The sequence below is a fragment of the Variovorax sp. GW823-FHT04F07 genome, from assembly GCF_058795995.1.
On record NZ_JBXAIG010000007.1, the window covers coordinates 1 to 228211 of the forward strand.

Genomic DNA, 228211 nt, shown 5'->3' on the forward strand with positions numbered 1-228211 from the left:
TTGCAGCAGACAACCGCCAATCAGGCGTTGTGAACTCCCGAAGCATCGGATTGTGCTGCGCCAACCGCAATCAGCTCTGCAAGCAGCGCCGACGTCAGATCGACCAGCGACTCACCGGCAAAGAATCGAGCCCCGATCCGCTCGAAATAGGGCGTTCCGGCCAGCCACGCACCCCACTCAGCGTGCGACACCGCATGCAATTCCAGAAGCTTGAACTTCATCAGCACCTTCATGGCATGACGCGCGTGCTTCACCGGGTCTCGCTGCAGTCCAGCTAAGCGCTTGCGCGCCGTCAGCAATGCGCGCTCGACATCGGTGAAAAAGCCGCCATGCCCCGGGATCACCTGCCGTGGCGACAATTGACCTGCGCCCAAAACAAAAAAAGCCCGATGAGATGAACTCATCGGGCTTTCTATTGGGCCTTCAAAACCCGTACTTCGCAGGCCCCATGAGCCCGTGAGAAGAACTTACTTAAGCCGCCAACCGCTGCTCAATCGCAGCCTTCGTCTCCGGCAATTCCTTCGGCAGATGATGCGCCAACTGCTGGAACAGCTCCGTGTGCAGCTTCAGCTCAGCCTGCCAGGCCGCCTTGTCGATGCTCGTGACGGTAGCGAACTGCTCGGCGCTGAAATCCAGCCCAGTCCAGTTCAGGTCTTCATAGCGCGGGCTCACCCCGGTGATGTGCTCGACACCTTCCGTCGCCTTGCCTTCCACGCGGTCGATCATCCACTTCAGCACGCGCATGTTCTCGCCGTAGCCTGGCCAGACGAACTTGCCGTCCGCGCCCTTGCGGAACCAGTTGGTCGTGTAGATCTTCGGCAGCTGGGCGCCCGAGGCTTGCAGCTTCTTGCCCAGGTCGAGCCAGTGCTGGAAGTAGTCGCTCATGTTGTAGCCCATGAACGGCAGCATGGCGAACGGATCGCGGCGCACCACGCCCTGCTGGCCGGCGGCCGCAGCGGTGGTTTCCGAGCCCATCGTGGCGGCCATGTAGACGCCTTCGACCCAGTTGCGGGCTTCGGTGACCAGCGGCACGGTCGTCGAACGGCGGCCGCCGAAGATGAAGGCGTCGATCTTCACGCCCTTCGGGTCGTCCCAGGCTTCGTCGAGCGCGGGGTTGTTGGCGGCGGCCACGGTGAAGCGCGCGTTCGGGTGGGCGGCCTTGGCGCCGGTTTCCTTGGCGATCTGCGGCGTCCACTCCTTGCCTTGCCAGTCGATGCAATGCGCGGGCGCGTCGCCCATGCCTTCCCACCAGACGTCACCGTCGTCGGTCAGCGCCACGTTCGTGAAGATCACGTCACGGTGCAGGCTGGCCATGCAGTTCGGGTTGGTCAGGTCGTTGGTGCCCGGGGCCACGCCGAAGTAGCCGGCTTCCGGGTTGATGGCGCGCAGCGTGCCGTCGGCTTGCGGCTTGATCCAGGCGATGTCGTCGCCGATGGTCGTGACCTTCCAGCCGTCGAAGCCCGCCGGCGGGATCAGCATCGCGAAGTTGGTCTTGCCGCAGGCGCTCGGGAAGGCGGCGGCCACGTGGTGCTTTTTGCCCTCGGGGCTGGTCACGCCGAGGATCAGCATGTGCTCGGCCAGCCAGCCTTCGTCGCGGCCCATGTTCGAGGCGATGCGCAGCGCGAAGCACTTCTTGCCCAGCAGCGCGTTGCCGCCGTAGCCCGAGCCGTAGCTCCAGATCTCGCGTGTCTCGGGGTAGTGAACGATGTACTTGGTCTTGTTGCAGGGCCAGGTCACGTCCTTCTGGCCGGCCTCGAGCGGTGCGCCCACGGTGTGGACGCAAGGCACGAACTCGCCATCGGTGCCCAGCACTTCGTACACGGCCTTGCCCATGCGGGTCATGATGCGCATGTTGACGGCGACGTAGGGGCTGTCGGACAGCTCGATGCCGATGTGCGCAATGGGCGAGCCCAGCGGGCCCATGCTGAAGGGCACCACGTACATGGTGCGGCCCTTCATGCAGCCGTCGAACAGGGGCTGCAGCGTCGTGCGCATCTCGGCCGGGGCCATCCAGTTGTTGGTGGGGCCGGCGTTTTCCTTCTGTGCGGAGCAGATGAAGGTGCGGTCTTCGACGCGTGCCACGTCGCTCGGATCGGACATCGCGAGGAACGAGCCCGGGCGCTTGGCGGGGTTCAGTTTCTTGAAGGTGCCGGCATCGACCAGTTGCTGGCAGAGGCGGTCGTATTCTTCCTTGCTGCCGTCGCACCAGTGGATGGCGTCGGGTTTGCACAGCGCGGCCATCTCGGCCACCCAGGCGATCAGCTTGGCGTTCTTGACGTATGAGGGCGCCTGAATGGGAAGGCCCTTCATCGTGGGTGCGTTCATCGGAAATCTCCTAAGTTGGAAAATCGTCTTTCCGAACGGGGCGCCGCGCCTGACCAGGCACGGAGGTCCGTTTGAGAAAACGTTTCGCTTCGGGAGATTGCGTCAACGCGGGCCGCACAGCCCGCGGACAAAAGCGCGAAAGCCTGTCAGTTCAGGCGAGAAAAACGGCGATCGACGCCAGCAGCAGCATCAGCACGCCGCCAGCCAGCGGGAGCACGAGCGGCATCAGGTGAACGACCGATTCGACGGCGTCATGTTCGGCGGCGGCAGCGTGGCCGTGCTCGGCGGGGGTGGGATGGGACATCGGGAAATACCTCGAATACGCAAATGACAACGCATCAAATGCAGTCAACCGCAAATGACAAAACTCCCGCCATTTTACCGGCGAGGCGCCGTCAGCGGGTCTAGGGGGTTGCGAGGAGCCCTCAGTGCTGCTCCACCGCTTCGAAACCGGCGTCTTTCAGGGCGCTCAAGACGCTGGCCAGATGGGCCCGGCCGCGCGTTTGCAGCACCAGCTCGACGTCGACATTCTGCGCCGCCAGCATGGTGAAGGCGCGCTGGTGGTGCACTTCGTCGACGTTAGCGCCCGCTTCGGCCACAGTGGCCGTGATCTGGGCCAGCGAGCCCGGCACGTCGCGTGCGCTGACACGCACCCGGGCGAGCCGCCCGGCACGCACCATGCCGCGTTCGATGATGGCCGCGAGCAGCAGCGGATCGATGTTGCCGCCCGACAGCACCAGGCCGACGCGCTTGCCGCGGAAGCGTTCAGGGTGCCGGATCAGCGCCGCCAGGCCGGCCGCGCCCGCGCCTTCGACCAGGGTCTTTTCGATCTCGAGCAGCATCAGCACGCCTTGCTCGATGTCGCCTTCGTCCACCAGCAGCAGGTCGTCGACCTTGGCGGCGATGATCTCCTGCGTCAGCACGCCGGGCGTGCCGACCGCGATGCCTTCGGCGATCGTGCTCGTGCCCTGCGCGTGGTGCGTGCCCTTGACGGCATTCACCATCGCCGGAAAGCGCTGCGTCTGCACGCCGACGATCTCGATGCCGGGCTTGATCTCGCGCGCCGCGACGGCCATGCCGGCGATGAGCCCGCCGCCGCCGACCGCCACCACCAGCGTGTCGAGGTCGGGCACCGCGTCGAGCATCTCGAGCGCGATCGTGCCCTGGCCCGCAATGATGGCTTCGTCGTCGTAGGGATGTACGAAGGTCAGCCCTTCGCGCTCGGCCAGCGCCAATGCATGCGCGCGTGCCGCGTCCAGCGTGTCGCCGTGCAGCACGACCTCGGCGCCGAAGCCGCGCGTGCGCTCGATCTTCACGCCGGGCGTGAAGCGCGGCATCACGATGAGTGCGCGCAAGCCCAGCCGCTGTGCGTGATAAGCCACACCCTGCGCATGGTTGCCGGCCGACATGGCGATCACGCCGCGCGTGCCGCCTTCAGAAAGATCGACCAGCTTGTTGCACGCCCCGCGCTCCTTGAAGGAGGACGTGAACTGCAGGTTCTCGAACTTGAGGAACACCTGCGCGCCCACGATTTCAGAGAGCGTGCGCGACTCCACGCAGGGCGTGTTGAGCACCTGGCCCTGCAGGCGCGCCGCAGCGCGACGGATAGCTTCGATTCCGACCATGGCGCGCATTGTGGCTGGAATCCAGCGGATCAGGGTTTTTACTCTTTCGGCGTCTTCCCGAAGCCAAAAGTCTGCGTTATGGTCGCTCCAAGTATTTCCTCGCAGGAGGTTGCCTGATGGTCAAGCGTGCGGGTGTCGATGTGGTGGCTGCTGCGGTGCGCGGGCAGGCCTTGCCTTCGCCCGGCCTCAAGGAAGCACCGGTGCTCGAGCTCATGTGCTCGCACTTCGTGCTCACGCTCGCCGCCAAGCAGGGGCCGCGCTTCAATGTGCGGCGCGATATCAACGGATTGCTCTCGCTCACCGGGCGCCACCTCGTGTGGCCCGCCGCGGTGCTGCAGCGATTGCGCGAGTTCCTGGGCCGCCGCTGTGCGGGCAACGAAGCGTGGAAGGGCGTCGAAGATTTCGACGGCCGCACGCTGCTCGAACGCCACGGCGTGTGGCGCGGCCCGTATGAAGAAGGCACGCTGTTCTTCTACCTCGACGAGTACGCGAAAGACCAGCCGAAAGACCTGCTCTCGGTGCTGGCCGTCACGCGCGACTGGCTCACGCACGCGCTGCGCAAGCAGTCGACGCTGGTCGAGAAGAACATCGACGCGCTCGCGGGCCTCTTGCAGCTCAACAAGGCCGAGCGCGCGCTGCTCCTGTACGGCACGCTCGCGCGCTACCAGCGCGACCTGCGTTCGCTGCTGGTCGAGTTCAAGGTCAACAACGCACCCGAGGCCTACGCCGCCATCGCGGACATCGCGGGCGTCAACGCGAGCGAAGTGGGCGAGGCGCTGCGCGCGGGCTCGCGGCTGGAGCGCATCGGCCTCGTCGAGAACCTCATCTCCGAGCACAACATCACCGACCTCGCTGACCTCATGAAGGTCAGCGAGAAGCTGCCGCCCGTGCTGATGCGCGAGTACCGCGACCACAACGAGCTGATGGCCGTGTTCACGCGGCCATCGGCCAAGAGCGCGCTCACGCCGCACGATTTTTCCTTCGTGCAGGAAGACGCGCAGATGCTCGTCACGCTGCTGCGCGCCGCCGTCGCGCGCAAGGAGCCCGGCGTCAACGTGCTGCTCTACGGCCCGCCCGGCACCGGCAAGACCGAGCTGGCCAAGGTGGTCGCGCAGGCCGCGGGCCTCGAACTCTTCGAGGTCGAGTACGCCGACCGCGATGGCAACTCGCTCAGCGGCCGCGACCGCTACCGCTCGCTGCAGATCGCGCAGGTGTTCCTCAAGGGCAGCGCGCAGGCCGCGCTGCTGTTCGACGAGGTCGAGGACGTCTTCCCGCCCATCAGCACCGAAGCCGCGCAGTTCATGGCGCGCGCCGAGCAGATTCCCGCGCCCGCCAGCGGCAGCGTGAGCGGCAAGGCCTGGGTCAACCAGATCCTCGAAGCCAACCCCGTGCCCACGCTGTGGGTCACCAACCGCATCGAGCAGATCGACCCGGCCTTCCGCCGCCGCTTCGCCTACCACCTCGAACTCAAGTCGCCGCCGCCCGGCGCGCGCGAGCAGCTCGTCAAGAAGACGCTCGAAGGCGTGGTCGTGTCCGAGGCTTTCACCGCCAAGCTGGCCGAGCGCAAGGGCCTCACGCCCGCGCAGATTCGCACCGCCGTGCGCTTTGCCGGTCTTGCGAAGACCGACGAGGCTTCGGTCGAGGCCCTCATCGAGCGCCAGCTGCGCAACGCCGACCTCGCGCTGGGCACGCTCGACAAGAGCCCGGCCGAGCGCCGCAGCGTCACCACCTACGACCTGGACATGCTCCACGTCGAAACCCGCTTCGAGATCCCGCGCATCGTCGAGGCACTGAAGGCACGCGGCCACGGCACGCTGTGCTTCTACGGCGCGCCCGGCACCGGCAAGACCGCGCTGGCCGAGCACATCGCCAAGGCCGTGGGGCGCCCGCTCATCGTCAAGCAGGCCAGCGACCTCATGAGCAAGTACGTCGGCGAGACCGAGCAGAACATGGCCGCCATGTTCAAGGAGGCCGAGTCCGAGAAGGCCGTGCTGCTGCTGGACGAAGCCGATTCGTTCCTGCAGGACCGGCGCGGCGCGCAGCGCACCTACGAGGTCACCGAGGTCAACGAGATGCTGCAGGGCATGGAGCGTTTTCGCGGCGTGTTCGTGTGCACCACCAACCTGCTCGACCGGCTCGACCAGGCGGCGTTGCGGCGCTTCACCTTCAAGATCAAGTTCATGCCGCTCACCGCGGCGCAGCGCGAACGCATGTTCGTCACCGAGGCGCTCGCGGGCGACGCGGCCCTGCTCACCGGCGAGGTGCGCGCGCGCCTGGCGCTGCTGTCGCAGCTGTGCCCGGGCGACTTCGCGGCCGTGAAGCGGCAGACCGACATCCTGGCGGCCGAGTTCTCGGCGGCGGAGTTTCTCGAACAGCTCGAAGCCGAGCATCGCATCAAGCCCGAAGTGCGCGAATCGCGCGGCATGGGCTTCATCCAGTAGCGGGCGCGCGTCCCGCCCCCGCCCCGAAAAAAAACCGATCAGCACTGTCCGCCACCGCGGACGCCAGGAGGACCCGATGGCCTTTCGCAATGCACATGCGTCGCGGCGCTCGCGGGCCCTGGCCGCCGCCACCGGCGCGGTGGCGCTCGCCCTGGCCGGCCTGCTGGCGGGGTGCGGTGGAGGCGGCGGGGGAGGAGGTGGCGGCGGTGGCTTCCCGATCGGCGTGCTGCCGACGCCCGCGCCGGGAGGCGGTGGCAACGGGGGCGAGGGCGGCATCGTCGCGTCCTCGACCGTCGCCGGCCAGTGCGTCGCGCCGCGCCGGGGCACCAACCCCGCGACCGGTCGCGCGTACCCCGACACCGCCGGCACCGTCGACAACGAGAAGAGCTGGGTGCGCGGCTGGATCGACGAAACCTACCTTTGGTACAACGAGGTGCCCACCACGCTCAAGGCCTCGGACTACGCCACGCCGTTGACCTGGTTCAGCGTGCTCAAGACGCAGGCCACCACGCCCTCGGGCCAGCTCAAGGATCGTTTCCATTTCTACCTCGACACCGAGGCGTACCGCCTGGAGTCCGAGGGCGGCGTGTCGGTCGGCTACGGCATGGACACGGCGGCGGTGCGCAGCTCGCCGCCGCGCAACATCCGCCTCGCCTTCGTCGAGCCGGGTTCGCCGGCGGCGGCGGCCGGCCTGGCGCGCGGGGCCAAGCTGGTCGCGGTCGACGGCGTCGACGTGGTGGCCAGCACCGGGCAGGCCAATGTCGACATCATCAACCGCGCGATCTCGCCGCAGAACCTCGGCGAGAAGCACACCTTCACCTTCGAGGTGAGCGGCACGCGCGGCAGTCCGATCGAGCTCACGGCCCAGCGCATCACGAGCACGCCGGTGCTGTACACCCGCACCATCGGGCCGGCCGGCAACCGCGTGGGCTACCTGCTGTTCAACGACCACATCTCGACCGCCGAGGGGCAGCTCGTCACGGCCATGAACACGCTCAAGCAGGACGGCGGCGTCCAGGACCTCGTGATCGACATGCGCTACAACGGCGGCGGCCAGCTGCGCATCGCGAGCCAGCTGGCCTACATGGTGGCCGGGCCGGGCCCGACGAACGGCAAGACTTTCGAGCTGTTGACCTTCAACGACAAGAACCCGTACCGCACCACGCTCGCGGACAACCTCACGCCCTTCTTCACGACCACCCGGGCCGGCCAACCCCTGCCCACGCTGGGCCTGTCGCGCGTCACGCTGCTGACGGGCCGCAGCACCTGCTCGGCCAGCGAGTCGGTCATCAACAGCCTGCGCGGCGTGGGCGTCACGGTCAACCTCGTGGGCGCCACCACCTGCGGCAAGCCCTACGGGTTCGTTCCGCAGGACAACTGCGGCACCACCTACTTCGCGGTCAACTTCAAGGGCGTCAACCAGGCCGGTTTCGGCGACTACGGCGACGGCTTTGCACCCAATGCCAGCTGCGCCGTGGCCGACGACTTCGACCACCCCCTGGGCGACGCCGCCGAAGGTCGGCTGGCCGCGGCGCTGCGGCTGCGCGACACCGGTTCGTGCACGGCACCAACGGCATTCGCCAAGGCCGCGGACACCCTGGGCCTGGAGAAGGCCGCCGCGCCGGTGGAAGAAGACGAGCTCTTCCTGCGCCCCCGCTCGCCGCTGCGCGAGAACCGGCTGATCGACCTTGTGCCCAACCCGGGCTGATAGACGGCCTGACCCCGCTCACGAGGCCGGCGCCGGCCTCGCGGAAAACCCCTAGCCGCACCCCATTGCCACGCCTGCGGCCTGCCACTTAGAGTTTGGCAAACGTTTGCGCAAAGGTTTGCGCAAACGTTTTCACTCCCTGGCGTTCCTCTGGAAACCGGGCTTGAAACCAAACACTTAGGAGAAGCAGATGCGCAGATGGACAGTGACGACCTTCTGGCTCGTCGTCGTGGCCGTGCTCACGGCATGCGGCGGTGGCGGGAGTGGCAACGACGGCATCGGCCTGGCGCCCGGGTTCGCCGCAACGCCGGTGGCGCAGAAAGTCATCATCGACAGCGACTACAACACCATGAGCGACGACGGCCAGCTCGGTGTCATGGCCGCGCAGCTGCAGGCCGAGGGCAAGGTGCAGGTGATGGGCATCAGCGTGGTGTCGGGCAACCAGTGGCTCAAGCAGGGCGTGGCCGACGCGCTGATGTCGGTCGAGCGCCTGGGCGTGGGCCAGCGCATCGGCGTCTACGTGGGCGAGAACTACGCCATCAACCACGACTACGCGACCATCGAGGCCGAGATGAAGGCCGGCGCGGGCGGCGACGGCTACCTGGGCGCCTGGAGCGGCCCCGAGCCCAAGACCGACGCCGACCTCAAGCCCTCGCCCGACGGCTTCGCCACGCGCACCGTGGTGCAGCGCAAGAGCGCGGTCGACTTCATCATCGACACCGTCAAGGCCAACCCCAACGAAATCACCATTCTGGCCATCGGCCCGCTCACCAACATCGCGCTGGCCGTGAAGAAGAGCCCCGAGATCGTGCCGCTGATCAAGAAGATCATCTACATGGGCGGCGCCGTCGACGTGGCCGGCAACACCACCCATTTCGCCGAGTTCAACTGGTGGTTCGACCCCGAGGCCGCGCAGTTCGTGGTGCGCCTGCCGATCCCGCAGGTGGTGGTGCCGCTGGACGTGACCGACACCGTGTTCCTCACCAAGCCCGTCTACGACCGCATCGCGCACCCGGCCAAGCCGACGGCCGTGACCGAGGTGTTCCGCAAGCTCAACGGCTACGGCTTCAGTGGCACCAACGGCTTTGAGAACAACCCGAACTACACGCAGAACATCTGGGACACGCTGGTGCTGGCCTACCTCATCGATCCGCGCTACGCCACGCAGACCGTCGAGCGCTATGTCGACGTGGTCGCCAAGCCCGGCGCCGCCGACAACGGCCGCTCCATCGGCTACACCACGCCGCCCGCGGGCGTGCCGCTGCAGAAGATGACGGTGGTGAAGAAGTTCGACAACGCGCGCTTCTTCGAGCTCTACATCGACCTGCACACGCGACCGGTGCCGATCACGCTGCCGGCGAGCGGCTCGTAAACCACCTGCCGTCAGCCGGCGCGCGGGGCCGGAGCACCGATACTTCGGCCCTCGAACAGGGAACACACGCATGCTGATCGGCATCGATATCGGAACCTCCGCGGTCAAGATCGTCCTGACCGACCTGCAACTGCTGCAGGTCGTGGCCACGGTCGATCGGCCGCTCACTTCGCAGTACCCGCAGCCGCTGTGGTGCGAGCACGACCCCGACCAGTGGTGGGCCGCCGTGTCGGACGGCCTCGACGAACTGGCGCGCACGCACCCGACGGCGATGGCCGGCGTACAGGGCATCGGCCTGTCGGGCCAGATGCACTCGCTGGTGCTGCTCGACGAGGCCGACCGGCCCGTGCGCCCTGCGATCTTGTGGAACGACGGCCGTGCCGCCGCTGAGGCCGCCGAGCTCATGCAGACCGACTTGGCCCTGCGCCGCGCCGTCGGCGTGCAGCCGATGGCGGGCTTCACCGGCCCCAAGCTGCGCTGGCTGCGCACCCACGAGCCCGAGTCCGTGGTGCGCGCCCGTTCGCTGCTGCTGACCAAGGACTACGTGCGCCTGCAGCTGTCGGGCGAGAAGGTGACCGACGTCACCGACGCCGCCGGCACCTGGCTGTTCGACCAGGCGCAGCGCCGCTGGTCGCCGCAGGCGCTCGCCGCCTGCGGGGTCGAGCCCGCCTGGCTGCCGCGCGTGGTCGAGTCGTGCGAACCCTGTGCCACCGTGCGCGACGCGCTGGCCGCGCGCTGGGGTCTGCCGCGCGGCGTGCCGATTGCCGGCGGCGCGGGCGATGCCGCGGCGGGCGGCGTCGGCATCGGCGTGGTCGGGCCGGGCGACGGCTTCGTGTCGCTCGGCACCTCGGCGCAGATCCTGGTGGCCGACACCGCGCACCGCCCCGACCCCGAGCGGCTGGTGCACGCCTTCTGCCACGCGCTGCCGCAGCGCTGGTACCGCATGGCGGCGCTGCTCAACGGCGCGAGCCCGCTCGCGGCGCTGGCGTCGTGCACCGGCGGTGCCTCGGTCGGCGCGCTGCTGGCCGAGGTCGAGGCCGCGTACGCCGGGCCGTCGCGCCTGCTCGCGCTGCCTTATCTGTTCGGCGAACGCACGCCGCACAACAACCCGTTCGCGCGCGGCGCGATCGTCGGGCTCTCGGGCGCCACCACGCGCGCCGACCTGATGCAGGCGGTTTGCGAAGGCATCGCCTTCTCGCTCGCCGACGGCCTGGAAGCGCTGAGCGCGCAGACGGCGCGGCCCGAGCGCCTGGCGTTGATCGGTGGCGGCGCGCGCTCCGCCTTCCTGGCGCAGCTGATCGCCTCGGTGCTCGACGTGCCGCTGGTGCTGTACGAATCCGCCGACCGCGGCCCGGCCTTCGGCGCGGCACGGCTCGCGCGGCTGGCGGTCACGGGCGAAGACCCGGCGGGTGTGGTGGTGGCGCCTGCCGTGCGCCAGGTGCTGGCGCCCGACGCCGCCTTGCATGCGGCCTACCAGCCCCGGCTCGAGGCCTTCCGCACGCTCTACCGCGCGATGGCGCCGGTCTGGGCGTCGGTGGCCTGAAGAGCCGCTCGTCGGCTCAGTCCGGCGTGAGCCCGGCGGTGTCCACCACCTTCTTGTACACGTCGAACTCGGCGGCGATCTGCTGCGTGAATTCCTGCGGCGTGTTGCCGACGACGAAGGAACCGGTGTCCTGGATGCGCCTGCGCACGGCGGGATCTTCGAGCGACTTGCGCGCCGCCGCGTGCACCTTGTCCACCACGTCCTTGGGCAGGCCCTTGGGACCCACGATGCCGTAGTACGCCATGCGGTTCACGGGCGCGAGGCCGACCTCCTTGAAGGTCGGCACGTCTGGCAGGTCCTTCAGGCGCTCGGACGCCGCCACGACGATCGGGATCAGCCGGCGGTCCTTGATGAAGGGCAGCGCCGACGGCAGGTTGTCGAAGATCATCGCGACCTGGCCCGCGACGGTGTCGTTGAGTGCCGGGCCCGACCCCCGGTAGGGGATGTGCGTGACGGACGCGCCGGCCATGCCCTTGTACAGCTCCATCTGCAGGTGCCCGATGCTGCCCGTGCCTGCGGTGGCGTAGGCGTACTTGCCCGGGTTCTTCTTCAGCACCTCGATGAAGCCCTTGTAGTCCCGTGCCGGAAAGCTGGGATGGACCGCAATGACATTGGGCGTCGCCGCCAGGTTGATGATCGGCGTGAAGTCGGTCTTCGGGTTGTAGGGCACCTTGGGGTTGATGGCCGGATTCGCCGCCGTCGTCGACACGGTGCCGATGCCCAGCGCGTAGCCGTCGGGCGTGGCGCGCGCGGTCTCGGCGGCCCCGATCGCGCCGCCCGCGCCCGACTTGTTCTCGACGATGACGCTCTGCCCCAGGTGCCTGCCCAGGGGCTCGGAGATGACGCGCGCAATGATGTCCGTCGTGCCGCCCGGCGCGAACGGCACCTGCAGCTTGACGGGCTTGTCGGGGTAGCCCTGCGCGTGGGCGGGCACGGTTGCCGCCAGCAGGCAGGCGAGGGCGAACAGGGTGGGGTTTTTCGGCAAGGTGTCTTCCTCCTCTTGGATTGATGAAATGGGTGGGATGAGTGGGGGCCGATCAGGGGCGCCGCGGAATCAGGCAACTCGCGTCGAGTTCGCCCGGGTCGTTGACGCCGAGCATGGCCATGTTCCGGTCGACCTCGTCCCGCAGCAGCCGGATCGCGTGCGCGACGCCCGCGTGGCCGCCCACGGCGGCGGCATACATGAACGGCCGACCGGCGAACACGGCCTTGGCGCCCAGCGCCAGCGCCTTCAGCACATCGCTGCCGCGGCGCACGCCGCCGTCGACCATCACGGGCAGTTCGCCCGCGGCGTCCAGCACCTGCGGCAGCGCGCGCAGGGCCGGGGCCGCGCCGTCGAGCTGCCGGCCGCCGTGGTTGGAGACGATGAGGCCATCGGCGCCGAGCTGGCGCGCGCGCCGCGCATCGGCCGGATGAAGAATGCCCTTCAGGATCAGCGGCCCGCGCCACTGCTGGCGGATGCGGGCGATGTGGTCCCAGTGGATGTGGTCGCGGCCGGTCGTGTCGCGGATCGCGGTGCTGGAGAAAAGAGGCGCGCCGCGCGTGGCGAACGAGTTCTCGAAATGCGGCATGCCGTGCGTCACGAAGGTCCGCGCGAGCGTGCCGAGCAGCCAGCGCGGCCGCACGAGGCCGTCCCATGCCAGCCGCAGGCTGGGCCGCAGCGGCGTCGTGAAGCCGGCGCGCACGTTGTTTTCGCGGTTCGCCCAGACCGGAATGTCGACCGTGACGACCAGGTGGCGAAAGCCCGCGTTGGCGATGCGCGCCACCAGGCCGTCGATGCGCGCCGCATCGCCCGGCAGGTAGGCCTGGAACCAGGTGCCGGGCGCGGCCTGGGCCACTTCTTCCATCGGAATGAGCGAGGTGCCGCTCATGACCGCGGGAATGCCGGCCGCCTGCGCCGCCTGCGCGAGCACCAGGTCGCCGCGGTAGGCCGACAGCGCGCTGATGCCGACCGGCGCGATCCCGAAGGGCGACGCGTAGCGCTGGCCGAACAACGTGACCTCCTGCGAGCGTCGGGAGACATCGACCAGCACCCGGGGCAGGAAATCGTGCGCGTCGAACGCGGCGCGGTTGGCGTCCAGTGAGCGGTTGTCTTCCGCCGCACCGGCGATGTAGCCGAACAGCGGGCGCGGCAGCCGGCGCTTGGCCGCGTGCTCGAAGTCCTGCAGCGACAGGATGCCGGCCAGACGCCGTGGTGTCGCGGCCGCAGCAGCAGGGGCTTGCGCCGGTGCGGTGCGCGGGGCATCGAAGGCACGCGAGAAAACAGTCATGTCCGCCATCCAGTCAGTCGTTCGGTCCGCGCGGACTGTAGGGGGGCAGAAGGTTTTAAAAAAGCGAATTTATGGTAATTTGTCATTTCGCTTTTTTCGAAATGACAGAGAGGAACGGCGCATGACGCTGAAGCAACTGGAGGCGTTCTACTGGGCCGCGACCTGCGCCAGCTTTGCGCTCGCGGCGCAGCGGCTGCACCTGTCGACCTCGTCGCTGTCCAAGCGACTGGCCGAGCTGGAGGTGTCGCTCGGCGCGCCGCTGTTTGACCGCGCCGGGCAGCGGGCCACGCTCACGGACGCGGGCGAGCGTTTCCTGCCGCGCGCCGCCGCGCTGCTGCTGGCGGCCGACGAAACGAAGCGGTCGATCGGCGCGCCCGCCAGCCTCGGCGGCCGTTGCACCTTCGGCATCGGCGAACTGAGCGCGCTGACCTGGCTGCCCCAGCTCGTCGCGCACGTGGGACGGCACCTGCCGGACCTGCGCCTGGAGCCGCATGTCAACTTCGGCTCGGCGCTGGACGAGCGCCTTCGCAACGGCGAGCTCGACTGCGCGGTGATCGCCGGGCGCTCACCGCACCACGGGCTGATCTCGTCGCACACCGTGGGCCAGGCGCATTTCGTGTGGGTGGCCGCGCCCGCGCTGGCGGGCAAGACCACGACCCTCGGCGCGCCGCTGCTCGCGCAACATCCCATCGTGACGCTGCCGACCGGCGCGGGCACCAGCCGCCTGCTCGACGAATGGCTCATGGCCGAGAACCTCGAGGCGCCGCACCGCCTCAGCTGCAACAGCTGGGGCGCCGTCGCCGGCCTGCTGATCGAGGGGATCGGTGTCGGGTTCCTGCCGGAAGGCTGGGCGCGCCTGCTGTCGCGCCGCGGCGACCTGCGCATCCTGAAGACCCGCCAGGCCCTGCCCGCGCTGACCTACACCTTCCAGAAGCGCAGCAACGACGAGCGCCATCTGCTGACGGCCATGCGCGCCGCAGTGCTCGCGTCCATCGATTTCTCGAAGGCCGCCCGCCTGCTCTAGCCGGAGAGGGTCAGAAGGCTTCGCACACGCGAAGCACCTCTGCGCCGTAGGCCTCGAGCTTCTTCGTGCCGATCCCGCTGATGCCCTGCAGGTCTTCGAGCGTCGCGGGGGCGCGCTCGGCAATGGCGGCCAGCGTGGCGTCGTGGAAGATCACGTAGGCCGGCAGGTTGTGTTCCTTGGCCACCTCGGCGCGCCAGGCCTTGAGCGCCTCGAAGCGCTTCTTGCCCACGTCGTCCAGCGAGGCCGCCGCCGGCGACGGTGCGCCCTTGGCGGCCTTCTCGCGCCGGGGCTTGCGCTCGGCCGGCGACGACACCGACTCGCGCAGCGACACCGAGGTTTCGCCCTTGAGCACCGCGCGCGAGCCCTCGGTGAGCTTCAGCGTGTTGAACGCTTCGGCGTCCACCGCCAGCGCGCCGGTGGCGATCAGCTGGCGCAGCACGCCGCGCAGCGCCACCTCGCTGAACTCCGCGCCGATGCCGAAGGTGCTGATGCGCTCGTGGCCGAACTGCTTGACCTTCTCGGTCGCCTTGCCGCGCAGGATGTCCATGATGTGACCGGCGCCGAAGCTGATGCCGCTGAGCTGCTGCACGCGGTAGATCGTGCTCAGCAGCTTGCGCGCGGCATCGGTGCCGTCCCACACCTGCGGCGGGTTCAGGCAGTTGTCGCAGTTGCCGCAGGGCGTGCTCTTCTCGCCGAAGTAGCCCAACAGGCGCACGCGGCGGCAGTCGCTGGCCTCGGCCAGCGAGAGCAGGGCGTCGAGCTTGCCGCGCATCACCTGCTTGAACTCTTCGCCGGCCGGGCTCTCGTCGATCATGCGGCGCTGGTTCACCACGTCGTTCAGGCCGTAGGCCATCCAGGCGTCGGCGGGGGCGCCGTCGCGGCCCGCGCGGCCGGTTTCCTGGTAGTAGCCCTCGATGTTCTTGGGCATGTCGACGTGGCCGACGAAGCGCACGTCGGGCTTGTCGATGCCCATGCCGAAGGCGATGGTCGCGACCATCACGATGCCTTCTTCGCGCAGGAAGCGGTCCTGGTGCTTCTGGCGCACCGCCGCATCGAGCCCCGCGTGGTACGGCAGGGCGTTGATGCCGGCGCCCTGCAGCGTCGTCGCGAGGTCTTCCACGCGCTTGCGCGACTGGCAATAGACCACGCCCGCATCGCCCTCGTGCTCGCGCTCGATGAAGCGCAGCAGCTGCGTGGTGGCGTCTTTCTTCTCGACGATGGTGTAGCGGATGTTCGGACGGTCGAAGCTGGAGACGAACTGGCGTGCTTCTTCCAGCTGCAGCCGCTCGACGATGTCGGCGCGCGTGAGGTCGTCGGCCGTGGCCGTGAGCGCGATGCGCGGCACGCCCGGGTAGCGCTCGTGCAGCACGGTGAGCGCGCGGTACTCGGGGCGGAAGTCGTGGCCCCACTGGCTCACGCAATGCGCCTCGTCGATGGCGAACAGCGAGAGCTTGCCGCGCTCGTTCAGCGAATCGAGCTGCGACAGAAAGCGCGGCGTGTTCACGCGCTCGGGCGCCGCGTACAGCAGCGTGATCTCGCCGCGCAGCATGCGGCGTTCCACGTCCTGCGTCTGCTCCCAGTCGAGCGTTGAATTGAGGAACGCCGCGCTCACCCCCGCCTCGTGCAGCGCGCCGACCTGGTCGTGCATCAGCGCGATCAGCGGCGACACCACCACCGCCACGCCGCGCCCCGCGCGCTGCCGCGCGATGGCCGGGATCTGATAGCAGAGCGACTTGCCGCCGCCCGTGGGCATCAGCACCAGCGCGTCGCCGCCGCCCACCACGTGCTCCACGATGTCCTGCTGGGCCCCGCGAAAGCGCGCGTAGCCGAACACGTCGTGAAGGATGTCGGCGGGGGCCGCGCTGCCGGAGCTGCTGCCGTCGCTGGAAGCGTCGAAGGGGCGGGGAGCGAGGGAAGACACAGGCGGGGGTGCGAAGGGCGGGAGAGGGGGAGAAAAGGGCCGGAGCCGGGGCGGACGCCGATTGTCCCCCAGCGGCTCCGATATGACTGTGGCACGGCGTTTGCAATGGTGAACCCCGTCCCGGCACCCCTCTTGTCTAGACAGCAAACTGGGGCATTTCTCTCGGAGATGCACCAAAACAGGACTTTCGGGTTATCCTGTATATACAAGTTGGGGCGCCTGGCAACAATGCGAGGCGTGCTGCCCACATCCCCCGGGCATGTATCGCCGAGTCACCTCTCTCAAAAAATGGAACCAGGAGTCCCCATGGTCAAGACGGTAGTTGTGAAAGTCGCTTCGCTGCTGGCAGCAGGTGCATGTGCAGCGGGCATGGCCGGAACGGCCGCCGCCCAGGACACGAAGATTTCGCTCGGCATGTCCGGCTGGACCGGCTTTGCGCCGCTCTCGCTGGCCGACAAGGCCGGCATCTTCAAGAAGAACGGGCTGGACGTCGAACTCAAGATGATCCCGCAGAAGGACCGCCACCTGGCGCTGGCCTCCGGCGCGATCCAGTGCGCGGCCACCACGGTGGAGACGCACGTGGCCTGGAACGCCAACGGCGTGCCGATCGTGCAGATCTTCCAGATGGACAAGTCCTATGGCGCCGACGGCCTGGCCGTGCGCAACGACGTGAAGAGCTTCTCCGACCTCAAGGGCAAGAGCATCGGCGTGAGCGCCCCCGGCACCGCGCCGTACTTCGGCCTGGCCTGGATGCTCAGCAAGAACGGCATGAGCCTGAAGGACGTGAAGGTGGTCTCGCTCGAGCCGCAGCCCGCCGCGCAAGCTTTCGTGGCCGGCCAGAACGACGCCGCCATGACCTACGAGCCCTACCTGTCGACCGTGCGCGCCAACCCCGCCGCCGGCAAGATTTTGGCCACCACGCTCGACTACCCGATGGTGATGGACACCGTCGGCTGCGCGCCCACCTGGCTCAAGGCCAACAGCAAGGCTGCCGCCGCGCTCACCAAGTCGTACTTCGACGCGCTGGACATGATCAAGGCCGACCCTGCCAAGGCCAACGAGCTCATGGGCTCGGCCGTCAAGCAAAGCGGCGAGCAGTTCGCCAAGTCGTCGGCCTACCTGCGCTGGCAGGACAAGGCCGCCAACCAGAAGTTCTTCGCGGGCGAGCTCACCAGCTTCATGAAGGAAGCCGCGGCCATCCTGCTGGAGGCCGGCGTGATCCGCAAGGCGCCGGAAGACTATGCCGCCACCTTCGACGCCAGCTATGTCAAGTAAGGCCTTGCCGCAGATGCAACCGATGACCGCCGCCCCGGCGCGCGCCGTGACGCCGCCGCCCGCGCCTCCCGTGCGGCGTCGCGTGTTCGCGCCGCTCGAACCCATCAGCGCATCCGCGCGCACGATGCTGGGGCTGGGCTTCTTCGTGCTCTTCGTGGTGGTGTGGGGCATCGCCACGCTGGGCGGCTTCGTGTCGCCCACCTTCCTGGCGAGCCCGATCACGATGGTCAAGGAGGGCTGGCTGCTCTTCACCGAGTACGGCTTCATCGGCGACATCGGCATGACCGTGTGGCGCGTGTTCGGCGGCTTCCTGCTGGCGGCCGTCATCGCGGTGCCGCTGGGCGTGGCCATGGGCACCTGGAAGACCGTCGAGGCCTTCTTCGAGCCCTTCGTCTCGTTCTGCCGCTACCTGCCGGCCTCGGCCTTCATCCCGCTGCTCATCCTGTGGGCGGGCCTGGGCGAAATGCAGAAGCTGCTGGTGATCTTCATCGGCTCGTTCTTCCAGATCGTGTTGATGGTGGCCGTCACCGTGGGCGGCGCGCGGCGCGACCTCGTCGAGGCCGCCTACACGCTGGGCGCCAACAGCCGCGGCATCGTGGCGCGCGTGCTCATTCCGGGCGCCGCACCGGGCATCGCCGAAACGCTGCGCCTCGTGCTGGGCTGGGCCTGGACCTACGTGATCGTGGCCGAACTCATCGGCTCCTCGTCGGGCATCGGCCACATGATCACCGACAGCCAGGCGCTGTTGAACACCGGCCAGATCATCTTCGGGATCATCGTGATCGGCGTCATCGGCCTGTTGTCCGACTTCGCTTTCAAGGCGATGAATCGCCGTCTGTTTGCATGGGCTGCACTGTGAAGAATCAACTCTCCATCCAGGGCGTCTCGCGCGTCTTCACCGGCACCAAGGGCCAGCGCACGCAGGCCTTGCAGCCGATCGACTTCGAGGTGAAGGAGAACGACTTCGTCACCATCCTCGGCCCTTCGGGCTGCGGCAAATCGACGCTCTTGCGCATCGTGGCGGGGCTCGACTTCCCGACCACCGGCCAGGTGATGCTCGACGGCGAGCGCATCGAAGGCCCCGGCGCCGACCGCGGCGTGGTGTTCCAGAGCTACACGCTCTTCCCGTGGCTCACGGTGGCGCAGAACATCCGCTTCGGCCTGCGCGAGCGCGGCATGAGCGAAGCCGACCAGAAGGAACGCAGCGAGTTCTTCATCGCCAAGGTCGGCCTGCGCGGCTTCGAGCACCACTTTCCCAAGCAGCTCTCGGGCGGCATGCAGCAGCGCACCGCCATTGCGCGCGCGCTGGCCAACGACCCCAAGATGCTGCTGCTCGACGAGCCCTTCGGCGCGCTCGACAACCAGACCCGCGTGCTCATGCAGGAGTTGCTGCTGGGCATCTGGGAGTCGGCGCAGAAGACGGTGCTGTTCGTGACGCACGACATCGACGAGGCGATCTTCATGGCCAACCGCGTGGCGGTGTTCAGCGCGCGGCCGGGCCGCATCAAGACCGAGATCGCGGTCGACTTTCCGCACCCGCGCAGCTACACCATCAAGACCTCGCCCGAGTTCATGGACATCAAGGCGCGCCTGACCGAAGAAATCCGCGCCGAGTCGATGGCCGCCGCGGAACATTGAAAGCACGATGAAACGCGACCTGCCGTCCCTCGCGCTCTATGCGCAAGTCAAGGATCACATCTCCCGCAAGATCCAGGACGGCACGTGGCCGCCCGGCCACCGCCTGCCTTCCGAGAACGAGCTGGTCGCGCAGTTCGGCATGGCGCGCATGACCGTCAACCGCGCCCTGCGCGAACTCATGGAGCAGGGGCGCATCGTGCGCGTGGCCGGCGTCGGCAGCTTCGTGGCCGAGAACAAGCCGCAGTCGACGCTGCTGCAGATCGCCAACATCGCCAGCGAGATCCGCCAGCGCGGCCACGACTACCGCTGCGAGATGCTCGCGGTCGAGCGCCTCGCGGCCTCGCCCGACGTGGCCGCCTGGCTCGACCTGCGCGCGGGCGACTCGGTGTTCCACAGCGCCTGCCTGCACTTGGACAACGACACGCCCGTGCAGCTCGAGGAGCGCTACGTCAACCCGCAGGTCGTGCCCGACTTTCTCGAGCAGGACTTCACGGCCGTGCCGCCCAGCGAGTACCTGGTGCGCAACGTGCCTTTCGACCAGATCGAACACGTCGTCGATGCCGTGCTGCCCAGCGCCGAACAGGCCGAGCGGCTCGCGATGGCGCCCACCGACCCCTGCCTGCTGCTGACGCGCCGCACCTGGATCCGCAACACGCCCGTGACCTGGGTGCGCTGCCTGCATCCCGCGTCGCGCTACAGCCTGGGCAGCCGATTCAAGTCCGACGGCAACCCGACGTTCGGCTAGACAGACCGTTTTTTTTTCGACCCTCAGAGGCCCACGTTTTCTCTCGCAACCACTTGTATAGACAGGTTCACATGCCAAGCAATCACACCGCCACCCCCAACGCCACATTGACCCTCACGCCCGGCAAGGTCGACCTTGCGATGCTGCGACGCATCCAGGCCGGCGGCGTGCACCTTGCGCTCGACCCGTCGGTGCAGGACGGCATGGCCAAGGCCGAGGCCGCGGTGCGCCACATCGTCGAGAACGACGAGGTGGTCTACGGCATTAACACCGGTTTCGGCAAGCTCGCGAGCACGCGCATCGGCAACGACCACCTGGCCGAGCTGCAGCGCAACCTCGTGCTCTCGCACAGCGTGGGCACGGGCGAGCCGCTGGCCGCGCCGGTGGTGCGCATGATCCTCGCGACCAAGGCCGTGAGCCTGGCGCGCGGCCACTCGGGCGTGCGGCCCGCGCTGGTCGATGCGCTGCTGGCGCTGTTCAACGCGGGCGTCACGCCCAGCATCCCGTGCAAGGGCTCGGTCGGCGCCTCGGGCGACCTCGCGCCGCTGGCCCACATGGCCTGCGTGCTCATCGGCGAAGGCGAAGCCACGCTGGCCGACGGCAAGAAGGTCAGCGGCGCCGAAGCCATGCGCAGCATCGGCCTTGAGCCCTTCGTGCTCGGCCCCAAGGAAGGCCTGGCGCTGCTCAACGGCACGCAGGTGTCGACCGCGCTGGCGCTGGCCGGCCTGTTCGGCGCCGAAGACGTGTTCGCCGCCGCGCTGATGTCGGGCGCGCTGTCGCTCGAAGCCATCCAGGGCTCGATCAAGCCCTTCGACGCACGCATCCACGCCGCGCGCGGCCAGCCCGGCCAGATCGCCGTGGCCGGCGCCGTGCGCACGCTGCTCGACGGCAGCGAGATCGTTCCCTCGCACGCCGACTGCGGTCGCGTGCAGGACCCGTACTCGGTGCGCTGCATCCCGCAGGTGATGGGCGCCTGCCTCGACAACCTGGCCCACGCCTCGCGCGTGCTGGTCATCGAAGCCAATGCCGCATCGGACAACCCGCTCGTGTTCTGCGACACCGGCGAGGTGATCTCGGGCGGCAACTTCCACGCCGAGCCGGTTGCCTTCGCGGCCGACATCATTGCGCTGGCCGTGAGCGAAGTCGGCGCCATCGCCGAGCGCCGCCTCGCGCTGCTGCTCGACAGCGGCCTGTCGGGCCTGCCGCCCTTCCTGGTGCGCGACGGCGGCCTGAACTCCGGTTTCATGATCGCGCAGGTCACGGCCGCCGCGCTCGCCTCGGAAAACAAGTCGCACGCACACCCCGCCAGCGTCGACAGCCTGCCGACCTCGGCCAACCAGGAAGACCACGTGTCGATGGCCACCTTCGCGGCGCGCCGCCTGGGCGACATGGTCAACAACACCGCCGTGGTGGTGGGCATCGAAGCGATGGCCGCCGCGCAAGGCATCGAACTCAAGCGCAAGCTGAAGAGTTCGCCGCTGGTCGAGGCGGAATTCGCCCGCATCCGCCAGAAGGTCGCGTTCCTCGAGACCGACCGCTACCTCGCACCCGACATCGAAGCCATGCGCCTGTGGGCGCTCGCGGCCGACCTGCCGGCCGCGCTGCTCGACATCCTGCCCAGCCACTCGAAGTGATCCGTACCGACCGCCACCCGACAAGGAGAACCACGCCATGAACGCACCCGACAAATTCGCCCTGAACACCCCCACCGGCGCCGATCCGCGCCATGACCCGACCCGCGTGATCCGCGCCCCGCGCGGCACCGAGCTCAACTGCAAGAGCTGGCTCACCGAAGCGCCGTACCGCATGCTGCAGAACAACCTCGACGCCGAGGTGGCCGAGCGCCCGCAAGACCTCGTGGTGTACGGCGGCATCGGCCGCGCCGCGCGCGACTGGGCCTGCTACGACCAGATCCTCGCCTCGCTGAAGGAACTGGAAGACGACGAGACCTTGCTCATTCAATCGGGCAAGCCCGTGGGCGTGTTCAAGACGCACGCCGACGCACCGCGCGTGCTGCTCGCCAACTCCAACCTCGTGCCGAAGTGGGCCAACTGGGAGCACTTCAACGAGCTCGACCGCCAGGGCCTCTTCATGTACGGCCAGATGACGGCGGGCAGCTGGATCTACATCGGCAGCCAGGGCATCGTGCAAGGCACCTTCGAGACCTTCGTCGAAGCCGGCCGCCAGCACTACAACAACAGCCTCGCGGGCAAGTGGATCCTCACGGCCGGCCTGGGCGGCATGGGCGGCGCGCAGCCGCTCGCGGCCACGCTGGCCGGCGCTGTGTCGCTGAACATCGAGTGCCAGCAGTCGAGCATCGACTTCCGCCTGCGCACGCGCTACGTCGACAAGCAGGCGCGCGACATCGACCACGCCTTCGAACTGATCAAGCAGCATTGCGACGCCAAGGAAGCCGTGTCGATCGCGCTGCTGGGCAACGCGGCCGATATCCTTCCGGAACTGGTGAAGCGCGCGAAGGCCGGCGGCCTCAAGCCCGACCTCGTGACCGACCAGACCTCCGCGCACGACCTGATCAACGGCTACCTGCCCTCGGGCTGGAGCGTGCCGCAGTGGCAGGCCGCCATGAAGGACGCGTCGCAACACGACGCCCTGAAGAAGGCCGCCGCCCAATCGTGCGCCGTGCACGTGCAGGCCATGCTCGACTTCCAGGCCATGGGCATTCCCACGGTCGACTACGGCAACAACATCCGGCAGGTCGCGTTCGACGAAGGCGTGAAGAACGCCTTCGACTTCCCCGGCTTCGTGCCCGCCTACATCCGCCCGCTGTTCTGCGAAGGCAAGGGCCCGTTCCGCTGGGTGGCGCTCTCGGGAGATCCGGAAGACATCTACAAGACCGACGCCAAGATCAAGGAGCTGTTCCCCGAGAACACCCACACGCACCGTTGGCTCGACATGGCGCGCGAGCGCATCGCCTTCCAGGGCCTGCCCGCGCGCATCTGCTGGCTCGGCCTGGGCGAGCGCCACATCGCCGGCCTGGCCTTCAACGAGATGGTGAAGAACGGCGAGCTCAAGGGCCCGATCGTCATCGGCCGCGACCACCTGGACACCGGCTCGGTCGCCAGCCCGAACCGCGAGACCGAAGCCATGAAGGACGGCACCGACGCCGTCTCCGACTGGCCGCTGCTCAACGCCCTGCTCAACACGGCCGGCGGCGCGACCTGGGTCAGCCTGCACCACGGCGGCGGCGTGGGCATGGGCTACTCGCAGCACTCGGGCGTGGTGATCGTGTGCGACGGCACCGACGCCGCCGCCAAGCGCATCGGGCGCGTGCTCTTCAACGACCCGGCCACCGGCGTCATGCGCCATGCCGACGCGGGCTACGACATCGCCGTGGCCACCGCGAAGAAGCAAGGCCTGAAGCTGCCGATGATCAAGTAACGCCGGCAGGCGCTGCAGGTGAAGTAAAAAAGCGGGTCACCCGACACCCGACACCCGAAGGAGACCCGACGATGACCCTCGATGCTTCCGACCTGCAGCGCCGCGTGCGCGAACGCGTGGACGACGCGCTGGTGGCGCAGTTCCAGCGCGACGGCGCGGTCTGCATCCGCCAGCTGCTCACGGCCGACGAACTCGCGCTGCTTCGGGACGGCATCGAGGCGAACCTGGCGGCGCCCAGCCCGCGCGCCAAGGTCGCGAGCCGGCCCGACGACCCGGGCCGTTTCTTCGAGGACTTCTGCAACTGGCAGGAGATCGACGCCTTCGGCCGCTTCATCCGGCAGGCGCCGCTGGCGCCCCTCGCGCAGCGGCTCATGGGCTCGGACACCGTGCGCCTGTACCACGACCACCTGCTCGTGAAGGAGCCCGGCACGCGCCAGCGCACGCCGTGGCACCAGGACCAGCCCTACTACAACATCGAGGGCATGCAGAACGTCAGCATGTGGATTCCGGTCGATCCGGTGTCGCGTGCCGCCACGCTCGAGTTCGTGGCCGGCTCCCACAAGGGGCCGTGGCTCATGCCGCGCACCTTCATGGACAACCACGCCAAGTGGTTCCCCGAAGGCAGCCTCGACGACCTGCCCGACATCGAGGGCGCGCGCGAGCGCTTTCCGATCGTCGGCTGGGACATCGAGCCCGGCGACTTCGTCTGCTTCCACATGCTCACGCTGCATGCGGCCGCCGGCGTCGAGGGGCCGAACCGGCGCCGCGTGTTCTCGGTGCGCTTTTTGGGCGACGACATCCGCCACGCCCCGCGCAGCTGGAAGACCTCGCCCGATTTCCCGGGCCTGGCCGAGCGCCTGCCGGCCGGCGCGCCGATGGACGATCCGCTCTTTCCGCTGCTGGTGCGCTGAGCCCCGGTAAGACGAAGGTAGAAAGAAAAAACGCGCTCATTCCCATCGCGTGGGAATTCGGGCTTGGTCGTGAGAACGGCGAGCAAGATACTGCACGCCGCATCCACTTTCGACCGCCCAGCGATTGCCCCCGATGACGACCCCCCTTGACGCTCCCGCCCACAACGACCGCGCGCTGTTCGTGCTGTCGGTGCTGGCGCAAAGCAAGGCGGCGATGACGGCGGCCGAGCTGGTGCAGGCCACCGGCCTGTCGCAGAGCACGCTGTACCGCCAGGTCGCCACCCTGCGCCGCTGGGGCTTCGTGATGGAGTCCGAGGGCCGCTACTCGCCGGGGCCCGTCAGCGTGCAGCTGGCCAGCGGCTTCGACGGCAACTCCGACCTCGTGATGGCCGCGCGCGCCGACATGCGCGTGCTGGCGCAGCAGAGCCACGAGAGCGTGGCGCTCGTCACCCTGGTGAACGAGCGCGTCGTGTGCCTGGAGATGATCGACAGCGAACAGTCGCTGCGCTGCTCCTTCGACCGCGGCCGCAGCGTGCCCGCGCGCGACGGCGCCAGCGCCAAGTGCCTGCTGGCCCACGCGCCCGACGACGCGCGCGACCTGCTGCTCGACGGCCTGGGCGAAGCCCCCGAACGCCGCGCCGAGCGCGCCGCCGAACTCGACGCCATCCGCGCCGCCGGCCATGCCGTGACCCACGGCGAGGTCGATGCCGGCGTCTGGGGCGCGAGCGCGCCGGTACTGGCCGCGGGCCGGCGCCTGCGCGGGGCGATCACGCTCATGGCGCCGCTCACGCGCGTCGAAGGCATGGAAGCTGCATTGGTCCACATGACCGTCGTCACGGCGGCCCGCATCTCGCGCGCACTGCAGTAGCAGCCAGGCCGCTTTTCTATTTCTTTCTCCCTCCCTCACCTCCACGAAAGCCCTCCCCATGAACACCCGTCGCACCCTCGTCGCCGCCGCCCTGTCCGGCCTCGCCTTCTTCGGTTTCGCTGGCGCCGCGCAAGCCCAGGGCGAGCCGCTGCGCGTGGCCACCGACGCCACCTTCCCGCCGATGGAGTTCGTGGAAAACGGCAAGCGCACCGGCTTCGACGTGGAGCTGGTGGAAGCCATCGGCAAGACGCTGGGCCGCAAGATCGAGTGGATCGACATCGACTTCAAGGGCCTCGTGCCGGGCCTCATTTCCAAGCGCTTCGACATGGCCGTGTCGGGCATCTACATCACCGACGAGCGCAAGAAGGTCGTCGACTTCACCGTGCCGTACTACGCCGGCGGCCTCGTGGTCATGGTGAAGGACGGCAACACGACCATCAAGAAGCCGGCCGACATCAACGGCAAGAAGGTCAGCGTGCAGGTGGGCACCAAGTCGGTGGCCTACACGAAGGAGAAATTCCCGCAGGTGCAGCTGATGGAAGTCGAGAAGAACCAGGAGATGTTCAACCTCGTGGACATCGGCCGCGCCGACGCTGCCGTCACCGGCAAGCCCGCCGCCTTCCAGTACGTGCGCACGCGCGGCGGCCTGAAGGTGCTCGACGAGCAGATCACCACCGAGGAATACGGCATGGCCATCCGCAAGGACACGCCCGAGCTCACCAAGGCCGTGAACGGCGCGATCGAGAAGCTCAAGGCCGACGGCACCTACGCGGCCATCGTGAAGAAGTGGTTCAGCGCCACCGCCAAGTAAGCGCGCCATGGACTTCGATTTCTCGCCCGTCTGGCAGGGCTGGCCCGACCTGCTGCGCGGCGCGCTGGTCACGGTGGAGATCACCGCCTGCGCGCTGGCCCTGGGGTGCGTGCTGGGCCTGCTGGTCGGCATCGGCCGGCTGAACCCGAAGCGGCGCTGGATCTACGGCGTGTGCACCGCCTACGTGGCGGCGATTCGCGGCACGCCGCTGCTGGTGCAGCTGTTCATTCTGTTCTTCGGCCTGCCGCACTTCGGCATCCTGCTGCCCGCCTTTGTGTGCGGCGTGCTGGGGCTCGGCGTGTATTCGGGCGCCTACGTGTCCGAGATCGTGCGCGGCGCGATCCAGTCGATCGACAAAGGCCAGACCATGGCCGCGCAATCGCTGGGCATGACGCCCGGCGTGGCCATGCGCCAGATCGTGCTGCCGCAGGCCGTGGTGCGCATGATCCCGCCGCTGGGCAACGAGTTCATCGCGCTCATCAAGAACTCGGCGCTGGTGTCGCTCCTGACCATCCATGACGTGATGCACGAAGGCCAGAAGATCATCAGCGTGTCGTACCGCTCGCTCGAGGTGTACCTGGCCATCGCGCTCGTGTACTTCATGCTCACGGGCACGATGACGCTGATCCTGCGGCATTTCGAACAGAAGCTGCGCCAGGGCGGGTTGATGCGATGAGCGTGCAGCGTTTTTCGCGCGCGACCCTGCGCGCCACGCCCTGGAAGAACGGCGGCGGCACCACGCAGGAAATCGCCAGCTGGCCGCACGGCGCGGGGCTCGACAGCTTCGGCTGGCGCGTGAGCATCGCCACCATCGCGTCGCCCGGCCCGTTCTCGGTGTTCCCGGGCATCGACCGCCAGATCATGCTGCTCGAAGGCGACGGCGTGCGCCTCTTCACGCACGACGGCCGCGTGTCGCACCGGCTCGACGTGCCACACCAGCCCTTCGCCTTCTCGGGCGACGACCCGATCGACTGCACGCTGCTCGGCGGCGCCTCGAACGACTTCAACGTGATGGCGCGCGGAGGCCAGTGGCGCGCCGACGTGCAGGTGCTGGAACGCGCCGCCGACATCGCGCCCGCGCCGCACGGCGTGCTGCTGGCCTTGCGCGGCGAGTGGCGCTTGAATGACGGCGAAGCCCTGGGCGAAGGCGAGGGCCTGTGCTGGGCCGACGCCGCGCAGGCATGGCAGGCCGCACCGGCGAGCGACGGCGCGCGGCTGGTGGCCGTGCGCTTCGTGCCGGCCTGAGCGGCCCAAGCAAAGAACAGGAGATGACGATGACACCCCCCAGCGAATTCCCCTCGGCCGACGGCCTGTGGACCGGCCTGCGCCTGGCACCCGGTGCGGCGCCCGGCCTGAGCTTGGCGCCCGATGCCGAAGCCGCCCTCGTGGTCGCGCAGGGCACGGTCCGCTGGGTCGGTGCGCGCGCCGATCTGCCCGCCGAGTTCGCGGGGCTCGCGCCGCACGACGGCGGCGGCGCGCTCGTCACGCCCGGCCTCGTCGACTGCCACACGCACCTGGTCTACGGCGGCCAGCGCGCCAACGAGTTCGCGATGCGGCTGGCGGGCGCCACCTACGAAGAGGTGGCCAAGGCCGGCGGCGGCATCGTCTCGTCGGTGCGCGCCACGCGCGAGGCCGACGAGGACACGCTGTTCGCCCAGGCCGCCGCGCGCCTCGAGCAGCTGCTGGCCGACGGCGTCTGCGCCATCGAGATCAAGTCGGGCTACGGCCTGGCGCTCGAACACGAGCGCAAGCAGCTGCGCGTGGCGCGGCGACTGGGCGAGGCCTACGGCGTCACCGTGCGCACCACCTTCCTCGGCGCGCACGCGCTGCCGCCCGAATACGCGGGCCGCAGCGGCGACTACATCGACCTCGTCTGCCAAGAGATGCTGCCCGCGCTCGCCGCCGAAGGGCTGGTCGATGCGGTCGACGTGTTCTGCGAACGCATCGCCTTCTCGCTCGCGGAAACCGAGCAGGTCTTCCAGGCCGCCAAGGCGCTGGGCCTGCCCGTGAAGCTGCATGCCGAGCAGCTCTCGGACATGGGCGGCGCGGCGCTGGCCGCGCGCTACGGCGCGCTGTCGTGCGACCACATCGAGCACCTGTCGGCCGACGGCATCGCGGCCATGCGCCAGTCGGGCACCGTGGCCGTGCTGCTGCCCGGCGCCTACTACACGCTGCGCGACACGCACCTGCCGCCCATCGACGCGCTGCGCGCCGCGGGCGTGCCGATGGCCGTCTCGACCGACCACAACCCCGGCACCTCGCCGACGCTGAGCCTGCTGCTGATGGTCAACATGGCCTGCACGCTGTTCCGCCTCACCGTGCCCGAGGCGCTGGCCGGCGTCACCGTGCACGCCGCGCGCGCGCTGGGCCTGCAGGACACGCACGGCGCCATCGCGCCCGGCATGCCCGCCAACTTCGTGCTCTGGAACCTGCACGACGCCGCCGAGCTGGCCTACTGGTTCGGCCAGCAGCCGGTGCGCGCCGTGGTGCGCCAGGGACGCATCGCCATCGGAGCCACCGAATGACACACACGCTTTTCGCAGCCGATGCGCTGCTGCCCGCGGGCTGGACGAAGAACGTCCTGCTGTCGTGGAACGACGCCGGCCAGCTCACGCAGGTGCAGGCCGGCGCGCAACCGCCCGCGGGCGCGCAGGTGGCGACCGGCCCGGTGATCCCGGGCATGCCCAACCTGCATTCGCACGCGTTCCAGCGCGCCTTCGCCGGACTCACCGAGCACCGCGCCGAACAGCAGGACAGCTTCTGGAGCTGGCGCACGCTGATGTACCGCTTTGCCGCGCGCCTCGGCCCGCGGCACATGGAGGCCATCGCGACCTGGCTCTACGCCGAGATGCTCGAGGCGGGCTACACCAGCGTGTGCGAGTTCCAGTACGTGCATCACGACACCGACGGACGCCCCTATGCCGACGACGCGGCGCTGAGCCGCGCGCTGCTGCGCGCGGCGCAGAACACGGGCATCGGCTTCACGCTGCTGCCGGTGCTCTACCAGACCAGCGGCTTCGGCGACCAGCCACCCACCGAGGGACAGCGCCGCTTCATCCGCTCGACCGAATCGATGCTGCGCCTGCTCGACGCGCTCAAGCCCGACTGCGACGCGCAGAGCGCGCGCCTGGGCCTGGCGCCGCATTCGCTGCGCGCCGTGCCGCCCGAGGCCCTGCGCGAGGCGCTCGCCGGCCTGGACGCCATCGACCGCACCGCGCCGGTCCACATCCACATCGCCGAGCAGACGAAGGAAGTGGACGACTGCGTGGAATGGAGCGGCCTGCGCCCGGTCGAATGGCTGCTCGACCACGCGAGCGTCGATGCGCGCTGGTGCCTCGTGCACGCCACGCACATGAACGACGCCGAGTACGAATACGCGGCCCAGAGCGGCGCGGTCGCGGGCCTGTGCCCGACGACCGAGGCCAACCTCGGCGACGGCATCTTCGACTTCGCGCGCTGGCGCAGCCACGGCGGCGCCTGGGGCGTGGGCTCCGACAGCCACGCCAGCGTCAACGCGGCCGAGGAACTGCTGATGCTCGAGTACAGCCAGCGCCTGGGCCGGCGCCAGCGCAACGTCGGCGCCAGCGCGGCGCAGCCGCACGTGGCCACCGCGCTCACGCTCGAAGCCGTGCAGGGCGGGGCGCAGGCGGCGGGCCGCGCGGTCGGCGGGCTGGTCGCGGGGCAGCAGGCCGACTTCGTCGTGCTCGATGCCCATCACCTCGCGCTGCAGGGCCTGTCGGCGCCCGACATGCTCTCGGCCCATGTGTTCGCGAGCCACCGCACCTCGGCCGTCGATGCGGTCTGGGTGGCGGGTCGCCCACGCGTCACGGCCGGGCGCCACGCGCTGCATGGCGATGCCGCAGCCGCCTTCGTTGCCGCGCGCACCCAACTCCTCAAGGACTGAATTCCCATGGCCTTCACCACCACCGAACCGGCGTTCCGCTTTCGCCAGGGCACGCGCCCGCTGCTGATCTCGATGCCGCACGTCGGCACGCACGTGCCGCCCGCGCTGGCCGCGCGTTTCACCGACGAGGCGCGCCACGTGCCCGACACCGACTGGCACCTCGAACAGCTCTACGACTTCGCCGACGCGCTCGGCGCCTCGGTGCTCGTGGCCACGCACTCGCGCTACGTGGTCGACCTGAACCGTCCGCCGGACGGCGCCAGCCTGTACCCGGGCCAGAGCGTCACCGGCCTGTGCCCGGTCGACACCTTCGACGACACGCCGGTCTATGCGAAGCCCGAAGACCACCCGTCCGACGAAGAGGTTGCCGAGCGCCGCGAGGCCGTCTGGCGCCCGTACCACCAGCAGCTGCAGGCCGAGCTCGATCGCCTCACGGCCGCGCACGGCACCGTCGCGCTGTGGGACGCGCACTCGATCCGCTCCGTGCTGCCGCGCTTCTTCGAAGGCAAGCTGCCCGACCTGAACCTGGGCACCGCCGACGGCAAGAGCTGCGACCCCGCGCTGGCCGCCACGCTGCGCGGCATCGCCGAATCGGCGCCGGGCTACACCGGCGTGCTCAACGGCCGCTTCAAGGGCGGCCACATCACACGCCAGTACGGCAACCCGGCCGGCGGCGTGCACGCGGTGCAGCTGGAGATGACCCAGTCGAGCTACATGCAGGAAGCGCTGCCCTTCGACTACCTGCCCGACGTGGCCGCGGGCGTGAAGCCGCACGTGCGCCGGATGCTGGAAGCGGTGCTGGCCTTCGTCGAAGGCGGCGCCCGGTGAGCGCCGCCATCCACGCGTTCGCGCGCCCCGAGGTGCCGCCGCTGCCGCCCTACAACGCGGGGCTGTCCTCGGACGCCGTGCGCGCGCGCTACGGCGTCAGCGAGATCGCGCGGCTGGCGAGCAACGAGAACCCCTACGGCCCCAGCCCCGCGGTGGCGCGGGCGCTGGTCGACCTGGCGGCGCGCGCGGGCACCTACCCCGACGCCAACTCCACGGCGCTGCGTGCCGCCATCGCGCAGCGCACCGGTGCGCAGCCCGGCGAGGTGGTGATCGGCAACGGCTCCGAGGACATCCTGCAGATGCTGTGCCAGGCGCTGCTGTCGCCGGGCGACCGCGTGCTCACGCAGCGCCCGGCCTTCGGCCTGCACGAGATCTACCCGCGCATGATGGGCGCGCAGGTCGAGCTGCTGGCGCTCACGCCGGAACTCGGCTTCGACGTCGACGCCTGGTGCGCGGCGCTCGCGCGCGGGCCCAAGGTGGTGATGCTGGCCAACCCCTCGAACCCGGTCGGCTGCATGTTCGATGCCGGCGACTTCGCGCGCCTGCTCGCGGCGGTGCCCGCGGGCACGCTGCTGGTGGTGGACGAGGCCTATTACGAATATGCGCGGCTGGCGCCCGGCTACCCCGACGTGCTCGCCCTGCTGCGCGCATGGCAGGCGGCCGGCGAAGGCCGCTCTCCCTGGATCGTGCTGCGCACCTTCTCCAAGGCCTGGGGCCTGGCCGGCCTGCGCGTGGGCTACGGCATTGCGTCCGACGCGGCGCTGGTGCAGCTGCTCGACCGCGTGCGCACGCCCTTCAACGTGAACCTGGCGGCGCAGGCCGCGGCGCTGGCGGCCTGGGGCGACGAGGCCTTCATGGCGCAGGCGGTGGCGCGCACCGTGCAACAGCGCGAGGCGCTGGCGGCGCAGCTTCGCGCCCTGGCCGGGTCGGTCTGGCCGGGCCTGCGCATCGCGCCTTCGGCGGCCAACTTCCTGTTCGTCGACCTCGGGCGGCCCAACGCGCCGGTCAACGAGGCCCTGCTGGCGCGCGGGATCATCGTCAAGCCCTGGAAAGAGCCGGGCTTCGAGACCTTCATCCGCGTGTCGGTGGGCACCGACGCGGACAACGCGCGCTTCGTGCAGGCGCTGGCGGAGATCGCGGGCGGGCAAGGCTGACGCCGGCAAGACCCGCCTGCGCGCCGGGCCAGACCGGGGTTTTTACAATCGCGGACATGACCAAGCCCCTCATCTATACCCGCGGCCAGGCGCTGCCGGGCATCCTCGCCAACCGCATTGCCATCCTCGACGGCGCGATGGGCACGATGATCCAGCGCTTCAAGCTCACCGAAGCGCAGTACCGCGGCGAGCGCTTCAAGGACTTCGAGCGCGACGTGAAGGGCAACAACGAGCTGCTGTCGCTCACGCGCCCCGACGTCATCACCGACATCCACGAGGCCTACCTCGCGGCCGGCGCCGACCTCATCGAGACCAACACCTTCGGCGCCACCACCATCGCGCAGGAGGACTACAAGATGGCCCACCTGGCGCGCGAGATGAACCTCGAGTCGGCCAAGCTGGCGCGCGCGGCCTGCGACAAGTACAGCACGCCGGACAAGCCGCGCTTCGTGGCCGGCGCCCTCGGCCCGACCCCCAAGACGGCCAGCATCAGCCCCGACGTGAACGACCCGGGCGCACGCAATGTCGATTTCGAATCGCTGCGCGCGGCGTACTACGAGCAGACCGAAGCGCTGGTCGAAGGCGGCGCCGACGTGATCCTGGTCGAGACCATCTTCGACACGCTCAACGCCAAGGCCGCGCTGTTCGCGGTGGACGAGTACTTCGACAACAGCGGCCAGCGCCTGCCGCTGATCATCAGCGGCACGGTGACCGATGCGTCGGGGCGCATCCTCAGCGGCCAGACCGTCACCGCCTTCTGGCACAGCGTGCGCCATGCGCAGCCGCTGGCCATCGGCCTGAACTGCGCGCTGGGCGCGACGCTCATGCGCCCCTACATCCAGGAGCTGGCGCGCGTGGCGGGCGACACCTACATCAGCTGCTACCCGAACGCCGGCCTGCCCAACCCGATGAGCGACACCGGCTTCGACGAGACGCCCGACGTCACCTCGCGCCTGCTGCACGAGTTCGCGGCCGAGGGGCTGGTGAACATCGTGGGCGGCTGCTGCGGCACGACGCCGGACCACATCGCGGCGATCGGTGCGGCGGTGGCGCCTGCCAAGGGCCGCCTGCTGAACAGCAACGGCTTCTACAAAGAAGCCGCCTGACGCCGGGCGCCGCGCGCGCTCTCGGCTGATTGACGGCTCCCCGCCCCACGCCTACGCTGGGGCGCACAGGAGCCTCCCATGAACGCCACATCCTTCTTGCGCCGCGCTGCCTTGGGCGCGCTCGTTTTGCTGCTGCCGCTCGCGGCGGCGGCGCAGCAGGCCTTCACGCGCGGCGCGGTCAACCTGCGCGCCGGGCCCTCGGGCGACTACCCGCTGGTGGCACGGCTCGGGCCGGGGCAGCCGGTCGACGTGGTCGGCTGCACCAGCGGCTACGGCTGGTGCGACGTGGTGCTGCCCGACGGCGGGCGCGGCTGGGTCTGGGCCAGGAACCTCGACTACGCCTACCAGCAGCAGCGCGTGCCGTTGGCCACCTACGGCGCGGTCATCGGCGTGCCGATCGTGAGCTTCGTGATCGGCAGCTACTGGGCCGACTACTACCGCGACCGCCCCTGGTACGGCGACCGGCGCTGGTGGGGCCACCGGCCCCCGCCGCCGCCGATCGCGGGCTGGCGCCCGCCGCCGCCCGTGCACCCGGGCTGGCAGCCGCGGCCCTGGCCGGGGCCTGGCGTGCGTCCGCCCCACGGACCCGGAGTCCGTCCGCCTCATGGACCTGGGGTCCGTCCCCCGCACGGGCCGGGCATCCGGCCGCCCGTCGACCCGGGGTTCCGCCCGCCGCGCCCGCAGCCGGGCTTCCGGCCCGGGCCGCCGCCGGGCGTGTCGCATCCGCATCCGGGCGGGGGCCGGCCCGGTGGGGGCGGCGGGGGCGGCGGGGGCGGAGGAGGGCGTCCGCACGGCGGGGGCGGTGGGCACGGCGGTGGAGGCGGGCACGGCCACGGAAAGAATTGACCCGGCTCACACGGCCGGCGTCCCGATGCCGGCCGCCGCCTGCCGGTCGCGTGCGATCAGCGCCACGAAGCGCTGCGCGCCCAGCCCCAGCGGCCGTTCGCGCGACCACACCACGTCCACCCACAGGTCGAGCCCGTTGCTGAGGTTCTCGAACGGGATCTCGACCAGCGCGCCCGCCGCCACGTGCGGCCGCGCGAAGTTGCGCGGCAGCCAGCCCCAGCCCAGCCCGGCGGTGATCAGGCTCAGCGCGGCCAGCGCGTTGTCGGTGCGCCAGACATGCCGCGCGAACACGAAGCGCGGGTCGCTGGTGGCCAGGTCGCGCCCCGCGACCACGATCTGGCGCGTGTTCGTCAGGTGCTCCTCGCGCAGGCGCCCGCCGGCCGCCGCGCGCAGCACCGGGTGCTCGGGCGCCATCACGGCCACCATGGTGTCGCTGCCCACCTCCTGGAAGCCCTCGCGGCCGTCGAGGCTGGGGCGCTCGAACACCAGCGCCAGCTGCGCCCGGCCGCTGTGCAGGAGCGCCAGCGCGTCGGCCTGGGGCGCGGCCAGCACCTCGACCTGCAGCAGCGGGTAGTCGTCGGCCAGCGCGGCCAGCGGCCCGCTCCAGGGCGCGGCCAGCAATTCGGGCGCGATGGCCAGCGTGAGCCGGTCTTCCAGCCCCTGCGTGAGCGCCAGCGCCTGCACCTGCAACTGCCGCAGCTGGGCCGCGAGCAGCCGCGCCTGCGGTTCGAGCGAGCGCGCGGCGGACGTGGGCTGGGGCTCGCGACCGCTGCGGTCGAACAGCGGCAGCGCCAGCTCGGCCTCCAGGTTGGCGATGGCCATGCTCACGGCCGACGGCACCTTGCGCAGCGCCCGCGCGGCGGCCGAGAACGAGCCGTGGTCGATCACGGCCAGGAAGACCTCGACGTTGTCGCTGGAGAAAGCCATGGCGTGCCGATCTATCAATAAAACTGAAATAAGTTAACTTTTTATATCAACTAAAAGCAAATAAAGTCCCTCCATCGCAGTCAAACACACAGAGAAACAGTCATGCAGGGCCTTCAGCGTCGGATCGTTTACATCTCCCTCTACGAGGGCATCGCCATCGTGGCGGCCAGCGCCGGCCTGGCCCTGATGTCGGACGCGGGGCTCGGCCACTCGGGCCTGCTGGCGGTGGGCGCCTCGGTCATCGCGGTGATCTGGAACCTGACCTTCAACGCCCTGTTCGAGCGCTGGGAGTCGCGCCAGGCGGTGCGCGGGCGCAGCCTGAAGCGCCGCATCGCCCACGCCATCGGCTTCGAGGGCGGCCTGATCGCCTTCCTGGTGCCGATGCTGGCCTGGGGCCTGGGCGTGTCGCTCTGGCAGGCGCTGGTGATGGACCTGGGCCTGGTGGTGTTCTTCCTGGTCTACACCTTCGTCTTCAACTGGGCCTTCGACCGCGTGTTCGGCCTGCCGGCCTCGGCCATGGGCGAAGCGCAGCCTGCGTAAGCCTGCGCTTACTTAGCCGATTCACTTTGCCGGCTTGGGCGCGGCGGCCGAGCGCATCGCCAGGGCCCCGCTCAGGCGCAGGCGCTCGTTCTCGTTGAAGAGCGTCTCGCGCAGCAGGGCCCGCTCGGCCTCGGGCGCGCTGGCGTAGCGGTCGAGCCGGGCGTTCCATTCCTGGGTTTCCTGGTCGAGCGTGGCCAGGCCGCGCGCCACCTCGTAGCCGTAGGCCTCGCTGCGCGCGGCAAAGCGCTCCTGGGGGCTGGCGCCGCGCGCCTGCAGCGCCTCGGTCTGGCGCATCACGTCCAGATGGGCCACCGCCTCCTTGCGCACCTCGCGCTGCGCGGGCGACAGCCAGGCCTGCTCGCTTTGGGCCAGCGCCGCGGCGCGCTGTTCGGGCGTGAGGCCGGGGTTGGACAGCAGTTCCATCTTCTCGGCCATGAACTGGTCCTGCCGGATCTGGTCGCCGAACAGGCCTTCGATTTCCTCGGGCGCGAAGAACTGCCGGCGCACCGCTTCGCGCGCCTCCAGGCTGCGCCGCAAAAAGGCCGGGTCGCCGGGCGCGGGCGGCTGCAGGGTGCGCAGGGCCTCCTGCATGTCGACGTAGCGCTCCAGCAGGGCCAGCGCGCGCACGCGCCAGTCCTCGCGCAGGCGCTGGGCGAGCAGGGCGGGCGCGCGGGCCATCAGCGTGGCCTTGCTGTCGGCCTGCGCTTCGGCGAGCACCTGGTCGAAGAGGGTGATGAGGTCGCTGGTGAGCAGGGCGTCGGGGGCCGCGGCGGTGGACTGCGCCGGCCGAGGCGCGGTGGGCACCGCGACTGCCGCCGTGGCACGGGGCGCGGCGGCCTGCGGCGCATCGACCGCCCCGGGGCCGAGCGCCAGCCAGCCGGTCCCCGCGGCCACCAGCGCGACGGCGCCGATGGTCAAGGCCACATCGCGCATGCGCAGCGTCCTCAGAGCCCCGCGCTCTTGAGTCGCGCGGCCTGTTCCCTGAACAGCTCCGGCGGCTTCTTCTCGTAGTACGGGAACTGGCTGCCGTAGGTGTTGCCGAAGGCCTGGTTCACCTCGTCCAGGTGGTTCTGGCGGTAGTCGCCCAGGTGGGTGCCCAGGCGCGTGGTGCAGACCGCGAGCAGGCCGTCGTTGGCCTCGCCGAAGAAGAACAGGCTGCCCAGGGTCGACAGCGCCGTGTCGCTCGGGTCGAACAGGTTGAAGCTGGTCGACACGCCCGACCACGAGTAGTAGCGCACGCCGTTGGCCACGGCCGCGCCGCTCTTCACGTCGCACGACGAGCCCGGCGCGGGGCGTCCCTGCGGGAACTTGGCGTCGAAGGCCGCGCCGCCCGCCGTGGTCAGCGAGGCCAGCGCGTTCAGCGGCACCTCGGGCAGCTGGCTCGGGTCCTTGCCCGAGAGAAAGCCGATCAGCCCCGTCAGCAGGCCGACGGCCTTCACCACCAGGGTCTGGCCGATGCCGCCTTCGGGCAGCTTGGCCAGCAGGTCGGCCACCTTCGAGCCGCCGTTGGCGCCGCCCACCGACGTGACCGAGGCCACCATGTCGGGTGCCACCGCCGCCACGTAGCGCACCGTGGGCGAGCCCTGCGAATGGCCGATGAGGTTGAACTTGAGCGTGGGGTTCTGCTCCAGCGCGCGGATGGTCTTGAGCTCCTGCAGCAGCTGTTCGCCGCGGATCTCGGAGGTGTTGGTGCCCGACACCTGCGCCACGTACACCTTGGCGCCCGCTGCGGCCAGCCTGCCGGGGATGTCGTAGAAGTAGTCGACGCCCAGCAGGTTGTCGAAGCCCAGCAGGCCGTGGACCAGCACGATCGGGTACTTCGTCTTCGCCGTGTCGGAGGTGACGCGGGCCTCGACGCGCGTGGCGCTGTCGCCGGCGGCGGCGCGCGCCGGTGGCGCATGAACCGCGAGGGCCGCGGCGGCCAGGAGGCCGCAGCTCAAGGCCACGGCGCGCATCGGGGTGGCTGCATGCTGCAACCGGACATTCCACTTCCTGGCCATCGGCGAACTCCCTTACGTTTGGTTAAAAACACGAACGTTCGTTCAGAAACGGTGGGCGCATTCTGTTGACACGTGCAGGAATGAAAACTGGGGTTTTCCCAGGGCGCAATCGAATCGACCTAAAATGCGCGACTTCCCAAGGAGCGTTGCAGCGGTTCGCCACAGAGGCGAATCGTCAGGCTTGGGGCGACAACGACGCTCGCCTGTCCGACTCTTCCGCAGGTGAGGCCATGTCCCAGATTCCCGCATCCGTTTCCGCTCCCGTCGCTCCCCCTCCCATGAAGCTGTCCGGCCTCGAGCCGGTCGCCATCGGCGAAGGCTCGCTGTTCGTCAACATCGGCGAGCGCACCAACGTCACCGGCTCCAAGGCCTTCGCGCGCATGATCCTCAACGGCCAGTTCGAGGACGCCCTGGCCGTCGCGCGCCAGCAGGTCGAGAACGGCGCGCAGGTGATCGACATCAACATGGACGAGGCCATGCTCGACAGCAAGGTCGCCATGGTCCGCTTCCTGAACCTCATCGCCAGCGAGCCCGACATCGCGCGCGTGCCGGTGATGGTCGACAGCTCCAAGTGGGAGGTCATCGAGGCCGGCCTGCGCTGCATCCAGGGCAAGGGCATCGTCAACTCCATCTCCATGAAGGAGGGCGTCGACAAGTTCAAGCACGAGGCCAAGCTGGTCAAGCGCTACGGCGCCGCCGCCGTGGTCATGGCCTTCGACGAGAAGGGCCAGGCCGACACCTACGCACGCAAGATCGAGATCTGCGAGCGCGCCTACCGCGTGCTGGTCGACGAAGTGGGCTTTCCGCCCGAAGACATCATCTTCGACCCGAACATCTTCGCCATCGCCACCGGCATCGAGGAGCACGACAACTACGCGGTCGACTTCATCAACGCCGTGCGCTGGATCAAAGAGAACCTGCCGGGCGCCAAGGTGTCGGGCGGCGTGAGCAACGTGAGCTTCAGCTTCCGCGGCAACGACCCGGTGCGCGAGGCCATCCACACCGTGTTCCTGTACCACGCCATCCAGGCGGGCATGGACATGGGCATCGTCAACGCCGGCATGGTCGGCGTGTACGACGACCTCGAACCCACGCTGCGCGAGCGCGTGGAAGACGTGGTGCTCAACCGCCGCCCCGACGCGGGCGAGCGCCTCGTCGAAGTGGCCGAGACCGCCAAGAGCGGCGCCAAGGACGACAGCAAGAAGCTCGAATGGCGCGGCACGCCCGAGCACCCGGTGCACGTCAACCAGCGCCTGTCGCACGCGATGGTGCACGGCATCACCGACTTCATCGTCGAGGACACCGAAGAGGCCTACCAGCAGATCCTCGCCAGGGGCGGGCGTCCGCTGCACGTGATCGAAGGCCCGCTCATGGACGGCATGAACATCGTGGGCGACCTCTTCGGCCAGGGCAAGATGTTCCTGCCGCAGGTGGTGAAGTCGGCGCGCGTGATGAAGTCGGCCGTGGCCCACCTCATTCCCTACATCGAGGAAGAAAAGCGCCAGGACGAGGCCGCGGGCCGCGACGTGCGCACCAAGGGCAAGATCATCATCGCCACCGTGAAGGGCGACGTGCACGACATCGGCAAGAACATCGTCACCGTCGTGCTCCAGTGCAACAACTTCGAAGTGGTGAACATGGGCGTGATGGTCCCGTGCCACGAAATTCTGGCGAAGGCCAAGGTCGAGGGCGCGGACATCGTGGGCCTGTCGGGCCTCATCACGCCCAGCCTCGAAGAGATGCAGTACGTGGCCGGCGAGATGCAGAAGGACGACCACTTCCGCATCAAGAAGATCCCGCTGCTCATCGGCGGCGCCACCACCAGCCGCGTGCACACGGCCGTGAAGATCGCGCCGCACTACGAAGGCCCCGTGGTCTACGTGCCCGACGCCTCGCGCAGCGTGAGCGTGGCGCAGAGCCTGCTCTCGGACCAGGCCACCGCGTACATCGACGAGATCAACGCCGACTACGAGAAGGTGCGCACGCAGCACGCCAACAAGAAGCAGGTGCCGATGTGGCCGCTGGCCAAGGCGCGTGCCAACAAGACGCCCGTCGACTTCGCGAACTTCGTGCCCACCGTGCCCAAGTTCATCGGCCGGCGCGTGTTCAAGAACTTCGACCTCACCGAGTTGGCCAAGTACATCGACTGGGGCCCGTTCTTCCAGACCTGGGACCTGGCCGGCCCGTTCCCCGCCATCCTGAAGGACGAGATCGTCGGCACCGAGGCCGTGCGCGTGTACGCCGACGGCCAGCGCATGCTCAAGCGCCTCATCGAAGGGCGCTGGCTCAGCGCCAGCGGCGTGGTCGGCTTCTGGCCCGCCAACACCGTGAACGACGACGACATCGAGCTGTACACCGACGAGACGCGCAGCGAGGTTGCGCTCACCTGGTACGGCATGCGCCAGCAGACCGAGAAGCAGATGATCGACGGCGTGATGCGCCCCAGCCGCTGCCTGGCCGACTTCGTCGCCCCCAAGGACAGCGGCGTGAAGGATTACGTCGGCGTGTTCGCCGTCACGGCCGGCCTGGGTGTCGAGAAGAAAGAGAAGTTCTTCATCGACGACCTCGACGACTACTCGGCCATCATGCTCAAGGCCCTGGCCGACCGGCTGGCCGAGGCTTTTGCCGAAGCCATGCACCACCGCGTGCGCACCGACCTGTGGGGCTACGCGCCCCACGAGGGCCTGAGCAACGACGACATGATTGCCGAGAAGTACCGCGGCATCCGCCCCGCGCCCGGCTACCCGGCCTGCCCCGACCACAGCGTGAAGGGCCCGATGTTCGACCTTCTGAACTGCGCGGACATTGGCATGACCCTGACGGAGAGCCTCGCTATGATGCCCGCCGCCAGCGTGAGCGGCTTCTACCTCGGGCACCCCGATGCGACGTACTTCAACGTCGGCAAGATCGGGCACGACCAGTTGCAGGACCAGGCCGCGCGGCGCCGCACGAGCGAAGCGGAGCTCGAGCGCCTGCTGGCGCCGAACCTTTGAACCTGCCGGCCGGTCGGCGCGACCGGAGTGACCGGCCACGGGAGTTGATATTCAGAAGCTGATCTTTGCCGCCGCGCACTACGCCCAGTTCGCGATCTTCGTGATTGCCTGCTGGGGTGCCGGCCGCGCGGTGCTCGCGCGCCTGCGCCCGCCCTCGCGCCGCGACGCCTGGCTCGAAGCGGCCATGTCGGCCGCGCTCGGTGTCGGCCTTTACATCTGTGCCTTTCAGGCGCTGGCCATCTTCGGGCTCTTCCGCCGCGAGGCGACGCTGGGCCTGGTCGGCGCGGGCGTCGTGGCCGCCGCGTGGCAGTGGCGCGGCTGGCGCGCCGAGGTGCGTGCGCTGCGCGCGGCCGCGCCCGCCACGCCGCCGTGGAGCCGCTTCGAACGCATCGCCGCCATCGCGCTGGCGCTGGTCGCGCTGCCCGCGCTGGTGGCGCCGCTCGCACCGCCGGCCGCCTTCGACGAGCTGATGTACCACCTGCCCTACGCGCGCCTCGTGGCGCAGCAGGGCACGCTGGGCATCCACGACTGGCTGCGCTACCCCTGGTTCCCGTACAACTACAACCTGCTGTACGCCGCCGCGCTGCAGGTGGGCGACGACGTGCTGCCGCACTTCCTCAACGCCCTGGCGGGCGCGCTGTCGGTGCTGATGATCTTCCGCCTGGGCATCCTGCATGCCAACCGGCTCACGGCCTGCATCGGCGCGGCCATCTGGCTGGGCATGGGCGACTACGCCAACGCGCTGATCGACATGGGCGTGGCGCTGTTCGTGCTGTCGGCCTTCGTGGCGCTGTGGTGGTGGCGCGAATCCGAGCCGCTGCGCGACGGCACGCGCTGGCTCTGCCTGGCGGCGTTCTGCCTCGGCGTGGCGGCGGGCTCCAAGTACCAGGCGCTGATCTTCCTGCCGCTGGTGGCGCTGTTCGTGGTGCGCCACGAGCGCCGCCTGCTGCAGGCCTGGGCGCCGGCGCTGCTGTGCTTCCTGATTCCGTGCATCTACTGGTACGCGCGCAACGCCATCATGACGGGCGACCCCTTCAACCCGATCGGCGCGCGCGTGTTCGGCTTCACCGAGTGGACCCCGGCCGACTACGTGCAGCAGGTGGCCGACGTGCGCGTCCACGCCGAGATGCCCAACGCGCTGATCTGGTCCGTGTTCCTCGCGCCCTTCAGCGTGTGGTGGAAGCGCTCCGCTGCCGTGCGCGCGGCAGGCTGGTTCTGCCTGTACTCGGTGGCCGTGTGGGTCGTGACCTCGCGCTACCCGCGCTACCTGACCGCCTCGTTCCCCTTGCTGGCCCTGACGGCAGCCGTGGGCTGGCAGGCACTGGGGGTCTGGATCGTGGGCGGTGTGCGCCGCCTGCGTGGAACGCAGGCGGCTGCCGCACCCGCCGGCCCGCGCAGTGGCGCCGGCGTCGGCGACTGGGTCGTGGTGCTGCTGCTGGCCGTGCTGGCCGCCGTGTCGGTGGGGCAGACCGCCAGGAAAGTGGCCATGGTCTCGCCCACGCCCGAGAGCCGCGAAGCCTTCCTGCGCAAGCATGTGCCGGGCTATGCTGTGATGGACTATTTGCGCGCGAACGCGAAGGGCCGGGTCTACCAGATCGCGCTCAACGAGGCGATCTACTACGGCCCCAACCCGATCTGGGGCGACACGCTCGGGCCGTGGCGCTACACCGATTTCGGCAAGCTCTCCGGCGGCGACCTGGCACGCAAGCTGGGAGGCCTGGGTTTCGTCGCCGTCGTGCTGCCGGACAGCGTGGTGCCGGTGTTCAGCGCGCGCACCGACTTCGACAAGTACTTCGCCGTGCAGTATGAAAAAGACGGCTGCCGGGTCTACCGTATTCTCTCCGCTGCACCATGACCGATCCTGATTTCTCCTCGCACCGAGCCGGCAGTCAGGCCATGCCGCGCATTGCCGCCGTCATTCCCTGCTTCAACGAGGCCCTGGCCATCACCCAGGTGATCGAGGGCTTCCGCGCGGCCCTGCCCGGCGCCGAGATCCACGTCTTCGACAACAACTCCACCGACGACACGGCCGCCGTGGCCCGCGCGGCCGGCGCGATCGTCACGCACGTGGCCGCGCGCGGCAAGGGCAACGTGGTGCGGCGCATGTTCGCCGACGTCGAGGCCGACATCTACGTGATGGTCGACGGCGACGCCACCTACGACACCACCGCCGCGCCGCGCCTCATCGCGCGGCTGGTCGAGGGCAACCTCGACATGGTGGTCGGCAGCCGCGTGGACGACGGCCAGGACGCGCTCACCTACCGCGCCGGCCACCGCTTCGGCAACTGGCTGCTCACGGGCACCGTGGCGCAGCTCTTCGGCGGCGGCCTCACCGACATGCTCTCGGGCTACCGCGTGTTCTCGCGCCGCTACGCCAAGTCGTTCCCGGCCCTGTCGCAGGGCTTCGAGATCGAGACCGAGCTGACCGTGCACGCGCTCGAACTGCGCATGCCCTACGCCGAGGAAGCCACCGCCTACAGCACGCGCCCCGAAGGCTCGCACAGCAAGCTCTCGACCTACCGCGACGGCTGGCGCATCCTGAAGACCATCGGCAAGCTGTTCGTGAGCGAGCGGCCGCTGCAGTTCTTCTCGATCGTCGCGGCCGTGCTCGCGATCGCAGCGCTCGCGCTGGCCGTGCCGCTGTTCATGACCTACGCCCACACCGGCCTGGTGCCGCGGCTGCCCACGGCGGTGCTCGCCACCGGCGCGATGCTGGCGGCGCTGCTGTCCTTCGTCTGCGGCGTGGTGATGCACACCGTCACGCTCGGCCGGCAGGAGGCTAAGCGGCTGCGCTACCTGGCGCAACCCTGCGTGCGCGAGAGCTTGCGCAAGAGCCTGCGCGCGCACTGACGGCGGCGCGATGAAGATCGGGCGCGAGTTCCTCTCGTTCGCCGTGGCCGGCGTGATCGGCTTCGTGGTGGACGTGACGGTGCTCTACCTGCTGGCGCCACTGCTCGGGTGGTACGGCGCGCGCGTCGTGTCGTTCCTGGCCGCCGCCACCACCACCTGGCTCTACAACCGCCGCTACACCTTCGCGGCGAGCGCGGCCGGCACCGCCACGGGGCGTTCGGTCTGGCGCGAATACCTGGGCTACCTCACGACCATGCTGGCCGGTGCCGTGCTGAACTACGGCACCTACGTGCTCACGCTGCACTGGGTGGAGGGTCGCTGGGCCGCCGCGCTCGGCGTGGCGCTGGGCAGCATCGCGGGCCTGGGCGCCAACTTTCTCTCGGCGCGCTACCTGGTCTTCCGCTCGCACCGCAGCGGCGGCTGAGGCCGCTGCCGGGTGCGCTCACCCAGGCTCAGTGCCCGCCCGACACCACCACCGGGATCTCGGTGGCTGGCGGCGTGTTGCGGCTGCGGCCGCAGCGCACAAGGCCGTCGATCATCACCATGCCCACGCCCGGGATGTCGCCCAGCTGCACGCTTTCGAGCAGGCCCGGCGCGGGCGAATGCTGGGCGCGGTCCATGAACACGAAGTCGGCCGCGCGGCCCACCTCGATCAGGCCGCAGTTGAGCTTGCGGATCTTCGCCGTGTTGCCGGTGGCGAAGCAGAACACCAGCTCGGCCGGGATGTTCGCGATCGACGACAGCATCGCCACCATGCGCAGGATGCCCAGCGGCTGCACGCCCGAGCCCGCGGGCCCGTCGGTGCCGAGGATCACGCGGTGCGGGCACTTCAGCTCGAGCGCGGCCTTGGCCGCCGCGATGGCGACCTTCTCGTTGCCGTTGTGCACGATCTCGATGGCGCGCGTGCTCTTCTCGCACAGCTCGCACACATGCGCCTCGGGCAGCGAGGTGTGGCCGCCGTTGATGTGGCCGATGATGTCGGCGTCGGCTTCGAGCACCACGTCCTTGTCGATCAGGCCCGAGCCCGGGATCGACGGGCCGCCCGTGTGGATCGTGCTCTGGATGCCGTACTTGCGCGCCCAGGCCACCATCTCCTTGGCCTCGTAGCCGGCCTTCACCGAGCCCAGGCCCACTTCGCCCAAGAGGCCCACGCCGGCCTCGGCGAGTTCCTTGAAGTCGCTCTCGACCATGCCCTTTTCGATGACCGGCGCGCCGGCCAGCACCTTCACGCCGCCGGGGCGGAAGTTGTCGAAGGCGCGCTGCGCGGTGATGGCCAATGCCTTCAGGCCGACGATGTCCTTCGGGCGGCCGGGCAGGTGCACCTCGCCGGCCGAGATCATGGTGGTCACGCCACCGTGCATGGTGGAGTCGATCCAGCCGATCTGGCCCTGGCGCGGCGTCCAGTCGCCGAACACCGGGTGCACGTGGCTGTCGATGAGGCCGGGTGCGACGCAGGTCTTGCGCGCGTCGATGACGGTGACGGCGCCTTCGAGGTCGCAGTCTTTCTCCTTGCCGACCGCCACGATCAGGCCGTCGTTCACCACCAGGGTGTCGGCGTCGAGGATGGGCTTGTCGATGTCGCCCGAGAGCAGCAGCCCGATGTTCTTTATGACGACCTTGCCCGACTTTGCGCCGGCTGCGATTTCTGCCATTTCGTGGTGTCCTCGTCGTGGGGTGGGGAGTGGTTGTCTTGTTCCTGGATGTCGTCCGCGCGCACGGTGCGCAGCAGGGTCTCGATGACGAAATCTTCCCAGTGCGCGACGGCTTCCGGCGACTCCAGCGGCTCGCCGAGGAAGGCCGTGAGCGTGTGCCGGTTCGAGGTGTAGAAATAGCCGGTGGACGCGATCAGCAGGTAGATGTCGCGCGCCACGAGGTCGGTGCGGAACAGGCCCTGGGCCGCGCCGCTGGCAAGGATTTCCGAAATGATGGCCACCGCCCGCGACGAGTACTCGCGCGCCCGCAGCGACTTCGAGATGTGCCGGCCCTTGTGCAGGTTCTCGGTGTTCAGCAGGGTGACGAACTCGGGGTTCTTGCGGTAGTAGCCCAGCACGAAGCGGATGACTTCGGTGAGCGCTTCCACGGGCCGCGAGGCGTCGAGCGCAATGGCGGCTTCGGCATCGTCCATGCGCTGGTAGATACCTTCGAGCACCGCGATGAACAGGCCCTCTTTGCTGCCGAAGTAGTAGTAGATCATCCGGTCGTACGACTTGGCGGCCTTGGAGATCTTCTCCACGCTGCCGCCGTCGTAGCCGTACTTGGCGAACACCTTGGTCGCCGCCTTGAGGATGCTGTCGCGCGTGGCCTGGGCCGCGGCCTCGCGCACGCCGGTGCGGCGCTGGGGCTTGGGCTTGCTGACGGAGCGGGAGTCGGCCATCGTGCGCGCAGCGCCTGTGTGTCGGGTCTTACTTCTCGGCGAAGGCGCGTTCGACCACGAAGTCGCCTGGCGTGCTCGTGTTGCCTTCCTTGAAGCCGCGCTTTTCCAGGATGTGCTTCAGGTCGACCAGCAGGCCGGGGCTGCCGCACAGCATCACGCGGTCTTCCTCGACGTTCAGCGGGGGCAGGCCCAGGTCGTCGGTGAGCTTGTTGCTCTCGATCAGGTCGGTGACGCGGCCCTGGTTGCGGAACTCCTCGCGCGTGACCGTGGGGTAGTACAGCAGCTGCTTGGCGATCATCTCGCCCAGGATCTCGTGCTTGGGCAGGTGGTCGGTCACGAGGTCGTGGTAGGCCAGCTCGTCGACCTGGCGCACGCCGTGCACCAGGATGACCTGCTCGAACTTCTCGTACGTGTCGGGGTCGCGGATGATGCTCATGAACGGCGCCAGGCCGGTGCCCGTGCCGAACAGGTACAGGCGCTTGGCCGGCAGCGTGTAGTCGATGAGCAGCGTGCCGGTGGGCTTGCGGCCCACGATCACGGTGTCGCCCACCTGGATGTGCTGCAGCTTCGAGGTGAGCGGGCCGTCTTCCACCTTGATGCTCAGGAACTCCAGGTGCTCCTCGTAGTTGGGGCTCACGATGCTGTAGGCGCGCAGCAGGGGCTTGTTGTTGACCTTCAGGCCGATCATCGTGAAATGACCGTTCGAGAAGCGCAGCGCCGGGTCGCGCGTGGTGGTGAAGGTGAACAGGCGGTCGGTCCAGTGGTGGACGCTCAGGACGCGTTCTTCGCTGAATGCACTCATACAGAACTCAAGTGTTGGTTGAAGACAGAAAAGGGTGGCTGAGCCGAAATGCACGCCTTTGGGGCGTCCGCCATCGGCCGGCTAGCAACCCTCCATTGTCGTTGGTCGGAAAAACCCCGATGAACACCGCGAGAAAACACCATTGCAAGCATCGGGCCTGTTTGCTACATTGATCTTTGATGTAGTGAACGCAACATGAAAGTGTAGGGGATGCTACACAAACGAAAGCCGCCGCACAAGCACCTGCACGGCACGTTTGTTGCAAACCTCCGGGGCCTGAAGACCCGCTCCGACAGCACCACACCACGAGATCGCCCCGATGACTGAACACACCAAGACAGACGGATTGCCCGGCATCGACATGCCCCTGGTCGCGCAGGCCGGCGGCGCCGCCTTCGGCAAGGCGCCGCCGCGCAACGAGAAGATGAGCACCGCCAAGGTCGAGTGCAACGCCTGCCCGGTGCTGTGCCAGATCTCCGACGGCCGCACCGGCGCCTGCGACCGCTACGCCAACCGCCAGGGCGTGCTGGTGCGCGTCGACCCGGTGGTGCTGTTGCGCCGCACGCTCGCCAGCGAGCAGCCGGCGCTCGTGCCCTTCGATCGGCCCGGCGCCGACGCGGCCGAGGCCCATGCTGCGCCCGACTGGAACGGCGACCTGCTGCATGCCGACGAGGTCTTCGTCACCGGCGTGGGCTCGTCCACCACCTACCCCGACTACAAGCCCGCGCCCTTCATCGTGGCTTCGAAAGCCCAGGGCGTTGACATGGTCACCGTCGTCACCGAAGGCATCTTCAGCTACTGCAGCTTCAAGGTGAAGATCGACACCGACCGCTTCCTGGGCGCCGAGCAGGCCAACGTGCGTTACAAGGGCGAGGTCGTGGGCCATGTCACCACGGCCGAGTACGGCTCGCAGATGCTGTCGCTGGGCGGCGTGCACCACCTCACGGGCGGCAGCAAGAAGGAAGGCCGCATGACGGCCGAGCTCATGCAGCTCCTGGGCAACAAGCAGGCGGTCGAATGCACCATCGACGGCGGCGCCAGCCTCGTCATCCAGGCCGGCAAGGCGCCCATCGTCAACGGCGTGGAAGAGCAGCGCATGCGCGTGGGCTGCGGCTCGGCCGCCGTGGGCATCTTCGCGCGCCAGTTCGCCGGCGTGGCCGACGAGGTGGTGGTGGTCGACGACCACATCACCGGCGTGCTCACCGAACACCAGGCCGGTCGCTGCCTCGACATGACGCCCTCGGGCATCCAGATGCTGGGGCGCAAGTCCACGCCGGGGCGCTACTTCCAGGTCGCGAACCCCGGCAACGGCTGGGGCGGCACCGACATCGCCGACCCGCTGGCGATCATCGAGGGCTGGGAAGAGGGCGTGGCCCGCCCCGGCCTGCGCCTGCTCATGACCTCCACCACCGGCGAGCACGCGCAGTGGTACGTGCTCGACGAGGCCCTGAAGCCCGTCGAGCAGCCCATGCCGCCCGAGGTGCGCCGCATCGTCGACCGCATCGGCGAGAACTGCGAGCCCTCGCTGTGCACCGTGCTGTTCCTCGGCGGCGCCGGCGGCAGCCTGCGCGCGGGCGTCACCGAGAACCCGGTGCTGCTCACGCGCGCCATCAAGCGCGCGCTGGTCAACGTCACCTGCGGCGGCGCGCCGGCCTATGTGTGGCCCGGCGGCGGCATCACCGTGATGGCCGACGTCATGCGCATGCCCGACAACAGCTTCGGCACTGTGCCCACGCCGGCCATCGTCGCGCCCATCGAGTTCAGCATGCGGCGCGACGACTACGAAGCGCTCGGCGGGCACGTCGAACACATCTTCCCGCTCGAACAGGCGCTCGCGCGCGGTGCGTGGCAGGAAGACGGCGCACCGCTGGCTCGCCAATGGCTCGTCATCGACGATGCCAATCCGTGGCCCCTGGGCCATGCCCCGATGCTGGGCTGACACCATGTCTGCCCAACGCACGGCGCTCGATGCGGGCCGCTGGCATTTCAACCACGGCCCGATCGACATCGTGGCCGAAGCGCACGGCGACCCGTACGCCGTCGCCGCCGCGCACGACGCGGCCTGGGCGCGCTTCGGCCATGTGCTCGACGAGCTCGTGCGCGAGCTGCCGCAGCTGCGCCTGCCCGTGACCGCGCGCCAGCGCCCGCGCAGCGTGGTTGCGCGGCGCATGTGGGACGCCTGCGACGCCTTCTCACCGCTGTTCCTCACGCCGATGGCGGCCGTGGCCGGCAGCGTGGCGCAGGAACTCATTGCCTTCTACGACCGGCCCGGCATCGAGCGTGCGTGGGTCAACAACGGCGGCGACATCGCGCTGCACCTCGCGCCCGGCCACACGGCGCGCGTGGGCTTGTTCGCCGATCTCGCGCGCTTCGACTGGCGCGACAGCGGCATGCTCACGACCGACGGCCAGTTCGAGCTGCACGCCGACCAGCCGGTGCGCGGCGTCGCCACCAGCGGCTGGCGCGGGCGCAGTTTCTCGCTGGGCATCGCCGACAGCGTGACGGTGTTGGCCGCCACCGCGGCGCAGGCCGACGCCGCCGCCACCGTGATCGCCAACGCCGTCGACGTGGCCGACGCCGCCATCCAGCGCCTGCCCGCCAGCGCCTGCAAGGACGACAGCGACCTCGGCGACACCCTCGTCACCGTCGACGTGCCGCCGCTGGCGCCCGCGCAGGTGCACCATGCACTCGATGCGGGCGCGGCGTGCGCCCACGCGTTGCAGAAAAGGGGGCTCGTGTGGGCCGTTCTGCTCGTTTGCCAGGGGCAGTGGCGGCGGGTGGAACCCTTATGCTCGAAGTCGCTGGACATCGCGCTGCCCGAAGCAGTTGGTTCAGTATTTGCTTAACGAAAAGCAAGGTTCTTTTTCATGATCGAAATCCGTCGCGTCTTCACCCATGTCGAGCACATCCACCACGAGTTCGGACCGCGTGCCGAAACTCCGCTGGTGCGCGGTGCCATCGGCGCGGTGCTGACCAATCCTTTCGCGGGCCGCTACGAGCCCGACATCCTGCCGATGATGGCGCTGCTCGACCCCGTGGGCGTCGACATGGCGCACCAGCTGCACGCTGCCATGGACGTGCCGCTCGAGCAGATCGCCACCTACGGCAAGGGCGCCATCGTCGGCGCCGACGGCGAGCTGGAGCACGGCGCGCTGTGGCACGTGCCCGGCGGCTACGCGATGCGCGAGCTGCTCGGCTGGAAGGGCAGCCGCGCCGCCTACACCGCGGGCAAGGCCGAAGAGAAAACCGGCCAGCCCGGCAACGCGCTGTCGATCGTGCCCTCGACCAAGAAGGTCGGCCCGCCCGGCGCCGCGCTCGACGTGCCGCTCACCAACATCAACGCCAGCTACGTGCGCGGCCAGTTCGACGCCATCGAGGTGCGCGTGCCCGGCGCGCCGATGGCCGACGAGATCGTCTTCATCCTCGCGATGAGCACCGGCTACCGCGTGCATGCGCGCGTCGGCGGCTTGCTCGCCAAGGACATCAGCAAGTGGGACGGCCTGCGCTGACCGCACAAGACAAGAGACAAGACAAGGAACACACAGACATGACCGCCAACATCCGCAAGCTCGTCATCCAGGTCGACGAAACCCGCAAGGAAATGGGCCAGGACGTCACGCCGCCCACGCGCCGCGCCGTCGCCATCGCCGTCATCGAGAACCCCTACGCCGGCCGCTACAGCGAGAACCTCGACGAGCTCATCGCCATCGGCGAAGAGCTCGGCGCGCTGCTCGGCCAGAAGGCCGTGAAGGCGCTGGGCATCGAGCCCGGCCAGGCGCAGAGCTACGGCAAGGCCGCCATCGTCGGCGAGCGCGGCGAGCTGGAGCATGCCGCTGCCATCCTGCATCCCAAGCTGGGCGCGCCGCTGCGCGTGGCGGTCGAGAAGGGCGCAGCGCTCGTGCCCTCGGCCAAGAAGCAGGGCACGCTGGGCACCGCCATCGACGTGCCGCTGGGCCACAAGGACGCCGCCTTCGTGCGCAGCCATTTCGACGCCGTCGAGGCCCGCGTGGCCGACGCGCCGCGCGCCAACGAGATCGTCGTGGCCGTGGCCGTCACCGACAGCGGCCGCCCGCTGCCGCGCGTCGGCGGCCTGCAGGTCAGTGAAATCAAGGGCGAAGACGGTCTTCGCTGACCTGTCATTGCATCGTCACCCGCATCGTGTTTTCTGTTCGAACTTCTAGGAGCTTCCCGATGAATCCATTGCGCCTTGCCTTCTGCGCCGCTTCCGTCGTCACGCTGGCCACCGCCCTCGTCCCCGCGCATGCGCAGGGCGTGATCAAGATCGGCGAAATCAACAGCTACAAGGCGCAGCCCGCCTTCCTCGAGCCCTACAAGAAGGGCATGGAACTGGCGGTCGACGAGATCAACGCCAAGGGCGGCGTCAACGGCAAGAAGCTGGAGCTCATCAGCCGCGACGACAACGCCAACCCCGGCGACGCCGTGCGCGTGGCCGAAGAGCTCATCTCGCGCGAGAAGGTCGACGTGCTGGCCGGCGCCTTCCTGTCGAACACCGGCCTGGCGCTGACCGACTTCGCCAAGCAGAAGAAATTCTTCTACCTCGCCGCCGAGCCGCTCACCGACAAGATCGTCTGGAGCAACGGCAACAAGTACACCTACCGCCTGCGCCCCTCGACCTACATGCAGGTCGCGATGCTCGTGCCCGAGGCCGCCAAGCTCAAGAAGAAGCGCTGGGCCATCGTGTACCCCAACTACGAGTACGGCCAGTCGTCGGTCGCCACCTTCAAGACGCTGCTCAAGGCGATCCAGCCCGACGTCGAGTTCGTCGCCGAGCAGGCGCCGCCGCTGGGCAAGGTCGATGCGGGCAGCGTGGTGCAGGCCCTGGCCGATGCCAAGCCCGACGCCATCTTCAACGTGCTGTTCGGCGCCGACCTGTCCAAGTTCGTGCGCGAAGGCAACACGCGCGGCCTCTTCAAGGACCGCGAGGTCGTGAGCGTGCTGACCGGCGAGCCCGAGTACCTCGATCCGCTGAAGGACGAGGCGCCCAACGGCTGGGTCGTCACCGGCTACCCCTGGTACGGCGTGAAGACCGCCGAGCACAAGGCCTTCAACGACGCCTACCAGGCCAAGTTCAAGGACTACCCCCGCCTGGGTTCGGTGGTGGGCTACAGCGCCATCTACTCGATCGCCGCCGGCGTGAAGAAGGCCGGCAGCACCGACACCGAGAAGCTGGTCGCAGCCTTCAAGGGCCTGCAGGTCGACACGCCCTTCGGCAAGATCAGCTACCGCGCGCAGGACAACCAGTCCACCATGGGCGCGTACGTCGGCAAGACCAAGAACGACGGCGGCAAGGGCGTGATGGTCGACTACGTGTACCTCGACGGTGCCAAGTTCCAGCCCACCGACGACGAAGTGAAAAAGATGCGCCCTGCGGACTGACCGCACGGCTCCTGCAACGCGTCCGCCGCCGCTTCTTGAGCGCGGCGGGGCGCGGTGTCTCCAGTTTCCTCAGGGTCCCTCATGAGCTTTTCAGGCTTCGTTGTTCAGTTGCTCAACGGGTTGGCCGGCGCGTCTTCGCTGTTTCTGGTGGCGGCCGGCCTCTCGTTGATCTTCGGCGTGACGCGCATCGTCAACTTCGCCCATGGATCTTTTTTCATGGTGGGCATCTACGTCGCGTACACGCTGGTCGAGAAGCTCGGCCCGAGCGTGGGCTTCTGGCCTGCGCTCTTGATCGCCGCGCTCGCGGTGGGCGTGCTGGGCGCGCTCATCGAGGTGCTGCTGCTGCGCCGCATCTACAAGGCGCCCGAGCTGTTCCAGCTGCTGGCCACCTTCGCGCTGGTGCTCGTCATCAAGGACGCGGTGCTGTGGCTCTGGGGCCCTGACGAACTGCTCGGCCCGCGCGCGCCGGGCCTGAAGGGCTCGGTCGAAATCCTCGGGCGCCAGTTTCCTTCCTACGACCTGTTCCTGATCGTCGTCGGCCCGCTGGTGCTCGGCCTCGTGTGGCTGCTGCTCACGCGCACGCGCTTCGGCACGCTGGTGCGCGCCGCCACGCAAGACCGCGAGATGGTCAGCGCGCTGGGCGTCAACCAGGCCTGGCTCTTCACCGCCGTGTTCGCGCTCGGCGCACTGCTCGCGGGCCTGGGCGGCGCACTGCAACTGCCGCGCGAACCCGCCACGCTGGAGATGGACCTGAACACCATCGGCGCCGCCTTCGTCGTCGTCGTGGTCGGCGGCATGGGCTCGCTGCCCGGCGCCTACGTGGCCGCGCTGCTCATCGCCGAGATCAAGGCCGTGTGCATCTGGCTGGGCGTGGTGCAGATCTTCGGCATCGACGTGTCGTTCTCCAAGCTCACACTGATGGTCGACTTCCTCGTGATGGCGATCGTGCTGGTGTGGCGCCCGTGGGGCCTGTTCGGCCGGCCGCAGGCGCCCAGCCGTTACGTGGGCATGCAGGAAGAACCGCTGCGCCGCCCCAGCACCGCCTACATCGTGGCCGCCGCCGGGCTGGCGCTGGTGCTCGCCGCGCTGCCGCTGCTGACGGCCGGTTCGCCCTACACCACGGTGCTGATGATCGACCTGCTGATCGCCGCGCTGTTCGCCACCAGCCTGCACTTCATCATGGGGCCGGCCGGCATGCATTCCTTCGGCCACGCGGCCTACTTCGGCCTCGGGGCCTACGGCGCGGCGCTGCTGGTGCGCGCGCTGCACCTGCCGATGGAGCTGGCGCTGGTGGTCGCGCCGCTGGTGGCCGCGCTCGGCGCCTTCGTCTACGGCTGGTTCGCCGTGCGGCTGTCGGGCGTGTACCTGGCGATGCTCACGCTGGCCTTCGCGCAGATCACGTGGGCCGTCACCTACCAGTGGGACAGCTTCACGGGCGGCAGCAACGGCCTGACCGGCGTGTGGCCCTCGGAGTGGCTGTCGAACAAGCAGGTGTACTACTGGCTCACGCTGGTGCTCGTGGGCGCGGGCGTGTGGTGGCTGCGCCGCGTGCTGTTCTCGCCCTTCGGCTATGCGCTGCGCGCGGGCCGCGACTCGGTGCTGCGCGCTGACGCCATCGGCATCGACGTCAAGCGCATGCAGTGGGCGGCCTTCGTCATCGCGGGCACCGTGGCGGGCCTGGCCGGTGCGCTCTACGCGTTCTCCAAGGGCAGCATCTCGCCCGAGAGCCTGTCGGTCGGCAAGTCGGTCGACGGCCTCGTGATGGTGCTGCTGGGCGGCATCCAGACCCTGGCGGGCCCGGTGGTCGGCGCCGTCACCTTCACCTGGCTGCACGACACCGTGGCGCGCAACACCGACTACTGGCGCGCCATGCTCGGCGCCATCATCCTGATCCTGGTGCTCTTGTTCCCGCAGGGCATTGCAGGCTCGATCAAGCAGCTCGTCGACCGGTGGCGCGCACCGAAGCATGATGAAGCAGACGCCAAGCTCAAGGAGGTGAAGGCATGAGCCTCCTCAAAGTCACCAACCTCGGCAAATCGTTCGGCGGCGTGAAGGCCGTGGACGGCATCAGCTTCGAGCTGCCGCCCGGCGAACTGCTGGCGCTCATCGGCCCCAACGGCGCCGGCAAGTCGACCACCTTCAACATGGTCAACGGCCAGCTCAAGGCCGACCAAGGCTCGATCACGCTCGACGGCCACGAGCTCGTGGGCCGCAAGCCGCGCGAGATCTGGCGCAAGGGCGTGGGCCGCACCTTCCAGATCGCCGAAACTTTTGCCTCGCTCACCGTGGTCGAGAACGTGCAGATGGCGCTGCTCTCGCACGACCACAAGCTGTTCTCGATGTGGCGCCGCGCGGCCGACCACAAGCGCGACGAGGCGCTGGCGCTGCTCGACCAGGTCGGCATGAAGGCGCAGGCCGACCGGCCCTGCAGCGTGCTGGCCTACGGCGACGTGAAGCGCGTCGAACTCGCCATCGCCATGGCCAACTCGCCCAAGCTGCTGCTCATGGACGAGCCCACCGCCGGCATGGCGCCCCAGGAGCGCAACTCGCTCATGGCGCTCACCAAGGACCTCGTCATCCAGCGCGGCATGGCCGTGCTCTTCACCGAGCACAGCATGGACGTGGTGTTCGCGTACGCCGACCGCATGATCGTGCTGGCGCGCGGGCGCCTCATCGCGCAGGGCAAGCCGCTGGAAATCCGCGACCACCCGAAGGTGCAGGAGGTGTACTTCGGCAGCGGCAAGACCTTCGAGAAGATCGCCGAAAAGGCCGCCGCATTGGGAGTTGCCGCATGAGCACGCACGAACCTCTTCTGGAAGCCAAGGCGCTGTGCGCCTGGTATGGCGCCGCGCAGATTCTTTACGACGTCGACCTCGAAGTGCGGCGCGGCGAAGTCGTCGCGCTCATGGGCCGCAACGGCGCGGGCAAGTCGACCACGCTCAAGACGCTGATCGGCATGCTCACCAAGCGCCGCGGCGCCGTGCGCTTCCTGGGCCACGACATTTCGAAGAGCGAGCCGCACCACGCGGCGCGCCTGGGCCTGGGCTTCGTGCCCGAAGACCGGCGCGTGTTCACCGACCTCACGGTGATGGAGAACCTCGAGGTCGGCAAGCAGCCCGCGCGCCAGTGGGCCGACGGCACCGCCGCGCCGCTGTGGACGCCCGAGCGCCTGTTCCAGCTGTTCCCCAACCTCGGCGAGATGCCCAACCGCCCCGGTGGGCGCATGAGCGGCGGCGAGCAGCAGATGCTCACCGTGGCGCGCACGCTGATGGGCAACCCGTATCTCGTGCTGCTCGACGAGCCCTCCGAGGGCGTGGCCCCCGTCATCGTCGAGCAGATGGCCAACATGATCCTCGAGCTCAAGGCGCAGGGCGTGAGCATCCTGCTGTCGGAGCAGAACATGCACTTCGCCGAGCTGGTCTCCGACCGCGCCTACGTGCTCGAGAAGGGGCAGATCCGCTATCACGCGACGATGGCCGAGTTGGCGGCCAACGAAGAAGTGCGCAGAGCCTACCTCAGCGTCTGACCGTTTCCTTTCCTCAACCACCGGAGTCCACACCATGCATCGCAGAACCGTCTTGAAGTCCGCCGCTGCCCTGGGGCTCGCCGGCAGCCTCGGCAGTTTCGGCCTCTCCGCTTTCGCGGCCGGCAAGATCAAGCCCGGTGGCAAGGCCGCGCTGATCGTGGTCGATGTGCAGAACTGTTTTCTCGACGGTGGCACGCTCGCGGTGAAGGGCGGCAACGAGGTGATTCCGGTCATCAACGCGCTGGCGCCCGCGTTCCAGAACATCGTCGTCACGCAGGACTGGCACACGGCGGGCCACGCCTCTTTCGCGAGCACCTACTCGGGCAAGAAGCCCTTCGAGACCACCAAGCTCAACTACGGCACGCAGGTGCTGTGGCCCGACCACTGCGTGCAGGGCACCGACGACGCGGCGCTCGGCAAGGAGCTCAAGGTGCCGACCGCGCAACTCATCATCCGCAAGGGCTTCCACAAGGACATGGACAGCTACTCCGCCTTCGAGGAGGCCGACCACAAGACGGCCACCGGCCTGGCCGGCTACCTCAAGGCGCGCGGCATCAAGACCGTGTTCGTCACCGGCCTGGCCACCGACTTCTGCGTGGCCTGGACCGCGATGGACGCGCGCAAGGCCGGCTTCGAGGCCTACGTGATCGAAGACGCCACGCGCGGCATCGACCTCAACGGCTCGCTGGCCGCCGCCTGGAAGCAGATGACGGCCAAGGGCGTCAAGCGCATCCAGTCCGGCGACATCCAGGCCGGCTGACGACGACGAAGTCCGCGGCACCGCCGCGGCAACACCCTCCGACGACAACAACAAAGAGACAGACGACGCATGAAGCTTTCGATTTCAAGGCGCACCCTGGTGGCGGGCGGCGCGGCCCTGGCCCTCGGCCCCGGCCTGCTGCGGCCGGCGCGCGCGGACAACGGTGTGACGGACAGCACCATCCGCATCGGCCAGTCGGCCGTGTTCAGCGGCCCGGCGAAAGACTTCGGCGTCGACTACCGCGCGGGCATCCAGCTGTACTTCGACCGCGTCAACAAGTCGGGCGGCATCCACGGCCGCAAGATCGAACTCGTCACCTACGACGACGCCTACGAGCCCGCGAAGACGGCTGCCAACACGGCCAAGCTGATCGACGAGGACAAGGTCTTCGCGCTCACCGGCTACGTCGCCACGGGCAACCTCGCGGCCGCGATGCCGCTGGCCGAGAAGGCCGGCGTGCCGATGTTCGCGCCGCTGGTGGGCACCACGTCGTTCCGCACAAAAACCAACCGCTACCTGTTCCACGTGCGCGCGGGCTACGACCTGGAGCTGCGCAAGATCATCAGCCACCTCTCGACGCTGGGCATCCAGTCGATCGCCGTGGTCTACCAGGACAGTGCCTTCGGCAAGTCGAACCTCGCCACCTGCGAGCAACTGGCCGCCGAATACAAGGTGAAGGTGGTGCAGACGCTGCCCATGGCCATCGCGGCCGAAGACGCCAAGCAGGTGATCGGCGGGCTCGCCGAGGGCCGCCCCGGCGCCGTCGTGATGATCATGGCCGGTCGCATGACCGAGGTCTTCATCCGCGACTACCGCGCGAGCGGCGCGGCCGCGCCGCTGTACACGCTGTCGGTCGGCATCACCGACGCGGCGGGTTCGGCCAAGCGGCTCGACGGCAAGCTCGCCGGGCTGGTCACGGCCAGCATCGTGCCGCCGCCCGGTGCGCAGCGCGTGCCCATCGTGGCCGACTACCAGCGCGACCGCGCCGAGTTCGGCCAGAAGATCGACAGCTACACCGCGCTCGAGGGCTACATCGTTGCGCGCGTGATGGCCGAGGGCCTGCGCCGCGCGGGCAAGGCGCTCACGCGCGACAGCTTCATCGCCGGGCTCGAGAGCATCGGCAGCACGCGCTTCGGCGACTTCCCCGTCGACTACAGCGCGAAGAACCACAACGGCTCGACCTTCGTGGACCTGGAGATGTACACCCGTGACGGCCAGTTGCGGCGCTGAGCCGCTGCACCTGCAGGTCAACGGTCGGGCGCATGCGCTCGCCGGCGTGCCGCGCGAAGCCACGCTGCTGCACCTGCTGCGCAACGACCTCGGGCTCAACGGGCCCAAGTACGGCTGCGGGCTCGGGCAGTGCGGCGCCTGCACGGTGCATGTCGACGGCGTGGCCGCGCGGTCCTGCGTGATTCCCGCGCACGGCGTGGCGGGGCGCAGCATCACCACGCTCGAAGGCCTGGGCATGCGCGGGCGCTGGCACCCGGTGCAGGCCGCCTTCGAAGACGCGCAGGCCGCGCAGTGCGGCTACTGCCTCAACGGCATGGTGATGCAGGCCGCGGCACTGCTGGCGCGCGACCCCGACGCGAGCGAGGCGCGCATCCGCAGTGAACTGTCGGGCAACCTGTGCCGCTGCGGCACGCACATCGAGATCCTCGACGCCGTGCAGCGCGCCGCCGTGCGCCTGCGTGCGGCCCCGCCGGACGCCCCTGCCGCATGACGCGCCGCGCCGACCTGCCGCAGACGCGCGCGGAATTCCTCGCCGCCGACGGTGTGCTGCTGGTGGTGCGCGAAGCGCCGCCCCCGCCGCCGCCCGCCAAGGGCCAGCCCGCCTTCATCGCCAGCCACCCCAGCGAAGGCGACGAGGTGCTGCTCGCGCTGTGGGACGACGGCAGCGTCTCCGCGCTCAACGGCCACGTCGACCTGGGCACCGGCATCCAGACCGCACTCGCGCAGATCGTGGCCGAGGAGCTCGACCTCGGCATGCCCTGCGTGCGCATGATGCTCGGCGACACCGCGCGCGCGCCCAACCAGGGCGCGACCATCGCGAGCGCGTCGATCCAGATCCACGCGCAGCCGCTGCGGCTGGCCGCGGCGCAGGCACGCGCGTGGCTGCTCGCGCGCGCGGCCGAGCGGCTGGGCGTGGCCGTCGATGCGCTGCAGGTGCGCAACGGCGTGGTGCGCGTGGCCGAGGCGCCGGACCGTCACGTCAACTACGCGGACCTCGTGGCGCACCAGCGCACCGTGCTGCGCCTCGACCTCGACACGACACCCAAGAACCCGGCCGACTACCGCCTCGTCGGCACGCGCCAGGCGCGCGTCGACATCCCGGCCAAGCTCGCGGGCGACCTCGTGTTCGTGCACGACATGCGCGTGCCCGGCATGCTGCACGGCCGCGTGGTGCGCCCGCCGTATGCGGGCGCGGACCACGGCGAGTTCATCGGCAACACGCTCGAAGCGGTCGACGAAGCATCGATCGCGCACATCCCCGGCATCCGCGCCGTGGTCGTGGTGCGCGACTTCGTCGGCATCGTCGCCGAGCGCGAGGAGCACGCCGAGCAGGCGATGCGCGAGCTGCGCGTGACCTGGAAGCCCTGGCCCGGCATGCCCGACCTGCGCGACGTGGCACAGGCCCTGCGCGACAACCCGTCGACGCAGCGATTGCTGGTCGACGAGGGCGATGTCGACGGCGCCATGGCCGCCGCCGCGCAGCCGATGCAGCGCACGTATGTGTGGCCTTACCAGATGCATGCGTCCATCGGCCCCTCGTGCGCGCTGGCCGAGTGGCAGCCCGCGGACGGCAGCGGCATGCAGCTGCGCTGCTGGGCCGGCTCGCAGAACCCGCACGTGCTGCGCGCCGACCTCGCGAAGTTGATGGGCGTGGACGACGTGCAGGTCGACGTGGTGCGCATGGAGGCCGCGGGCTGCTACGGCCGCAACGGCGCCGACGACGTGGCGGCCGATGCCGCGCTGCTCGCGCGTGCCGTGGGTGCGCCGGTGCGCGTGCAGCTCTCGCGCGAGCAGGAGCATGCGTGGGAGCCCAAGGGCGCCGCGCAGCTCATGGAGATCGACGGCGGGCTCATGGCCGACGGCCGCGTCGCCGCCTACGACTTCGAAACCTCGTACCCCTCGAACGGCGCGCCCACGCTGGCGCTGCTGCTCACGCGCACGGTCGATCCCGTGGCGCAGGCCTACGAGATGGGCGACCGCACCGCGCGCCCACCGTACAGCTACGACAACCTGCGCGTGAAGGTCAACGACATGGCGCCGATCGTGCGCGCCTCGTGGCTGCGCGGCGTGTCGGCGCTGCCGAGTTCGTTCGCGCACGAGTCGTACATCGACGAGCTGGCGACCGCCGCCGGCGTCGACCCCGTGCAGTTCCGCCTGCAGCACCTGGACGATCCGCGCGCCATCGAGCTCGTGCAGGCCACCGCGCAGAAGGCCGGCTGGCGCATGCGCACCGGGCCGCAGGAGAACGCCGACGGCGGGCTCGGCGAAGGCGGCGACATCCTCTTCGGCCAGGGCTTTGCGTACGCGCGCTACATCCACAGCAAGTGGCCGGGCTTCGGCGCCGCATGGGCTGCGTGGGTGGCCGATGTCGAGGTCAACCAGAAGACCGGCGAGGTGCATGTGCGCCGCGTGGTGGTGGGGCACGACGCGGGGCTGCTGGTCAACCCGGCGGGGGTCGAGCACCAGGTGCACGGCAACGTGATCCAGACCACGAGCCGCGCGCTCAAGGAGCAGGTGCAGTTCGCGCCGCAGCAGGGCGCCGCAACGGGCGGCGCGCAGTTGCCGGGCGTGCTGCCTTCGGGCGTGGTCGCGAGCCGCGAATGGGGCAGCTACCCGATCCTCAATTTCCGCGACGTGCCGGTGATCGAGGTGATGCACATGCCGCGCCCCGGCGAACCGTCGCTGGGTGCGGGCGAGTCGTCGTCGGTGCCGGGCACGGCGGCGATCGCGAATGCGATCTTCGATGCGACGGGCGTGCGCTTCCGGTCGCCGCCGTTCACGCCGGAGACGGTGCTGGCGGAACTGAATCGGGAGTTTCTCCCTCCCCCTCCAGGAGAGGGCGGGGGCGGGGGCATGCGGCGCTCGAGTGGTGACGCTGCCGTGCCCCCATCCCAACCTTCCCCCAGAGGGGGAAGGAGCAATGCACCGTGGCCCCAGCGCAAGGGCCTGTGGGCCACCGGCGCCGCGCTCTTCATCGGCGGCCTCGGCGTCATCGCCGGCCTGCTCGGCTGGCGCTCCGCCATCGCGCCGGTGTCGCTCAGCGCACCGGTCTACAGCGAGACCACCATCGAGCGTGGCCGCGTGCTCGCCGCGCTCGGCGATTGCGCCGTGTGCCACACCGCGCCGGGCGGCGCACCCAACGCCGGTGGCCGCGCAATGGACACGCCCTTCGGCACGCTCTACACCACCAACCTCACGCCCGATGCCGAGACGGGCCTGGGCCGCTGGTCCTTCAGCGCCTTCCAGCGCGCGATGCGCGAAGGCGTCTCGCGCGACGGCCACCACCTGTACCCCGCGTTCCCCTACACCGCCTTCGCGAAGACCAGCGACGACGACCTGCAGGCGCTCTATGCGTACTTCATGGCGATGCCGGCGGTGCGCACGCCAACGCCCAAGTCCGAGCTCAAGTTCCCCTTCAACCTGCGCCCGCTGATGGCCGGCTGGAACGCGCTGTTCCACGACCCCGCGCCGCTTCCGCCCGTGCCCACGCAGAGCGCCGAGTGGAACCGCGGTGCCTACCTCGTCAACGGCCTGGGCCATTGCGGCGCCTGCCACACGCCGCGCAACGCGCTCGGCGCGGAGCAGGGCGGCAGCGCGTTCCTCTCGGGCGCGATGGTCGATGGCTGGGAAGCGCCCGCGCTCACGCAGCTGTCGAAGGCCGCCGTGCCGTGGGACACCGACGCGCTGTACCGCTACCTGCGCAACGGCCACTCGCCGCGCCACGGCATCGCGGGCGGGCCGATGGCCGAGGTGGTGCGCGAACTCGCGCAGGTGCCCGACGCCGACGTGCGCGCGATGGCCGTCTACCTCGGGTCGTTCAACCCCGAGCCGGTTGCGCAACCGCAGGCACTCGCGCAGCAAGCCATCGACAACGCCGCGCGCACGCAGGGCCAACTGCTCGGCCCCGCGCAGCGCATGTTCGACAGCGCCTGCGCCTCGTGCCACCACGACGGCGACGGCCCCACGCTGCTGGGCGTGAACACGCCGCTCGCACTCAACAGCAGCCTCACGAGCACACGGCCCGACAACCTGCTGCGCACCATCCTCGACGGCGTGCGCGCGCCCGCGCACCGCGACATCGGCTTCATGCCCGCGTTCCGCGAGGCGCTCGACGACCGCCAGATCGCCGACCTCGCCGGCTACATGCGCGCACGCTTCGCGCCGCAGGAAGCGCCGTGGCCGAACCTGCCCGCCGACGTGGCGCGCGTGCGGGCCACGCCGGGCCACTGACACACAGCGGTTCCCGGGGCGCGGCTACGATGGCGCGCAGACCTTATTCACGGAGACACCCCACCATGCCTTTGGACCTTTCGATCGCTTCCAGCCTGCCCCGCGACGCCGAGCGCGCCACCCTTGTCGGCCGCCTCTGGCAACCCGGCGTGGGCCCGGTGCTGGTGGCCGTGCAAGGCGATGGCCTGCACGATCTGTCGACGCTCGCGCCCACCATGAGCGACCTGCTCGAACGCCAGGGCTCGCCGGCCGAAGCCGTGCGCGCTGCATTGCAGAGTGGCACCGCGCCACGCATCGCCGCGCTCGATGCCGTGCTGGCGAACAGCGACGAAAGCACGCGCGACAACAACCAGGCCTGGCTGCTCGCCCCTTGCGACCTGCAGGTCGTGAAGGCCAGCGGCGTGACCTTCGTCGCGAGCCTGCTCGAACGCGTGATCGAAGAACAGGCACGCGGCGATGCCTCGCGCGCCGAGGCCACGCGCGCGGCCATCGGCGACGTGCTGGGCGACAACCTCGCCGACATCGTGCCGGGCTCGCCCGAAGCCATGAAGGTGAAGGACGTGCTCATCGCGCAAGGCATGTGGTCGCAGTACCTCGAGGTCGGCATCGGCCCCGACGCCGAGGTCTTCACCAAGGCGCCGGTGCTTGCGGCCGTGGGCACGGGCGCCGACGTGGGCATTCACGCGGACTCGGCCTGGAACAACCCCGAGCCCGAGGTCGTGCTCGCGGTGAACAGCCGCGGCGAAACGCTGGGCGCCGCGCTCGGCAACGACGTCAACCTGCGCGACTTCGAAGGCCGCAGTGCACTGCTGCTGGGCAAGGCCAAGGACAACAACGCGTCGTGCGCCATCGGCCCGTTCATCCGTCTGTTCGATGCGCACTTCGGTATTGCAGATGTGCGCCGCATCACGGTCGCACTGAACGTGACAGGCCCCGAGGGCTTCACGCTCGAAGGCTCGAGCTCGCTGTCGAAAATCAGCCGCGATCCACTCGACCTCGTGGCGCAGACACTCAACCGCCACCACGCCTACCCAGACGGTTTCATGTTGTTTCTGGGCACGATGTTCGCGCCGACACAAGACCGTCACGGACCGGGGCAAGGATTCACGCATGTGGTGGGCGACCATGTGCGCATCGCGGCGCCTGAATTGGGTGCGTTGAACAACCGCGTGGTGCATGCAGACCAGGCGCCACGATGGTCTTTCGGCCTCGGTGCGTTGATGCGCAACCTCGCGTCGCGTCGGCTGCTGTAGCCCGTACTTCTGCACTTTAAAAGCAGATGTACTCCTTTGGAATTCAGAGGCTGCACTTTGCATTCTGTTGCGGTTGACCATGCCTCTTCTTACCCTCAAGATGACTACCATCGCGAGTGGATAAATCAAGGGAGTCGTGGTTGCTGCCGAATGAGATCGATCTGTTGCAGACGCCCGTCGAGGGCCCGCTTCCCTGTGGTGAAGATCTGGAATACGACGCCGATTTCATGGCGCTCCAACAGGCGGCCACGGGCAAGCGCGAGCAGCAGTTCGGCGACACCATCATCCCCGCCGAGCCGCCCGACTGGGCGCGTGTAGACCGCATCGCACGACAGTTGTGTGTGCGCACGCGCGACCTGCGCGTGCTGGTGCCGCTCACGCTCGCATGGACCGAAAGCCGCGGCTTGCCCGGCTATGTCGACGGGCTGCGCCAGGTCGATGCGGTGCTGCAGACTTTCTGGAACGACGTGCATCCGCGCGTCGTCGATGGCACGAACGAAGACCCGCTGCCGCGCATGAATGCGCTGGCCGCACTGGCCGAAGCCGAAGGGCTCGGACGCAGCGTGCGCGATGCGCGGCTGCTCGAAGACGGTGGCACGGCAATGAGCCTGCGGCAGGTCGAGGCGCTGCTCGATTCGAGCAAGAGCGACCAGGTGGACTACCCCGGCGGCGTGGGCCGCCTGCGCGAGGCCGCACGCCGCGCACACGACAAGGCGGCAGCGCCGGTCGTGGCCCTGCGTGAGGCTTTGGCACTGCTGCAGCGCATCCGCGAGACCTGCGAGCGTGCGCTGGGCCAGAGCTGGGCGCCCGATTTTTCAAGGCTCGAACGGTCGCTGCGCACCGTGGGCCAGTTGCTGCCGGAGCAGCCGCACAGCGAAGCGCCGCAGGCGTCGGCAGTGGGCGGTGCAGAAGACACAAGCGGTGCGGCGCAGGTGCACGCACCCGCAGCGCACATTGCAGCGGCCACGCAGGCTGCAGTGCGCCCGCTGCGTATTCAAGAGATTGAAATATCGGCTCGTGAAGATGTGCAAGTGTTGTTGGAAAAAGCATGCGAGTTCCTGGAACGAACGGAACCGAGCCATCCGGCACCCATGCTGATCCGCAGGGCCCAGCGGCTGATGGACCTCAACTTCTTCCAGATCATCGAAGAGCTCGTGCCCGAGGGATTGCAAAAGATAGAAAGCCTTGCCGGCCGCCCGTTGAACGGCGACGCCGCATCGCCCTAGCGGCCGTTGCTGCCGGCGAGCAGGAACAACGCGCCGGCACCGGTCGACCGGTACGACCCATGCATTCAGTTTCAAGAGGACGCTTATGGCAGACAACCGTGTCAGGAACAGTGGTCAGAAGTTCATCGCGCGCAACCGGGCGCCGCGCGTGCAGATCGAGTACGACGTCGAGATCTACGGCAGCGAACGCAAGATCCAGCTGCCCTTCGTGATGGGTGTCATCGCCGACCTCGCGGGCAAGCAGACCGACCCCATGCCCGATCTCGCGGAGCGCGAGTTCATGGCGGTGGACATCGACAACTTCGACGAGCGCATGAAGTCGATCAAGCCGCGCGTCGCGTTCCAGGTGCCCAACACGCTCACCGGCGAAGGCCAGATGAACGTGGACATCACCTTCGACAGCATGGACGACTTCTCGCCCGCGCGCATCGCGCGCCAGGTCGATGCGCTGCAGCAGTTGCTCGAGGCGCGCACCGAGCTGTCGAACCTGCTCTCGTACATGGACGGCAAGAACGGCGCCGAGCAACTCATCGCGCAGGCGCTGCAGAACCCGGCGCTGCTCAAGTCGCTGGCGTCCGCGCCCAACCCCGCGGTCGCGCAGGCGGCCGCCGATGCCGCAGCAGCCAAGCAAGCCGACGATAGGACCGCACCATGAGCACCGCATCCCAGCAAGGCGCACGCGCCCGCACCGCCACCGTCGAAGCGCTCGAGCCCAACGAGTTCTCCGACCTCCTGCAGCGCGAGTTCAAGCCCAAGACCGAGCAGGCGCGCGAGGCGGTGGAGAACGCCGTCAAGACGCTGGCCGTGCAGGCGCTCGAGAACACCGTCACCATCTCGAACGACGCCTACCGCAGCGTGCAGGCCATCATCACGGAGATCGACCGCAAGCTGTCGGAGCAGATCAACCAGATCCTGCACCACGAAGACTTCCAGCAGCTCGAAGGTGCATGGCGCGGCCTGCACTACCTCGTGAACAACACCGAGACCGACGAGCAGCTGAAGATCCGCGTCATGTGCGCATCGAAGCGCGAAGTGGCGCGCTCGCTCAAGCGCCACAAGGGCATCGGCTGGGACCAGAGCCCGATGTTCAAGAAGATCTACGAGGCCGAGTACGGCCAGTTCGGCGGCGAGCCCTTCGGCGCGCTGATCGGCGACTTCCACTTCGACCACAGCCCGCCCGACGTCGAGATGCTCGGCGAGATGGCCAAGATCGCCGCCGCCGCGCACTGCCCCTTCATCGCCGGCGCCTCGCCCACCGTGATGCAGATGGACTCGTGGCAGGAGCTGTCGAACCCGCGCGACCTGACCAAGATCTTCCAGAACACCGAGCACACCGCGTGGCGGTCGCTGCGCGATTCGGAAGACGCGCGCTACATCGGCCTGGCCATGCCGCGCTTCCTGGCGCGCCTGCCCTACGGTGCGCGCACCAACCCGGTCGACGAGTTCGAGTTCGAGGAAGAAACCGATTCGGCGCTGCACACGCGCTACACCTGGGCCAACTCGGCCTATGCGATGGGCGTGAACATCAACCGCTCGTTCAAGCAGTTCGGCTGGTGCACCTCGATCCGCGGCGTGGAGTCGGGCGGCGCGGTCGAGAACCTGCCCACGCACACCTTCCCCACCGACGACGGCGGCGTGGACATGAAGTGCCCGACCGAGATCGCCATCAGCGACCGGCGCGAGGCCGAGCTGGCCAAGAACGGCTTCATGCCGCTGGTGCACCGCAAGAACTCCGACTTCGCGGCCTTCATCGGCGCGCAGTCGCTGCAGCAGCCGGCCGAGTACTACGACGCCGATGCCACGGCCAACGCCAACCTGGCGGCGCGCCTGCCGTACCTGTTCGCATGCTGCCGTTTCGCGCACTACCTGAAGTGCATCGTGCGCGACAAGATCGGTTCGTTCCGCGAGCGCGAGGACATGGAGCGCTGGCTCAACGACTGGATCATGAACTACGTCGACGGCAGCCCCGGCACCTCGTCGCAGGACACGAAGGCGATGAAGCCGCTGGCGGCGGCCGAGGTCCAGGTGGAAGCCATCGAGGACAACCCCGGCTACTACGCCGCCAAGTTTTTTCTCCGGCCGCACTACCAGCTCGAGGGGCTGACGGTGTCGTTGCGGCTGGTTTCGAAGCTGCCGTCCAACAAGAAGGACAGCAGCTAATTCCACTGTCCCGCTACCGGGCAATTCATCGATAACTTTTGGGGGTCAATCATGGCAGTAGACATGTTCATGCGCGTCGAGGGTGCAAACGGCGAGTCCAAGGACTCCAACCACAAGGACTGGACCGACATCAAGTCGTTTGCATGGGGAGCGACGCAGCCTGGCAACATGGTCAGCGGCGGTGGCGGCGGCGTGGGCAAGGCCAGCTTCAACGACCTGCAGGTGCTCGCGCGCATCGACAAGGCCGCGCCTTCCGTGCTGAAGAACTGCGCGAGCGGCAAGCACCTGAGCAAGGTCGAAGTGGCCGTGTGCAAGGCCGGCGGCTCGCAGATCGAATACACGCGCGTCACGCTCGAAGAGGTGCTCGTCACCTCGGTGCAGTACACGGCCGAGCAGGGCGGCGATGCGGTGCTCGTGCAGTACGCCTTCCAGGCCGCGAAGGTGAAACAGCAGTACTGGGAACAGACCGACAAGGGCGGCAAGGGCGCCGAGACGGTGCTGGGCTGGAACATCAAGGAAAACAAGGAAGCCTGATTTCCTTGTTGCGCGGCGGGGCCGTGGCCTTCAGGGCCATGCAGCCCCCGCCGGCGGTCCACAGCCGTTTGTCTGTCTCCTGCGGCGCCCCTTCGCGGCGCGCCGCCTTTCACCTTTCAGCCAGTCAACGGGGAAGTTTCATGGGCGATGGGTTTGCAGTGCTGGGCGAGCGCTCCGTGGCCGAGCACACCGAATGGGTACAGCGGCAGATCCGCGCCAGTCCCCAGAATGCCGGCCTGCGCCTTGCCCTGTGCCACTTCCTCGCGCTGCGCGGCGAATGGCAGCGGGCCGAAGACCAGCTCAAGCTCGCCACCAAGCTCGACCCCACGTTCACGCCGGCCAGCGTCACCTGCGCGATGGCCCTGCGGGGCGAGCGCGAACGCTCCGACTTCTGGGCCGGCGGCGGACGCACGCCGGCCATCGTCTCGGGCAATGCCGACTGGGTCGAGCAACTGCTCGGCGCCGCCGTGTTGCCCGCCGAACGTGCCGACGAAGCCGCCGCGCTGCGCGAGGCCGCACGCGATGCGGCACCGGCGCTGCAGGGCACGCTGACCACCGTCGACCGCTCCGATGCGCGGGCCGTGCAGGCGCTCGACGGCGAGCCCGCGGCGCACAGCGACTTCGCCTGGCTGTGCGACGGCGACGCGCGCATCGGCGCCGTGCTCGAACTGTTCACGCCCTCGGGCTATGCGTGGCTGCCGCTGCCGGCGGTGCGCCGCATCAAGTTCTCGCGCCCGCAGCACCTGGTCGACCTGCTGTGGGCGCCGGCCGAGATCGAGCTGCACGACGGACGCGGCCTCAACGGCCTCGTGCCCGTGCGCTACCCGGGCGCGCTCGACAGCCTCGACGACGAGACCGCGCTGGGCCGCCGCACCGACTGGCAACCGCTCGCGGCCGACGACCAGTTCGCGGGCGTCGGCCAGCGCACGCTCATCAGCGAGGCCGGCGACCACTCGCTGCTCGACCTGCGGCGCATCGAGTTCGCCGCAGCGACGGAAGGCGTGGCTGCATGACCCCCGCCGTCACCACCGACATCGACAGCGACGCCCAGGAAAGCGTCGCACGCGACCGCCTGCAACCGGTGCTGCTCGACCGCCTCACCGACAAGGCGCCGCAGAACGGCCAGGAGCGCGCAGGCGCCTTCCTCATGAGCGGCAAGCTGCTGCGCGACTCGGTGCTGCGCGACCTGCAGTGGCTGCTCAACACCACCAACTTCGGCGCCGACCACCGCATCAACGGCATGCCGCGCGCCCGCGGCTCGGTGGTGAACTACGGCGTGCGCGGCTGGGCCGGCGGGCGCATGTCGGAGGTCGATTTCGCCGACGTCGAAGCCGCCATCCGCGCGGCCATCATCGACTTCGAGCCGCGCATCATGAAGGACAGCATCGACGTGCGCTGCGTGACCGATGCGACCGACCTGGAGCACCACAACCTGCTCGCGCTGGAGATCCGCGGCACGCTGTGGTCGGTGCCGTACCCGATCGAATTCATCCTGCGTTCGGAGCTCGACCTCGAGAGCGGGCACATGGTGCTGCGGCCGACGGGAGGGCTGTGATGGACGCCAAGCTCCTCGACTACTACAACCGCGAACTCACCTACATGCACGAGCTCGGGGCCGAGTTCGCGCAGCGCTACCCCAAGATCGCGGGTCGCCTGGGCATGCGCGGCATCGAGGTCAGCGACCCGTACGTGGAGCGCCTGCTCGAAGGCTTCAGCTTTCTCACGGCGCGCATCCAGCTCAAGATGGACGCGGAGTTTCCGCGCTTCTCGCAGCGTCTGCTCGAGGTGGTGTACCCCAACTTCCTCGCGCCGCTGCCCGCGATGGCCGTGGTGCAGATCGACGGCAACCTCAACGAAGGCTCGCTGAAGGCGGGCTACGAGCTGCCGCGCCACACGCTCTTGCGCGGCCGCATGATCAAGGGCGAGCAGACGGCCTGCGAGTTCCGCACGGGCCATGCCGTCACGCTGTGGCCGATCAAGATTGCCGAGGCGAGCCTGGGCCCGGTGCCGGCCGAGATCGCGCATGCGCTGCCGGTGGCGGCGCGCCAGGCGAAGAGTGCCATCACCATCAAGCTCGAGGCGGTGGGCGGCGCGCGCTTTGCCGAGATGCCGCTCGATCGGCTCGAGTTCTTTCTCTCGGGCGCGGAGCTGCACGCGCTGCGCGTGCTCGAACTGGTCGCTCACCACAGCGTGGCCACCGTCTGCCGCGCCGGCCCCGGCAGCACGGCGCGCATCGTGCCGCTGGGCGACGAGGCGATCCGCCACGAGGGCTTCGACCCCGAGCAGTCGCTGCTGCCCTACGACGCGCGCTCGTTCCAGGGCTACCGCCTGCTGCACGAGTACTTCGCCTTTCCCGAGCGCTACCTGTTCTTCAGCGTGAAGCACCTGCGCGCGGCGGCCTCGGTCATCGGCGGCACCACGATGGAGATCGTGATCCTGCTCGACCGCGCCGACGCCGACCTGGAGCGGCTGGTCGATGCCAGGCACTTCTCGCTGTTCTGCACGCCCATCATCAACCTCGTGCCGCGCCGCAGCGACCGCATCCCGGTCGGACCCGGCCAGCACGAGCACCATGCGGTGATCGACCGCACGCGCCCGCGCGACTTCGAGATCTTCACCGTCGAGCGCGTCACGGGCCACATGGCCAACGGCTCCGAAGAGCGCGAGTTCCGGCCCTTCCTGGGCTCGTTCGCGTCCGACGACGGCGACTTCGGCGCCTACTTCTCGCTGCGCCGCGAACCGCGCCTGGTGTCCGACCGCGCACGCGCGCAGGGCACGCGCACCAGCTACACGGGCAGCGAGGTGTACGTGTCGCTGGTCGACCAGCACGACGCGCCGTTCCCGCACAGCCTGCGCCACATCACCATCGACGCGCTGTGCACCAACCGCGACCTGCCGCTGCTGCTGCCCACCGGGCTCGAATCGGACTTCACGCTGCGCGTGTCGGCGCCGGTGCGCGGCGTGCGCATCCTGCGCGGGCCGTCGCGGCCGTACCCGGCGCTGGCCGAAGGCGCGCTCACCTGGCGCCTCATCAGCCATCTGGGCCTGAACTACCTGAGCCTGACCGACGTCGATGCCACGCAGGGCGCCGCGGCGCTGCGCGAGATGCTCGACCTGTACGGCAACCTCGCCGACCCGGCCGTGCGCCGGCAGATCCAGGGCGTGCGCTCGATGGCGCTGGCGCCCGTGTTTCGCCGCCTGCCCGAGCCGGGGCCGATCGTGTTCGGACGCGGCGTGGAGATCGCGCTGCAGATCGACGAGGTCGCGTTCTCGGGCACGAGCCCGTACCTGTTCGGCGCCGTGCTGGAGCAGTTCTTCAGCCGGCACGTGTCGCTCAATGCCTTCACCGAGTTCGCGCTGTCCAGCCTGCAGCGCGGCGAGATCGCGCGCTGGACCCCGCGCGTGGGACGCCGCCCCACCGTATGAGCACGACCGGCCTCACCGACGACGCCATGCTGCAGGTGCTGCAGGCAGAGGCCGAGCCGCGCGACGAGGCGGCCATTGATGCGCGCAGCCCGGCGCACGCGAAGGCGAAAGCCCCGCCGCGCCGCGGCGTGCCCGAGGCTGACCCCGCGCTGTGGGCCCGGCTCGTCGAGCAGCCCTTCGAGCACGACCTGTTCATGCTGCTGCGCCGGCTCGACGCGCAGGGCGACCACCCGCTGCTGGGCCGTGCGCCGCGCCCGCGCGACGAGCCGCTGCGGCTGGGGCAGGAGCCCTCGATGGCCTTCGCGCCGTCGAACGTGTCGGGCGTCGAGGTCGACGAAGACGGCGCGCCGCGCATCTCGATCTACGGCTTCGGCCTGTTCGGCCCCAACGGCCCGCTGCCGCTGCACCTGACCGAGTACGCGCGCGAGCGCAAGCGCCACCACGCCGACAACACGCTCAGCGCGTTCGCCGACCTGTTCCATCACCGGCTGATCCTGCTGTTCTACCGCGCCTGGGCCGACGCGCAGTCGGTCAACAGCCTGGACCGCACCGACGGCCACCGCTTTGTCGACTACGTGGCCAGCCTCATGAACATGGGGCAGCCCGGCCTGAAGGCGCGCGACCGCATCGCCGACCACGCGCGCACCCACATGGCGGGGCACCTGGTGCGCCAGACCCGCAACCCCGAAGGGCTCATCCAGATTCTTCGCCTGTACTTCGACGTGCCCGTGCGCGTGGTCGAGTTCGTGAGCGACTGGGTGCACATCGACGAGCGCCAGGTCAGCCGCATCGGCCAGCTCGGGCGCAACCACCGGCTGGGCAGCGGCGCGACCATCGGCCTGGCGGTGCGCGACGCGCAGGGCAAGTTCCGCCTAGAACTCGGCCCGCTGTCGCAACAGCAGTTCCGCGAGTTCCTGCCGGGCAGCCCGCGGCTGCAGCAGGTGGTCGACTGGGTGCGCCAGTACGTCGGCATCGAATTCGCCTGGGAGCTGCGGCTGGTGCTCAGCAAGCCCGAGGCGCGCGGCATGCGGCTGAGCAGCGACCAGCGGCTGGGCTGGGGCAGCTGGCTCGGCACCCGCCTGTCCGACACCGACGCCGGCGACATGGTGTTCCAGCCCGAGGCGCTCTTTTCCCGCAACGCACCGGCTCCCTCATGACCGACATCCGCCGCGTCTCTCTGTTCTCCAAGTTGAATCCGATGCTCTACAAGGCATTGGAAACCGCCACCGCCTTCGCCAAGCTGCGCGGCAATGCCTACGTGGAGCTCGTGCACTGGCTGCACCAGATCCTGCAGCTGCAGGACAGCGACCTGCTGCGCATCATCAAGCGCGCCGGGCTCAACCTCGACGCGGTCGAGCAGGACCTCGTGCGCGCGCTCGACCGCCTGCCGCACGGCGCCACCTCGATCAGCGACATCTCCGAGCACGTCGACCATGCGGTGGAGCGTGCGTGGGTGTACGCGAGCCTGCGCTTCGAGGCCACCTCGATCCGCGGCGCCTACCTGCTCGCGGGCATCGTGAAGACGCCGGGCCTGCGCCAGGTGCTCTCGGGAATCTCGCGCGAGTTCGACAAGCTCGTGCCCGACGTGTTGGTCGCGCAACTCGCCGCGTGGACCGAAGGCTCGCCGGAAGACGACTACGACGCCGCGTCGGATGCGGGCGGTGGCGCACCCGTGGCGCAGCACCAGGGCGATGCCCCCGCCGCCGGCGGCTCGGCCCTGGCCAAGTACGCGAGCGACCTCACGGCCAAGGCGCGCGCCGGCGAACTCGACCCCGTGTACGGCCGCGACGACGAGATCCGCCAGATCATCGACATCCTCATGCGCCGGCGCCAGAACAACCCGCTGCTCACCGGCGAGGCCGGCGTCGGCAAGACAGCGGTGGTCGAAGGCCTGGCCTCGCGTCTGGCGGCCGGCGACGTGCCGCCTTCGCTGAAAGACGTGTCGCTGTGGGTGCTCGACCCCACGCTGCTGCAGGCCGGCGCGGGCGTGAAGGGCGAGTTCGAACAGCGCTTGCGCCAGGTGATCGACGAGGTTGAGAAAAGCCCCAAGCCCATCGTGCTGTTCGTCGACGAAGTGCACACGCTGGTCGGTGCGGGCGGCACCGCCGGCACCGGCGACGCGGCCAACCTGCTCAAGCCCGCGCTCGCGCGCGGCCGGCTGCGCACGATCGGCGCCACGACGTGGTCGGAGTACAAGAAGTACATCGAGAAAGACCCGGCGCTCACGCGGCGCTTCCAGACCATCCAGGTGCACGAGCCCACCGAGCCCAAGGCCGTGGTCATGCTGCGCGGCATCTCGGCCGAGCTGGAAAAACACCACGGCGTGCTCATCCTCGACGCCGCGCTCGAAGCGGCCGTGAGCCTGTCGCACCGCTACATTCCCGCGCGCCAGTTGCCCGACAAGGCCGTGAGCCTGCTCGACACCGCGTGCGCGCGCGTGGCGCTGAGCCAGCATGCGCTGCCTGCGGCGCTCGAAGATTTGAAGCGGCGCATCGAGGTGCTGGGCATCGAGTCGGGCATCGCGGGGCGCGAGGCGGCGATCGGGGTCGGCGAGCACCAGCGCGTCGAAGACATCGCGGCGCAGGTGGCTGCCGCGCAGGCCGAGCTCGAACTGCTGGAGCAGCGGCGCGTGGAAGAGGCGGCGCTGGTCGAACGCATCGTCGCGCTGCGCAAGCTGCTGTCGCCTGCGGCGGTGCCGGTGCAATCTGAAGCGGAAGATGACCGCGAAGAGAAACCGCCTACCGAGCCCGAGCGAACGCCCGAGGCCATCCGCGCCGAACTCGACGAAGCGCAAGACCAGCTCGTGAAGCTGCAAGGCGAGACACCGCTCATCCTCGCGGCCGTCGATGCACAGGCCGTCGCCACCGTGGTCGCCGACTGGACCGGCATCCCCATCGGCCGCATGGTGCGCGACGACGCGCAGTCGGTGCTGCGCCTGGGCGAGATCCTGTCGGCCCGCGTGGTCGCGCAGCCCGATGCGCTGGAGACCATTTCGCGGCGCATCCGCACCGCGCGTGCGCGGCTGGACAACCCCAACAAGCCCGTCGGCGTGTTCCTGCTGTGCGGTCCCTCGGGCGTGGGAAAGACCGAGACCGCGCTCGCGCTGTCGGAGGCGCTGTACGGCGGTGAGCAGAACCTCGTCACCATCAACATGAGCGAGTTCCAGGAGTCGCACACCGTCTCCACGCTCAAGGGCGCACCGCCCGGCTACGTGGGTTATGGCGAAGGCGGCGTGCTCACCGAGGCCGTGCGCCGCCGGCCCTACAGCGTGGTGCTGCTCGACGAGATCGAGAAGGCGCACCCCGACGTGCACGAGATCTTCTTCCAGGTCTTCGACAAGGGCTGGATGGAAGACGGCGAAGGCCGCCACATCGACTTCCGCAACACCGTGATCATCATGACGTCGAACGTCGGCACCGACCTCGTCATGCAGCTGTGCGAAGACCCGACCTTGCGCCCCGACCCCGAACCGCTGGCGGCCGCGTTGCGCGAGCCGCTGCTGAAGGTGTTCGCGCCCGCGCTGCTCGGGCGCCTGGTGGTCGTGCCCTACTACCCGCTGCAGGCCGATGCGCTGCACCGGATCATTCGCCTTCAGCTGGACCGCATCGCGGCGCGCCTGCAGGCCAACCACGGCATTGCATTGGCTTACAACGACAGCGCCGTCGCGCTTGTCGCACGCCGCTGCACGGCCATAGAGTCGGGTGGCCGGATGATCGACGCGATCCTCACGCACACCATCCTGCCCCGGCTGAGCGAGGAAGTCATCGGCGCCACCGTCAGTGCGCGCAAGCTCGCCGGCGTGCAGCTGGGCGCAGCGGGCGACGACTTCCAGTACGAGTTTTCAGAACGCCCCGCGTAGACCCAAGGGAGAGCCGCATGGACAGAGTCGTCAAAGCCCACACCCCGCTCGGAGAAGAACAGCTGCTGTTTCGCTCGATGCACGGCAGCGAAGGGCTGTCGCAGCTGTTCGAGTTCGAGGTCGACCTGCTGAGCCCGAACACCTCGGTCGACATGAAGGGCCTGCTCGGCAAGCCGCTCGCGCTCGAAATACAGACCCTGAGCGGCACGCCGCGCTACCTCAACGGCCAGATCACGCGCTTCACCATGATCGGGCGCGAGGGCGGCTCTTCGCGCTACACCGTGTACCGCGCCTCGGTGCGGCCCTGGCTGTGGTACCTCACGCGCACCAGCGACTGCAAGATCTTCCAGAACAAGTCGGTGGTCGAGATCCTCGAAGACGTGCTGGGCGAGTACGGCTTCGCCTTCGAGAAGAAGCTCAGTGCCTCATACCGCCAGTGGGAGTACTGCGTGCAGTACCAGGAGACCGACTTCGCCTTCGTGAGCCGGCTCATGGAGCACGAGGGCATCTACTACTACTTCAAGCACGACAGGAACCAGCACACGCTGGTGCTCGCCGACGACATGAGCGCCCACGAGACGCTGCCCGGCTATCCGAAGATCGGCTACCTCGCGAGCGACCGCGCCAGCGACCCCGGCCGCGAAGTGATCGACCAGTGGGAAGTGACCGAAGAGATCCGCCCCGGCACCTACGTGGTCGACGACTTCGACTTCAAGAAGCCCAGGGCCGACCTGCTCAACACGCGCAGCCAGCCGCGCGGCAACGACCACGGCCGCTACGAGATGTACGAGTGGATGGGCGGCTACAGCGATGCGGGGCAGGGCGAGCACTACGCGCGCATCCGCCTCGAGGAAGCGCAGGCCCAGGCCGAGGTCGACACCGGCCACACCAACGTGCGCGGCATGGCGCCCGGCTACCGCTTCACCATGCAGAACGCACCGCGCAACGAGGACAACCGCGAGTACCTCGTCGTCTCGGTGATGTACAGCCTGCGCGAGGGCGGCTATGCCAGCGGCGGCATGCCGGGCGAGTACAGCTTTCACTTCGGCGTGCAGCCCACCTCGTTCCCGTTCCGCGCACGCCGCATCACGCGCGTGCCGAGCACCCAGGGCCCGCAGACCGCCACCGTGGTCGGGCCGCCCGGCGAAGACATCTGGATCGACAAGTACGGCCGCGTGAAGGTGCAGTTCCGCTGGGACCGCTACGGCCAGCGCAACGAAGACAGCTCGTGCTGGGTGCGCGTGTCGAGCGCGTGGGCCGGCTCCAATTTCGGCGCGGTGAACCATCCGCGCGTGGGGCAGGAGGTCATCGTCGATTTCATTGCGGGCTGCCCCGACCGGCCGATCATCATCGGGCGCGTCTACAACGCGGACCAGATGCCGCCGCTGGAATTGCCGGCCAAGGCGACGGTCAGCGGCTTCATCAGCCGCACGATCAAGGGCGATGGCGAGCTGGCCAATCACTTCATCATCGACGATGACCCGGGGTGCGAGTCGATCAAGATCCATGCGCAGAAGGATCTGACGATCGAGGTGGAGAACAACGAGACGCACACGGTGGAGGGCGAGCGCACCACCTTCATCGACGGGGCCGACAAGTACACGGGCGACACTTCGCTGGACGAGACCATCAACGGCCCGCACACCCTGACGGTGAACAAGGGCGGGCCACAGAAGATCACCGTCAACGGGGGTGACCAGTTCATCAAGGTGGACGGCGGCAACCAGCAGGTCGATGTCATCGGCAACCAGACCATCCACGTGACCGGCAAGCGGCACGACACGGTGGACACGGGCGAAGACCGGTTCATCAAACCCCACCTGAATGAAACGGTCACCGGGACGAAGGACCTCACGGTCACCGAAACGCACACCGAGACCGTGGGCCGCAAGATTCTCAAGACCACCAAAGGTCGGTGGGAGGTGGACGTCGCCATGTTCGCGACCCTGAAGACGGGCGGCTTCTACAAGGCGAACATCAAGGGCAACTACACCGTGGAGACCGAAGGCGGGGACATCACCTTCAGGGCGCCGGGGAAGAACTGGCTGGTCGAAGCTGAAAAGATCACCCACAGCTCCAACCAGAACGAGGTGAAGTACAAGAAGGGTGTGACCACGGACGCGGGCGAGTACGTCAGGACGCACGCGAAGAACGAGATCGTTTCCACCTCCGACGGAAAGGTCGAGTCGCAGGCGCCGGTCATCCATACCTATGCCGATGGCCATTTCATCATGCGTACGCCGTTCAGCATGACGTTCGCGGCCGCCGCCACCAACGTCGGTGTCCTGGCGCTGGACTTCAAGGTGCTTCGCGGTTCGAACGTGGCATTGAACCAGTCGAATGATGCCGTCGCCGCCAAGTCCAACGCGCTTTACACCAAGCTGGCCGGTCTGATTTCCTTTTTCTGAGGCCCCTCAAGATCGCCATGAAACTGACCAGCCTCGGCCTGCTCCTCGTTGCGCTGGCCTTGTTCTTCACGTTCCGTGCGCCCTCTTCGGCGTTCGAGGGCACGTGGCTGACCGTGCTGTTCGGCATGTCGGGCGCCTTCCTGCTGTGTGGCGGCGGCGAGTTGCTGCGAAACCTCGCGATGCGCCTCAGGAAGAGGCGCCTGCGCGCCCGCGCCACGGGCCAGGTGGACAGCATCGAACTGGGGCGAGGGTTGTTCAATGGCCGGGTCCTTGTTTCGCTGGTGGTGTCCTTCGCCGGTGAGGACGGTCTCGTGCGCCGGGTGAAGACCTCGGTGCCGGTGCCGCTCACCAACCTCTCACGCTATGAGAAGGGTCGATCGCTGACCGTGCTTTACGACGCCGGCCACCTGGACCGCGGCGTTCTTGTCGAGCCGATCTGAACGAGTCGCCCGTGAAAACAGTCAAACCTTTTCGACTCGCCGTACTGACGCGGCCCTACCGCTGGCAGCGGCGCGACCACCTGGGCGTCACGGTGATGGCCATGAGCACCCTTGGCGATGACGCGCGCGTGGTGCTGGAGCAGGAGCTGTGGAAAAGCACGGCGCAGGAACTGGGGGCCGGCGCCGTGCTCGACCTCGCCGTGCCCAAGCTGACGCCGGAGGTGCTGGTCAGCGGCTACGCCTACACGAACCACCAGGAAGACAAGTCCAGTTGCGCCGTGAAGCTGCAGGTCGCCGAGCTGCAGAAGTCCCTGACGGTCTTTGGCGACCGGTATTGGCTCGGCGGACGGCCGACGCCGCCGCAGGCCTTCGAGAAGATTCGCATGGATTGGCAACACGCCTACGGCGGGCCTTCCGTGGCGGACAACCCGGTGGGCATGGGCTCGGTCGAAGAGATGGTCAATGGCGTGCACACGAAGCGGCTTGCGCACATCGAAGCGCCGGGTACGCGACCGGTCTCGCCGAAGCAGGCCGTCGCGCCGGTGGGCTTCGGCGCGATCCCTCCAGACTGGCCGCAGCGCATGTCACTGATGGGCACCCAGTATGGCAAGGAGTGGCTGGAGAACGACTTCCCTGGCTTTGCGAAGGACATTGACTGGCGCTGTTTCAATGCGGCACCCGCCGACCAGCGCTGGGAAGGCCGGCAGGAGGTGCCTCCCGGCGCGAGCTACGAACTCTGGAACATGCACCCGGAGCACCCGGTCCTTCGGGGGAACCTTCCGTGCTGGCGGGCGCGCAGCTTCGTTCGGCATACCCCCAGCGGCGGCGACCTGCGCGAAGTGCCGATGCGGCTGACCACGGCCTGGTTCTTCCCGCATCTGGAGCGGGTCGCGCTTCTCTGGCACGGCGTGTTTCCGATCATCGAGGACGATGCCGCCGACATCGAGTTGATCATGGCCGCACTGGAGCGTTCGGAAGACGCGCCGCGGCCGATGGCGCACTACGAATCCGTGCTGAGGCTCCGGCTCGATCCGGAGCGCGGGGCGATCCACGCGCTGCGCGACAGCGACCTGATGCCCAAGGAACTCCTGAGCGACTGGGGCACAGTCCTTCCGGACGTGATGGGCGAGCCGCTGCCCCGCAACATGCGCGCAGGCCAGCTTCGTGACCACGAGCAGCGCCGCGAGCAACTGCGTGCCCAGGGGCTGGACCCCGATCACTACCTGCCGCCGTTGGCCCCGCTGGCCACACTGCCCGACATCGACGACCTGCCCGAATTTCTCGGCAGGCTGGACACGCAGGCGCGCGAAGCGAAGGCACAGATGGAGGCGATCGCCAAGGGCCACCTGCCCGAGCAGGCCCGCCCCTTCCCCGAAGCGCAAGCCGACGACGATGGAGAGGACGAACCGCTGCGGCCCGGGCCCGCACCCGCCGACGGGGTGTCCGCGCTCACGCAGCAGGCGCACCTGCACGGGGCGCATCTGTCGCGGCCGGCGTCGCCTGCGCCATCGTTCCGCTCCGCGAAGTGGCGTCGCCGGCTCGCAGCCGCGGACCCGGCGCAGCGCGACTTCTCACGCCTGAACCTGGCCGGGGTCGACCTGTCCGGGATGGACCTGCGAGGTGCCCGTTTCGTGGGCGCTTCGCTCGAAGACGCGAACCTCCAGGGCGCGCAACTGGACGGCTGCGATTTCTCGCAGGCCGTGCTGGCACGGGCCCAGCTGAGCCACGCATCGATGGCACGCGCCCATCTGTTCCAGGCCAACCTGGGGGGCGCGCGGTGCGAGCACACGGTCTTCGACGGTGCCGCGCTGCACGAAACCAATTGCAGCAAGACGCACTTCGATCACTGCCAGATGGTGGGGGCTTCCTTCGAGCTGACACAGTTCCACGAGGCGGCGTTGCGCCACTGCAATTTCGCAAAGTCGCACTGGCGGCAGGTGGCCTTGATACGACTGGCGCTCGAGGAACTTCGCTTCGACGAGGCATCCTTCAATCAGATGACATGGATCGAATGCCGGCTGCAAGGCGTCTCCTTCGTCGGTGCGCATCTGCTGCGCTGCGGCTTCGTCACGACCGATTGCTCGGCCGCCGTCAATTTTTCGCAGACGAAGATGGAAGGCAGCAGTTTTGCGCATGGCAGCACGCTGGCACATGCCAGGTTCCGGTCCGCCCATTTCAAGGAGTGCGGGCTCAGAACCACGCCGATGGCGCATGCGGACCTGAGCGACGCATGGATCGAGAACAGCGATCTCTCCGAATGCGACCTGAGCCACGCCACGCTGGACCGCATGGTCGGGGGCGACAGCCTGTTCATTCGCGCCATCTTCGCCGGCGCGTCCTTGCGCGAGGCCAATCTGATTGATGCGAATCTGGCCAAGGCCGACCTGCGCGGGGCCGACCTGGCGCGCGCCAACCTGTTTCGGGCCGATGTCTCGCAGACGCGGGTCGACGCGCTCACGCGCACGGAAGGCGCCTATACGCAACATGCCAAGGTCTGGCCGGCGCGGCGGCCGGAGGCACCTGCCGAATGACGCGGGATGAACTGCTCGACAACATCCGGCATGGCGTTCCTGTCAGCAAGGCGGATTGCAGGGGTTGGGACATGAGCGGGCTCGATCTTTCCGGCGCGCTGATCGACCAGGTCGATTTCACCGGTGCGCGCTTGACGGGCGCGAACCTGGCAGGTGGCTCGCTGAGCCATTGCAAGCTGAGCGACGCCGACTTGTCGCGCAGCACGCTCAGCGACACCAGGTTCTTGCGCTGCCAGCTGGCCCGGGCGCAGCTGGACGAGGCCCGGTGCGAAGGCACCACCTTCGCGGAGTCGCAACTGCCGCAGGCCAGCTTCGAACAGGCCGTCCTTGAGCGAACCACGTTCTTCCGGTGCGAGCTGGATCAAAGCCGGCTGCGGTCCGAGCAGTTCAGGTATGCGACGTTTGCGGAATGCCGTCTGGCGGGCACCGATTTCTCGGGTGCCGCATTGAATTCGATCACTTTCCATCGTCTCGATCTGGCGAGCGCCTCTTTCGCCGGCACGCGCTTCGACACCGTGCTCTTCATCGAATGCGACATGACGAACCAGCGCTTCCCTGCACAGCGGTTCGAGCGCTGCGTGTTCACCGACAGCCAGCTGGACAACACGGATTTCAGCCATGCGATCCTGACGCAGTGCATCTTCAAGGGCGCTTCGCTGCGCAACGCCAGCTTCGTGGCCGCGGACGCGCCCAATGTGCTGTTTCCTGCGGCCGACCTGCGCCATGCGAAGCTGCAGGGCGGACGCTTCGATCGTTCCATCTGGGTCGAGGCCAGGCTCGAAGGCGCGGACCTCAGTGACGCGCATATCCACGAAAGCGTTTTCCATCGGGCCCGATGCACGGGCGCCAGCTTCCGCAATGCCAGCTTGCAGGATGCGGACTTCTCCTACGCCGAACTCACCGATGCCGACCTCCGGGGTGCGCACTTCCTTCGCACGCGGGTGCATCGCACGGCGCAGGACGGGGCCCGTTTTTCGAGGCGAGGTGGCATCATCGAAAGCGATCCGGAATTGCACAAGGCACAGACGTGGTCCAAGGTTCCTTGAGTGACAACGACGAGCCCGCGTTGCATCGCAGGTCTCTCAGCAGATAAAGGAGATACATCATGAATGTCGTTCCATTGCGTACGGTCGTTGAAGACTCGGGGCCGGTCCAGCGCCTGGGCCGGCTGATGTCGGCCGATGCCGACGGGCTGCTCCACGTGGAAGCCGAAGATGGCGCCCTCTGGTCGTGCCGCCGTGCGGCGAGTTGTCTGCTCAAGCCACAACCGGGCGACACGGTCCTGCTGTCGGGGCCGGACAGCCGCCGGGTCTATCTGATCGCCGTGATCGAACAGGCCGACGCTTCACAAAGCCGCATCGAGGTGCCCGGTGATTTGCATCTGTCGGCGCCCGCGGGCGAGGTGTCCATCGACAGCGCGACGGACATTCGTCTGCGAAGCGCTGCCGGGCTCGAGATGAAGGCGACCCAATGGTCTCTCGACGCAGGTCAGGCGCAATGCCACGTGGCCGACATGCGCTACACCGGCCAGACGCTCGACGCCACGGTCGGCCGGCTGCGCCTGGTCGGCAAGCTGTTCGAGTCGGTGGCCGATCGCATGGTCCAGATGGCACGCAGCGCCTTGCGTCTGGTCGACGAGGTCGACCAGGTGCGCGCCGGACACCTCGACGTGCGCGCGCAGGAGACGGCAGTCATCCATGGCAAGCACGTGCTGCTGACCGGCAAGGAGTTGATGAAGGTCGACGCCGGACAGATTCACATGGGCTGAACCGAAGCCCGAAATCACGCAACCTCAAGGAGAAAAACTCATGTGTCTGGCCACGCATCAATGGATGGGCGGTTCGCTGGCGTTCCCGGATGTCTGCCGAACGCCGGTGCCGTTCCCGTTTCTCAACGTCGGGCTCCGGCCCATGTCCCTGCCCGTGTGCTGGAACATCCTCCTGATGGGCGGGCCGATGCACAACATGGCCACCATGACGCCGTTCACGCTGGGTGATCAACCGGGGACCCTGGGCGGCATGATCTCGCAGGTGTTCATGCAGGTGCAGCGGCACATCACGGGCTCCTTCACCTTCCTGCTCAGGGGGACGCCGGCGACGCGCATGACCAGCCTCACGACCCAGAATCGCATGAACATCCTGGGCTTCGAGTGCATCCCCGGCCTGCACTTCAAGTTCTTCAACTTCAAATTCTGAAGCGCTTCGGCCGCGGCCTGACGGAGGGTCAGGCCGCCGTCCCCGCCAGCGTCACCTGCTGCGGCGACCCCACCCACACCGCCAGCGCCGAGTAGTTGTCGCGCGACTTGTCGGCCTTGGCCTCGGCCGCGCGGCGCAGCAGCGCGAGCCACTCTTCCGCGCTGTCGGCCAGCTGCAGCGATCGCTCCATCACCTGCTGCGAGATGAGCTGCCAGAGCCCGTCGGTGCACAGCAGGAACGCATCGCCGTCGGCCAGCCGCTGCGGTGTCGACACCGAGGTCTCCGCCGTCGCGCGCGCACCGAGCGCGCGGTACAGCAGGTTGCTCTTCACCAGGCGCTCGCCACCATTCGCGCCCTGGCCCGCGGCGGCTTCGCCCGAGCGTTCCGACAGGCTGTGGTCTTCGGTGCGCTGCATCAGCGCGCCGCGGCGGAACCAGTAGAGGCGGCTGTCGCCGACGTGGGCCCAGCAGGCCTCGCCGGTGGCGCGGTCGACGAACAGAGAGACGATGGTCGCGCTCATGCGGCTCTGGTCGGCCAGCTCGCGCTGCTTGGCGAGCACGGCGTCGTTGGCCTCCTTCACCGCATGGCGGATGTCGTCGGCCGCGACGGACGGGTGGTCGACAAAAGTGTTGAGCGCGGTGTCGACCACGATGCGCGAGGCCAGCTCGCCGCCCGCGTGGCCGCCGACGCCGTCGCTCACGACGAAGCAGGCGTTGCGTTCGTCCAGGTGATAACCGATGGCGTCCTGGTTGCCGCTGCGTTCGCCCACGCACGAGAACTGCGAGGTCGAGATGGGCACCGCGAAGGCGTGGGTGGCTTCAAGCACGGCGCGCCTCCTTCAAGCGTTCCATCTCGCGGTCGTAGGCCTGCTGGAAGGCGCGGCCGAAGACGGCCTGGAAGTCGTCCTCGACGGCGGCGGTGGTGCTGGCGTGCAACTGCTTCAGCTGGCGCCACAGCCGCGCCTCGCGTCCGCCGGGCAACAGCTTCTCGCCGAGTCCGCCGTCGTGCGGCGTGGCCTTGTCGAGACCGCCCGGGTCGAAGCGGTGCAGCAGCGTGAGCAGCGCGGCGCGCATGCCGGCGACCATGCCGAGCTGGTGCGACTGCAGGTCGCCCAGCGCATCGTGCACGGCGGCCTCGGGCGTGAGAAAGCCGGGCATGCGCGCGCCGAACATCTGCATCAGCACGGCGCGGCCGTTGGGCAGGATCTTGAAGGGGTTGTTCTCTTCGTCCACGATCATGGTGATCTCGGCGCGCACCTCGCGCTTGAGCATCGCGCGCGACGACAGCAGCTCGATGGTGCCGTCGGTGAAGGCGCGCATCAGCCGGCCGAGGTGGCGCATCGCCTCGGCATCGAGCGGCTGCTGGCCCGCGATCTCGGGCACGCCGGCGCCTTCGAGAAACGCCTTGAACAGGTCGTCGCCGGAGGAGGGGGCGCGTGGGGAGATCGGCGCTGGTGCAGGGACTGCAGCGACCGGCAAGGCTGGCGGTGCTTCTTCCTCAAGCACGGCGGGCTGCGCCACCGCGACCGGAATCTCCGGCGCTGCGACAACAACGGGCTCCTCCTCAACAGGCGCAGCCTCTTCCACAGGCTCCGGCATGGCGACCGAGGGCGTGATCGCCACCGGCTGCGGCGGATTGAACTGCGACGTCATCTCCCGCGCATGGTTCGCCAGGCTGTGGCCCGACGACGCGGCCGGCGGCCGTGCGATCAGGTCGATGGCCGGGTGCACGTCGTCGAGCGGGTTGTCCTGCGTCAGCGCCGTGGGGCGCGGGTCGGACAGCGGCGAGGGCGCATCGCGGTCTTCGGCGAAGAAGGAGAGCGGGTCCATGCTGCGCTTGAGCGCGAGGTCCGACAGGCCCTGCGTCGCCTGCGGGTCCAGCCCGGCGAGCGGATCGACGGGGTTGCGCTGCGCTTGCGAGGGCAGGGCGAAGGGCTCGTGCGCCAGCGGGTCGGGCATGGGCGCCGCGGCATCGTCGGCGCGGCGCGGTGCGTTCGCGAGGATGGCGTCCCAGTCGGCGGCCGACGGCATCTGCGCGGAGACCTGCGTGGTCGTGGAAGGCGCTGCAGCAGAGGAAGAGAAAGGCGGCGGTGCAGGTAGCGGCGCAGGGGCCGGCGCATTCACCGGCGCCGGCGCGAAGGTCGGCATCGCGACCGTCGTCTCGGGCGGTGCATCGCCCAGGGGCAGCGCGCCTTCGCCGAACAGGTCCGCGAAGACATCGGAGGCCGGCGATGCGGTGGGCAGCAGCGCGCTGATCGACGGGGCCGATGCGAGGCTCGACGCCACAGACGGGGCAGACACCAACTGCGACAGCGACGGCTCGGTGATCGGTGCGGCCGGTGGCTCCGTGAGCGGCTCGGTGATGGGTGCCTCGGTGATCGCAGGCGGTGGGGCCTGGCTTGCACTCGCGGCTTCGAGCACGTAGCTGCCGATGGTCACGCGGTCGCCCAGCGCGACGCGCGATTCTTCTTCGTGGCGCAGCGTGCGTCCGTTCACGCCGATGGGCAGCACCGCGCTCATGTTGCGCACCACGGCGGCGCCGTCGTCGTCGAAGCGCACGGTGGCCTGCAGGCGCGAGATCTGCCGGTGTTCGTCGGGCAGCACGAGGTGGTTGTCGGGGCTGCGGCCGATGGTGCCGCCCGGGGCGGCGAGCAGCGCCGAGGGCCCCGAGGCCACGGGCATGCCGCCGTGTTCAATCACTGTCCAGCGCATGGCATCTCCATGTTCGTCGCGGTGGGCGCGAGCGTGCCCGGGCGCGGCCGTGGCCGGCCGCTTGTCATCCGCGCTTCATCTTCTTCGCGGCCTCGAACGCGGGGCCCCACACGGGGTGGGTGCGTTCCGCGACATTCAGGTCGAAGCTCGGGAACACATCGAGGAGCTTGCGGAATTGCGTGCGGCATTCCGCGATCTGGTTGTTCACGCAGTAGCTGAAGGCTTCGAGCTTGAGTGCGGCCAGCCGCGTTGCGGGCTCGGCCCCGTCGAACACCGACACGCCACCGCTCTTCAAGGTGGAGATGGCCTTGGCGTAGTCGCCCGCATCGTAGGCCTGTTGCGCGCGTTCGAGCGTGGTGCGTGCCACTTGCTGGCTCAGGCGTTCGGGTTGCTGTGAGGCATCCGGGGTGCTCTGGCAGCCGCTCAACAGCGCAAGCATGAAGGCAAAAGACAGAACAGGCAGGCAAGACTTCAATCTTTTCTCCTACTTCGCGAGAGGCAATGCGTGAGAGAGGGCGTGCTGTTGCATCACGATGCAACAGCACGCAATGCACACCGTGCGCGTGCATGGTTTCGATAATATAGATCGCGAAGCTTTCAGGGAGATCTCATGCATCGACGGACCTTGATTCAAGGCGCATTGGCCACATCGCCGTTGCTCGCAGGCCTCGCTGGTTGCGCATCGACAGCGAAGTCGATGCCCACGCCGTATGCCATCACCGTGCGCATCGACGACGGCGTGAATCCCGACGGACGCGGCCAGGCCGCACCGATTCTCGTGAAGGTCTTCGAACTGAAATCTTCCGGCAACTTTGAAACGGCAGACTACTTCGCGCTGCAGGACCGCGACCGCGAGACGCTCATGACCGAGCTCGTGAACGCGGACCAGGCCATCTTGCGCAGCGGCGAGGAACGCGTGTTCAAGCGCGAGGCCGGACTCGACTCGCGCGCCATCGGCGTGATCGCCGGCTATCGCAAGCTGGAAGCGGCGCGGTGGCGCATCGTGTTGCCGTTGAAGGAGCCGAAACAAACGAATCTTTACAAGGTGTGGCAGTTTTCTCCGAGCGAGCAGAGCGTGCGCATCGCGGTGCGCAAGAGCGGCCTCGAACTGCTACCAAGTCGTTAAGTTTCAGCGCGCGCTAATACGAAAGTGCGGCGCATTCGCCTCTGAAAAGGCATGCAAAACGCAAGAGGCGCCGTGTAGCATCAGACGCGAAAGAAGATCGAGCGGGGAGCCGCTGTACAGCGCATTTCCCGCCTCCGTGTGAGCACTCCAGGAGGTTCTTTGGTGACAGTTCGCAACGCGGGCGCAGCCGGTCAGGGCGCCCAATCTCAGGCATTGGCGAATCGCGTGGTGTGGTCCGAAGGCATGTACCTGCGGCCCCAGCACTTCCAGCAGATGGAGCGCTATGTCGAGCAGTACGTCACTCGCCGCACCGCGGGCATGCAGGGTGCCTACTGGGGATGGCTGCACCTGGACATCGACCGCGATGCCTTCGCGCTCGGGCGCGTGTCGCTGCTCGGCGGTGCGGGCGTGCTGCCCGACGGCACGCCGTTCTCGTTCGGCCTCGAAGACGCACCCATGCCCTTCGACGTGCCCACCGACCTCACCGACGAACTCATCGTGCTCGCACTGCCGCTGCGCAGGCCCGGCAGCGAAGAGGTGATCTTCTCGGAAGACGAAGGCTCGGCCGCGCGCTTCGGCGTGGTCGAACGCGAAGTGGCTGACGGCAACGCGGTGGCGCTCGGCCCCGCGGTGCTGCAGCTGGCGAAGCCGCGCCTGCGGCTGGCGCGCGCGTCGTCGCTCACGGCCGAGTGGCAGGCCATCGGCGCGGTGCGCGTGATCGAGCGGCGCACCGACCACAAGCTGGTGGTCGATGCCAACTACATCCCGCCGGTGCTCGATGCCTCGGCGCACCCGATGCTGCGCAGCATGACGGCCGAGCTGCACGGCCTGCTCACGCAGCGCTCCGAGGCGCTGGCCTCGCGGCTGTCGCAGCCGGGGCGCGGCGGCGTGAGCGAGGTCTCCGACTTCCTGCTGCTGGAGCTGGTCAACCGCTACCTCGCTCTCACCTGGCATGCGCAGCAGGCGGTGCAGGTGCACCCCGAGACGCTGTTCGTCGACTGGCTCAAGCTGGCCTGCGACCTGGCCACGCACACCTCGCCCACGCGCCGTCCGGTGGTGTGGCCGGTGTACGACCACGACAACCTCAACGAGAGCATCCGCCCGTTGATGGAGGAGCTGCGGCGTTCGCTGTCGGCGGTGCTCGAGCAGAGCGCCATCGCCATCGAACTCGAAGAGCGCAGCCACGGCGTGCGCGTGGGGCGCATGCCCGACCCGGTGCTGGTGCGCAACGCGGCCTTCGTGCTCGCGGTGCATGCCGACCTGCCGGCCGATGCCGTGCAGCAGCGCTTTCCGACGCAGGTCAAGATCGGCTCGGTCGAGCGCATCCGCGACCTCGTGCAGCTGCAGCTGCCCGGCGTGGTCGTGCGCTCGCTGCCGGTGGCGCCGCGCCAGATCCCGTACCACGCGGGCTACCACTACTTCGAACTCGACAAGGGCGGCGACATGTGGCGCCAGCTCGAGAAATCGGGCGGCGTCGCCATGCACCTGGCCGGCGACTTTCCGGGGCTCGCCATGGAGTTCTGGGCCATCCGTCCGTGAGGGACCCTATGAACGGTGCCAATGACATGGCCGTCGGCCCGGGTGGCTTCGTGCCGCCCAATCCAGGCGGCGGCGCGACCACGCACAGCGGCCCGGGGCCGCAACCCCAGCAGCAACCCCAGCCCGATGCCTTCACCGCATGGCACGACGCGCGGCGCCCGCATGCGGGCGACACGGCGCTGGCGGGCAACAACCCGCTGGTGGCGGCGGCCAACCCGCTGCTCGACCTGATCCCGCAGATCCGCGCCACCGGCCACCACCCGTCGCCCGCGCAACTGCGCGAACACCTGGTCGACGAGGTGCGGCGTTTCGAGACGCGCGCGCAGCAGGCGGGCATCGCGCCCGAAGTGATCATCGGCGCGCGCTACTGCCTGTGCACCGCGGTCGACGAGGCCGCGGCGCTCACGCCGTGGGGCGGCAGCATCTGGTCGTCGCAGAGCCTGCTCGTGATGTTCCACAACGAGACCTGGGGCGGCGAGAAGTTCTTCCAGCTGCTGTCGCGCCTGGTGCAGAACCCGCAGCAGCACCTGCACCTCATCGAGCTCATCTACTTCTGTCTGGCGATGGGCTTCGAGGGGCGCTTTCGCGTCATCGACAACGGCCGCTCGCAACTCGAGACGCTCAAGCAGCGGCTGCTGCAGATCATCCGGCAGGCGCGCGGCGAAATCGCCGCGCCGCTGTCGCCGCACTGGCAGGACGCGAGCGCGCCCGTGCGCCGCACGCGCCACTGGCTGCCGGTGTGGGCCGTGGGCGCGGTGGCGGCGGTGCTGCTGGTGCTGGTGTTCGCGGTGCTCACCTTCAACCTCGCGGGCCATTCCGACGGCGCCTTCTCGGCCGTGAACGCGGTGCGCCTGCCGCAGACGCAGCGCGCGGTGGCGGTGCCCGCGGCGCAGCCGCGCCTGCAGCGCTTTCTCGAGCCCGAGATCCGCGACGGCCTGCTCACGGTGCGCGACGAGGCCGACCGCAGCGTGGTGGTGCTGCGCGGCGACGGCCTGTTCGCCTCGGGCTCCGACCGCGTGCTCGACCGCTACGCGCCGGTGCTCGCGCGCGTGGCCGACGCGCTCAACGCGGTGGAAGGCAACGTGCTGGTCAGCGGCTTCAGCGACGACCAGCCGATCCGCAGCGTGCGCTTCCCGTCCAACTGGCAGCTCTCGCAGGCGCGCGCCGATGCGGTGAAGGCCATGATCGCCACGCGCCTGAGCCGGCCCGAGCGGCTGCGCGCCGAAGGCCGCGGCGACGCCGATCCGCTGGTGCCCAACGACTCGGCGGCCAACCGCGCGCGCAACCGGCGCGTCGAGGTGACGCTGCTGGTGGCGCCGGTGGCGGGCGTGCCCGTGCCGGGGTCTGCGCCGCAACCCCGGCAGCAACAACCACAAGGAGGAACCCGCTGATGCTGCGCGCGCTCTTCCGTTTTCTCGTCAGCCGCGACCTCTGGGTCTTCTTCGGGCTGGTCGCGCTCGCGTTCCTGATCTGGGTCATCGGCCCGGTGATCGCCGTGGGCCGCTACCGGCCGCTCGAAGGCGAGTTCGTGCGCATCGTGGTCATCGCGCTGATGTTCGGCGTGTGGCTGGTGCGCGTGGCCTACCGCAAGTGGCGCGAGCGGCGCCTGAACGCGCAGCTGCTGCACCAGCTGCGCACGCCGTCGCCCAAGGCGAAGGAGGCCAAGCCCGAAGAAGCGCCCGAGATCAAGGAGCTGCACAGCGGCTTCGCCGACGCCACCGCGGTGCTGAAGAACATGCGCTTCGGCCCGGGCCCGGGCGGCAAGGCGGCCGGGCGCTTCGCGCTGTTCGACCGGCAGTACCTCTACCAGCTGCCCTGGTACATCTTCATCGGCGCGCCGGGCTCGGGCAAGACCACGGCGCTGGTCAACTCCGACCTCGACTTTCCGCTCGCCGACCAGCTCGGCAAGGCCGCGGTGCGCGGCATCGGCGGCACGCGCAACTGCGACTGGTGGTTCACCAACGAGGCGGTGCTCATCGACACGGCCGGTCGCTACACCACGCACGAGAGCCACCGCGAGACCGACGAGGGCGAGTGGAAGGGCTTCATCGAGCTGCTCAAGAAGTTCCGGCCGCGCCAGCCGATCAACGGCGCGATCCTCACCATCAGCATCGCCGACCTGCCGCTGGCCGACGACGCGCAGCGCGCGCGCCATGCGATGGCGCTGCGCAAGCGGCTGCTCGAGCTGCGCAACGACCTGGGCATCAACTTCCCGGTGTACGTGCTGGTCACCAAGACCGACCTGCTGGCCGGCTTCAACGAGTACTTCGGCTCGCTGGGCCGCGCCGAGCGCCAGCAGGTGTGGGGCTTCACCTTCCCCATCGAAGGCAACCCCGCCGACCCGGCCAAGGCCGACCTGCGCGAGCGCTTCCACCAGGAATACAAGCTGCTGCACCAGCGCCTGGACGAGCGCCTGCCCGAGCTGATGGCCACCGAGCCCGACCCGATGCGGCGCGCGCAGGCCTACCTGCTGCCGCAGCAGTTCGCGAGCTTCGAGGACATCCTGGGCACCTTCCTGGCCGACGTGTTCAACCCGTCGAAGTTCGAGGTGGCGCCGCTGCTGCGCGGCGTGTACTTCACCAGCGGCACGCAGGAGGGCACGGCCTTCGACCGCGTGATGGGCGCCATCAAGCGCTACCTGCAGGTGAACGCGCCGCCCGCGCCGCCGCCGGGCCCGGGCAAGAGCTACTTCCTGAAAGAGCTGCTGCAGCAGGTGATCTTCCGCGACGCGGGCGTGGCCGGCACCAACCTGCGCTGGTACCGCCGCCGCCGCGCGATCGACCTCGCGGGCTACGCGCTGGTCGGCGTGCTCGCGGTGGTGCTGCTCGGCGCGTGGGCCAACAGCTGGCGCCACAACAAGGCCTACGTGGCCGAGGTGGATGGCAACGCCAAGGCCTTCAACAAGGCCGCCGCGCGCGGCGAGCTGCCGACGGTGGTCGATTCGAGCGGCGACATCGCGAGCTCGCTGCTCATCCTCGACCGCCTGCGCGACCTGCCGAAGTCTGCCGAGTTCGACATCGGCGATCCGCCCGTGGGCTACCGCTTCGGCCTCTACCAGGGCGAGAAACTGCAGGCCGCCACCGACGGCGTGTACCAGCGCGCGCTCGAAACCGTGCTGCTGCCGCAGGCCGCGCAACGCGTGGAGCAGTCGCTGCGCGAGGCCGCGAAGCTTGATGCCGAATACAGCTACGAGGCGCTCAAGGCCTACCTCATGCTGTACGAGCCCGAGCGCTACGACGCCGACTTCTTGCAGGCCTGGCTGCTGACCGACGTCGACCGCAAGATCGGCGCCTCGCTCACGCGCGAGCAGCGCACGAACCTCGAAGCACACCTGAAGACGCTGTTCGCCGACCGCGTCGTGAGCTCGCCCTTCACCAAGGACGACAAGCTCATCGCGCAGACGCGCGAGCGCCTGGCCGGCGTGCCGCTGGCGCAGCGCTCGTACGCGCGGCTGCGCCGCATCCTCCTGCAGACCAGCGCGCCCAATGCCTTCACCATCGCCGAGGCGGGCGGCGCGGAGTCGGCGCTGGTGGTGCGGCGCGCCAGCGGCAAGCCGCTGACCGACGGCATTCCCACGCTCTTCACCTACCGCGGCTACTGGGACATCTTCGACAAGCGCATGGCCGAGACCACGCTGGCGCTGGAGCAGGAAGACCGCTGGGTGCTGCAGATCCGCGCGCCGGGCATCGCCGACATCACCTCGCGCGAGCTGCTGCTGCGCGAGGTGCGGCGCCTGTACCTCAGCGACTACATCCGCACCTGGGACGAGTACCTGGCAGACATCCGGCTGGCCGAGAGCAAGTCGCTGCTGCAGAGCATCCAGATGACGCGCGTGCTGTCGACCGGCGAGTCGCCGATGTCGCGCCTCATCCGCGGCGCGGCGCGCGAAACCGACCTGCTGCGCAACCACGACGAGGCCACGCGCAGCCTGCTCGACCAGGCACAGAACCGCGTGACCAGCACGCGCGAGCGCATCGAGCAGCTCATCGGCCAGCCCGACGGCAGCCAGCGCCGCAACACCGCGCCCGACCGGCCCGAGTCGCTGGTCGACAACCACTTCGCGCCGCTGCGGCGCATGGTGACCGCGCCCAAGGCCGGCGGCCAGACGCCGCTGGACCAGACGGCCGCGCTCATCAACGAGCTGTACACCTTCCTCACCGCCACCGACACCGCGCTGCGCAGCGGCAACATCCCGCCGCCCGGCGACGCCGTGACCAAGCTGCAGGCCGAAGCGGGGCGCCTGCCGGTGCCGTTCCAGGGCATGCTGAACGACCTGTCGGCCACCGCGTCGTCGAAGGCCGCGGCGGTGACGCGGCAGAACATCGGGCAGAACGCGGCCGCCACCATCGGGCAGTTCTGCAGCCAGGCGATCGCGGGGCGCTACCCGTTCGCGCGCGGCTCCAACCGCGACGTGGCGGCCGGCGACTTCGCGCAGCTGTTCGCGCCCGGCGGGATGATGGACGACTTCTTCCAGAAGAACCTCGCCTCGCAGGTCGACACCTCGGTCAACCCGTGGACCTTCAAGCGCGGCGTGGACGGCAGCGCGTCGGGGCGCTCGGCCTACCTCGATGCGTTCCAGAAGGCGCAGGCGATCCGCGACGTGTTCTTCACGGGCATGGCGGGCGGGCGCACGCCCTCGTTCACGCTCGACATCCGGCCCGAGGACATGGACGCCACGCTCACGCAGTTCACGCTGGACATCGACGGCCAGACGGTGCGCTACGCCCACGGCCCGCAGGCGCCCAGCAGCATCAAGTGGCCCGGCCCGCGCAACAGCAACCAGGTGCGGCTGCAGGTCACCGTGGCCAACGGCACGCCGGCCGGCGGCATCGTGACCGAAGGGCCGTGGGCGCTGCACCGGCTGTTCGACAAGGCCTCGATCTCGTCGGGGCGCACGCCCGAGTCGTTCAACGCGACCTTCGATCTGCAAGGCAAGAAGGTGGTGCTCGCGGTGACGGCCAACAGCGTCTACAACCCGCTGCGGCTGTCGCAGATGAACAGCTTCTCCTGCCCCGGGAAATCCTAGGATGACGCCTCCCCCGCACGCCTGGTCGCCGCTCGACGAGCAGATCGGCTGGTACGGCAAGCTGCCGTCGGCCGGCGACTTTCTCTACCGCCGCATGCCGCGCGAACTGCAGGCCTGGTGGGACCGCTGGATGCAGAACGGCCTGGGCAGCTTCAAGCGCTGGCCCGACGCCATGACGCGCCACTACGCGGTGGCCCCGGTCTGGAACTTCGCCATTCCGGCCACGCACGGCGTGAACGCGGTGCAACTGGGCTGCATCGCGCCCAGCTGCGACCGCGTGGGCCGCTACTACCCGGCCTGCGTGGCGCTGCAGGTGGACGCGGCGCGCTACCACCCCGCGCTGCTCGAAGGTTCGGCCGCCTGGTACTGGCAGTGCGGCAGCGCGCTGCTGCAGGCCATCCGCCACGGCGTGGCGCCCGACCTCTTCGACAGCCAGGTGCTGGCCGCGGGCCGCACGGGCTTTCGCACCGCCAGCGGCGGCTCGGACGACATCCTCTCGATCCTCGGCGCGGCCGCCGGCCCGGCCAACGGTGCACGCGGCGCGAGCGCGCAGCAGCGCCTGGGCTGGCCCGAGCTGCCGCTGTGCTTCGACCCCTTCGGCGGCACCAGCTACTGGTGGACCAACCAGGCCGACGGCTCGCCGCTGCGCACCGCGGCGCACGGCGGCGGGCTCAACACGCCGCTGTTTTCCCAGTTGTTTTCGCAAGGCCACGTGCCATGGGCATGACGCGCCCGACCCACCCGCAGGAAGAAGAGACACCCCATGACGACGCCCGCCAGCCCTAGCGCGACGCCCGACCCGCAGGAGGAGCGCCCCCATCCCCTCGGCACGGGCCACCGGCTCGACGAGTTCGAGCTGCTCGAAGTCATCGGCGAGGGCGGCTTCGGCATCGTCTACCGCGCCTACGACCACTCGCTGCAGCGCGAGGTGGCGGTCAAGGAATACATGCCCTCGATGCTCGCGCGCCGCGTGGGCGACAACAGCGTGCACGTGCGCTCCGAGCGGCTCACCGCCACCTTCGCGGCGGGGCTGCGCAGCTTCATCAACGAGGCGCGCACGCTGGCGCAGTTCAGCCACCCGGCGCTGGTGCGGGTGCATCGCTTCTGGGAGGCCAACTCCACCGCCTACATGGCGATCCAGCTGTACAAGGGCCGCACGCTGCGCCAGCTGGCCGAGAGCGAGCCGGCCACGCTGACCGAGCCCTGGCTGCTGGGCATGCTGGGGCCGCTGCTGGGCGCGCTCGACACGCTGCACCACAGCCAGTGCTTCCACCGCGACATCGCGCCCGACAACATCTTCATCCAGCAGCAGGACGACCGCCCGGTGCTGCTGGACTTCGGCGCCGCGCGCAAGTCGATCGCCGACCTGGTCGACGAGGTCGCGGTGATGGTGAAGTCGGGCTACTCGCCGATCGAGCAGTACGCCGACGACAACACGCTGCTGCAGGGCGCGTGGACCGACCTCTATGCGCTGGGCGCCGTGCTGTACCGCGCGGTGACCGGCCACCCGCCGCCCTCGGCCGTGGTGCGCAGCGTGCAGGATGCCTACGTGCCGCTGTCGTCGATGGACCGCGACGACCTGAGCCTGGCCTTCTGCGCCGCGGTGGACCACACGCTGGCCGTGCACAGCAAGGACCGCACGCAGACGGTGGCGGCCTTCGCGGCGGAGCTGGGGTTGGTGAAGCTGGGCGATCTGTATGTGGTGGACCGGGCGGCGCCGCCGGCTGCTGCTGCCGCTGTTGTCGTGCCCGTCGCGGCGCCCGTGCCGCAGGAGCCGCCTGCACCGGAGCCGGTGGAGGAAGCGCCACCGCCCGCGCCCGAGGTGCAGCCCGTGCCTGTGGAAGCGGCGACCGCGCGCGTGCAGGCACCGCCGCCGCCTGCGCCGCCATCGCCTGTCGCACGACCGAAGAAGGCATCGAAGCGCCCGCCGTGGTTCCTCGTCGGTGCGTTGGTGCTGGCGCTGTTCGCGGTCGGCGGCTGGATCGGCTGGCGGCTGACGGCCAAGGCACCGTCCGATCCGATGATTGCGGCCGCGCCGCCGCCCGGCACGCCGATGTCCGATCCGGGCGCGCCCCCGGCCGCGATGCCGCCGGCCGGCGCGACCTCCGAGGCGCCGCCGGCGTCCGCGCCCGCCGCATCGGCCAGCGCCCCGCTGAGCCCGCTCGACAACGTGCCCATCGCCGCCGCGCCCACGCCGCCTGCTGCGCCGCCGGCCGAGCCCGAGGCACAGTCCGCGCCGCCTGCACCGCCGGCGCAACCCGAAGCGCCGCCGCCCCCCGACCCCGCCGTGGTCGCCGAGGTGGAAGACTGGAACCTGGCCCAGGCCGAGAACACCCGCGAAGGCTACGAGGCCTACCTGCGGCGCCACCGCCGCGGCCTGCATGCGCGCGAGGCGCGCAACGCCATCGCCCAGCTCAACCGGCAGTCACCGCCGCCGCCCGCCGCGGGCAGCACGAACCCCGTGCCGACCGTGATCGCGGGCGCACCGCCGGCCCCGCCACCGCCGCCGGCCGCGGCACCCGGCATGGGCCGCGTGCAGTTCAACATCCGGCCCTGGGGCCAGGTCTTCATCGACGGCGCCGACCGCGGCGTGAGCCCGCCGCTCAAGTCGCTGCCGCTGCGCCCGGGCATCTACACGATCGAGGTGCGCAACGGCGACCTCACGGCCTACCGCCAGCGCGTGACGGTGCAGGACAGCAAGTCCGCACCGGTCGTGAGCCACGAGTTCAAGTAAGAGGGCGGCGGGTCAGGGCGTGCCGGTGCGCAATGCGCGGCGGTACTGCACGGCCTCCGCCACGTGCGCCGCCTGCACGGCGTCCTGCCCCGCGAGGTCGGCGATGGTGCGTGCCACCTTCAGCGCGCGGTGCGTGCTGCGCGCCGACCAGCCCAGCCGCGCGGCCGCCTGCTGCAGCAGCTGGCGGGCGGGGCCGTCGAGCACGGCGTGCGTGTCGATCGCACGCCCCTGCAACGCCTGGTTCGCGTGGCCCTGGCGTTGCAGCGCGCGGTCGCGTGCGCCCACCACGCGCGCGCGGATGCTGTCGGTCGATTCGCCCGCCGGCGCATCGAGCAGCTGCGGCGCCGACACGGCCGCCACCTCGATGTGCAGGTCGATGCGGTCCAGCAGCGGGCCGCTGAGCTTGCTCTGGTAGCGCGCGATGCGCTCGGGCGTGCAGCGGCATGGCTTCAGCGTGGAACCGAGGTAGCCGCAGGGGCAGGGGTTCATCGCGGCGATGAGCTGGAAGCGTGCCGGAAACTCCGCGCGCCGGGCGGCGCGGGTGATCGTGATGGTGCCGGTCTCCAGCGGCTCGCGCAGGGCTTCGAGCGCGCCGCGCGTGAACTCGGGGAACTCGTCGAGAAACAGCACGCCGTGGTGCGCGCGCGAGATCTCGCCCGGCCGGGGCGGCGAGCCGCCGCCCACCAGCGCCACCGCGCTCGCCGTGTGGTGCGGCGTGGCCGTCGGGCGGCTCATCCAGCGCTCGGGCGCCAGCCGGCCGTCGAGGCTGGCGATGGCCGCGCTCTCCAGCGCTTCGTCCACGTTCATCGGCGGCAGCAGGCCGGCGAAGCGGTGCGCCAGCATCGACTTGCCCGAGCCCGGCTCGCCCATCATGAGCAGGCTGTGGCCGCCGGCCGCGGCAATCTCGAGGGCGCGCTTGGCGCCGGTGTGGCCCTTGACGTCGGCCAGGTCGGCATAGCGCGGGGCGCCGTCGCCGGGCGCGGCGCGCACGCGGGTCCAGCCGTCGTCGGTCGCGTCGACCGGCCCGCCGCCGCTGGCGACGAACTGGCGCACCACGTCGAGCAGGTGCCGGGCGCCGTACACCTGCGCGCCGGGCACCAGCGCGGCCTCCTGGGCGCTGTCCAGGGGCAGCACCAGCCGCACGGCCGAGCCCTGGGTGTAGGTGGCCACGGCCATCGCGAGCGCGCCGCGCACGGGGCGCAGTTCGCCCGACAGCGACAGCTCACCGGCGAACTCGTGGCCGGCGAGGCGGGCGTTCTCGATCTGCCCGCTGGCCGCGAGGATGCCCAGGGCAATGGGCAGGTCGAAGCGGCCCGAGTCCTTCGGCAGGTCGGCCGGGGCGAGATTCACCACGATCTTCTTGTTGGTCGGAAATTCGAGCCCGGCGTTCTGGATCGCCGAGCGCACGCGCTCGCGCGCCTCCTTGACCTCGGTCTCGGCCAGCCCGACCAGCGTGAAGCTCGGCAGGCCGTTCGCCAGATGCACCTCGACCGTGACGGCGGCGGCCTCCAGGCCGAGCAAGGCGCGGCTTTGCACCAAAGACAGACTCATTTTTCTCCCTCTCCCCAAGTTGGTGCGCCTGCGACGTGCAAGCCCAGGACCGTGCAGCGTGCAAGCGTGTGCAACTGCCGGAAACAGGGCTTGTAACGATTTGGCGCTCATCGCCGGACACCTGCGCCCTCTGGCCGGGGCGGTATTCGTGCAGTTTGGCACGCTCCCTGCTTTGAGGGTGCTCAGGTCCAACAACACACTTGCGAGGAGTTCCCTGATGACGCACCGTACCGCCGCCCAGGCGTTGATCGTTCTGGCCACTGCACTGACCGCCTCGGGCGCCGCCATGGCCCAGGCCGCCGACGCCGCCGCACCGGCGCCCGCGCCCCTGCTCACGGGCAATGTCTCGCTGACCACGAACTACAAGTTCCGCGGCCAGGACCAGGACATGATCGGCAAGAACGACTACGCCAAGACCAAGGGCTTCAAGCCCGCCATTCAGGGCGGCTTCGACTACGCCTTCGGCGACAGCGGCTTCTACGTCGGCAACTGGAACTCTAGCGTCAACTGGCTCAAGGGCAACAGCATCGAGAGCGACCTGTACGGCGGCTACAAGTTCAAGGCCGGCCCGGTCGACATGGACGTCGGTGCGCTCACCTACATCTACCCGGGCAACTCGGTGGGCAACACCACCGAGCTGTACGTGGGCGCCACCTACGCCAACGACAGCTTCGGCTCGTTCACGGCCAAGTACTCGCACACGGTGTCCAAGGACTACTTCGGCTACGCCGGCGCCAAGACGGGCTCGGGCCTGAAGGGCCGCAACACCGGCTACCTGAACCTGGCCTACAGCAAGGAGATCGTGCCCAAGGTCACGCTCAAGGCGGCCGTCGGCTTCACCAACATGTCCAGCGACATCCGCAGCCTGGGCTACAAGAGCTACGTGGACTACAACATCGGCGCCACCTACGACTTCGGCAGCGGCCTGACGCTCACGGGCTCGGTGCAGGGCGCCAACAAGAAGTCCAACTACCAGGTCGTGGCCTACCCGGGCATCGAGATCCCCGACTTCGGCACCTTCGGCACCACCTACTACTCGCCCAACAAGGCACGCTTCATCCTCACGCTGACGAAGACGCTGTAATCGACACAACAACCAGGCGCGGCCCACGTTGCCGCGCCGCCTTTCATCCATCCAGAAGGAGCAACTCATCATGAAGCTGGTCACAGCCATCATCAAACCGTTCAAGCTCGACGAGGTGCGCGAAGCGCTCTCGGCCATCGGCGTGCAGGGCATCACCGTCACGGAAGTGAAGGGCTTCGGTCGCCAGAAGGGCCACACCGAGCTGTACCGCGGCGCCGAGTACGTGGTCGACTTCCTGCCCAAGGTGAAGATCGAGGCGGCCATCTCCGACGAGCTGGTCGACCGCGTGATCGAGGCGGTGGAAGGTGCCGCGCGCACCGGGAAGATCGGCGACGGCAAGATCTTTGTCTACAACCTCGAGCAGGTCGTGCGCATCCGCACCGGCGAAACGGGCCGCGAAGCCCTCTGATCGAGTCCTGGCCCGAAAGAACAACGACTATGAAAAAACTTCTTGTCTCTCTTGCGCTCGGCTTGAGCGTCTTCGTCGCCGGTACTTCGGCGCTGGCCCAGGCACCCGCCGCCACCCCTGAGGCACCGGCTGCATCGGCACCTGCTGCACCTGCCGCGGCTGCGCCCGCTCCTGCAGCGGCTGCGGCACCCGCTGCTGCCGAAGCTGCGCCCGCCGCACCGGCCGCCGCCCCCGCGCCCAAGGTCGACTCCGGCGACACCGCCTGGATGCTCACCTCGACCCTGCTCGTGATCCTGATGACCATTCCCGGCCTGGCGCTGTTCTACGGCGGCCTGGGCCGTTCCAAGAACATGCTGTCGGTGCTGATGCAGGTCTTCGTGATCTTCTCGCTCATCAGCCTGCTGTGGGCCATCTACGGCTACAGCCTGGCCTTCACGGGCGACGGCAACTTCTTCGGAAGCTTCGACAAGATCTTCATGAAGGGCATCACGCAGGAGACCTTCGGCGCGCTGACCACGATCCCCGAATACGTGTTCTTCGCCTTCCAGGGCACCTTCGCGGCCATCACCGTGGCGCTGATCGTCGGCGCTTTTGCAGAACGCGCCAAGTTTTCGGCCGTGCTGCTGTTCTCGGTGATCTGGTTCACCTTCAGCTACGTGCCCATGGCCCACATCGTGTGGGGCGGCGGCCTGCTGGGCAAGGACGGCGCGCTCGACTTCGCCGGCGGCACCGTGGTGCACATCAACGCCGGTATCGCCGGCCTGGTCGGTGCCTACATGGTCGGCAAGCGCGTGGGCTACGGCAAGGAAGCCTTCACGCCGCACTCGCTCACGCTCACCATGGTCGGCGCTTCGCTGCTGTGGGTCGGCTGGTTCGGTTTCAACGCCGGCTCGGCAGGTGCGGCCAACGCCGCCGCCGGCCTGGCCTTCGTGAACACGGTGCTCGCCACCGCCGCCGCGGCCCTGTCGTGGATCCTGGGTGAGAGCCTGCACAAGGGCAAGGCCTCGATGCTGGGCGCCGCATCCGGTGCCGTGGCCGGCCTCGTGGCCGTCACGCCCGCCGCCGGTTTCGTCGGCCCGATGGGCTCGATCGTGATGGGCCTGCTGGCCGGCCTGGTCTGCCTGTGGGGCGTGGGCGGTCTCAAGCGCATGCTCGGCGCGGACGACGCGTTCGACGTGTTCGGCGTGCACGGCGTGGGCGGCATCCTGGGTGCCATCCTGACCGGCGTGTTCGCCGCCAAGGGCCTGGGCGGCACCGGCGGCCTGACCCCCGACACCTTCTCGATGGGCGCGCAGGTCTGGATCCAGGTCAAGAGCGTGCTGTTCACCATCGTGTGGTCCGGCGTGGTCGCGTTCATCGCCTACAAGATCGCCGACCTGACCCTCGGCCTGCGTGTGTCGGAAGAAGAAGAGCGCGAAGGCCTCGACATCTCGTCCCACGGCGAAACGGCTTACAACCGCTGATTCGCACACAGACAGCGGGTGGTCCGGCACGGCGCCGGCCCCCGCGCTTCAAAGACCACCACCACCCTTTTCGATACAAAGAAGAACAACCACTCCCGGTTTTTTCAGGCGAGTCTCCTTTGGATGTTCAGCCCGCGAGCGCTTCGGCGTCAGCGGGCTTTTTTTTGCCCGCGGCCCGCGTGGCCGGGGGCACAATCGCCCCACCATGTGGACCTCCATCGAAGACAGCCTCTGCGAGCTGGGTGAATCGCCGTTCTGGCATCCGCACGAACGCGCGCTCTACTGGCTCGACATCCCGGGCCGCGCCGTGCTGCGCACGCGCGGCGAGATCGGTTCGCCCACGGCCACGGTCGAGCGATGGGCCTTGCCCACCGAACCCGGCTGCATGGCGCCGGCACGCAGCGGCGGCCTCGTGATCGCGCTGCGCGACGGCATCTACCGGGCCCGCGAGTGGGGCGGCAGCCTCGTCGCGATGGCGCGCGCGGAGCACGACGTGCGCACCATGCGCTTCAACGACGGCAAGTGCGACGCGCTCGGCCGCTTTTGGGCCGGCTCGCTCAACGAGGCCAAGGACCGCGCCAACGCCGCGCTCTACTGCTTCGACGCACGCCCGGGGGACGTCTCGCCCACCATCACGTCGATGCTGGAGCATGTCACCACCGCCAACGGCCTGGCGTTCTCGCCCGACAACCGCACCCTGTACTGGGCCGACACCGCCGCGCACGTGGTGCGCGCCTGGGACTGGGACGCCGAGGCCAACACGCTGTCGCATGCGCGCGTGTTCCAGCAGTTCGATCCCAAGCCCGCGGGCTGGGTACCCAGCACGCCCACGCACTACGACGGCCGCCCCGACGGCGCCACCGTCGACGCCGCCGGCCACTACTGGGTCGCGATGTTCGAAGGCGCGCAGCTGCTGCGCTTTGCGCCCACGGGCGAGCGCGTGGCCGCCATCGCGGTGCCCGTGCAGTGCCCGACCATGCCCTGCTTCGGCGGCGACGACCTGCGCACCCTGTTCGTCACCAGCGGGCGCAAGGGCCGCCCGGCCGACGAGCTGGTGCAGCGTCCGGCCTCGGGCACCGTGCTCTCGATGCGCGTCGACACGCCGGGCCTGCCGGTGAATTTCTTCGAAGACTGAGTCGGGCCGCTGCCGAGGATGGCCCTGCACCACATCCCCCCGATCCAATGCCTGCTGACCTTCGAGGCCGTCGCGCGCCTGCGGCATGCGGGCCGCGCGGCCGACGAGCTGTGCGTGACGGCCAGCGCCGTGAGCCACCGCATCCGCCAGCTCGAGGCGCACGTGGGCTTCAAGCTCTTCGGGCGCAGCGACTTCAGCCTCACGGCCGACGGCGCGGCCTACCTGGCGAACGTGCGCGTCGGCCTGGCCGCGCTGCAGCAGGCCACGCCCGGCAGCCGTGACGCGGCGCTGCGCGCACCGCGCCTGAGCGTGGCGGTCACGCCCACCTTCAGCCGCCAGTTCCTGATGCCGCGGCTGGAGCTCTTTCGCAACATCTACCCCGACATCGAACTGGCGCTGCACGTGTCGATCCCGCTGCTCGACGTCACGGCCGAGCAGACCGACCTGCAGGTGCGCTACGGCATCGGCGCGTACGCCGACTGCGAGCACCGCCTGCTCATCGCCGAGGACGTGGTGCCCGCCTGCAGCCCGAGCTACCTCAACGAGTTCGGGCCCTTCGACGGCTTTCGCACCGCGGCCGAGATCGCCAGCGCGCGGCTGATCCGCAGCCCGCTCGAGCCCTGGGGCACCTGGTTCGCGAGCTGCGGCATCGACCAGCCCGAGCCGCACCTGGGCGCGCAGTTCAACGACCTGGGCCTGGTCTACGACGCGGCCGCCAGCGGCTTCGGCGTGGCGCTGGTGCGACAGAAGCTGGGCGCCGCCTGGTTCGAATCGGGGCGGCTGGTGGCGCTGTCGGAACGCCCCGTGCCCTCGCCGCACCGCCACTACATCTGCTGGCAGCCGGGCACGCTGGAGCGCTGGGAGTGCGCGGCCTTCGTCGACTGGATCGTTCAGACGCTGCACTGACCGACACGCCGGCCCGACAAATTTTTATCAAGGTCCGGGCAAAAAACCTTCAATCCGGACGGTGCGCATCTCCCTAGAGTGCGGGGCACAACAACAGCCTCCCCGGAGACAACGCATGACCTGGCAGCAGATCTACGACCCGTTCGGCAACATGATCATTTCCACCGCGCTCGCCGCGATCCCGGTGGTGGTGATGCTCGCGTGCCTCGGCTTCTTCCACATCAAGGCCCACATCGCCGCCGGCCTCGGCCTGCTGGCGGCCCTTGCCGTCGCCGTGTTCGCCTACGGCATGCCGGCCGAAATGGCCGGGCGCGCCGCGCTCTTCGGCGGCTTCACGGGCCTGCTGCCGATCGGCTGGATCGTGCTGAACATCATCTTCCTGCAGCAGCTGGCCGAACAGAACGGCAGCTTCAAGGTGCTGCAGGACTCGCTCTCGGGCATCACCGAAGACCGCCGCATCCAGCTGTTGCTGATCGCCTTCTGCTTCGGCGCGTTCTTCGAGGGCGCGGCGGGCTTCGGCACGCCGGTGGCGGTCACGGCCGGCATCCTGATCGGGCTGGGCTTCTCGCCGCTGGCCGCCTCGGGGCTCTCGCTGATCGCCAACACGGCGCCGGTGGCCTTCGGCGCGCTCGGCACGCCGGTGATCACGCTGGCCAAGGTGCACGGCTACGACCTGATGGAAGTCACCGCGATGATCGGCCGGCAGCTGCCGTTCTTCTCGCTGCTGGTGCCGTTCTGGCTGGTCTGGGCCTTCGCCGGACGCAAGGCGATGATGGAAGTGTGGCCCGCCATCCTGGTCACGGGGGTGTCGTTCGCGGTGCCGCAGTACCTGGTGTCGAACTTCATCGGCCCCGAGCTCGTCGACATCATCGCGGCCATCGTGTCGATGGCCAGCCTGGTGCTGTTCCTGCGCGTGTGGCAGCCCAAGAACGTGTGGCGCTCGCCCTCGCTGCGCGGCAAGGACGTGAGCGCGCACGAGGCCAAGCCGCCGGCCGCCATCGTCGTGCACAGCCGCGAGGCGCTGGTGCGCGCGTGGATGCCCTGGGTGATTCTTTCGGTGTTCGTCTTCATCTGGGGCCTGCCGGCGGTGAAGACCGCGCTCAACGGCGTCTTCGCGCCCTCGTTCCCGATGGGCGGGCTGCACAACCTGATCGAGAAGATGCCGCCGGTGGTCACCGCGCCCACCAAGGAAGGCGCGGTGTACGTGCTGAACCTGCTGTCGGCCACCGGCACCGGCATCCTGCTGTCGGCGATCGTGAGTGCGCTGTTCATGAAGTACAACCCGGTCGAGATCGTGCGCACCTTTTTTCGCACGCTCTGGATGGTGCGCTACTCGCTCATGACCATCGTGCTGATGCTCGCGCTGGGCACGCTCACGCGCTACTCGGGCACCGACACCACGCTGGGCCTGGCGTTCGCCAACACCGGCGTGTTCTATCCCTTCTTCGGCACGCTCATGGGCTGGATCGGCGTGGCCATGACGGGCTCCGACACCGCGTCGAACGTGCTGTTCGGCGGCATGCAGAAGGTCGCGGCCGAGCAGCTGGGCCTGGCGCCCAACCTCATGGGCGCGGCCAACAGCTCGGGCGGCGTGATGGGTAAGATGATCGACGCCCAGTCGATCGTGGTGGCCTCCACCGCCACGCGGTGGTTCAATCACGAAGGCGACATCCTGCGCTACGTGTTCTTCCACTCGATCGCGCTGGCCTCGCTGGTCGGCCTGTACGTGACGCTGCAGGCCTATGTGTGGCCATTCACCCTGATGGTCGTCCGCTGAAAGTTGTTCCCGCCATGAATGCTCCCGTCACGACCGACCAGCACACGCAGCTGTCGAAGGCGGAGCGCCAGGCGCAGGTGGTGCGGGCGCTGCAGGCGCACCTGCCCGCGCATGCGCTCATCTGGCACGCCGAGGACACCACGCCCTACGAGTGCGACGGCCTCACGGCCTACCGCCAGCGCCCGCTGGTGGTGGCCCTGCCCGAGACCGAGGCGCAGGTGGCCGCCGTGCTGCGCGCCTGCCATGCGCTGGCCGTGCCGGTGGTGGCGCGCGGCGCGGGCACCGGGCTCTCGGGCGGCGCCATGCCGCACGCGCTGGGCGTGACGCTGTCGCTCGCCAAGTTCAACCGCATCCTGAAGGTCGACCCGGTGAGCCGCACGGCCGTCGTGCAGTGCGGCGTGCGCAACCTCGCCATCAGCGAAGCCGCCGCGCCTTTCAACCTCTACTACGCGCCCGACCCGTCGAGCCAGATCGCCTGCACCATCGGCGGCAACGTGGCCGAGAACTCGGGCGGCGTGCACTGCCTGAAGTACGGCCTCACGCTGCACAACGTGCTGCGCGTGCGCGGCTTCACGGCCGAGGGCGAGCCCATCGAGTTCGGCGGCGAAGCGCTCGATGCGCCGGGGCTCGACCTGCTCGCGCTGGCCATCGGCAGCGAAGGCATGCTGGCTGTGACCACCGAGGTCACGGTGAAGCTCGTGCCCAAGCCGCAGCTGGCGCGCTGCATCATGGCCAGCTTCGACGACGTGCGCAAAGCCGGCGACGCGGTCGCGGCGGTGATCGCGGCGGGCATCATCCCGGCGGGCCTGGAGATGATGGACAAGCCCATGACCGCCGCCGTCGAAGACTTCGTGCACGCGGGCTACGACCTCGACGCCGCCGCCATCCTGCTGTGCGAATCGGACGGCACGCCCGAAGAAGTGGAAGAAGAAATCGGCCGCATGACCGACGTGTTGCGCGGCTGCGGTGCCACCGCCATCGCCGTGAGCACCAGCGAAGACGAGCGCATGAAGTTCTGGAGCGGCCGCAAGAACGCCTTTCCGGCGTCGGGCCGCATCAGCCCCGACTACATGTGCCTCGACTCCACCATCCCGCGCAAGCGGCTCGCCGACATCCTGCTGGCGATCCAGGAGATGGAGAAAAAATACAACCTGCGCTGCTGCAACGTGTTCCACGCGGGCGACGGCAACCTGCATCCGCTGGTGCTGTTCGACGCCAACGACCCCGACGAGCTGCACCGCTGCGAGCTGTTCGGCGCCGACATCCTCGAGACCAGCGTCGCCATGGGCGGCACCGTCTCGGGCGAGCACGGCGTGGGCGTGGAAAAGCTCAACAGCATGTGCGTGCAGTTCACCGCGGCCGAGAACGAGCAGATGTTCGGCATCAAGCGCGCCTTCGACCCCGCCGGGCTGCTCAACCCCGGCAAGGTGATTCCCACGCTGCAGCGCTGCGCCGAGTACGGCAAGGAAGTGGTGCGCGGCGGCCGGCTGGCGCATCCCGACCTGCCGAGATTCTGAGAGCTTCATGAACACGGACATCGCCCTCCAGCAGGTCGTCGAGCGCGTGCGCGCCGCCGCGGCCGATGCCACATCGCTGCGCCTGCGCGGCGGTGGCACCAAGGATTTCTACGGCCAGCCGCCGCGCGGCGAGCTGCTCGACCTGCGCGCGCTCAGCGGCATCACGAGCTACGAACCCAGCGAGCTGGTCGTCACCGTGCGCGCCGGCACGCCACTGGCCGAGCTCGAGGCCGCGCTCGCTGAACAAGGCCAGTGCCTGCCCTTCGAGCCGCCGTGCTTCGATGCCGGCGGCACGGTGGGCGGCATGGTCGCCGCCGGCCTCAGCGGCCCGTCGCGCGCCAGCGTGGGCGCGGTGCGCGACTACGTGCTCGGCACCACGCTCATCAACGGCCGCGCCGAGGTGCTGAGCTTCGGCGGCCAGGTGATGAAGAACGTCGCCGGCTACGACGTCTCGCGCGTGCTGGCGGGCTCGCTCGGCACGCTGGGCGTGATCGCCGAAGTGAGCCTCAAGGTGCTGCCCGTGGCGCCCGCCGAGGCCACGCTCGCCTTCGCCTGCAGCCAGGCCGATGCGCTGCGCCTGCTCAACGAGTGGGGCGGGCGCCCGCTGCCGCTGAACGCGAGCAGCTGGTTCGAACACGCACCCGGCGCGGGCGTGCTGCGCCTGCGGCTGCGCGGCGCCGTGGCGGCCGTCGAAGCCGCCTGCGCACAGCTCGGCGGCGAGCGCCAGGACCCGGTGCGCGCGGCCGCCGGCTGGGCCGCGCTGCGCGACCAGCGCATGCCGTGGTTCGCACTCGACGCCGACGGTTCGCTCGCGCTGTGGCGCCTGTCGGTGCCGCAGACCGCGCCGGTGATCGCCATCGACGGCTGCGCCGCGCCGCTGGTCGAGTGGCACGGCGGGCAGCGCTGGTACCTCGCACCGCCCGCGCAGGCGGCGCGCCTGCGCGAGGCCGCGTGTGCAGCGGGTGGCCATGCCACGCTGTTCCGCGTGCCCGCGGCGCAAGCGGCGGACTGCCAGGTGCCGCGCTTCGACGCACTGAGCGCGCCGGTGGCGCGCATCCATCGCGCGCTGATGCAGGAGTTCGATCCGCACGGGGTCTTCGACCGCGGCCGGCTCTTCGCAGGCGATCAATAAAAAAAGAAACGACACCACCCGCGATGCAAACCGAACTAGCCCCCGAATTCCGCGACACCGACGCGGGCCGCGAAGCCGAAGCCATCCTGCGCAAGTGCGTGCACTGCGGCTTCTGCACCGCCACCTGCCCGACCTACCAGCTGCTCGGCGACGAGCTCGACGGGCCGCGTGGGCGCATCTACCTCATCAAGCAGGTGCTCGAAGGCCACGCGCCCACGCGCAGCACGCAGCTGCACCTCGACCGCTGCCTCACCTGCCGCAACTGCGAGAGCACCTGCCCGAGCGGCGTGCAGTACGGCAATCTCGTGGACATCGGCCGCAAGATCGTCGACGAAAAAGTGCCGCGCCCGGCGATGGAGTCGGCCACGCGCTGGCTGCTGAAGGAAGCGCTGCCGTCGCCGCTGTTCGGCCCCGCGATGGCGCTGGGCCAGTCGGTGCGCGGCCTGCTGCCCGAAGGGTTGAAGGCCAAGGTGCCCGCCAAGCAGGACGCCGGCCGCTGGCCCACCGCCACGCACGCGCGCAAGGTGCTGATGCTCGCAGGCTGCGTGCAGCCGTCGATGGCGCCGAACATCAACAGCGCCACCGCGCGCGTGCTCGACGCGGCCGGCATCCAGGCCGTGATCGCGCCCAAGGCGGGCTGCTGCGGCGCGGTGAAGTTCCACCTCAACGACCAGGACGGCGGCAAGGCGCAGATGCGCGCCAACATCGACGCATGGTGGCCTTTCGTCGAAAGCAACGAGGTCGAGGCCATCGTGATGAACGCCTCGGGCTGCGGCGTCACCGTGCGCGAGTACGGCCACCTGCTGCAGCACGACGCGGCCTATGCCGCCAAGGCCGCGCGCATCAGCGCGCTCACGCGCGACCTGAGCGAGCTGCTGCCCGACCTCGTGCCCGCGCTGCAGGGCCGCGTGCGCGCGCCCGAGGGCGTGGTCGCCTACCACCCGCCCTGCACGCTGCAGCACGGCCAGAAGCTGCGCGGCGGTGTCGAGACGCACCTGCGCGCGCTGGGCTTCGACGTGCGCGTGGCCATGAACGAATCGCACCTGTGCTGCGGCTCGGCCGGCACCTACTCGGTGCTGCAGCCCGAGCTGGCCTACCCGCTGCGCGACCGCAAGCTCGGCCACCTGAAGCAGCTGCAGCCCACCACCATCGCCTCGGCCAACATCGGATGCATCACGCACCTGCAAAGCGGCAGCGGCGACACGCCGGTGCGGCACTGGGTCGAGCTGCTCGACGCGGCGCTGCAGACGCCGGCAGGGTAGGGCGCGCGCGCACGGCAGGGTACGTTGCCGTCCGACGTGCGCACCGCGCGTCGGGGCGCATCATGGCGAACCGAAGACGCTGCAAGGAGTTCGTGCCATGTCTTTCGTTTCCGCATTTCCGCTGCGCCGCGCATTGCTGGCCGCTGCCTGCATCGCAGGCACCGTCGCCGCGCAGGCGCAGCAGCCGCCGTCGGCCCTGCCGCCCTGGCAGGGCATCGGCACCACGCGCTATGTGTGCGGCGGCATCGGCTCCGACGAGTCGAACGCCATGCGCGCCGCCATGAAGAACCACCCGCTGTCGCTGCTGTTCGCGCGCGCCGACGGGGCCTACCTGGCCAACCTGAACGTCGCGATCAAGGGCGGCGACGCGAACTCGTCCGCCGCCATGGCCTTCACCGCCACCGGTCCGGTGTGCCTCATCGACCTGCCGGCGGGGCGCTATGTGATCGACGTGAGCACGTCGACGGGCGAGACAAAAAGCCAGACCGTGACGGTCGGCGGCGCGCCGAAGAGCGCCGACTTCCGCTTCTGAATTCAGCTGGCGGCCAGCGCCGCCTCGATGTCGCGCGTGAGCGAGGCCGGCGTGTCCAGCGGCGCGTAGCGCTTGAGCACCGCGCCGTCGCGCCCGACCAGGAACTTGGTGAAGTTCCACTTGATGGCCGTGCTGCCCAGCAGGCCCGGCTTTTCCTTGGTGAGCCACTGGTACAGCGGCAACGCGTTGCTGCCGTTGACGTCGATCTTCTCCATCATCGGGAAGCTCACGCCGTAGTTGGTCATGCAGAAGGCGCCGATTTCCTCGTTGGTGCCCGGGTCCTGCCCGCCGAACTGGTTGGAGGGAAAACCCAGCACCGCGAGGCCCTGGCCGGCGTACTTTTCGTGCAGCGCTTCCAGGCCTTCGAACTGCGGCGTGAAGCCGCAATTGCTCGCCGTGTTGACGATCAGCAGCACCTTGCCGCGGAAGGTCGAGAGCTTCACCGGTTTGCCGTCGATGCGGGTGGCCTGGAAGTCGTAGACGCTGGTCATGGAGAGAGCTCCTCAGGTGGACGCGGAAACGCCATCATCGCGCGCGGGCGGGGTTCGCGCAAACGCCGACCACACCGCGCCCAGCACGATCAGCGCGCCGCCGACGAGGATGCGCGAGTTCATGGTGGACGCGCCCAGCGCCACCGACGAGACGCTGGCGAACAGCACTTCCGACAGCATGATCACCGAAGTCGCGCTGGCCGCCAGCTTCGGTGCGCCGTACTGCAGGCACACGTTGGCGACGATGAAGCCCGTGCCCAGCAGCGCGGCCCAGCCCAGCCAGCCCGGCGAGGCGAGCAGCGGTGAATCGATGCCGCCGAACGCAGTGCCGCTCACCGCGCCGACGCCTGCCACCACGGTGCAGCCCCAGAACATCGCCAGCGCACGCGACTCGCCCGGCGCATGCCGCAGGTGGCGCAATACGATGTTGGTCACGGCAAAGCCGAAGCCCGCCGCCACGCCCAGCCAGTCGGGCAGGCTCGAGGGCACCGGCCAGTCGGTGCCCGGCGCCTTCAGCACCACCACCACGCCGGTGAGCGCCAGCGCCACGCGCATCAGCGCACCGCCCGTGGGCCGCTCGCCCAGCAGCAGCCAGGCCAGCAGCACGCTCCACAGCGGCATCAGGTAGAACAGCAGCACCACGCGCACCACGTCGCCCTGCGTCACGGCCCAGTTGAAACCCACGTTGGTGAAGCCCGCCGCCAAGCCCAGCGCCACCAGCATCGGGAACGCGGCGAAGGCCTTCCAGGCGTGCCGGCGCACGAGGCCCATCGCCGTGGCGATGACGAGGTAGATCAGGCAGGTGGTCCACAGCGGATGCAGGCCGTGGCTGGCGATCTGGCGGAAGGGAATCCACGAAACGCCCCACACGAAGGCGTTGAACATCAGGGCGAGGGCGGGCATGGGGCGTTGGGGTGGGGGCGCTCGGCGCGCCGGCCATTGCACCAACGCGGTCGCGCGAAATCAGTGGTGCTTGTCGCTGCGGGCGATCGCGAGGAGGTGCTCGACTTCCTCAGGATACTTCTTGAGGTTGTTCTCGTGCCAGCGCTTGATGATCCACATGCAGCCGGCCACCACGAGGCCGAAGGCGCTGATGGCACCGTAGGCCGACAGGCCCAGGCCCGTGCACACGCTGTAGAAGCCGCCCAGCAGAAGGATGCAGGCCTGCTCGTTGAAGTTCTGCACGGCGATGGAGCGGCCCGCGCCCATCAGGTTGTGGCCGCGGTGCTGCAGCAGGGCGTTCATCGGCACCACCAGGAAGCCGCCCAGGCCGCCCAGGATGATCAGGAACGGCACCGCCAGCCAGACGTTGCCGATGAAGTTCATGCAGATCACCATCAGGCCCATCGCGATGCCCATGGGGATCACGCGCGTGGCCATGTCCAGCCGCATGTACATCGAGGCCACGATGGCGCCCACCGCGGTGCCGATGGTCACCACGCCGGTCAGCGCCGAGGCCTGGGTGGTGTTGTATTCGAGCGCCACGGCGGCCCAGGCCAGCACGATGTACTTGAGGTTGCCGCCCGCGCCCCAGAACAGCGTGGTGGTCGCCAGCGAGATCTGGCCCAGCCGGTCGCGCCACAGGCGGGCGTTGCAATGCCAGAAGTCGGGCAGCAGGCCGGCCAGGTTGCGCACCATGCTCTGCTCGGGGTTGGAGCGCAGCGGGCGCATCTCGACGCCGGTGTGCGGGATGCGGGTGTTGAACCAGGCCGCGAGCACGTAGACGAAGATCAGCACCGCAATGGCGGCTTCGGCCGGCGAGTCGATGCCGGTGTCGATGAACGGCAGGTCGATCAGCAGCAGCTGGCTGGACACCGCATGGCCCACCAGCATGCCGCCGAGCACGATGCCCAGCAGGATCGAGGCGATGGTCAGTCCTTCGATCCAGCCGTTGGCCTTGACCAGCTGCGACGACGGCAGCAGCTCGGTGAGGATGCCGTACTTGGCCGGCGAGTAGGCCGCGGCGCCCAGGCCGACGATGGAATACGACAGCAGCGGGTGCGAGCCGAACAGCATCATCAGGCAGCCCACGACCTTGATCGCGTTGCTGATGAACATCACCTTGCCCTTGGGCAGCGCGTCGGCAAAGGCGCCCACCAGCGGGGCCAGCACCACATAGAAGACCGCGAAGATCGGCACCAGGGCGGCCCGCTGCCATTCGGGAGCGCCCGAACTTCGCATGAGATCGACGGCAACGACGAAAAGCGCTTGGTCGGCCAGCGACGAAAAGAACTGGGCCGACATGATCGTGTAAAAACCGCGCTTCATCGATGGGCTGGCTGGCCAGAGGGTCTGCTGGCGGTAGTGAAAAAGTGTCGCGTCAGGCGCGAATGGGCGGTTATAGCATGGGGGTACGACGCGAATTCAGGCATCCCCACGGGATTCGACCCCATTCCCGAAGATGCTAAAACGTGGTCTGAAACCACCCCAACACCCGCCATGCCGCGCCCCATTCTCGCCACCGTCCACACCGCCGCCCTGCGCCACAACCTCGACCGCGCCCGCCGCTCGGCCGTCGACGCCCGTGTCTGGGCCGTGGTCAAGGCCAACGCCTACGGGCACGGCATCGAGCGTGTCTTCGAAGGCCTGCGCGGCGCCGACGGCTTCGCGCTGCTCGACCTGGCCGAGGCCGAGCGCGTGCGCGCGCTGGGCTGGCGCGGCCCCGTGCTGCTGCTCGAAGGCGTGTTCGACGCGCGCGACCTGGAGCTGTGCTCGCGCCTGGACCTGTGGCATTCGGTGCACTGCGACGAGCAGATCGACATGCTCGCGGCCCACAAGACCCTGAAGCCGCAGCGCGTGTTCCTGAAGATGAACTCCGGCATGAACCGCCTGGGCTTCTCGCCCGAGCGCTTCGGCTCGGCCTGGACGCGCCTGAACGCGCTCCCGCAGGTCGACGAGATCTCGCTCATGACGCACTTCAGCGACGCCGACGGCCCGCGCGGCATCGAGCACCAGCTCGAGGTGTTCGAACGCGCCACGCGCGACCTGCCCGGCGAGCGCTCCATCGCCAACAGCGCCGCCACGCTGCGCCATGCGCCGCGCACGCGCGGCGACTGGGTGCGCCCCGGCATCGTGCTGTACGGCAGCGCCCCCGACTTCCCCGAACACGACGCGGCGCACTGGCAGCTGCAGCCGACCATGACGCTGTCGACCCGGCTCATCTCGGTGCAGACGCTGAAGGCCGGCGACACCATCGGCTACGGCTCGCGCTTCGCGGCCGACGGCCCGCTCACCATCGGCATCGCGGCGGTCGGCTATGCCGACGGCTACCCGCGCCACTGCGACACCGGCACCCCGGTGCTGGTGAACGGCGTGCGCACCCGCATGGTGGGCCGCGTGAGCATGGACATGATCACCGTCGACCTCACGCCCGTGCCCGATGCCGCCTTCGGCGCCGAGGTCACGCTGTGGGGCCGCTCGGCCCTGACCGGCGCGGTGCTGCCGATCGACGAGGTGGCCCAGGCCGCCGGCACCGTCGGCTACGAACTCATGTGCGCGGTCGCGCCGCGGGTGCCCTTCGCACCCGCCGACGAATGACGTGAAGGTTCTTTCCAACTGGCGCTCCGTGCGCCTGTGGGAAACCCAGGTCGAACGCGACCTGCACCGCGATCACAGCCTGCGCACGCACGGCCTGCTGATCGGCACTTTCACGCTGCTGCTGATGTGGGGCGCCTCGGCGTTGCAGATGCACCTGCTGCATGTCGAGTCGCTGGCCGTGCGCTACCTCGTCACGCTCGGCGTGGGCTATGTCGGGTACCTGTGCGTGCTGCGCTGGTGGGCGCAGCGGCTGGTGGAGCGGCGCACCGAGTTCGAGCTGCCCGATGAGGACCTGGATATTCGCTCCGACGGCTCGGACGATCACGGGGGCGCGACCGACGCCACCGACGGCGGCAGCGGGCTCTCCGATGTCGCCAGCGGCGCGCTCGACGCCGCGGGCAGCGCCGACGAAGGCGCGATCATCGTCGTGCCGGTGCTCGCCATCTTCCTGCTGTGCGTGGCCGTCGTGCTCGGCGCGGGCTCGCTGGTGCTGCTGTACTTCAGCTGGGACGCGCTGCTGGCCGTGGCGATCGAGGTCGCCTTTTCCTACGTGTCGGCCCGCGCCGCCGTGCGCGTGGCGCGCGAAGGCTGGCTCATGGCGGCGGTGCGGCTCACCTGGAAGCCGCTGCTGGGCGCGGTGGTCTGCGCGGTGGCGCTGGGCGCGCTCATCGACCACTTCATGCCGCAGGTCCACTCGCTGCCCGAAGCCGTGCGCGTGCTCACGGGGAAGGCACCGCGCTGAGCAGGTGCTCGACCAGCACCCGGCACTTGGGTGGCAGGTAGCGGCTGGGCGGGTACATCAGCCACGCGTGCCCCTGGTAGGCGCCCTGCAGCGCCCAGTCGGGCAGCACGCGCACCACGCGGCCGTCGTCCAGCGCCTCGCGCGCCGTGAAGGCCGGCACGCAGGCCACGCCCAGGTCCGCGAGCGCGCCGTCGAGCCGCATCTCGCTGTGGTTGCAGACATAGCGGCCGTCCACCACCACCTCGACCTCGTCTTCACCGTCTTTTCGGAAGCGCCAGTGGTTGTCGCGCTCGTGCTCGCCCAGCGACAGGCAGCTGTGCGCGCGCAGGTCGTGCGGGTGCGCGATGGCGCCGTGGCGTGCCAGGTAGGCCGGCGTGGCGCACAGGATGTGCTCGACCGCCATCAGCCGCCGCGCCACCAGCCCCTCGGGCGGCGCCGTGGTCAGCCGCACCACGAGGTCGACGCCTTCGCGGATCGGGTCGATGTCGCGGTCGGCCACGATCAGCTGCACGTCCACTTCCGGATAGGCGCGCAGGAAGTCGAGCAGGTGCGGGTGCAGCACGCGCCGCGCAAAGGCCTTCGGCGCGCTCAGGCGCACCCGGCCGGCCGGCGTGCGCGCGAACTGCGCGCCGATGTCCATCGCGCCCTGCGCCGCCGCCACCAGCTCGCGACAGCGCGCAAAAGCCTCGGCGCCTGGCTCCGTGAGCCGCAGCTGGCGCGTGGTGCGCTGCAGCAGCTGCACGCCGATCTCCTGTTCGAGCCGCTTCACCTGCCGGCTCGCGGCCGAGGGCGTGATGCCCAGCAGGTCGGCCGCGGCCGAGAAGCTGCCCAGTTCGGCGACCCGCACGAAGGTCACCATCTCGGGCAGCACCTTGAGAAATGAATTCGTTCCGACCACGCAAGAGTCCTGTTCCGGCCGACGGCTGTGCGGCCCTGGTGCCGCCCGGAACAATGCGCCTTCTCTTCTTCTTTCAGGCGCCCCGGGCCGCGGGCAGACAGTATGGATTCAAAGGCGTTGCAAGGTGCGGTCCCGACGGGGCGCGGGTCGTGGCCGGCCGGCTTCGGCCCGGCCGAGCTCATGCTGCTGCTCGTGGCGGCGGTCTGGGGCGGCAGCTACGCGGTGGCCAAGCAGGCGACGCAGCAATTGCCCGTGCTCGAGTTCGTCGCGCTGCGCTTCGGCCTCACCTTTCTCGTGCTGCTGCCCGCGCTGCGGCCGCTGTGGCGTGACCCGCAGTGGCGCCAGGGGCTCGCCGTGGGCGGCCTGCTGGGCGCCAACCTGCTCGCCATCTTCCTGTGCGAGACCTTCGGCGTCTCGCTGACCCTGGCGAGCAACGCCGCCTTCCTCATCAGCCTGTGCGTGGCGATCACGCCGTTCGTCGAATGGTGGCTGCTGGGCCGGCGGCCCGCGCGGCGCGTGTTCTGGGCGGCCGGGCTCTCGGCCGTGGGCGCGGCCCTGCTGTCGGCGCCCTCGCTCGCCGACCTGTCGATGGGGTGGGGCGACGCCCTGATGCTCGCCGCCGCCTTCCTGCGCGCCGTCATGGTGTGCCTCACGCGCCGCCTGGCCGGCCGCCACAACCTGCCGGCGCTCACGCTGACGGCCGTGCAGTCGGGCGTGATGGCGCTGGGCGCGGCGGCGCTGTCGCTGCTGGCCGCGTCGGGCGGGCGCGCCTGGCACTTGCCGCCCGCCACGGCCGGCTTCTGGTGGGGCATGGCCTACCTCGTGCTGCTGTGCACCGTGTTCGCCTTTTTCGCGCAGAACCATGCGGCTTCCCGCAGCAGCCCGAGCCGGGTGTCGCTGCTCATGGGCAGCGAACCGGTGTTCGGCGCGGCCATCGCGGCGCTCGGGCTGGGCGAGCGCATCGGCGCCTGGGGCTGGGCCGGCGGCCTGCTGATCGTGGGCGCTGCCCTGTGGGTGAGCCTGGCGCCGGAGGAGGGCGAGCAGACGGGGCGCCCCTGACGGCGGAAGGGGGCCGGCTGGGCGCCGCCCCCGGCTCGTGGCATCCTCGGGGGCTGCGGCGTTTCGCCGCCCCCCACAACACCAAGGAATGCAGACATGGGCGCGCAATGGAAAGCCAAGCACAAGGACGTGGCCGCGAATGCCAAGGGCCGGTTGTTCGGCAAGCTGGCCAAGGAAATCATGATCGCCGCGCGCAACGGCGCCGACCCGGCCTCGAACGCGCGGCTGCGGCTGGTCGTCGAGCAGGCCCGCAAGGTCTCGATGCCGAAGGACACGCTCGACCGCGCCATCAAGAAGGGCGCTGGCCTCACGGGCGAGGCGGTGCACTTCGACCACGTGATGTACGAGGGCTTCGCCCCGCACCGCGTGGCCGTGATGGTCGAGTGCCTGACCGACAACGTGAACCGCACCGCCCCTGAAATGCGCGTGCTGTTCCGCAAGGGCCAGCTCGGCACCTCCGGCTCGGTCTCGTGGGACTTCGACCACCTCGGCATGATCGAGGCCGAGCCCGCCAGCAAGGACGCCGACGCCGAAGTGGCCGCCATCGAAGCCGGCGCGCAGGACTTCGAGCCGGGCGCCGAAGACGGCACCACCCTGTTCCTGACCGAGCCCGCCGACCTCGACCTGGTGAGCCGCGCACTGCCGGCCCAGGGCTTCACCGTGCTGTCGGCCAAGCTGGGCTACCGGCCCAAGAATCCCGTTGATCCTGCGAGCCTGAGCGCTGCCGACCTCGAAGAGGTCGAGGCGTTTCTTGCGGCCATCGACGCGAACGACGACGTGCAGAACGTGTACGTCGGGTTGGCGGGTTGACCGCCTGAGCCTGACGTTCGGGGCGACGCTCCCGCCGACGCGGTACCTTGCTCCGCGAATGTCCCCCGGGGCTTCGCCCCTCCTCCTTGATTTCGCTGCGCAAGGCACCGCATCGGCGTGAGCGTTGGCAGTGCGGCTGTTGATCGGCCGCACAACGACCGCGCCCATCGTGCACAGGACACTGGGTGCTTCCCGCAGCGAAATCAAGGAGGAGGCCGCAGGCCGGGGGACATTCGCGGAGGGAAGTACCCGGTGGCCTGTGCACACGCCCTGAACATCGTCGATAGAACCGAGCCGCCACGCCGGAGACAATCCGCGCCGGAGGAAAACAGTTCAATGACCCATTCGACGAAGAAACGAACGCCGTCGCGTGCCACACGGCATGCCCTCGGCCTGGCACTGGCCATCGCCGGCTTCTCGGCACAAGCCCAGACCGAAGCGGCTGCACCGCCCATGGCCGCAGCCTCGGCACCCGCCGAAGCCACCCCAGCCGCTGCGGCGCCCCAAACCCGCGTCCGCTACCTGCGCATGCCCCAGCAGAGCGGCGCCGACCACCTGCGCGTGGTGCGCCGCGAAGACACGGTGGGCCGCGTGGCCGGCCAGGTCGCGCTGAACGTCGCGTTCGCCGTGCTCGGCACCGGCGCGGCCGTGCAGGGCTTCTCGAAGGACGGCCTCGGCGGCACCACGCTCGAAGCGCTGCGTGACGATCCGGTGAGCGTCAACCCGGCCATGAGCGACCTGCAGGAGGCCCTGAGCAAGATCGCCACCGACATCTACCGCCGCCGCACCGAGACCGCGCTCGCCACCGCGCTGACCGACGGCTCCACGCCCGAAGAGATCGAGGCCGCGCGCCAGACGCCGAAGGAGGCCGACTCGCCGCTGGTCCCCGGGTCGTGGCACCTCGTCTACGAAAACCTGATGGGCTCGGACGAACTGTTCCGGCTCAAGTACGGCGCCTCGCTGGGGCGCGCGGGCTTCATGCGCCCGCCGATCGGCTGCAGCTACGAATCGGAGCCGCTGGCCTGGACCCAGTGGCAGGCCGACGGCTGGCAGCGGCTGCGCGAGGAGCGCACGAAGATCGTGGCCCGTTGCGTCGAGGCCATCGGCGCTGCACCCGAAAACCGCTGGTAATCAGCGGCAGGCCGCTCAGTACAACCCGAGCTGCCGCGTCCGCAGCCGCGCCAGCCCCAGCAGCGCATCCGTGAACGGCGTGGCCACGCCCGTCAGTTCGCCCAGCTCGCGCACCACGGTGACGAGCGCGTCGAGCTCGACCGAACGGCCTGCCTCCACGTCCTGCAGCATCGAGGTCTTGAACGCGCCGAGCTTCATCGTCACCGCGTGCCGGTCTTCGGGGCTTTGCGTGATCTCGATGCCGATGCGCCGGCCGATCTCCTTGGCCTCGAGCATCACCGCCGAGATGAAGCCGCGCACATAGTCGTCGCCCATGATCAGGTCGGTGGTCGCGCCCGTGAGCGCGCTGATCGGGTTCACCGTCATGTTGCCCCACAGCTTGAACCACACGTCCTTCTGGATCTGCGGCGACAGCGTGGTGTCGATGCCCGTGCTCTTGAGCAGTTCGACCAGCTTCTGCACGCGCGGCGTGGCCTGGCCCGAAGGTTCGCCCACGATCAGCCCGTTGCCGAAGTGGTGCCGCACCACGCCCGGCCCGTCGAGCGAGCAGCTGGCGTGCACCACGCAGCCGATCACGTTACGCGACGGAATGGCCTTGGCAATGGCGCCCTCAGGGTCGACGGCCGCGAGGCGATGCCCCGTGATCTCGCCGCCGAAGCCGCCTTCAAGGAACCACCACGGCACGCCGTTCATGGCCACCAGCACGATCGTGTCGGGCCCGATCAGCGGCCCGATGCGCTCGGCCACGCCGGCCAGCGCGGGCGCCTTCACGGCGATCACCACCAGGTCTTGAACACCCAGTGCCTCGGGGTCGGCCACCGCGTTCACCGGCACGCGCGTGCGCACGTCGCCGCGCATGAGCGAGAGGCCGTCCTTCTGGAGCGCGTCGAGCGTGGCGCCGCGCGCCACCACGTTCAGGCGCTGGCCTGCCTGTGCGAGGCCGACGCCGATCCATCCGCCGATCGCGCCGGCGCCGTAGATGCAAATCTTCATGGGAACAGGCGCCTCAGTTGCGGTAGCTCGGGTCGATGCGGTCCACCTGCCGCACCAATGCATTGAACACGTCCTGCCCGGCGCCGTGCGCGGGGCTGAACTGCAGCGCGTCGCGCGTGCAGCGCTGCGCGATCTCTTCGCTCACCGGAATGGCGGCGCCCATCGAGAAGGTCGCCATCTGGATCTCGCAGGCGCGTTGCAGCGTCCACAGGATCGCGAAGGTCTGCGGCAGTGTCTGGCCCCAGGCCAGCAGGCCGTGGTTGCGCAGGATCACCGCGTTGCGCTCGCCGATGCTCTTGAGCAGGCGCGGGCCTTCGTCGGCATGGATCGTGATGCCCTCGAAGTCGTGGTACGCCACCATGCCGTGCAGCTGGGCGGTATAGAAATTGGTCTGCTGCAGGCCGTCCTGCAGGCAGGCCACGGCCACGCCGGCCGTGGTGTGCGTGTGCATCACGCAGTGCGCGCCGGGCAGGCCGTCGTGGATGGCCGCATGCACCACGAAGCCGGCCGGGTTCACCGGGTAGGTCGAGCCGTCGAGCACCTTGCCCTGCAGGTCGATCTTCACCAGGTTGCTGGCCGTCACCTCGCTGTAGTGCAGGCCGAAGGGGTTGATGAGGAACTGCTTCTCGCCACCGGTCACGCTGTCGGGCAGCCGCACCGTGATGTGGTTGTAGATCATCTCGGTCCAGCCCAGCATCGCGAACACGCGGTAGCAGGCCGCGAGCTCCTCGCGCGCGGCGCGCTCGTCGGGATGGATCGAGGGATGGACCAGCGCCGACGGCGCGGTGGCGAGTGTGTTCATGGCAGTTCCTTCATGTGATCAACCTTCAGCCGTGAAGCCGACCTCTTTCACGATCGGCGCCCACTTGGCGGTGTCCTTCTTCAACAGATCGGCCAGCTCGGCCGGCGTGGAAGACATGGCTTCCAGGCCGAAAGTGCCGAGGCCGTCGATCACGTCCTTCTGTGCGAGCGCGTTCTTCATCGCCGTGTTGAGCTTCGTCACCAGCTCGGGCGAGGCCTTGGCCGGCAGGAAGAAGGCGAACCATTCGCTGTGCGCCATGTTCTTGATGCCCTGCTCGCCGAAGGTCGGCACATCGGGCGCGAAGCGGCTGCGCTTGGCACCCGACACGCCCAGGATGCGCACCTTGCCCGACTGCAGGTGCTGCGTGATGTCGCCGATGGGGCCCGACACCGCCGAGATGTTGCCGCCCAGCAGGTCGAGCATGGCCGGCTGCGTGCCGCGGTAGGCCGCGTGCTTGAGCTCGACGCCGCCTTGCTTGCCCAGCAGCGCGCCGATGAAGTGCGGCGTGGAGCCCGCGGCCGGCGAGCCGTAGTTGGCGCCGGCCGGGTTGGCCTTGGCCCAGGTGAGGAACTCGGGCACCGTCTTGATGGTGGCCGGCACGGCCGGGCCGACCGCGAAGCCGAAGTCGAAGATGCAGGCCAGGCTCACGGGCGTGAGGTCGACCATCGGGTCGTAGGGCAGCTTCTTGTAGATGTGCGGGTAGATCGTGAGGATCGACGTGGGCGTCTGCAGGATGGTGGTGCCGTCGGCCGGACGGCCCTTCACGTAGCTCACGGCAATCTGGCCGCCCGCGCCGGTGCGGTTCTCGACCACGGCGGTCTTGGCGTAGTCGGGGCTCAGCTTCAGCGCAATGCGCCGGCAGGTGGTGTCCGAGGTGCCGCCGGCCGCGAAGCCGGTGACGATGGTGGCGTTCTCGAGCGCGGCAGCCTGCGCAAAGGCCTGCTGGCCGAGGCTGGCGAGCAGCGCCGAAGCGCCGGTGGACTGCAGCATGTGGCGGCGGGTGAAGGTCATGTCTGTCTCTTTTCGGGTGGGTGAGGAGGGAACAGGATCACGACTCGTCGCGCAGCCAGGTGACCGCGCCCGAGTGGGTCACGGCGCCCTGGTGGGCAGGGCGCACGGTGAGCGCGTATTTTTCCAACAAACCACCGTGCGCCGCCCCCGCGTTTACCTCACGTCCGGCCAGCCGCGACGCGATTTCTTCGGCGCTCAGCTCGACCGAAATGCTGCGCGCCGCGGCGCGTGCATCGATGGCCACCATGTCGCCGTCGCGCAGCACCGCGATCGGCCCGCCGTCGGCCGCCTCGGGCCCCGCGTAGCCGATGCACAGGCCGCGCGTGGCACCCGAAAAACGCCCGTCGGTGAGCAGCGCCACCTTGTCGCCCATGCCCTGGCCGTAGAGCAGCGCGGTGATGCCCAGCATCTCGCGCATGCCGGGGCTGCCCTTGGGGCCTTCGTTGCGGATGACGATCACGTCGCCCGCTTCGTAGCGGCGGTTCTGCACGGCGGCCTGCGCTTCTTCTTCCGAATTGAAGACGCGCGCCGGACCCCGGTGCACCAGCGTCTTCAGGCCCGCCGTCTTGAGCAGCGCGCCGTCGGGGCAGAGGTTGCCCTTGAGCACGGCCAGCCCGCCGTCGCGCGTGATCGGGTTGCCCGCTTCGCGCACCACGCGGCCGTCGGGCGCGGCGGCGTCGGCCACTTCCTCGGCCAGCGTGCGGCCGGTGAAGGTGAGGGCGTCGCCGTGCAGGAAGCCTTGCTCCAGCAGCGTGCGCAGGATGACGCCCGCGCCGCCGATGTAGTACACGTCGCGCGCCAGGTACTGGCCGCCGGGGCGCAGGTCGGCAATGAGCGGCGTGCGCGCAAAGATTCCGGCCACGTCGTCCAGGTGGAACTTGATGCCCGCTTCGTGCGCGATCGCCGGCAGGTGCAGCGCGGCATTGGTCGAGCCGCCCGTGGCCGAGACCACGGCACAGGCGTTTTCGAGCGCCTTGCGCGTCACGACGTCGCGCGGCAGCGGGCCGTCGCCCATCACCGCCTTCATGAGCTGCTTCGCGGCGCGGCGCATCAGCGGCGCGCGTTCGCTGAACACCGCGGGCACCATGCTCGAGCCGATGGGCGCCAGGCCCAGCGCTTCCGACACCATGCCCATGGTGTTGGCCGTGAACTGCCCGGCGCAGGCGCCGGCCGTGGGCAGGCAGGCGCGGCTCATGGCGTCGAGCTCGTCGTGCGTGGCCGTGCCGGCCAGCACCTTGCCGATGGTCTCGTAGGTGTCGACCACGTTCAGGTCGCGGCCGTCGGGCCCGGGCATCTGGCCCGGCAGGGCAGAGCCGCCGTGCACGAACACGCTGGGCACGTTGCAGCGGACCATGCCCATCATCAGGCCCGGCAGGTTCTTGTCGCAGGCGCCGATGGCGAAGATGCCGTCCCACTGGTGGCCGCGCGTGGACGCCTCCACGCTGTCGGCGATGAGCTCGCGCGAGATCAGCGAGAAGCGCATGCCCGAGTGCGCCATCGTCAGCCCGTCGCTGACCGACACCACCGGGCATTCGTGCGGCGTGCCGCCGCCCGCGTAGATGCCGGTCTTGGCGTGCTGCGCCTGCTCGCGCAGGTTGAGGTTGCACGGGCTCATCTCGCCGCCCGTGTGGAACACGCCGACGTGCGGGCGCGCGATGTCCTCGTCGTCCTGGCCCAGCGCGTGCAGGAAGCTGCGCGTGGTCGCGCGGATCGTGCCCTCGCGGATGGTCGCGGAGCGGAAGCGTTTCGTGGGGTCGGTGGGCGTGGTCATGCGGCTGGCGAAGGCTGGCTCGTGGAAGGGCGGGGCGTCAGAACATGCCGTTCTTGTTCGCGGCGGTCTCGGGCACGGGCTGCACCACGTCCCAGTGCTCGACGATCTTGCCGTTCTCGAGCTTGAAGATGTCGACGATGGCGCTGCCGCGCGTGCCCGGCTCGCGCACCGCGTTCACGTGCAGGATCACGTAGTCGCCGTCGACGAAGCTGCGCTTGATCTCGCTCTTCGAGTTCGGAAACTTCTCGCGCAGGAAGGCGATGAACTTGCGAAAGCCCTCGGGCCCGTCGGCCGCCGTGGGGTTGTGCTGCACGTAGCGGTTGCTCACGTACTGCAGCGCCGCGTCGGCGTCCTTCTGGTTCAGGCCTTTTTCGTAGAAGGCGAGCACGGTCTGGCGGTTGGCTTCCTGCCGCGCCTGCGCGGTCGAGGCCGGGCCCGTCTGGGCGCAGGCGCCGAGGAACAGGGCGGCGGCAGCGGCGAAAGCCGCGAGGGTGGTGCGTCGCATCGAAATTTCCTTGACGGTGGATCAGTAGCCGTTGGGCGCGGTGGCGCCCGGCGCGTCCTTGTACTTCGCGAGCAGCTGCTTGGCGGCGGCCGCGAGCAGGATGGTGTCGACACCCACGGCCACGAACAGCGCGCCGGCCGCGAGCCACTTGCGCGCCTGCTCCTCGGTGGTCGAGAGGATGCCGGCCGCCTTGCCGGCCTTGCGGATGCGCGCGATGGCGTCGGCGATCGCGGCTTGCACCTCGGGGTGGTTGGGCTGGCCCACGAAGCCCATCGAGGCCGACAGGTCGGCCGGGCCGATGAACACGCCGTCCACGCCCGGCGTGGCCGCGATGGCGTCGAGGTTCTTCATCGCCTCGACCGTCTCGGCCTGCACCAGCAGGCAGGTCTGCGCGTTGGCTTCGTGCAGGTAGTTGGGGTAGGCCTGCCAGCGCGAGGCGCGCGCCAATGCGCTGCCCATGCCGCGGATGCCTTCGGGCGGGTAGCGCATGCCTTGCACCAGCTTCGCGGCCTGCTCGGCGGTGTCGACCATCGGCACCAGCAGCGTCTGCGCGCCGATGTCCAGGTACTGCTTGATCAGCGTGGTGTCGCCGACGGGAATGCGCACGACGGGATGCGAGCGCTGCGCGTCGGGCTGTGCCGACCACGCGCTGGAGATGCCCTGCAGCTGCGCGAGCACCGAGCGCACGTCGTTGGGCGCGTGCTCGCCGTCGACCAGCAGCCAGTCGTAGCCGGTGCCGGCCAGCAGCTCGGCCACGTAGCCGTCGCCCAGGCCGACCCACAGGCCGATCTGGGGTTGACCGGCCTGCAGGGCCTGCTTGAAGGTGTTGAGTGGGGTGTGCATGAAAAAACTCGTCAGACGAAGCGAAAAGCGATGGAGCCCAGGGGACCGTAATCCGCATGGAAGGTGTCGCCCGGCACGGCATTGGTCGGGCGCGTGAACGAACCGCCCAGCACGATCTCGCCGGCTTCGAGGCATTCGTCCCACGGCGCGAGCTTGTTCGCGAGCCAGGCCACGCCGGTGGCCGGGTGGTTGAGCACGGCTGCGGCCACGCCCGACTCCTCGATCACGCCGTTCTTGTAGAGCAGTGCGCTCACCCAGCGCAGGTCGACCGCGTCGGGCTTCACGGGCCGTCCGCCGAGCACGATGCCCGCATTGGCCGCGTTGTCGGCGATGGTGTCGAACACCTTGCGCATGGCCTTGGTGTGGCGGTCGAACTGCTCGATGCGCGCGTCGATGATCTCGATGGCGGGCACCACGTAGTCGGTGGCGGCCAGCACGTCGAAGATGGTCACGTTCGGCCCCTGCAGCTTCTTGCCGAGCACGAAGGCCAGCTCGACCTCGATGCGCGGCGCGATGAAGCGCGTGAACGGGATGTCGCCGCCCTGCTCGAAGAACATGTCGTCCAGCAGCGTGCCGTAGTCGGGCTCGGTGATCTGGCTGGCCTGCTGCATGGCGCGCGAGGTGAGGCCGATCTTGTGGCCCTTCACGATGCGGCCTTCGGCGATCTTGTGCTTCACCCATTCGCGCGAGATGGCGTAGCCGTCCTCGATGGTCATCTCGGGGAAGCGCTTGGAGAAATGCTCGACCTGCACGCGCGACTTCTCGCTCTCGTGCAGTTCGGCGGCCAGTTGGGCGATGGTGGCGGTGGAGAGCATGGGGGCTCGCTTCTTCTTTATGGGGTGTTGAACAGGGGATGCAGGTTGCTGTGCTTGCCGTCGTACACCTGCCCCGGCGCTTCGTCGATCTGCAGGGTGATGCCGATGTGGCGCTGCGTGAAGACGGGTTCGAAATGCGCGCGCACGGCGGCCAGCAGGTCGTCGCCGGCTTTCTTCTTCACCGCCTCGGAGCGGCCCGAGGCCATGCGCAGGTTCAGGTACACGAAGGCGTAGTCGGCCTGGCCGTCGGCCACCGCATAGTGCGCGGCGGGGTAGGCCAGCACGCGCGTGCCGCCGGTGGGGAACACCGGCTTGCCGGCCTCGTCGCTCTGTTCGAGCATGGTGTCGGCCAGCGTGCGGCACAGCGCCGACACGTCGGTCGCGGCCTCGATGTTGGGCGTGTACAGGATCACCAGGTGCGGCATGGTCGTGCTCCGTTCAAACCACCGACATCGTCGCGGCCGTGCAGGTCACCGCGAAGATCGGGATGGCCTTCATGTGGAAGATCTCGCCCTTGCCGCGCGCGGCCGCGGCCACGCTCAGGAAGGTGCGGATCTCGAAGCCGCCCTGGCCCGCTTCGCGGTAGGTGGCCTCGTCGCCGTAGTCGGCCTGCGACAGCAGCGCCTCGCGGTCGTTGGCGCACCAGCGGCGCATGAACTCGGCGTCCCACTCGGCATTGACCTTGCCCGAGTCGGGCGTGGCGGGCCAGTGCGAGATGCCGCCCGTGCCCACCAGCGCGATGCGCTCGGGCACCTTGTCGCAGGCGCGGCGCAGGGCTTCGCCGAAGGCCCACGCGCGGTGCAGCGGCGTGAGCGGCGGGCCCTGGCAGTTGATGTTCACGGGAATGACCTTGGTGTCGAAGTTCGGCGTGAGGAAGTTCAGCGGCACCATGATGCCGTGGTCGAACTTCCATTCTTCCGCGTAGGCCACGTCCACCGTCTGCATCACCTCGCGGATCAGGCGCTGCGACAGCGCGGCGTCGCCGGGGATGGTGTGCTTCTCGATGCCCAGCCACTTCGGGTCTTCGATCGGGCCCTCGTAGCTGTCGGCCATGCCGATCGCATAGGCCGGCATGTTGTTCATGAAGAAGTTCGCGAAGTGCTCGGCCGCGATGACGATCACCGCGTCGGGCTTCGTGGCGCGCATGGCCTCGCCGAAGCGATGGAACTGCGCGTGGAACTCGTCCTTGACCGCCGGGTCGGCGAGGTGCGCGCGGCCGGTGATGCCGGGGGCGTGGCTGCACACGCCTGCGAATACGAGACTCATACGCCTGCCACCTTTTCGTCTGTGCCTGTTGTCATGGCGTAGATGCCGGCGCGCACCGGGCCGTACTTGCGCACGCCTTCGCGCATGGCTTCGAGGTAGTCCGCCCACGCGACGCCGAGCAGCGGCGCGAAGTGCATCAGCAACTGCCCGTTGCACCCGAGTACGTAGAGCTTGCCGATGTCGCCGGTGCCGATCGCTTCGCGCTCTTCGTCGTTCAGGTCGTAGCCCGCCAGCAGCGTGGCGCGCGTGTCGCCGCCTTTGGCGAAGCGGCGCTGCACGTCGGCGTCGCGGTTCAGCGCGAACAAGAATTTCTGCATCGCATAGAGGCTCATGGGTCAGCCCTCGATCTGGATGTTGGCTTTGCGGATCACGTCGCCGTACTTCGCGATCTCGCTGCGGATGAACTCGGCAAAGCGCTCGGGCGTGCCCGACAGCGACGCGATGCCACCCTTGTGGAAAGCCTCGGTCACGGCCGGCGAGGCGAGCGCGCGGTTCACTTCGGCATTCATGCGTTGCACGATGGCGTCGGGCGTGCCGGCCGGGGCCAGCAGGCCGTTCCACGAATTGGACTCGATGGCCACGCCCTGTTCAGCCAGTGTGGGTATCGCGGGCGCGTACTGCGAGCGCTGCGCGGTCGCCATGCCCAGCGCCACCAGCTTGCCGGCCTGCACATGGCCGCGGAACTCGGGCCAGTTGCCGAACATGACGGTCACCTGGCCGCCGAGCAGGTCGGCCAGCGCCGGGCCCTGGCCCTTGTAGGGCACGTGCACGATGTCCAGGCCCATCTGCAGCTTGAGCATCTCGCCCGACAGATGCGCCGAGGTGCCGTTGCCGAAGGAGGCGAAGCTCAGCGTGCCGGGCTTGGCCTTCGCCTGGTTGCGCAGGTCGGCCAGCGTCTTCAGGCCGCTGCCCGGGTGCGTGGCGAGCACGTGCTCCGACATGCCCATGAGCGCGACCGGGCGCAGGTCTTTCAGCGTGTCGTAGGGCAGCTTGCGCACCAGGGTCTGGTTGGCGGTGAAGCTGTTGGCTACGCACACGAAGCTGTGGCCGTCGGGCGCCGACTTGGCGACCGCATCGACGCCGATCACCGTGCCGGCGCCGGGCTTGTTCTCGACGATCACCGGCTGGCCCAGCGCCTTGCCGAGTTCGAGGCCGACGAGGCGCGCGACGAAGTCGGTGGTGCCGCCGGGCGTGAAGGGCACGACGATGCGCACGGGTTTGTTCGGCCATGCAGCTTGCGCGCGCGCCGGCGAGGGCAGGGCCGCGAATGCGGCGGCGCCCTGCAGCAGCAGGCGGCGTTGAACGCTCACGCCACGCCCCAGTGCGGAATGTGGTGCGAGCCCATCGACACTGCGATGTTCTTCGGCTCGCAGAACACTTCGTAGCTCCAGGTGCCGCCTTCGCGGCCCGTGCCCGAGGCCTTGGTGCCGCCGAAGGGCTGGCGCAGGTCACGCACGTTCTGGCTGTTGACGAAGCACATGCCGGCTTCCACGGCGGCGGCCACGCGGTGCGCCTTGCCGATGTTCTCGGTCCACACGTAGCTGCTCAGGCCGTAGGCGATGTCGTTGGCCAGCTCGATGGCGTGCGCCTCGTCCTTGAACGGGATCAGGCAGGCGACCGGGCCGAAGATTTCGTCCTGCGCGATCTTCATGCGGTTGTCGACGTCGGCGAACACGGTGGGCATCACGTAGTTGCCCTTCTTCACGCGGTCGGGCAGGTTCGACGGCGCCTCGAGGCCGCCGCACAGCAGCGTCGCGCCTTCCTTCGGGCCCAGCTCGATGTAGCTGCGCACCTTGGCCAGGTGGGCCTGTGAAATCATCGGGCCGACGATGGTCTTCTCGTCGAGCGGGTCGCCCACGACGATGCGTTTGGCGCGCTCGGCGAACTTCGCGGCGAAGTCGGCGTAGATCGACTGCTGCACCAGGATGCGCGAGCCGGCCGTGCAACGCTCGCCGTTGTTGCTGAAGATCATGAACACGGCCGCGTCGAGTGCGCGGTCGAGGTCGGCGTCTTCGAAGATCACGAACGGGCTCTTGCCGCCCAGTTCCATGCTGAACTTCTTCAGGCCCGCGCTCTTCACGATGCGGTTGCCGGTGGCGGTGGAGCCGGTGAACGAAATGGCGCGCACGTCGGGGTGCGCCACCAGCGGCTCGCCGGCTTCCTTGCCGTAGCCGTGCACCAGGTTCAGCACGCCGGCCGGAATGCCGGCTTCGAGCGCCAGCTCGCCCAGGCGCGCGGCCGTCAGCGGCGAGAGCTCGCTCATCTTCAGCACGGCCGTGTTGCCGAAGGCCAGGCAGGGCGCGACCTTCCAGGTGGCCGTCATGAAGGGCACGTTCCACGGGCTGATGAGCGCGCACACGCCCACCGGATGGAACAGCGTGTAGTTCAGGTGCGTGGGCGTGGGGTAGGTGTGGCCGTCGACGCGCGTGCACATCTCGGCGAAGTAGTAGAAGTTGTCGGCCGCGCGCGGAATGAGCTGCTTGCCGGTCTGCGCGATCACCTGGCCGCAGTCGTTGGTCTCGGTCTGCGCGATCTCGGGCACGTGCTTGGCGATGAGGTCGCCGAGCTTGCGGATGAGCTTGGCGCGCTCGGGCGCGGGCAGGCCGGCCCACTTGGGGAAGGCGGCCTTGGCGGCAGCCACGGCGGCGTTCACTTCGGCCTCGCCGCCCGAGGCGACTTCGGCCAGCACTTCCTGCGTGGCGGGGTTGACGGTTTCGAAGTAGTCGGTGCCTTGGACTGGCTTGCCGTCGATGAGGTGATGGATCTGTTGCATGGGCGTGAAGGTGTTGCGGCCTTGCGGCGGTGTGTCGTCAGTCGAGCTTGATGTCGCGCGCCTTGATCAGCGCGTGCCACTTCTTGCGTTCGGTGTCCACGAAGCGGGCCATCTCGGCGGCGTCCGTGGGGCGGGCTTCCCAGCCGGCGTCGTAGAGCTTCTGCTTCACGCCGGTGTCGTTCATGCTCTTGAGCAGGTCGGCGCCCAGGCGCGCCTGGATGTCCTTGGGCGTGGCGGCCGGTGCCACCAGCCCCTGCCAGGTGTAGGCCTCGACGGCGTAGCCGAGCTCCTTGGCCGTCGGCAGCTGGGGCAGTTGCGGCACGCGCTCGGACGACATGGCCAGCAGCGGGATCACCTTGCCGGCCTTCACGGCGCTGATGCCGCTGGGCAGGTCGAGCATCATCAGCGGCACCTGGTTGCCCATGAGGTCCTGCAGCGCGGGCGCGCCGCCCTTGTAGGGAATGTGCAGCAGCGACACGCCGGCTTCGCGCTGGAACAGCTCGTAGGCCAGGTGGTGCGGGCTGCCGGTGCCCGGCGTGGCGATGCTGTACTTGCCCGGCGAGGCCTTGAGCGCCGCGATGAGCGCCTTGGCGTCGCTGAAGCCCGCGCCCGGCGCGGCCGTGATGATCAGCGGCGAGCGACCCATCATGCCGAGCAGCGCGAAGTCTTTCTCGGCGTCGTAGGGCAGCTTCTTGTAGAGCGCGGGGTTGTAGACCAGCACGCCGTTGTCGGCCGAGAACACGGTGTAGCCGTCGCCCGGCGAACGCGCCACGTTTTCCGACGCGATGATCGCGCCCGCGCCGGGACGGTTGTCGACCGTGACGGGCTGTGCGAGCTGCTGCGAGAGCTGCGCGCCGGCCGTGCGCGCGAGGTAGTCGGTACCGCCGCCGGCCGGGTAGCCCACGACCCAGCGCACGGGCTTGGTCGGATAGGCCGAGGCGGTCTGTGCGGTGGCGGCGGGTGCGAGCAGCAGCGTGGCGGCGCTGGCCGCCACGAAGGCGGCAGCAAGGCGGAAGGTCCGGGTTCTGGCAGTCGTCATGGCGGTGTGTCTCCGTTTTTCTTGAAAGGGGTGCAGTCAGTCCGTCAGCGTGCGGCGATGGTGTTGACCAGGGCGCCGATGCCGTCGATCTCGGTCACGACCACATCGCCCGGCTGGCAATCGACCACGCCGTCGGGCGTGCCGGTGAGGATGAGGTCGCCCGGCGACAGCGTCATGAAGCGGCTGAAGTACTCGATGAGGAAGGGCGCGTCGAAGATCATGTCGCGCGTGTTGCCCTGCTGCGTGACGGTGCCGTTCACCGTGGTGCGCAGCGCGAGCGCCATCGGGTCGGCCACGTCGGCCGCATCGACGAACCACGGCCCCAGCGGCGTGCAGGTGTCGCGGTTCTTCACGCGCAGGTTGGGGCGGTACCAGTTCTCGAGGTAGTCGCGAATGGCGTAGTCATTGGCCACCGTGTAGCCGCCGATGAAGTCGTACGCGTCGTCGCGCTTCACGTGCTTCGCGGTCTTGCCGACCACGATGGCGAGTTCGCACTCGTAGTGCATGAACTTCACGTCGGCCGGGCGGTGCGTGAGCTGGCGGTGGCCGATGAGCGTGCTCTGGCCCTTGACGAACACCAGCGGTTCTTCGGGCGCCTTGAACTCCAGTTCTTTCGCGTGGTCGGCGTAGTTCAGGCCCAGCGCGAGGATGGTGCGCGGGCGCGCCGTGGGCGCGAGCGGCGGCAGCCACACGAGCTGCTCCTGCGGCACGACGCGGCCGTCGGCCAGCCGCACGGCGGCGTCGGCCTGGCCGTTGAACTCGTGCGCGGTGCCGGTGTGCTCGCGGCCTTCGAAGATGACGCGTGCGTGCTTCATGCCGTTGCTTCCTTCACCAGCGTGTTGCTCAGGGTTTCGAACCCCGGCGCGGAGATGTCGATGCGGTCGCCCGCGCGGGCCAGCGGGCGGCCCAGGTCGCAGCCGAGCATCAGCACGTCGCCATGCGCCAGCGTCATGAACTCGCCCACGTCGGCCAGCAGCTGCGGTGCGGGGCGCACGAGCTGCGAGAAGTCGATCGATTGCTTCAGCTCGCCGTTGATGCGCACCTCGACGCAGAACTGCGCCGGGTCGGCCACCTCTTGCGCGTCGCGCAGCGCGGGGCCGATGCCCAGGAAGCCGTCGACGCACTTGAACTTCACCGGCGGGCGGAAGAAGCTCGCATGCGGAATCGACAGGTCGTTCAGCAGCACGAAGCCTTCGATGTCGCCCTCGGCGCCGATCACCATGCCGATGCTGGCGCCGACTTCCACGTCGGACACCGCGGCGGGCACAGTGATTGCGCTGCCGTGCGGGCTCCAGGTGTTGGCCGTCTTCACGTAGAGCACGGGCGCCTTCGGCGGTGCCTTGTAGGGTGCCTCGGTCATCTGCGGCGCGAGCGCCGCGGCCTCGGCGCGGAAGTTCAGCAGCGTGCCGTACACGGTGCCGGTGGGGAGAAAGGAGGTGGTCATGGTTCGGGTTGCTCCAGCGCGATCAGTTCGTCCAGCAGGCCGTAGAGCTGCGTCAGCTTGGCCTTGCCCAGCGACTGTTCCATCCAGTCGTAGTGCGCCTCGATGCTGGTGCCCAGGCGCTTCACGAGCTTCATGCCGTGCGGCGTGGCCTCGACCACGGTGCGGCGCTGGTCGGCCGGGTCGCGGGCGCGGGTGATGAGGTTGTCGCGCTCCATGCGCGCCAGCACGCCCGTGAGGCTGGGGCCGAGGATGAAGGCCTCGCGCGCGACGCGGCCGGTGTCGACCGCGCCGTGCTCGCCGAGCACGCGCAGCACGCGCCATTGCTGGTCGGACAGCGCGTGCTCGCGCAGGCTGGGCCGCGTGTGGGCCATCACGGCTTCGCGGGCCTGCAGCAGCAGGCGCGGCAAATTGCGGTGCGTGAAGGTGGTGCTCAAAAGCTGTGCCTCTCAGAATTATTTAACATGTTAAATGAATGCCGAGAAAACACGCCTGCGGGATAACCCTTGCGGGCCGTCGGCGCTGAGGGCCTGTTCACCCTATTTCCGGGGTCGCGTTGGCGGGCCAAGGGGCTGGATGCAAGGCGCCCGTGCGCAGCAAGGCTGAAGCCTTGCAAGCGCGGGCAACGCCGCAGACGGCCCCTTGGCCCGCCAACCCTTCGGGAAGGTCTGCCAGCGCGGGCCACTCGGCGTTGCGCTCCTTGCGCGTGCGCATGCACGCGCGGCGTCACGCGCCTTGATTGGCCCGCGCTGGCAGACCTTCGCGACCCCGGAAATAGGGTGAACAGGCCCTAATCGATCGTGGTGCCGGAGGCGCGGATCACCCGCCCCCAGCGTTCGGTTTCGCTGCGGATGTAGGCCGCCAATTGCTCCGGCGCGCCCGCGCCGTGCGCCCCGGGCGAAGCTGGTTCGAAGCCCTCGTTCTCGAGCTTCTGGCGCAGCGCGGGTTGCGCGACGAGGCGGGCGATCTCCTGGCTGCAGCGGTCGATGAAGGCCTTGGGCGTGCCCGCGGGCGCGACCACGCTCTGCCACGCCACCGCCTCGAAATCGGCGGTGCCCGCCACGCCCGACTCGGCCACGGTCGGCACGGCGGGGAAGGTCGGCTGGCGCTTGCGCGAGGTCACGGCCAGCGCGCGCAGCTTGCCGCTGCGCACGTGCTGCAGCGCCGGTGCGATGTCGGTGAACATGAGCTGCAGCTGGCCGCCGAGCAGGTCGGTCAGCGCGAGCGCACTGCCCTTGTAGGGCACATGCACCATGTTCGCCGCGGTCGCGACCTTGAACATCTCCGCGCCCAGGTGTTGCGGGCTGCCGTTGCCGGCGGAGCCGTAGCTCAGCGCGTCGGGCCGCGACTTGGCGAGCGCCACCAGCTCGGCCAGCGTGTTCGCCGGCACCGACGGGTGCACCACCACCATCAGCGGCACCGCGCCGATGAGGCCGACCGGCGCGAAGTCCTTCGCGGGGTCGTACGAGAGCTTCTTGTAGAGCCAGGGGTTGATGGCGAGCGTGGTGCTGGTCGCGACCAGCAGCGTCGAGCCGTCGGGCGCGGCGCGCGCCACCTGCGAGGCGCCGATGGCGGTGCCGGCGCCCGGCCGGTTGTCGACGATCACGGTGCGGCCCAGCGCGGAGCCCAGCTGCTGCGCGATGAGCCGGCCGAGCATGTCGGTCGTGCCGCCGGGCGCATAGGGCACGACGAGGGTGATGGGCTTGTCGCCTTGTGCCCGCACGAGGGCGGGACCTGCGGCGCAGGCGGCGGCGGACAGCGCGCCCAGGTGGCGCAAGGCATGGCGACGGTTCATTGGCTTGTCTCTCTTTCTTTTTCGGATGTCGGTGCGGCCACTGCAGTGGCGCCGCGCAGCAGGTCGATCAGCGCGAGCGCGTCGGCCGGTACGGCATGCCCGCGCCAGGCCACGTGCTGGTCGGGGCGCGAGATGACCAGCGGCCGGTCGTACACCGCGGTGGCAGCCGAGGCGCGGATGTCGAGCGTGCGCAGCGGCAGGCCGCGCGCCGCGGCGGCGGCTTCGAGCGGCGCGACATCGATCGCGGGATCGAAGCGCAGCAGCGTGTAGCCCTCGCCGGGCATCGCCATCGCGTCGTACAGCGAGCGGCCGTCGTCCAGCCACAGGTGCGGCGTGCGGCAGCCCGGCACCGTCGAGGGCGTGAACTCGTACATCGTGTAGGCGGGCGCGGCCTCGCCGTCGTAGGCGATGAGCGGCGAGCCCTCGTAGAAGTAGCCGAAGTTGAGGCCACCGCAGCAGTACTGCTGCACGTTCAGGTCGTACAGCGCCTGGCCGCGTGCGGCGCGCAGCGCGTCGCCCTCGGGCCCGGGCGCCTCGATGTTCTCGGGCACGCCTTCGCGCTGGCGCTGGAGCGCGAGCGCGTGGTTCATCGCGAACCGCGACACCTGCTCGGTGATCGGCTGGCGCTCGGCCTCGTGCGCCGCGAGCGCGCCCTCGGCCAGCCAGCCGTGCAGCCGGCCCGCGAGCAGCCACGAGAGGTTCATCGCATCGGCGATGCCGGCGTTCATGCCGTAGCCCGCCATCGGAATCCACAGGTGCGCCGCGTCGCCGCAGATGAACACGCGGCGGTCGCGGAAGCGGTCGGCCACGAGCCGGCGGCCGACCCAGTCTTCGTTGGAGATCACCTCGTAGTCGAAGTCCTCGCCCACGCCCAGGATCTGGCGGATCGCCCAGTCGCGGTCGATCGAGTCGAAGTCGGTTTCCTCGGGCAGCAGGTAGTTGTGCAGCAGCCAGGTCTCGCGCCCGTCGATGGCGTACACGTTGCCGCAGCGGCGCGGGTTCAGCGCGAAGGTGGCCCAGGCCGGCGGGTGCTTCAGCAGGCCCAGCAGCGCAGGCGCACGGAAGTACGTCGACTGCACGCGGCCCACCACGTCGGTGCCGTGCAGGCTGGCGCCGATCTTCTTGCGCACCGTCGAGCGGCTGCCGTCGCAACCGACGAGGTACTGGCAGCGGATGCGCACCGTGCGGCCGTCGTCCAGGTCCACGCCCGTGGCCCACACGCCTTCGTCGTCCTGCTCGAAGTCGTCGATGCGCGTGCGGTTGCGGATGCGCAGGCCGGGTGTGCCCTCGGCATGCGCGAACAGCACCGGTTCGAGAAAGATCTGGTTGATGCGGTGCGGCGGCTCCGCCGTGGGCCACCAGGTGTCGGGGCCGCCGGTGGCGGTGTAGCGCTCGCGGCGCGCGGGGATCGGAATGCGCGACAGCTCCATGCCCGTCACGGCCGTGCGGTAGGCCACGTCGTTCGGGTAGTCCGCCGGCAGGCCCGCGTCGCGCAGCGCCTGCGCCACGCCCAGGCGGCGGAACACCTCCATCGAACGCGCCGCCACGTGGTTGCACTTCACGTTGGGTGGTTCGCCGCGATGGCGGATCTCGGTCATCAGCACGTCGATGCCGCGTTGCGCCAGGTCGATGGCCAGCGTCAGCCCCACGGGGCCGGCGCCGACGATCAGCACCTGGGCTTGCAGTTGCTCGGTCATGGGTTGCTTGTCTCCTGATTCTTGCGAGGCGCCATTACAGTGCCGAACCGGCTCGCGGAAAAAGTGAAACTTTCATGGCCATTCATAAAAAACCGTTATCAATGCGCGGCGTGCCTTCTGCGCGGCAGCTGCGCGCGTTCGCGGCCGTGTACCACAGCGGCCAGCTGTCGAGCGCGGCGGCTTCGCTGTCGCTGACCCAGCCGGCCGTCAGCGTGCTGCTGCGCGAGCTCGAAGCGCGGCTCGGCGTGCGCCTGTTCGACCGCACCACGCGTTCGTTGCAACGCACCGAAGCCGCGAACGAGGCCATCGCCTATGCCGAGCGCGTGCTGGCCGAACTCGATGCGCTGGGCACCGGCATGGCCGAGCTGGCGGCGGGCCGGCGCGGGCGCGTGCGCATCGCGGCCACGTCCACCATCGCGCAGACGCTGATGCCCAAGGCCCTGCGCCGCTACCTCGACCTGCATCCCGAGGTGAAGGTCGCCATCGAAGACTGCGCGCCCGGGCAGTTCGTGGAGAAGGTGCTCGGCGAGCAGGTCGACTTCGGCGTGGGCACGCTGCAGGCGCGCACGCCGGGGCTGGACCAGCGCGTGTTCGTGCACGACCACCTCGCGGTGATTGCCGACCGCGACCTGCGCCTGCCCGGCACCGACCGCATCACCTGGCGGCAGCTCGCGGGCCATCCGCTGATCACGGTCAAGCCGGGGTACGGCGTGCGCAGCAGCATCGACATCGCCGCCGCAACTGCCGGCGTGCGGCTGGACATCGCCTACGAGGTGACGCTCCTGACCACGGCGCTCGCGATGGCGGCCAGCGGGCTCGGCCCGGCGCTGCTGCCGGCGTCGATCCTCGCGCATGCCGACCACACGCGGCTGGTCGCGCGGCGGCTCATGCGCCCGACGGTGGCACGCAACATCGCGGTCGTGACGCGGCAGGGCCGATCGCTCTCGCCGGCCGCGGCGGCGTTCGCGGACCTGCTGGTGCGCGAATTCGCCATCGCCTGAACCGCGCCCCCTAAACTCGCTGCATGGCCAAGGACAAAACAACTTTCGTCTGCAGCGAATGCGGCGGCACCAGCCCCAAGTGGCTCGGCAAATGCCCGAGCTGCGGTGCATGGAACACACTCATCGAACAGGTCGCCGGCGCGGCCAACGGACCGGCCAACAACCGCTTCGGCACGCAGTTCGCGTCGCTCGCGGGCGCGTCCGAACTCGCCACGCTCTCGGAAATCGAAGCCACCGATGTCGCACGCACGCCCACCGGGCTCGACGAGCTCGACCGCGTGCTCGGCGGCGGCATCGTGTCGGGCGGCGTCACGCTGATCGGCGGCGACCCGGGCATCGGCAAGTCGACACTGCTGCTGCAGGCGGTCGACGCGCTGCAGCGCGCGGGGCAGAACGCGCTGTACGTCACCGGCGAGGAAAGCGGCTCGCAGGTGGCGCTGCGCTCCAAGCGGCTCGGGCTCGACCACTCGCAGGTGCAGGTGCTGGCCGAGATCCAGCTCGAAAAGATCATCGCCACGCTCGACGCCACGCGCCCGGCCATCGCGGTGATCGACTCGATCCAGACGGTGTACTCCGACCAGCTCACCTCCGCCCCCGGCTCGGTGGCGCAGGTGCGCGAATGCGCGGCGCACCTCACGCGCTTTGCCAAGACCAGCGGCACGGCCGTGGTGCTGGTGGGCCACGTCACGAAAGAGGGCGCGTTGGCCGGCCCGCGCGTGCTCGAGCACATGGTCGACACGGTGCTGTACTTCGAAGGCGACACGCACTCGAGCTTTCGCCTCGTGCGCGCCATCAAGAACCGCTTCGGCGCGGTGAACGAGATCGGCGTGTTCGCCATGACCGAGCGCGGCCTGAAGGGCGTGACCAACCCGAGCGCGATCTTCCTGAGCCAGCACGCCGAGCCGGTGCCCGGCAGCGTGGTGCTGGTCACGCTCGAAGGCACGCGGCCAATGCTGGTGGAAATCCAGGCGCTGGTCGACAACGGCGGGCCGAGCCCGCGCCGCCTGTCGGTGGGCCTGGACCGCGACCGCCTCGCGATGCTGCTGGCCGTGCTGCATCGCCACGCCGGCGTGGCCTGCATGGACCAGGACGTGTTCGTCAATGCGGTGGGCGGCGTGCGCATCAGCGAGCCCGCGGCCGACCTGGCCGTGATGCTGGCCATCACCTCCAGCCTGCGCGGCAAGCCGCTGCCCAAGGGCTTCATCGCCTTCGGCGAAGTCGGCCTGGCCGGCGAGGTGCGGCCTGCGCCGCGCGGCCAGGAGCGCCTGCGCGAAGCCGCCAAGCTGGGCTTCAGCGTGGCCGTGGTGCCGAAGGCGAACGCGCCGCGCAAGGGCACGAAGGAGATCGAGGGCCTGACCATCCATCCGGTCGACCGTATCGAAGAAGCGATGGACGTGGTACGACGGCTCGACTGACGCGCACCCGCACGACAACACCCCCACCAGGAGACCCCCCATGCAACTCATCGTCTCCGCCGGGCTGATCGCCGTGGTCGTGCTGTGGGGGCTGGTGTCTCCCGCGTCGCTCGACCGCGTGTTCAGCACCGCGCTCGCCGACATCACGCGCAACTTCGGCTGGTTCTACCTGTGGGTGGTGCTCGGGCTGGTGGTGCTGGCCTTCTTCCTGGCGTTCAGCCGCTTCGGTGACCTGAAGCTGGGCGACGAGGACGACGAGCCCGAGTTCTCCATCGGCGCCTGGTTCGCGATGCTGTTCGCGGCCGGCATGGGCATCGGCCTGGTGTTCTGGGGCGTGGCCGAGCCGATCTCGCACTACGCGAATCCGCCGCCCGGCGTGATCCCCGGCACGCCCGATGCGGCCGGCGTGGCCATGCGCTACGCCTTCTTCCATTGGGGGCTGCACCCCTGGGCGATCTACGGCATCGTCGGCCTGTCGATCGCCTTCTTCAGCTTCCGCCGCAAGGCGCTGCCGCTGGTCAGCTCGGCCACCGAGGCGCTGCCGTGGCGCTTCGTGCAGCGGCTGTCGCCGGCCTTCAACGTGCTGGCCGTGGTGGCCACGGCCTTCGGCGTGGCGGCCTCGCTGGGCATGGGCGCCACGCAGATCAACAGCGGGCTGCATGCGGCCTTCGGCACGGACATCGGCCGCTGGACGCAGGCGGTGATCATCGTGGTGACGACGGTGCTGTTCATCACCTCGGCGGTCACGGGCGTCGAGCGCGGCGTGAAATGGCTGTCGATGGGCAACCTGGTGCTGGCCGCGCTGCTGGCGCTCACGGTGCTGGTGGTGGGGCCGACCATTGCCATCGTCGAGACCTTCACCAACACGCTGGGCTCGTACCTCGCCGAGTTCGTGCGCATGAGCCTGCGCATGAACCCGTTCCGCAACAGCTCGTGGGTGGCCGACTGGACGCTCTTCTACTGGGCCTGGTGGCTCGCGTGGTCGCCGTTCGTGGGCCTGTTCATTGCGCGCGTGTCGCGCGGGCGCACGATCCGCCAGTTCATCCTGGGCACGGTGATCGCGCCCACGCTGGTGGGCTTCGCGTGGTTCTCGGTGTTCGGCGGCGCCGCGCTCAACTTCGAGATCTTCCAGGGCGTGCCGCTGGTCGAGTCGGTGAAGGCCGACGTGTCGACCACCATGTTCGTGATGTTCAAGGCGATGCCCATGGGCGGGTTGCTGTCGATCGTGGCGACGCTGCTGGTGTTCGTGTTCTTCGTGACCTCGGGCGATTCCGCGACGCTGGTGCTGGGCATCATGAGCACGAAGGGCAACCCGAATCCGCCGGCCCGCGTGAAGATCACCTGGGGCGTGCTGGTGGCGGCGATTGCGCTGAGCCTGCTGTTCGCGGGCGGCATCAAGGCCATACAAACGGCGACCATCGTGTTCGCGCTGCCGTTTGCGTTCGTGATCCTGCTGATGGCGCTGTCGGTCACGCTGGCCATCCGCGACGACTGGAACGCCGAGCAGAAGCGTGAGCGCGAGCTGCGACGCAAGATGCGGCAGCTCGTGAACTGGTGAACTGGCAAGCCGAAGAAAAAAATGCCCGGCGCGTGGTGGACGCGCCGGGCAGACCCTCCCTACCTTCCCTGGCCTCCCTGGCCTTCTCTGATTCGTTGCTTAGCTTCCGATGTGCATCGTGAACGCCGGCCCGTTGTTGAGCACGCACTGGCCGCTGCCCAAGGTGGCGGAGTTCATCGTGTACTGGCAACTCAGGTTGCCGCCGCGACTGCCGGTGGCGTTCGCCACGCCGGTGGTGCGCGAGCCGGCCACGCGGGTCGCCTCTCCCTGAAACTGTTCGGCACCAATCTGCGCATTGAAGTGGCCACGGCCGTTCATGTCGTTGGTCACCGTGCCCCCGACGGCGCCGTAGCGCGCGGCTTCAGCATTCGACGGATAGAGCCGCGCGCTGAAGGTCTGTGACACAGGCCCCGGTGCGACGGCATAGCTTTGCTGCGACGGCGCGATGGGAGCGGGTTGCCCGAGCGGCACCACGTAGCAGCCGCTGAGGACGGTGCCCGCGAGTGCGGCGGCAAGGGTGAGTCGAACGATGCTGACGGAGCGCTGGATGTTCATGCGTTTCTCGGTGGCCCGGGCAGATGCCCGTGCGGCGAAATGTGCCCGCACCCATCGCCGCACCCTGCGCATTTCGCCGCGAGTACCGCTTTCTGCGCCCGGCGGTAGCCACGGTCGCTACTGCGGCGCGGTCGGGGCTGCACAATCGCGGCCCGTTTCCCGCTGTCGCCGAATGAAATCCACCGTTCCCCCCATTGCCGCCGTCATGGTCCACGTCACCGATGTGAACGCCGCACTGCGCTGGTACGCCGACGCCTTCCCCGATGCGGTGCCGCTGTCGATCGGCTCGCCGGCCTTCGAGTGCCTGTCGGTCCACGGCGTGCTGCTGGAGCTCGTGCCGGCCGATGCGAAGGTCGGCGCCGGTGCTTGCGGCTCGGTCGTGTACTGGAACGTCGCCGACTTCGATGCGGCGCTGGCCCATCTCGAGGCGTGCGGCGCGCCGCTGTACCGCGGCCCGCTGCGGCTGGAGGGCGACGAGCACATGGCGCAGGTGCGCGACCCCTGGGGCAACTGCATCGGCCTGAGAGGGCCTTCCACCGGGCGGCGACAATGCGGCCCATGAATTTCCAGAAATTGCTGGTGCCCGTGGGGGCCGTCGTGCTCCTCGGCCTGTCGTGGCACCAATACGGATGGGGCGGCGTGGCGTTCGCCGGCGGTGCGATCGTGATGTTCCTGCTGATGCACTTCAACCGCACGATGCAGGTGCTCAAGCGGGCCGCCGACCGGCCCATCGGCACGGTGGCGAGCTCGGTGATGCTGAATGCCAAGCTCAAGCCCGGCGTGACGCTGATGCACGTCATCGCGATGACGCGCGCGCTCGGCGAGCAGCGCTCGCCCGAGAACGAGCAGCCCGAGCTGTACCGCTGGACCGACGCCGGCGGCTCCTACGTCGATACCGTGTTCAACGGCGGCAAGCTGCAGAGCTGGACGCTCACGCGGCCCGAGGCGTCGGCTGACGAGGAAACGCCCGCGGCCTGAAGGCGGCGCGGGCGTTTCGCCTGATTCAGAACCTCAGAACGGCGCGTCTTCTTCTTCGGGCGTGTCGGCCTGCGTTGCAGGCGCAGTGGCCGCAGCCTTCGGCGCTTCATCCGGCGGGGCCGCCGAGAACGCCGCTTCACCACCCAACGCATCGAGCAGCGCCGGCACCAGCTGGCCGAGTTCGCCGGTGGCAATGGCCACGTCGGCGTCGAAGTTGTCTTCCTTCTTGCCACCCGCCGCGCCGTCGCCCGTGCCTTCGAGGAAGGTGATCTTGCGGATCAGCAGGCCGTGCGTGAGCTCGAAGGACACGCGGTCGTCCCAGGTGAGCGCCAGGCGCGTCGGGCGCTTGCCGTCGGTGATGTGCTGCTTCACCTCGTCGATGTCCAGCGCGTGCTTGGCGTAGCGCACCACGGCCTTCGAGTCGTCGGAGGCCTTGAGCTCGCACTCGCGGTCGATGCTGAAGCCGGCCGGCGGCTCCTGCGTCAGCAGCCAGTTGGCCATGGCGGCGGCCGGCTCGATCTGCGTGTTGATCAGCGCCACGGCAAAGCCGTCGAGCGACTTCACGAGGCTGGTGACCACTTCGTCGGCGCGGGCGGCGTTGCCGCAGTTGATCACGAGGCGGTTCTCGGCCTTGTCGATCCACACCGTGACGCGCGCGCTGCGCGTGAAGGCCATGGGCAGCAGCTCCAGGGTGATATCTTCCTTGAGCTCCTTCTTTTCCTTCTTGCCGGGCTTGCGGCCGGTGGTGGTCTCGATGTGGGCGCAGCGCTCGTCGAGCTTGCGGCGCACCACGGAGCCGGGGACCTGCTTGCTTTCGATCATGTACTCGACCAGCCACTGGCCGTCGATGGACTCCACCAGCGGGCCGTTGGCCTCGCCGCGTGGCTCGACCCAGCCGGCGGACTTTTCCTGCGAGGGGCCGCAAGGCACGAAGCGTTGCTTGGCCAGCCCTTCTTCTGCCTCGGTCAGTGATTGGGACCAGGCAGGTTCGATGCGATAGACGATGACGTTCTTGAATACGGACACGGGAACCCTTTTTCCACTGGTTGGCACAACCGGCCATTGTCGGGCACCCCGAAGTGCAGAGCTTGCGGGCACCGCCTTAAAATCGAAAGCTTTTGCGACTTTCCCCGCGGGTCGCACCCCCCCCACCGCTCCCAAAGGAATCAGGAAATGAGCTCGATCCCCCCCTCGCTGGACGACCGTGACGGCAAGATCTGGATGGACGGCGAACTCGTGGACTGGCGCGACGCCAAGATCCACGTGCTGAGCCACACGCTGCACTACGGCTGCGGCGCCTTCGAGGGCGTGCGCGCCTACAAGACGGCCGACGGCGCCACCGCCATCTTCCGCCTGGCCGAGCACACCGAGCGCCTGTTCAACAGCGCCAAGATCCTGCGCATGAAGATCCCGTTCTCGCAGGAACAGCTGAACGAAGCCCAGAAGCAGGTCGTGCGCGAGAACAAGCTCGAAAGCTGCTACCTGCGCCCCCTGATCTGGATCGGCTCCGAGAAGCTGGGCGTGAGCCCCAAGGGCAACAAGATCCACGCCATGGTCGCGGCCTGGTCGTGGGGCGCCTACCTCGGCGAAGAAGGCATGCGCCGCGGCATTCGCGTGAAGACCTCCAGCTACACCCGCCACCACGTCAACATCACGATGACGCAGGCCAAGACGGTGAGCAACTACACCAACTCGATCCTCGCCAACATGGAAGCGCTGGACGATGGCTACGACGAAGCGCTGCTGCTCGACGCGAGCGGCTTCGTGTCCGAAGGCGCGGGCGAGAATGTGTTCGTGGTCAAGGGCGGCGTGGTCTACACGCCCGACCTGTCGGCCGGCGCCCTGAACGGCATCACGCGCAACACCATCCTGCACATCTGCAAGGACCTGGGGATCGAACTCGTGCAAAAGCGCATCACGCGCGACGAGGTGTACGTGGCCGACGAGGCCTTCTTCACCGGCACGGCCGCCGAAGTGACGCCCATCCGCGAACTCGACCGCATCGAGATCGGCAACCGGGGCGACGGCGGCGCGCGCGGCCCGGTCACCGAGAAGATCCAGTCGGCCTTCTTCGACATCGTGAACGGCAAGAACCCCAAGTACGCCCACTGGCTCACGAAGGTCTGAGGAACAACATGTCCACCAATGCAGTCGTCGAACTCCTCGCGAAGGAGCTCAACCACCAGGGCGGCGTGTTCTGCCCCAGCCCCAAGGCCGACATGAAGCTCTGGAACAGCCACCCGAAGGTCTACCTCGACGTGGCGCGCACCGGCGAAGCCAAGTGCCCGTACTGCGGCACGGTGTACCGCCTGAAGGCGGGCGAGACCGTGTCCAGCCGCCACTGAGCGGCCAGGCGGAAAGAAAAAAACCGGCCCTCGCGGCCGGTTTTTTCGTTTCAGCTTGGCCGGGCCCGCGGCCACAGGCCGCGCCACGGATCGGGGTCCTGCGATTCCTGCGCCAGCCGCAGGTAGACCATCGCGATCCACAGCACGGCCAGCCCGATCTGCGCGTCGCGCATCGCCGAGTTCACGCTCGACGCGATGAGTGCGATGAGCGTGGCGGCCAGCGCGTAGCGCCCGGCAATGTCGGGCCGGCGCCAGGCCTGCCAGACGGCGACGAGCATGATCGCCAGCAGGCTCAGGATGCCCGGGATGCCGCTTTGCGCGCCCACCCAGAGGAAGTCGTTGTGCGGCATGTTGGAGTCGGCGAACAGCGCCGGGCCGCGCTTGTGCCATTGGTCGGTCCAGCCGCCGATGCCCCAGCCCGCGACGGGCTGGTCGGCGATCATGGCACCGGTGTCGCGGTACATGTAGTAGCGGATGATCCAGCTGCCGTGGAACACGGCGCCGGTCTGCGCCTTCTCGAGCTCCTCGATGCCGGTCTCGACCTTCTGCTGCAGCTGCGGCAGCTGGTACAGGCTTGCGCCGATCACCACCGCGCCCAGGATCAGCGCGGCCGACAGCGCCTTCAGGTGGTTCTTCCACTGGTGCAGGCAGACCACCGGAATCACCAGCAGCAGCGCGAGCACCGAGGTGCGCGACGTGAGCGGCAGCGCGACCACGGCGCCCAGCCCGAGCACGAGCGCGAAGGCCGCCAGTGCGCGCAGGGGCCGGTGCCCCGTGATCTGCGACAGCCCGTAGACCGCGGCGCTGGCCGCGACGATGCTGAACAGCAGCGCGTTGCTGATCGACTTGTTGCCCACCTCCATCACCACGCCGCGCAGCGCGCCCGGCACCGGAAGGCCCAGGGTGTAGTGCAGCACGATGAGCGCGATGTTGAGCGCCGCGATCAAGAGGAAGCCGCGCAGCGCCCACAGCGCCTCCTCGCGCGTGAGCGCCATCGCCATCAGGAAGGTGAAGGCGATGCGCAGCCCGTGGAACAGGTTGGAGGGGGTCTCGGGGTAGTGCGGCCGCACGGCCAGCACGATGAAGGTCCACGCCACGTAGGCGACCACCGGCCACCACAGCGGGTTGGCGCGCAGCCTTGCATAGCGCTCGCGCAGGCCGCCGCCCACCAGCAGGGCAAGCAGCAGCACGATGGCCGACAGGTAGGTGACGCCGACCGGCATGAACACCACCAGCCCCCAGAACATGGCCGCGGGCCGAACGATGTGCGATCTCTGCATAGGGCCGGGATTTTAGGTGCGGCCCCTCGGCCGAACCTGACTTGTCCCTGTGCGCCCGAAGGCGCTCAGTGCGGTACGGCGGCAGGGCCCTTGGCCGGCAGGCAGATCACGAAGCTCGCGCCGCCACCCGGCCGGTCTTCGCAGCGCACCGAGCCGCCGTGGCGCTCGGCGATCGACTTCACCAGCGCCAGCCCCAGGCCGACGCCGCCGTTGCGCTCGCTGGCGCCCGGCAGGCGGTAGAAGGGCTCGAAGATGCGTTCGCGCAGCGTCGCCGGCACGCCCGGCCCGCGGTCGTTGACGCGCACCGTGGCGTAGCCGCCGGCGCTGCCGAGTTCGACGCTGATCTCGCCGGCGCCGTAGCGGCGGGCGTTCTCAAGCAGGTTGCGGATCGCGCGGCGCAGCAGGCGCGACACGCCCGGCACGGTGAGCGTGGCGTTGTCGGTGCCTTCGGCCAGGTCGAGTTCGGCGTTCACCTGCGCGCACTCTTCGGCGGCCAGACCGGTCAGGTCGACGGCTTCGATGGTGCCCATGTCGGCCTCGCTGGCGTCGAGCCGGCTGGCCAAGAGGATCTCGTCGATGAGCTGGTCGAGCTCGCCGATGTTGCGCGAGATTTCCTCGCGCGCCGCCGGGCTGGGCTGGTCACCCATGAGCTCCAGGCCCATGCGGATGCGGGTGAGCGGCGAGCGCAGCTCGTGCGAGGCGTTCGCCAGCAGCGACTTGTGGGAACGCACGAGCTGCTCGATGCGTTCGGCGGAGGCATTGAATCGCTTGGAGAGATCGGCCACTTCGTCTTGTCCTTCCTCGATCACGCGCGCCGAGAGGTCGCCCTCGCCCCAGCGCTGCACGCCGCGCTGCAGGGTCTCGAGCCGCTGGGTGATGCGCCGCACGATCGGGTAGACGCCCAGCGCCACCGCCACGCCCACGAGCGCAATCATCCAGCCCAGCCCGAACGGGGTGCGCCAGGGCGCGAAGCCGCCGGTGCCGGTGGGGCGCTCGCGCGGCGCCACGCGCAGCGTCATGTCGCGGCCGTCGCTCAGCTGCACGTCGAACTCCAGGCCCTGGCCGGGCACGCGCATGGCCTTGCCGGTGCCGATGGTGCGGTCCTGGCTGTCGAGCACGACCACCTCGCGCGGCACCGGCGCCAGGCGTTCGCGCTCGGCCTCGGCGGCCACGCGCACGATCCAGTTGGCCATCAGCGTGAGGATGACCACGCCGCCGACCACCGCGAGCCAGATGCGGACGTAGAGGTGGCGGCGGTAGAGGCTGCGCAGCATCGCGGGGCGGTCCTGATCAGTCCTGTTGCTTGGCGAAGACGTAGCCCACGCCGCGCACCGTCAGGATGCGCTTCGGGTTCTTCGCGTCGACCTCGATGGCGGCGCGGATGCGGCCCATGTGCACGTCGATCGAGCGGTCGAAGGCCTCGAGCTCGCGGCCGCGCACGGCTTCCATGATCTGGTCGCGCGTGAGCACGCGGCCCGCGCGCTCGGCCATCGCGACCAGCAGGTCGAACTGGTAGGAGGTGAGGTCGGCCAGCGCGCCGGCCACCGACACGGTGCGCGCGTTGCGGTCGATCTCCAGCGTGCCGAAGCGCATCACCGTGGAGGCTTCGGCCTCGGTGGCGTTCTCGCTGCGCCGGCGCAGCACGGCGCGGATGCGCGCCAGCAGCTCGCGGGGCTCGAAGGGCTTGGGCAGGTAGTCGTCGGCGCCGATCTCCAGGCCGATGATGCGGTCCATCGGGTCGCCCTTGGCCGTGAGCATCAGCACCGACACCTTGGCCAGCGGGCCGGGCAGGGCGCGGATGCGGCGGCAGACCTCGAGGCCGTCGGTGTCGGGCAGCATCAGGTCGAGGATCACCAGGTCGGGCGCGTGCTGCTGCAGCTGCTCCAGGCCGGTGGCGCCGTCGCCGGCGTGGTTGAAGGCGAAACCCGACTGCGTCAGGTACTCGCCCACCATCTGCGCCAGGCGGGCGTCGTCTTCGATCATCAGGAGTTGGGGGGTGCTCATGCGCTTCATGGTCGTTCACCGGGAGCAAGCGGGCTTGAACGCTCCGTAAAGTTGGGTAAACGCAGCATCGCCCTGTCAACCTGGATCGCTGCGAAAAACATAGCGCCTCGCCCAGGTTGCGTGGGCGCCATGCGGCAATGATGACGTACCGGGGCGCGGTTGCGTGTGTCAACACGCACCGCCGCCCCCGGGCGCAGGCCGGTCAGCCCGCGGCCTGCAGGCGCAGCCGCAGGGCCAGCGCGGCCGACAGTGGCAGGTCGATGGGCGCGTCGGCGCTGCCCGGGGCCTGGGCCAGCGCCTCGAACAGGGGCAGGGCGTCGGCCATCGGGTTGATGTCCTTCAGCGTGGCGGCGGCGGCCGAGCGCGGCGCGGTCGCCGCACCGTCGCCGACCAGCGACCAGTCGAGGCTGGCCACCGTGCGGGCCGTGCGCTCGGGCGCGATCACCAGCGCCACGGCCAGCAGGCCGCGGCTGTCGGTCACGGAGGCCAGCGCGCCGACCGTGGGGGCGTCGTAGCCCACCAGCAGCACTGGCGTCTGGTCGGCCGCGCACTGCACGGCCGCTTCGAGCAGGCCGGCGGCAAAGCTGTGGCCATAGGCCGAGACGGCGTTGCTGGCCGCCATGCAGCCGGTGCCGATGGTCCAGTAGCCGACGGCCGCGTTGTGCACCGAGTTGTGGAACTTGGTGGGCGACAGCATCTTCGGGTCGCCCGCGAGCGTGCTGCACATGTAGTCGTTGATCGACAGGTCGCCGTGCGCCGAGGTGAACACGCAGGGCACGTCGGCCGCGGGGCGGTCGGCGCCCGCGATGGCCGCGGCGGCCACTTCGAGCGCCAGCGCCACGGTGTCGGGCGCGCGGCGGCGCTCGGCCGGGGCCAGCACCTGCGGCGAGGGCCGCTTGGCGGGCGGATCGGCCAGCGCGCCTTCGCCGCGGAAGGCCGCGCGCGCGGCGTCCCAGCCGGGCAGCGTGGGGGTCCAGAAGGCGGGGCCTTCGATGTAGAGCGTCGGAGGCGTGTTCATGCGGTCACCGCCTTGCCGAAGACCAGCGCGCAGTTGTTGCCGCCAAAGCCGAAGGAGTTGGACAGCGCGTAGCGCACCTCGCCCTTTGCAGGTTCGAGCTTGATCTGGGGGCCGAAGCCTTCGTCCAGCGTGCGGGTGTTGACCGTGCCCGGCATCAGGCCGCGCTCGATCGCCAGCAGGCAGACGACGGCCTCGACGATGCCCGCGGCGCCCAGCGTGTGGCCCATGAAGCCTTTGGTCGAGCTGGCGTGCGTGCGCGCCGGGAAGCGGCGCGCCACCAGCGCGCCCTCGACCTCGTCGTTCTTCTGGCTCGCCGTGCCGTGCATGTTGATGTAGTCGATGGCGTCGGCGGCCAGGCCCGCGCGCGCCAGTGCGTCGTCGAGTGCGCGCTCGGCGCCCAGGCCCTCGGGGTGCGGCGTCGACATGTGGTGCGCGTCGCTGGCTTCGCCGTAGCCCAGCAGTTGCGTGGCGTTGTCACCGGCCTGCACGCGTTCGACCAGCGCAAAGCCGGCCGCCTCGCCCAGGCTGATGCCCTTGCGGTCGGCGTCGAAGGGGCGGCAGGGCTCGGTGGAGACCAGTTCCAGCGAGTTGAAGCCGAACAGCACGCTGCCGCACAGCGTGTCGGCGCCGCCGACCACGGCCGCGTCGGCCAGGCCCAGGCGGATCAGGCGCTCGGCCGAGGCGAACACCTTGGCGCTGGACGAGCAGGCGGTCGAAATCGTCTCGCTCGGGCCGTCGATGCCCAGCACCTGCTGCACGAACATGGCCAGCGAATGCGGCGTGTGGACGGCCGCGCGGCGCTGGTCCGGCGGAAAGTTGCCGTCGGCGTCGAGCTGCGTGTAGGCCAGCTCGGTCTCGCCGATGCTGGCCGTGGAGGTGCCGAGCACCAGCGCGATGCGCGTGGCGCCGTACTTCTGGCGCGCGGCCGCGACCGCCTCGAGGAAGCCGTCGGCCTGCAGGCCCAGCCAGGCCAGCCGGTTGTTGCGGCAGTCCCAGAACGCGGCCGATTCGGGCAGGCGGACGTCTTCCAGGCCGTCGACGCGACCGATCCAGGTCGGCAGCGGCGCCTCGCCGAAGTCGTTGGCGCGCAGGCCGCTGCGCGAGTGCGCGAGTGCGTCGGCGTGCGCTTCCTTGCCGACGCCGACGGCCGAGGTAGCCGTGTAGGCACTGATTTGAAGGGGAGAAATTCGGGACGGCACGATGGATGTGGGGGCAGGCGACAGGCGAAAGGGCGTCGGCGACAGAAGAAAAAGCGGGAAAGCGCAATTTTCACGCAATGAATGTCGCAGCCTACCAGCGTTGCGTATCAGGTTGCGTCGGCTGTTTCCTATAGATGACAGCTCCGGCGCAGGCCCTATTGACGCTCGCCGTCGCCTGTGCGGGCCGCCATGCGCGAGGCCAGCGCCACCAGCAGCAGCACCGGCACGCCCAGCAGCGCGGTGGCGGTGAAGAAGATGCTGTAGCCGTAGGCGTCGACAAACGCGCCCGAATAACCGGCGATGAACTTCGGCAGCAGCAGCATCAGCGAGCTGAACAGCGCGTACTGCGTGGCCGAGTAGCTGATGTTGGTCAGGCTCGACAGGTAGGCGATGAAGGCCGCCGAGGCGATGCCGCCGGCCAGGTTGTCGGCCGAGACCACGGCGATCAGCGCCGTCAGGTCGTGCCCGCGCGTGGCCAGCCAGGCGAACAGCAGGTTGCTCGCGGCGCTCAGCACGGCGCCCAGCATCAGCACCCGCATCACGCCCAGGCGCATCGACAGCACGCCGCCCACGAAGGCGCCCACCAACGTCATGATCACGCCGTAGATCTTGCTGACCGTGGCCACCTGGTCCTTGGTGAAGCCCATGTCCACGTAGAAGGGGTTGGCCATGATGCCCATCACCACGTCGCTGATGCGGTAGATGGCGATCAGCGCCAGGATCAGCGCCGCCTGCCACTTGTAGCGGCGGATGAAGTCGGCAAAAGGCTCGATCAGCACGCTTCGCAGCCATTCGCCCGCGTTCTTCGCCTTCGGCAGCACGCGCCGCACCGGTTCGGGCGACAGCAGCACCGTCAGCACGCCGACCGCCATCGAGGCCGCCATGACCAGATAGGCCGTTTTCCAGGCGCCGTTCTGGTACGCCGCCGCGCCGGTGACCGCCACGGCGGGCGCCACCTCGGCCCAGGCCGCGACCCACAGCACGCCGGCGCCGGCCCAGATCATCGCCAGTCGGTAGCCCGTTTGATAAGCGGCGGCCAGCGCGGCCTGCTTGCGCGTCTCGGCCGATTCGATGCGGAAGGCGTCCAGCGCGATGTCCTGCGTGGCCGAGCCGAAGGCCACCAGCAGCGCGCACCAGATCAGCGGCTGCAGCCCCAGGCGCGGGTCGTTCATCGCCATGCCGACCAGCCCGACGATCACCATGCCCTGCGCCAGCAGCAGCCAGCCGCGCCGGCGCCCGAGCAGCGTGGTCAGCGGCGGCAGCGGCAGCCGGTCGACCAGCGGCGCCCAGACCCACTTGAAGCCATAGGCCAGCCCGACCCAGCTCAGGTAGCCGATGGTGGTGCGGTCGATGCCCGCCTCGCGCAGCCGGAAACTCAGCGTGCCCAGCACCAGCAGCAGCGGCAGGCCGGCCGAGAAGCCCAGCGCGAGCATGCGCAGGGTGGCGGGTTCGAGGTAGACCTTGAGCGCGTCGCGCCAGGGCAGCGCGGTGCTCGCGGGGGCTTGGGTGGGTTCGGCGGGCGGTGCGGACATGAGTGGGGGATTGTCCATGAGTGCCGCCCGGCCGCCCGAAGGCACTCGCACCGCAGCCGAAGGCGGAGGTTTTCGTGGAGTGCCGGGGACATCGACGCGCCCGCTCGTCTCCATTTGTTCCTATCATCCGGGCACCTATGTGCACACGATGCGAACGCCCCCTTTCCGCCCTCTCCGAAGCCTCGGCCTGGAACCCGCGCCGGGCCTTCCTGCTGGCCGCCGCCGGCGCGGCGCTGAGCGCGCCGGCACTGGCGCAGGTCAATGTCGGCAATGCCTCGGTGGCGCGCAACCTCGTGCCCGCCGACCAGATCGAGGCGGCCGGCGTGCAGCAGTACGGCCAGCTGCTCGAACAGGCGCGCGCCAAGGGCGCACTGGCCGGTGACGGCAACGCGCAGCTGCAGCGCCTGCGCACCATCGCGCAGCGGCTCATTCCCTTCGCCCTGCCGTGGAACACCCGCGCCCGCGAGTGGAAGTGGGAGGTGAACCTGATCGGCAGCAAGCAGATCAACGCCTTCTGCATGCCCGGCGGCAAGATCGCCTTCTTCACCGGCATCCTCGAGCAGCTCAAGCTGAGCGACGACGAGGTCGCGATGGTCATGGGCCATGAAATGGCGCACGCGCTGCGCGAACACGCCCGCGCCCGCATGGCCAAGAGCGTTGGCACCGGCGCGGCGCTGTCCATCGGCGCGCAGCTGCTGGGGCTCGGCCAGGTGGGCGACCTCGCGGCACGCGCCGGCACCCAGCTCATCACCCTGAAGTTCAGCCGCAGCGACGAGACCGACGCCGACCTCGTGGGCCTCGAACTCGCCGCGCGCGCGGGCTACGACCCGCAGGCCTCGGTGTCGCTGTGGAAGAAGATGGCCACCGCCTCCAAGAACCAGGGCGGCCTGAGCTTCCTGTCGACCCACCCGAGCGGGCCGGACCGCATCGCCAAGCTCGAGGCGAACGTGCCGAAGGTCGAGAACCTGTACCGGGCGGCTGCGCGCAAGTAGCTGCGCTTCCCGCCGCGCTCAGTCGGCGGTGATGTTCCCCTTCTTCACCACCGTCGCCCAGCGCTGCGCATCCTTCTGGATCAGCGCGCCGAACGCCGCCGGCGTCGAGCTGGCGGGCACCATGCCTTGCGACTCGAAGGACTTCGCCACCTCGGGCGACTTCAGCACCGCGGCGATCTCCGTGTTGAGCCGCGCCACCACGTTGGCCGGCGTGCCCTTGGGCGCGAGCACGCCGTACCACATGTCGACGTTGTCGGCGGTCACGCCGGCCTCGGCGAGCGTGGGTACGTCGGGCAGCTGCGGCAGGCGGTGGCTGCTGCCGGTGGCGAGCGCCTTGAGCTTGCCGGCCTGGATGTGCTGCAGCGCCACGTGCACCGGCAGGAACATCGCGTCGATGCGCCCGCCGAGCAGGTCGGTGACGGCGCCGGCCGTGCCCTTGTAGGGCACGTGCAGCAGGTCGGTGCCGGTGCCCTGCATCAGCAGCGCCATCGACAGGTGGTGCGGCGTGCCGACGCCCGGCGTGGCGTAGGTCAGCTTGCCGGGGTTGGCCTTGGCGGTGGCCACCAGTTGCGCGAGCGAGCCGGCCTTCTGGGTGGCCGGGTTGGTTACCAGCAGCAGCGTGCCCCACGAGGTCTGCGACACCGGCGTGAAGTCGGCCACCGGGTCGTAGGCGAGCGACTTGTACAGGCCCTTGTTCATCACCAGCGTGTTGACCTGCACCAGCAGCGTGTAGCCGTCGGGCTTGGCGCGCGCCACCTTCTCGCTGCCGATGTTGCCGCTGGCACCGGCCAGGTTCTCCACGATCACCGGCTGGCCGAGCACGGCGGGCAGGCGGGCCGAGAGCTGTCGTGCGATCAGGTCGATGCCGGTGCCGGGTGTGTAGGGCACCACCAGCGTCACCGGCTGGTCGGGCCAGGCGTGGGCCGCGGCGGCGCTGGCCGCAACCAGCAGGGTGGCGAAGGTCCTGGTCAGAAATTTCATCGTGTCTTGTCTCCGTCTTGATCTGTGAATGTGCCGGCGCTCAGAGGTACGACGCGCGCGCCTTCAGCGCCGCCGGGTCGTAGCCGGCCACGCGCTTGTAGTGGTCCGAGATCGCCTGCAGTTCCTGCTGCGTGACGATCGCGTCGAGGTTCTCGACGCGCTGGCCGCCCGAACGCTCGAACACCTCGCGCAGGATGGTGTCGGGCGGGTTGCTGCGGTTGGTCAGCACCACGTCGGTGGTGGCCTTCACGCGCACGCGGTCGTAGGTGTCGAGCGCCGCGGTGCCCACGCCTTCGCGCTTCATCGCACCCGCCAGGAAGCGCGCGTCGATGATCGACTGGCCCGCGCCGTTGGAGCCGCGCGGCACCATCGGGTGCGCGGCGTCGCCCAGCAGCGTGAGGCGGCCGTGGCTCCAGCGCGGCAGCGGGTCCTGGTCGACCATCGGGTACTCCAGGATGGTGTCGGAGGCCAGGATCAGCGCGGGCACGTCGAGCCAGTCGAAGTGCCAGTCGGCGAAGGCGGGCAGGAAGTCCTCGAGGCGCCCGGCGCGGCTCCAGTCGCGCATCGCGGGCTGGGGCGCGTGGATCTCGGCCACCCAGTTCACGAGCTGGCGGCCCTGGTCGTCGATGTCGTTGCGGATCGGGTAGATCACCATCTTGCCGACGGTGAGCCAGCCCGCGCGCACCATGCTGCCGCCCGAGAGAAAGGGCTTCCAGGCAGCAGTCCCTCGCCACATGTTGATGCCCGAATAGCGCGGCGCGCCCTCGTCCGGATACAGCTGCTTGCGCAGCGCCGAGTGGATGCCGTCGCAGCCCACCGCGACCGCGCCGCGCACCGGCGCGCGGCCGTCGGCAAAGTGCACCGTCACGCCGTCGGCGTCCTGTTCGACGCCGGTGCAGCGGTGGCCGCACCGCACGCTGTCGGGGCCCAGGCGCTTCAAGGTTTCGTTCAGCAGCACGGTCTGCAGGTCGCCGCGGTGGATCGAGTACTGCGGCCAGTCGTAGCCCGCGTGCTGGCCGGCGGGCTCGCGAAACACGAGCTGGCCGTGCTCGGTGAAGAAGACCGCCTCCTGCGTGCGCACGCCCACGGCGTCGAGCGCGTCGAGCAGGCCCAGCTCGGAGAGCTCGCGCACCGCATGCGGCAGCAGGTTGATGCCCACGCCGAGCGGGCGCAGCTCGGGCACGGCCTCGTACACGCGGCAGGCGATGCCGGCCTGGTGCAGGCTCAGGGCGAGGGTCAGGCCGCCGATGCCGGCGCCGAGGATGATGACTTCGTTGGGTGCGGTGCTCATGGGGTCCGTATTGGGACCGCAAAAGAGGCATATGGGAAATTTAGATGTGATATGGATTTATCATGAATCCTTATGAACCTGACCACGCGCCAGATGCGCGCCTTCCTGCAGGTGGCGCGCATCGGCAACTTCACCCGCGCGGCGGAGCAGGCGCACATCACCCAGGCCGGCCTGAGCATCCTGATCCGCGAGATGGAGAAGCAGCTCGGTTGCCGCCTGTTCGACCGCACCACGCGCATGGTGAGCCTCACGCCGGCCGGCCGCCGCCTGCTGCCGGTGGTGGAGCGGCTCGTCACCGACCTCGATGACGTGGCCGCCGAACTCGGCGCCGAGGGCGATGCGGCGCGCCAGACGCTGCGCATCGCGGCCACGCCGCTGGTGTCCTCGCACCTGCTGCCCTGGGTGTTCGCGAGTTTTCGCGCCGCGCATCCGCAGGTCGTGCTGCGCCTCTTCGACGCCGACCTGCGCGATGTGGAAGCGATGGTGGCCGCGGGCGAGGCCGACCTCGGCCTGGGCTTCTTCTTCAAGGCCGCGGCGGGGCTCGACCGCACGCCCGTGGGGCGCTTCGAGCTGATGCGCGTCACGCAGGCCACGGCCGACGGCGAACCGGTCGGCACCGCGCCCTGGTCCGCGCTGCGCGGCGCCACGCTGATCGGCCTGCCGCCCGGCAACCCGATCCAGAAGGTGATCGAACGCCAGCTCGGCGAGATCGGCCTGGCCGACGCGCAGCGGCCCGCCTTCAACTTCTTCGGCACGCTGATCTCGATGGTCGAGGCCGGCTTCGGCACCGCCGTGATGCCCACCTTCGCGCTGGCGGCCTGCCGCCGTCACCGCGTGAAGACCGACGTGCTGCTGAAGCCGCGCGTGGGCATGGACTTCTTTCGCCTGACCAAGCGCGGCACGCACGAGACCGAGGCGATGCGCGCCTTCAGCGAGACGCTGGCCAAGGCCTTGCCGGCGTTGTCCCGCTAGCCGTTACACCATCGCGTTGTCGCCGCCCGGGATCTCGTGCGCCTTGATCTGCCGGCGCGTGAGCTTGTAGAGCGTGGACGACAGGAAGCCGTCCTGGTGGGTGTTCTTGGTCACGTTCACCACGAACTCGTCCTCGGGCGCCACGGCCTGCGCGCCCATGATCCAGCGCACGCTCTCGCGGTAGTTGTAGAGCACCTTGTCGTTGGCGTCGGCCAGCAGGGTCGACAGCGTGGCCATGGCGATGGCGTCGCCGTTGGTCGCGTGCTCGCGCACGAAGTCCAGGTGGCGGTGGCGCACGGGGATGTCGGACAGGTCGCTGATGAACATCAACGCGCCCTCGGTGGCGTCGTCGTGGCCCAGCTCGCGGGCCTTCAGCATGGCCTCGACCGCCTGCGCCTGCAGCACGGGGCGTTGCGCCGCGGGCGTGGCGTCTTCCCAGGCCATGTCGTGGCAGAGGTAGCCCAGCTTGTAGGCTGCGACGCTGTTGCCGGCCTGTGCCGCCTGGCCGTAGCAGTGCATCGCCTGCTGCCGGTCCTTGGTGCCGTGCTCGCCGCCTGCGTGGAAGATGCCGAGCGTGAGCAGGCATGAGGTGTCGCCGGCGGCCAGTCCCATCTCCAGGATCTCGAAGGCTTCCTTGTTGCGCGGCACGCGCCACAGCGCGCGGGCCAGGTCGTCCCAGTTCTCGGTGCCGGCGTTGCGTTCGCGCGCGGCCGCCAGCCAGGCGTTGCCGGTCGCCGCGTTGGGCACGAAGCCGAAGGCGCCCTTCAGGCTGCAGTAGCCGTGCAGGATCAGCGCGGTGTTGCATTCGTAGGCGTTGGCGCTGTTGCAGATGGCCTGGCCCAGCCACTGGCCGCCGGGGTCCTGCTCCAGGGCGACGTGCACCGCCATGTTCATGGCGTAGTCGTCGTCGATGGGATGGTGGCTCTCGGCCTCGCGCAGGCAGGCCAGCGCTTCGGCGTGCTGGTCGAGCATGTAGTGGCTCACGGCCAGCCAGCGCAGGGTTTCCCAGCGGTGGTAGGGGTAGAGCGCCTCCTGGGTGCGCTGGCGCGTAGCGGCCATGCGCTGCTGGGCTTCGGCCGGGTCTTCGTCCTTGTCGACGCTGTTGCCCTGGTAGTCGTCGCGCCAGATCTCGTGGCGCAGCCGGTCTTTCTCGACCTCGCTCAGGTGGGCGCAGGCGGGCGAGGCGATGAAGGCGCGCACGCGCTCGTGGCTGCCGCCCCAGCGCGGCTGCTGGAACCAGACGCACTGGCGCATGAAGAAGAACAGCCGCGGGTGCACGTGCAGCGTGGCGTGGATCCAGTAGGACGTGCCGCTGATCACCTTGCGGCCCTGCACGGGCGAGGGCAGGGCGGTGGGCACGGCCTCGGGGCAGGCGACGCGCTCGTCGTGCGCGAGGCCGGAGCGCGCGAGCTGCGCCAGCAACTCCTCGCGGGTGGCCGCATCGTCGTCCAGCGAAAAGTCGTGCTGCAGCGGCTTGTCGGGCCAGCGGCCGCTGCGCACCAGTTCGGTCAGCCAGTCGGGCTCGTTGAAGGCCGAGGTGCTCTGCAGCAGCAGGGCGCAGGCGGTCCACATCGTGGGCGCGAGCGTGAGGGCGCGCAGCGCGGCCACGGCGCAGCGCGTGGCGCAGGCATGGGCGCATTCCCAGCCCAGCGCGGTGACCGTGCTGGCCCAGCCCGAGCCGCGGTACTCGTAGGCCCAGTGGTACCAGTAGTGCGCTTCGCAGAGCCAGGCGTGGGCCGATTGCGGGTTGGCGGCCTGCCATGCGGCCAGGCGGGCCAGCCCTTCGGCGCCGTCGGCGGTGCAGCCGGCCAGGTCGTCGGGCAGCGCGCCGTAGTAGCGCTCTTCCTCGTCGCGGTCTTGAAAGCTGGCGGCCAGCGCGTCGTCGAGCCGCTGGTCGAGCGCGGCGTAGTCGCCGGCGCGCAGCAGGGCGTCGATGTCGCAGAGCTTCCAGCGCGCGGGCGCGGGGGGAATCACGGTCGCTGCGGCAGAGGGCGTGTGGGTGGTCATGGGCGGGGCTCGCGCGTCAGGCCGACGCGGCGGGGGCGAGAGTGACGGGTTGGGGATCGAAGATGCGGTAGCGCTTCCAGGGCAGCGTGAGCCAGTTGCCCTGGGTGTTCTGCAGGTGCTCCTGCACCTCCAGCGTGGCGCGCGACGAGGCGGGGCCGTCCTGGCTGCTGATGCGCAGCCAGTGCAGCCGCGCCCGCGCATAGGCATGGCCGAAGTCTTCCCAGCTCTCGAAGCTGTCCTGCGCGCGCTGTGCGTTGAGGAACAGCACCAGCCAGGCCTGCGACTCGGGCACCCAGCCCAGCAGCGCGATGCAGCGCACCAGGAAGGCGGTGCGCGCGCAGTCGAAGGCCAGCGCGTCGCGCACCTGGCCTTCGGCCGCGAGCTGTTCGTAGAAATTGGCGTGGGTGCGGCCGAGCCCGCCGACCCAGCCGACGAGCGCGGCCTGCATCTGCGTGGCGATGTCGCGCTCGGGCAGGTCGGCGGCCATGTTCATTTCGCGCAGCACCTGCCTGGCCAGCCGCTGGCGCTGCTCGGCGGGCACCTCGAGCGCCAGCGTGTCGCTGTCGCAGCGCAGGCCGTTGCGCAGCAGCAGGATGTCGCCGAGCGCCAGCGCCCAGCGGCGGCGGTTGGGCTTCACCTTGCCGGCGTCGGCCTTGGCCTGCGCGGCGCGCACCGCGAGGTCGGCGTTGGCCTTTTCCATGTGGCCGATCGCCGTGCCCGAGCCGTGCACGACGATGCGGAATGCCGTGCGCACGACGAACCACGCGATGCGCACCCCGAGGTACAGCAGGCCCAGGAACACCAGGATGACGATGGCCTGTGTCATGGCAATGCCGCTCCCAGCGGCGGCGCGCACACGGCGGCGCTCAGCGAGATGCCTTCGATCTCCAGCATCGCGGCGGGCGCCTGCGTGGGGGCCGCCTGCAGCGACGGCGGCAACCGGTTCGGGGGCAGCGTCAGCCGGGCGGCGGCGGCTGCTCGAAGTGCTCGATCAGGTGGAAGTTGCCGCTCATCACGCTGAGCAGGAAGTCGGGGCTCTGAACGTCGGTGACGAACTTCCATTCACCCCGGGCGGCGTCCGAGGCCTCGGGCTCGAACACCAGGCCCATGCCCTCGCAGTCGCTGTGGCGCTCGCCGCGCGGCGGCAGCGTGCGCAGGAACTGCAGCACGTCGTCCGCGTACTTGCGGATCGGGTGGCGGTTCTGCTTGCCCTTGATCTGGTCGACGCGCAGCCCGTCGGGATGCACTTCGAGGCTGATGGTCACGTGCGGCAGGTTGCCCGCGCTGCGCAGCGTGAACAGGCGCAGCCGGCCGCTCTGCGCGGCGCTGGCGTACTGCTCGCCGTAGCCGCCGTTCAGCTTCTTGATGTTGGCGAACTGGCCCAGGCAGTGCTGCATGTGGAACGACTCGTAGGCCATTTCCTCGCGCAAGGCCGCATGGCTGCCGATGAACTCGAAGATCACGCCGTTGGGCGTGCGCAGCACTTCCTTCAGCGCCAGGCCGCTGCTGGGCACCCAGCCCTTGTTGCGCTTGGCCTGCATGCGCTGGTGCTCCTGCTCCCACAGGGCCATGGCCATGAAGCAGGTGATGCGCTGCAGCTTCTGTTCGAGCCGCGTGCCGCGCCGCGAACGCAAAAACTCGACCAGCATGCGTTCGCGGTCGACCAGCAGCAGGTGGTCGGGGTCGAAGTAGTAGAAAGTCTTCGGAGCGGCTTCGGCGGCGGGCGATTCGGCCGTGTTGCCCTTGTTGCCCTTGGACTTTTCCTTGTCCTGCGCGGACGCCGCGTTCACCGCGGCAGGGGCGCGCGGCTGCAGCTGCTTCGCCAGCCACTCGGGCAGCGGCTTGTCGGGCCCGGCCGCGGCCAGGTAGTCGGCGGGCGACTGCACCGGCAGCACGTTGGCGAAGCTGCCGATGGCCCAGCGGAAGAAGTGGTTCAGCAGCCAGGCCGCCATGTCGGCGTCGTCGCCGCGCTCGGCGCTGCGGCGGGCGATCGCGGCCTTCACCTCGGGCGCGTTCACCACGTCGCGCGGCAGATAAACCGCCGTCGCGGCAGGTGGCGCGGAGGGGCTCGTGGAAGGAGACGGAGTCGGGATGGGCATCGACGGGCGGGCGACTTACAGCGTGAAGTCGTACTCCACCGTGATCGGCGCGTGGTCGCTGAACTTGACCGTCTTGTAGATCGCCTCGGTGCGCGCCAGCGCGCCCATGGCCGGCGTGGCCAGGTGGTAGTCCAGCCGCCATCCCACGTTGTTCGCGTAGGCCTGGCCGCGGTTGCTCCACCAGGTGTAGGCGTCGCCTGTGGTGTCGGGCTTGAGGCGGCGGTACACGTCCACCAGGCCGGCGCCTTCGGTGCCGGCGTCGAGCAGGCGCGTCATCCAGGCGCGTTCTTCGGGCAGGAAGCCGCTGTTCTTCTGGTTGCCGCGCCAGTTCTTCAGGTCGATTTCCTGGTGCGCGATGTTGATGTCGCCGCACAGGATGAACTCGCGCTCCTTCTTCAGCGCCAGCAGGTGCGGGAAGAAGCCCTTCAGGAAGCGGAACTTGGCGGCCTGGCGCTCCTCGCCCGAGCTGCCGCTCGGGAAGTAGCAGCTGATGACCGAGAACTTGCGTTTCGGCGTGTCGAAGCGCAGCTCGAGGTAGCGGCCTTCGGCGTCGAATTCGGGATCACCCCAGCCCACCACCACGGCGCTGGGCGCATGCTTCGTGTAGATGGCGGTGCCCGCGTAGCCTTTTTTCTCGGCAAAGTGGAAGTGGCCCTGCAGGCCGGCCATCTGCTCGAAGCGGCCTTCGACATCGCTGGCCTGGACGCGGATCTCCTGCATGCAAATACAATCCGGCGCGAGTTCGGCCACCCAGTCGGCGACGCCCTTGGTGGCCGCCGAGCGCAGGCCATTGAGATTGAGACTGGTCAGTTTGAACACAAGGAATTTCCAATGGCTGTAGACGGTCAGACAAGCAGCGCGGTGGCACAGGACTTCGTCCAGTTCGCGCTCGACGCCGGCGTGCTTCGCTTCGGCGAATTCAAGACCAAGGCCGGTCGCATGAGCCCGTATTTCTTCAATTCGGGCCTCTTCGACGACGGCGCCAAGATCGCGCGGCTCGCCGGATTCTATGCAGACCGCCTGGTCGAAAGCGGCCTCGAGTTCGACATGATCTTCGGCCCCGCCTACAAGGGCATCCCGCTGGGCGCCACCGTGGCCGCCGAGCTGGCCCGCCGTGGCCGCAACTACCCCTTCGCCTACAACCGCAAGGAAGCCAAGGCGCACGGCGAAGGCGGCAATCTGGTGGGCGCGCCGCTGAAGGGCCGCGTGCTGATCGTCGACGACGTGATGTCGGCCGGCACCGCGGTGCGCGAATCCATCGCCGCGATCCAGGCCGCGGGCGCCACGCCGCATGCCGTGGCCATCGCCCTGGACCGGCAGGAAAAAGCCACCGAGAACGGCGTCGACGTGGACCACAGCGCCGTGCAGTACGTGCGCAACCAGCTCGGCCTCGCGGTGGTGCCCATCGCCACGCTGGACGACCTGCTGAGCTACCTCTCGGGCAACGCCGCCGCCGCCCTCGGCGCGCACCGCGAGCGCGTGCTGGCCTACCGCACGCGCTACGGCGCCTGAGACGCAGCGCCGATGCGACGCCCCGCGCGCGATCCCTCTTCTGCCGCCGTCGTGGCGTCGCTGTGGCTGGGCCTGGCGGCCCTGTCGTCGTGCGCAACGGCGCTGGCCCAGCCCGCCAGGACGGACGGGCCCGGCGTCGGCATCTACACCTGCGTCGACGCGCGCGGGCGCACGCTCACGGCCGACCGGCCGATCGCCGAGTGCAGCGACCGCGAGCAGCGCGAACTGGGCCCGAGCGGCACGGTGCGCCGCAAGCTGGAGCCGACCTACACGGCGCGCGAGCAGCAGGAGCGCGAGGACCGCGCGCGCGAAGCCGCCATCCAGGCCGCACGGCTCATCGACGAGCGCCGCCGCGAGCGCGCGCTGCTGGTGCGCTACCCCAACGCCACCACGCACGACCGCGAGCGCGTCGAGGCCCTGTCGCAGATCGATGCGGTGATCCAGGCCGCGAAGAAGCGCCTCGTCGAGCTCGCCGACGACCGCAAGAAGATCGACGAGGAGCTCGAGTTCTACAAGCAGGACACGAGCAAGGCGCCCGGCGCCGTGCGCCGCCGCATCGAGGACAACACGCAGAGCGTGGCCGTGCAGAACCGCTTCATCACGGAGCAGGAAGACGAGAAGAAGCGCGTGAATGCGCGCTTCGACGAAGAGCGCGGGCGCCTGAAGACGCTCTGGTCGCCGCAGAACGGCGGCAACCCGCGCTGAACGAACCCGCCGGGGCCTGGCGCCAGGCCCCGGGGCTCGTTCGTGATCAGCCCAGCTTGGCTTTCAGCAGCTCGGTGACCTGTGCAGGGTTGGCCTTGCCCCCGCTGGCCTTCATGACCTGCCCCACGAGGCCGTTGAGCGCCTTTTCCTTGCCGCCGCGGTATTCCTCGACGTTCTTCGCGTTCTTGGCAATCACCTCGTCGAGGATCTTGTCGAGCGCGCCGGCGTCGTTCATCGGCTTCAGGTCTTTCGCTTCGATGATCGCGTCGACATCGCTGCCTTCGCCGCTCCACAGCGCCTCGAACACCTGGCGCGCGGCGTTGTTGGGCAGCGTGCCGTCGGCGATGCGCGTCACCAGCTGCGCGAGCTGCGCGGCCTTCACGGGCGCGGCCTCGATGCCGATCTCGGCGGCGTTCAGGCGGCGTGCCATCTCGCCGGTGATCCAGTTGCTGGCCAGCTTGGGCGCCGCGCCGGCGTTCACCGCGTCGTCGAAGTAGCGGGCCAGCGCCGCGCCCTGCGTGAGCTGCGCGGCGTCGTATTCCGACAGGCCGTGGTCACGCACATAGCGCTCGGCCGTGGCACGCGGCAGCTCGGACATGGTGGCGCGCACGCGCTCGATCCACTCGGCGGCCACCACGAGGGGGGGCAGATCGGGGTCGGGGAAGTAGCGGTAGTCGGCCGCGTCTTCCTTGGTGCGCATGGTGCGCGTCTCGCCGGTGGCGGGGTCGAACAGCACGGTGGCCTGCTCGATGGCGCGGCCTTCTTCGAGCTCGTCGATCTGCGAGTTGATCTCGTAGTCGATCGCCTGCTGCATGAACTTGAAGCTGTTCAGGTTCTTGATCTCGCGGCGCGTGCCGAGCTTCTCACCGGGCTTGCGCACCGACACGTTGGCGTCGCAGCGAAAGCTCCCTTCCTGCATGTTGCCGTCGCAGATGCCGATCCACGTGACGATCTTGTGCAGCTCCTTCGCATAGGCCACGGCCTCGGCGGTGGAGCGCATGTCGGGCTCGGTCACGATCTCCAGCAGCGGCGTGCCGGCGCGGTTCAGGTCGATGCCGCTCTGGCCGATGAAGTCTTCGTGCAGCGACTTGCCCGCGTCTTCCTCGAGGTGGGCGCGCACCAGGCGCACGGTCTTCTTTTCTTCGCCGAGGAAGAACGACACCGCACCGCCTTGCACCACCGGGATCTCGAACTGGCTGATCTGGTAGCCCTTGGGCAGGTCGGGGTAGAAGTAGTTCTTGCGCGCGAACACGCTGCGCGGCGCGATGTGCGAGCCCAGCGCCAGGCCCAGCTTGATGGCGCGTTCGACCGCGCCCTTGTTCATCACGGGCAGCGTGCCGGGCAGTGCCAGGTCGACCGCGCAGGCCTGCGTGTTGGGCTCGGCGCCGAAGGCCGTGGAGGCGCGGCTGAAGATCTTGCTCGCGGTCGAGAGTTGGGCGTGCGTCTCGAAGCCGATGATGACTTCATAGCCGCGCACCAGCGGGCCGGTCGGGCGGCCTTGTTGTTGTGCTTCGAATGTGTTCACGGTCTCGCTCATGTCAGAAGCCCTCCGGCGTGCGCGTATGCCAGTCGGTGGCTTGCTGGAAGCGGTGCGCTGCATTGAGCAGCTTCGCTTCGCCGAAGTAGTTGCCGATCAGCTGCAGGCCCACGGGCATGCCGCCGTCGAAGCCCGCGGGCACGCTCATGCCCGGAAGGCCGGCGAGCGACGCGGGCAGCGTGAAGATGTCGGCGAGGTAGTCGGCCACGGGGTCGTCGCCGTGTTCGCCGATCTTCCAGGCGGTGGTCGGCGCGGCGGGGCCGGCGATCACGTCGCATTGCGTCAGCGCCTGCTGGAAGTCGTCCGCGATCATGCGGCGCACCTTCTGCGCTTGCAGGTAGTAGGCGTCGTAGTAGCCGTGCGAGAGCACGTAGGTGCCGATCATGATGCGGCGCTTCACTTCGTCGCCGAAGCCTTCGGCGCGCGTGCGTTCGTACATCTCGGCCAGGTCCTTGTACTGCTTGGCGCGGTGGCCGAACTTGACGCCATCGAAGCGGCTCAGGTTGCTCGAGGCTTCGGCCGCGGCCAGGATGTAGTACACGGGAATCGACAGCTCGGTGCGCGGCAGCGACACCTCGACGCGCTTGGCGCCGAGTTTTTCATACTGCAACAGCGCTGCATCAATTGCAGCACGCACGCCCGGCGCCACGCCTTCGCCGAAGAACTCCTTCGGCACGCCGATGCGCAGGCCTTCGAGCGAGTCGTTCAGCGAGCGGCCGAAGTTCTCGGCGGGCTTGTCGAGCGAGGTCGAATCGCGGTCGAGGTCGGGGCCGCAGAAGGCCGACAGCAGCAGCGCGCAGTCTTCGGCCGAGCGGGCCATCGGGCCGGCCTGGTCGAGGCTGGAGGCGAAGGCCACCATGCCGTAGCGCGAGGCGCGCCCGTAGGTCGGCTTGATGCCGGTGATGCCGCAGAACGACGCGGGCTGGCGGATCGAGCCGCCGGTGTCGGTGCCGGTGGCGGCAGGCGCGAGGCGTGCCGCGACAGCCGCCGCGCTGGCGCCCGACGAGCCGCCCGGAATGCGTTCGAGGTTCCAGGGGTTGCGCACTGGTACAGCTTTGTCGTGGCCCACGGCGGGCACGGCGACGTTCTCGTTGGCCGAGCCCATCGCGAACTCGTCGCAGCTGAGCTTGCCCAGCGTGACCGCGCCGGCTTCGGCCAGGCGGCGCACCACGGTCGCGTCGAAGGGCGAGCGGTAGCCCGCGAGAATCTTCGAGCCGGCGGTGGTGGCGAAATCGGTGGTGACGAAGATGTCCTTGTGCGCGATCGGCACGCCGGCCAGCGCGGGCGCGTTGCCCTTGGCGATGAGCGCGTCGGCCGCGCGGGCCTGGGCCAGCGTGACTTCTTCGTTGACGTCGACGAAGGTGCCGAGCGACTCGTGGGCCTTCATGCGGCCGAGAAACGCCTGCGAGGCTTCGACGGCCGAAACCTTGCGCTCGGCCAAGGCCTTGGCCAGGGCGACCACGCCCATCTGGTGCAGTTGCTCGCCGCTCATTATTCGATCACCTTGGGCACGAGGAACAGGCCGGCTTCGACGGCCGGGGCGCTCTTCTGGTTGGCTTCGCGGTTGTTCGGCTCGCTCACGACGTCGTCGCGCAGGCGCAGCGTCACGTCTTCGAGCGCGGCCACCGGGTGCGCCAGCGGCTCGATGCCCGTGGTGTCGACCGCGCGCATGCGTTCGACCAGATCGAAGAAGCCGTTGATTTGAGTGAGCATGCGCTCGCTTTCATCTGGGGCAAGCTGCAGCCGCGCCAGCGAGGCGATGCGTGCAATATCGGAAGCGGAAAGAGACATAGATGGCTGACGGGTCGAAAAAACCGGAGGCAATCGCACGCCGAAGAGGGTGCCGACACGGGATTCAGAGGGGATTCGGTTATTATCCCGCCTTTGCCGCAACCCCCGCGAACGCGCCGGCTTTTGCGCCAAAAACGATCAATTCACCCCGTCAAACGACCCAAAAATAGAGCGACGACCTGCCGATGCGCAGGCCGTGCTCAGAGGATTCCGCACATGTTTGGAGCTTTCCGTCGGTACTTCTCCACCGACCTGGCGATCGACCTCGGCACCGCCAACACCCTGATCTTCGCCCGCAACAAGGGCATCGTGCTGGACGAGCCCTCCGTGGTCGCGATCCGCCACGAAGGCGGCCCCCATGGCAAGAAGGTGATCCAGGCCGTCGGCCGCGAAGCCAAGGCCATGCTGGGCAAGGTGCCCGGCAACATCGAAGCCATCCGCCCGATGAAGGACGGCGTCATTGCCGACTTCGTGATCACCGAGCAGATGATCAAGCAGTTCATCAAGATGGTGCACCCGCGCACGCTGCTCACGCCGAGCCCGCGCATCATCATCTGCGTGCCCTGCGGCTCGACCCAGGTCGAGCGCCGCGCCATCAAGGACGCGGCCGAAGCCGCCGGCGCCACCGCCGTCTACCTCATCGAAGAACCCATGGCCGCGGCCATCGGCGCCGGCCTGCCCGTCAGCGAAGCCTCGGGCTCGATGGTGGTCGACATCGGCGGCGGCACCACCGAAGTGGGCGTGATCTCGCTGGGCGGCATGGTCTACAAGGGCTCGGTCCGTGTGGGCGGCGACCGCTTCGACGAAGCCATCATCAACTACATCCGCCGCAACTACGGCATGCTGATCGGCGAGCCGACGGCCGAAGTCATCAAGAAGAACATCGGCTCGGCCTTCCCGGGCTCCGAAGTCAAGGAAATGGAAGTCAAGGGCCGCAACCTTTCCGAAGGCGTGCCGCGCAGCTTCACCATCAGCAGCAACGAAGTGCTGGAAGCCCTGACCGATCCGCTCAACAACATCGTCTCGGCCGTGAAGAACGCGCTGGAACAGACGCCGCCCGAGCTGGGCGCCGACATCGCCGAGCGCGGCATGATGCTCACCGGCGGCGGCGCGCTGCTGCGCGACCTCGACCGCCTGCTCGCCGAGGAAACCGGCCTGCCGGTGCTCGTGGCCGAAGACCCGCTGACCTGCGTGGTGCGCGGCTGCGGCATCGCCCTGGAGCGCATGGACCGTCTGGGCAGCATCTTCACGAGCGAGTAAAAGGCGAAAGCCATCATCGGCCGGCCTCTGCTTGCGCAGGCCGGCTTTTTGTTATTTGATGCCGCACCACCGCCGGGTCTGACTACATGCCTCTGGGCACGCTCGATCGCACAGCGCCACCCCTGTTCAACCAGGGGCAATCGGCACTCAGCAAGCTGATCTTCTTCGGCGCGCTCTCGCTCTTCCTCATGGTCGCCGACGCACGCTTTCACCTCGTGAAGCCGATCCGCTCGGCCATCGGCGCGGTGCTCTACCCGGTGCAGATGGCGGCGCTCAAGCCGGTCATGCTGGTCATGGGCGGCAGCCGCTACTTCGAAGAGCTGCAGACCGCGCAGCGCAACGAAGACGAGGCCCGCAAGGCCCTGATGCTGCAGGCCGAGACCGCCAGCCGCGCCGACACGCTCGCGCAAGACAACGCCCGCCTGCGCGAGCTGCTCGAGCTGCGCCAGACCACCACCACGCCGGGCCGCCCGGCCGAGGTGCTGTACGACGCGGCCGACCCCTACACGCGCAAGATCGTCATCGACCAGGGCCTCGCGCAGGGCGTGGCCGCCGGCTCGCCGGTGATCGACGCGCGCGGCGTGCTGGGCCAGGTGACGCAGGTGCTGCCCTTCACGAGCGAGGTCACGCTGGTGATCGACCGCGACCTGGCCATTCCCGTGCAGAACACCCGCACCGGCGTGCGCAGCGTGGCCTTCGGCGACGCCTCGGCGCACGGCGGCGGCATGGAGCTGCGCTTCATGGCGGCCAATGCCGACCTGCAGGAAGGCGACCTGCTCTCTACCAGCGGCGTCGACGGCATCTACCCGGCCGGCCTGCCGGTGGCGAAGATCGAGCGCATCGAGCGCCGCGCCGATTCGGCCTTTGCGCGCATCTACTGCGTGCCGCTGGCCCGCGTGACCGCGGCGCGCTACGTGCTGGTGCTCGAGCCCTCGGGCGCCCCGGTGGCGCCGCCGCACGTCGAGGCCGCGTCCACCCAGCGCAAGCGCCCCGAAGGCAAGCCGGGCGCCGGCAAGAACGAGAAGAAACCGGCGGGAGCCACGCGATGATCAAGCGCCCCGGCCAGCAGCAGCTCCTGCTGCCCGTCAGCCCCGTCTTCATGTGGACCAGCCTGCTCGTGGCGCTGCTGGTCAACATGATCCCCATCGGCCGCGCCGCCTGGATGCCCGACCTGCTGGCGCTGGTGATCGTGTTCTGGGGCGTGCACCAGCCCGCGCGCGTGGGCATCGGCGCGGCCTTCATGTTCGGCCTGCTCATGGACGTGCACCAGTCGTCGATGCTGGGCCAGCATGCGCTGTCCTACACCACGCTGGGCTTCTTCGCGATCATGATCCACCGGCGCCTGCTGTGGTACCCGGTGCTCTCGCAGGCGCTGCAGGTGCTGCCGCTGTTTGCGCTGTCGCAGTTCATCGAGGTGATCACGCGCATGATCGGCGGCGGCGTGTTCCCGGGCTGGGGCGTGCTGGTCTCGCCGGCGCTCGAGGCGGCGCTGTGGCCGCTGGCCACCGCGCTGCTGCTGGCGCCCCAGCGCCGCACGCCCGAACCCGACGAGAACCGCCCCCTCTAGTCATGGTGCCCCCCGGCTTTTCACTTCGCTTCGCTGCGTGTAACTCCACCCCCCGAGGGGGAGGCGCGGCCCGCCTTGGGGCGGCCCGGCGGCGGCCGCCCGTCGCATTTGCCATCGCACCTGCGCACGCCTAAGCTTCCTGACGCCATGACCGAAATCCGCAACGTTGCCGCCGACCTGGCGCGCTTCAAGCGCCGCGTGATCGTCATCGGCCTGGCGGTGCTGTTCGCCTTCAGCCTGCTGGGCTCGCGGCTGGTCTACCTGCAGGTGGTGCGCCATGCCGACCTGGCCGAGCAGGCCGAGAGCAACCGCACGGCCGTGGTGCCGGTGGTGCCGAACCGGGGGCTCATCCTCGATCGCAACGGCATCGTGCTGGCCTCCAACTACTCGGCCTACACGCTGGAGATCACGCCCTCCAAGGTCGGCGACGTCGAGGAGACCATCAACAGCCTGACCAGCGTGCTCGAGGTGTCGCCGCGCGACCGCCGCCGCTTCAAGCGCCTGCGCGAAGACTCGCGCAGCTTCGACTCCATTCCGATCCGCACCCGCCTGAGCGACGAAGAGGTGGCGCGCTTCGCGGCGCAGCGCTACCGCTTCCCGGGCGTGGAGATCAAGGCGCGCCTGTTCCGCAACTACCCGCAGGGCGAGCTGGCCTCGCACGTGCTGGGCTACATCGGCCGCATCAACCAGCGCGAAAAGACCGCGATGGAAGACTGGGACGAGGAAGACCAGGCCAACTACAAAGGCACCGACTACATCGGCAAGCTGGGCATCGAGCAGAGCTACGAGAAGATGCTGCACGGCCAGACCGGCGTCGAGCAGATGGAAACCTCGGCCGGCGGGCGCGCCGTGCGCCGGCTCGCGAGCCACCCGGCCACGCCGGGCAACACCGTCATGCTGTCGCTGGACATCAAGCTGCAGAAGCTGGTGGAAGACATGTACGGCGACCGGCGCGGCGCGCTCGTTGCCATCGACCCCAAGACCGGCGAGGTGCTGGCCTTCGTGAGCAAGCCCACCTTCGACCCCAACCTGTTCGTCGAGGGCATCGACACCGAGAGCTGGCAGGCGCTCACCGAATCGATCGACAAGCCGCTGCTGAACCGCGCGCTGCGCGGCACCTACCCGCCGGGCTCCACCTACAAGCCCTTCATGGCGCTGGCGGCGCTGCAGACCGGCAAGCGCGCCGCGAGCGTGGTGGTGAACGACCCCGGCTACTTCAACTTCGGCGGCCACCGCTTCGGCAGCCCCGAGGGCTATCTGGGCGGCGTCGACATGCGCCGCTCGATCCAGGTGTCGAGCAACATCTACTACTACTCGCTGGCCAACGAGATGGGCGTGGACCTGATCCACGACTTCATGAAGCCGATGGGCTTCGGCCAGATCACCGGCATCGACCTGGGCGGCGAGGTGCGCGGCGTGCTGCCCAGCACCGAATGGAAGCGCAACGCCTACAAGCGGCCCGAGCAGAAGAAGTGGTACGCGGGCGAGACCATCTCGCTGGGCATCGGGCAGGGCTACAACGCCTTCACCATGCTGCAGCTGGCGCAGGCCACGGCCATCGTGGCCGACGGCGGCATGAAGCACCGGCCGCACCTGGCGCTGGCGATGCGCAACACGGTCAGTGGGCAGGTCGTGCCGCTGCCGCAGCCGCCGGCCGAGAACCTGGGCTACACGGCGGCCAACGTGGCGGTGATCCGCGAGGGCCTGACCAGCGTGGTCACCAGCGGCACCGCGCGCGGCGTGTTCGCGGGCGCGGGCTACCAGGCGGCCGGCAAGACCGGCACGGCGCAGGCCGTGACGCAGGCCAAGAACACCAAGTACAACGCGCGCGCGCTCGAAGAACACCAGCGCGACCACGCGCTGTTCATGGCCTACGCGCCGGCCAACAACCCGAAGATCGCGCTCGCCGTCATCGTCGAGAACGCCGGCTGGGGCGCGGGCGCCGCGGCGCCGCTGGCGCGCCGCGTGTTCGACTACTGGCTCATGGACCAGTACCCGAGCGAGGCCGACATGGCCGCCGTGCGCATCGGCCGCGCGGGCGCGCCGATGGGCAAGCCGCGCGTGGCCAGCGAGGTGGCCTGGCCCGCGGCGGCCGCGGTGCCGGCACCGGCGGGCGCGGCATCGTCGGCGGCGCCGACGCCCTGACAGGCGCGCCCCGCGGGGCGCACCGTCTCTCAGGCCAGGGTCAGACCACCGTCCCGGCGACTTCACCCAGGCCGATGCGCACCGCGCCTTCGCGCTCGCACCAGCCGCGCATCACCAGCGTGTCGCCGTCTTCCAGGAAGGTGCGCTTCTCGCCGTTCGGCAGCGTGACCGGCTGCTTGCCGCCCAGCGTGAGTTCCATCAGCGAGCCGGCCTGGTCGGGCTGCGGGCCCGACAGCGTGCCCGAGCCCAGCAGGTCGCCGGGCTGCAGGTTGCAGCCGTTCACCGTGTGGTGCGTGATGAGCTGCGCGGCGGTCCAGTAGGCGGCCTCGGTGGTGTTGCCCAGCGTGAGGCGCACGGGCGCCACGCCGTCGGCGCGCATCTTCGCGGTCTGCAGCAGCACTTCGAGCGTGATGTCGAGCGCGCCGCTGTCGCGGTTCGACGGGGCGTCGAGGTAGGGCAGCGGTTGCGGGTCTTCGGCGGGGCGCTCGAACTTCGCGCGGAACGGCGCCAGCGCTTCGGTCGTCACGATCCAGGGCGACAGCGTGCTGGCGAAGTTCTTCGCCAGGAACGGGCCCAGCGGCTGGTATTCCCAGGCCTGCAGGTCGCGCGCCGACCAGTCGTTGAGCAGGGTCACGCCGAACAGGTGGTCTTCGGCGTCGCCGATGGCGATGGGCTCGCCCAGCGCGTTGCCGCGGCCCACGAGGAAACCCAGCTCCAGTTCGTAGTCCAGCCGCTTCGAGGGGCCGAAGCTCGGCGCCACCGCGTCGGGTGCCTTGGTCTGGCCTTGCGGGCGCTTGAAGACCTGGCCGCTCACGCCGATCGACGAGGCGCGGCCGTGGTAGCCGATGGGCACCCACTTGTAGTTGGGCATCAGCGGCTGGTCGGGACGGAACAGCTTGCCGATGGTGGTGGCGTGGTGGATGCCCGTGTAGAAGTCGGTGTAGTCGCCGATGCGGCAGGGCACGGTCATCTCGGCCTGGGCCTGCGCGAGCAGCGCCTTCGACCATGCAGCCTGCTGGCCGCTGCCTTCGGCGAGGCCCGCGGAGATCGCGGCGCGCAGCGCCTGGCGGTCTTTCACCGAGGCGTTCATCAGCACGTTCATGTCGTCGGTGTCGATGAGGCCGGTGGCGCGCAGGTCGAGGATCTGGTCGCCGATGGCCACGCCGATGCGGAAGGCCTCGCTGCTGCCGGCGGCGCGGAAGCGGCCGAAGGGCAGGTTCTGGATCGGGAAGTCGGTGCCGGCCACGTTGGCGGCGGCGACCCAGCTGCGCAGCTTCGGGTCGTGGGTGGCGTTGAGTGCGGTCATGGAGGTCTTTCGGTTCTTGAATCGGATCAGTCTGCGGTCATGCCCGCTTTTTTGGCGACGTCGCCCAGGCGCTTGTATTCGGTGTCGGTGAGCGTGGTGAGCTCCTGCGCGCTCGAGCCGCGCGGCGAGAAGCCGGCCTGCTGCAGCTTGGCCTTCACGTCGGGCATCGCCAGCGCTTCGACGAACGCTTCGTTCAGCGCCTTCACGATCGGTGCCGGCAGTTTCGCCGGACCGTACACGCCGAACCACGGCTCCAGCGCATAGCCCTTGAGGCCCGCTTCGGCCATCGTCGGCACGTCAGGCAGCGAGGGCGAGCGCGTGGAACCCGCCACGGCCAGCGCGCGCAGCTTGCCGGCCTGGATGTGCGGCAGCGACGCCGGCAGGTTGTCGAACATCACGCCGATGGTGTTGCCCAGCATGTCGGTGATGGCCGGGCCGCTGCCCTTGTAGGCCACGTGCGTGAGATCGGTGCCGGTCATCTGCGCGAACATCACGCCGGCCAGGTTCATCGAGGTGCCGGCGCCTGCGGTGGCGTAGGGCAGGCCGGGGTTCTTCTTCGCGGCGGCGATGAGCTCGGGCACGGTCTTGATGGCCGAACTTGCCGGCACTTCGAGCACGATGGTCGACATGCCCAGCAGGCTGATGGCCGTGAAGTCCTTGCGCGGGTCGAAGGCCATCGACTTGTAGATGTGCGGGTTCAGCGCGTTGGTCGAGATGGCGCCGAAGCCGATCGTGTAGCCGTCGGGCGCGGCCTTGGCCACGGCGTCCATGCCGATGTTGCCGCCCGCGCCGCCGCGGTTGTCGATGAGCACCGGCTGGCCCAGCTTCTCCGACACTTTCTGGCCCACGGTGCGAGCCACCAGGTCGGTGGTGCCGCCGGCCGTGTAGGGCACGATGAACTTGATGGGCTTGGACGGAAAGTCGGCCGCGTGCGCCAGCAGGGGCGCGGCCAGCAGCGCGAGGGCCGCGGCGCGGCGGGTGAGGGTGAGAGCGTGCGTCATGCCTTGAACTGGTCCTTCAAGCCGGCCCAGCAGTCGGTGTAGTCGGTGTCGAGCGCCGGGCTTTGCAGCGCGAAGTTCGTCGGGATGAAACGGTAGCGGCTCTCGAACATGAAGGCCAGCGTGTTGTCCAGCTTGTGCGGCTTGAGGTCGGCGTGGGTGGCCTTGTCGAAGGCTTCCTCGTCGGGCCCGTGCGGCACCATGCAGTTGTGCAGGCTCGCGCCGCCGGGCTTGAAGCCGCCCGGCTTGGCGTCGTACTCGCCCAGCACCAGGCCCATGAACTCGCTCATGAGGTTGCGGTGGAACCACGGCGGACGGAAGGTGTTTTCCATCACCATCCAGCGCGGCGGGAAGATCACGAAGTCGCAGTTGGCCGTGCCGGGCGTGTCGCTGGGCGAAGTCAGCACGGTGAAGATCGAGGGATCGGGATGGTCGAAGCTGATCGAGCCGATGACCATGAAGTTGGCCGTGTCGTACTTCACCGGTGCGAGGTTGCCGTGCCAGGCGACCACGTTGAAGGGCGACTGCTTCGTCGGCGCGGTCCAGAAGCGGCCGCCGAATTTCTTCACCAGCTCGTAGGCGCCGCCGTCCGCCTCGAAGGCCGCCACGGGCGCCTGGAAGTCGCGCGCGTTGGCCAGGCCGTTCGAGCCGATCGGGCCCAGTTCGGGCAGGCGGAAATGAGCGCCGTAGTTCTCGCACACGTAGCCGCGCGAGAGTCCGTCGGGCAGTGCGACCTTGAAGGCCATGCCGCGCGGCAGCACCACGATTTCGCCGGGCTTCACGTCGAGCACGCCGAGTTCGGTCGTGACGACGAGGCGGCCTTGTTGGGGCATCACCAGCATCTCGCCGTCGGCGTTGACGAAGGCGCGCTGTTCCATCGAACGGCCCGCGAGGTACATCAGCGAGCCGATGCCGACCTGCGACTCGGCGTCGCCGTTGGCGGCCAGCGTGTGCATGCCGTCGATGAAGTCGACGTCGGCCGCGCCGTCCAGCGGCAGCGGGCCCCAGCGCATCGGCTCGGGCGGCAGCGCGATCTCGCGGTCGGCGCCGGTGGTCCAGTGCGCCTGTGCGTAGGGCTGGTAGCGGCCCGACACCACCGAGGGCTGGCGGCGGTACAGCCAGGTGCGGCGGTTCTCGTGGCGCGGCGCCGTGAAGGCGGTGCCCGAGAGCAGCTCGGTGTACAGGTCGAAGGGGCCGCGCTGCGGGTTGTTGCGGCCTTGGGGCAGCGCACCGGGCACGGCCTCGGAGGCGTATTCGTTGCCGAAGCCGCTCTGGTAGCGCCGTTCGGCGGCGGGTGTTGCTTGGGTCATGGGCTTGTCTTTCGAAAGTCGCGATGAGGTGGGAACGTGCGGCCGTTCAGCCGGCGCGCGCCGCGTCGAAGGCTTCGCGCAGCACGGCCAGCGAGCCGACATGGTTGGCCAGCACGAGCACGAGCCGTGCGTTGAAGGCGTGGCTTTCTTCGGTGGAAAGCCCCTGGTGGGCCTCGATGAGCGCTTCGTAGAAATCGTCGGGCGCTTCGAGGTTCGGCGTGGTGATCAGCTGTTGTTGCATCGGGGTCATGCCTTTGCCAGTGCGTGGTCGAGGGCCGCGCGAAGCTTCGCCGCCGTGGGGTGCCGCCAGCGCGCGCACACGTGCTGGTCGGGCCGCAACAGGTAGACGGTGCCGGGGTGCGCGTCGTAGCGCTGCGTGGCGAGTTCGGCGTCGGCGCCGGTGCCTTCCACGCGCACGACGTGCAGCGCGAGGTCGCTGCTCTTCAGCGCCTGCAGGCTGCGCTCGGCGGCGTCGCCGGTGCCGAACACCAGCGCGGTGAAGCGCGCCACATGGCATTCGCGCAGCAGCCAGCCGGTGCTGCCGTCGGCGCGCCGCACGGGCGCGTCGGCCGCGGCGGCGCCGGGCACCATCGCGCCGGCGAAGGTGTCGGCGTCGGGCGTGTTGAGCGGCGAGTCGCGCAGCACCGTGGCCACCGACAGCCGCCCGCTGTTGACCAGCGAGCGCGCGAAGGCGTGGCGCTTGGTCAGCTCGAGCACCGCGTCGCGGAACAGCCGGCTCACCTCGCTCTTGGGCGTGATGAAGTCGGTGGCGCGCGTGGAGTTGCGGATGTTCTCGTCGGCCGCGAACTCGCGTTCGCTGGCGTAGCTGTCGAGCAGCGCGTCGGGCGCGTCGCCGGCCAGCACGGCCGCGAGCTTCCAGGCGAGGTTGTCGGCGTCCTGCACGCCCGAGTTGGCACCGCGCGCGCCGAAGGGCGACACGCCGTGCGCCGAGTCGCCCGCGAACAGCACGCGGCCGTGGCGGAAGCGCTCCATGCGCTGGCAGGCGAAGGTGTAGACGCTGGCCCAGCCGATCTGGAACTGCACGCCTTCGAAGCCGATGCTGTCCAGCAGCGCGCGCACGCGCGGCGTGATGCGCTCGGGCTTGCGCTCTTCCACCGGGTCGGCGTCCCAGCCGAGCTGGAAGTCGACGCGCCACATGCCGTCGGCCTGCTTGTGCAGCAGCACGCTCTGGCCGGGGTGGAACGAGGGGTCGAACCAGAAGCGGCGCTCGGTCGGCAGCTGCGCGTCCATGGTGATGTCAGCGATCAGGAAGCGGTCGCGAAACACGCGGCCCTTGGCTTCCTGCCCCAGCATCTGGCGCAGGTTGGAGCGCGAGCCGTCGCAGGCGGCCACGTAGCCGGCCTGCAGGCGGTACTCGCCCTCGGGCGTTTCGACCGTGAGCACTGCGCCATCCTCGCCTTGCGCGATGCCGGTGACCTTGTTGTTCCAGCGCAGGTCGATCAGCGGCAAGGCCGCGGCGCGCTCGACGAGGTAGCCCTCGACGTAGTACTGCTGCAGGTTGATGAAGGCCGGGCGCTCGTGGCCGGGCTCGGGCAGCAGGTCGAAGCGGTAGACCTGCTCGTCATGGAAGAACACCTTGCCGACGTTCCACGACACGCCCTTGTCCACCATGCGGTCGCCGCAGCCGAGGCGGTCGAACACCTCGAGCGTGCGCTTGGCGAAGCAGATCGCGCGCGATCCGCTGGACAGGCTGTTGTCGTTGTCGAGCAGCACCACGGGCACCTGCCGCAGGGCGAGGTCGATGGCGAGCGTGAGGCCCACCGGGCCGGCGCCCACGACCACCACGGGGTGGCGGGCGGGCGCGGCGGCGTCCTGGTCGGCGTGGCGGGTGTAGTCGAAGCGCAGGCTTTGATAGTCGATCACGTGATGTCTCCGTGTTCTTGTCGTTTCCGTCGCCTTCCCCGCGCGGGGGAAGGTCGCGGCGCGATCAGCCTTCCAGGGCCTTCCACATGTCGATGTCGCGCTGGGCCGTCCACACGCGCGGGTCGGCGTGGCCCGAGGCCTCGTCGTAGGCGCGGCTCACGTCGAAGGGCATGCAGTGGTCGAAGATGACCCACTGCTTGTACTTGGGCTGCAGCTTCGCGTAGGTTTCCTTGTAGACCGCGTTCAGGTCGCGGCCGGCCTTCACGCCTTCCTGCACGCTGGCGTACACGTCGGAGATGAAGGCGCGCGTGCCGTTCAGGCCCTCGGCCACGGCTTCGGGCGTGGTCAGCGCGGCGCCGCGGCCCGGCACCAGGGCCAGGGGCTTCAGGGCGGCGATGTTGTCCAGCGTCTGCGGCCAGTCCTGGAAGTAGGCGTCGCCGGCGTACGGCGTGGCGCCGAACTCGACCAGGTCGCCCGACAGCAGCGCGCGCTCCTGGGGCAGCCAGACGACCGTGTCGCCCTTGGTGTGGCCGCGGCCCAGCTGCAGCAGCTGCACTTCGAGCTTGCCCAGCCACAGCGTCATCTTGCCGGTGAAGGTCATGGTGGGCCAGGTCAGGCCCGGGGGCACGGTCTCGACGTTCTGGAACAGGCGCGGGAAGCGGCCGATTTCGCTGGCCTTGTCTTCCTCGCCGCGCTCCACGATCAGGTCGCGCGTGTCCTGGCTGGCCAGGATGTGTTCGGCGCCGTAGCCCGCCGCGCCCAGCACGCGCACGGCGTGGTAATGGGTGAGCACCACGTACTTGATGGGCTTGTCGGTCACTTCGCGGATGCGGCGCACCACGTCGGCGGCCATGGCGGGCGTGGCCTGGGTGTCGGCCACCAGCACGCAGTCGTCGCCGATGATGATCCCGGTGTTGGGGTCGCCCTCGGCCGTGTAGGCCCAGGCGTGCTCCGAGATCTGGCTGAAGGTGATCTTCTTTTCTTCCAGGTCGGCCTGGCTGGCGAATTTCTTGGCTTGGCTCATCGTGTGTCTCCGGTGGGGTGGTTTTGGGATCCGCCTGATTCGTTTAAGGCGAACGAGTTTGCAGATAACGAATGCGCGGAGTGTAAGCCCGAGATCAGTTCATGTCTAATGCCTTCTTCATGAACGAACAACCAGACGGCAAGGCGGCCATGGCAGCGACTGACACCGACCGCGCCCAGCGCGGCATCCAGAGCATCGAAGTCGGCGGGCAGCTGCTGCGCGCGCTGGTGCACCACGGCCGCCCGATGGCGCTCAAAGACCTTGCCCGCGAAGCGGACATGACGGCCGCCAAGGCCCACCCGTACATGGTGAGCTTCGGCCGGCTGGGCCTCATCGAGCAGGACCGCGCCAGCGGCCACTATCTGCTCGGCCCGCTGGCCTTGCAACTGGGGCTGATCAGCCTGCAGCAGGCCGACCCGGTGCACATCGCCACGCCGCTGATCGGCCAGCTCGCGCAGCAGATCGGCCACACCGTGGCACTGGCCGTGTGGGGCGCGCGCGGCGCGACCATCGTGCGCACGGCCGAGTCGCCTTCGCCGGTGCACGTGAACATGCGCCACGGCACGGTGTTCTCGCTCACCAACACGGCCTCGGGCCGCGTGTTTGCCGCTTACCTCGACCCGGCCGTGGTGCGCGCGCAGCTCGAGGACGAGCGCCAGCGCCAGAAGCAGCGCAAGGGTGCCGCCGAGCCCGCGCCGCCGGCCGGCATGCCGCCGGTGCAGCCGCTGCCCTCGTGGAGCGACTTCGAGCGCCAGTGCCAGGAAGTGCGCGACCACGGCATCAGCCGCTCCGACGGCGAGGTGATCGAGGGCGTGAGCGCCATGGCCGCGCCGGTGTTCGACCACACCGGCGCCATCGTGCTGGCCGTGACCGCCATCGGCCCGGCCGGCATCTTCCACACCGCCTGGGACGGCGAGATCGCGCGCGCGCTCAAGGCCTGCGCGGGCACGGTGTCGCAGCGCCTGGGGGCGAGCGCCACCGGCGCCGTGGTGCCCTCCGTTTCCGATCGATGACCCTGTTTTCTTCCGCCTTGTCTTCCTCTTCTTTCTCCGCCTCCGACGACCTCGCGCTGCGCATCGACCGCACCGTGGCGCTGCTGCGCGGTGCGCGGCGCATCGTGATTTTTTCGGGCGCGGGCTTGTCCAAGGCCTCGGGCATCCCGACCTACCGCGACGCCGACGGCCTGTGGATGAGCCAGAACGCGCTCAAGTTCTCGCACGCCGACGACCTCGCGCGCGACCCGGGCGGCTTCACGAAGTTCTGGGCCCAGCGCCTGTCGCAGATCGAGACCGCGTCGCCCAACCCCGGCCACCTCGCGCTCGCGCAGCTGCAGCGGCTGCGTCCCGCGACCCGGCTCATCACGCAGAACGTCGACGGCCTGCTCGGCAAGGCCGGCGGGCAGGACGTGCTGGAGCTGCACGGCTCGCTGCGCCGCTGGCGCTGCGACCACTGCGGCAACCGCAGCGGCCCCTGGCCCTTCCACCGCTGCCTGCGCTGCGGCTCGCACGCGCGGCCCGACGTGGTCATGTTCGGCGAGATGCTGAACGCCGGCGTGCTGCTCGACGCCCAGGTGGCGGCGCAGGAGTCCGACCTGTTCCTGGTGGTCGGCAGCACCACCATCGTCTACCCGGCGGCCGAACTGCCCAAGCTGGCGATGGCACGGGGGGCGCGGCTGGTCACGCTGAACATCGAGCCGCTGCCGCACCTGGACGATGCGGCGGCGGTGGTGTTGCGGGGGGCGTCGGAAGACCTGTTGCCGAAGTTGGTCGCCGGCATGGCGGGCGACTGAAGCCCTAGCCGGCCCGCACCTTCTCGCGCAGCACGCGCCAGCGCGCGAGGCTCTCGGCGGGCCAGTAGTCCTTGCGGTCGTAGTACGCGTGCACCGCCGGCGCGCCGGGCGGCAGCACCACCCACGGCTGCTTGGACATCGTGAAGATGTGCAGGTCCGGCGGCAGCCGGTCGGGCGTGTCGAGCGTGCCCACGCGGATGAAGCTCACGGCGTCGCCGGCGCCGGCGTAGTGGCTCCACAGCGCGACATGGCAGGCGGGGCAGCGCGCGTACTTCTGGCCGCGCCCGCTGGCCGAGGGCGTGAGCACCAGATCGACCGCGCCCTGCAGCACCTGCACGTGTTCCGGTTCGATGAGCGCATTGAGCGCGAAGGACGAGCCCGTCTCGCGCTGGCACCAGCGGCAGTGGCAGCAGTGCACGAAGAGCGGCGGGGCGTTCAGGCGGTAGCGCACCTGCCGGCAGGTGCAGCCGCCTTCCAGCGGCACGAAGGCGTCGGCCATGGCAGTGGTCGGCGGGCGCTCAGCCCTTCTTGCCACCCAGCAGCACCAGCGCGCCGCCCACTACGATCGCCGCCACGCCGGCCCAGGCCGGGATGTTGATGGTCTGTTTTTCCTTCACCGAGAACTCCAGCGGGCCCAGCTTGGCCTGGTGGGTTTCCTTGGTGAAGCTGAAGCCGCCCAGGCCGAGCCCGGCGATGCCGGCGACGACCAGCAGGATGCCGACGATGCGCGTTGCGTTCATGGGACGGGTCTCCTCAGGGTTGGTTGGAAAGAAGAGAAAAGCAGGTCGCCGACGGTTCAGCGCCGCGGTGCCGCCGTGCGCGGCTGCGGCGGCTCTTGCTGTTGCAGCTGGTCGACCCACTGCACGACCTCGGCCATGGCCGCGTCGCTCGCCGCGATGAGCGCCTTCACGCCGCCGGGCGCGTCGGCGCTGGCGGCGGGGCGGCGCACGGTGAAGGTCCGCTGGCCCATCACGCGGTCGCCGCCGGTGGCGGTGCGGACCAGCGTGGCGCGCAGGCGCACCAGGCCCGTGCTGCTGGCGGGCGCGTCGAAGTAGTGGCTGAACTCGTCGAGCGAGATGCGCAGCGTGTCGGGCACGATGCCCTCGGTGCGCGCGAGCGTCGCGCTTTCTTCGGGGCCGAGCACGGTGCGGCGCTCGGCCAGCGTGTCGCGCAGCCGCTGGCGCAGCAGCTGCGCGGGCGGCAGGCTCCAGCGTGACTGGCCGTAGGGGCGCAGCTCGTTGGCGTCGGCGTAGCCCAGGCGGTACAGGATCTGCGTGCCGTCCAGGCGCGTGTTGCTGTCGAACTCCGCGAGGGACAGCGCCGGCAGCGCGGTGGCGGGCGCGGCAGCGGTGGCAGGTGCGGTGGCCGAAAGGCCGGGGCCGAAGTCGTACAGCGTGGCGCGCGCCGGCTTGTCGGGCAGCATGCCGCAGCCGGCGACCAGCAGCACGCAGCCGAGGCTGGCGAGGGCGGGGAGGGTGTTCTTCATGCGCATGGTTTGTCTGCTCCCGGTCAGTGGCGTGCGGCGGGCGCGACGAAGCCGGGCTCGCCCGGGCCCGCGGCCGCGCCGCCGTTGCCGAACAGCAGCGATTGCGGGTTGTCGTTGATGCTGTCGGCCGCGCGGCTCAGGCGGCGCACCGCGTGCGCGGTGTCGTCGGCCACGCGGTTCACGCGCGGCAGGGTGGCGGCGTTGAACGAGTCGACCGCCTGCGCCAGCGCCTTGGTGCCCTCGCTCAGGCGCTCGACCGGACCGTCGGGTGCGTTGAGCCGGCCCACGGTGGAGTTGAAGTTGTTGGCCACGCGCGAGACATCGCCGGCCGCCTTCTTCACCGTCGACAGCGTCTCGGGCATGGCGGCCAGCGTCGGGTTCAGGCCGGTCTTGACGGTGTTGTCGAGCTGCTTGAGCAGCGTGTTGGCGCTGGCCGAGGCGGCCGCGATGTTCTCCAGCGCGTCGGCCACGCGCTTCTGGTTGGCGTCGGCCAAGAGCGCGTTGGCGCGCTTGGTCACTTCTTCCACCTGGTCGATGATTTCCTCGCCGCGGTCCTGCAGCTTCGCGAGCATCGAGGGCTTGAGCGGAATGCGCGGCGGGTTGTTGTTGTCGGGCTTGAGCGCGACGGTCGATTCGCCCTCGTCGTCCAGCGCGATGAAGGCCAGGCCGGTCACGCCCTGGTAGCTCAGCGTGGCAAAGCTGGAGGTGGTGAGCGGCACGCGCTCGTCGACCGTGATGCGCACGCGCACGTTGCCTTTGGTCTTGGGGTCGAAGTCGATCGAGGTCACCTTGCCGACCGAGATGCCGCGGTAGCGCACCTGGGCCTGCGGCTGCAGGCCGCTCACGGCGTCGCGGGTGGAGAGTTCGTACACGTTGCGCACGGTGTTGTCGCGCGTGAACCAGACCACCAGCGCGACGAGCGCGGCGATCAGGCCGAGCACGAAGGCGCCGGCGGCGAGGGCATGGGCCTTGTTTTCCATGAGGGGACCTACCTTTCGTCAGCGCGCGCGGCCTCGGGCTGCGGCGCGGGTGGTGCTTTGCCGGCGGCGGGCTTGTCGTGCAGCGCCTCCAGGGCGCGCTGGCCGCGCCCGCCGAGAAAGTATTCGTGGATGAAGGGATGCGGGTAGGCGATGACTTCGCGCGCCGTGCCGCTCACGATCACCTTCTGGTCGGCCAGCACCGCGATGCGGGTGCTCAGGTCGAACAGGGTGTCCAGGTCGTGCGTGACCATCACGACCGTCAGGCCCAGCTCGCGGTGCAGGCCGCGCAGCAGGTCGCAGAAGCTGTCGGAGGCCTCGGGGTCGAGGCCGGCCGTGGGCTCATCGAGCAGCAGCAGCGGCGGGTCCATGATGAGCGCGCGCGCGAGCGCCACGCGTTTGATCATGCCGCCCGACAGGTCCGACGGGCTCTTGTTCGCATGCTGCGGCTCCAGCCCCACCATCTGCAGCTTCACGAGCGCGGCGTTGCGGATCAGCTCGTCGGGCAGCAGCTTGAGTTCGCGCAGCGGAAAGGCGATGTTCTCCAACACGCTGAAGGCCGAGAACAGCGCACCGTGCTGGAACAGCATGCCCACGTTGGCCGCGCCGGCCGCGCTGAGTTCGCCCGGCGCCCGGCCCAGCACCTCGACCGCGCCCTTCGTGGGCTTCTGCAGCCCGAGAATCTGCCGCAGCAGCACCGTCTTGCCGGTGCCCGAGCCGCCGACCAGCGACAGCACCTCGCCGCGGTCGAGGTGCAGGTCGAGGTCGCGGTGCACCACCTGTTCGCCATCGGGGCTCTTGAACACGGTCCAGAGCTTGCGGATGTCGACCACGGTGTTCGACGGGGATGTCGCGGCGGCGTTCATCCGCGGAATCCTATGCCCTTGAAGAGCACTGCGAAGAGCGCATCGACCAGGATCACCGCGGTGATCGAGGTCACGACCGACGACGTGGTGCCGCGCCCCAGGCTCTCGGTGTTGGGTTTGACCTTCATGCCGAAGTAGCAGCCGATCAGCGCGATCAGCACGCCGAACACCGCCGACTTGGCCAGGGCCAGCCAGAGGTTGGAGATGGGCACCGCGCGCGGCAAGGCCGACAGGAAATACGAGGGCGAAATGCCCAGCGCCGCATCGGCCGCGAGCATGCCGCCGGCCAGCGCCGCCATCGAGGTCCACAGGCTGATCAGCGGCATCGCGATGGCCAGCGCCAGCACGCGCGGCATCACCAGCCGGAAGCCGTGCGGGATGCCCATCACGCGCATGGCGTCGAGCTCTTCGGTGACGCGCATCACGCCGATCTGCGCCGTGATCGCCGAGCCCGAGCGGCCCGCGATCAGCACGGCGGCCAGCACCGGCCCGAGCTCGCGGATCAGCGACAGCCCGAGGATGTTCACCACGAAGGCCTCGGCGCCGTAGTTGCGCAGCTGCTGCGAGATCAGGTAGGCCAGCACCACGCCGATCAAGAGGCCGACCAGCGCCGTGATGTGCAGCGCCGTGGCGCCGAACTGATAGAGGTGGCCCGAGAAGTCGCGCCACGGCGCGCGGTGCGGCGCGCGCGCCAGCGTGCACAGGTCGAGCGCGAGCTGGCCGATCAGGCCGACGAAGTCGCGCAGCACGACCATCGCGCGCGGGCCGTAGTGGGCCAGTGCGTGCAGCCGGTCGCTCAGCGACTTGGGCGGCTCGTCGGGCGTGGCCACCGTGAACTTCGCCACCTGGTCGAGCACCGCCTGGTGCTGCGGCGACAGCTCGATCGTGGCCGGCCAGGCCTGGCGCCAGTGCTCCCACAGCAGCTGGGCGCCGATGTGGTCGAGCTGGCCGATGGGGCGCAGGTCCCAGGCCCGGTCGTCCGCGGGCGGCAGCGCCGCGAGGTCCCTGGCCAACGCCTCCCAGGCCGGGCGCGTCGACATCGCCAGCGTGGTCCAGCAACCGCTGGCCACGGCCCAGGTGCGGCCGTCCACGTCCTGCGTCTGCGCGCGCGGCGGCGCGAAGGCGTCGTCGGTGGCGGGGGCGTCAGCGGGCGACGGGGTGGTCGACATGGGCAAAGGTGCGGGACAAAACGTAAACAAAGGTCCAAGCGAGAGCGCGCATCGTAACCGCGTGCATCCGGGGCTTGTGTGCGTCTGGCCCTTCGTTTGCGTAGGGCCAGACGCCGTTTTTTTCAGCCAATCTTCAGCTCCAGGCCCGGGCCAGCGCATCCCAGGCGCTGGCGATCACGGGCTCGTCGCGCCGCGCGGCCAGCGAGACGAAACGCAGCGCGCAATCCAGCCGCACGCGGTCGGCCAGCACGAGGCCGTGGGCCTGGCTTTCGCGGATGGCGATCGAGTCGCGCACCAGGCTCAGGCCCACGCCCGACTTCAGCAGGTCGAGCATCGAGGCCTCCTGGTCGACCAGCGCCACGCGCCGGGGCGCCAGGCCGAGCGGGCCGAACACGCGTTCCAGCAAACGGTGGTGCGCCGACTCGGGCGGCGTCGCGAGCCAGGGCAGGGCCGCCAGCGCCTTCCAGTCGCGCCCCAGCACCTGCGGGCCCCAGCCGGCCGGCGCGACCACGCGGTAGCTGAAGCGGGTGAGCGTGCGCACCGCGAGCGGCGCCGGGGCGGCGTCGTCGGGTTCATCGCCCGGGTCGAGGTGAAAACCCACGTCGAGCTCGCCGCGCAGCACCTGCGCCAGCACGCTGCCGCTCATGCCGTGGCGCAGCTCGGTCTCGATCTGCGGCGCGGCCTCGACCAGTTCGCGCAGGAACACGCCCAGCCGCGTGAACTCGGGGTCGAGGATGGTGCCGATGCGCAGCGCCCCGCGCACCGTGACCTGCAGGTTGCGCGCGGCCTGCTGCAGGTCGCCCACGGCCGCCAGCACGCGCTCGGCCTGCGGCAGCATGGCCGCGCCGTCGGCCGTGAGCGCCAGCCCGTGCGGCGTGCGGGTGAACAGCACCAGCCCGGTTTCTTCCGCGAAACGCTTGAGCTGCAGGCTCACCGCAGGCTGCGTCAGGTGCAGCTTCTCGGCGGCGCGCGAGACGTTGCCCTCGCGCGCCGCCAGGATGAAGGCGCGCAGAATCTGGAGGTCCATCGATGACGTAGTCATATAAGACTGATTTATAGCGCCATCGACGCGAATTCATTGGCTTTCTCTTCGTGGATTGGGCCAAATTGCCTTCAGGAGACCCGCACATGTCCATCAGCACCCGAAATATCGACCACCACATCGCCGGCGCCCCCGCCGCCAACACCTCCGGCCGCACGCAGGACGTGACCAACCCCGCCACCGGCGCCGTCACCGGCAAAGTCGGCCTGGCCGACGCCGCGCAAGTGGCCGCCGCCGTGGCCGCCGCGCAGACCGCGTTCCCGGCCTGGGCCGACACGCCGCCGATCCGCCGGGCGCGCGTGATGTTCAAGTTCCTCGAGCTGCTCAACCAGCACAAGGACGAGCTCGCCCACCTCATCACCGCCGAGCACGGCAAGGTCTTCACCGACGCGCAGGGCGAGGTCAGCCGCGGCATCGACATCGTCGAGTTCGCCTGCGGCATTCCGCAGCTGCTCAAGGGCGACTTCACCGACCAGGTGAGCACCGGCATCGACAACTGGACGCTGCGCCAGCCGCTGGGCGTGGTCGCGGGCATCACGCCCTTCAACTTCCCGGTGATGGTGCCGATGTGGATGTTCCCGGTGGCCATTGCCGCGGGCAACACCTTTGTGCTCAAGCCCAGCCCGACCGACCCGAGCCCGTCGCTGCTGATGGCCGAGCTGCTCAAGAAGGCCGGCCTGCCCGACGGCGTGTTCAACGTGGTGCAGGGCGACAAGGCCGCGGTCGACGCGCTACTGGAGCACCCCGACGTCAAGGCCGTGAGCTTCGTCGGCTCCACGCCCATCGCCAACTACATCTACGAAACCGGCGCACGCCACGGCAAGCGCGTGCAGGCGCTGGGCGGTGCGAAGAACCACATGGTCGTCATGCCCGACGCCGACATCGACCAGGCGGTCGATGCGCTGATCGGCGCCGGCTACGGCTCGGCCGGCGAGCGCTGCATGGCGATCAGCGTGGCGGTGCTGGTGGGCGACGTGGCCGACCGCCTGCTGCCCAAGCTCATCGAGCGCACGAAGACGCTGAAGGTGCTCAATGGCACCAACCTCGCGGCCGAGATGGGCCCGATCGTCACGCGCGCCGCGCACGAGCGCATCACCGGCTACATCGCGCAGGGCGAGAAGGAAGGCGCGAAGCTGCTGGTCGACGGCCGCAGCTTCGACGGCAACAAGGCTGGCGAAGGCTGCGGCGATGGCTTCTGGATGGGCGGCACGCTGTTCGACCACGTCACGCCCGAGATGCGCATCTACAAGGAAGAGATCTTCGGCCCCGTGCTGGGCTGCCTGCGCGTCGCGACCTTCAAGGAAGCCGTCGACCTCATCAACGCCCACGAGTTCGGCAACGGCGTGAGCTGCTTCACGCGCGACGGCAACGTGGCGCGCGAGTTCGGCCGCCGCATCCAGGTCGGCATGGTCGGCATCAACGTGCCGATCCCGGTGCCGATGGCCTGGCATGGCTTCGGCGGCTGGAAGAAGAGCCTGTTCGGCGACATGCACGCGTATGGCGAAGAGGGCGTGCGCTTCTATACGAAGCAGAAGTCGATCATGCAGCGCTGGCCCGAGAGCATCGGCAAGGGTGCAGAGTTCGTCATGCCGACTGCGAAGTAAAAAAGGGGCGCCGCACGCGCGGCGCTGCTTCCATCCGAAGAACAACGAGAGACAAAAAGCCAGCCGCCATGAGCGACACCACCTTCGACTACATCATCATCGGCGCCGGCACCGCCGGCTCGCTCATCGCCAACCGCCTGAGCGCCGACAAGACCAAGCGCGTGCTGCTCATCGAGGCCGGCCGCAAGGACGACTACCACTGGATCCACATTCCGGTGGGCTACCTGTACTGCATCGGCAACCCGCGCACCGACTGGCTCTACAACACCGAGCCCGACGCGGGCCTCAACGGCCGCACGCTGCGCTATCCGCGCGGCAAGACGCTGGGCGGCTGCTCCAGCATCAACGGCATGATCTACATGCGCGGCCAGTCGCGCGACTACGAGCACTGGGCTGAGCTCACGGGCGACGAAGGCTGGCGCTGGGAGAACGTGCTGCCGGCCTTTCGCAAGCACGAAGACTTCTACCTGGGCGCCGACGAGATGCACGGCGCGGGCGGCGAGTGGCGTGTCGAGAAACAGCGGCTGCGCTGGGACATCCTCGATGCGTTTGCTGACGCGGCCGTGCAGGCCGGCGTGCCGCACACCGCCGACTTCAACCGCGGCAGCAACGAAGGCGTGGGCTACTTCCAGGTCAACCAGAAGAACGGCTGGCGCTGGAACACCGCCAAGGCCTTCCTGCGGCCCACCTGCTACGGCCGCCCCAATTTCGAACTGTGGACCGGCGCGCAGGTGTCGCGCCTGCTGTTCGAGACGCTGCCCGACGGCACCAAACGCTGCACCGGTGCGCAGGTGTGGGACGGCTCCGAGATGACCACCGCGCACGCCGAGTGCGAAGTGATCCTGAGCGCGGGCGCCATCGGCTCGCCGCAGATCCTGCAGCTGTCGGGCGTCGGCCCGGCCGAGCTGCTGCGCCAGCACGGCATCGACGTGGCGCTGGATGCGCCCGGCGTTGGCGCCAACCTGCAGGACCACCTGCAGATCCGCGCGGTCTACAAGATCGAGGGCGCGCCCACGCTCAACGTGCTGGCCTCGTCGCTGGTCGGCAAGGCGAAGATCGGCCTCGAATACCTGCTCAAGCGCAGCGGCCCGATGAGCATGGCGCCGTCGCAGCTCGGCGCGTTCACGCGCAGCTCGCCCGACCGCGCGTGGCCCAACATCCAGTACCACGTGCAGCCGCTGTCGCTCGACGCCTTCGGCGAGCCGCTGCACAGCTTTCCGGCCTTCACCGCGAGCGTGTGCAACCTGAACCCGACGAGCCGGGGCTCGGTGCGCATCAAGAGCGCGCGTTTCGAAGATGCGCCCGCCATCGCGCCCAACTACCTGAGCACCGAGGAAGACCGCAAGGTCGCGGCCGATTCGCTGCGCGTGACGCGCCGCATCGCGCAGCAGCCCGCGCTCGCGAAGTACAAGCCGCAGGAGTGGAAGCCCGGCGTGCAGTACCAGACCGACGACGACCTCGCGCGGCTGGCCGGCGACATCGCCACCACCATCTTCCATCCGGTCGGCACCACCAAGATGGGCGCCGACGGCGACCCGATGGCGGTGCTCGATGCGCGCCTGCGCGTGCGCGGGGTGCACGGCCTGCGCGTGGTCGATGCGGGCGCGATGCCCACCATCACGAGCGGCAACACCAACAGCCCGACGCTGATGATGGCGGAGAAGGCGGCGGGCTGGATTCTGGAAGACAACCGCAACCGCTGAGCCGGCTCAGCGGCGCGGCTTGGTGCCGCGCTGGGTGTCAGCCGCCAGGCGCGCCCTGGCGCCTTCGAGCATGAGGTCTACGCCGACCTCGAACATCGCATCGGGGCCGGCCTTGCGGTAGCTGGCGAAGGCCTCGGCCAGCAGCGGGCGCGAGGCCGCGGCGGCATCGAGCGCCTGCTGCCGAACTTCCGCATCGGGCGGTGCCGCCTGCTCCTCCAGCCCACGGCGCAGGGCTGGCCGGCGCCGTGCTCTATCTGCTGTGCCTGCCGGTGATGCGCAGGTCGCCTGCGGGGGAGGCTAACTGTCGAAGAACGCCAGCTTGCGTGCCCGCGGCAGCGCCTTGAGCGCGATCTCCGCCCGCAGCGCGGCGCCCTTGTCGGGGTACTGGCGCGCCGCCAGCACGCGCTGCGGTGGACGCGCGCGCGTGAACTTGGCGCCCAGCCCGAAGACATGCTGGAAGAAGCGCTGCTCCACGTCGAGCGCGATGCCCGCGTAGTACACGCCGCCTTCGCATTCCAGCAGGTAGAGCCAATAGGGTGGGAGCGGCGAGGGATCGGGCGGTTTTCGGGGCACGCGCGCATTGTGCGGGCAGGCGCTTATCGTGCGTTGAGCGAAGATGTCACCATGAAGTTCATTCGAAAAACGCACCAAGTCCTTCCAATTTTTCGCTAGGCAAGGGCGCGGGTTTCGCACATATTGGCCCGTTCCTGCTGTCGCATTTCTTCTTCTGTCCTTCTTTCTCCCTGGAGCGTCCATGCCAGAAGCCCAGACCCCCGTGTCCCTTCCCGCCGAGGTCGAACAACTGCTGCATCGCCTGGGCGTGCCCCGCACCGCCCACACCCGCGGCGAGCTCACGGTGCGCTCGCCGGTCAGCGGCGAGGTGATCGCGCAGGTGCCGCAGACCACGGCCGTGGAAGCCACCGGCGCCATCGGCCGCGCCCACGAGGCCTTCAAGGCCTGGCGCCTGGTGCCGGCGCCGCGCCGCGGCGAGCTGGTGCGCCTGCTGGGCGAAGAGCTGCGTGCCGCCAAGCGCGACCTGGGCCGCCTCGTCACGCTGGAGGCCGGCAAGATCCCGTCCGAGGGCGCGGGCGAGGTGCAGGAAATGATCGACATCTGCGACTTCGCCGTCGGCCTCTCGCGCCAGCTCTACGGCCTCACGCTGGCCACCGAGCGCGCCGAGCACCGGATGATGGAAACTTGGCACCCGCTGGGCGTGTGCGGCGTGATCTCGGCCTTCAACTTTCCCGTGGCCGTGTGGTCGTGGAACGCGGCGCTCGCGCTGGTGTGCGGCGATCCGGTGGTGTGGAAGCCATCGGAAAAAACACCGCTCACCGCGCTGGCCGTGCACGCCATCGCGCAGCGCGCCATCGAACGTTTCGGCGACGCGCCCGAAGGCCTGCTCGGCCTGCTGCTGGGTCGGCGCGACATCGGCGAGGTGCTGGTCGACGACCCTCGCGTGCCGATCCTCTCGGCCACCGGCTCCACGGCGATGGGCCGGCAGGTCGGCCCGAAGCTGGCGGCGCGCTTCGCCCGCGCCATCCTCGAACTGGGCGGCAACAACGCCGCCATCGTCACGCCCTCGGCCGACCTCGATCTCACGCTGCGCGGCATCGCCTTCGCGGCCATGGGCACGGCGGGCCAGCGCTGCACCACGCTGCGGCGCCTGTTCGTGCACGAGAGCGTGTACGACCAGCTGGTGCCCAAGCTCGTGAAGGTCTACGGCAACGTGCAGGTGGGCGATCCGCGCGAGGCCGGCACGCTGGTCGGTCCGCTGATCGACCGCGCGGCCTTCGACGGCATGCAGAAGGCCCTGAACGAAAGCCGCGAGACCGGCGCCACGGTGCACGGCGGCCAGCGCGTCGAGGGCATCGGCACGCAGGACGCGTTCTATGTGCGCCCGGCGCTGGTGGAGCTGAAGTCGCACGCCGGCCCCGTGCTGCGCGAGACCTTCGCGCCCATCCTCTATGTGGTGCGCTACAGCTCGCTCGACGAGGCCATCGAATGGCACAACGCGGTCGGCGCGGGCCTGTCGTCGTCGATCTTCACGCTCAACGTGCGCGAGGCCGAGCGCTTCATGTCCAGCGCGGGTTCGGACTGCGGCATCGCCAACGTCAACATCGGCCCGAGCGGTGCCGAGATCGGCGGTGCCTTCGGTGGCGAGAAGGAAACCGGCGGCGGGCGCGAAGCGGGCTCGGACAGCTGGAAGGCCTACATGCGCCGCGCGACCAACACCATCAACTACTCGACGGCACTTCCTCTTGCGCAGGGCGTGACCTTCGACATCGGCGACTGAACAACCCCGGCCCATGGCGCTTGCCGCGCGGCATTTCGCCGCAGCGGCCAGGCAGCGGCCGTACCTATTCCCCCAGAAAAACCACCAGGAGACAGCAAAGATGAAGATGCAACTGAAGACCCTCGCCACAGCCGCGCTGCTTGCGCTCGCCTTCGGCACCACTGCCACCGCGCAGCAGGCGCCCACCGGCGGCACGCTCGACAAGATCAAGGCGAGCGGCAAGGTCGTGCTCGGCGTGCGCGAAGCCTCGCCGCCCATGGCCTACATGCTGGGCGCGGGCGAGAAGTACGTGGGCTACCACGTCGAGCTCTGTGAGCGCGTGCTGAAGGACATCACGCCCAACGCCAAGCTCGAATACATGGCCGTGACCGCGCAGAACACCATCCCGCTGGTGCAGAACGGCACGCTGGACATCGGCTGCGGCCCCACCACCAACAACACCGCGCGCCAGCAGCAGGTGGCCTTCGCGCTCACCACGTACGTGAGCGAGGTGCGCATGGCCACCAAGGTCGACTCGGGCATCACCACGCTCGACCAGCTCGCAGGCCGCAACGTGTCGGCCTCGACCGGCACCACCGCCGTGCAGCTGCTGCGCAAGCGCGAGCGCGCGCAGAACGTCTCGTACAACACCATGCTCGGCAAGGACCACCTGGAGAGCTTCCTGCTCATGGAATCGGGCCGCGCCGATGCCTTCGTGCTCGACGACAACCTGCTCGCCGGCATCATCGCGAACTCGAAGAACCCCACGGCCTACCGCATCACCGGCGAGGCGCTGGGCTCCGAGCCGATCGCGCTGCTGTTCCGCAAGGACGACCCGGCCTTCAAGGCCGCGGTCGACGATTCGCTGCGCAAGCTCATGAAGAGCGGCGAGCTCGAGAAGATCTACACCAAGTGGTTCGTGGCCGCGATCCCGCCGAAGAACACCAGCCTCAACCTGCCGATGAGCCCCGCGCTCAAGCAGCTCGTGCTCGAGCCCAACGACAAGCCGCTGGAAGCCTACGCGAAGTGACAGACGCCGTCGTGTTCTCGCCGGCGCAACGCGTGCGCGCCATCCAGGTCTCGGAGATCCTGCGCATCACCGACCATGCGCAGGCGCTCAAGCGCGCCGGCCGCCCGGTGATCGTGCTGGGCGCGGGCGAGCCCGACTTCGACACGCCCGAGAACATCCGGCATGCGGCCTCGCAGGCCATTGCGCGTGGCGACACGCGCTACACGGTGCTCGACGGCAGCCCGGCGATGAAGGCGGCGGTGCAGCTGAAGTTCAAGCGCGACAACGCGCTGGACTTCGCGCTCGACGAGATCAGCGTGAGCGCGGGCGCCAAGCAGGTGATCTTCAATGCGCTGATGGCGAGCCTGAACCCGGGCGACGAAGTGATCCTGCCCGCGCCGTACTGGACGTCTTACGCAGACATCGTGCAGATCTGCGGCGGCGTGCCGGTGTCGGTGGCGTGCGGCGAAGAGAACGGCTTTCGCCTGACGGCGGCGCAGCTGCGGGCGGCCATCACGCCGCGCACGCGCTGGCTGTTTCTCAACTCGCCGTCGAATCCGAGCGGCGCGGCCTACAGCGCGGCCCAACTGAAGCCGATCACCGACGTGCTGCTCGATCACCCTCACGTCTGGGTGCTGGCGGACGACATCTACGAACACATCCTCTACGACGGCCTCGCGTTCGCAACGCCGGTGGCTGTGGAGCCGCGCTTGCGCGAACGCACGCTCACGGTGAACGGCGTGTCGAAGGCTTATGCGATGACCGGTTGGCGCGTGGGCTACGGCGCCGGCCCGCGCCCGCTGATCGCGGCGATGGCCGTGGTGCAGAGCCAGTCGACCTCGTGCCCGTCGTCGGTGAGCCAGGCCGCGGCGATCGAGGCGCTCACCGGCCCGCAGGGCATCGTGGCCGAGCGCTGCGCATCCTTTCAACAGCGCCGCGACTTCGTCGTGGCCGCGCTCAACCGCACGCCGGGCCTGCACTGCCGCGTGCCCGAAGGCGCCTTCTATACCTTCGCAAGCTGCGCCGGCGTGCTCGGCAAGCGCACCCGCAGCGGCGCGCTGCTGCAGACCGACAGCGACTTCTGCCGCTACCTGCTGCAGGATTTCGAGGTGGCGGTGGTGCCGGGCAGCGTGTTCGGGCTCGCACCGTATTTCCGCATCTCGTATGCGACGTCGATGGCGCAGCTCGAAGAGGCCTGTGCGCGCATCGCCGCCGCCTGCGCCGCGCTTTCCTGACCTCTCTTCTTCATCCCACTGGAACCCTCATGACTTCCTCCCGCACCGGCGGCCAGATCCTGGTCGACCAGCTCATCACCCACGGCGTCAAGCAGCTTTTCTGCGTGCCCGGCGAAAGCTTTCTGGCCGTGCTCGACGCGCTGCACGACGCATCGATCGACGTGACGGTGTGCCGGCAGGAAGGCGGCGCGACGATGATGGCCGAGGCGCAGGGCAAGCTCACGGGCCAGCCCGGCATCTGCTTCGTCACGCGCGGCCCCGGCGCCACCAACGCGGCGGCGGGCGTGCACATCGCGCACCAGGACTCGACGCCGCTTCTGCTGTTCGTCGGCCAGGTCGCGCGCGACGCGATGGGCCGCGAAGCCTTCCAGGAGCTGGACTACGGCGCGGTCTTCGGCACGATGGCCAAGTGGGTCGTGCAGATCGACGACCCGGCGCGCGTGCCCGAACTCGTCTCGCGCGCTTTTCATGTCGCGACCTCGGGTCGGCCCGGCCCAGTGGTGATCGCGCTGCCCGAAGACATGTTGACCGAAGCCGCCATGGTGGCCGATGCGCTGCCGTATGCCGTCACCGAAACCTATCCGGGTGCGGCGCAGATCACCGAGCTGCAGCAGCGCCTGTCGCAGGCGCAGCGGCCGGTCGTCATCCTGGGCGGCAGCCGCTGGTCCGAAGCCGCGACGCAGCAGTTCGCGCAGTTCGCCGAGGCGTATTCGCTGCCCGTGTACTGCTCGTTCCGCCGTCAGATGCTGATGTCCGCCGAGCACCCTTGCTACGCGGGTGACCTGGGGCTCGGCGCGAACCCGCGCATGCTGGCGCGCATCCGCGATGCGGACCTGGTGCTGCTGGTCGGCGGGCGTCTGTCGGAAGTGCCGTCGCAGGGCTATGAACTGTTCGCGATCCCGCAGCCGAAGCAGGCACTGGTCCATGTGCACGCCGATGCCGACGAGCTCGGCAAGCTCTACCGCCCGACGCAGGGCATCCACGCCACGCCGCAGGCGTTTGCCGAAGCGGTGTCTGCGTTGCGTCCGGCGTCGCCGCCCGTGTGGCAGGCCGAGACGAAGACCGCACGCGAAGACTTTCTTCGCTGGAGCGATCCGGCCGCGATCCGCATCCCCGGTCCGCTGCAGATGGGCGAGGTCATGCAGCACCTGCGCGAGGTGCTGCCGGCCGACACCATCTTCTGCAACGGCGCGGGCAACTTCGCGACCTGGGTGCACCGCTTCTGGCCGTTCCGCGCGTTCGCGAGCCAGCTCGCGCCGACCAGCGGCTCGATGGGCTACGGCCTGCCGGCCGGCGTCGGCGCCAAGCGGCTGTGGCCCGAACGCGAGGTGGTCGTGTTCGCGGGCGACGGCGATTTCATGATGCACGGCCAGGAGTTCGCCACCGCCGTGCAGTACGGCCTGCCGATCCTCGTCGTGCTGCTGGACAACGGCATGTACGGCACGATCCGCATGCACCAGGAAAAGCACTACCCCGGCCGCATCAGCGCCACGCAGTTGAAGAACCCCGACTTCCGCGGCTATGCCGAGGTGTTCGGCGGGCACGGCGAGCGCGTGACCACGACGGAAGAGTTCGGCCCCGCACTCGCGCGTGCGCGTGCCAGCGGCAAGCCGGCGATCCTGCATTGCCTGCTGGACCCGGAGGCGATCACGCCCGCGAGCACGCTGCAGTCGATCCGCAAGGCGGCGCTGGCCGCGAACTGAGGCTACGTCAACGCAGGCCGCCGACGTAGCGCGGCGGCGGCGTGGGCGGCAGGCCGTCGGGCTGGCGCGCCGCCAGGCGCGCGGCGCGGGCCAGCGGCTCCATGGCCTGCTCGAGCCGCGTGGCGAGCTGGTCGAGTTCGTCGTCCTTGGTCTCGGCGGCGTGCTGGCGCGTCATGCGCACGATCTCGGCGGCGTACTCGGCGTTGGTGGCCATCCATTCGGTGTCGGTCACGCGCCCGTGCTTTCGCCGCAGTGCCACGTGAAGGCGTGCTGCAAGCGCGATGCGTTCGCTTTCGGACATGGATGGCATGGCGTCTCCCTCGGGTGGTCAGGCTCCCAGGTGTTCACGATGCTGAGCAAGATCGAGGCCCACCAGTTCGCTCTCGGGGTCGACGCGCAATCCGACCAGCACATGCACCAGGAACAGCACGATGGCCGTGCCGGCCGCGCTGTAGATCGCCACGCTGGCGACCGCGATCGCCTGCGTCAGCACATTGCCCGCCGCGCCCGAGATGCGCGGGTCGGCGAACACGCCCGTGAGCAGCGCGCCCACGATGCCGCCGATGCCGTGCACGCCGAACACGTCGAGCGAGTCGTCCGCACCGAGCAGGTGCTTCAGGCCCGTGGCGCCCCAGTAGCAGGCCAGCCCGGCGATGGCGCCGATGGCCAGCGCCGACAGCGGCGTGACGAAGCCGGCCGCCGGCGTGATCGCCACCAGCCCCGCCACGAGGCCGGAGCACAGGCCCAAGAGCGAGGGGCTGCGGCGCACGATCCATTCGCCGACCATCCAGCTCATGGCGCCAGCCGCCGCCGCGATGTGCGTGACCAGCATGGCCAGGCCGGCGCGCCCGTCGGCCGCCACCGCCGAGCCGGCATTGAAGCCGAACCAGCCCACCCACAGCAGGCCCGCGCCCGTCATGGTGAGCGCCAGGCTGTAGGGCTCGAAGGCCTCGCGCCCGTAGCCCCGGCGCGGCCCGAGCGCATAGGCGCACACCAGCCCCGCGATGCCCGCGTTGACGTGCACCACCGAGCCGCCCGCGAAGTCGAGCGCACCCATCTGCGCGAGCCAGCCGCCCGGCTCCCACACCCAGTGCGCGACCGGCGCGTACACGAGCACGCTCCACAGCAGCGCGAACCACAGCAGCGCCGCGAAGCGCATGCGCTCGACAAAAGCGCCGAGCACCAGCGCGGTGGTGATGATCGCGAAGCTCAGCTGGAACATGGCGTAGACCGATTCCGGCACGTTCGGCGCCACATGGCTCACGGCCACCTGGCCGGCCTCCTTCAGGTACTCGAAGCCTGAAAAACCGATGCGCGAGAGCTTGCCCAGCCAGGGCCAGCCGGGCGTGAAGGCCAGCGAGTAGCCGAGCGCGAACCAGGTCAGCGAGACCACGGCGGCGATCGCCACCACCCCGGCCATGGTCGCCAGCACGTTCTTGCGCCGCACCATGCCGGCATAGAAGAGCGCGATGCCGGGCAGCGTCATCAGCAGCACCAGCGCGGTCGAGGTCATCATCCAGGCGGTGTCGGCCGCGTTCAGGGAGGCTTGGGGTGCCAGCAGGGCCATGACCGTTTCTTCTTGGAGTGGTGGACAAGAGGCCTGTGTGCACGAGTCATGCCATCTTGTTAACTGACTGAAACACTTTGGTTTCCCAACCGGGAGGTCGAAGTAACACGAAGCGGGTAATTCCTAATGCACCGGGCGGGTGCGCGCTTGCACAATCTGCGCACTCGCGACGGGCCCTGCTCGTACTGCCGAGGGTCCGAGGAGACAAGCTTCCGATCGATCAACAAGAACATTCTTCAAAGGCTCCGTACGAGATGCCTGTCTGATATTTGAAAAGCGCCGCTGGTCGGCGCTTTTTTTTGCCTGTTCGCAGCGCGAATGCAGGCCCTTTCCTCCAAGCCAAACAGGCCTCTTGGCCAGCCGGTACCGGCCACCACAGCTATCGTTTCGATAGCGATTCCGGTGAGACAATCGCCCGCATGGAAATGCTGGTGGTCACGGGCGCCTCACTGCTCGCGGGTTTTATCGATGCGATCGTGGGCGGCGGCGGGTTGATTCTGGTGCCGGCCCTTTTTGCGGTGTTTCCGGGCGCGCCGCCGGCCACGCTGCTGGGCACCAACAAGAGCGCGTCCATCTGGGGCACGGCGGCCTCGGCGGCCCAGTTCAGCCAGCGGGTGCAGATGCGCTGGAGCGCGATGTGGCCGGCCGCGCTGCTGGGTTTCGGCGGCTCGATGCTCGGCGCCTGGACCGTCACGGTCTTCCCGGGCGACTTCCTGCGCCGGGCGCTGCCGGTCATCCTGCTGGGCGTGCTGGTCTACACGCTGGCACGCAAGGACATGGGCCGGCTGCACGCACCGCGCTTCAGCGGCCGCGCCGAGACGCTGGCGGCCAGCACCATCGGCCTGACCATCGGTTTCTACGACGGCTTCTTCGGGCCGGGCACGGGCAGCTTCCTGGTGTTCCTGTTCGTGCGCTGGATGGGCTACGACTTCCTCAACGCCTCGGCCTCGGCCAAGGTCATCAACACTCTGACCAACGCCGCCGCGCTGATCCTGCTGGCCGCCAAGGGGCACGTCTGGTGGCACTACGGGCTGGTGATGGCCGTGGCCAACGTGGCCGGCAGCCTGGTCGGTACGCGCGTGGCGCTGAAGCATGGGGCGGGCTTCGTGCGGATCGTGTTCATCGTGGTGGTGAGTGCGCTGATCCTGAAGACGGCTTACGACGCGTTCCTGAAATAAAAAAGCCCCTGGCGTCCGGCCAGGGGCTTTTCTTTGAGGGCACCGAGGTCAGTCCTCGACAAACGCCTCTTCGCGTTTCGCCTTGATCGCCGGCAGCAGCACGATGGCCAGCAGCAGCGCCGCGGCGATCAGCAGGCCCGCCGACAGCGGCCGCGTGACGAACACGCTCCACGCACCGCGCGACAGGAGCAGCGCGCGCCGCAGGTTCTCTTCCATCATCGGCCCGAGGATGAAGCCCAGCAACAGCGGGGCCGGCTCGGTGCGCAGCTTCAGGAACAGGTAGCCGATGAAGCCGAAGATCGCCACCATCCACACGTCGAAGGTGTTGTTGTTGGTCGAGTACACGCCGATCGCGCAGAACAGCACGATGGCGGGGAACAGGAACTTGTAGGGCACCGTCAGCAGCTTGATCCACATGCCGATCAGCGGCAGGTTCAGGATGATCAGCATCGCGTTGCCGATCCACATCGAGGCGATCAGGCCCCAGAAGAGCTCCGGGTTGCTGGTCATCACCTGCGGGCCGGGCTGGATGTTGTGGATCGTCATCGCGCCCACCATCAGCGCCATCACGGCGTTGGGCGGGATGCCCAGCGTCAGGAGCGGAATGAAGGAAGTCTGCGCGCCGGCGTTGTTGGCCGACTCGGGCGAAGCCACGCCGCGGATGTTGCCCTTGCCGAAGGCGACTTCGCCGGGGCGCATCTTGATCTTCTTCTCCAGCGCATAGGCCGCGAAGGCCGCCAGCAGCGCACCGCCGCCCGGCAGGATGCCCAGCGCCGAACCCAGCGCCGTGCCGCGCAGCACGGCGGGCGTCATGCGCTTGAAGTCGTCCTTGGTGGGCCACAGGCCCTTGACCTTGTGCGTGAACACCTCGCGCTCGTCGTCGGGCTGCGAGAGGTTGCCGATGATTTCGCCGTAGCCGAACACGCCCATGGCGATCACCACGAAGCCGATGCCGTCGGTGAGCTCGGGAATGTCGAAGCTGAAGCGCGCCACGCCCGAGTTGACGTCGGTGCCCACGATGCCCAGCAGCAGGCCCAGCACGATCATCGCCACCGCCTTGAGCAGCGAGCCCGAGGCCAGCACCACCGCGCCGATCAGGCCCAGCACCATCAGCGAGAAGTACTCGGCGGGGCCGAACTTGAAGGCCAACTCGGTCAGCGGGGGCGCGAAGGCGGCCAGGATCAGCGTGCCGACGCAGCCCGCGAAGAACGAGCCCAGGCCCGCCGCGGCCAGCGCAGGGCCTGCGCGGCCCTGCCTTGCCATCTGGTAGCCGTCGATGCAGGTGACCACCGAGGACGACTCCCCGGGCAGGTTCACCAGGATGGCCGTGGTCGAGCCGCCGTACTGGGCGCCGTAGTAGATGCCGGCCAGCATGATCAGCGCCGACACGGGCGGCAGCGCGTAGGTGGCGGGCAGCAGCATCGCGATGGTCGCGACGGGGCCGATGCCCGGCAGCACGCCGATCAGCGTGCCCAGGATGCAACCGACCAGGCAGTACAGCAGGTTGGTGAAAGTGAAGGCGACGCCGAAGCCGGTCGCCAGGTTGTGGAACAGTTCCATGGCGGTGTGCTCCTCAACCCGAAATGAACGTGGGCCAGACCTGGATCTGCAGCTTGAGCGCCCAGATGAAGGCCACATAGCTGCCGGCTGCCAGGATGGTCGCCAGCACCAGCACGTCGCGCAGCTTGAAGTGCTCGCCCGCCATGCTCGAAATGATCGTGAGCGCGTAGATCGCGATGATCATGCCCATCGCCGGCAGCCCGACGCTGGGCAGGCCGCCCAGCAGCACGCCGAAGGCCAGGTTGGCGCCGAGCACGAAGGCCAGCGGCTTCCACGCCCATTTGCCGATCTTGTCGCCGTCGGCGCTCTCGACCACCATGGCCTGGAACATGATCAGCGCGCCCAGCAGCGCCAGCAGGATGCCCAGCATCAGCGGGAAGTACCCCGGCCCCATGCGGGCGCCGTCGCCGATGGTGTAGGTGGTGGCGCCGATGGCGAACGCGCCACCGACGGCGGCGAACATGACTCCTGAGAAGAAGTCCGCCTGTCTCTTGATTTGCATTGTCTCGACCCTCTGTTTTCGAAGGGACGAGGGTCGTCGCCAGCGGCTGACCGTCGGCTGACCAGCGCGGTACGGACAAATGCTTACAGGGAAAGTACGGGCTCTCCCCCAGGCTTCGCGCACTTCGTGTCGCTGCGCCAACCCCCTTCCGGGGGCAACACCAGCGGCCCGGAGGGCATGGCTCTCCCCCAGTCTTCGCGCACTTCGTGTCGCTACGCCAATCCCCTTCCGGGGGCAACACCAACGGCCCGGCGAAGCCGGTTCCGTGGTGTTCCACGAAGGGGCGGGGAGTGAGGGGGAGGGTTGGGGGCCGGAAACGAAAAAAGCTCCCGAAGGAGCTTTTTATTCATTCAGAGCGCCGAGGCGCTCATGAGTGCGTGGGGGAGGGCTTAGTAGCCGCCGCGGCCACCGCCGCCGCCGCCGTAACCACCGCCGCCACCGCTACGGCCGCCACCGCCGCCGCCGTAACCGCCGCCGCCGCCACCACCGTAGCCGCCGCCGCCACCACCGCCGTAGCCGCCACCACCGCCGGTGCGGGGGGGACGTGCTTCCATCGGACGGGCTTCGTTCACCGTCAGGGCGCGGCCCTGCAGCGATGCGCCGTTCATGCCTTCGACAGCTGCGAGTGCTTCAGCGTCCGTGCCCATTTCGACGAAGCCGAAGCCCTTCGAACGGCCGGTGTCACGTTCCATCATGACCTTGGCGCTGACGATCGAGCCGAACTCGCCGAAAGCCTGTTCCAGGTCGTTGTCACGCACGGAGTAGGCGAGGTTGCCCACGTAAAGTTTCTTGCCCATGGAGGGACTCCTAATTCAAACCAAAAAAACACAAAGCGATGGAGTCCCAGAATCACAACAAACTAATGCGCTGTGGCGCGAAACTGACCGATCACCAAATTACGTGCACGGGAGCCGAAGCTCGCAGACACGTGAGCCGGATTATCCGGCCCGATTTCCGAAAAAAGGGGGGAAATCTTGTGTTATCGAGAAACATTCCGACCCGACGGGCGGTTTCGCAACGGTTTCAGGAGGTCGGACAGGCCGTTGTGGTCTATTTCATGCATCAAAGCGAGCAGCCGGCCAATTTCTCCCGCGGGAAAACCCTCGCGCGCAAACCAGGTCAGGTAATTTCCGGGCAAATCGGCAATCAACGTGCCCTTGTGCTTGCCAAAAGGCATTTCGAGCGTCACCAGGCGCTGCAGGTCTTCGGGGTTCATGCGCTGTTCAGCCGCCTGCGCGCTTGACCGTGTGGCCCTGCTTCACGAGGGCGGCGATGACGACTTCGCGGTGATCGCCCTGGATCTCCACGGTGCCGTCCTTCACCGTGCCGCCCGTGCCGCAGGCTGCTTTCAGCTGCTTGCCCACGGCCGCCAGCGCCGCCGCGTCGAGCGGCAGGCCCTTGACCACGGTCACGCCCTTGCCCTTTCGGCCCTTGGTCTCGTGCGATACGCGGACAATGCCGTCCGTGGCCGCCGTGCGGGCCTTCGCGAGTTCCTTGCAGCGGCATTGCGCCATCGGGGCGCCGCAGTCGGGGCACATGCGCCCGCCCGCCTCGGTGGAGTACACCAGCGTGCTGCCGGTGCGGCTGTTCTTCATCGTTCCCATTCGATCCGTCTTTCTTTCGATCTCTCTCTTTTTCCCGGTGCCCGTTCCATGCCATTCGATACCCTGGGCCTGACCCCCGCGCTCGCGCAAGCGGCCGCCGCGAGCGGCTTTGCCGCGCCGACCGCCATCCAGGCGGCGGCCATCCCTGCCATTTTGCAGGGCCGCGACCTGCGGGGCTCGGCACAGACCGGCTCCGGCAAGACGGCCGCATTTTCCCTGCCGCTGCTGCAGCGCCTGGCCGCCGAGCCCGCCTCGTCGGCGTCGCGCCGGCTGCGCGCGCTGGTGCTCGTGCCCACGCGCGAACTCGCGGCTCAAGTGGGCGAGACGCTGGAAGACTTCGCTCGGCACCTGCCCGAGCGCCTGAAGATCGTCGTCGCGGTCGGCGGCGTCTCGATCAACCCGCAGATGATGCGGCTGCGCGGCGGCGCCGACATCGTGGTCGCCACGCCCGGCCGGCTGCTCGACCTGGTCGAGCACAACGCGCTCGCGCTCGATGCCGTGTCGACGCTCGTGCTCGACGAGGCCGACCGCCTGTTCGACCTGGGCTTTGCCGAGGAACTGCAGCGCATCCTGGCGCTGCTGCCCGCGCGGCGCCAGAACCTGCTCTTTTCGGCCACCTTTCCGATCGCCATCCAGGCGCTGGCCGACGACATGCTGCACGACCCGGCCCTGGTCGACGTGCAGGGCGAGCCCGGCACCCGCCCCGACATCGTGCAGCGCGCCATCGAGGTCGACGCCGCCCGCCGCACCCAGCTGCTGCGCCAGCTGCTGAAGGATAACGAAGGCACCTGGGACCGCGTGCTGGTGTTCGTCGCCACGCAGCACGCCGCGCAGACCGTGGCCGAGAAGCTGTACCGCAACGGCATCTACGCCGTGCCCTTCCACGGCGACATCGCGCAGGGCACGCGCCGCGACATCCTGGCGCAGTTCAAGCAGAGCCGCTGGGACGTGGTGATCGCCACCGACCTGGCGGCGCGCGGCCTGGACATCGCGCAGCTGCCCGTGGTCATCAACTACGACCTGCCGCGTTCGCCCACCGACTACATCCACCGCATCGGCCGCACCGGCCGCGCGGGCGCGAGCGGGCTGGCGATCAGCTTCGTGAGCCCGGCCACCGAGGCGCACTTCCGCCTCATCGAGAAGCGCCAGGGCCAGCGCGTGCCGCGCGAGCGCATCGCGGGCTTCGAGCCGGTCGAGACGGCGCCGGTGGTGGTCGACACCTCGGGCAACGGCGGCATCAAGGGCGCGCGGCCGAGCAAGAAGGACAAGCTGCGCGCCGCCGCGGCGCTGGCCGCCGCCTCGCAGCGCGACGACGCCGAGCCGAACGACTAGCCAGCGCTTCGAATCCGCATCGCCCCGCCCTGTCTGGCGGGGAGCGATATGTATCATCCCTCGCAATCAAAAGAGGAGCGAGGATGAGGAATGTCGTGAGCAGCGGCGCGGCGAATGTTCGTCGCGTACGGGGATGGCTTGGCCGCGGATGGGTTGCGAGCGCAGCCGCATTGGTCTTGATCGGCTGCGGTGGCGGTGGAGGCGGCGGGGGCGGCTCGGCGTTGCCTCCGCTTGTCATCGGGGGCGGCAATCCGCCCGGCGCGACTTCATATGTGATCGGTGGCGAGGTGGCTGGCCTTTCGGGCGCAGTCGTCCTGCAGAACAACGGGTCCGATGACCTGAACCTGAGCGCCAGCGGCCCCTTCAAATTCGCCAAGCAAGTCCCCGCAGGAAATCCCTATGCAGTGACCGTGGCACGTCAGCCCACCGGTCAGACCTGCGCGGTCAATGGCGGCGTCGGCTCCGCAGCGGGACCTGTCGACAGCGTGCGTGTCGTGTGTTCCCACCAGACATTCGAACTCGGCGGCACGGTCTCGGGGCTGACGGGCACGGTGGTGCTGCAGAACAATGACGGGGACGACCTGAGCCTGAGCGGAAGCGGGAGTTTCCGGTTTGCGTCCGTTCTTCCGCTCGGCAGTGCCTATCGTGTGACGGTGCGCACACAACCGGCATCGCAGACCTGCACGGTCGCGCAGGGAGAAGGGCGTGTGGAGGGCGTCGTCGGCAGCGTTGCCGTGACCTGCGTGAATGTCGGTCCCCCACCTGTGCCTTCGGTGCCCACGGGTCTGAGCGTCGGCTACGACATCAAGACCTACAAGTTCGCCTGGAACGCCAGTGCAGGGGCCACGCACTACCGGTTGTTCGAGGCGTCCCTGGGCCTGTTCATCACGCCGAAGGTCGACAACATCGGCTCGACGAGCTACGAGTACCAGGACGCACTTCTGTTGTCGAGAGCGGACGTGGTCTTTCCCCCCGTGTTTGGGGTGGCCGCATGCAACGCCTCGGGCTGCAGCGCGGTGTCTTCGCCGCTGCAAGTTGATCTAAGCAAGGCCATCGGCTATTTCAAGGCGCCGGTGTCCAAAATCGGAAGTTCCTTTGGGAACCGGGTCACGCTCTCCGGAGACGGCAAGGTCATGGCCGCGGCGACGGCCAGGACGGGCGAAGTGCATGTGTTTTCGCGTGCCGGAACCAACAAATGGCGAATGCAAGCGACGCTGACGGCTGCAAATGCCGACATCGACGACGAGTTCGGCGCCTCCTTGAAGCTGTCCAGGGACGGCTCGGTCCTGATTGTTGGCGCACCGAGCGAGGCCAGCGTTTCAGGTGACCCTTCCGACAACAGCCAGGTGGGGGTAGGTGCCGCGTATGTCTTCGAGCGCTCGGGCGACAACTGGACGCAGCAGGCCTACCTGAAGGGGTCAGCGCACCGCGGGAACTTCGGCAGGGATGTGTCCATTTCCGATGATGGGCGCACGGTGGCGGTGGGAGCCCCTCACGACGTGAGTGATGTGAACCACGGATATGCCTATGTCTTCCAGCGCAACGGCGGAGCATGGGCGTTGGAGGCCAGGGTGCAGGCGCACAACCGTGATCTGGGCGACCAGTTTGGCGGCGCGGTGGCCTTGTCCAGAGACGGCAAGGTGCTGGCCGTGGGTGCGATCGGCGAGTCGAGCGGAGCCGTCGGCAATGGTGCAGACAATTCGGCCTTGTTGGCTGGCGCGGTCTATGTGTACGGGGCGTCGAGCGGGACGTGGACGCAATCGGCGTACCTCAAGGCGGGGACACCGCAAGCTTTCGCTTTCTTCGGCAACGCGGTTGCGCTGAACGCCAACGGCAGCCGCTTGGCCGTGGGCTCTACGGGCGAAACGAATGCGGGCAAGAGCGTGGGGGGATTCGATCCCTCTTCGCCTGTCGTGCAGTCTGCCGGGGCCGTGTTTACGTTCACCCGCAACGCCGATGCGTGGCCACTCGAAAGCTACGTTAAGGCCTCCAACACACATGCATCAGCCGTTTTCGGTTTGTCCGTGGCCTTGTCGGCGGACGGCTCATTGCTGGCCGTAGGGTCTTCGGGCGACAGCGCGGATTCTTCCGGCATCAATGGCAATCCCACGCCTGGAAACACCTTCCTTTCCGGTGCTGTCCATCTGTACGACAACCGGCACGGCAGCTTCATGCATCAAGCGTTCATCAAGGCACCGAACGTCGAGATGGCGGACATGTTTGGACTCTCCGTGGCCATGTCTGGCGATGGGTCCCTGCTGGCCGTGGGCGCCCCTCGTGAAGATGGTGGAACCACAGGCATCAATGGCAATCAGGCAGACAACAGCGGCCCGGAGTCCGGCGCGGTCTACCTGTACTGAGGCTTGTTGATCGGCGGTTGCGGGTGGGTGGAGGGGAGCCCTGGGCTCCCCGACATCCGATCGGCTACACCCACCCCAGCTGCCGCGCCGCCAGCTCCTTCATGATCTCCTCGGCCCCGCCGCCGATCATCATCACCTTGACCTCGCGGTAGATGCGCTCGCTCACCGTGCCGCGCATGAAGCCCATGCCGCCGAGGATCTGCACCGCCTGGTCGGCGCAGAACTGCACGCCCCGGCCTTGGTCGACGTGCAGGGCGAGCCCGGCACCCGCCCCGACATCGTGCAGCGCGCCATCGAGGTCGACGCCGCCCGCCGCACCCAGCTGCTGCGCCAGCTGCTGAAGGACAACGAAGGCACCTGGGACCGCGTGCTGGTGTTCGTCGCCACGCAGCACGCCGCACAGACCGTGGCCGAGAAGCTGTACCGCAACGGCATCTACGCCGTGCCCTTCCATGGCGACATCGCGCAGGGCACGCGCCGCGACATCCTGGCGCAGTTCAAGCAGAGCCGCTGGGACGTGGTGATCGCGACCGACCTGGCGGCGCGCGGCCTGGACATCGCGCAACTGCCCGTGGTCATCAACTACGACCTGCCGCGTTCGCCCACCGACTACATCCACCGCATCGGCCGCACCGGCCGCGCGGGCGCGAGCGGGCTGGCGATCAGCTTCGTGAGCCCCACCACCGAGGCGCACTTCCGCCTGATCGAGAAGCGCCAGGGCCAGCGCGTGCCGCGCGAGCGCATCGCGGGCTTCGAGCCGGTCGAGACGGCGCCGGTGGTGGTCGACACCTCGGGCAACGGCGGCATCAAGGGCGCGCGGCCGAGCAAGAAGGACAAGCTGCGCGCGGCGGCCGCGCTGGCCGCACAGGCGGGCGGTGGGGAAGACGCGGACTGACGCGGACTGACGCGCGTCAGGCGTCAGCCGGCATGAAGGGATGCCGGCGGGTGCTTCGAATGGCTTTCCGCTTCCGTGCGTTGCACGCTATGCGTGCTGCTTGCCGAGAAAGCTCGCCATCAGGTCCACCGGCAGCGGAAACACGATGGTCGTGTTCTTGTCCGCGCCGATCACCGTGAGCGTTTCCAGGTAGCGCAACTGGATGGCCTGGGGCTCCTGCGCCAGCACGCGCGCGGCCTGGAACAGCTTCTCGGACGCCTGCAGCTCGCCCTCGGCATGGATCACCTTGGCGCGGCGTTCGCGTTCCGCCTCGGCCTGCCGTGCGATGGCGCGGATCATGGATTCGGTGAGGTCGATCTGCTTGATCTCGACGTTCGACACCTTGATGCCCCATGAGGCCGTCTGCACGTCCAGCGATTCGCGCACATCCAGGTTGAGCTTTTCGCGCTCGGCCAGCATGTCGTCCAGCTGGTGCTTGCCGAGCACCGAGCGCAACGTGGTCTGGGCCAGCTGGCTGGTCGCGTTGAAGAAGTCCTTGACCTCGATGATGGCCTTGGCCGCATCGACGATGCGGAAGTAGACGACTGCGCTGACCTTCACCGACACGTTGTCGCGCGAGATCACGTCCTGCGTCGGCACTTCGAGCACCACGGTGCGCAGGTCGACGCGCACCACCTGCTGGATGGCCGGGATCACGAACACCAGCCCGGGCCCTGCCACCTTCGAGAAGCGCCCCAGGGTGAACACGATGCCGCGCTCGTACTCCCGGAAGATCCAGATCGCCGAAAAGAGCAGCGCCGCCAGCAGGACCAGAACGACGGCGCCGATGCCATAAGTGAAAGAGAGCATGGTGATCTCCCGCGACTCAGCAAAGGTGCTGAACGGTTGGACACCCGCTGCGCAGCGGCGTTCCGGCCGGGCCGGAAGAAAGGTCGGCGCCGCCGCTACACCCACCCGAGTTGGCGCGCCGCCAGCTCCTTCATGATCTCCTCGGCCCCGCCGCCGATCATCATCACCTTGACCTCGCGGTAGACGCGCTCGCTCACGGTGCCGCGCATGAAGCCCATGCCGCCGAGGATCTGCACCGCCTGGTCGGCGCAGAACTGCATGGTCTGCGTGGCGTGGTTCTTGAGCAGGCAGACCTGCGCCACCCACTCGGGCGCGTTGATGCGGCCCGCCGCTTCGTGCGCATCGCCCTCGGCGGACACGGCCTCGAGCCAGGCCTCGGTCGAGGCGATGCGCATCTGCATGTCGACCAGCTTGTGGCGCACCGCCTGGTGTTCGATGAGCGCGGCGCCGAAGGTCTTGCGCTCGCGCGACCAGGCCAGCGCTTCGTCCAGGCAGGCCTGCGCGAAGCCCAGCGCGCCGGCCGCGAGCCCGACGCGCTCGCCGTTGAAATTGCCCATGACCATGCGAAAACCCGCGCCCTCGTCGCCGAGCAGGTAGCGCGCGGGCACGCGCACGTTGTCGAAGTGCAGCGTGGCGGTGTCGGAGCACAGCCAGCCCATCTTCGCGAGCCGCGTGCGCGAAAGGCCGGGCGTGTCGCCCGGCACCAGCAGCATCGAGAGCCCGCCCGCGCCGCGGGCTTCGCCGGTGCGCACGGCCACGGTGATCCAGTCGGCGCGCATGCCCGAGGTGATGAAGGTCTTCTCGCCGTTCAGCACGTAGTGGTCGCCGTCGCGCTTGGCCGTCGTGCGCACCGCGGCCACGTCGGAGCCGCCGCCGGGTTCGGTGATCGCGAGCGCGGCGATCTTTTCGCCGCGCAGCACGCCCGGCACGACCTCGCGGCGCACCGCGTCGCTGGCGTGCAGCACCACGGGCGGCAGGCCGATGTTGTGCGAGAACAGGCTCGCGAGCACGCCGCCGCTCTGGCCGTGGCGCGCGAGCGCGACCCAGGCCGGCAGCTTGAGCGCATACGAGGCGGGCGTGCCGCCGAGTGCTTCCGGGTAGCCCAGGCCCAGCAGGCCCAGCTCGGCCGCGCGGGCGTACAGCGCGCGCGGGAATTCGCCGGCCTCGTCCCAGGCCTGCACGTTCGGTGCGATCTCGGCCTGGGCGAAGCGGCGCACCGTGTCGGCGAGCGCTGCACGGTCGGCCTGCAGTTCCGCGTCCATGGCGTGCCCGGTCAGCCGCGCGGCGGGCGCTTGGCGATGCCCATGGTCTTGGCGAGGATGCCGAGCATCACCTCGTCGGCGCCGCCGCCGATGGAGCCCAGGCGGCCGTCGCGGTACAGGCGCGAGACGCGGTTCTCCAGCGTGAAGCCCATGCCGCCCCAGAACTGCAGGCAGGTGTCGGCCACCTGGCGCGTGAGGCGGCCGGTCTTGAGCTTGGCCATCGACGCGAGTTCGAGCACGTCTTCGCCCTTCACGTGCAGGTCGCAGGCGCGGTAGGTGAGGGCGCGCAGCGCCTCCACCTCGGTCTTGAGTTCGGCCAGCTTGAACTGCACCCACTGCTGGTCGGCCAGCGTGGCGCCGAACATCTGGCGCTGCTGCGCCCATTCGATGGTCTGCGAGATGCAGTCGTCCATCGGTGCGAGCGAACTGGCCGCGCACCACAGGCGCTCTTCCTGGAACTGCTGCATCTGGTAGACGAAGCCCTGGCCCTCCTCGCCGATGCGGTAGCGTTGCGGCACGCGCACGTTGTCGAAATAGATGAGGCCGGTGTCGCTCGAGTCCATGCCGATCTTGCGGATCTTCTTGGCCTTCTCGATGCCGGGCAGGTTCATCGGCACCATCACGAGCGACTTGTTGCGGTGCACCGGGCCTTCGCTGGTGTTGACCAGCATGCACATCCAGTCGGCCTGCAGGCTGTTGGTGATCCACATCTTCTGGCCGGTGATGAGGTAGTCGTCGCCGTCCTTCTTCGCATAGGTCTTCAGGCCCGCCACGTCGCTGCCCGCGCCGGGCTCGCTGACACCGATGCAGCCGACCGTGTCGCCCGCGATGGCGGGCACCAGGAACTCGCGGCGCAGTTCGTCGCTGCCGAAGCGCGCGAGCGCGGGCGTGCACATGTCGGTCTGCACGCCGATGGCCATCGGCACGCCGCCACAGCTGATGTGGCCCAGCCCCTCGGCGAAGGCCATCGCGAACGAGTAGTCGAGCCCGGCGCCGCCGAAGGCCTCGGGCTTGTTCAGTCCCAGCAGGCCGAGGTTGCCGAGCTTCTTGAAGACCTCGTGCGCGGGAAAGATCTCGGCCTCTTCCCATTCGTCGACGTGGGGGTTGATCTCCTCGTCGATGAACCGGCGCAGGGTGTTCTGCATCTCGAGGTGTTCATGGGTGTACTGCATGGCGGGTCTCCGTTCGTTCGTTCGCTCGTTACTTGTCCTGGAACACGCGCGGTGTCTGCGCGAGGTGAAAGCCGTCGTAGGGCCGCACCGCGGGGCGCTGCTGCGCCTGCGCGTCGGGCAGTTCCATCGGCCAGCCCATGCGCGCCTGCGGGCGCGCGCCGTCCACGCGCAGCACGGTGCCGCTGATGAAGGCGGCGGCCGGGCCCAGCAGGAAGGCGATGGCGGCGGAGGTCTCGGCCTCGTTGCCGAAGCGGCCCGCGGGCACGGTCTTGCGCATGGCGCGCAGCATGTCGCCGGCCTCGGGCGGGTAGTGGTCCATGCCGCTGGAGGCGATGTAGCCCGGCGCCACGGCGTTCACGCGCACGCCGCTCACGGCCCATTCGGCGGCGGCGGTCTCGGTGAAGCTCACCATGCCGGCGCGCGCGGCGCCGCTGTGGCCCATGTTCGGCATCGACCCCCAGATGTCGGCCACGATGTTGACGATGGCGCCGCCGTGCGCCTGCATGCTCTGCAGGTAGCACTCGCGCGCCACCAGGAAGCCGCCCGTGAGGTTGGTGTGGATCACCGCCTCCCAGCCCTTGGCCGAGATGGCGGCCAGCGGCGTGATGTACTGGCCGCCCGCGTTGTTGACCAGCCCGTCGATGCGCCCGTGCGCTGCGACGATGGCCTTCACGGCGTCGCGCACGGCGTCTTCCTGGCGGATGTCGAAGGCCTGCGTGCTGGCGTTGCCGCCGGCCGCTTCGATCTCGGCGCGCACCGCGTCGAGCTTCTCGGGCTTGCGGCCGACCAGCACGACGTGGGCGCCGAGCGAGGCCAGTTCGTGCGCGGTGCAGCGGCCGATGCCCGAGCCGCCGCCGGTGACGACGATGCATTGCCCGGCGAACAGGCCGGGCGCGAAGACGGAGCGGTAGTGGGATGCGTTCATTCGACAGGTTCTCGAAAAAAGGGAGAGGCCTTCAGGCCTCGGCGATCTCGGCCACGATGTGGCGCGCGGCCACCTGCGTGCCCACGGTCACATGCAGCGCCGCGACGCGGCCCGCGCGCGGTGCGCAGTGCACGTGTTCCATCTTCATGGCTTCGAGCGTGACCAGCGGCTGGCCTGCCGAGACGGTGTCGCCCTCGGCGGCGAGCAGCGCGACCACGCGGCCGTTCATCGAGGCGCGCAGCAGGCCGTCGCCGCCGCCCGCGTCGGCGCGCGGAACGGCCACGTGCGTGAGGTCGTCGAGGCGGTGGGCGCGGCCGTCGAAATGGAAGTCGACGCGTTCGGCGCACCGCACGACCTGCGCCTGCGCGGCCACGCCGTCGCAGGCGAAGCGCAGCAGGCCGTCGTCCGACAGCGCCAGCAGCGCGAGCGTGGTCGGCGCGGCGTCGTCCAGCACGACCTCGAAGCGCGCTGCGCCGCGCGGCGTCACGCGCGCTGTGTGCACCGCCCCGTCGAGCGCAAAGCGCAAGGCGTTGGGCAGCGTGTGCGCCAGCGGCGAGGGCCAGCCGCGCGCGCCGGTCTGCAGCAGCAGGGCCGCGAGCAGGGCGGTGCGTGTGTCGCTCGCGGTGTCGGCGGCCAGCAGCGCGTCGAGGTGGTCGCCGATGAAGGCGGTGGTCGCACCGCCGCCCGCGAACACCGGGTGCGCGAGCGCGCGCTGCAGCAATGCCTGGTTGGTCGGCAGGCCCAGTGCGACCGTGTCGCGCAGGCCCGCCAGCAGCCGCTGCCGAGCTTCGTCGCGCGTGCGGCCCGAGGCGATGAGCTTGGCGATCATCGAGTCGTAGAAGGGCGGCACTTCGGCGCCGTCGCGCAGCGCGTGTTCGGTGCGCAGAGCCGGTGACGTGCGCCATGCGCTCAGCGTGCCGCTCTGCGGCAGGAAGCCCTGCTGCGGGTCTTCGGCGCACAGGCGCACCTCGATCGCATGGCCGGTGATGCGCACATCGTCCTGCACCAGCGGCAGCGGCTCGCCGGCCGCCACGCGCAGCTGCAGTTCGACGAGGTCCAGCCCCGTCACCGCTTCGGTCACGGGATGCTCCACCTGCAGCCGCGTGTTCATTTCCATGAACCAGTACTGGCCTTGCGCGTCGAGCAGAAACTCGAGCGTGCCCGCGCCTTCGTAGGCGATGGCCTTGGCGGCGGCCACGGCGGTGGCGCCCATGCGCGCGCGCAGCGCGGCATCGACGGCCGGCGAGGGCGCTTCCTCGATCACCTTCTGGTGGCGCCGCTGCACCGAGCAGTCGCGCTCGCCGAGGTGGATCGCATGGCCGTGGCGGTCGGCAAACACCTGGATCTCGATGTGGCGCGGCGCGACGATGGCGCGCTCCAGGATCACGGTGGTGTCGCCGAAGGCATGCAACGCCTCGGACTGCGCACTCTGCAATTGCTCGGCGAAGGCGCCGGCCGAGGCCACGAGCCGCATGCCGCGCCCGCCGCCGCCGGCCGTGGCCTTGATCATCACGGGCCAGCCGATGCGTTCGGCCTCGGCGGCCAGCGTGGCGGTGCTTTGATCGTCGCCCTGGTAGCCGGGAATGCACGGCACGCCGGCCGCCTGCATGAGCCGCTTGGCGCCGGCCTTGTCGCCCATCGCGACGATGGCCTCGGGCGAAGGGCCGATGAAGACCAGCCCCGCATCGCGGCAGGCCTGCGCGAACGCGGCGTTCTCGGCGAGGAAGCCATAGCCCGGATGCACCGCGTCGGCGCCACTGGCACGGGCCGCTGCAACGATCGACTCGATGTTCAGGTAGCTCTGCGCGGGCAACGGCTCGCCGATGCACACGGCCTCGTCGGCCTGGCGCACATGCTCGGCGTCTGCGTCGGCGCGCGAGTACACGGCGACCGTGCGGTAGCCCATGGCGCGCGCGGTGTGCATCACGCGCACGGCGATCTCGCCGCGGTTGGCGATCAGGATCTTGTGAAAGGTGCTCATGGCCGTGCCACCGAAAACTGCATGGGTTGCGGCGCACGCGCCTCGGCGTCGCGGCAGATCGACAGCGCCTCGGCCAGCACGGCGCGCGTGTCGCGCGGGTCGATCACGCCGTCGTCCAGCAGCAGCGCGCTGGTGGTGAAGACGCTCATCTGGCGTTCGAAGCGCTCGACGATCTGGCGCTGCATCGCGTCGATCTTGTCGCGATCGACGGCACCCTTGCGGGCCATGCCGGCCTCCATCACGATGGCCATGGTCTGCGCCGCCTGCTCGCCGCCCATCACGGCGGTGCGTGCGTTGGGCCAGCTGAAGCAGAAGCGCGGCGCAAAGCCGCGCCCGCACATGCCGTAGTTGCCCGCGCCGTACGAGGCGCCGCAATGCAGCGTGATCTGCGGCACGTTGGCGCTGGTCACGGCCTGGATCATCTTGGCGCCGTGCTTGATGATGCCGGCCTCCTCGTGCGCGCGGCCCACCATGTAGCCCGTGATGTTCTGCAGGTAGACGATGGGCGTGCGCGACTGGCAGCAGGCCTGGATGAAGTGCGTGGCCTTGGTGGCGCCGTCGGAATCGATGGGGCCGTTGTTGGTGATGATGCCCACCGCATGCCCTTCGAGGCGGATGTGGCCGCAGACCGTGGCGCTGCCGTAGTGCTCGCTGAAGGCCAGGAACTCCGAGCCGTCGGCGATGCGCGCGATGACCTCGCGCATGTCCACCGGCCGGCGGCCGTCGGCGGGCATGAGGCCCATCAGCTCTTCGGCGTCGTGGCGCGGCGGTGCGAAGGTGCGCGGTGCCTCGTCGCGCGCCCAGTCGATGCCGCCGAGGATGGCGCGCGCGATGCGCAGCGCGTCGCGGTCGTCCTCGGCCAGGTAGTCGCCCAGGCCCGAGATGTGGGTGTGCATGACGGCGCCGCCCAGTTCTTCCTCGGTGGCGATCTCGCCGGTGGCGGCCTTCAGCAGCGGCGGCCCGGCCAGGAAGGCCCGGGTGCGGTCGCGCACCATCACGATGTAGTCCGACAGGCCCGTCTGGTAGGCGCCGCCCGCGGTCGAGGAGCCGTGCGTCACCGTCACCACAGGCAGGCCCGCGGCCGAGAGCCGCGCGAGGTTGCGGAAGATGTTGCCGCCGCGCACGAAGTCCTGCACGCGGTACTGCATGAGGTTGGCGCCTGCGCTTTCCACCAGCTGGATGAAGGGCAGCTTGTTCTCCAGCGCGATCTCGTGCAGGCGCAGCTGCTTGTCCAGCCCCATGGGCTGCAGCGCGCCGGCGTCGATGCCGGAGTCGGAGGCGCTGATCATGCAGCGCACGCCCGCCACGCGCCCGATGCCGGCGATCAGGCCGCCGCCGGGCACGCTTTTCGAAAGGTCGGGGTTGTCCTGGCCCAGGCCTGCGAGCGTGGCCAGCGGCAGGAAGGGCGCGCCGGTGTCCAGCAGCAGCGCGAGGCGTTCGCGCGGCAGCAGCTGGCCGCGCCTGGCGAAGCGCTCGGCCGAGGCGCTGGAGGCGGCCACGGCGCGGGCTTCGTGGGACCGGACCTGGTCCAGCAGCGAGAGCATGCTGGCGCGGTTGGCCTGGTAGGCGTCTCCGGCGGTGTGCAGCCGGGATTCGAGGAAGGGCATGGGGGTCTGTGCGGTGCGCGCGTGTCGTTTCGCACAGACTTTAGGAGGCGGGCCCCCGGCCCGCTTGCGCCAACTAGCTGGGGCGCACGCGCCGTTGTGCAGCGGGCGCGGCGTCGAGGCTGCTGCCCGTGACCACCCAGTAGATGAAGATCAGCACCGCGCCGGCCGTGCCGAACACCGTGAGGCCCATGTAGCTGCCGCCCAGCGAGAGCGCGTCGACCGGGGCGGCCGCCGTGCAGATCATGCTGGCCGCGCTCATGCCCACGTAGTGCATGGTGCACACCGCCACGCCCATCACGGCGGCGGCGGCCACCTGGTGGCTCAGCTTGCGCAGGTTGAAGGCCAGCCACAGGGCCGCGGCGGCGGCCGTGATGGCGATGACCACCGACAGCGCGACCATGCTGAAGTCGAAGCTCATCGTGGCCCGCATGTTCATCGCGAACATGCCCATGTAGTGCATCACGCACACGCCCAGGCCCGCCAGCAGGCTGCCCGCCAGCCAGCCCGAGCGGCTGAACTTGGCGCGCCCGCCCGCCAGGTACAGCGCAATGCCCGAGATCAGGATGGCCGCCACCAGCGACACGATGGTCAGCGGCATGTTGTACGCGATGCCGAAGGGCAGCCGGTAGGCCAGCATGCCGATGAAGTGCATCGACCAGATGCCGATGCCCCCCAGCGCCACCGCGGCGCAGGCCACGATGGCCAGGTTGGGTTTGCCGTCGGCACCGACCATGCGCCCGGCACAGATCAGGGCCACCAGCGAGCCGAAGAAGGAAATGACGAACGAAAGCGCGACCAGCCCCAGGGAGTATTCGGGCGATAGCACTTGGCCTACGACGAGTGGAGTCATGCGATGTCCCTTCGGAAAGAGCGCTTCGCAGACCCCGACTGCCCTATGCGATCGGAACGCTGCGACGCGTCCCGACCAGTTTGTAATATGTGTTTATAAAAGTAAACAGAAACTTGTACTAATTGTTACCCTGAATGACAGGCCGAATTCGATAGATCGAATTGTTCCTGTCGGCCGCCACGTAGACCGTGCCGTCGCGGCCCACGGCCACGCCCGTCATCACGTACGGCGGGGGCAGGCCGGGCCCGGCGGCCAGGCCGATGGGCAGGTTCTCGGCGACGGTGCGGCGGGTGCCGGTGGCCGGGTCGATCTCGACCAGCCGGCGTGCCGCGCTCTCGGCCACGATGAAACTGCCCCACGGCGTCTGGGCCAGGCCCTCGGGCAGCGCCAGCCCGTCGGCCACGGTGCGCAGGGGCGCGCTGGCGTCCAGCGGAATGCGCAGCAGCTTGCCGGCCGCCTCGGTCACGTAGAGCGCGCCGTCCTGGCCGACCACCAGTTGCACCGGGCCGTTCAGACCGCTGGCCAGCACTGACTTCTCTGCAAACTTCGGCCCACTGGCGCGCGTGATGCTGCCGGTGGCGAGCTCGGCGTAGATCACGCTGCCGTCGGGCATGGGCAGCGCGTCGAACGGGGCCTTCAGGCCGTGGATCGTTTCCACCGTCTTCAGCGTCTGGCGGTCGACCAGCTGCACCGAGCCCGTGAACCATGAGGTCAGCGCGAACAGCCTGGGCGACAGCCCGACCGCGAAGGGGTAGTCGAGCTCGGGGTCGCGCTGCATGCGGAACACGTCGCGCACCTCGCCGGTGCGCACGTCGACCTGCCGGAAGCCGAAGACGTCGGCCACCCACAGGTCGTTGCCGTCGATCTTCAGGCCCGCGGGCACCGCCACCTTGCCGCTGGTGAGCGTGCGCAGCTCGCCGGTGGCGGGGTTGAAGGCCTGCACCTCGTTGTTGGCCATGTTCGAGACGTAGATGGTCCCGTCGGGTGCGATGGCGAGGTTGTCGAGCGACGGGCGCAGCTGCTTGGCGACGGTCTTGCGGCCCGAGGCCAGGTCCACCTTCACCAGCTCGCCGCTGCGTGCATCGACGACCCACAGGTTGCCCTTGCCGTCGAGGTTGGCGGCGGCGGGGATCTTGAAGCCGTCGGCGATCACGGTCAGATTGCCGTTCGCCGGGTCGATCTTCACGACCTGGCCCTTGAACCACAGCGGGCCGTAGAGCAGGCCGTCGGGCCCGACCTCGAAGCCGTTGAAGCCGCCCATGTCCTTCTTGATGAGCCGGGGCGGCTGCTTGCCTTCGCGGTCGATCTCCCACAGCGCATCGCCCAGGAACACCTGCGAGGCGTAGAGCTTGCCGTTCTTGCGATCGAAGTCGAGGGAGTTCAGGCCGGGCAGGTCCTTGGCGAGCACGCGCAGCGGCGCGCTGTCGTTCTCGCGGTAGCGCAGCATGCCCATGAGGTAGTTGGTCCAGGCCAGCTCGCCCTTCGGGCCGACCGCGATGTCGTCGGCCTGGCCTTCGGGTGCGTCGATCAGCACCTTGGCGGCGCCGGTCTGGCGGTCGACCTCCCACAGCGTGTTGCCGAGCACGGAGCCCGCCAGCAGCCGGCCCTTCGCATCGATGGCCAGGCCGTGCACGCCCGCGAAGGACGACGGGGCCACGAGCACTTCGGGCGCGGCCCAGGCGGCGGGGCGCTTGGGCGGTGGCGACAGCGAGCTGCAGGCGGCGAGCAGGGCGAGGGCGGCGGTCAGCGCGGCAGCGCGGATCGTGCGACGGGGCATGGCGATCTCCTCTGGGGTTGGCGTTGTGGATGCGGCAGTGCGCCCGCAGTCTAGGAGCCGGAGGAGGCCGCGCAGTCGCTCGCGAGACTGGATGCGGACTTTCGTCCGCTGCGGATAACCCGCAGCGCCCGATGATTCTTCAGCCGCGCAGCAGCTGCGTCGCCGTGTGGATCAGCAGCCCCACCAGCCCGCCCACCAGCGTGCCGTTGATGCGGATGAACTGCAGGTCGCGCCCGATGTGGCGCTCGAGCTCGTCGGTCATCTCGTGCGCGTTCCACTCGCCCACGCGCTCCTCGATGTAGCGGCGGATGTCCTCCCGGTAGCGCTCGATGGCCGCCGGCGCGGCGGCTTCGAGTTGCTCGTTGATCCAGGCGCGGATCGCCGCGTCGTTCTGCAACCGCTGGCCCAGCGCGCCGGCCATGGTGGCGATGCGCTGGCGGATGGTCGAGTCGGGGCGCCCCAGGTCGTCGTGCAGCCAGCCCAGCAGCTCGCCCCACAGGCCGTGCAGGTAGTCGCCCAGCGCGGGGTGCGCGATGAGCTCGGCGCGGATCTGCTCGCCGCGCTGCTGGAACTCGGGGTCGAGCTTCAGGCGCACCACGAAGTCGTCCACGAAGTGGTCGAAGCGCCGGCGCATCGGGTGGTCGGGCTCGGCCGCCAGTTCGGCCAGCGTGCGCGCGATGGCGGCCACGATCTTGCGCGTGGCGAGCTTGGCCGCCACCTGGTCCAGGCCCACGTAGCGCAGCGTCTTGATCTCGCGCGCGATGGCCTCGGTGATGTGCGCCTGCACCTCGTCGCCGTCGAGCAGCTCGGCCACCTGCTGCAGCACGTCGTCCAGCAGCGCCTGGTGGCGCCCGCCGGCCGTGAGCGCATCGAGTGCCTGGCCGGTGAGGCGCGAGAGGTCGATCTTGGCCAGGCCGGCCGCCGCGGCGCGGCCCATGAAGTCGCGCACCCGTTCGTCGTCGAAGGCGGCCAGGCCGTAGCGCGTGGCGGCCACGCCCCATTCGCCGAGCCGCTCGCCGCTGGCGGGCCGGGCCAGCCACTCGGCGATGCGTCCCGCCGCATCGAACTGGCGCAGCTTGGCCAGCACCTGGGCGGTGCTCAGGAAGTTGTCGCAGATGAAGCCCGCGAGCTTGGCGCCGATGCGGTCCTTGTTGCTCGGGATGATCGCCGTGTGCGGAATCGGCAGGCCCAGCGGGTGGCGAAACAGCGCCACCACCGCGAACCAGTCGGCAATGGCGCCGACCATCGCGGCCTCGGCAAAGGCCGCCACGTAGCCCCAGGCCGGGTGCTGGCCGTGCAGCGCGCTGGCCAGCGCATACAGCGCCGCCGCCGCGCACAGCAGGCCGAGCGCGACGCGTTTCATGCGTTGCAGTGCGCCGCTGCCGTGGTCTTCAGCCAATGGTGTGCGAGGTCGCGAGGCGCTCCATGAACAGCTCGCAGCGCGCGAGCTGCTCAAGACTCACGAACTCGTCGGGCTGGTGCGCCTGCTCGATGCTGCCGGGGCCGCACACCACCGTGGGGATGCCGGCGTTCTTGAACAGGCCCGCTTCGGTGCCGAAGGCCACCAGCGTGGTGCGGTCTTCGCTGGCCAGGCGCTGCGCGAGCAGCGTGACCGGGTCGCCGGCCGCACCCAGGAAGCTCGGGATCTCGCAGATCGTTTCGAACTTGAAGCCGGCGTCGGGCGCCACCTTCTTCATGGCGGGCTCGATGCTCGCGGCGTACGCCAGCACGTCGGACTGCATGCGCTTGGCGTCGGCCGTGGGCAGGTCGCGGAATTCGTAGCGGAACTCGGCGTCGCGCGGCACCACGTTGTCGGCAATGCCGCCGTGGAACTGGCCCACGCTGGCGGTGCTGAAGGGCACGTCGAAGCCGTCGTAGCGCGGCTCGCTGCGCTCGAAGTCCTCGGCCATGTCGCGCACCTTGCCGATCACGCGCGCGGCCATCTCGATGGCGTTGACCGACTTCGGCGTGAGCGACGAATGCGCCTCCTTGCCGCGCACGCAGCACTTATAGCGGTACACGCCCTTGTGGGCGATGGCCGGCACCATGCTGGTGGGCTCGCCCACGATGCAGGCCAGCGGCTTGATGCCGGCGTCGCGCATGTCGGCAATGAGTTCGCGCACGCCGAAGCAGCCGATCTCTTCTTCATACGTGAAGGCGAAGTGCACGGCGAAGGGCGCGTCGCCCTCGAGGAAGCGCTGGGCGTTGGCCAGCGCGATCGCGATGTAGCTCTTCATGTCGGCCGAGCCGCGGCCGTACAGGCGCTCGTTCTGCACCACGGCCGACAGCGGGTCGACGCTCCAGGCCTGGCCGTCCCAGGGCACCGTGTCGGTGTGGCCCGAGAGGATCACGCCGGCCGGCTTGCCCTCGCCCAGCGTGGCGAACAGGTTCGCCTTGGTGCGCTCGGCGTTGTAGGTGATGCGGCTCTTCACGCCGAGGGCGGCGAGGTGCGCCTGGGCGAAGTCGATCAGCTCGAGGTTGCTGTTTGCGCTCACCGTGTTCATGCGAACCAAGGTTTGCGCCATCAAGAGGCTCTGGGGAGAAAGCGTGTGCTGCATGCAACAGATTGTCCGGGAAGTTGAACGCCCGCGCAGATGGGTATCGGCGTTGTCACGCACAGCGGGTAGCCTGCCTCCTCTTTTTTCTTTGTTTGGATGGAGAAGACAACATGCGCATGTCCCTGCAGATCACCCTGACCGCCGCGGCCGCCCTGAGCCTGGCCGCCTGTGGCACCACCGGCCCGGCGGCGAACAAGCTGCTCACGCTGGACGGCAACCCGCCGCTGGTCATCGCCCACCGCGGCGCCTCGGGCTACCTGCCGGAACAGACGCTGGAGTCGTACGCCCGCGCCATCGAACTGGGCGCCGACGTCATCGAGATGGACCTGGTCTCCACCAAGGACGGCGTGCTCATCGCCCGCCACGACCCCAACCTGGCCATCAGCACCGACGTGGCCAAGCACCCCCGCTTCGCCTCGCGCAAGAAGACCATCCAGGTCGACGGCGAGACCCAGACCGGCTGGTTCAGCAACGACTTCACGCTGGCCGAGATCAAGACCCTGGGCGGCATCTCGACCGACGCGGAGCGCCCGCAGGAATTCAACGGCAAGTTCAAGGTCGTGACCTTCCAGGAGATCATCGATTTCGCCAAGGCCAAGACGAAGGAAACCGGCCGCACCATCGCGATCTACCCGGAAACCAAGAACCCGACCTACTTCCGTGACCTGGGCATGCCCATGGAAGACAAGGTCATCGCCGCCATCAACGCCGCCGGCTGGAACAGCAAGACCGCGCCCATCTACGTGCAGTCGTTCGAGCCCGGCAGCCTCAAGTACATGAAGAGCAAGGGCCTGAACACCCGGCTCATCCAGCTGATCGACGGCGACGGCATTGACATGAAGACCGGCGCCATGACCTACGCCGTGCCGGTCGACCGCCCCTACGAGTGGACCAAGGCCGGCGACAAGCGCAACTTCGACGTCATGGTCACGCCCGCCGGGCTGGCCGAGATCAAGACCTACGCCGACGGCATCGGTCCCTGGAAGCGCTACATCGTGAGCGTCAAGGGCACCGTGGGTGCCGACGGCAAGGTGGTGGACGTCAACAAGGACGGCAAGATCAACGACGCCGACGCCACCTCGATGGCCCCCACCACGCTGATCGCCGACGCCCACAAGGCGGGCCTGTTCGTTCACCCCTTCACGTTCCGTAACGAATCGCGCCGGCTCGCGTCCGACTACAACAAGGACGGCAAGAACGAATACGCGGTCTATTACAAGCTCGGCGTCGATGGCGTGTTCACCGACTTCACCGACACCGCGCTGGCCGCGCGCGCCGAGTACCTGAAGAGCATCGGCCGCTGAGGGTTTGCCCGGCACGGTCTTTGCGGCGCTGGACGCAAAGCCTAGACTGTGTCCTATGAAACTCATCGACTCGCTCGTCACGCAGGCGGCCGGCATCGCGGCCGTCCGGCGTGACCTTCATGCCCACCCTGAACTCTGTTTCGAAGAAGTCCGCACCGCCGACGTGGTGGCAGGCAAGCTCACCGAATGGGGCATCCCCATCCACCGCGGCCTGGGCACCACCGGCGTGGTCGGCATCGTCAAGAACGGCACCAGCAACCGCGCCGTCGGCCTGCGCGCCGACATGGACGCGCTGCCCGTCACCGAGCTCAACACCTTCGCCCACGCCAGCCAGCACCACGGCAAGATGCACGCCTGCGGCCATGACGGCCACACGGCGATGCTGCTCGCGGCGGCCCAGCACCTGGCCAACCACCGCAATTTCGACGGCACCGTCTACCTGATCTTCCAGCCGGCCGAAGAGGGCGGCGGCGGCGCGCGCGAGATGATCAAGGAGGGCCTGTTCGAGCAGTTCCCCATGGACGCCGTCTTCGGCATGCACAACTGGCCCGGCATGAAGGCCGGCCAGTTCGCCGTGAGCCCCGGCCCGGTGATGGCCTCGGGCAACAAGTTCCATGTGAACGTGGTCGGCAAGGGCGGCCACGCCGCGCTGCCGCAGACCGGCATCGACCCGGTGCCGATCGCCTGCGAGATCGTGCAGGCCTTCCAGACCATCCTCACTCGCAAGATGAAGCCGACCGATTCGGCGGTGATCTCGGTCACCACCATCCATGCCGGTGAGACCAACAACGTGATCCCCGACAACTGCGAGCTGTCGGGCACCGTGCGCACCTTCTCGCTCGAGGTGCTCGACATGATCGAGGCCAAGATGAAGCAGATCAGCGAGCACATCTGCGCCGCGCACGACGCCACCTGCGAGTTCCGCTTCGAGCGCTACTACCCGCCGACCATCAACACCGAGGCCGAGGCCGACTTCGCGCGCCGCGTGATGGGCGGGATCGTCGGCCCCGAGAACGTGCTCAAGCAGGAGGCCGCCATGACCTCGGAAGACTTCGCCTTCATGCTGCAGGCCAAGCCCGGCGCCTACGCCTTCATCGGCAACGGCGACGGCTCGCACCGCGACGTGCACCACGGCGAAGGCCCGTGCACGCTGCACAACGCGAGCTACGACTTCAACGACGACCTCATCCCGCTGGGCGCGACCTGCTGGGTGCAGATCGCCGAGCAGTTCCTGAAGCCCGGCACCGGCGGCGCAGCGGCATGATCGGCATCGGCGAGGCCTTTTCGCCGCGCTACGCCCAGGCGCGCCAGAAGTTCCTGCAGGGCTGCGTCAGCGCCGGCCTCACGGTCGAGCCGCACGCGCACCCGCTCAAGGGCCGCGACGGCGAAGAGCTGTCGATGGACGTGGCGCTCGACGGCGACGCCAACGCCGAGCGGCTGCTCGTCGTCACCAGCGCCTGCCACGGCGTCGAGGGCCACTGCGGCAGCGGCGTGCAGGTGTTCGCGCTGCACGACGCCGAGTGGCGCGAGAAGGCCAAGGCGCAGGGCGTGGCGGTGCTGTACGTGCATGCGCTGAACCCGCACGGCTTTTCGTACGGCCGCCGCGTGACGCACGAGAACGTCGACCTGAACCGCAACTTCCTCGACTTCTCGAAGCCCGTGCCGGTGAACGAGCCCTACGCCAAGCTGCATCCGCTGCTGCTGCCCGACACCTGGCCGTCGACGCCGGACAACCAGGCCGCGATCGAGAAGTGGATCGAGAAGCACGGCGCCACGGCCTACCAGGCGGCTGTCACCAGCGGCCAGTACCAGTTCGACGACGGCCTGTTCTTCGGCGGCAAGGCGCCCACCTGGAGCAACAAGACCATCCGCAGCGTGCTGCGCCGCCATGCAGGCCATGCGAAGCGCCTGGCCTGGATCGACCTGCACACGGGCCTCGGCCCCAACGGCCTGGGCGAGCGCATCTTTGCCTGCCGCGACGACAAAGTCGCCTATGCTCGCGCCAACGCTTGGTGGGGCACGCCGGCGGCGCCCGTCACCTCGATCTACGACGGCTCCTCGACCTCGGCGCTGCTGCGCGGCCTGATGTGGGACGCCGTGTACGAAGAGTGCCCGCAGGCCGAGTACACCGGCATCGCGCTCGAATACGGCACGCTGCCGATGCTCGAAGTGACCGGCGCCCTGCGCGCCGACCACTGGCTGCACAAGCACCCGGACGCGCCGGCCGATCTGGCCGATGGCATCCGCGCGCGCATGGTGGAGGCGTTCTACACGGACAGCGACGCCTGGCGCGGCCAGATCGTGAGCCAGGCGCGGCAGGCGATGTTCCAGGCGGTGGACGGCCTTTCGGCCTGACCGCACCCCAGCCGCGTGCCCTCGTGCCCAGGACACTGGGTGCTTCCCGCAGCGAAATCAAGGAGGAGGGCGAAGCCCGGGGGACATTCGCGGAGGGAAGTACCCGGTGGCCTGGGCACGCCCCCCGAACCAGAGCGCGAAAAAACTAAGTCCGCACCCGCCCGTCCGCAGTCAGCATCGACAGCTCGACAAACTTCGAAGCCACATGGCTCTTCGAAGAGAACGACACCTCGAAGCCGCCGAACTGCTGCCGCTCGATGCTTTCCAGCCCCGCGATCAGCCCGTCGCGCGTGCCCTTGCCGCCCGGTGCGCGGCGCAGCCCCTCGGTCAGCACCTTGGCGGCCAGGTAGCCTTCCATGCTCGAGAAATTGGCGCTCGCGCCGCCGCCGGCCTTACGCACCGCTTCGGTGAACTCGCGCGCCAGCGCATTCGCCTGGTTGTAGGGCGAGGGCACCACCTGCGTGACCATCACGCCCGCCGCCTCCTTGCCCAGCTCGTCCGCCAGCGCCTGCGTGCCCACGAACGAGAGGTTGAAAAACACGCCGCCGTAGCCCGCCTTGCGCATCTCTCGGATGAACGCCGCGCAGGCCTTGTAGGCACCGACCTGGACCACCGCGGCCGGCTGGCTCGCCATGATCGTCTTCACCGCCGCGGCCACGTCGGCCGAGTTGCGCTCCACCGTGGCCAGCGCCACCGGCTTGAGTTCCTGCTGGGCCAGCGCCAGCGTCACGCCGTCGAGGCCGGCCTTGCCGTAGGCGTCGTTCTGGTAGAAGACCGCGATCTTCTTCATGCCCAGGTGGGTGAGCTGTTTCACCATCAATGCCGTCTCGTCGTTGTACGAAGCGCGCAGATGGAACACGTTGCGGTGAAAAGGCTCGCGCAGTGACATCGCGCCCGTGAACGGCGCGATGAACGGCACCTTGTCCTTCACCGCCAGCGGCAGCGCGGCCAGGCTGGTCGGCGTGCCGATGTAGCCGAACAGCGCGAACACGTCCTCGCCGATCAGCTTCTGTGTGTTGGCCGCGCAGCGGTCGGGCTCGTAGCCGTCGTCCAGGTTCTTGATGACCACGTCGCGCTGGCCCGGCTGGGCGTTGTGCTGGTCCAGGAACAGCTTGGCGCCCTGGTGGAACTGGATGCCCAGCTGCGCGGCCGGCCCCGTGAACGGCGCCGACTGGCCCAGCACCAGCGGCGTGTCGCCCTGCGCCCGGGCGATGCCGAAGCCGCCCAGCGTGGCGGCGGCCGCCGTGGCGATCGAAAAATGCCTGCGATTCAATTGCATCGTCATGGTGAAATCCTCCCTCTGCCCTGTGTGTTGATACTCAAATTAGACTTGTCCGATGGCCCACGCAACGGATTCCCTTCTCGACACGCCCGACGCCTCCGCACCTTCCACGGTGCTGGGCGCCTGCCCGCACGATTGCCCCGACACCTGCGCGCTCGTCACCACCGTCAAGGACGGCGTGGCGGTGAAGCTGCAAGGCAACCCCGCCCACTCGCACACCGGCGGCGTGCTGTGCACCAAGGTGTCCCGATACATCGAACGCAATGACCATGCCGAGCGGCTCGTGCAGCCCCTGAAACGCGTCGGTCCCAAGGGCAGCGGCCGCTTCGAGCCCGTCTCGTGGGAGGCTGCATTGGACGATATCGCCGCGCATCTTCGGGGATTGCAGTCGGAACCGGAAGCAATTCTCCCCTACAGCTATGCGGGCACCATGGGCCTCGTGCAGGGCGAATCGATGGACCGGCGCTTCTTCCACAAGCTGGGCGCCTCGCTGCTGGACCGCACCATCTGCTCGATGGCGGGCGGCGAAGCCATGGTCTACACGCTGGGCGCCAAGGTCGGCATGCGCATCGAGTTCTTTGCCGAGGCCAAGCTCATCCTGATCTGGGGCAGCAACTCCATCGCCAGCAACCTGCACTTCTGGCGCCATGCCCAGGCCGCCAAGCGCGCCGGCGCGCGGCTGGTGTGCATCGACCCGCGCAAGACCGAAACCGCCGACAAGTGCGACGAGCACATCGCGCTGCTGCCCGGCACCGACGCCGCGCTGGCGCTGGCGCTCATGCACGAGCTCATCGTGCACGACTGGCTCGACCACGACTACATCGCCAACCACACGCTGGGCTGGGAGCAGCTGCGCGAGCGCGCGCTGCAGTGGCCGCCGTCGCGCGCCGCCGAGGTCTGCGGCATTCCCGAAGCACAGATCGTCGCGCTGGCCCAGGCCTACGGCACGACGAAGCCCGCCGCGATCCGCCTGAACTACGGCATGCAGCGCGTGCGCGGCGGCGGCAACGCGGCGCGCGCCATCGCCTGCCTGCCGGCGCTGGTCGGCGCCTGGCGCGACCGCGCGGGCGGCCTGCTGCTCAGCAGCTCGGGCCACTACCCGGTCGACCGCGCCGCACTGCAGCGCCCCGACCTGCTGGCCGGGCGCAAGCCGCGCACGATCAACATGAGCACCATCGGCGATGCGCTGCTCGACACCACCAAGCCCGTGAAGGCCCTCGTGGTCTACAACAGCAACCCGGTCGCGGTGGCGCCCGAGTCGGCCAAGGTGGTGGCGGGCTTCGCGCGCGAAGACCTTTTCACCGTGGTGCTCGAGCAGTTCCGCACCGACACCGCCGACTACGCCGACTACCTGTTGCCTGCCACCACGCAGCTCGAGCACTGGGACATCCACTGCAGCTACGGCCACACCGACGTGCTGCTGAACCGCCCGGCCGTCGCGCCGCGCGGCGAGGCCCGCAGCAACGCCTGGGTGTTCCGCGAACTGGCGCGCCGCCTGGGTTTCGACGAGCCCTGCTTCTCGGAGAGCGACGAGTCGTTGTGCCGCACCGCCTTCGCCGAGAAGGCGATCGATTTCGAGCAGCTGCGCGCGCAAGGCTTCACCAGCCTGAAGCTGGCCGAGGCGCCGTTCGCCGAAGGCACGTTCCCCACGCCTTCGGGCCGCTGCGAGTTCTTCAGCGAGCGCCTGCAGGCCATGGGCATGGACGGCCTGCCCGACCACGTGCCCAACTGGGAGCCGGCCGGCAGCTCGACCGAATTCCCGCTGGCGATGATCTCGCCGCCGGCGCGCAACTTCCTCAATTCGACCTTCGTCAACGTGACCAGCCTGCGCGCCATCGAGGTCGAGCCGCTGCTCGAGATCCATGCCGACGACGCCGCCGCGCGCGGCATCGAGCACGGCGCGACGGTGCGCGTGTTCAACCAGCGCGGCGAGCACCGCTGCCGTGCCGAGGTGTCGCGCCGCGCGCGCCAGGGCGTGGTGCACGGCATGGGCATCTGGTGGCGCAAGCTCGGCATGGACGGCACCAACGTCAACGAGCTGACCAGCCAGCGCCTGACCGACATCGGCCGCGGCCCGACCTTCTACGACTGCCTGGTGCAGGTCGAAAAGGCGTGATGCGACGGCTGCGCGCGCCCGCGCTGGCATTGGCCGGCGCGCTTTTTTTGAGCGGCTGCGCCGACCTCGGCTACTACTGGCAATCGGCCAACAGCCACCTCGACATCCTGCGCGCGGCCAAGCCCGTGCCCGAATGGCTGGCCGACCCGGCCGTGGGCGCGCCGCTCAAGGCCAAGCTCGAGCTCGCCCAGCGCATCCGCCGTTTCGCATCGAGCGAACTCGGCCTGCCCGACAACGCGAGCTACACCTCGTATGCCGACCTGCACCGCCCCGCGGCCGTGTGGAACGTGGTGGCCGCGCCGCCGTACTCGCTCACGCTCAAGAGCTGGTGCTTCCCGGTCGCGGGCTGCGTGGGCTACCGCGGCTACTACGACGAAGCCGCCGCGAAAACCGAGGCCGAGGCGCAGAAGACCAATGGACTCGAAGTGGCCGTGTACCCCGTGCCGGCCTACTCCACGCTGGGCTGGATGAACTGGGCCGGCGGCGATCCGCTGCTGTCCACCTTCATCGGCTACCCCGAGGGCGAGCTGGCGCGCCTCGTGTTCCACGAGCTGGCGCACCAGGTGCTCTATGTGCCGGGCGACACGGTGTTCAACGAGTCGTACGCCACGGCCGTCGAGCGCATCGGCGGCGCGATGTGGCTGCAGCGCGAGGCCGGTGAGGCGGCGCGCGCCGAGTACGCGCAGTTCAATGCACAGCGGCAGGACTTCCGTGCGTTGGCGCTCAACACGCGCCGCGCGCTCACGCAGGTGTACGAGTCGCCCGAAGCCAAGGCCAAAGACTGGACGAAGGTCGAGGCGCAGAAGCAAGCCGCCATGGCCGACTTCCGCGAGCGCTATGCCGCGCTGAAGGCCGCATGGACCGGCCCGCGCCAGAACGCTTACGACGGCTGGGTGGCGCGCGCCAACAATGCAGCCTTCGGTGCGCAGGGCGCGTATGACGACCTGGTGCCGGGCTTCGAGGCCCTGTTCGAACGCGAGGGCCGCGACTGGCCGCGCTTTTACACTGCGGTGCGGCGCATTGCCGCGCTGCCCACGACGGAAGAGCGCCGCAGCGCCCTGCAGGCCGCCACGGGTATCCTGCACACCCATGCGCGCCACGGCCGCACACACGACAACAACGGAGACGACGGTGCCTGACATCCAAATCGAACGCAACCACACGCTGGGCATTGCCGGCGCCCGCGAAGTCGCGCGCCAATGGGTGCATCAGGTCGAGCAGGACTACGGTCTCGAATGCACCTACACCGAGGGCACCGACTGCGACCGGGCCCAGTTCAGCCGCGCGGGCATCGACGGCACGGTGGAGGTCACGGCCGACACCTTCCGGCTCGAGGCGACGCTGGGTTTCCTGTTCAGCAGCTTCAGCGACCAGATCGAGCAGAAGATCTCGCGCAACCTCGACGCGCTGCTCGCCGAACCGCAGGGCGGCACCCGCTTCGCCTGAGGCGGAGGTTTTTCTTCTTCAGGCGATGGTGTAGCCGCCATCGACCGGCAGCGCCACGCCGCTGACCATCGACGCGCCGTCTGACAGCAGGAACAGGATCGGCGCGACCACTTCGTCGACCTGCGCGAAACGTCCCAACGGAATGTTCTGGAGCGCTGCCGCGCTCTTGGCCGGATCGGACCATGCCTGCTCGGCCATGGGCGTGAGCGTGACGGTCGGGTTCACGCTGTTCACGCGGATGCCGTACGGCCCGAATTCGAGGCACAGCGCACGCGTGACGGCGTCCATCGCCGCCTTCGAGGCGCTGTAGCAAAGGTGCGCGTCGAGCGCGACCAGCGAGGCCTGGCTCGACACGTTGACGATGCTGCCGCGCACGCCGGCCGCGATCATGGCCCGGCCGCAGCGCGCGGCCACGAGCGCTGCGGCGCGTGCGTTGACGGCCATCACGGCGTCGAAGCTCCCGGCCTGCAGGTCGATGGCGCGCTCGATGCGTGTGGTGCCAGCGCAGTTCACTACGAGGTCGAACGCGGGCAGCGGGGCGAGCGCCTCTTCCAATGCGGTGACGTCGGCCACGTCCAGGGCCAAGGGCAGGCAGCCGGACTCGGCTTGCAATGCTCCCAGCGCGTCGGCGTTGCGGCCCACGGCGGTGACTTGTGCGCCTGAGTGCGCGAGCTGTGCTGCGACTGTGCGGCCGATGCCGCTGCTGGCGCCTGTCACGAGGGCGCGCTTGCCTGAGAAGTCGTAGGTGGGTGTCATGGTGTTCTGCTCATCAAAGGTTGTGGTTCAGGGCGTGTGCACAGGCCACCGGGTACTTCCCTCCGCGAATGTCCCCCGGCCTGCGGCCTCCTCCTTGATTTCGCTGCGGGAAGCACCCAGTGTCCTGCGCACGGGAAGCGGCGCTGGTGTGCAGCTGCTCAACGACCGCACTGCCCACGCTCACGTCGATGCGGTGCCTTGCGCAGCGAAATCAAGGAGGAGGGGCGAAGCCCCGGGGGACATTCGCGGAGCAAGGTACCGCGTCGGCGGGAGCGTCGCCCTGAACGGCGAATGCGTCATCCCAACCGATGCATCGCATCACGCAGCGCCGGGTACAGGGAGGTGTAGATCTCGAAGCGCTCCCGGTAGACCGCCTGCGCCGCAGGCTCGGGCCGCGCGCGTTCCACCAGCGTGACCCAGCCGCGCTCCGCGGTGGCCGCATCGACCAGCCCGGCACCGAGCGCCGCGAGCATCGCCGCGCCGAGGGCGGCCTCGACCTCTTCCTCGATCGTGAACACGCGGTAGCCCGTGACGTCGGCCACGATCTGCATCCACAGGTCGGAATGCGCGGCGCCGCCGACCACGATGAGGCGATCGTCCAGCGGCTGGCCGCTGCGCCGGCCGGCCTCGATGTTGTGCTGCAGCGCGAAGCTCACGCCTTCGAGCACGGCGCGGTACAGGTGGGCGCGGCTGTGCGCGAGCGAGAGGCCGAGGAAGGCGCCCTTGGCCTGCGCGTCCCAGATCGGGCTGCGCTCGCCCATCAGGTAGGGCAGGAAGACGAGGCCGTCGGCGCCGGGCGGCACGTCGACCGCGCGGCGTTCGATGAGGGCGTGCGCGTCTTCGCCGGTGCGCGCGGCCTCGGCCACCTCGGCCTGGCAGAAGGCTTCGCGGAACCAGGTGACGGCCGCGCCGGCCGTGATCGCGCCGCCGAACACGTAGCTGCGGTCCGCGCCGCGGTACACGTGCGGCATCGTGATGAGCTGGTGGCGCGCGTCCACCGTCGGGCTCACGAAGCCCCAGCACATGCTGGTGCCGATCATTGCGACATGGTCGCCGCTGCCGATGACGCCCGCGCAGAAGGTGGCCACCGCCGCATCGACGCCACCGGCCATCAGCGGCATGCCTTCGCGCAGGCCCAACTGCGCGGCCCACTCGGCGCTCAGGTGGCCCACCACCTCGCTCGATTCGACGAGCCGCGGCGGCATCATGCGCGCCGGAATGCCGAGCATGTCGAGCGCCTGCGCCGACCAGCGCCGCCGCGCCGCGTCGTACACGCCACCGATGTTGCCGGCCGAGCTGTGGTCGACCGCGAGCTGGCCCGTCAGCCGCCAGTTGATGTAGCTGTTGGGCGGCAGGAAGTGGTGCGTCTTCGCCCACACCTCGGGCCGGTGCTCGCGCAGCCACAGCATCTTGGTGAAGCCGTAGTAGCTGTCGACGCCGTTGCCTGTGATGGCCTGCAGCCGCGCCACGTCGACCGTCGCGTTCACCGCGTCGACCTCGGCGGTGGCGCGGCGGTCCATCCAGATGAGGCAGGGGTGCAGCGGGCGCATGGCCTCGTCGACCGGGATGCCCGCGCCGCCGTAGAGGCTGCTCACACACATCGCAGCGATGTCGGTGGCCGCGATGCCGCCTTGCGCCACGCAGGCGCGCACGCTCTCGCACACGGCGTCGAGCCAGACCTCGCAGTCCTGCTGCGCCCACAGCGGCTTCGGCGTCTCGGGCTGGTAGGCCACGCTGGCCTGCGCGTGCACCTTGCCGTCGATGCCGACCAGCAGGCACTTGGTGCTCTGCGTGCCGATGTCGACGCCGATCACGTATTTCATGACGCAGCGCCCGGCGCGCGGGGCTCGGGCTTGAGCAGCACCTTGATCGAATCGAGCGAGTTGGCCAGCGCGAAGGCATGCTCCCATTCGGTCAGCGGAAAATCGTGCGTCACGATGCCCTTCGACGTGACGAGCCCGCGCGCCAGCAGGTCGATGGCGACCGGGTAGCAATACGGGCCCAGGTGCGCGCCGCGCACGTCGAGTTCCTTGCGGTCGCCGATGATCGACCAGTCGGCGCTGGTCTCCGAGCCGAACACGCTGAACTCGACAAAGCGGCCGAGCTTGCGGATCATGTCCAGGCCCTGCGTCACGCCGATGGGCGCGCCGGTGGTCTCGATGTACACGTCGCAGCCGTAGCCTTCGGTGAGGCCCTTGACGATGGCATCGGCGTTCTCGGTCTTCGGGTTGATGACCACGTCGGCGCCGTACTGCTTCGCGAGTGCCAGGCGCTCGGGAACGAGGTCGATCACGATGAGCTTCTTCGGTGTCTTGAGCGCTGCCACCTGCGTCATCATCAGGCCGAGCGGGCCGGCACCGGCGATCACCACCACGTCGTCGAGCTGGAGTTCGCCGCGGTTCACCGTGTGGATCGCGCACGCCAGCGGCTCGATGATGGCCGCGTCTTCCAGCGAGATGCCGTCGGGGATCTTGTGCACGCGCGAGGTCGGCGGCAGGCGCATGTAGTCGGCCATGCCGCCATCGGCCACGGCGCGCTGGAAGCCGAAGATGTGGTGCACCTCGCACATCCAGTACTTGCCGCTGGTGCAGAAGCGGCACTTGCCGCAGGGCACGATCTGTTCGGCGATCACGCGGTCGCCTTTCTCCACGCCGAAGTGTTCGGCCGCACCTTCGCCGAGCGCCTCGACATAGCCGAAGAATTCATGGCCGGGAATGACCGGCGCCTTGACCCACGAAGGCTGGCCGTCGCCGCCCCAGAACATCTTCGCGCCCGAGTGGCACTTGCAGTCGGAGGCGCAGATGCCGCAGGCCGCGATGGAAATGAGCAGTTCGTTCGGGCCGATGACGGGCATCGCGACGGTTTCGAGGCGGTAGTCCTTGGGGCCGTGGCACACGACGGCCTGCATGGCGGCGAGTTCCCCGATGGCGCCCGTGGCGCCGGGTTGGAGCTTTTGATAAGACATGGATTCCTTGAGATCAGGAGGGGTGCGAAGAAGCGGAGGAGAAGAGGTCAGCGGCGGGCTTCACGGCTGATGAAGATGGCGAGCAGCACGATGCCGCCCTTGATGATCAGTTGCAGGTACGGCGACACGCCGATCATGTTGAGACCGTTGTTGAGCACGGCCAGCAGCAGCGCCCCGACCAGCGTGCCCACGATGGCGCCGCGGCCGCCCGCGATGGACGTGCCGCCCATCACCACCGCCGCGATGGCGTCGAGCTCGAAGCCCACGCCCACGCCGGGCTGGCCGCTGGTGACGCGCGCGGCCTGCACGATGCCCGCGATAGCAGCCGTGAGGCCGCTGAGCACATACACCAGCAGCTTGTAGCGCGACACGCGCACGCCCGACAGCCGCGTGGCTTCCTCGTTGCCGCCGATGGCGTACACGTAGCGGCCGAAGGGCGCCATGTTGAGCAGCACGTAGGCCACGAGGTAGGTGGCCAGCATGATGAGGATCGGCACCTTCAGGCCCGCGAGCGTGCCGCTGCCCAGGAAGGCGAACGACTCGGGCAGCCCGTCGATCGGGTAGCCGCCGGTGTAGATCAGGGCGATGCCGCGCGCGATACCCATGGTGGCCAGCGTCACGATGATCGGCGGCATGCGCAGGTAGGCCACGCAGTAGCCGTTGAACAGGCCGATCACCGCGCCCACGCCGAGACCGAGCGGCACGGCGAGCACGGGCGGCAGGCCGAAGTGCACCATCAGCCCCGAGGCCAGCGTGCCCGACAGCGCCACCACCGCGCCCACCGACAGGTCGATGCCGCCCGTGAGGATCGCGGCCGTCATGCCCACCGCGATGATCGCGTTGATGGACGACTGCAGCGCGATGTTCTGCAGGTTGCTCGCCGAAAGGAAGTTGTCGGTCGCCACGATCATGAAGACCGAAATGGCGACCAGGCCGACCAGCGGCAGGAAGGCCGTGGAGCGGCGCAGCTGCGTGAAGAACCCGCCCGCGGGCACGGGGGGCGTGGGATGGGTGGCGGTGGCAGTCATGAGGGGCTCCCGGAGGAAGAGGGAAGGGAGGGAGAGGACGACGTCGCGTGGCGCATGATTTCGCCCGCGTTGATCGCGTCGCCCGTGAGCGTGGCCACGATGGCGCCGCCCGAGAACACCGCGACGCGGTCGCACAGGCCGACGATCTCGGGCAGCTCGCTGGAGATCATCAGGATCGACTTGCCCTGGCGCGTGAGTTCGCGCATCAGCTGGTAGATCTCGGCCTTGGCGCCCACGTCGATGCCGCGCGTGGGCTCGTCGAAGATCAGCACGTCGCAGTCGTGGCCGAGCCAGCGCGCGATCACCACCTTCTGCTGGTTGCCGCCCGACAGCGTGGCCACGCGGGTGTCGATGCCCGGCGCCTTCACGCCCACGCGGCGCGAGAGTTCATCGGCCGCGCGTTTCTCGGAAGTCGTGTCGACCACGCCCGCGCGGCGGTGTCGCCCGAGGTTGTTCAGCGAGATGTTGAAGCGGATCGTGAAGTCGGTGATCAGCCCTTCGACCTTGCGGCTTTCGGGCAGCAGGCCGATGCCGTGCGCGAGCGCCTGCGTCGGGTCGTCCAGGCGCACGGGCTGGCCGTTGCGCAGCACCGTCTTGCGGTGCACGCGGTCGGCGCCCATCATGCCCAGCGCGAGTTCGGTGCGTCCCGAGCCCACCAGCCCCGCGAAGCCGAGGATCTCGCCCGCGTGCAGGTCGAAGCGGTTGACCGGGCCGTCCTTCACGAGCTGGATCTCGGGCACCTCGAGCACCTTGCGGCCGTTCGGCGCGGGCTGCGGCTTGGGCGGAAAGCTCTGTTCGATGCGCCGGCCCACCATCATCTCGACCAGCGCGTCGACGGTCGTGGCGGCCACGTCGACATGCCCGGCATTGGCGCCGTCGCGCAGCACGCTGATGCGGTCGCACACCTCGAAGATTTCATCGAGATGGTGCGAGATGAAGATCATCGCCACGCCCTTGAAACGCAACGCGCGCATCACCTTGAACAGGTGCTCGGCCTCGTTGGGCGTGAGCGTGGCGGTGGGCTCGTCGAGCACCAGCAGCCGGGCCTTCAGCGACAGCGCCTTGCCGATCTCGACGAACTGCTGCTGCGCCACCGAGAGCTGGCAGATCGGCACGCCGAGGTCGATCTGCACGCCCAGTTCGTCGAACACCGCGCGGGCT

201 protein-coding genes, 2 pseudogenes and 1 riboswitch (1 of these 204 cut by a window edge) are annotated in these 228211 nt (G+C 69.2%); of the genes and pseudogenes, 109 read left to right on the forward strand and 94 right to left on the reverse strand.

Features of this window, described 5'->3' with window-relative positions; genetic code table 11:
• Positions 1-20: 20 nt before the first annotated feature.
• The 4 genes from AC1RAA_RS26070 to AC1RAA_RS26085 all read right to left on the reverse strand — a co-directional run bounded on the left by AC1RAA_RS26070 (position 21) and on the right by AC1RAA_RS26085 (position 3950).
• Positions 21-404 (reverse strand): hypothetical protein, encoded by a 384-nt coding sequence (locus AC1RAA_RS26070; RefSeq protein WP_492731322.1) that lies wholly within the window; start codon positions 402-404, stop codon positions 21-23.
• A 67-nt stretch (positions 405-471) separates the two neighbouring features.
• Positions 472-2325 carry a phosphoenolpyruvate carboxykinase (GTP) gene (locus tag AC1RAA_RS26075; RefSeq protein ID WP_492731324.1) on the reverse strand — a complete coding sequence of 618 codons (1854 nt, stop codon included), beginning with the start codon at positions 2323-2325 and terminating at the stop codon, positions 472-474.
• 151 nt (positions 2326-2476) lie between these two features.
• Entirely contained in the window at positions 2477-2629 is a 153-nt protein-coding gene (locus tag AC1RAA_RS26080) for a hypothetical protein (protein ID WP_169805104.1), read from the reverse strand.
• Positions 2630-2750: 121 nt separating this feature from the next.
• Positions 2751-3950: a threonine ammonia-lyase gene (locus tag AC1RAA_RS26085; RefSeq protein ID WP_307696570.1), complete on the reverse strand. Its 1200-nt coding sequence runs from the start codon at positions 3948-3950 to the stop codon at positions 2751-2753.
• Between the two features lie 116 nt (positions 3951-4066).
• Here AC1RAA_RS26085 and AC1RAA_RS26090 point away from each other — a divergent pair, with 116 nt between their 5' ends.
• From AC1RAA_RS26090 to xylB, 4 genes are all read left to right on the forward strand, one after another.
• On the forward strand, positions 4067-6391 hold the full coding sequence (locus AC1RAA_RS26090; protein WP_062482108.1) for an ATP-binding protein: 2325 nt from the start codon (positions 4067-4069) through the stop codon (positions 6389-6391).
• Positions 6392-6467: 76 nt separating this feature from the next.
• The gene (locus AC1RAA_RS26095) at positions 6468-8099 is read left to right on the forward strand and encodes a S41 family peptidase (protein WP_492731326.1); all 1632 of its coding nucleotides are present in this window, start codon (positions 6468-6470) and stop codon (positions 8097-8099) included.
• Positions 8100-8289: 190 nt separating this feature from the next.
• Positions 8290-9471 (forward strand): nucleoside hydrolase, encoded by a 1182-nt coding sequence (locus AC1RAA_RS26100; RefSeq protein ID WP_492731328.1) that lies wholly within the window; start codon positions 8290-8292, stop codon positions 9469-9471.
• A 70-nt stretch (positions 9472-9541) separates the two neighbouring features.
• Positions 9542-11014: a xylulokinase gene (gene xylB, locus AC1RAA_RS26105; RefSeq protein ID WP_492731330.1), complete on the forward strand. Its 1473-nt coding sequence runs from the start codon at positions 9542-9544 to the stop codon at positions 11012-11014.
• A gap of 16 nt (positions 11015-11030) precedes the next feature.
• Here the strand turns inward: xylB and AC1RAA_RS26110 are convergent, their stop codons facing one another.
• Together AC1RAA_RS26110 and AC1RAA_RS26115 are read right to left on the reverse strand one after the other, a co-directional pair.
• Positions 11031-11999, reverse strand: a complete 969-nt coding sequence (locus AC1RAA_RS26110; protein ID WP_492731332.1) for a tripartite tricarboxylate transporter substrate binding protein BugE — start codon at positions 11997-11999, stop codon at positions 11031-11033.
• 52 nt (positions 12000-12051) lie between these two features.
• On the reverse strand, positions 12052-13284 hold the full coding sequence (locus AC1RAA_RS26115) for an alpha-hydroxy acid oxidase (protein ID WP_492731334.1): 1233 nt from the start codon (positions 13282-13284) through the stop codon (positions 12052-12054).
• Between the two features lie 121 nt (positions 13285-13405).
• Between AC1RAA_RS26115 and AC1RAA_RS26120 the strand changes: the two genes are divergently transcribed.
• A complete protein-coding gene (locus tag AC1RAA_RS26120; protein ID WP_062481283.1) occupies positions 13406-14308 on the forward strand; it encodes a LysR family transcriptional regulator in 903 nt (300 codons plus the stop codon).
• A gap of 10 nt (positions 14309-14318) precedes the next feature.
• On the opposite strand, the gene recQ is transcribed toward AC1RAA_RS26120, so the two are convergent.
• On the reverse strand, positions 14319-16229 hold the full coding sequence (recQ, locus tag AC1RAA_RS26125) for a DNA helicase RecQ (protein ID WP_492731337.1): 1911 nt from the start codon (positions 16227-16229) through the stop codon (positions 14319-14321).
• 306 nt (positions 16230-16535) lie between these two features.
• Between recQ and AC1RAA_RS26130 the strand changes: the two genes are divergently transcribed.
• The 17 genes from AC1RAA_RS26130 (at position 16536) to AC1RAA_RS26210 (ending at position 33714) form a co-directional block, all read left to right on the forward strand.
• A complete protein-coding gene (locus AC1RAA_RS26130; protein ID WP_492687201.1) occupies positions 16536-17504 on the forward strand; it encodes an ABC transporter substrate-binding protein in 969 nt (322 codons plus the stop codon).
• 13 nt (positions 17505-17517) lie between these two features.
• On the forward strand, positions 17518-18363 hold the full coding sequence (locus AC1RAA_RS26135; RefSeq protein ID WP_370681937.1) for an ABC transporter permease: 846 nt from the start codon (positions 17518-17520) through the stop codon (positions 18361-18363).
• Positions 18348-19142, forward strand: coding sequence for an ABC transporter ATP-binding protein (locus AC1RAA_RS26140; protein ID WP_062481286.1), 795 nt, complete (start codon positions 18348-18350; stop codon positions 19140-19142). Before AC1RAA_RS26135 ends, AC1RAA_RS26140 begins: the two co-directional genes overlap by 16 nt.
• Before the next feature lie 7 nt (positions 19143-19149).
• Positions 19150-19887, forward strand: a complete 738-nt coding sequence (gene hutC / locus AC1RAA_RS26145; protein ID WP_062481289.1) for a histidine utilization transcriptional repressor HutC — start codon at positions 19150-19152, stop codon at positions 19885-19887.
• A 71-nt stretch (positions 19888-19958) separates the two neighbouring features.
• Positions 19959-21521, forward strand: a complete 1563-nt coding sequence (gene hutH / locus AC1RAA_RS26150; protein WP_492731339.1) for a histidine ammonia-lyase — start codon at positions 19959-19961, stop codon at positions 21519-21521.
• Positions 21522-21558: 37 nt separating this feature from the next.
• Positions 21559-23286, forward strand: a complete 1728-nt coding sequence (hutU, locus tag AC1RAA_RS26155; RefSeq protein WP_492731341.1) for a urocanate hydratase — start codon at positions 21559-21561, stop codon at positions 23284-23286.
• A 71-nt stretch (positions 23287-23357) separates the two neighbouring features.
• Positions 23358-24197, forward strand: a complete 840-nt coding sequence (locus AC1RAA_RS26160; RefSeq protein ID WP_307589766.1) for a phytanoyl-CoA dioxygenase family protein — start codon at positions 23358-23360, stop codon at positions 24195-24197.
• 133 nt (positions 24198-24330) lie between these two features.
• The gene (locus AC1RAA_RS26165; protein WP_492731343.1) at positions 24331-25065 is read left to right on the forward strand and encodes an IclR family transcriptional regulator; all 735 of its coding nucleotides are present in this window, start codon (positions 24331-24333) and stop codon (positions 25063-25065) included.
• Positions 25066-25123: 58 nt separating this feature from the next.
• Positions 25124-25876 carry a transporter substrate-binding domain-containing protein gene (locus AC1RAA_RS26170; protein WP_489060354.1) on the forward strand — a complete coding sequence of 251 codons (753 nt, stop codon included), beginning with the start codon at positions 25124-25126 and terminating at the stop codon, positions 25874-25876.
• A gap of 7 nt (positions 25877-25883) precedes the next feature.
• The gene (locus tag AC1RAA_RS26175; protein WP_062482282.1) at positions 25884-26552 is read left to right on the forward strand and encodes an amino acid ABC transporter permease; all 669 of its coding nucleotides are present in this window, start codon (positions 25884-25886) and stop codon (positions 26550-26552) included.
• The gene (locus tag AC1RAA_RS26180; protein WP_492731345.1) at positions 26549-27121 is read left to right on the forward strand and encodes a HutD/Ves family protein; all 573 of its coding nucleotides are present in this window, start codon (positions 26549-26551) and stop codon (positions 27119-27121) included. The genes AC1RAA_RS26175 and AC1RAA_RS26180 overlap by 4 nt, the downstream gene beginning before the upstream one ends.
• Positions 27122-27144: 23 nt before the next feature.
• Complete coding sequence (hutI, locus tag AC1RAA_RS26185; protein WP_492731347.1) at positions 27145-28401, forward strand: imidazolonepropionase; 1257 nt, start codon at positions 27145-27147, stop codon at positions 28399-28401.
• Entirely contained in the window at positions 28398-29780 is a 1383-nt protein-coding gene (locus AC1RAA_RS26190) for a formimidoylglutamate deiminase (protein WP_492731348.1), read from the forward strand. The genes hutI and AC1RAA_RS26190 overlap by 4 nt, the downstream gene beginning before the upstream one ends.
• A 6-nt stretch (positions 29781-29786) precedes the next feature.
• The gene (hutG, locus tag AC1RAA_RS26195) at positions 29787-30608 is read left to right on the forward strand and encodes an N-formylglutamate deformylase (RefSeq protein WP_062482294.1); all 822 of its coding nucleotides are present in this window, start codon (positions 29787-29789) and stop codon (positions 30606-30608) included.
• Positions 30605-31762: a histidinol-phosphate transaminase gene (locus AC1RAA_RS26200; protein WP_492731350.1), complete on the forward strand. Its 1158-nt coding sequence runs from the start codon at positions 30605-30607 to the stop codon at positions 31760-31762. The genes hutG and AC1RAA_RS26200 overlap by 4 nt, the downstream gene beginning before the upstream one ends.
• 56 nt (positions 31763-31818) lie before the next feature.
• Positions 31819-32868: a homocysteine S-methyltransferase family protein gene (locus tag AC1RAA_RS26205; RefSeq protein WP_062482298.1), complete on the forward strand. Its 1050-nt coding sequence runs from the start codon at positions 31819-31821 to the stop codon at positions 32866-32868.
• 78 nt (positions 32869-32946) lie between these two features.
• Positions 32947-33714, forward strand: coding sequence for an SH3 domain-containing protein (locus AC1RAA_RS26210; protein WP_492731352.1), 768 nt, complete (start codon positions 32947-32949; stop codon positions 33712-33714).
• Positions 33715-33720: 6 nt separating this feature from the next.
• On the opposite strand, the gene AC1RAA_RS26215 is transcribed toward AC1RAA_RS26210, so the two are convergent.
• Positions 33721-34641: a LysR family transcriptional regulator gene (locus AC1RAA_RS26215; RefSeq protein WP_062474000.1), complete on the reverse strand. Its 921-nt coding sequence runs from the start codon at positions 34639-34641 to the stop codon at positions 33721-33723.
• Between the two features lie 102 nt (positions 34642-34743).
• Here AC1RAA_RS26215 and AC1RAA_RS26220 point away from each other — a divergent pair, with 102 nt between their 5' ends.
• Complete coding sequence (locus AC1RAA_RS26220) at positions 34744-35181, forward strand: PACE efflux transporter (RefSeq protein WP_062473998.1); 438 nt, start codon at positions 34744-34746, stop codon at positions 35179-35181.
• A gap of 21 nt (positions 35182-35202) precedes the next feature.
• On the opposite strand, the gene AC1RAA_RS26225 is transcribed toward AC1RAA_RS26220, so the two are convergent.
• Both AC1RAA_RS26225 and AC1RAA_RS26230 read right to left on the reverse strand, forming a co-directional pair.
• Complete coding sequence (locus tag AC1RAA_RS26225) at positions 35203-36114, reverse strand: lipase secretion chaperone (protein ID WP_492731354.1); 912 nt, start codon at positions 36112-36114, stop codon at positions 35203-35205.
• An 11-nt stretch (positions 36115-36125) separates the two neighbouring features.
• Complete coding sequence (locus AC1RAA_RS26230; protein ID WP_235926910.1) at positions 36126-37181, reverse strand: esterase/lipase family protein; 1056 nt, start codon at positions 37179-37181, stop codon at positions 36126-36128.
• Positions 37182-37313: 132 nt separating this feature from the next.
• A riboswitch (S-adenosyl-L-homocysteine riboswitch) is annotated at positions 37314-37389 on the forward strand.
• A gap of 22 nt (positions 37390-37411) precedes the next feature.
• On the opposite strand from AC1RAA_RS26230, the gene metH reads away from it, so the two are divergent.
• The 4 genes from metH to AC1RAA_RS26250 all read left to right on the forward strand — a co-directional run bounded on the left by metH (position 37412) and on the right by AC1RAA_RS26250 (position 43448).
• A complete protein-coding gene (metH, locus tag AC1RAA_RS26235; protein ID WP_492731356.1) occupies positions 37412-40174 on the forward strand; it encodes a methionine synthase in 2763 nt (920 codons plus the stop codon).
• Positions 40175-40274: 100 nt separating this feature from the next.
• Entirely contained in the window at positions 40275-42029 is a 1755-nt protein-coding gene (locus tag AC1RAA_RS26240) for an ArnT family glycosyltransferase (protein WP_492731357.1), read from the forward strand.
• Positions 42026-43024 (forward strand): glycosyltransferase family 2 protein, encoded by a 999-nt coding sequence (locus AC1RAA_RS26245; protein ID WP_492731359.1) that lies wholly within the window; start codon positions 42026-42028, stop codon positions 43022-43024. The genes AC1RAA_RS26240 and AC1RAA_RS26245 overlap by 4 nt, the downstream gene beginning before the upstream one ends.
• Before the next feature lie 10 nt (positions 43025-43034).
• Complete coding sequence (locus tag AC1RAA_RS26250) at positions 43035-43448, forward strand: GtrA family protein (protein ID WP_492731361.1); 414 nt, start codon at positions 43035-43037, stop codon at positions 43446-43448.
• A gap of 28 nt (positions 43449-43476) precedes the next feature.
• Here AC1RAA_RS26250 and AC1RAA_RS26255 read toward each other — a convergent pair whose 3' ends face one another.
• From AC1RAA_RS26255 to AC1RAA_RS26265, 3 genes are read right to left on the reverse strand one after another with little or no spacing between them, the layout of a single operon-like run.
• On the reverse strand, positions 43477-44676 hold the full coding sequence (locus AC1RAA_RS26255) for an amidohydrolase family protein (protein ID WP_139703382.1): 1200 nt from the start codon (positions 44674-44676) through the stop codon (positions 43477-43479).
• Positions 44631-45398: a TetR/AcrR family transcriptional regulator gene (locus AC1RAA_RS26260; RefSeq protein WP_487848887.1), complete on the reverse strand. Its 768-nt coding sequence runs from the start codon at positions 45396-45398 to the stop codon at positions 44631-44633. Before AC1RAA_RS26260 ends, AC1RAA_RS26255 begins: the two co-directional genes overlap by 46 nt.
• A gap of 28 nt (positions 45399-45426) precedes the next feature.
• On the reverse strand, positions 45427-46200 hold the full coding sequence (locus AC1RAA_RS26265) for a ferredoxin--NADP reductase (protein ID WP_062473986.1): 774 nt from the start codon (positions 46198-46200) through the stop codon (positions 45427-45429).
• Positions 46201-46519: 319 nt separating this feature from the next.
• On the opposite strand from AC1RAA_RS26265, the gene AC1RAA_RS26270 reads away from it, so the two are divergent.
• The 28 genes from AC1RAA_RS26270 (at position 46520) to AC1RAA_RS26405 (ending at position 81375) form a co-directional block, all read left to right on the forward strand.
• The gene (locus AC1RAA_RS26270; protein ID WP_492731364.1) at positions 46520-48139 is read left to right on the forward strand and encodes a 6-hydroxynicotinate reductase; all 1620 of its coding nucleotides are present in this window, start codon (positions 46520-46522) and stop codon (positions 48137-48139) included.
• Between the two features lie 4 nt (positions 48140-48143).
• Positions 48144-49046 carry a UPF0280 family protein gene (locus AC1RAA_RS26275; protein ID WP_492731366.1) on the forward strand — a complete coding sequence of 301 codons (903 nt, stop codon included), beginning with the start codon at positions 48144-48146 and terminating at the stop codon, positions 49044-49046.
• A 21-nt stretch (positions 49047-49067) separates the two neighbouring features.
• Complete coding sequence (locus tag AC1RAA_RS26280; RefSeq protein ID WP_095743158.1) at positions 49068-49709, forward strand: amino acid synthesis family protein; 642 nt, start codon at positions 49068-49070, stop codon at positions 49707-49709.
• Between the two features lie 38 nt (positions 49710-49747).
• On the forward strand, positions 49748-50332 hold the full coding sequence (locus AC1RAA_RS26285) for an amino acid synthesis family protein (RefSeq protein WP_159273450.1): 585 nt from the start codon (positions 49748-49750) through the stop codon (positions 50330-50332).
• Positions 50333-50391: 59 nt separating this feature from the next.
• Positions 50392-51597, forward strand: a complete 1206-nt coding sequence (locus AC1RAA_RS26290; RefSeq protein ID WP_062473975.1) for an ABC transporter substrate-binding protein — start codon at positions 50392-50394, stop codon at positions 51595-51597.
• Positions 51598-51678: 81 nt separating this feature from the next.
• A complete protein-coding gene (locus AC1RAA_RS26295; RefSeq protein WP_070063549.1) occupies positions 51679-53604 on the forward strand; it encodes an ABC transporter permease in 1926 nt (641 codons plus the stop codon).
• Positions 53601-54392, forward strand: a complete 792-nt coding sequence (locus AC1RAA_RS26300) for an ABC transporter ATP-binding protein (RefSeq protein WP_447740080.1) — start codon at positions 53601-53603, stop codon at positions 54390-54392. The genes AC1RAA_RS26295 and AC1RAA_RS26300 overlap by 4 nt, the downstream gene beginning before the upstream one ends.
• Complete coding sequence (locus tag AC1RAA_RS26305) at positions 54389-55123, forward strand: ABC transporter ATP-binding protein (RefSeq protein WP_139703387.1); 735 nt, start codon at positions 54389-54391, stop codon at positions 55121-55123. Before AC1RAA_RS26300 ends, AC1RAA_RS26305 begins: the two co-directional genes overlap by 4 nt.
• Before the next feature lie 34 nt (positions 55124-55157).
• Positions 55158-55883 (forward strand): bifunctional nicotinamidase/pyrazinamidase, encoded by a 726-nt coding sequence (gene pncA / locus AC1RAA_RS26310; protein ID WP_139703389.1) that lies wholly within the window; start codon positions 55158-55160, stop codon positions 55881-55883.
• A 69-nt stretch (positions 55884-55952) separates the two neighbouring features.
• Entirely contained in the window at positions 55953-57113 is a 1161-nt protein-coding gene (locus AC1RAA_RS26315; RefSeq protein ID WP_492731369.1) for an ABC transporter substrate-binding protein, read from the forward strand.
• A complete protein-coding gene (locus AC1RAA_RS26320) occupies positions 57091-57603 on the forward strand; it encodes a (2Fe-2S)-binding protein (RefSeq protein WP_139703391.1) in 513 nt (170 codons plus the stop codon). The genes AC1RAA_RS26315 and AC1RAA_RS26320 overlap by 23 nt, the downstream gene beginning before the upstream one ends.
• A complete protein-coding gene (locus AC1RAA_RS26325) occupies positions 57600-61343 on the forward strand; it encodes a molybdopterin cofactor-binding domain-containing protein (RefSeq protein ID WP_492731372.1) in 3744 nt (1247 codons plus the stop codon). Before AC1RAA_RS26320 ends, AC1RAA_RS26325 begins: the two co-directional genes overlap by 4 nt.
• A gap of 65 nt (positions 61344-61408) precedes the next feature.
• On the forward strand, positions 61409-62596 hold the full coding sequence (locus AC1RAA_RS26330) for a fumarylacetoacetate hydrolase family protein (protein ID WP_492731373.1): 1188 nt from the start codon (positions 61409-61411) through the stop codon (positions 62594-62596).
• Between the two features lie 140 nt (positions 62597-62736).
• Positions 62737-63822: a type VI secretion system protein TssA gene (gene tssA, locus AC1RAA_RS26335; protein ID WP_492731376.1), complete on the forward strand. Its 1086-nt coding sequence runs from the start codon at positions 62737-62739 to the stop codon at positions 63820-63822.
• Between the two features lie 85 nt (positions 63823-63907).
• Positions 63908-64477 carry a type VI secretion system contractile sheath small subunit gene (tssB, locus tag AC1RAA_RS26340; RefSeq protein WP_062473966.1) on the forward strand — a complete coding sequence of 190 codons (570 nt, stop codon included), beginning with the start codon at positions 63908-63910 and terminating at the stop codon, positions 64475-64477.
• On the forward strand, positions 64474-65982 hold the full coding sequence (tssC, locus tag AC1RAA_RS26345; protein ID WP_056583649.1) for a type VI secretion system contractile sheath large subunit: 1509 nt from the start codon (positions 64474-64476) through the stop codon (positions 65980-65982). Before tssB ends, tssC begins: the two co-directional genes overlap by 4 nt.
• Positions 65983-66033: 51 nt before the next feature.
• Entirely contained in the window at positions 66034-66516 is a 483-nt protein-coding gene (locus tag AC1RAA_RS26350; protein ID WP_062473964.1) for an Hcp family type VI secretion system effector, read from the forward strand.
• Positions 66517-66656: 140 nt separating this feature from the next.
• Positions 66657-67529 carry a type VI secretion system accessory protein TagJ gene (locus AC1RAA_RS26355; RefSeq protein WP_492731378.1) on the forward strand — a complete coding sequence of 291 codons (873 nt, stop codon included), beginning with the start codon at positions 66657-66659 and terminating at the stop codon, positions 67527-67529.
• Positions 67526-68071, forward strand: coding sequence for a type VI secretion system baseplate subunit TssE (gene tssE, locus AC1RAA_RS26360; RefSeq protein ID WP_492731381.1), 546 nt, complete (start codon positions 67526-67528; stop codon positions 68069-68071). Before AC1RAA_RS26355 ends, tssE begins: the two co-directional genes overlap by 4 nt.
• Positions 68071-69942 (forward strand): type VI secretion system baseplate subunit TssF, encoded by a 1872-nt coding sequence (tssF, locus tag AC1RAA_RS26365; protein ID WP_492731383.1) that lies wholly within the window; start codon positions 68071-68073, stop codon positions 69940-69942. The genes tssE and tssF overlap by 1 nt, the downstream gene beginning before the upstream one ends.
• On the forward strand, positions 69939-71099 hold the full coding sequence (gene tssG / locus AC1RAA_RS26370; protein WP_492731385.1) for a type VI secretion system baseplate subunit TssG: 1161 nt from the start codon (positions 69939-69941) through the stop codon (positions 71097-71099). Before tssF ends, tssG begins: the two co-directional genes overlap by 4 nt.
• Positions 71096-73801, forward strand: coding sequence for a type VI secretion system ATPase TssH (tssH, locus tag AC1RAA_RS26375; protein ID WP_492731387.1), 2706 nt, complete (start codon positions 71096-71098; stop codon positions 73799-73801). The genes tssG and tssH overlap by 4 nt, the downstream gene beginning before the upstream one ends.
• A 17-nt stretch (positions 73802-73818) precedes the next feature.
• Entirely contained in the window at positions 73819-76209 is a 2391-nt protein-coding gene (locus tag AC1RAA_RS26380) for a type VI secretion system Vgr family protein (RefSeq protein WP_492731390.1), read from the forward strand.
• A 17-nt stretch (positions 76210-76226) separates the two neighbouring features.
• A complete protein-coding gene (locus AC1RAA_RS26385) occupies positions 76227-76649 on the forward strand; it encodes a hypothetical protein (RefSeq protein WP_492731393.1) in 423 nt (140 codons plus the stop codon).
• 11 nt (positions 76650-76660) lie between these two features.
• The gene (locus tag AC1RAA_RS26390; RefSeq protein ID WP_492731395.1) at positions 76661-79180 is read left to right on the forward strand and encodes a DUF2169 domain-containing protein; all 2520 of its coding nucleotides are present in this window, start codon (positions 76661-76663) and stop codon (positions 79178-79180) included.
• Positions 79177-80226, forward strand: coding sequence for a pentapeptide repeat-containing protein (locus AC1RAA_RS26395; protein WP_492731397.1), 1050 nt, complete (start codon positions 79177-79179; stop codon positions 80224-80226). The genes AC1RAA_RS26390 and AC1RAA_RS26395 overlap by 4 nt, the downstream gene beginning before the upstream one ends.
• 59 nt (positions 80227-80285) lie before the next feature.
• A complete protein-coding gene (locus AC1RAA_RS26400) occupies positions 80286-80948 on the forward strand; it encodes a DUF3540 domain-containing protein (protein WP_447740124.1) in 663 nt (220 codons plus the stop codon).
• A gap of 40 nt (positions 80949-80988) precedes the next feature.
• Positions 80989-81375, forward strand: coding sequence for a DUF4150 domain-containing protein (locus tag AC1RAA_RS26405; RefSeq protein WP_454899598.1), 387 nt, complete (start codon positions 80989-80991; stop codon positions 81373-81375).
• A 28-nt stretch (positions 81376-81403) separates the two neighbouring features.
• Here AC1RAA_RS26405 and AC1RAA_RS26410 read toward each other — a convergent pair whose 3' ends face one another.
• The 3 genes from AC1RAA_RS26410 to AC1RAA_RS26420 form a co-directional block, all read right to left on the reverse strand.
• On the reverse strand, positions 81404-82201 hold the full coding sequence (locus AC1RAA_RS26410) for a PP2C family protein-serine/threonine phosphatase (RefSeq protein ID WP_095949836.1): 798 nt from the start codon (positions 82199-82201) through the stop codon (positions 81404-81406).
• Positions 82194-84086: a type VI secretion system-associated FHA domain protein TagH gene (gene tagH / locus AC1RAA_RS26415; RefSeq protein WP_492731401.1), complete on the reverse strand. Its 1893-nt coding sequence runs from the start codon at positions 84084-84086 to the stop codon at positions 82194-82196. The genes AC1RAA_RS26410 and tagH overlap by 8 nt, the downstream gene beginning before the upstream one ends.
• A 64-nt stretch (positions 84087-84150) precedes the next feature.
• Complete coding sequence (locus AC1RAA_RS26420) at positions 84151-84525, reverse strand: TssQ family T6SS-associated lipoprotein (RefSeq protein ID WP_223301458.1); 375 nt, start codon at positions 84523-84525, stop codon at positions 84151-84153.
• Positions 84526-84696: 171 nt separating this feature from the next.
• On the opposite strand from AC1RAA_RS26420, the gene tssJ reads away from it, so the two are divergent.
• The 6 genes from tssJ to AC1RAA_RS26450 all read left to right on the forward strand — a co-directional run bounded on the left by tssJ (position 84697) and on the right by AC1RAA_RS26450 (position 94511).
• Positions 84697-85212, forward strand: a complete 516-nt coding sequence (tssJ, locus tag AC1RAA_RS26425; protein ID WP_062473939.1) for a type VI secretion system lipoprotein TssJ — start codon at positions 84697-84699, stop codon at positions 85210-85212.
• Positions 85213-85455: 243 nt separating this feature from the next.
• A complete protein-coding gene (gene tssK, locus AC1RAA_RS26430) occupies positions 85456-86751 on the forward strand; it encodes a type VI secretion system baseplate subunit TssK (RefSeq protein WP_235926916.1) in 1296 nt (431 codons plus the stop codon).
• An 8-nt stretch (positions 86752-86759) separates the two neighbouring features.
• Positions 86760-88142: a DotU family type VI secretion system protein gene (locus tag AC1RAA_RS26435; RefSeq protein WP_095949834.1), complete on the forward strand. Its 1383-nt coding sequence runs from the start codon at positions 86760-86762 to the stop codon at positions 88140-88142.
• A complete protein-coding gene (gene tssM / locus AC1RAA_RS26440; RefSeq protein WP_492731404.1) occupies positions 88142-91777 on the forward strand; it encodes a type VI secretion system membrane subunit TssM in 3636 nt (1211 codons plus the stop codon). Before AC1RAA_RS26435 ends, tssM begins: the two co-directional genes overlap by 1 nt.
• A gap of 1 nt (position 91778) precedes the next feature.
• Positions 91779-92504, forward strand: coding sequence for a type VI secretion system-associated protein TagF (gene tagF, locus AC1RAA_RS26445; RefSeq protein WP_492731406.1), 726 nt, complete (start codon positions 91779-91781; stop codon positions 92502-92504).
• A gap of 36 nt (positions 92505-92540) precedes the next feature.
• Entirely contained in the window at positions 92541-94511 is a 1971-nt protein-coding gene (locus AC1RAA_RS26450; protein WP_492731408.1) for a serine/threonine-protein kinase, read from the forward strand.
• 12 nt (positions 94512-94523) lie between these two features.
• On the opposite strand, the gene AC1RAA_RS26455 is transcribed toward AC1RAA_RS26450, so the two are convergent.
• On the reverse strand, positions 94524-96062 hold the full coding sequence (locus tag AC1RAA_RS26455; RefSeq protein ID WP_492731410.1) for a YifB family Mg chelatase-like AAA ATPase: 1539 nt from the start codon (positions 96060-96062) through the stop codon (positions 94524-94526).
• Positions 96063-96279: 217 nt separating this feature from the next.
• Between AC1RAA_RS26455 and AC1RAA_RS26460 the strand changes: the two genes are divergently transcribed.
• The 10 genes from AC1RAA_RS26460 (at position 96280) to AC1RAA_RS26505 (ending at position 107279) form a co-directional block, all read left to right on the forward strand.
• Entirely contained in the window at positions 96280-97146 is an 867-nt protein-coding gene (locus AC1RAA_RS26460; protein ID WP_095949830.1) for a TorF family putative porin, read from the forward strand.
• A 70-nt stretch (positions 97147-97216) separates the two neighbouring features.
• The gene (gene glnK, locus AC1RAA_RS26465) at positions 97217-97555 is read left to right on the forward strand and encodes a P-II family nitrogen regulator (RefSeq protein WP_056583732.1); all 339 of its coding nucleotides are present in this window, start codon (positions 97217-97219) and stop codon (positions 97553-97555) included.
• A 29-nt stretch (positions 97556-97584) separates the two neighbouring features.
• Positions 97585-99018: an ammonium transporter gene (locus AC1RAA_RS26470; RefSeq protein ID WP_159273472.1), complete on the forward strand. Its 1434-nt coding sequence runs from the start codon at positions 97585-97587 to the stop codon at positions 99016-99018.
• Between the two features lie 205 nt (positions 99019-99223).
• A complete protein-coding gene (locus AC1RAA_RS26475; protein WP_307589546.1) occupies positions 99224-100153 on the forward strand; it encodes an SMP-30/gluconolactonase/LRE family protein in 930 nt (309 codons plus the stop codon).
• 18 nt (positions 100154-100171) lie between these two features.
• Complete coding sequence (locus AC1RAA_RS26480) at positions 100172-101059, forward strand: LysR substrate-binding domain-containing protein (protein ID WP_062482020.1); 888 nt, start codon at positions 100172-100174, stop codon at positions 101057-101059.
• Positions 101060-101174: 115 nt separating this feature from the next.
• Positions 101175-102836 (forward strand): L-lactate permease, encoded by a 1662-nt coding sequence (locus AC1RAA_RS26485; RefSeq protein ID WP_307696522.1) that lies wholly within the window; start codon positions 101175-101177, stop codon positions 102834-102836.
• Positions 102837-102850: 14 nt separating this feature from the next.
• Positions 102851-104353 carry an FAD-linked oxidase C-terminal domain-containing protein gene (locus AC1RAA_RS26490; protein ID WP_369630886.1) on the forward strand — a complete coding sequence of 501 codons (1503 nt, stop codon included), beginning with the start codon at positions 102851-102853 and terminating at the stop codon, positions 104351-104353.
• Between the two features lie 7 nt (positions 104354-104360).
• Positions 104361-105485 carry a glycolate oxidase subunit GlcE gene (gene glcE / locus AC1RAA_RS26495; RefSeq protein ID WP_492731414.1) on the forward strand — a complete coding sequence of 375 codons (1125 nt, stop codon included), beginning with the start codon at positions 104361-104363 and terminating at the stop codon, positions 105483-105485.
• Positions 105486-105508: 23 nt separating this feature from the next.
• The gene (glcF, locus tag AC1RAA_RS26500; RefSeq protein ID WP_492731416.1) at positions 105509-106747 is read left to right on the forward strand and encodes a glycolate oxidase subunit GlcF; all 1239 of its coding nucleotides are present in this window, start codon (positions 105509-105511) and stop codon (positions 106745-106747) included.
• 97 nt (positions 106748-106844) lie between these two features.
• On the forward strand, positions 106845-107279 hold the full coding sequence (locus AC1RAA_RS26505; RefSeq protein WP_070063523.1) for a hypothetical protein: 435 nt from the start codon (positions 106845-106847) through the stop codon (positions 107277-107279).
• A gap of 2 nt (positions 107280-107281) precedes the next feature.
• Here AC1RAA_RS26505 and AC1RAA_RS26510 read toward each other — a convergent pair whose 3' ends face one another.
• Genes AC1RAA_RS26510 through lplT form a run of 3 tightly spaced genes read right to left on the reverse strand, consistent with a single transcriptional unit; the run spans position 107282 to position 110038 of the window.
• Positions 107282-107770: a glutathione peroxidase gene (locus tag AC1RAA_RS26510; RefSeq protein WP_369630890.1), complete on the reverse strand. Its 489-nt coding sequence runs from the start codon at positions 107768-107770 to the stop codon at positions 107282-107284.
• Between the two features lie 12 nt (positions 107771-107782).
• Positions 107783-108673, reverse strand: a complete 891-nt coding sequence (locus AC1RAA_RS26515; protein ID WP_062476897.1) for a DMT family transporter — start codon at positions 108671-108673, stop codon at positions 107783-107785.
• 60 nt (positions 108674-108733) lie between these two features.
• On the reverse strand, positions 108734-110038 hold the full coding sequence (gene lplT, locus AC1RAA_RS26520; RefSeq protein WP_062476894.1) for a lysophospholipid transporter LplT: 1305 nt from the start codon (positions 110036-110038) through the stop codon (positions 108734-108736).
• 171 nt (positions 110039-110209) lie between these two features.
• Here lplT and alr point away from each other — a divergent pair, with 171 nt between their 5' ends.
• Both alr and AC1RAA_RS26530 read left to right on the forward strand, forming a co-directional pair.
• Positions 110210-111307, forward strand: a complete 1098-nt coding sequence (alr, locus tag AC1RAA_RS26525) for an alanine racemase (protein ID WP_095743190.1) — start codon at positions 110210-110212, stop codon at positions 111305-111307.
• 1 nt (position 111308) lies between these two features.
• Positions 111309-112049 carry a hypothetical protein gene (locus AC1RAA_RS26530; protein WP_492731419.1) on the forward strand — a complete coding sequence of 247 codons (741 nt, stop codon included), beginning with the start codon at positions 111309-111311 and terminating at the stop codon, positions 112047-112049.
• Here the strand turns inward: AC1RAA_RS26530 and AC1RAA_RS26535 are convergent.
• Entirely contained in the window at positions 112027-112908 is an 882-nt protein-coding gene (locus AC1RAA_RS26535; RefSeq protein ID WP_492731628.1) for a LysR family transcriptional regulator, read from the reverse strand. The genes AC1RAA_RS26530 and AC1RAA_RS26535 overlap by 23 nt on opposite strands.
• Positions 112909-113049: 141 nt before the next feature.
• Between AC1RAA_RS26535 and AC1RAA_RS26540 the strand changes: the two genes are divergently transcribed.
• The 3 genes from AC1RAA_RS26540 (at position 113050) to AC1RAA_RS26550 (ending at position 115947) form a co-directional block, all read left to right on the forward strand.
• Complete coding sequence (locus tag AC1RAA_RS26540; RefSeq protein ID WP_492731421.1) at positions 113050-114006, forward strand: DMT family transporter; 957 nt, start codon at positions 113050-113052, stop codon at positions 114004-114006.
• 96 nt (positions 114007-114102) lie between these two features.
• Positions 114103-114816: a YebC/PmpR family DNA-binding transcriptional regulator gene (locus AC1RAA_RS26545; protein ID WP_095949820.1), complete on the forward strand. Its 714-nt coding sequence runs from the start codon at positions 114103-114105 to the stop codon at positions 114814-114816.
• A 336-nt stretch (positions 114817-115152) separates the two neighbouring features.
• Positions 115153-115947 (forward strand): hypothetical protein, encoded by a 795-nt coding sequence (locus tag AC1RAA_RS26550; protein WP_492731423.1) that lies wholly within the window; start codon positions 115153-115155, stop codon positions 115945-115947.
• Between the two features lie 15 nt (positions 115948-115962).
• On the opposite strand, the gene AC1RAA_RS26555 is transcribed toward AC1RAA_RS26550, so the two are convergent.
• From AC1RAA_RS26555 to AC1RAA_RS26640, 18 genes are all read right to left on the reverse strand, one after another.
• Positions 115963-116940, reverse strand: coding sequence for a 2-dehydropantoate 2-reductase (locus AC1RAA_RS26555; RefSeq protein WP_095949818.1), 978 nt, complete (start codon positions 116938-116940; stop codon positions 115963-115965).
• A 13-nt stretch (positions 116941-116953) separates the two neighbouring features.
• A complete protein-coding gene (locus tag AC1RAA_RS26560) occupies positions 116954-117742 on the reverse strand; it encodes a class II aldolase/adducin family protein (protein WP_492731425.1) in 789 nt (262 codons plus the stop codon).
• A gap of 18 nt (positions 117743-117760) precedes the next feature.
• Entirely contained in the window at positions 117761-118753 is a 993-nt protein-coding gene (locus AC1RAA_RS26565) for a Bug family tripartite tricarboxylate transporter substrate binding protein (RefSeq protein WP_390347331.1), read from the reverse strand.
• A 37-nt stretch (positions 118754-118790) separates the two neighbouring features.
• Positions 118791-120524, reverse strand: coding sequence for a dihydroxy-acid dehydratase (gene ilvD / locus AC1RAA_RS26570; protein ID WP_492731427.1), 1734 nt, complete (start codon positions 120522-120524; stop codon positions 118791-118793).
• Positions 120525-120561: 37 nt separating this feature from the next.
• Positions 120562-121029 (reverse strand): nuclear transport factor 2 family protein, encoded by a 468-nt coding sequence (locus AC1RAA_RS26575; RefSeq protein ID WP_492731429.1) that lies wholly within the window; start codon positions 121027-121029, stop codon positions 120562-120564.
• A gap of 21 nt (positions 121030-121050) precedes the next feature.
• Positions 121051-121872 (reverse strand): 4-hydroxy-2-oxoheptanedioate aldolase, encoded by an 822-nt coding sequence (gene hpaI / locus AC1RAA_RS26580; protein WP_492731431.1) that lies wholly within the window; start codon positions 121870-121872, stop codon positions 121051-121053.
• A gap of 11 nt (positions 121873-121883) precedes the next feature.
• Positions 121884-122687, reverse strand: a complete 804-nt coding sequence (gene hpaH / locus AC1RAA_RS26585; protein ID WP_062476860.1) for a 2-oxo-hept-4-ene-1,7-dioate hydratase — start codon at positions 122685-122687, stop codon at positions 121884-121886.
• A 17-nt stretch (positions 122688-122704) separates the two neighbouring features.
• A complete protein-coding gene (locus AC1RAA_RS26590) occupies positions 122705-123112 on the reverse strand; it encodes a 5-carboxymethyl-2-hydroxymuconate Delta-isomerase (RefSeq protein ID WP_492731433.1) in 408 nt (135 codons plus the stop codon).
• A gap of 13 nt (positions 123113-123125) precedes the next feature.
• A complete protein-coding gene (locus AC1RAA_RS26595; protein WP_062476853.1) occupies positions 123126-123953 on the reverse strand; it encodes a DODA-type extradiol aromatic ring-opening family dioxygenase in 828 nt (275 codons plus the stop codon).
• A complete protein-coding gene (locus AC1RAA_RS26600; RefSeq protein ID WP_492731435.1) occupies positions 123950-124285 on the reverse strand; it encodes an aromatic ring-opening dioxygenase subunit LigA in 336 nt (111 codons plus the stop codon). Before AC1RAA_RS26600 ends, AC1RAA_RS26595 begins: the two co-directional genes overlap by 4 nt.
• A gap of 3 nt (positions 124286-124288) precedes the next feature.
• Positions 124289-125263 carry a Bug family tripartite tricarboxylate transporter substrate binding protein gene (locus AC1RAA_RS26605; RefSeq protein WP_492731437.1) on the reverse strand — a complete coding sequence of 325 codons (975 nt, stop codon included), beginning with the start codon at positions 125261-125263 and terminating at the stop codon, positions 124289-124291.
• Entirely contained in the window at positions 125260-126726 is a 1467-nt protein-coding gene (hpaE, locus tag AC1RAA_RS26610) for a 5-carboxymethyl-2-hydroxymuconate semialdehyde dehydrogenase (RefSeq protein ID WP_492731439.1), read from the reverse strand. The genes AC1RAA_RS26605 and hpaE overlap by 4 nt, the downstream gene beginning before the upstream one ends.
• A gap of 37 nt (positions 126727-126763) precedes the next feature.
• A complete protein-coding gene (locus tag AC1RAA_RS26615) occupies positions 126764-127765 on the reverse strand; it encodes a Bug family tripartite tricarboxylate transporter substrate binding protein (protein ID WP_070063509.1) in 1002 nt (333 codons plus the stop codon).
• A gap of 44 nt (positions 127766-127809) precedes the next feature.
• A complete protein-coding gene (locus AC1RAA_RS26620) occupies positions 127810-128580 on the reverse strand; it encodes a fumarylacetoacetate hydrolase family protein (protein ID WP_070063508.1) in 771 nt (256 codons plus the stop codon).
• On the reverse strand, positions 128577-129209 hold the full coding sequence (locus tag AC1RAA_RS26625) for a fumarylacetoacetate hydrolase family protein (protein WP_492731441.1): 633 nt from the start codon (positions 129207-129209) through the stop codon (positions 128577-128579). Before AC1RAA_RS26625 ends, AC1RAA_RS26620 begins: the two co-directional genes overlap by 4 nt.
• Positions 129206-129643, reverse strand: coding sequence for a homoprotocatechuate degradation operon regulator HpaR (gene hpaR, locus AC1RAA_RS26630; RefSeq protein ID WP_056583837.1), 438 nt, complete (start codon positions 129641-129643; stop codon positions 129206-129208). Before hpaR ends, AC1RAA_RS26625 begins: the two co-directional genes overlap by 4 nt.
• A gap of 353 nt (positions 129644-129996) precedes the next feature.
• Positions 129997-131001 (reverse strand): tripartite tricarboxylate transporter substrate binding protein, encoded by a 1005-nt coding sequence (locus AC1RAA_RS26635; protein WP_492731443.1) that lies wholly within the window; start codon positions 130999-131001, stop codon positions 129997-129999.
• Positions 130998-132698 carry an FAD-dependent oxidoreductase gene (locus AC1RAA_RS26640; RefSeq protein WP_492731445.1) on the reverse strand — a complete coding sequence of 567 codons (1701 nt, stop codon included), beginning with the start codon at positions 132696-132698 and terminating at the stop codon, positions 130998-131000. The genes AC1RAA_RS26635 and AC1RAA_RS26640 overlap by 4 nt, the downstream gene beginning before the upstream one ends.
• 74 nt (positions 132699-132772) lie before the next feature.
• Here AC1RAA_RS26640 and AC1RAA_RS26645 point away from each other — a divergent pair, with 74 nt between their 5' ends.
• From AC1RAA_RS26645 to AC1RAA_RS26655, 3 genes are read left to right on the forward strand one after another with little or no spacing between them, the layout of a single operon-like run.
• Positions 132773-133699: a LysR family transcriptional regulator gene (locus AC1RAA_RS26645; RefSeq protein ID WP_492731447.1), complete on the forward strand. Its 927-nt coding sequence runs from the start codon at positions 132773-132775 to the stop codon at positions 133697-133699.
• A gap of 23 nt (positions 133700-133722) precedes the next feature.
• Positions 133723-135114, forward strand: coding sequence for a DNA repair protein RadA (gene radA, locus AC1RAA_RS26650; RefSeq protein WP_070063503.1), 1392 nt, complete (start codon positions 133723-133725; stop codon positions 135112-135114).
• A gap of 40 nt (positions 135115-135154) precedes the next feature.
• Positions 135155-136672: a BCCT family transporter gene (locus AC1RAA_RS26655; protein ID WP_354345277.1), complete on the forward strand. Its 1518-nt coding sequence runs from the start codon at positions 135155-135157 to the stop codon at positions 136670-136672.
• Positions 136673-136771: 99 nt separating this feature from the next.
• Here the strand turns inward: AC1RAA_RS26655 and AC1RAA_RS26660 are convergent, their stop codons facing one another.
• Positions 136772-137227 carry a hypothetical protein gene (locus AC1RAA_RS26660; RefSeq protein WP_489060264.1) on the reverse strand — a complete coding sequence of 152 codons (456 nt, stop codon included), beginning with the start codon at positions 137225-137227 and terminating at the stop codon, positions 136772-136774.
• A 172-nt stretch (positions 137228-137399) separates the two neighbouring features.
• Between AC1RAA_RS26660 and AC1RAA_RS26665 the strand changes: the two genes are divergently transcribed.
• The gene (locus AC1RAA_RS26665) at positions 137400-137789 is read left to right on the forward strand and encodes a VOC family protein (protein ID WP_492731449.1); all 390 of its coding nucleotides are present in this window, start codon (positions 137400-137402) and stop codon (positions 137787-137789) included.
• Positions 137777-138205 carry a glycerate kinase gene (locus tag AC1RAA_RS26670; protein ID WP_492731451.1) on the forward strand — a complete coding sequence of 143 codons (429 nt, stop codon included), beginning with the start codon at positions 137777-137779 and terminating at the stop codon, positions 138203-138205. Before AC1RAA_RS26665 ends, AC1RAA_RS26670 begins: the two co-directional genes overlap by 13 nt.
• A gap of 33 nt (positions 138206-138238) precedes the next feature.
• On the opposite strand, the gene AC1RAA_RS26675 is transcribed toward AC1RAA_RS26670, so the two are convergent.
• Positions 138239-139231: a recombination-associated protein RdgC gene (locus tag AC1RAA_RS26675; RefSeq protein ID WP_492731453.1), complete on the reverse strand. Its 993-nt coding sequence runs from the start codon at positions 139229-139231 to the stop codon at positions 138239-138241.
• 147 nt (positions 139232-139378) lie between these two features.
• Between AC1RAA_RS26675 and AC1RAA_RS26680 the strand changes: the two genes are divergently transcribed.
• Both AC1RAA_RS26680 and AC1RAA_RS26685 read left to right on the forward strand, forming a co-directional pair.
• Complete coding sequence (locus tag AC1RAA_RS26680) at positions 139379-140332, forward strand: branched-chain amino acid transaminase (RefSeq protein WP_095949799.1); 954 nt, start codon at positions 139379-139381, stop codon at positions 140330-140332.
• A gap of 8 nt (positions 140333-140340) precedes the next feature.
• Complete coding sequence (locus AC1RAA_RS26685) at positions 140341-140550, forward strand: zinc-finger domain-containing protein (protein WP_007836801.1); 210 nt, start codon at positions 140341-140343, stop codon at positions 140548-140550.
• 50 nt (positions 140551-140600) lie between these two features.
• Here the strand turns inward: AC1RAA_RS26685 and AC1RAA_RS26690 are convergent, their stop codons facing one another.
• The 6 genes from AC1RAA_RS26690 to AC1RAA_RS26715 all read right to left on the reverse strand — a co-directional run bounded on the left by AC1RAA_RS26690 (position 140601) and on the right by AC1RAA_RS26715 (position 147601).
• Positions 140601-141830, reverse strand: a complete 1230-nt coding sequence (locus AC1RAA_RS26690; RefSeq protein ID WP_492731455.1) for an O-antigen ligase family protein — start codon at positions 141828-141830, stop codon at positions 140601-140603.
• 65 nt (positions 141831-141895) lie between these two features.
• Positions 141896-143104 carry an ATP-binding protein gene (locus AC1RAA_RS26695; RefSeq protein WP_492731457.1) on the reverse strand — a complete coding sequence of 403 codons (1209 nt, stop codon included), beginning with the start codon at positions 143102-143104 and terminating at the stop codon, positions 141896-141898.
• Between the two features lie 16 nt (positions 143105-143120).
• Complete coding sequence (locus tag AC1RAA_RS26700) at positions 143121-143843, reverse strand: response regulator (RefSeq protein ID WP_062476797.1); 723 nt, start codon at positions 143841-143843, stop codon at positions 143121-143123.
• Between the two features lie 193 nt (positions 143844-144036).
• A complete protein-coding gene (locus AC1RAA_RS26705) occupies positions 144037-144852 on the reverse strand; it encodes a beta-ketoacyl synthase chain length factor (protein ID WP_159278869.1) in 816 nt (271 codons plus the stop codon).
• A complete protein-coding gene (locus tag AC1RAA_RS26710; protein WP_492731459.1) occupies positions 144849-146051 on the reverse strand; it encodes a beta-ketoacyl-[acyl-carrier-protein] synthase family protein in 1203 nt (400 codons plus the stop codon). Before AC1RAA_RS26710 ends, AC1RAA_RS26705 begins: the two co-directional genes overlap by 4 nt.
• 155 nt (positions 146052-146206) lie before the next feature.
• On the reverse strand, positions 146207-147601 hold the full coding sequence (locus AC1RAA_RS26715; RefSeq protein WP_492731461.1) for an AmpG family muropeptide MFS transporter: 1395 nt from the start codon (positions 147599-147601) through the stop codon (positions 146207-146209).
• A 119-nt stretch (positions 147602-147720) separates the two neighbouring features.
• Here AC1RAA_RS26715 and AC1RAA_RS26720 point away from each other — a divergent pair, with 119 nt between their 5' ends.
• The gene (locus tag AC1RAA_RS26720) at positions 147721-148575 is read left to right on the forward strand and encodes a M48 family metallopeptidase (RefSeq protein WP_369645052.1); all 855 of its coding nucleotides are present in this window, start codon (positions 147721-147723) and stop codon (positions 148573-148575) included.
• An 18-nt stretch (positions 148576-148593) separates the two neighbouring features.
• Here the strand turns inward: AC1RAA_RS26720 and AC1RAA_RS26725 are convergent, their stop codons facing one another.
• Positions 148594-149556, reverse strand: coding sequence for a tripartite tricarboxylate transporter substrate binding protein (locus AC1RAA_RS26725; RefSeq protein ID WP_492731463.1), 963 nt, complete (start codon positions 149554-149556; stop codon positions 148594-148596).
• 40 nt (positions 149557-149596) lie between these two features.
• Entirely contained in the window at positions 149597-150847 is a 1251-nt protein-coding gene (locus AC1RAA_RS26730; RefSeq protein ID WP_492731465.1) for a flavin-dependent oxidoreductase, read from the reverse strand.
• Positions 150848-150919: 72 nt separating this feature from the next.
• Here AC1RAA_RS26730 and AC1RAA_RS26735 point away from each other — a divergent pair, with 72 nt between their 5' ends.
• Complete coding sequence (locus AC1RAA_RS26735) at positions 150920-151819, forward strand: LysR family transcriptional regulator (protein ID WP_062472705.1); 900 nt, start codon at positions 150920-150922, stop codon at positions 151817-151819.
• Between the two features lie 3 nt (positions 151820-151822).
• Here AC1RAA_RS26735 and AC1RAA_RS26740 read toward each other — a convergent pair whose 3' ends face one another.
• The 4 genes from AC1RAA_RS26740 to AC1RAA_RS26755 all read right to left on the reverse strand — a co-directional run bounded on the left by AC1RAA_RS26740 (position 151823) and on the right by AC1RAA_RS26755 (position 156744).
• Positions 151823-153826, reverse strand: coding sequence for a DUF4034 domain-containing protein (locus AC1RAA_RS26740; RefSeq protein WP_492731467.1), 2004 nt, complete (start codon positions 153824-153826; stop codon positions 151823-151825).
• A 16-nt stretch (positions 153827-153842) separates the two neighbouring features.
• Positions 153843-154652, reverse strand: coding sequence for a DUF1266 domain-containing protein (locus tag AC1RAA_RS26745; protein ID WP_492731469.1), 810 nt, complete (start codon positions 154650-154652; stop codon positions 153843-153845).
• A gap of 130 nt (positions 154653-154782) precedes the next feature.
• Positions 154783-155925, reverse strand: a complete 1143-nt coding sequence (locus tag AC1RAA_RS26750) for a hypothetical protein (RefSeq protein ID WP_492731471.1) — start codon at positions 155923-155925, stop codon at positions 154783-154785.
• Between the two features lie 15 nt (positions 155926-155940).
• A complete protein-coding gene (locus AC1RAA_RS26755; RefSeq protein WP_062472711.1) occupies positions 155941-156744 on the reverse strand; it encodes an exodeoxyribonuclease III in 804 nt (267 codons plus the stop codon).
• A gap of 12 nt (positions 156745-156756) precedes the next feature.
• Here AC1RAA_RS26755 and pyrE point away from each other — a divergent pair, with 12 nt between their 5' ends.
• Entirely contained in the window at positions 156757-157437 is a 681-nt protein-coding gene (pyrE, locus tag AC1RAA_RS26760) for an orotate phosphoribosyltransferase (protein WP_492731472.1), read from the forward strand.
• A 12-nt stretch (positions 157438-157449) separates the two neighbouring features.
• Positions 157450-158142, forward strand: a complete 693-nt coding sequence (locus AC1RAA_RS26765) for a DUF4124 domain-containing protein (protein WP_492731474.1) — start codon at positions 157450-157452, stop codon at positions 158140-158142.
• A 46-nt stretch (positions 158143-158188) separates the two neighbouring features.
• On the opposite strand, the gene gatB is transcribed toward AC1RAA_RS26765, so the two are convergent.
• Genes gatB through gatC form a run of 3 tightly spaced genes read right to left on the reverse strand, consistent with a single transcriptional unit; the run spans position 158189 to position 161470 of the window.
• Positions 158189-159679 (reverse strand): Asp-tRNA(Asn)/Glu-tRNA(Gln) amidotransferase subunit GatB, encoded by a 1491-nt coding sequence (gene gatB, locus AC1RAA_RS26770; protein WP_492731475.1) that lies wholly within the window; start codon positions 159677-159679, stop codon positions 158189-158191.
• A gap of 1 nt (position 159680) precedes the next feature.
• The gene (gene gatA / locus AC1RAA_RS26775) at positions 159681-161171 is read right to left on the reverse strand and encodes an Asp-tRNA(Asn)/Glu-tRNA(Gln) amidotransferase subunit GatA (protein ID WP_492731477.1); all 1491 of its coding nucleotides are present in this window, start codon (positions 161169-161171) and stop codon (positions 159681-159683) included.
• Positions 161171-161470 (reverse strand): Asp-tRNA(Asn)/Glu-tRNA(Gln) amidotransferase subunit GatC, encoded by a 300-nt coding sequence (gatC, locus tag AC1RAA_RS26780; RefSeq protein ID WP_489060235.1) that lies wholly within the window; start codon positions 161468-161470, stop codon positions 161171-161173. The genes gatA and gatC overlap by 1 nt, the downstream gene beginning before the upstream one ends.
• 216 nt (positions 161471-161686) lie before the next feature.
• On the opposite strand from gatC, the gene AC1RAA_RS26785 reads away from it, so the two are divergent.
• From AC1RAA_RS26785 to mrdA, 4 genes are all read left to right on the forward strand, one after another.
• Positions 161687-162730 carry a rod shape-determining protein gene (locus AC1RAA_RS26785; RefSeq protein ID WP_056583929.1) on the forward strand — a complete coding sequence of 348 codons (1044 nt, stop codon included), beginning with the start codon at positions 161687-161689 and terminating at the stop codon, positions 162728-162730.
• A gap of 86 nt (positions 162731-162816) precedes the next feature.
• The gene (mreC, locus tag AC1RAA_RS26790) at positions 162817-163779 is read left to right on the forward strand and encodes a rod shape-determining protein MreC (RefSeq protein WP_095743224.1); all 963 of its coding nucleotides are present in this window, start codon (positions 162817-162819) and stop codon (positions 163777-163779) included.
• Positions 163776-164297: a rod shape-determining protein MreD gene (mreD, locus tag AC1RAA_RS26795; RefSeq protein WP_062472721.1), complete on the forward strand. Its 522-nt coding sequence runs from the start codon at positions 163776-163778 to the stop codon at positions 164295-164297. Before mreC ends, mreD begins: the two co-directional genes overlap by 4 nt.
• Positions 164298-164444: 147 nt before the next feature.
• Positions 164445-166442, forward strand: a complete 1998-nt coding sequence (gene mrdA, locus AC1RAA_RS26800) for a penicillin-binding protein 2 (protein ID WP_062472723.1) — start codon at positions 164445-164447, stop codon at positions 166440-166442.
• A gap of 40 nt (positions 166443-166482) precedes the next feature.
• Here the strand turns inward: mrdA and fahA are convergent, their stop codons facing one another.
• The 6 genes from fahA to AC1RAA_RS26830 form a co-directional block, all read right to left on the reverse strand.
• The gene (gene fahA, locus AC1RAA_RS26805; protein ID WP_307696483.1) at positions 166483-167748 is read right to left on the reverse strand and encodes a fumarylacetoacetase; all 1266 of its coding nucleotides are present in this window, start codon (positions 167746-167748) and stop codon (positions 166483-166485) included.
• Between the two features lie 26 nt (positions 167749-167774).
• Entirely contained in the window at positions 167775-168749 is a 975-nt protein-coding gene (locus AC1RAA_RS26810; RefSeq protein ID WP_492731478.1) for a Bug family tripartite tricarboxylate transporter substrate binding protein, read from the reverse strand.
• The gene (gene hmgA, locus AC1RAA_RS26815) at positions 168746-170056 is read right to left on the reverse strand and encodes a homogentisate 1,2-dioxygenase (RefSeq protein ID WP_139703990.1); all 1311 of its coding nucleotides are present in this window, start codon (positions 170054-170056) and stop codon (positions 168746-168748) included. Before hmgA ends, AC1RAA_RS26810 begins: the two co-directional genes overlap by 4 nt.
• A gap of 46 nt (positions 170057-170102) precedes the next feature.
• Positions 170103-170297, reverse strand: coding sequence for a DUF2783 domain-containing protein (locus AC1RAA_RS26820; RefSeq protein ID WP_070063480.1), 195 nt, complete (start codon positions 170295-170297; stop codon positions 170103-170105).
• A 5-nt stretch (positions 170298-170302) separates the two neighbouring features.
• Positions 170303-171940, reverse strand: a complete 1638-nt coding sequence (locus AC1RAA_RS26825) for an FAD-dependent oxidoreductase (protein WP_492731481.1) — start codon at positions 171938-171940, stop codon at positions 170303-170305.
• A 64-nt stretch (positions 171941-172004) separates the two neighbouring features.
• The gene (locus AC1RAA_RS26830; RefSeq protein WP_159278856.1) at positions 172005-172964 is read right to left on the reverse strand and encodes an MBL fold metallo-hydrolase; all 960 of its coding nucleotides are present in this window, start codon (positions 172962-172964) and stop codon (positions 172005-172007) included.
• A gap of 149 nt (positions 172965-173113) precedes the next feature.
• On the opposite strand from AC1RAA_RS26830, the gene AC1RAA_RS26835 reads away from it, so the two are divergent.
• Complete coding sequence (locus tag AC1RAA_RS26835) at positions 173114-173977, forward strand: IclR family transcriptional regulator (protein ID WP_062472735.1); 864 nt, start codon at positions 173114-173116, stop codon at positions 173975-173977.
• A 17-nt stretch (positions 173978-173994) separates the two neighbouring features.
• Positions 173995-174753, forward strand: coding sequence for an SIR2 family NAD-dependent protein deacylase (locus tag AC1RAA_RS26840; protein WP_492731483.1), 759 nt, complete (start codon positions 173995-173997; stop codon positions 174751-174753).
• A 4-nt stretch (positions 174754-174757) separates the two neighbouring features.
• Here the strand turns inward: AC1RAA_RS26840 and AC1RAA_RS26845 are convergent, their stop codons facing one another.
• The 7 genes from AC1RAA_RS26845 to AC1RAA_RS26875 form a co-directional block, all read right to left on the reverse strand.
• A complete protein-coding gene (locus AC1RAA_RS26845; RefSeq protein ID WP_492731485.1) occupies positions 174758-175252 on the reverse strand; it encodes a GFA family protein in 495 nt (164 codons plus the stop codon).
• 19 nt (positions 175253-175271) lie between these two features.
• Positions 175272-175493: a hypothetical protein gene (locus AC1RAA_RS26850; protein WP_070063477.1), complete on the reverse strand. Its 222-nt coding sequence runs from the start codon at positions 175491-175493 to the stop codon at positions 175272-175274.
• A 56-nt stretch (positions 175494-175549) separates the two neighbouring features.
• Positions 175550-176239: an ABC-type transport auxiliary lipoprotein family protein gene (locus AC1RAA_RS26855; protein ID WP_354345321.1), complete on the reverse strand. Its 690-nt coding sequence runs from the start codon at positions 176237-176239 to the stop codon at positions 175550-175552.
• 23 nt (positions 176240-176262) lie between these two features.
• Positions 176263-177219 (reverse strand): MlaD family protein, encoded by a 957-nt coding sequence (locus tag AC1RAA_RS26860; protein ID WP_492731489.1) that lies wholly within the window; start codon positions 177217-177219, stop codon positions 176263-176265.
• An 8-nt stretch (positions 177220-177227) separates the two neighbouring features.
• Positions 177228-178082 (reverse strand): ABC transporter ATP-binding protein, encoded by an 855-nt coding sequence (locus tag AC1RAA_RS26865; protein ID WP_492731493.1) that lies wholly within the window; start codon positions 178080-178082, stop codon positions 177228-177230.
• Positions 178079-179251, reverse strand: a complete 1173-nt coding sequence (locus AC1RAA_RS26870; protein WP_492731496.1) for an MlaE family ABC transporter permease — start codon at positions 179249-179251, stop codon at positions 178079-178081. Before AC1RAA_RS26870 ends, AC1RAA_RS26865 begins: the two co-directional genes overlap by 4 nt.
• Positions 179252-179384: 133 nt before the next feature.
• Entirely contained in the window at positions 179385-180293 is a 909-nt protein-coding gene (locus AC1RAA_RS26875) for a LysR family transcriptional regulator (RefSeq protein ID WP_062472753.1), read from the reverse strand.
• Between the two features lie 86 nt (positions 180294-180379).
• Between AC1RAA_RS26875 and AC1RAA_RS26880 the strand changes: the two genes are divergently transcribed.
• Positions 180380-181897: a CoA-acylating methylmalonate-semialdehyde dehydrogenase gene (locus AC1RAA_RS26880; RefSeq protein WP_492731499.1), complete on the forward strand. Its 1518-nt coding sequence runs from the start codon at positions 180380-180382 to the stop codon at positions 181895-181897.
• Positions 181898-181965: 68 nt separating this feature from the next.
• Positions 181966-183600, forward strand: a complete 1635-nt coding sequence (locus AC1RAA_RS26885; RefSeq protein ID WP_492731502.1) for a GMC family oxidoreductase — start codon at positions 181966-181968, stop codon at positions 183598-183600.
• 297 nt (positions 183601-183897) lie between these two features.
• On the opposite strand, the gene AC1RAA_RS26890 is transcribed toward AC1RAA_RS26885, so the two are convergent.
• Positions 183898-184173 (reverse strand): GIY-YIG nuclease family protein, encoded by a 276-nt coding sequence (locus tag AC1RAA_RS26890; protein WP_492731504.1) that lies wholly within the window; start codon positions 184171-184173, stop codon positions 183898-183900.
• Between the two features lie 181 nt (positions 184174-184354).
• Here AC1RAA_RS26890 and amaB point away from each other — a divergent pair, with 181 nt between their 5' ends.
• The 4 genes from amaB (at position 184355) to AC1RAA_RS26910 (ending at position 189819) form a co-directional block, all read left to right on the forward strand.
• Positions 184355-185893: an L-piperidine-6-carboxylate dehydrogenase gene (gene amaB, locus AC1RAA_RS26895; protein WP_492731507.1), complete on the forward strand. Its 1539-nt coding sequence runs from the start codon at positions 184355-184357 to the stop codon at positions 185891-185893.
• A 100-nt stretch (positions 185894-185993) separates the two neighbouring features.
• Positions 185994-186902, forward strand: a complete 909-nt coding sequence (locus tag AC1RAA_RS26900; protein WP_062472764.1) for an amino acid ABC transporter substrate-binding protein — start codon at positions 185994-185996, stop codon at positions 186900-186902.
• On the forward strand, positions 186899-188116 hold the full coding sequence (locus tag AC1RAA_RS26905) for a pyridoxal phosphate-dependent aminotransferase (protein WP_492731509.1): 1218 nt from the start codon (positions 186899-186901) through the stop codon (positions 188114-188116). The genes AC1RAA_RS26900 and AC1RAA_RS26905 overlap by 4 nt, the downstream gene beginning before the upstream one ends.
• Before the next feature lie 29 nt (positions 188117-188145).
• Complete coding sequence (locus tag AC1RAA_RS26910; protein WP_492731511.1) at positions 188146-189819, forward strand: thiamine pyrophosphate-binding protein; 1674 nt, start codon at positions 188146-188148, stop codon at positions 189817-189819.
• A gap of 7 nt (positions 189820-189826) precedes the next feature.
• Here AC1RAA_RS26910 and AC1RAA_RS26915 read toward each other — a convergent pair whose 3' ends face one another.
• Both AC1RAA_RS26915 and AC1RAA_RS26920 read right to left on the reverse strand, forming a co-directional pair.
• Positions 189827-190129 carry a hypothetical protein gene (locus AC1RAA_RS26915; RefSeq protein ID WP_082818034.1) on the reverse strand — a complete coding sequence of 101 codons (303 nt, stop codon included), beginning with the start codon at positions 190127-190129 and terminating at the stop codon, positions 189827-189829.
• Between the two features lie 18 nt (positions 190130-190147).
• The gene (locus AC1RAA_RS26920) at positions 190148-191386 is read right to left on the reverse strand and encodes an ammonium transporter (protein WP_492731514.1); all 1239 of its coding nucleotides are present in this window, start codon (positions 191384-191386) and stop codon (positions 190148-190150) included.
• 419 nt (positions 191387-191805) lie between these two features.
• Here AC1RAA_RS26920 and AC1RAA_RS26925 point away from each other — a divergent pair, with 419 nt between their 5' ends.
• The gene (locus tag AC1RAA_RS26925; protein WP_139703963.1) at positions 191806-192564 is read left to right on the forward strand and encodes a sulfite exporter TauE/SafE family protein; all 759 of its coding nucleotides are present in this window, start codon (positions 191806-191808) and stop codon (positions 192562-192564) included.
• A gap of 48 nt (positions 192565-192612) precedes the next feature.
• On the opposite strand, the gene AC1RAA_RS26930 is transcribed toward AC1RAA_RS26925, so the two are convergent.
• The 5 genes from AC1RAA_RS26930 to AC1RAA_RS26950 form a co-directional block, all read right to left on the reverse strand.
• A complete protein-coding gene (locus AC1RAA_RS26930) occupies positions 192613-194124 on the reverse strand; it encodes a tripartite tricarboxylate transporter permease (protein ID WP_139703961.1) in 1512 nt (503 codons plus the stop codon).
• A 13-nt stretch (positions 194125-194137) separates the two neighbouring features.
• Positions 194138-194626, reverse strand: coding sequence for a tripartite tricarboxylate transporter TctB family protein (locus AC1RAA_RS26935; protein WP_095949764.1), 489 nt, complete (start codon positions 194624-194626; stop codon positions 194138-194140).
• Positions 194627-195015: 389 nt separating this feature from the next.
• Entirely contained in the window at positions 195016-195423 is a 408-nt protein-coding gene (gene rbp / locus AC1RAA_RS26940; protein WP_095950733.1) for an RNA-binding regulator, read from the reverse strand.
• 182 nt (positions 195424-195605) lie between these two features.
• Positions 195606-195842: a DUF3820 family protein gene (locus AC1RAA_RS26945; RefSeq protein WP_056584018.1), complete on the reverse strand. Its 237-nt coding sequence runs from the start codon at positions 195840-195842 to the stop codon at positions 195606-195608.
• Positions 195843-195849: 7 nt separating this feature from the next.
• Complete coding sequence (locus tag AC1RAA_RS26950; RefSeq protein WP_062472780.1) at positions 195850-196230, reverse strand: translation initiation factor Sui1; 381 nt, start codon at positions 196228-196230, stop codon at positions 195850-195852.
• 48 nt (positions 196231-196278) lie between these two features.
• Here AC1RAA_RS26950 and AC1RAA_RS26955 point away from each other — a divergent pair, with 48 nt between their 5' ends.
• Positions 196279-197562 (forward strand): DEAD/DEAH box helicase, encoded by a 1284-nt coding sequence (locus tag AC1RAA_RS26955; RefSeq protein ID WP_492731516.1) that lies wholly within the window; start codon positions 196279-196281, stop codon positions 197560-197562.
• A gap of 83 nt (positions 197563-197645) precedes the next feature.
• Positions 197646-199922 (forward strand): hypothetical protein, encoded by a 2277-nt coding sequence (locus tag AC1RAA_RS26960; RefSeq protein ID WP_492731518.1) that lies wholly within the window; start codon positions 197646-197648, stop codon positions 199920-199922.
• 64 nt (positions 199923-199986) lie between these two features.
• Here the strand turns inward: AC1RAA_RS26960 and AC1RAA_RS26965 are convergent.
• Positions 199987-200151: pseudogene (locus AC1RAA_RS26965) on the reverse strand (acyl-CoA dehydrogenase family protein); the annotation flags it as partial.
• On the opposite strand from AC1RAA_RS26965, the pseudogene AC1RAA_RS26970 reads away from it, so the two are divergent.
• Positions 200146-200817: pseudogene (locus AC1RAA_RS26970) on the forward strand (helicase-related protein); the annotation flags it as partial. The pseudogenes AC1RAA_RS26965 and AC1RAA_RS26970 overlap by 6 nt on opposite strands.
• 87 nt (positions 200818-200904) lie before the next feature.
• On the opposite strand, the gene AC1RAA_RS26975 reads toward AC1RAA_RS26970, so the two are convergent.
• The 10 genes from AC1RAA_RS26975 to argE all read right to left on the reverse strand — a co-directional run bounded on the left by AC1RAA_RS26975 (position 200905) and on the right by argE (position 213798).
• Positions 200905-201666 carry a slipin family protein gene (locus AC1RAA_RS26975; RefSeq protein WP_095743242.1) on the reverse strand — a complete coding sequence of 254 codons (762 nt, stop codon included), beginning with the start codon at positions 201664-201666 and terminating at the stop codon, positions 200905-200907.
• A gap of 95 nt (positions 201667-201761) precedes the next feature.
• Entirely contained in the window at positions 201762-202928 is a 1167-nt protein-coding gene (locus tag AC1RAA_RS26980; protein ID WP_492731520.1) for an acyl-CoA dehydrogenase family protein, read from the reverse strand.
• 11 nt (positions 202929-202939) lie between these two features.
• Positions 202940-204100, reverse strand: a complete 1161-nt coding sequence (locus AC1RAA_RS26985) for an acyl-CoA dehydrogenase family protein (RefSeq protein WP_159273533.1) — start codon at positions 204098-204100, stop codon at positions 202940-202942.
• 28 nt (positions 204101-204128) lie between these two features.
• Positions 204129-205025 carry an SDR family NAD(P)-dependent oxidoreductase gene (locus tag AC1RAA_RS26990; protein WP_492731522.1) on the reverse strand — a complete coding sequence of 299 codons (897 nt, stop codon included), beginning with the start codon at positions 205023-205025 and terminating at the stop codon, positions 204129-204131.
• Positions 205026-205056: 31 nt separating this feature from the next.
• Positions 205057-207006, reverse strand: a complete 1950-nt coding sequence (locus tag AC1RAA_RS26995) for an acetyl/propionyl/methylcrotonyl-CoA carboxylase subunit alpha (protein WP_492731524.1) — start codon at positions 207004-207006, stop codon at positions 205057-205059.
• The gene (locus tag AC1RAA_RS27000) at positions 207003-208613 is read right to left on the reverse strand and encodes an acyl-CoA carboxylase subunit beta (RefSeq protein WP_492731525.1); all 1611 of its coding nucleotides are present in this window, start codon (positions 208611-208613) and stop codon (positions 207003-207005) included. The genes AC1RAA_RS26995 and AC1RAA_RS27000 overlap by 4 nt, the downstream gene beginning before the upstream one ends.
• A 73-nt stretch (positions 208614-208686) precedes the next feature.
• Entirely contained in the window at positions 208687-209463 is a 777-nt protein-coding gene (locus tag AC1RAA_RS27005; RefSeq protein WP_062472795.1) for an MHYT domain-containing protein, read from the reverse strand.
• A gap of 118 nt (positions 209464-209581) precedes the next feature.
• Entirely contained in the window at positions 209582-211240 is a 1659-nt protein-coding gene (locus AC1RAA_RS27010) for a Vgb family protein (RefSeq protein WP_492731526.1), read from the reverse strand.
• A gap of 139 nt (positions 211241-211379) precedes the next feature.
• Positions 211380-212603, reverse strand: a complete 1224-nt coding sequence (locus AC1RAA_RS27015) for a DUF445 domain-containing protein (protein ID WP_492740662.1) — start codon at positions 212601-212603, stop codon at positions 211380-211382.
• Between the two features lie 28 nt (positions 212604-212631).
• Positions 212632-213798, reverse strand: a complete 1167-nt coding sequence (argE, locus tag AC1RAA_RS27020) for an acetylornithine deacetylase (protein WP_095950723.1) — start codon at positions 213796-213798, stop codon at positions 212632-212634.
• 110 nt (positions 213799-213908) lie between these two features.
• On the opposite strand from argE, the gene AC1RAA_RS27025 reads away from it, so the two are divergent.
• Genes AC1RAA_RS27025 through AC1RAA_RS27035 form a run of 3 tightly spaced genes read left to right on the forward strand, consistent with a single transcriptional unit; the run spans position 213909 to position 217457 of the window.
• The gene (locus AC1RAA_RS27025; protein WP_492731529.1) at positions 213909-215102 is read left to right on the forward strand and encodes a glycerophosphodiester phosphodiesterase; all 1194 of its coding nucleotides are present in this window, start codon (positions 213909-213911) and stop codon (positions 215100-215102) included.
• A 55-nt stretch (positions 215103-215157) separates the two neighbouring features.
• Positions 215158-216366, forward strand: coding sequence for a M20 aminoacylase family protein (locus AC1RAA_RS27030; protein WP_492731531.1), 1209 nt, complete (start codon positions 215158-215160; stop codon positions 216364-216366).
• Positions 216363-217457, forward strand: a complete 1095-nt coding sequence (locus AC1RAA_RS27035) for a M14 family metallopeptidase (RefSeq protein WP_492731533.1) — start codon at positions 216363-216365, stop codon at positions 217455-217457. Before AC1RAA_RS27030 ends, AC1RAA_RS27035 begins: the two co-directional genes overlap by 4 nt.
• A gap of 145 nt (positions 217458-217602) precedes the next feature.
• On the opposite strand, the gene AC1RAA_RS27040 is transcribed toward AC1RAA_RS27035, so the two are convergent.
• Positions 217603-218736, reverse strand: coding sequence for an ABC transporter substrate-binding protein (locus tag AC1RAA_RS27040; RefSeq protein ID WP_492731630.1), 1134 nt, complete (start codon positions 218734-218736; stop codon positions 217603-217605).
• Between the two features lie 58 nt (positions 218737-218794).
• On the opposite strand from AC1RAA_RS27040, the gene AC1RAA_RS27045 reads away from it, so the two are divergent.
• From AC1RAA_RS27045 to AC1RAA_RS27055, 3 genes are read left to right on the forward strand one after another with little or no spacing between them, the layout of a single operon-like run.
• Positions 218795-220855: a molybdopterin-containing oxidoreductase family protein gene (locus AC1RAA_RS27045; RefSeq protein WP_492731535.1), complete on the forward strand. Its 2061-nt coding sequence runs from the start codon at positions 218795-218797 to the stop codon at positions 220853-220855.
• Positions 220855-221994, forward strand: a complete 1140-nt coding sequence (locus AC1RAA_RS27050) for an aminopeptidase (protein WP_492731537.1) — start codon at positions 220855-220857, stop codon at positions 221992-221994. Before AC1RAA_RS27045 ends, AC1RAA_RS27050 begins: the two co-directional genes overlap by 1 nt.
• A complete protein-coding gene (locus tag AC1RAA_RS27055) occupies positions 221987-222301 on the forward strand; it encodes a polyhydroxyalkanoic acid system family protein (RefSeq protein WP_095743253.1) in 315 nt (104 codons plus the stop codon). Before AC1RAA_RS27050 ends, AC1RAA_RS27055 begins: the two co-directional genes overlap by 8 nt.
• Before the next feature lie 18 nt (positions 222302-222319).
• Here AC1RAA_RS27055 and AC1RAA_RS27060 read toward each other — a convergent pair whose 3' ends face one another.
• From AC1RAA_RS27060 to AC1RAA_RS27080, 5 genes are all read right to left on the reverse strand, one after another.
• Positions 222320-223057, reverse strand: coding sequence for an SDR family oxidoreductase (locus tag AC1RAA_RS27060; RefSeq protein ID WP_492731539.1), 738 nt, complete (start codon positions 223055-223057; stop codon positions 222320-222322).
• A 296-nt stretch (positions 223058-223353) separates the two neighbouring features.
• On the reverse strand, positions 223354-224880 hold the full coding sequence (locus AC1RAA_RS27065; RefSeq protein ID WP_492731540.1) for an FGGY-family carbohydrate kinase: 1527 nt from the start codon (positions 224878-224880) through the stop codon (positions 223354-223356).
• Positions 224877-226022, reverse strand: coding sequence for an alcohol dehydrogenase catalytic domain-containing protein (locus AC1RAA_RS27070; RefSeq protein WP_492731542.1), 1146 nt, complete (start codon positions 226020-226022; stop codon positions 224877-224879). Before AC1RAA_RS27070 ends, AC1RAA_RS27065 begins: the two co-directional genes overlap by 4 nt.
• 47 nt (positions 226023-226069) lie before the next feature.
• Positions 226070-227050: an ABC transporter permease gene (locus AC1RAA_RS27075; protein ID WP_070063446.1), complete on the reverse strand. Its 981-nt coding sequence runs from the start codon at positions 227048-227050 to the stop codon at positions 226070-226072.
• On the reverse strand, positions 227047-228211 hold the 3' portion of the coding sequence (locus tag AC1RAA_RS27080; protein ID WP_492731632.1) for a sugar ABC transporter ATP-binding protein. The gene runs 353 nt beyond the window's last position; the window shows 1165 of its 1518 coding nt (coding positions 354-1518); its start codon lies off the right edge, out of view — the gene reads right to left on this strand; it ends in the stop codon at positions 227047-227049. Before AC1RAA_RS27080 ends, AC1RAA_RS27075 begins: the two co-directional genes overlap by 4 nt.

Bases quoted from the DNA above. Each gene is read 5' to 3' on its own strand.
- AC1RAA_RS26255 (WP_139703382.1), bottom strand. From the start codon at position 44,676: ATGGCAGAAATCGCAGCCGGCGCAAAGTCGGGCAAGGTCGTCATAAAG.
- tssE (WP_492731381.1), top strand. From the start codon at position 67,526: ATGACCCCCGCCGTCACCACCGACATCGACAGCGACGCCCAGGAAAGC.
- tagH (WP_492731401.1), bottom strand. From the start codon at position 84,086: ATGCGCTGGACAGTGATTGAACACGGCGGCATGCCCGTGGCCTCGGGG.
- AC1RAA_RS26395 (WP_492731397.1), top strand. From the start codon at position 79,177: ATGACGCGGGATGAACTGCTCGACAACATCCGGCATGGCGTTCCTGTC.
- AC1RAA_RS26075 (WP_492731324.1), bottom strand. From the start codon at position 2,325: ATGAACGCACCCACGATGAAGGGCCTTCCCATTCAGGCGCCCTCATAC.
- AC1RAA_RS26470 (WP_159273472.1), top strand. From the start codon at position 97,585: ATGAAAAAACTTCTTGTCTCTCTTGCGCTCGGCTTGAGCGTCTTCGTC.
- AC1RAA_RS26565 (WP_390347331.1), bottom strand. From the start codon at position 118,753: ATGACCTTCACCCGCCGCCACATGCTGCAGTCCACCGGCGCTTCGGCG.
- argE (WP_095950723.1), bottom strand. From the start codon at position 213,798: ATGCAGCACACGCTTTCTCCCCAGAGCCTCTTGATGGCGCAAACCTTG.
- AC1RAA_RS27050 (WP_492731537.1), top strand. From the start codon at position 220,855: ATGCGACGGCTGCGCGCGCCCGCGCTGGCATTGGCCGGCGCGCTTTTT.
- AC1RAA_RS26750 (WP_492731471.1), bottom strand. From the start codon at position 155,925: ATGCCCATCCCGACTCCGTCTCCTTCCACGAGCCCCTCCGCGCCACCT.
- AC1RAA_RS26540 (WP_492731421.1), top strand. From the start codon at position 113,050: ATGGATTCAAAGGCGTTGCAAGGTGCGGTCCCGACGGGGCGCGGGTCG.
- AC1RAA_RS26660 (WP_489060264.1), bottom strand. From the start codon at position 137,227: ATGAACATCCAGCGCTCCGTCAGCATCGTTCGACTCACCCTTGCCGCC.
- AC1RAA_RS26205 (WP_062482298.1), top strand. From the start codon at position 31,819: ATGACCAAGCCCCTCATCTATACCCGCGGCCAGGCGCTGCCGGGCATC.
- AC1RAA_RS26210 (WP_492731352.1), top strand. From the start codon at position 32,947: ATGAACGCCACATCCTTCTTGCGCCGCGCTGCCTTGGGCGCGCTCGTT.
- AC1RAA_RS26420 (WP_223301458.1), bottom strand. From the start codon at position 84,525: ATGCTTGCGCTGTTGAGCGGCTGCCAGAGCACCCCGGATGCCTCACAG.
- AC1RAA_RS26670 (WP_492731451.1), top strand. From the start codon at position 137,777: ATGCGGCCCATGAATTTCCAGAAATTGCTGGTGCCCGTGGGGGCCGTC.
- AC1RAA_RS26730 (WP_492731465.1), bottom strand. From the start codon at position 150,847: ATGAGCACCGCACCCAACGAAGTCATCATCCTCGGCGCCGGCATCGGC.
- AC1RAA_RS26455 (WP_492731410.1), bottom strand. From the start codon at position 96,062: ATGAGTCTGTCTTTGGTGCAAAGCCGCGCCTTGCTCGGCCTGGAGGCC.
- tssC (WP_056583649.1), top strand. From the start codon at position 64,474: ATGAGCACCGCATCCCAGCAAGGCGCACGCGCCCGCACCGCCACCGTC.
- AC1RAA_RS26270 (WP_492731364.1), top strand. From the start codon at position 46,520: ATGACTGAACACACCAAGACAGACGGATTGCCCGGCATCGACATGCCC.
- AC1RAA_RS26920 (WP_492731514.1), bottom strand. From the start codon at position 191,386: ATGGCCCTGCTGGCACCCCAAGCCTCCCTGAACGCGGCCGACACCGCC.
- AC1RAA_RS26300 (WP_447740080.1), top strand. From the start codon at position 53,601: ATGAGCCTCCTCAAAGTCACCAACCTCGGCAAATCGTTCGGCGGCGTG.
- AC1RAA_RS26490 (WP_369630886.1), top strand. From the start codon at position 102,851: ATGAATGCTCCCGTCACGACCGACCAGCACACGCAGCTGTCGAAGGCG.
- AC1RAA_RS26590 (WP_492731433.1), bottom strand. From the start codon at position 123,112: ATGCCGCACCTGGTGATCCTGTACACGCCCAACATCGAGGCCGCGACC.
- tssM (WP_492731404.1), top strand. From the start codon at position 88,142: ATGCTGCGCGCGCTCTTCCGTTTTCTCGTCAGCCGCGACCTCTGGGTC.
- AC1RAA_RS26305 (WP_139703387.1), top strand. From the start codon at position 54,389: ATGAGCACGCACGAACCTCTTCTGGAAGCCAAGGCGCTGTGCGCCTGG.
- AC1RAA_RS26260 (WP_487848887.1), bottom strand. From the start codon at position 45,398: ATGGCCGACTCCCGCTCCGTCAGCAAGCCCAAGCCCCAGCGCCGCACC.
- AC1RAA_RS26835 (WP_062472735.1), top strand. From the start codon at position 173,114: ATGGCAGCGACTGACACCGACCGCGCCCAGCGCGGCATCCAGAGCATC.
- mrdA (WP_062472723.1), top strand. From the start codon at position 164,445: ATGACCGAAATCCGCAACGTTGCCGCCGACCTGGCGCGCTTCAAGCGC.
- AC1RAA_RS26175 (WP_062482282.1), top strand. From the start codon at position 25,884: ATGGACTTCGATTTCTCGCCCGTCTGGCAGGGCTGGCCCGACCTGCTG.
- AC1RAA_RS26690 (WP_492731455.1), bottom strand. From the start codon at position 141,830: ATGCAGAGATCGCACATCGTTCGGCCCGCGGCCATGTTCTGGGGGCTG.
- AC1RAA_RS26400 (WP_447740124.1), top strand. From the start codon at position 80,286: ATGAATGTCGTTCCATTGCGTACGGTCGTTGAAGACTCGGGGCCGGTC.
- AC1RAA_RS26220 (WP_062473998.1), top strand. From the start codon at position 34,744: ATGCAGGGCCTTCAGCGTCGGATCGTTTACATCTCCCTCTACGAGGGC.
- gatB (WP_492731475.1), bottom strand. From the start codon at position 159,679: ATGAGCGAGACCGTGAACACATTCGAAGCACAACAACAAGGCCGCCCG.
- tssH (WP_492731387.1), top strand. From the start codon at position 71,096: ATGACCGACATCCGCCGCGTCTCTCTGTTCTCCAAGTTGAATCCGATG.
- AC1RAA_RS26880 (WP_492731499.1), top strand. From the start codon at position 180,380: ATGTCCATCAGCACCCGAAATATCGACCACCACATCGCCGGCGCCCCC.
- hmgA (WP_139703990.1), bottom strand. From the start codon at position 170,056: ATGACCCAAGCAACACCCGCCGCCGAACGGCGCTACCAGAGCGGCTTC.
- tagF (WP_492731406.1), top strand. From the start codon at position 91,779: ATGACGCCTCCCCCGCACGCCTGGTCGCCGCTCGACGAGCAGATCGGC.
- AC1RAA_RS26275 (WP_492731366.1), top strand. From the start codon at position 48,144: ATGTCTGCCCAACGCACGGCGCTCGATGCGGGCCGCTGGCATTTCAAC.
- AC1RAA_RS26435 (WP_095949834.1), top strand. From the start codon at position 86,760: ATGAACGGTGCCAATGACATGGCCGTCGGCCCGGGTGGCTTCGTGCCG.
- AC1RAA_RS26225 (WP_492731354.1), bottom strand. From the start codon at position 36,114: ATGCGCGATGTGGCCTTGACCATCGGCGCCGTCGCGCTGGTGGCCGCG.
- AC1RAA_RS26325 (WP_492731372.1), top strand. From the start codon at position 57,600: ATGACGCGCCGCGCCGACCTGCCGCAGACGCGCGCGGAATTCCTCGCC.
- AC1RAA_RS26385 (WP_492731393.1), top strand. From the start codon at position 76,227: ATGAAACTGACCAGCCTCGGCCTGCTCCTCGTTGCGCTGGCCTTGTTC.
- AC1RAA_RS26090 (WP_062482108.1), top strand. From the start codon at position 4,067: ATGGTCAAGCGTGCGGGTGTCGATGTGGTGGCTGCTGCGGTGCGCGGG.
- AC1RAA_RS26615 (WP_070063509.1), bottom strand. From the start codon at position 127,765: ATGACGACTGCCAGAACCCGGACCTTCCGCCTTGCTGCCGCCTTCGTG.
- AC1RAA_RS26315 (WP_492731369.1), top strand. From the start codon at position 55,953: ATGAAGCTTTCGATTTCAAGGCGCACCCTGGTGGCGGGCGGCGCGGCC.
- tssG (WP_492731385.1), top strand. From the start codon at position 69,939: ATGAGCACGACCGGCCTCACCGACGACGCCATGCTGCAGGTGCTGCAG.
- mreC (WP_095743224.1), top strand. From the start codon at position 162,817: ATGCCTCTGGGCACGCTCGATCGCACAGCGCCACCCCTGTTCAACCAG.
- AC1RAA_RS26950 (WP_062472780.1), bottom strand. From the start codon at position 196,230: ATGGGAACGATGAAGAACAGCCGCACCGGCAGCACGCTGGTGTACTCC.
- AC1RAA_RS26265 (WP_062473986.1), bottom strand. From the start codon at position 46,200: ATGAGTGCATTCAGCGAAGAACGCGTCCTGAGCGTCCACCACTGGACC.
- AC1RAA_RS26915 (WP_082818034.1), bottom strand. From the start codon at position 190,129: ATGCCATCCATGTCCGAAAGCGAACGCATCGCGCTTGCAGCACGCCTT.
- AC1RAA_RS26935 (WP_095949764.1), bottom strand. From the start codon at position 194,626: ATGCAAATCAAGAGACAGGCGGACTTCTTCTCAGGAGTCATGTTCGCC.
- hpaE (WP_492731439.1), bottom strand. From the start codon at position 126,726: ATGCAACAGATCCATCACCTCATCGACGGCAAGCCAGTCCAAGGCACC.
- AC1RAA_RS26550 (WP_492731423.1), top strand. From the start codon at position 115,153: ATGACCCATTCGACGAAGAAACGAACGCCGTCGCGTGCCACACGGCAT.
- AC1RAA_RS26995 (WP_492731524.1), bottom strand. From the start codon at position 207,006: ATGAGCACCTTTCACAAGATCCTGATCGCCAACCGCGGCGAGATCGCC.
- tssF (WP_492731383.1), top strand. From the start codon at position 68,071: ATGGACGCCAAGCTCCTCGACTACTACAACCGCGAACTCACCTACATG.
- AC1RAA_RS26460 (WP_095949830.1), top strand. From the start codon at position 96,280: ATGACGCACCGTACCGCCGCCCAGGCGTTGATCGTTCTGGCCACTGCA.
- hutI (WP_492731347.1), top strand. From the start codon at position 27,145: ATGACGATGACACCCCCCAGCGAATTCCCCTCGGCCGACGGCCTGTGG.
- AC1RAA_RS26250 (WP_492731361.1), top strand. From the start codon at position 43,035: ATGAAGATCGGGCGCGAGTTCCTCTCGTTCGCCGTGGCCGGCGTGATC.
- AC1RAA_RS27005 (WP_062472795.1), bottom strand. From the start codon at position 209,463: ATGACTCCACTCGTCGTAGGCCAAGTGCTATCGCCCGAATACTCCCTG.
- AC1RAA_RS26955 (WP_492731516.1), top strand. From the start codon at position 196,279: ATGCCATTCGATACCCTGGGCCTGACCCCCGCGCTCGCGCAAGCGGCC.
- AC1RAA_RS26930 (WP_139703961.1), bottom strand. From the start codon at position 194,124: ATGGAACTGTTCCACAACCTGGCGACCGGCTTCGGCGTCGCCTTCACT.
- alr (WP_095743190.1), top strand. From the start codon at position 110,210: ATGCCGCGCCCCATTCTCGCCACCGTCCACACCGCCGCCCTGCGCCAC.
- AC1RAA_RS26510 (WP_369630890.1), bottom strand. From the start codon at position 107,770: ATGACCAGCGTCTACGACTTCCAGGCCACCCGCATCGACGGCAAACCG.
- rbp (WP_095950733.1), bottom strand. From the start codon at position 195,423: ATGGGCAAGAAACTTTACGTGGGCAACCTCGCCTACTCCGTGCGTGAC.
- AC1RAA_RS26575 (WP_492731429.1), bottom strand. From the start codon at position 121,029: ATGCGACGCACCACCCTCGCGGCTTTCGCCGCTGCCGCCGCCCTGTTC.
- AC1RAA_RS26685 (WP_007836801.1), top strand. From the start codon at position 140,341: ATGTCCACCAATGCAGTCGTCGAACTCCTCGCGAAGGAGCTCAACCAC.
- AC1RAA_RS26810 (WP_492731478.1), bottom strand. From the start codon at position 168,749: ATGACGCACGCTCTCACCCTCACCCGCCGCGCCGCGGCCCTCGCGCTG.
- AC1RAA_RS26380 (WP_492731390.1), top strand. From the start codon at position 73,819: ATGGACAGAGTCGTCAAAGCCCACACCCCGCTCGGAGAAGAACAGCTG.
- AC1RAA_RS26865 (WP_492731493.1), bottom strand. From the start codon at position 178,082: ATGAACGCCGCCGCGACATCCCCGTCGAACACCGTGGTCGACATCCGC.
- AC1RAA_RS26720 (WP_369645052.1), top strand. From the start codon at position 147,721: ATGTGCACACGATGCGAACGCCCCCTTTCCGCCCTCTCCGAAGCCTCG.
- AC1RAA_RS26625 (WP_492731441.1), bottom strand. From the start codon at position 129,209: ATGACCACCTCCTTTCTCCCCACCGGCACCGTGTACGGCACGCTGCTG.
- AC1RAA_RS26785 (WP_056583929.1), top strand. From the start codon at position 161,687: ATGTTTGGAGCTTTCCGTCGGTACTTCTCCACCGACCTGGCGATCGAC.
- ilvD (WP_492731427.1), bottom strand. From the start codon at position 120,524: ATGACCACGCCCACCGACCCCACGAAACGCTTCCGCTCCGCGACCATC.
- amaB (WP_492731507.1), top strand. From the start codon at position 184,355: ATGCCAGAAGCCCAGACCCCCGTGTCCCTTCCCGCCGAGGTCGAACAA.
- AC1RAA_RS26595 (WP_062476853.1), bottom strand. From the start codon at position 123,953: ATGAGTCTCGTATTCGCAGGCGTGTGCAGCCACGCCCCCGGCATCACC.
- hutU (WP_492731341.1), top strand. From the start codon at position 21,559: ATGAACGCACCCGACAAATTCGCCCTGAACACCCCCACCGGCGCCGAT.
- AC1RAA_RS27015 (WP_492740662.1), bottom strand. From the start codon at position 212,603: ATGAAACGCGTCGCGCTCGGCCTGCTGTGCGCGGCGGCGGCGCTGTAT.
- AC1RAA_RS26475 (WP_307589546.1), top strand. From the start codon at position 99,224: ATGTGGACCTCCATCGAAGACAGCCTCTGCGAGCTGGGTGAATCGCCG.
- AC1RAA_RS26855 (WP_354345321.1), bottom strand. From the start codon at position 176,239: ATGAAGAACACCCTCCCCGCCCTCGCCAGCCTCGGCTGCGTGCTGCTG.
- AC1RAA_RS27045 (WP_492731535.1), top strand. From the start codon at position 218,795: ATGGCCCACGCAACGGATTCCCTTCTCGACACGCCCGACGCCTCCGCA.
- AC1RAA_RS26885 (WP_492731502.1), top strand. From the start codon at position 181,966: ATGAGCGACACCACCTTCGACTACATCATCATCGGCGCCGGCACCGCC.
- gatA (WP_492731477.1), bottom strand. From the start codon at position 161,171: ATGAGCGGCGAGCAACTGCACCAGATGGGCGTGGTCGCCCTGGCCAAG.
- AC1RAA_RS26980 (WP_492731520.1), bottom strand. From the start codon at position 202,928: ATGGACGCGGAACTGCAGGCCGACCGTGCAGCGCTCGCCGACACGGTG.
- hpaH (WP_062476860.1), bottom strand. From the start codon at position 122,687: ATGCTCTCCACCGCCACCATCGCCCAACTGGCCGCCGAACTGCACGAG.
- tssB (WP_062473966.1), top strand. From the start codon at position 63,908: ATGGCAGACAACCGTGTCAGGAACAGTGGTCAGAAGTTCATCGCGCGC.
- AC1RAA_RS26945 (WP_056584018.1), bottom strand. From the start codon at position 195,842: ATGAACCCCGAAGACCTGCAGCGCCTGGTGACGCTCGAAATGCCTTTT.
- radA (WP_070063503.1), top strand. From the start codon at position 133,723: ATGGCCAAGGACAAAACAACTTTCGTCTGCAGCGAATGCGGCGGCACC.
- AC1RAA_RS26515 (WP_062476897.1), bottom strand. From the start codon at position 108,673: ATGCCCGCCCTCGCCCTGATGTTCAACGCCTTCGTGTGGGGCGTTTCG.
- tssK (WP_235926916.1), top strand. From the start codon at position 85,456: ATGTACCTGCGGCCCCAGCACTTCCAGCAGATGGAGCGCTATGTCGAG.
- AC1RAA_RS26765 (WP_492731474.1), top strand. From the start codon at position 157,450: ATGCGACGCCCCGCGCGCGATCCCTCTTCTGCCGCCGTCGTGGCGTCG.
- AC1RAA_RS26555 (WP_095949818.1), bottom strand. From the start codon at position 116,940: ATGAAGATTTGCATCTACGGCGCCGGCGCGATCGGCGGATGGATCGGC.
- glnK (WP_056583732.1), top strand. From the start codon at position 97,217: ATGAAGCTGGTCACAGCCATCATCAAACCGTTCAAGCTCGACGAGGTG.
- AC1RAA_RS26330 (WP_492731373.1), top strand. From the start codon at position 61,409: ATGCCTTTGGACCTTTCGATCGCTTCCAGCCTGCCCCGCGACGCCGAG.
- AC1RAA_RS26120 (WP_062481283.1), top strand. From the start codon at position 13,406: ATGACGCTGAAGCAACTGGAGGCGTTCTACTGGGCCGCGACCTGCGCC.
- AC1RAA_RS26695 (WP_492731457.1), bottom strand. From the start codon at position 143,104: ATGCTGCGCAGCCTCTACCGCCGCCACCTCTACGTCCGCATCTGGCTC.
- AC1RAA_RS26245 (WP_492731359.1), top strand. From the start codon at position 42,026: ATGACCGATCCTGATTTCTCCTCGCACCGAGCCGGCAGTCAGGCCATG.
- AC1RAA_RS26405 (WP_454899598.1), top strand. From the start codon at position 80,989: ATGTGTCTGGCCACGCATCAATGGATGGGCGGTTCGCTGGCGTTCCCG.
- AC1RAA_RS26830 (WP_159278856.1), bottom strand. From the start codon at position 172,964: ATGAGCCAAGCCAAGAAATTCGCCAGCCAGGCCGACCTGGAAGAAAAG.
- AC1RAA_RS26115 (WP_492731334.1), bottom strand. From the start codon at position 13,284: ATGACTGTTTTCTCGCGTGCCTTCGATGCCCCGCGCACCGCACCGGCG.
- AC1RAA_RS26925 (WP_139703963.1), top strand. From the start codon at position 191,806: ATGGAAATGCTGGTGGTCACGGGCGCCTCACTGCTCGCGGGTTTTATC.
- AC1RAA_RS26285 (WP_159273450.1), top strand. From the start codon at position 49,748: ATGACCGCCAACATCCGCAAGCTCGTCATCCAGGTCGACGAAACCCGC.
- AC1RAA_RS26180 (WP_492731345.1), top strand. From the start codon at position 26,549: ATGAGCGTGCAGCGTTTTTCGCGCGCGACCCTGCGCGCCACGCCCTGG.
- AC1RAA_RS26975 (WP_095743242.1), bottom strand. From the start codon at position 201,666: ATGCTCTCTTTCACTTATGGCATCGGCGCCGTCGTTCTGGTCCTGCTG.
- AC1RAA_RS26850 (WP_070063477.1), bottom strand. From the start codon at position 175,493: ATGAACGCAACGCGCATCGTCGGCATCCTGCTGGTCGTCGCCGGCATC.
- AC1RAA_RS26140 (WP_062481286.1), top strand. From the start codon at position 18,348: ATGGGCTGCACTGTGAAGAATCAACTCTCCATCCAGGGCGTCTCGCGC.
- pncA (WP_139703389.1), top strand. From the start codon at position 55,158: ATGCATCGCAGAACCGTCTTGAAGTCCGCCGCTGCCCTGGGGCTCGCC.
- AC1RAA_RS26640 (WP_492731445.1), bottom strand. From the start codon at position 132,698: ATGACCGAGCAACTGCAAGCCCAGGTGCTGATCGTCGGCGCCGGCCCC.
- AC1RAA_RS26745 (WP_492731469.1), bottom strand. From the start codon at position 154,652: ATGACACAGGCCATCGTCATCCTGGTGTTCCTGGGCCTGCTGTACCTC.
- AC1RAA_RS26230 (WP_235926910.1), bottom strand. From the start codon at position 37,181: ATGGCCAGGAAGTGGAATGTCCGGTTGCAGCATGCAGCCACCCCGATG.
- AC1RAA_RS26645 (WP_492731447.1), top strand. From the start codon at position 132,773: ATGGCCATTCATAAAAAACCGTTATCAATGCGCGGCGTGCCTTCTGCG.
- AC1RAA_RS26450 (WP_492731408.1), top strand. From the start codon at position 92,541: ATGACGACGCCCGCCAGCCCTAGCGCGACGCCCGACCCGCAGGAGGAG.
- AC1RAA_RS26740 (WP_492731467.1), bottom strand. From the start codon at position 153,826: ATGACCACCCACACGCCCTCTGCCGCAGCGACCGTGATTCCCCCCGCG.
- AC1RAA_RS26215 (WP_062474000.1), bottom strand. From the start codon at position 34,641: ATGGCTTTCTCCAGCGACAACGTCGAGGTCTTCCTGGCCGTGATCGAC.
- AC1RAA_RS26170 (WP_489060354.1), top strand. From the start codon at position 25,124: ATGAACACCCGTCGCACCCTCGTCGCCGCCGCCCTGTCCGGCCTCGCC.
- AC1RAA_RS26295 (WP_070063549.1), top strand. From the start codon at position 51,679: ATGAGCTTTTCAGGCTTCGTTGTTCAGTTGCTCAACGGGTTGGCCGGC.
- AC1RAA_RS26985 (WP_159273533.1), bottom strand. From the start codon at position 204,100: ATGCAGTACACCCATGAACACCTCGAGATGCAGAACACCCTGCGCCGG.
- AC1RAA_RS26545 (WP_095949820.1), top strand. From the start codon at position 114,103: ATGGGCGCGCAATGGAAAGCCAAGCACAAGGACGTGGCCGCGAATGCC.
- AC1RAA_RS26600 (WP_492731435.1), bottom strand. From the start codon at position 124,285: ATGAGCCTCTATGCGATGCAGAAATTCTTGTTCGCGCTGAACCGCGAC.
- AC1RAA_RS26350 (WP_062473964.1), top strand. From the start codon at position 66,034: ATGGCAGTAGACATGTTCATGCGCGTCGAGGGTGCAAACGGCGAGTCC.
- AC1RAA_RS26085 (WP_307696570.1), bottom strand. From the start codon at position 3,950: ATGGTCGGAATCGAAGCTATCCGTCGCGCTGCGGCGCGCCTGCAGGGC.
- AC1RAA_RS26680 (WP_095949799.1), top strand. From the start codon at position 139,379: ATGAGCTCGATCCCCCCCTCGCTGGACGACCGTGACGGCAAGATCTGG.
- AC1RAA_RS26910 (WP_492731511.1), top strand. From the start codon at position 188,146: ATGACTTCCTCCCGCACCGGCGGCCAGATCCTGGTCGACCAGCTCATC.
- AC1RAA_RS26870 (WP_492731496.1), bottom strand. From the start codon at position 179,251: ATGTCGACCACCCCGTCGCCCGCTGACGCCCCCGCCACCGACGACGCC.
- lplT (WP_062476894.1), bottom strand. From the start codon at position 110,038: ATGAAGCGCGGTTTTTACACGATCATGTCGGCCCAGTTCTTTTCGTCG.
- hpaI (WP_492731431.1), bottom strand. From the start codon at position 121,872: ATGCACACCCCACTCAACACCTTCAAGCAGGCCCTGCAGGCCGGTCAA.
- AC1RAA_RS26715 (WP_492731461.1), bottom strand. From the start codon at position 147,601: ATGGACAATCCCCCACTCATGTCCGCACCGCCCGCCGAACCCACCCAA.
- glcE (WP_492731414.1), top strand. From the start codon at position 104,361: ATGAACACGGACATCGCCCTCCAGCAGGTCGTCGAGCGCGTGCGCGCC.
- tssJ (WP_062473939.1), top strand. From the start codon at position 84,697: ATGCATCGACGGACCTTGATTCAAGGCGCATTGGCCACATCGCCGTTG.
- AC1RAA_RS26130 (WP_492687201.1), top strand. From the start codon at position 16,536: ATGGTCAAGACGGTAGTTGTGAAAGTCGCTTCGCTGCTGGCAGCAGGT.
- AC1RAA_RS26505 (WP_070063523.1), top strand. From the start codon at position 106,845: ATGTCTTTCGTTTCCGCATTTCCGCTGCGCCGCGCATTGCTGGCCGCT.
- AC1RAA_RS26095 (WP_492731326.1), top strand. From the start codon at position 6,468: ATGGCCTTTCGCAATGCACATGCGTCGCGGCGCTCGCGGGCCCTGGCC.
- mreD (WP_062472721.1), top strand. From the start codon at position 163,776: ATGATCAAGCGCCCCGGCCAGCAGCAGCTCCTGCTGCCCGTCAGCCCC.
- AC1RAA_RS26990 (WP_492731522.1), bottom strand. From the start codon at position 205,025: ATGAACGCATCCCACTACCGCTCCGTCTTCGCGCCCGGCCTGTTCGCC.
- AC1RAA_RS26485 (WP_307696522.1), top strand. From the start codon at position 101,175: ATGACCTGGCAGCAGATCTACGACCCGTTCGGCAACATGATCATTTCC.
- metH (WP_492731356.1), top strand. From the start codon at position 37,412: ATGTCCCAGATTCCCGCATCCGTTTCCGCTCCCGTCGCTCCCCCTCCC.
- AC1RAA_RS27070 (WP_492731542.1), bottom strand. From the start codon at position 226,022: ATGTCTTATCAAAAGCTCCAACCCGGCGCCACGGGCGCCATCGGGGAA.
- AC1RAA_RS27060 (WP_492731539.1), bottom strand. From the start codon at position 223,057: ATGACACCCACCTACGACTTCTCAGGCAAGCGCGCCCTCGTGACAGGC.
- AC1RAA_RS26070 (WP_492731322.1), bottom strand. From the start codon at position 404: ATGAGTTCATCTCATCGGGCTTTTTTTGTTTTGGGCGCAGGTCAATTG.
- AC1RAA_RS26900 (WP_062472764.1), top strand. From the start codon at position 185,994: ATGAAGATGCAACTGAAGACCCTCGCCACAGCCGCGCTGCTTGCGCTC.
- AC1RAA_RS27035 (WP_492731533.1), top strand. From the start codon at position 216,363: ATGATCGGCATCGGCGAGGCCTTTTCGCCGCGCTACGCCCAGGCGCGC.
- AC1RAA_RS26860 (WP_492731489.1), bottom strand. From the start codon at position 177,219: ATGGAAAACAAGGCCCATGCCCTCGCCGCCGGCGCCTTCGTGCTCGGC.
- AC1RAA_RS26875 (WP_062472753.1), bottom strand. From the start codon at position 180,293: ATGACTACGTCATCGATGGACCTCCAGATTCTGCGCGCCTTCATCCTG.
- hutG (WP_062482294.1), top strand. From the start codon at position 29,787: ATGGCCTTCACCACCACCGAACCGGCGTTCCGCTTTCGCCAGGGCACG.
- AC1RAA_RS26280 (WP_095743158.1), top strand. From the start codon at position 49,068: ATGATCGAAATCCGTCGCGTCTTCACCCATGTCGAGCACATCCACCAC.
- AC1RAA_RS26960 (WP_492731518.1), top strand. From the start codon at position 197,646: ATGAGGAATGTCGTGAGCAGCGGCGCGGCGAATGTTCGTCGCGTACGG.
- AC1RAA_RS26665 (WP_492731449.1), top strand. From the start codon at position 137,400: ATGAAATCCACCGTTCCCCCCATTGCCGCCGTCATGGTCCACGTCACC.
- AC1RAA_RS26480 (WP_062482020.1), top strand. From the start codon at position 100,172: ATGGCCCTGCACCACATCCCCCCGATCCAATGCCTGCTGACCTTCGAG.
- AC1RAA_RS26100 (WP_492731328.1), top strand. From the start codon at position 8,290: ATGCGCAGATGGACAGTGACGACCTTCTGGCTCGTCGTCGTGGCCGTG.
- AC1RAA_RS26735 (WP_062472705.1), top strand. From the start codon at position 150,920: ATGAACCTGACCACGCGCCAGATGCGCGCCTTCCTGCAGGTGGCGCGC.
- AC1RAA_RS27040 (WP_492731630.1), bottom strand. From the start codon at position 218,736: ATGCAATTGAATCGCAGGCATTTTTCGATCGCCACGGCGGCCGCCGCC.
- AC1RAA_RS26635 (WP_492731443.1), bottom strand. From the start codon at position 131,001: ATGAACCGTCGCCATGCCTTGCGCCACCTGGGCGCGCTGTCCGCCGCC.
- AC1RAA_RS27075 (WP_070063446.1), bottom strand. From the start codon at position 227,050: ATGACTGCCACCGCCACCCATCCCACGCCCCCCGTGCCCGCGGGCGGG.
- AC1RAA_RS26700 (WP_062476797.1), bottom strand. From the start codon at position 143,843: ATGAAGCGCATGAGCACCCCCCAACTCCTGATGATCGAAGACGACGCC.
- AC1RAA_RS27030 (WP_492731531.1), top strand. From the start codon at position 215,158: ATGAAACTCATCGACTCGCTCGTCACGCAGGCGGCCGGCATCGCGGCC.
- AC1RAA_RS26560 (WP_492731425.1), bottom strand. From the start codon at position 117,742: ATGAACACACTCGCCACCGCGCCGTCGGCGCTGGTCCATCCCTCGATC.
- AC1RAA_RS26620 (WP_070063508.1), bottom strand. From the start codon at position 128,580: ATGAAGCACGCACGCGTCATCTTCGAAGGCCGCGAGCACACCGGCACC.
- pyrE (WP_492731472.1), top strand. From the start codon at position 156,757: ATGGCTGTAGACGGTCAGACAAGCAGCGCGGTGGCACAGGACTTCGTC.
- AC1RAA_RS27025 (WP_492731529.1), top strand. From the start codon at position 213,909: ATGCGCATGTCCCTGCAGATCACCCTGACCGCCGCGGCCGCCCTGAGC.
- AC1RAA_RS26165 (WP_492731343.1), top strand. From the start codon at position 24,331: ATGACGACCCCCCTTGACGCTCCCGCCCACAACGACCGCGCGCTGTTC.
- AC1RAA_RS26290 (WP_062473975.1), top strand. From the start codon at position 50,392: ATGAATCCATTGCGCCTTGCCTTCTGCGCCGCTTCCGTCGTCACGCTG.
- AC1RAA_RS26725 (WP_492731463.1), bottom strand. From the start codon at position 149,556: ATGAAATTTCTGACCAGGACCTTCGCCACCCTGCTGGTTGCGGCCAGC.
- AC1RAA_RS26190 (WP_492731348.1), top strand. From the start codon at position 28,398: ATGACACACACGCTTTTCGCAGCCGATGCGCTGCTGCCCGCGGGCTGG.
- AC1RAA_RS26535 (WP_492731628.1), bottom strand. From the start codon at position 112,908: ATGGTGACCTTCGTGCGGGTCGCCGAACTGGGCAGCTTCTCGGCCGCG.
- AC1RAA_RS27000 (WP_492731525.1), bottom strand. From the start codon at position 208,613: ATGCCCTTCCTCGAATCCCGGCTGCACACCGCCGGAGACGCCTACCAG.
- glcF (WP_492731416.1), top strand. From the start codon at position 105,509: ATGCAAACCGAACTAGCCCCCGAATTCCGCGACACCGACGCGGGCCGC.
- AC1RAA_RS26820 (WP_070063480.1), bottom strand. From the start codon at position 170,297: ATGCAACAACAGCTGATCACCACGCCGAACCTCGAAGCGCCCGACGAT.
- hutC (WP_062481289.1), top strand. From the start codon at position 19,150: ATGAAACGCGACCTGCCGTCCCTCGCGCTCTATGCGCAAGTCAAGGAT.
- AC1RAA_RS26160 (WP_307589766.1), top strand. From the start codon at position 23,358: ATGACCCTCGATGCTTCCGACCTGCAGCGCCGCGTGCGCGAACGCGTG.
- AC1RAA_RS26845 (WP_492731485.1), bottom strand. From the start codon at position 175,252: ATGGCCGACGCCTTCGTGCCGCTGGAAGGCGGCTGCACCTGCCGGCAG.
- AC1RAA_RS26655 (WP_354345277.1), top strand. From the start codon at position 135,155: ATGCAACTCATCGTCTCCGCCGGGCTGATCGCCGTGGTCGTGCTGTGG.
- AC1RAA_RS27010 (WP_492731526.1), bottom strand. From the start codon at position 211,240: ATGCCCCGTCGCACGATCCGCGCTGCCGCGCTGACCGCCGCCCTCGCC.
- AC1RAA_RS26705 (WP_159278869.1), bottom strand. From the start codon at position 144,852: ATGAACACGCCTCCGACGCTCTACATCGAAGGCCCCGCCTTCTGGACC.
- fahA (WP_307696483.1), bottom strand. From the start codon at position 167,748: ATGACCGCACTCAACGCCACCCACGACCCGAAGCTGCGCAGCTGGGTC.
- AC1RAA_RS26135 (WP_370681937.1), top strand. From the start codon at position 17,518: ATGCAACCGATGACCGCCGCCCCGGCGCGCGCCGTGACGCCGCCGCCC.
- gatC (WP_489060235.1), bottom strand. From the start codon at position 161,470: ATGTCTCTTTCCGCTTCCGATATTGCACGCATCGCCTCGCTGGCGCGG.
- AC1RAA_RS26355 (WP_492731378.1), top strand. From the start codon at position 66,657: ATGGGCGATGGGTTTGCAGTGCTGGGCGAGCGCTCCGTGGCCGAGCAC.
- AC1RAA_RS27065 (WP_492731540.1), bottom strand. From the start codon at position 224,880: ATGAAATACGTGATCGGCGTCGACATCGGCACGCAGAGCACCAAGTGC.
- hutH (WP_492731339.1), top strand. From the start codon at position 19,959: ATGCCAAGCAATCACACCGCCACCCCCAACGCCACATTGACCCTCACG.
- xylB (WP_492731330.1), top strand. From the start codon at position 9,542: ATGCTGATCGGCATCGATATCGGAACCTCCGCGGTCAAGATCGTCCTG.
- AC1RAA_RS26080 (WP_169805104.1), bottom strand. From the start codon at position 2,629: ATGTCCCATCCCACCCCCGCCGAGCACGGCCACGCTGCCGCCGCCGAA.